The sequence below is a fragment of the Ruegeria sp. B11 genome, from assembly GCF_056539785.1.
In genome coordinates this window covers 1-224,562 of sequence record NZ_JBQFVO010000005.1, presented here as the reverse complement: position 1 = coordinate 224,562, position 224,562 = coordinate 1, and the positions used below count along the sequence as shown (strand labels likewise).

The window sequence follows — 224,562 nt, the reverse complement described above, 5'->3', positions numbered from 1 at the left end:
AGATTCAATGTATGAAGGCATCATCCTTGACCCGTGGCGCAACAGCGGGGTGCTTTATTGGGATCAGGTGCGCGAGGACACCAAATACAACTGGCGCCCCCGCCTTGAAGTGCGCGAAGAGTTAATCAGCGGTGTGAACCCCTACTGACAGGATATTGCGATGTTACGTCTGGCCTTGTTCCTGCCCCTTTTGACCCTGTTCCAATGCGACAAGGATGAGACTGTCGCCGCCTATGGCGCAGCGGATCAGACATGGGCTTTGCAAGAGATCGACGGGCAGCCTTTTGAGGCCAGCGCCCTTTTGCGATTCCCCGAAGAGGGTCGGATTGAGGGCAATGCCCCGTGCAACACCTATTCAGGTACAGTGAATGCACCCTATCCGTGGTTTGAGATCACCGATCTTGTCGCCACCCGCGCGGCTTGCGCCGGGCTTGAAGCCGAGGGGTTTTATTTCGCCGCACTGATGGCGATGACCCAGTCCGAGGTGTCCGGCGATGTGCTGATCCTGCGCAATGAGGACGGGCACGAGATGGTGTTCAAAGCCGCCGAGTAAACTGCGCCACAAATCGCGCGCGTGCGTCCGGCAAAGGCGTATGACCCAGCGACGGAGCCAGATGGTTTTCCAGAAAATACCCGGTCGTGCGCAAGGCTTCAGCAATCTCGGTATCCGGAGCCGCGCCTTCGCCGCGCAGGCAGGGGGGCAAAGGCAGCAGCTTATCGGCCCAGTCCCCTGCCCCCGCCGCACTGACCGCGCGGCCGGTTTTCGGAGAGACATAGACCAACCCCTCGGTCGCCCCTGTCACTGCGCAGGCCGAAAGATCCAAGCTAAAGCCCAGCTCTTCCAGCAGCGCCAGTTCCCAGCGCAGATAGGCCAGTGGCCAGACCTCATCCTGACCCAGCAGGTCCATCAACTGTTCTGTTTGCTGATAGATCGCCGGATGAGGCTCGCGTTCGGGCAGGCAAAAGGACAGCAGCGCCACCACCGCATTTAATCCGGCCAGCGCCAGCCGCCCTGAAAACGCCGCTGCAGCGCGCGAACGCAGGGGTTCGACCTGAAAGGTGCCAAGATGTTCTTCGAGCCGCGCGCGCCAAAGCACGTCCAGTTGCGCGCCGGGTTGCAGGATCGGGGCGATCTTGCGGCTGGTGCCACCGCGCACAATGCCGGCGTGACGACCATGGGCTTCGGTAAAGACCTCGATGATCGCCGCTGTCTCACCATGACGGCGAGAGGTCAGAAGAATGCCGTGATCACGCCAGTCCAAGTTTGGCCTCGTCAGGTCACCAGATATATACGCAGGAAATCTTATGGCCGTTGCAGGTTCAAGGTGGAAACGCGTCAGGTTGACCCTGTGGAACACCAAAAACACGTTGCGTGACATCTGTTCACGCAATAGTGTTCACTTTATGTTCTACACGGAGGAATTTAAGAAATGTCACTTAACTATGTCATGATCGGTTCAAATGATGTCGTCAAAGCGCGAAGCTTTTACGATGCGGTTGTGCCCAAAATCGGCGGCAAGGTTATTGCTGAATATATGCCCCACGCTGTTTGTTACGAGCTGCGGGGCGGTGGGTCCATGTGGGTCGCGACGCCCTTTGACAAAGAGGCCGCGACGGTTGGAAACGGCAACATGGTTGGCTTGCTCTGCGAAAGCGAAGCGGAAGTTCGCGAGGTGCATGCGGAGGCTCTTGCCAATGGCGGAACAAATGAAGGTGATCCCGGAGATCGACCTCAATATGGCCCGAACTTCTATGGCGCTTATGCGCGCGATCCTGATGGCAACAAGATGAGCTTTGTCTATTTTAGCGATGCAGGCTGATCGCGCGCCCTAGAACGTCATACCTGCGTGAATCAGAATGCCGATAACCATCAGCAGGTTCAGCACCATTGAGATACCGTTGCCCACATAGATGGGCAACTTGCCCACCACCAGCCCATAGGCGAACCACAAAAACGACAGCCCAGCATACAGAGACCAGGACAGCAGCGACTGTCCGGTCGCGTGTTCGGAGTGGGTGAAATAAAGCTTAATCAGTTGTGGAAGCGTGGCGAAGGGGCCAACGACGCCGATAAAGACCATGAACCCCTCGAACCGCTGCATCCAGTGACCGAGATTTGAGTTTTCCAGTTTCTGGGCAAGCGTTTCAGCCACTCAACCCCCTCCTGTTCCTGCGGCCCCCGGAAGATTGGGCCGTTTCATTCAGCCAGTTGCAAAGCAAAATAGTCGCTTTGCGCTGTACGTCCAAGATCATTTGGCGCGGGTTAGCCCAGACCCTCTTCACCCAGCAGGTGCCTGCCTTGGCGGTCTTCCACCTCGATTACCCAAAGGTCGGGGTCAAAACTGCGTTGGCGGGTGATGGCGGCATCTACGTCTGCCTCTTCTCCGGATGAGAGCTCCACCCATTTGCGCTCGCCGCTCATCAGATCAAAACTGCGCTGAAAGGCTGCGGCCCGCCCGTTGAGTGTGTTGAGTTTGATAAGCACCGCCCCAGCGGTGTCATCCCCATGCGCCACAACAAAAGCAGGTATTTCCTGAAACCGCAGCCGCGCCAGATAGGCATGCACCCAGAATTCAGCTGTCAGCCGGGTCATGGTTCTGACCTTTCCGTAGGGGTTGAGAATTTTCGACGAAAATTCTTGGCCCGGGTCATGCGTTGCCGTCTTTGAAATCCAGACCCATTTCCGAGTAGCGCTCGGACTCCTCCAGCCAGTTTGGCCGGACTTTCACCTGCAAGAACAGGTGAATCTTGCGGTCCAAAAACTCTTCCAGCTCGGCACGCGCCGCCTGACTGACGGCCTTTATGGTCTCACCACGTTTGCCCAGCACGATCCCTTTGTGGCCATCACGCATGACATAGATGACCTGATCGATCTTGGCCGAGCCGTCCTTGCGCTCTTCCCAGTTCTCGGTCTCGACGGTCAGCTGGTAGGGCAGTTCCTGATGCAGGCGCAGGGTCAGTTTCTCGCGCGTCATCTCAGCCGCGATCATGCGCAGAGGCAGATCCGCAATCTGGTCTTCTGGATAGAGCCACGGGCCCTCGGGCAGTTCCGAGGCCAGCCATTTGCGCAGGTCGTCGACACCGTGGCCTTTTTCGGCCGAGATCATGAAGGTCTCGGCAAAGGGATAACGCGCATTCAGGTCACTGGTCAGCGCCAGCAGCTTTTCCGAGGGCACCTTGTCGATCTTGTTGATCGCAAGTGCGATGGTGCGGCCCTGCCCGATCTCTTCGAGGCCTTCGAGGATGCGTTCGACACCTTCGGTGATACCGCGATGCGCCTCGATCATCAGCACGACCACATCCGCATCCGCAGCCCCGCCCCAAGCGGCGGCGACCATGGCGCGGTCCAAACGGCGGCGCGGTTTGAAGAGGCCCGGCGTGTCGACAAAGACCAGTTGCGCATCGCCCTCCATCGCCACGCCACGGATACGAGCACGAGTGGTTTGCACCTTATGCGTCACGATCGAGACCTTGGCCCCGACCATGCGGTTCAGAAGGGTGGATTTGCCTGCGTTGGGCTCTCCGATCAGGGCGATAAATCCGGCGCGTGTGCTCATGTGTCCTGCGATCCTGTTTGCAAGTGCGCACCCCTATAGCAGAATGCGCGGACGGGCCAGAGGGATTTGTCGCATTGCGGATATCAGTGAGCGAAGGCCAGTCTGCGGCCCATAGGGCGACGCTGCCCGGTCGGCCGGTGCCGGCATTGGCCGGGCTTGATCGCGCGATCAGGTTGTAGTGTTCAACGCCAGAACTTGGTTCGGATAGGCTTGGTCCCCGATCCGAAAATCTGTGACTCCGACCTGCCGGAACCCTTTGGCTATATAGAAGTCGATTGCGGGCGTGTTCTCGGAATTGGTTGTCAGCCAAATCGACGGGCGCCCTTTTTCATGCATGTAGTCGACCGCGACGTCCAGCAGCGCTGAGCCGATGCCTTTACCATGATGGCGGGGCTGGACGTAGAACGTCACGATTTCTAGGTCAGAAAGCCCGTCCACAGGTGCGATGCGACTTTCCGCAAGCCGAATATAGCCGTCGATCCCGTCTTCGTTTTCAGAAACCATCAAGAGATCTTGGCCGTCGTCCAATATGGCTTCGAACCGGGCGGTTGTGAATTCGGACAGTGCGAATTCGGCAAAGAAGGCGTTCACACCACGCTTTAGATAGGTTCCGATCCAGACCTCAATCGACAAGGCGGCGAGGCTGGCGGCATCGGATTTCTGGGCGGGTCTGATCTTCATGATCTGGCCGCAAAACGGATCAAGACAACTGTTCCAACAACGCCTTTGCCGCTGCCTGTTCGGCCTGTCGCTTGGAGCCTGCGGTGGCCTGAGCTTCGGTACCATTCTGCAGACGAGCGGCGATCGTGAAGATCGGAGCATGGTCAGGGCCGGTGCGTTTGACCTCGACATAGCTGGGTGGTTTCTGGCCGCGGGCCTGTGCCCATTCCTGCAGGGCGGTTTTTGCATCGCGGGCGTCGGCCTCGACCTTGTGGATGCGATCGCCCCAGAGGGCGAGGATCACGTCTCGGGCAGCCTCGAATCCTGCGTCGCGGTAGATGGCCGCGATGACCGCCTCCATCGCGTCGCCCAGCAAGGCCTGCTTGCGACGACCTCCGGACAGCATCTCGGACCGGCCCAGTTTCAGCACCGCACCCAGATCAATCTGGCGGGCCACATCGGCGCAGGCTTCCTTGCGCACCAGCGCGTTGAAACGGGGGGCCAGTTGGCCTTCGGAAGCTTTCTTGTCGGCCTCAAGCAAAGCAGTGGCCATGACGAGGCCCAGGACGCGGTCGCCCAAAAATTCAAGACGCTGATTGTCGGGGCGCGTGGCAGAAGACACCGAGCCGTGGGTCAGCGCGCGCACCAGCAGTTCAGGGTCGGAAAACTCATACCCCAAGCGCTGCTGGAACGCCTTTATCTCAGCCGATAGCTTCAATTGACCGCCTTGAAGAAGCGGTCACCGCGCCATGTCCAGAAGAACAGCATCGAGCGACCTGCGGAGGAGAACATGATCCGGTCGGCGCGACCGATCAGGTTTTCGTAAGGTACATAGCCCACGCCTCCGGCGGATTGCGGCAGACGGCTGTCGGCTGAGTTGTCGCGGTTGTCGCCCATGAAGAAATAGTGGCCCTCGGGTACGGTATAGACCCCGGTATTGTCGGAGCCCTGATTGCCGATGTTCAGCACGTCGTAGGACACGCCATTTGGCAGGGTCTCGATCAGGCGGTTCTTTTCGCAAACACCGCCGATCCCGACGGGACCGTTGGAACAGCGCGGGCGCAGGCCTTGTGGGCCCTGCGGTTCAGCAACTTCGGTGAACACACCATCGGGTTGCTGCGGCACAGGAGTGTCGTTGAGGATGATTTGGCCTCCACGAATCTGGATACGATCACCCGGCAGGCCGATCAGTCGCTTGATATAGTCGCGCCCTGTGACCGGATGGCGGAAGACGATGACATCGCCGCGCTCGGGATCGCCACCCAGCAGACGGGAGTCGTCATCACCCTGCATCCAACCGCACACATCCTCGGCATCGATATTCAGGCCGATGCTGGGGATGATCAGGCTAGGGCAGGACGCGTAGGAATAGCCATAGGCCATCTTATTGACGAAGAGGAAATCACCGATCAGCAGCGTCTGCTTCATGGAGCCTGAGGGAATCCAGAACGGCTGAAAGAAAAGCGTGCGGAAAACGCCCGCGATCAGCAGGGCGTAGACGATAGTTTTGATCGTCTCCCAGACGGCGTTTCCGGATTTGGCTTCCTCGGCCATACTGCTCTCTCCAGTCTATGCGTGGTTGGGGTGCTACATGCGGGTCAGTTGGGGGCAAGTCAAGGCTGCGCGGGCGCTTCTTGAAGCGGGCGGGCCTCGATCACCACAAAGGCCTGCGCCCAGGGATGATCATCGGTCAGGGTGACGTGGATGATCGCCTCGTGGCCTTCGGGAGTCATTTCTTTCAGACGCTCTGCGGCCCAGCCGGTGACATGCATAACGGGCTGGCCGGTGCGCAGGTTGGTCACCGCCATGTCCTTCCACGCGATCCCCATCCGCAGGCCGGTGCCTAACGCCTTCGAGCACGCCTCTTTCGCGGCCCAGCGTTTGGCGTAGGTGCCCGCAGTATCGGCGCGACGCTCAGCCTTGCGCTGTTCGGTTTCAGTGAAGACACGGTTACGGAAGCGGTCGCCGAACCGGTCGAGCGTGCCCTGAATGCGATCAATATTTGCGAGGTCGGTGCCGATGCCGAGGATCATGTCAGACCTCCAACACAACGGTCCCGAGCTTTTGCCCTGCCTCGACCATTGCGTGTGCATTTGCCGCATCCATCAGCCCTCCGCCAGGGACGACGGCGTGGGACAGTGCGCCTTGTTCCAGCCACTGGCCCAACTGCGCCTCGCCACGACGGCGGGCCGCGGCGTCGAGTTGGTAGACGATCAGCATATGCAGGCGGATGTTCTTGAACATGAAGCCATAGAAATCCAGTTCGGGCTTCATTTGCGAAGCCGAGGCATAGCTGGCGATGGTGCCACCGGGGCGGATCATAGAAAGGGAAGCGGGTTGGTTGGCTGCGAAATCAACCTCGACAATGCGGTCTATGCCTGCGCCGTTGGTCATGTCCATCGCCGCCTCGGCCACGTCTTGCGTGCGGTAGTTGATCCATTCGGACGCGCCGGAATGGGCGGCTTTTTCATCTGAACTGACCGTTGTGATAACGCGCGCACCACCCAGCGCGGCCATCTGGCAGGCGTAGCGCCCAACCGTTCCCGCACCGCCGGTCACAAGCACAGTCTGGTCAGTGATCGGTCCGTCGCAATAGAGCGCGTACCATGCAGTCAAGGCTGGGATACCAAAACACGCGCCCTCGGCGAAGCCGGTCGTATCTGGAAGGAATACGGCCTGTTCGGAGGGTAGTGCGATGTATTCGGCCCCAGTGCCAAAAGCGCGTTGCCATTGGCCGTTCCAGATCCAGACACGTTCGCCGACGCGCGCGGGATCGACCCCTTCGCCTACGGCCTCAATCACTCCGGCCCCGTCCGAGTGGGGAACAACCATCGGGTATTGCATCACAGCGCCAGGGCGCGCGCCGCCGCGCAGCTTGACGTCTGAGGGGTTGATGCCGCTGGCATGGACCCGGACAAGAACGTCGCCTGGGCCGGGGTTGGGCGTGGGCAGGTCGACCAACTCAAGGACATCCGCCGCCGCACCAAATCCGCGATAGGTGATTGCTTTCATGACAGTCCCTCGTCTCCTATTGGTCAGCTATTGGTCAGCCGCGTCGGGCGTTTCCAGATCGAACACCAAGACGCCCTCGGCCCCATCCAAGCACAGCGCGACAAGCCGTGCGCCAAGTTGCTGGTGGGTTTCGTCACTGGCATAGCGCTGTAGGTCGGCCTGAGCCGCGAAATCCAGCGTGAAGCCGTAGGGATAGCTTAGGGATTTTGCCTCAAAATCGCGGTTGGGGCCGTGGATGAAGCCACCGCAGCCAGACAAACGGTCTGCGACCGCGCCCAGCCCATCCATCACAGCTGCAAGCTCTGCGGTGTCGTGATCGGGCTTGAGTCGCAGCATCACGCAATGTCGGATCATCTTTGCACCTCAGAGGTCATGACAGGCGCACCGTGAGGATCTTGTAGCTGGCCACGCCAAAGAAACCCGCGAAGGCAAAATCAAACCAGCGGCGGGCGCGGCGATAGGCGTTGACCATGCGCGCAGACGAAAACAAGAAGGCGTAGCCGATGAAGATCAGCAGTGAACCCGCATAGAGCATGGCGAAGTAACCCAGCAGCATAGCAAGGCTGGCGTCATTTGGCGCAACGATGGCGTAGATCGAGCCCCAGCTGAGGATCGCCTTGGGGTTGGTCAGGTGGATCGCTGCACCCTTGGCAAATATCGTGCCCAATGAGCCGGTGACCGGATTGCCCAGCGCGACCTCATCCGAAGTCAGCGCGCGACGTAGCGCCTTGAGCGCCAGCCAGCCCAGATAAGCGACGCCGATATAGCGGATCACCTCGAACACCCAGACATTGGCCAGCATGATCGCCGACAGCCCCAGTGCGGCGGCGATGCCCCACGCGGCGGACCCGGCGCAGATGCCCAGCGCAAAGGCCAGACCGGCGGTGCGGCCTTCGTTCATGGCGGTTCCGGCGATGCCCATGGTGGCAGGGCCCGGAGAGCCCCCGGCCATGAGCCATGCAAACCAGATCGCCACAAAACCGGGTGTGATCATGCCCGCGCCTCGTCCATCAGGCGGCGCATTTCGTGAACCGCCGGGGTGAGGCCGCGAAAGATGGCCTCGCCGATCAGGAAGTGGCCGATATTCAGCTCTCGCACTTCAGGGAAGGCTGCCACCGGTTGTACGGTGTCGTAAGTCAGCCCGTGACCCGCATGAACTTCAAGACCCAGCGAATGGGCATAGGCGGACATCTCGCGCAGGGCTTCCAGTTCGCGCGCGGCGTCGTCCAGTTTGCCTTCGGCGTGGAAATCGCAATAGGCACCGGTGTGCAGTTCGATCACCTCGGCCCCAATGCGGTGGGCGGCGTCGATCTGGCGCTGGTCGGCGGCGATAAAGATGGACACGCGGCAGCCCACATCGCGCAAGGGCGCAATGAAATGGGCCAGCTTATTTTCCTCGCGCGCGACTTCTAACCCGCCCTCGGTTGTGCGTTCCTCGCGCTTTTCGGGAACGATGCAGACAGCGTGCGGCTTGTGGCGCAGGGCGATTTTCTGCATCTCGTCCGTTGCGGCCATCTCGAAGTTCAGCGGCACCGACAGGATCTCCATCAACCCGTCGATATCGGCGTCCGAGATGTGGCGGCGATCTTCGCGCAGATGTGCTGTGATGCCGTCGGCCCCGGCCTCTTCCGCGATCCGGGCGGCGCGTAGTGGGTCCGGATAGGCCCCGCCGCGCGCATTCCGCACGGTGGCTACGTGGTCGATATTCACGCCCAGACGCAAACGGTTGTCAGACATCTTTCGAATCCTTCATTGTCCCTGAGGTCGAGCCTAGTGGTTTTGTCGGGGGAACGTCAGCCTCTGCCTGAGCAAGGCGTTTGATTTGTTCAAACTTCGCTTTGATTCTGGCGCGGCGGCGTTGCTGATAAGTACGGATAAGCGGCAGGCTAAGATAGGCGCAGATCACTCCGGCCACGATGCCTGGAATGACGCCGCCGATCATATAAGGAAAGAACACATCGTCATAGAACCGGCTAAGCCCGTGCCAGTCCGCCTCGCGATGGGTGAACATGGCGATGCAATTGTCCTTGAGATCGCCCATCGCATCCGCAAATTTCCCCATCAACCCATCGGTATCGTCTTTGCGGAACTTGGTCCCCAGCAGGAAATGCCCGGTTTGCAGGCTGATGACCGCGATCGGCACATAGGTCAGGGGATTGCCAAAGAACGTGCCGCTGAGCGCGGCAAGAATGTTGCCGTTCAGCAGCCGCGCCAGCACGGCGGCGACCAGGAAATGCAAGCCATAGAAAGGCGTGAACGAGGCAAACACCCCTGCCCCGATGCCACGCGCGATGCGTTCCGGGCTGTCAGGCAGGCGCCGAACCCGATGTTTGACATAGTGAAAGGCACGGGTCCATCCGCCGCGCGGATAGACGAACTCTGACGCGACTTGGACAGGCGAGCGGCGATCTCGGCGCTTGAAAACCACTCGTGATCACCCCTTCTCAGCCAGCCGCGACGGCGGGTTTCGCACTTTCCCGGTACCGTTCGACCGCAGCAACGTCGCTTTCAGCCTCGAGCATCAGCATCAGCGAATGCAACTGTTCAAGGTCGCGAAGTTCGACATTGATCATCAGCCGATAAAAATCCGGTTTGCGGTCGACAAATTCGAGGTTCGAGATATTGGCCTTTTTCTCGCCGATCAATGTGCAAATACGCCCCAGCACCCCGGCATCATTGCCGATGGTCAAATCCAGCGTCGCGCCATAGACGGCGGGGTGGGTGCCCGAATGCCAGTGCAGATCAACCCAGCGCTCGGGTTCATTTTCAAACTCGGTCAGGCGATCGCAGTCGATGGCGTGCACGACAACACCCTTGCCGCGATATGTAATTCCGACGATGCGCTCGCCTGGCAGTGGCTGGCAACAGGGGGCACGATCGAATTTCTGGCCCGGTTCAAGCCCGATCACAGCACGACGGGGCGAGATCGCGTCGCCATCATCCTTGGTGAGTTCGGGATATACCGCTTCGACCACCTCATGGGCGGTCAACTCGGCACTGCCCAGACGGGCCAGCAACTCGTCCCGATCTTTTAAACGCAGGTGTTTGGCAGCGGTTTCCAGCGCCTTGTCGGTGGCTTTGCGGCCCAGGTTTTCGAACCCGGCGCGGGCCAGTTCCTTACCCAGCTTGATGAAGCGTTCCCGGTCGACCTCGCGCAACGCGCGGCGGATCGAGGTGCGGGCTTTGCCGGTGACTGCGATCTCAAGCCAAGTGACCTGCGGGCTCTGGCCATCGGCGGTGATGATGTCCACCGACTGCCCGTTCTTGAGCCGGGTCCAAAGCGGCACACGAATGCCATCAACCTTGGCCCCCACGCAGGCATGACCAATGCGGGTGTGGATTGCGTAAGCAAAATCAATCGGCGTCGCCCCACGCGGCAGTTTCACCACATCGCCCTTGGGGGTGAAGCAGAACACCTGGTCCGAATACATCTCGAGCTTCACAGCTTCGAGGAAATCCTCATGATCATCCTCGCTGTCGAATTGCTCGGTCAGGTTTGCGATCCACTTTGCCGGGTCGACCGCAAAGGGGTTTTCGGACCGCACACCGTCGCGATAGGACCAGTGCGCTGCAACGCCGGTTTCGGCCACATCGTGCATCTGGCGGGTGCGGATCTGGACCTCGACCCGTTTGCCGTCGCGCCCCGAAACTGTTGTGTGGATCGAGCGATAACCGTTCGATTTCGGTTGGCTGATATAGTCCTTGAATCGCCCTGGCACCGCGCGCCAGCGCTGGTGGATGGCACCGAGTGTGCGATAGCAGTCTTCCTCGGTCTGGGTGATGATGCGGAACCCGTAGATGTCGGACAAACGTGAGAAACCCTGATCCTTTTCCTGCATCTTGCGCCAGATCGAATAGGGTTTCTTGGCACGGCCAAAGACTTCGGCTTCAATGCCCGCCTTTTCCAATTCGTGCCGCATGTCGCCGGTGATGCGATGGATCACGTCGCCGGTTTCGCGTTGCAGAGTGATAAAGCGGCGGATGATCGACTGGCGGCCTTCGGGGTTCAGGACGCGGAAGGCAAGGTCTTCAAGTTCCTCGCGCATCCATTGCATCCCCATCCGGCCCGCAAGCGGCGCGTAAATATCCATTGTCTCACGCGCTTTTTGCACCTGCTTTTCAGGGCGCATCGCCTTGATCGTGCGCATGTTGTGCAGGCGGTCGGCGAGTTTGACCAGAATAACCCGAAGGTCCTTGGACATGGCCATGAACAGCTTGCGGAAATTCTCGGCCTGTTTGGTCTCACGGCTGGACAGCTGCAGGTTGGTCAGCTTGGTGACGCCATCGACCAACTTGGCGACCTCATCCCCGAACAGTTCGGTGACCTTGCCATAACTGGCTTTGGTGTCTTCGATCGTGTCGTGCAACAGGGCCGTTATAATGGTTGCATCATCCAGACGCTGTTCAGTCAGGATGGCGGCAACTGCAACGGGATGAGAGAAATAGGGCTCGCCGGAATGGCGGAACTGGCCTTCATGCATCTGTTGGCCAAATTCATAGGCCCTTTCGATGCGGTCGGCATTTGTCTTGGGATTGTAATTGCGGACCAGTGCAATCAGGTCTTCTTCTGAAATCATCCGGTCCGCACCTTTGTCGCTTGGGTTACCCCTGGCCCTGGGCCTCCATCAGAGCGCGCAGGAGCTTTTCTTCCGACATGTCGTCATCCGCAGGCTTGTCAGATTCCGCACCCATCAGCAGGGCCATCTGATCTTCTTCGGGCTCATCAACCTCGATCTGGGTCTGGTTGGCTTCGATCAGACGCTCGCGCAGCTCATCAGCGCTTTGGGTTTCGTCGGCGATTTCGCGTAGCGAGACGACAGGGTTCTTGTCGTTATCGCGGTCAACGGTGATCGGGCCACCAGCAGAAATCTCGCGCGCCCGGTGGGCTGCAAGCATCACCAGTTCGAACCGGTTCGGGACCTTGTCTACACAATCTTCGACCGTAACGCGGGCCATGGGGCGCTCTCCGTAAATGAATCCGTGGCAGGAAGGGGTTTATCTAAGCGCGAATCCCCGCCTTGACAAGCAAGAAATGCCGCAAATGCGAGGATCACAGAGGCTTGACCTCTGCCACCTCATCGGGCGGCAAGGCTGCAACCATCTGCGTCACTGTCCGGTCCAGAACGGGATGGCGCCAATCGGGGGCGACATCCACCATGGGAACAAGCACAAAAGCGCGGTCCTGCAAGCGCGGATGGGGCAGGATTAGGTGTTCCGGCGCAGATTTGGTCTGATCTTCGGGGGGAAGGGTCAGCCAGCGCTGGTATTCGGCGTCATCCGGCAGCACAAGTTCATCCCAAAAGACCAGATCGAGGTCCAGAGTGCGCATGCCCCAACGCTGTTCACGGGCGCGCTCAAAATCATGTTCGATGCGGTGCAGCAGGTCCAGAACACCCTGTGGCGTGAGGTCCGATTCGATCAAAACCGCTGCGTTGACATAGTCCGGCCCTGCCCCTGCCGGAAAGCATGGGGTGGCAAAAAACCGGCTTGTCTTGCGAATCACCAAGCCCGCCTCGGCCATCGCGATCAGCGACCGCTCAAGTGTCACCTTGGGCCCACAACCTCTCAGACTGAGATTTGCCCCTAGGGCAATGACCGCTTTTGACAAGGTTTTGTCCACTTCAGACCCCATATTCGGACCAGAGAATACTTGCGATAAAGCCTAAAACACCTATTTTAAGGACACCATTGCACTGACCTATTACTTTATCACTCACGGAGCTCACGGTGCGGTGGCTTATACCGGAAGGACCATTTTATGTTTTACAAGGACGAACGGCTAGCGCTGTTCATCGACGGCTCGAATCTTTATGCAGCCGCCAAAGCACTGGGGTTTGACATCGACTACAAGTTGCTGCGTCAGGAATTTATGCGCAGAGGCAAACTGCTTAGAGCTTTCTACTACACAGCGCTACTGGAAAATGACGAGTATTCCCCGATCCGGCCTCTGGTGGACTGGCTGCACTATAATGGCTTCACCATGGTCACCAAACCGGCCAAGGAATACACCGACAGCATGGGGCGTCGGAAGGTCAAGGGAAACATGGATATCGAGCTTACCGTCGATGCCATGGAACTGGCACCACGCGTTGATCATATCGTACTATTCTCGGGCGATGGGGATTTCCGCCCGCTGATCGCAAGCCTGCAACGGCAGGGCGTACGTGTTTCCGTTGTTTCGACCATCCGTAGTCAGCCGCCGATGATTTCGGACGAACTGCGCCGCCAGGCCGATAACTTCATTGAGCTGGAAGACCTGCGCGACGTGATCGGCCGCCCTCCGCGCGAGATGCCGACTGAACCCCGCAGCGTCGCAGCTGCAGGCGGGCACTGACCCCACCAAACCCCACCACTCACCAATGGGGGTTGGCAAGAATATGCGCGGCCAGGGCCAGAAGCCCTGGCCGCGCGACTTTAAAGGTATAGGTGCTGAAAACACCCTTGTGCTAACAGCGATTCATGTCAGTGAAATGACGCAGTGCTGTCTGGACCATGGCAATGAAAAGACCTAGGTGTTCGGTCCAGGAGATCGCCGAATGACAAAGCCGCCGCTGACATTATATCTGGCCGCCCCGCGCGGGTTCTGCGCCGGTGTGGACCGTGCCATCAAGATTGTGGAAATGGCCCTTCAAAAATGGGGGGCGCCTGTCTATGTGCGCCATGAGATCGTTCACAACAAATTCGTCGTCGACGGTCTGCGCGCCAAGGGTGCCGTGTTTGTCGAGGAGCTGGACGAATGCCCTGATGATCGCCCCGTGATCTTCTCGGCCCACGGTGTGCCAAAATCGGTGCCCGCCACAGCAGCCCAGCGCGAGATGATATATGTCGACGCCACCTGCCCGCTTGTATCCAAGGTGCATGTCGAAGCGCAGCGCCACGCGGATGCCGGGCTGCAGATGATCATGATTGGTCACAAGGGCCATCCCGAAACAATCGGCACCATGGGACAGCTGCCCGATGGCGAGGTACTGCTGGTTGAAACGGTAGAAGATGTGGCGCAGGTCGCTGTGCGTAACCCCGAAAAGCTGGCCTTTGTCACCCAGACAACCCTATCGGTGGATGACACCAAGGACATTATTGCCGCGCTTGAGGCCCGCTTCCCCGCCATCGTCGGGCCGCACAAGGAAGACATTTGTTATGCCACCACCAACCGGCAGGAAGCGGTGAAAGCCGTCGCTCCGAAAGCCGATGCCTTGCTGGTGGTGGGTGCGCCGAACTCATCGAATTCACGTCGTCTGGTCGAGGTCGCCTCGCGCGCCGGATGCAGTTATGCGCAGCTGGTGCAGCGCGCGACCGAGATCGACTGGCGTGCGCTGGAAGGAATTTCCAGCATTGCGGTTAGCGCCGGGGCATCCGCGCCCGAAGTGCTGGTGAACGAGGTGATCGATGCATTCCGCGACCACTACGATGTCACCGTCGAGCTGGTCGAAACCGCTGTCGAGAATGTCGAGTTCAAAGTTCCCCGCGTATTGCGGGAACCAGCATGAGCGGCATCCCCCGCGCGCCGTTATTCCTTGGTTTGGCTGGGCTGATCCCGTTTGTCTGGGGCGCGCTGACTTATCTGAACGGTGATTTGAACGATTGGGGTCGGCAGACGCTGGGGTCGCGCTTCGTGGGGCCGTATATTCAGCTATTCTATGGCTCGGTGATCCTGAGTTTCATGTCGGGCGTGCTGTGGGGCTTCGCCACCAAAACCTCAGGCAGCAAAGCTGCGGCCTGTTACACCTTGTCGGTGTTGCCTGCACTTTGGGCATTTTTCACGACCGGCGGCGGTCCGGTGAATGCGGGCACCAACCTGATGTATGGGTTTGCGGGCTTGCTTTTGCTGGACGCCATGTTCTCATATTGGCGGTTGACCCCGGTCTGGTGGATGCGGCTGCGCGTCCTGCTAACCGCTGTCGTGCTGACCTGTCTTGCTGTGGGAGTTTACCTGTGAGTGATGAACGGACCATCAAGGCCTACACGGATCGCGTTGCGGATTACCTAAGGATCCCCCTGCCCGCCGAGCAGCTAGAGGCGCGTCAGGCTTTTTTAGATGCGGTCCGCGAGGGTGGATATGTGCTGGATCTGGGCTCGGGTCCCGGATCAGACAGCGCGTTTCTGATGCGGCAAGGGCTGAAGGTACGGGCGCTGGATGCAACCCCTGCCTTTGTTGAACATGCGCGGAGCAACGGTGTTGACGCCCACCTTGGCACCTTCGATGACGTCACCGAGGTGGCAGAGTATGACGGCGTCTATGCCAGTTTCTGCCTGCTGCACGCCCCGCGCGCCGATTTCCCGCGTCATCTGAACGCGATCCACACCGCACTGAAGCCGGGCGGGCAGCTGTTTCTAGGAATGAAGCTGGGCACGGGCGAGCATCGCGATGATTTGGACCGTTACTATACCTATTATTCAGAGACCCAGATCAAGGACGCCCTGACCTCGGCAGGTTTCACCATTGATCGTACCATGCAGGGAATGGGGAAAGGTTTGGCCGGGTCTTACGACGGATTCATTCTGGTATTCGCTCATGCCTGATCTCTTTGCCTATACCGATGGTGCCTGTTCCGGAAATCCCGGCCCCGGCGGCTGGGGCGTACTGCTGCGCGCGATGGATGGCGAGACCATCCTGAAAGAACGCGAGCTGAGCGGAGGCGAAGCCGAGACAACCAACAACCGGATGGAACTGCTGGCTGCAATCAGTGCTTTGGAGACGCTGGAGCGGCCCTCGAAACTGACTATCGTCACCGACAGCGCTTATGTGAAGAACGGCGTTACGGGATGGATTTTCGGGTGGAAGCGGAACGGCTGGAAGACGTCGAACAAGAAGCCGGTCAAAAATGTCGATTTGTGGCAGCGGCTGGATGAGGCGCAAGAGCGGCATCAGGTGACCTGGGAATGGGTCAAGGGCCATGCGGGCCACCCGGAGAATGAAAAGGCCGACGAACTGGCGCGCGCCGGCATGGCCCCATTCAAACCTAAGAAGGCGCAGGCGTGAGCGGGCTTGCCCTGCTGGATTACGCCTCGGTTTTGGTCTTTGCGCTGACCGGTGCGCTGGTGGCCAGCCGAGCGCAGCTTGATCTGGTCGGGTTTGCCTTCATCGCCTGTCTGACGGCAGTGGGCGGTGGTACCGTACGCGACTTGCTGCTGGACCGACATCCGATCTTCTGGGTCGGTCAGCCCGCTTATATCCTGATCGCTTGCGGCGCTGCGGTGCTGGTATTTTTTACCGCTCATCTGGTCGAAAGCCGGTATAATTGGCTGGTCTGGTTGGACAGTTTCGCCCTGTCCATCGCGGTCGCTGCTGGCACGGGTGCAGCGTTGTCACTGGATCAATCCGGTATCATCGTAGTGCTGATGGGGGTGACCACGGGCTGTTTGGGCGGCTTGATGCGTGACGTGGTGTGCAACGAGGTGCCGCTGGTACTGAAACAGGGTGAGCTTTATGTATCCTGCGCCTTTATCGGCGCCTTGACCGCTGTGTTTGCCACCCGCCTCGGGCTGGAAGGCCTGCTGGCATTGGGCTTATGTGCATTGATTTGCTGGGCGTTGCGCGCCGGATCTCTGCTGTTCGGTTGGCAGTTGCCGGTTTACAAGGCCCGACCGCCTCGGCAATAGGGTAGAAACGGACAAGAGATCGCGATGACCTACAGACTTTCGTTTCTGGCCACGGCACTGCTGCTAACGGCATGTGCAGAGCAATACGCCCCGGTCAGCTTCACGGCAGTGGGCAATCAGATCGTCGCGTCCGGAACGATCGACCATACAACGCTCAGCGCGTTTGAAGAAGTGATGGACGAGAACCCCGAGATTAAGACGCTGGTGCTGCAAAATATCGAAGGTTCGGTCGATGATGACTCGAATGTGGTCTTCAGTCGCGTAGTGCGTGAGGAAGGGTTCGACACGGTGGTTCCGTCAAACGGGCTGGTGGCCTCGGGCGGCACCGATTTGTTTCTAGCGGGTAACCGACGCGTGCTGGAACCCGGCGCCTGCGTGGGGGTCCACAGCTGGGGCGGCGGCGGCTATGTCGCTGCGGAGCTACCCGAAGATCACCCCGAGCATGACCGGTATTTGAACTATTTCGAAGATATCGGCGTCGATCCCGACTTCTACTGGTTCACGCTGGATGCAGCATCCGAGGAAGAGATGCACTGGATGACGGCGTCCGAGGCGAACCGGTTCGACATGACTACACGGTCCGCCCCTCGCCTTGGCACTGCCGCAATCTGCGACGAACGTTAGCGACTGAGCAGCCGCGCGCCAATTTCCTTGACGAATTTCGCCGCCACCATGGCGGTCATGCCATAGGGATCGCGATGCGGGTTCAGCTCGACAATGTCCGCGCCAATCAACTGGCCCTTGAACCGGTGGATCAGGTCGATCACCTCACGCGTGCTGAGGCCACCGGGTTCGTGATGCGACACCCCGGGGGCAAAGGCGGGGTCCAGCGCGTCAAGGTCCAGTGACAGATAGACCGGGCCGTCAAAGCTGATCTCAAGATCGGGGCTCCAGTTGCGCATGTCGATCACCTCGACCCCGAACTTGTCGGCCTGTTCCTGTTGGTGCTTGTTCATGGTGCGGATCCCGACCTGCACCAGACGGTTGATCTTGCCTGTCTCCATCACGCGGGCAAACGGGCAGCCATGGCCCAGCGGGCCGATCTGCTGACTGTCATAGAGGTCGGGATGTGAGTCGATATGCAGAATATTCAGCCCCTCATACCGGTCGGCATGCGCCTTGATCAGCGGAAAGGCCACCGAGTGATCACCGCCCAATGACAGCAGCCGTGCGCCGGTTTCAATCCGGGCGGCGGCCCCTGCCTCGATCCGGTCGATGGGTTCCTGCCCCATCATCTCGAACACATCCAGATCGCCGGTGTCTTTGAAACGGTCGGCTGCGCCCAGATCAGTGCCATCCTCGGCGGTCAGGTTGGCCGCGCCGGAATGCAACGCCTCGCGGATGCGACCCGGGGCAAACGCGGGGCCTTGCAGGAATGAGGAATGCAGGTCCAACGGCACACCCATCAGCGCGACGTCTCCGGCGGTCAGATCATGCGACATGAGAGGCCTTTCAACAAAGAATTGACGGGACATTGGTCGCAGATCACGGTCGGGTCAAGCGATCAGCGGCGGATATATGTCTGCCAGATCCAGATCACCAAGAGCGCCCCCAGAACGGCGCCGATAAACCCTGAGAGCCAGCCCATCACAGTGATGAGCGTGCGCAGTACCAAACCGCCCACCAAAGCGCCGACAATGCCGATCAGCATGGTGGTTGGAATATCGGCCTCGATCCGCATTAGGCGGGTGGCGAGGAAACCTGCAGCGGCTCCGACGATGATCAGGGCGATGATCGGCATATCATTTCCTCCAATGCGTGGGCACGATGATCAGCGCACCGATCGAGGACAGCACCGCGTCCAACCCCGGCGGGCCAAAGCTGATGCCGAACATGATGCGCACGAAATAGAACAGGAAAGCACCACCCACGCAGATGATGATCGACTGCAGATAGCCGTTATGGGTAAAGCCAGTCTGTTCAGACAGATAGCCTACGATCCCGGCAATCACGACCGTGCCCATCATGATCATGATCATATACGCCTACTCCGATGACAGGCGGGTCCCGGCCGGCATGGGCCATCCCCGCAGAAAAGTTTCCCTATCCTGCGCGCCCTTGCCTGCCCGTTGCAAGCGCAGCAACTCAACTGCGCCTTCGCCACAGGCCACGCACAGGTGGTCATCCAGTACCTCGCCGGGCGTGCCCTGCCCTTCGGCCAGCCGCGAAGCCAGTAGTTTGATCCGATTACCCTCGACCTCGGTCCATGCGCCGGGGAACGGGGAGAGACCGCGGATTTTTCTATCCACTTCGGATGCGGGGGCAGACCAATCGATCCGCGCCTCGGCTTTGTCGATCTTGGCGGCGTAGGTCACGCCCTCATCGGGCTGCGGGTCAGGTGTAAGGCTGTGCAGTTTGGCCAGAGCCTCAACGATCAGAGCCGCGCCCATATCCGACAGGCGGTCATGGAGTTGCGCCGTGGTTTCCTCAATCCCGATCTCGGTGGCCTCGCGCAGCAGAACGGGGCCTGTATCCAACCCGGCCTCCATCTGCATGATACAAACACCGGTTTGCACATCGCCTGCCATGATCGCGCGGTGTATAGGCGCGGCCCCACGCCAGCGCGGCAACAGGCTGGCGTGAATGTTCAGGCAGCCATGGGTTGGCGCGTCCAGAATAGGTTGTGGCAGGATCAGGCCATAGGCGACGACCACCGCGATATCGGCGTTCAGCGCGGCAAAGCTGGCCTGTTCTTCGGGCGATTTCAGCGAGGTCGGATGGCGAACGTCTAAGCCCAGCGCCAAGGCACGCGCGTGCACCGGGGTTGGACGGTCTTTTTTACCGCGACCGGCGGGGCGTGGCGGTTGGCAATAGACGGCGGCGATTTCGTGCCCGGCACGGACCAGCGCATCCAGCACCGGCACCGAGAAATCTGGCGTTCCCATGAAGATGATACGCATCCGTCCCTCCGTAGGATGGGGTTTCACCCCATCTTCTGTGCTTTGCGCAGCAGCATGTCGCGTTTGACCTTGCTGAGCCGGTCAAAATACATCCGCCCGTTCAGGTGGTCGATCTGGTGCTGCACGCTGGTGGCCTCAATGCCGACAAAATCGCGGCGGTCGATCTGGCCCTGTTCGTTGAGAAATTTCACGGTCACTGCGCGCGGTCGCTTTACCTTGGCGGACACGCCGGGCAAGTTCGGGCTGGCCTCGTCATGTTCACGCAGCTCAACCGAGCTGTGCAGAATCTCGGGGTTGGCCAGTCGCACAGCTTTGCCTCGCTGGGTCGAGCCATCCACGACAGCCAGCCGCAGCATCACTCCGATCTGCGGCGCAGCGAGGCCAACGCCCGGCATCGCCTCCATCGTATCGATCATGTCATCCCAGACGGTGCGGATGTCGTCGGTGATCTCGGGGACGTCCTCGGCCTTGGTGCGCAGACGTTTGTCGGGCCATGGCAGGCAGGTTCGCACCGTCATGTGCGGGCCTTTTCGCGCTTGAGCTTCTGCATTTTGCGCGTGATCATCTGACGCTTGAGCGGTTTGAGATAGTCGATGAAGAGCTTACCGTTCAGATGGTCGATCTCATGCTGCACACAAGTCGCCCAGAGATCATCAAAGGTTTCCTGCTGCAGATTTCCGTCACGGTCCAGCCAGGTGACATCAACCGTCTTCGGGCGCGTGACTTCGGCATATTGCTCAGGGATCGACAGGCAGCCTTCTTCGTAAACGTTGGTCTCGTCCGAGGAGGCGATGACCTCGGGGTTGAACATCACCAGTGGGCGTGGGGCCTCACCTTCTTCTTTGACGCAGTCCACCACGATCAGCCGGTCGAGCACACCGATCTGCGGCGCAGCAAGGCCAATGCCGGGCGCGTCATACATCGTCTCCAGCATGTCATCGGCCAGTTTGCGCAGATCGTCGGTGATGTCGGCCACCGGCGCGCAGACCTTTTTCAGGCGGGGATCGGGGTGGATCAGGATATTGCGTTTCATGGGGCTGATTTAGGCCATCGCGCCCGCCTCCGCAACGGCCCCCTTGCACCTTATGGATTTGTGGTTAGCTTTCGCCTCGACAGATGGAGATGACATGACTTTCAACGACCTGATCGACCGCCGGGGCACCAACTCTTCAAAATGGGACAAGATGGAGCAGCTTTACGGTGTCGCCCCCGAGGATGGGCTGGCCATGTGGACGGCTGATTCCGACTATGCCACGGCCCCTTGTGTGATCGAGGCGGTGCGGGAAGCGGCCGATCATGGCGCGTTTGGATATTCATGGATGCACCCGGATTATCTGAATGCAATCCAGTGGTGGATGAAGACACGCCACAACTGGGAGATCGACACCGATTGGATTCTGACCTCACAAGGGTTGGGCAATGCGATTGCCCTGTGTCTGGATGTTTGGAGTGAACCGGGAGATGGCGTCGTGATCTTCACGCCCGTCTACCATGAGTTTGCCCATAAGGTGAACAAATCCGGCCGCCGCGTGGTGGAATGCCCGCTGGTGCGCGATGGCGACAGCTATGGGCTTGATCTGGACGATGCGCAGTCGCGGTTGGACGGATCAGAAAAGCTGCTGCTGTGGTGCTCGCCGCAAAACCCGTCAGGTCGGGTCTGGACGCCGGATGAACTGCGCGCTGTAGCGGCGTTTGCGGAGCGCAACGGGCTGATCCTTGTGTCGGACGAGATTCACCATGATCTGGTTTATCCGGGCAATACCTTCGTACCGATGGATACGGCCGCCCCCGACGCGCGCCCGTGGACGGTGACACTGACCGCGGCGTCGAAAACATTCAACATCGCCGGTCAGCGTACCGGCAACATGATCATTCCCGATGCCAAGCTGCGGGCCGAGATGCGGTACCGGATCACCACGCTGGACTATGACCCCAGTGCGTTGGGTGTGGCGATGATCACTGCCGCCTATTCGCCGGAAGGTGCAAAATGGGTCGATGAACAAATTGCCCACCTGGACGCGAACCGGAAGCTGTTTGATGCTGCCATCGCCGAGATACCGGGCCTGTGGTCGATGCCTCTGCAGGCGACCTATCTGGCATGGGTCGATTTTTCGGGCACGGGTATGAGCCACGATGAGTTTGTCCGCCGCCTACGCGAAGATGCGCGGATCGCGACATCCTCAGGCCCCGGTTTTGGCACCGGTGGAGAAACCTTCGAGCGCTTCAATCTGGCCACCCAACGCGAGCGGGTTGAAGAAGCCTGTGCGCGATTGAAGACAGCCTTTGGCGATTTACAATGAACCCCGTTCATAAATAATCGGAGGCACGTCATGCCCAACCACCTTTTTACGCTTCCGGACATCCCAAGCATCCCGGTGCAGGGGGAACAGGCGACCTATCCGATCGGACGGATTTTTTGCGTGGGCCGCAACTATGCCGCCCACGCTGCCGAGATGGGGCATGAGGTGGATCGTCAGGCGCCGTTTTACTTCACCAAATCCGCGCCCAACGCGGTTTTGACCGGGGCACATGTGCTGTACCCGGCAGGGACCGAGGATTATCATCATGAAATGGAACTGGCCGTTGCCATCGGCAAGCCGGTTTTTCAGGCCACGGCCGCGCAGGCCCAAGCCGCGATCTTTGGCTACGGCTGTGCCTTGGACATGACGCGCCGCGACTTGCAGATTCGTGAGCGCAACAAGCAGCGCCCCTGGGATCTGGGCAAGGATGTGGAAAACGGCGCGGTCTTCGCTCCGCTGACCCGCGCCGATGACTGGAGCCCATCTGATGACAAGCGCATCTATCTGAGCGTCAATGAGCGGGTCGTACAAGACGCCACATTGTCTGAGCTGGTCTGGAAGATCGATGAACTGATCTCCCATCTATCGGGTTTCTACCATTTGCGCCCCGGCGATCTGATCCTGACCGGCACACCCGCCGGGGTCGGGCCTGTGGTCGCCGGAGACCGAATTGAAGGCGGCATCGATGGTTTGGCTCCTGTGCACCTGACCCTGACGGCCTCCGACTAAACCGTCCGGCCTGATCCCTGCGAATCTTGAGGCCCCATTGCCGCCCGTGCGCCGGTGGCGCGTCGGTGCCAAAGATCAAACGGTGCGCGCGTCAGTCGCGGTTTTCAAGCAGTGCGATCGGCGCATCCGGGGCGCGGTAGAAATCCAGTGGAGCCTTGTCCGTCGCCACAGTGTTACGCTTGAACTCATAGCGCATTTCACCCACCGCTTCTTCGTCTGCGATGATCAGGCACTGATACATGTGATTGGCACCGTCATAGATATCGACGAGCCCACGCAGGCGCGGCGTGGTTTCGGCCTCGACGGTGAAACCATCCTTCCACAATGTCAAAATTTTGAAGCTATTGTCGCCAACCTCCACCCGTAAACGGCTGGATTTCTTGAGGGTAGCGATTCGGGCCGCATCCAATTCGGCGCGAATTTCCTTGGAAACATAGGTACTCATAATAAACTTCCCCCCTTAACACTCATTAGTCTGACGCGATTCCTGTAAAAATCCAGTGAACGGCGTCACATTAGTTTTGGCATTGCGGTTCTGGTGCCCAGACACCGCATCCCACCTGTGCGCGCATGCAGGCCTGATGCGCGCCCGGTGAAATAGGATCGGGGCGCAAGACGGCCTATCTTTGACCCAATCGCAATGCGAAAGGAATAACGATGGGCCTGCTTGTCGACGGCGAATGGCATGACACCTGGTATGACACCAAATCCACAGGCGGGGCGTTCAAACGCTCGGCCGCACAGTTTCGCAACTGGATCACCGCCGATGGCGCGCCCGGCCCCTCGGGGCGCGGCGGGTTCGAGGCGGAATCTGGGCGCTATCACCTTTATGTCTCGCACGCCTGCCCTTGGGCGCACCGCACACTGATCTTTCGTGAGTTGAAAGGGCTGAGCGACCACATCTCGGTCTCGGTCGTGCATCCGGATATGCTGGATAAAGGTTGGACCTTTGAGACCGACGACCATGGCGCGACCGGCGACAAACTGTTCGGATCAGAATTTGCCCATCAAATCTACACCCGTGCCGACCCTCACTATTCGGGCCGCGTTACGGTTCCGATCCTGTGGGACAAAGTTGAGAAAACGATCGTGTCGAACGAAAGCTCGGAAATCATCCGCATGTTCAACTCGGCTTTCAACGGGATCACCGGCAACACAGACGACTACTGGCCCGAGGCAATGCGGGACGAGATCGAAGAGGTCAACGCGCGCATCTATTCCGATGTCAATAACGGGGTCTACAAATCCGGCTTTGCCACCTCGCAAGAAGCTTATGACGCCGCGGTTGGCCCTCTGTTCGACACGCTGGACTGGCTTGAGGATCGTCTGGCCCGGAACCGCTATCTTATGGGTGACCGCGTGACCGAGGCCGACTGGCGCCTGTTCACCACATTGATCCGGTTCGACCCGGTTTATCATTTACATTTCAAGTGCAACAAGCGTCGGTTGGTGGACTACCCGAACCTCTGGGCCTTTACGCGGGAGCTATATCAATGGCCCGGCGTGGCGCAGTCTGTGAACATGGACCACATCGTGCGCCACTATCACTTCAGCCATGACAGCATCAATCCGCACCGAATTATTCCGGTGAATCCAACGTTGGACTATTCAGAACCCCATGGGCGGGATCAGCGCCCCGCCGCGTAGTGTTCGACCATGGCCGCCAGATCCTCGGGCGGGGTCGAGCTTTGGACATAGGCGCAGGCATTGGCGCTATGGGCAAAGATTGATCCGTCCGAGAAGAATGTGGTGTTGGTGACGAAGATCACTCGCGCCTCGGGCCTGCGATAGCTTGCGAAATCGGCAACCGCCAAGGCGCTGCCGGTTTCCAGAACCAGATCCAGCACGATGATATCGAATGCGGTACCATACAGTGCCAGGATCGCGGCCTCTTGCGTTTCGACCAGCGTGACTTCGGCCTCCTGCCTTTGCAGATGCCGCTGCCAGACCCGACCTAGATCGGGGTTACTCTCAACAATCAGTACTTTCATTTGCAACAACCTCGGCACGTGATATGGGTGAGTGGTGCCGACCCCTGTTGTCCGTGATCACGCGATTTCCTTAACAAAGTGTTAACAAGGCCCGCACAGCGCCGTGATCGGGCGGATTCGCTTGTAAGAACGGCAAAAATCCGCTTGAAGCATGAGAAATAGGCGATTCCGGCTGGGGCAGATGGTTGGACAGGATGACAGATTGAACCCTCGGGCTGCGCGCGATCATGGCGGAGGGCTGGATGGCGCGATGACGCGGTTTGGGGGCACGCGCGCAGACTGGATCGATCTGTCCACGGGGATCAATCCGCATGCTTATGAGGTCTCGGGCCTGCAGCCTCCGGACTGGATGGAACTGCCGGATCATGGCGCGTTCGAACGCCTCTCGGACGCGGCGCGGGTGTTTTGGAACGTGCCTGATGGGGCCGAGATTCTGCCATCGCCTGGTGCCTCTGCGGTGATTGCCCGCGTGCCCGCGCTGACCAAAGCCGGCCGCGTGCAGATCACGATGCCCACCTATAACGAACATGCCGCTGCATTCACCGCTCAGGGTTGGAAGGTGCACGAGAGCGGCCCGGCTCAGGCACGTGTCATCGTACACCCCAACAATCCCGATGGGCGCATCTGGCAGGACGCGGATGTCGACGCGTCGCTGACGGTGATCGATGAAAGCTTCTGCGACGTAACGCCCGAAGCCTCGCTGATTCATCTGGCCCAGCGGCCCGGCATCGTGGTGCTGAAGAGCTTTGGCAAATTTTGGGGGTTGGCCGGGTTGCGACTGGGTTTTGCAATCGGCCATCCCGATCTTATTGCGCGGTTGAATGACCTGACGGGACCATGGGCCGTATCCGGCCCGGCGCTGCGGATCGGCGCGCAAGCGTTGCACGATGTAAAATGGGCTGATCAAACACGCATGCGTCTGGCAAATGAAGCAACACGGTTGGATCAGCTTTTAACGTCCAAAGGTGCGCGGCTGATTGGCGGCACCAGCCTGTTCCGCCTCTACGACGTTGATGACGCGACCGACTGGCAAGACCGATTGGCGCGGGCGCATATCTGGAGCCGTATTTTCCCCTATTCCCGGACCTACCTGCGCCTTGGATTACCGCCAGCAGATGGTTGGGCCCGGTTGGAAGCAGCGCTGTGAGCACCGCGTTCCTATTGGTCTGCGCCATGTGTCTGGACGCAGCATTGGGTGAGCCGGATTGGCTGTGGTCACGTATTCGCCACCCTGCCGTACTGATGGGCAACGCGATTGGCTGGCTGGACAACCGGCTGAACCATGGGGCGTATCGCCGCCTCAAAGGGGTTGCGACGGTACTCATCCTGGTTGCGGTGGCACTCATCCTTGGCCGGTTGCTGGAGCTGCTTGGTCCGATCGTCGAGATCGTGGTCTGCGCCATCCTTCTGGCCCAGAAATCCCTGATCACCCATGTTCGCGCAGTTGGCGAAGGCCTGTTGACCTCGCTTGCCGAAGGGCGCGCGCAGGTCGCCATGATTGTCTCGCGCGATACGCGAGATATGACCGAGGCGCAGGTGGCGCGCTCGGCCATCGAAAGCGCCGCCGAAAACTTGAGCGACGGGGTGATTGCCCCAGCCTTCTGGTTTCTGGTCGCAGGTCTGCCGGGGCTTCTGGTTTACAAGGTCGTCAACACCGCCGACAGTATGATCGGTTATCGCAACGACAAATACCGCGCCTTCGGCTGGGCAGCGGCGCGGCTGGATGATGTGCTGAACCTTGTCCCGGCGCGCCTGACCTTCGTAATGATCGTCGCGCTGTCCAGCCAATGGTCGCGCTGGGGAGAGATGGTTGAGGATGCACGCCGCCATATCTCACCCAACGCAGGCTGGCCCGAGGCCGCGATGGCACGTGCGCTTGATATCGCGCTGGCCGGACCGCGCAGCTATGATGGCCAGATGCGGGATCTCGCCTGGGTGAACGGGAATGCCCGGCAAGAAATCGACGCGGCGGAGGTTTTTCGCGCATCAGACATGCTCTGGCAGGTATGGGGGCTTGCGCTTGGGCTCGTGTCGGTGTGGGTTGGGTTCAACTTCATATTCTGACGGATCAGCCTTATGCGTTTCCTTTCCGGCCTTATTGCCGCCGCCCTCTTCGCCTCGCCTGCACTCGCCCAATGCGGCGGTGGGTTCAATACCTTCGTCAAAGGGCTGAAAGCCGAAGCCATTCAGCAGGGTTACGACAAATCCACCGTCAACAGCTTTTTCAAGGGCGTGCAGCAGGACGGAGCCGTTCTGAAAGCCGACCGCGCGCAGGGCGTATTCCAGAAACCATTCATCGACTTCTCGCGGCGCCTGATTTCACAGAACCGGATCGACCGGGGCAAGGCCATGTCGGGCAAATACGACGCGGTGTTTGACCGGATTGAGCAGGAATACGGCATTTCGCGCGGTGTGCTACTGGCATTTTGGGCGTTCGAGACCGACTACGGGTCCTTTCAGGGCGATTTCAACACCCGCAACGCGCTGGTGACGCTGGCCCACGACTGCCGCCGCCCCGAGTTGTTCCGCCCGCAGATTTTCGCCGCGATCGAGCTGTACAGCCAGGGCAATTTTGACCCCGCCCGCACCACCGGAGCCTGGGCCGGTGAAATCGGCATGGTCCAGATGCTGCCCCGCGACATTCTGGAAAACGGCGTGGATGGGGACGGAGACGGCAAGATTTCGCTAAAAACATCGGCGCCGGATGCACTGATGTCCGGGGCCAAGATGCTGTCGCATCTGGGTTGGCAACCGGGTCAGCCATGGTTGCAAGAGGTCACCGTCCCCGCGCAGATGGACTGGTCTCTCTCTGGCCCCGGCAAGCCCCGCTCGGTGTCCGAATGGCAGGCGATGGGCGTGCAGGCGCGCAGTGGGTCGTTGGCAAATCTGCCTGCCTCGCTGATCCTGCCACAAGGGCATAAAGGACCCGCCTTTCTGGCTTACCCGAATTTCGATGTCTATTTCGAATGGAACCAGAGCTTCGTTTACGTCCTGACCGCCGCCTATTTCGGCACACGGTTGGAAGGCGCGCAGATTTACGATGCAGGTAATCCAGCGCCGGGGCTGACGGGCGCGCAAATGAAACAGTTGCAGAGCAAACTGCAGGCGCGCGGGCACGACGTGGGCAAGATCGACGGCATCCTTGGGGCCGGAACGCGTGCGGCTGTGCAGGCTGAACAATTGCGTCTGGGTTTGCCAGCGGATGCGTGGCCAACGACACAGCTGCTGAAGCAGCTATAAGGGTCAGCGCCTAGGCAACCTTTGCAGGTTCACGTTTCACTGACGGATCAAACGCATGGATAGATACCAGCGAGCCTTCTGTGACGATGGCGGTATTGGGCTGTATTTCAACCCAGCCGTCACTGTCTGCATCAAGCGGCTCGGAAGATATCACTATCCCGTCTTCAGAGGCCCGGTAATGCAAACTGGGTGCATAACGATCAGACGCATAGCGCGCCGCAAATACACGGCTGCCATCTGACCAGCACGCAGCGAACCGCATATAAGGCGACGATCCGCATTGTCGGGACAGCGCTTCCACCCGCCCCACGGCCCGTGCCATTGCGTCGATCGGATTTGAATCCAGACCTTCGCCATGAGCAATCAAAAAGATCGCTTCACTTTCTGTCGCACCCATTCGGTGCCCGTATAAATGTGCCGGGATCATAGCATCGAGCTGCTGCCGGATTTGGTCATGCCCTCCAGCCTGGCCATTGTGCATGAAGCTCCATTTGCCAAATCCAAATGGGTGACAGTTGTTGCGCGAGGTCGCAGTGCCTGTCGACGCTCTTACATGGGCCAAAAACAGTCGTGATCGTGTGTGATGAGCCAGTTGTTTGAGATTTGCATCGGACCACGCGGGATGAGTGTCCTTGTAGAAACAGGGCGTTTCGCGATCAGAATACCAGGCCAGTCCAAACCCATCGGCATTGATTGGTGTCTTCCCAATCAACGCGTTGCGGCTTTGAATGACAAGCGATTGCTCTTGCTCCTGAATCAATTCATCCAGATATCGCTGCTCCCCAACCCAAGCCAAAAAACGGCACATTTGGCATCCCCATCAGTTTTTCGATCCAGGGCATTCTACAACTTGATTTGACGATGATTATCCCGTTTTCTTCCGTTTTTACTCAAAGCCTCTATCAAATTTACCAATAGATCGGGAATAACAGATCAATTACTCGCTCTGACCGGATAGCGATCGCCTTTCTCGTCGATCAGGATCAACCGCTCACCACTGCGGACATATAGGTCGCATCGACTGAACCCATTGCGATACGCGATGCAAACACTGCCGTCCCCGGCGATGGAATAGGTGCCAAAGGCGGATTCTCCGCTGGCATAGGTATAGGAATAGGCCCCTCCGGCCGAGTATTTGGACTGACCGTCATCATAGAATGTCAGAGTCTGGCCCGCCAAAGCCTCAAGCTCTTGCGGAGAAAGCGGCTGGTCTCCGGGTTTAGTGGCCCATTCGGCGGCCGCAAGTGGGGTGGCGCATAGCAGAAAAAAGATCAGTGATCGGGTCATACGCTACCCTAACCCGGCAAGCCGGGAATGGGTCATAACGTTGCGGTGATCGCTCAGGCGACCATCTGCTCGGCCTTTTTCAGGTCGACCGAGACCAGCTGGCTGACGCCCTGTTCCTGCATCGTCACGCCAAACAGACGGTCCATCCGCGCCATGGTCACCGCGTGGTGGGTGATGATCAGGAAACGCGTATCGGTCTGGCGGCACATCTCGTCCAGCAAGTCGCAGAAGCGGGTGACGTTGGCATCGTCCAGCGGGGCGTCGACCTCATCCAGCACACAGATCGGGGCGGGGTTGGCAAGGAACACGCCAAAGATCAACGCCGTCGCGGTCAGGGTCTGTTCGCCGCCCGAAAGCAGGCTGAGAGTCGAGAGCTTTTTGCCCGGCGGCTGGCACATGATCTCAAGGCCCGCATCCAGCGGATCGTCGCTTTCGACCATGACCAGATTGGCCTCACCGCCACCAAACAGGTGCTTGAACAGCATGGCGAAGTTGGAATTCACCTGCTCGAACGCGGTCAGCAGGCGTTCGCGACCCTCGCGGTTGAGGCTGGCGATGCCGCTGCGCAGGGCCTTGATCGCCTCCTCCAGATCGGCCTTTTCGCCGTTCAGCGTGTCGAATTCTTCCTGAACTTCTTTGCTGTCCTCTTCAGCCCGTAGGTTCACTGCGCCCATGGCGTCGCGCTGACGCTTGTGGCGGTTCACTTCGGCTTCAAGTGCGTCGGCGGCGGGCATCTGGTCAGGGTTCACGTCCAGTTGGTTCAGCAGCTGGTTCGGCGTCAGTTGCTGATCCTCGGCAATGCGTTCTGCTGCGGCGACTACGCTTTCCTTGGCGGCGTCGCAACGCGCCTCAGCCGCCGCGCGGCTTTCGCGCGCCTCCGAGGCCAGACGTTCGGCTTCGCGCTCGGCAAGAACCACCTCGCGCTGCTGGGTCTCGGCCTCGGCCAACTTGTCGGCGGCTTCGGCGCGCCGAGCCTCAGCGGTTTCGATCAGCTCGTTCAGTTCTTCCCGTGCCTCGGCGATTTCGCTGGGGGCCGCCATCGCCTCCGTCAGTTCTTCTTCCGAGCCTTCCTTGCGTTCGGCCAGTTCCGATATCCGCTTTTCCGCCGTTTCCAGACGATGCCGCCAACCGCTGAGGTCCTTAGTCACCTCCTGCGTGCGCCGGGTGCGCGCCTCGCCCTCGCGGCGCAATTCATCATGCGTCGAGCGGTGGGTCAGCATGGTGATCCGCGCCGCCTCGACCGTCTGCTTGATGTCCTCGACCTGCGCGCGGGCGCTGTCGAGATCGCCCAGGCCAGTCAACGCGCCTTCAGCCTCACGCAGTTGTGCACGGGCGGACATGGCGTCTTCCTTATGACGGTCGACCGCGAGTGTCAGTGTTTCCAGCTTGCCCTGCGCCAGATTTCGATCCGCCTCAGCCCGGCTGAGCATCCGCGCGGTTTCCGCCATGCGCTGATCCGCGGCACGGCGGGCCTCGCGGGCGCGGCGGTCGGCTTCGGTGACGTCGGCCAGTTGCTGCGACAGCGCTTCATGCGCGGCGCGCGCGCCGTCGGCCTGCGCCTCGGTGCGTGTCAGTTCCTGTTTCAGCGCCTCAAGCTTGTTGAGCTGTTCCAAACGCAGGGCGGCAGCGCTTGGTGCATCCTCGGCCCAGGCGCGGAATCCGTCCCAGCGCCACAAATCTCCCGAGCGTGAGACCAAGCGTTGACCCGGTTTCAACGACGCCTGCAGGCGCGCGCCCTGATCCGCATCGACCAGACCGATCTGCGCAATACGGCGACTTAGGCGGTCGGGGCCGGACACATGCAACGCCAGCGGCTCGGCCCCGTCGGGCAAGGGCTGGTCGCTGTCATAGCCCGCTACCTGCACCCAACCTGAAGGTCCGTCGCCCTCGACCAACGGTGCACGCAGGTCATCCGCCAGCGCAGCCCCCAATGCCTTTTCAAAGCCCGTTGCCACCCGCAGCATGTCGAGCACTTGCCCACCCTCAGCCGTGTCGCGTTCGACCAGCTTGGCCAGCGCGGTGGTCTCGGCCCTTATCGCGCCCAGTTCACCCTCGGCCTCGGAGCGTTTGGCGCGGGCCTCGGCCTCACGCGCCTGCGTGTCGTTGCGCAGTTCGTCGGCGGCGGCCAGTGCTTCTTCCGCTGCCTCAGCAGCTTCGCGGGCTTCTTCCTCACCCTCTTGCGCGGTCTCGAACGCCTCGCTGGCACGGGAAAGGGCATTGCGCGCCTCGTCCACGGCGGCGCGGGCCTTTTCTTCCTCGCCCTCGGAACGAGCCAGTGTCTTGCGGCTGTCTTCAACCAGTCGTTGCGCCGATTGGTGGCGGGCCACCAGACGGGCCATGTCTTCGGTTTCCTGCGACAGGTGATCTTCGCGATCCTGCAACACCGACGCGGCCTCGCGCGCAACTTCAGCAGCTTCAGCGACCTTTTCGTCATAGCCATCGGCGGCTTTTGCAAGCTCGCGGGCCTCCCATTCGAGCCGTTCGATCATCTCACCCGCGTCCCGGTTCAGACCGGATTCGCGTTCGATGTCGTTGCCCAATTGCTGGATACGGTTGGTCAGAGTCTCGATCGTCTGGCGTGCGCGGGTTTCCTGATCCGACAGCTGATCGCGCTGCACCTGCTGGCGCTGCAGGACGGCTGCGGCGATGGCCTCTTCCTCACGCAGGGGCGGCAGGGTTTCCTCGATCTCAGCGCGTTTGGCGGCGGATTCACGGGCGGATGCCTCGGCGCGAGAGGCTTCGGTGATCCGGTCGCGTAGCTTTTCCTCGGCCGCCTGACGGGCCATGTCGGCCTCTTTCCAACGGCGATATAGCAGCATCCCTTCGGCCTGACGCAACAGCTCGCCGATCTCGCGATACCGCGCCGCCTGCCGGGCCTGACGGGCGAGTTGTGCCAACTGCCCGCCCAATTGTTCCAGCACGTCATCCACGCGGGTCAGGTTGGCCTCGGTGCCTTTCAGTTTCAGTTCTGCCTCGTGGCGGCGTTGATAAAGCCCGGAGATGCCGGCGGCCTCTTCCAGAATGCGACGTCGTGCGCGGGGTTTGGCGTTGATCAGTTCGGCAATGCGGTTTTGCCCCACCAGCGCAGGCGAATGCGCACCGGTCGAGGCGTCCGCGAACAGCATTTGAACGTCGCGGGCGCGCACGTCCTTGCCGTTGGTCTTGTAGGCACTGCCCACATCGCGGGTGATGCGGCGGACAATTTCCAACTGGTCGCTGTCGTTGAAGCCGGATGGCGCCAAACGTTCCGAGTTGTCCATGGTCAGGACCACCTCGGCAAAGTTGCGCGCAGGCCGAGTGGCAGCGCCCGCAAAGATCACATCTTCCATCGCGCCACCGCGCATGGATTTGGGACGGTTTTCACCCATCACCCAGCGCAACGCTTCCAGCAGATTGGACTTGCCGCAGCCGTTCGGACCAACCACTCCGGTCAGCCCGTCCGCGATGATCAGATCGGTCGGGTCCACGAAGCTTTTGAAGCCGGTCAGTTTGAGTTTGCTAAAGCGCAATGGCTGCTCTTGGTATGATTCCTATGGGTAAGAAGTCTGCGCAACGGATGGGGGAGGTGTCAACGTGATTGCGCAGGATATGGGAGATTGGACCAAGTTATCCACAACATCTTGGCAAAACTACGCGGAGTCTCGCGTATCTCAGTAAGGCGAGCATTCAAAGACCTGATATCCGTAGTCTTCGTAATATCCGTAATCAACGCATTCATAGGGACGGCGAAGGAGTGCGCCGAAAATCAGTTTTTCCCCCAGTTCCTGGTCGCAGCCCAGCACGCCCACAGTGACGGCCGCATCGCCAAGAACGTCCAGAAGCGGGCAACCCGAGACCTGTGCCATGGCCAGCGCGGCCTGGTCACGGATCGGACCCAGACGCGGCGCGTATTGCGGGTTCACGCGGACGGCCTCGGCCAGTTCATTGCGGACGCGGACGTCGAAGATACTGCCATTCACCGCGACGCGCGTTGCGGGCAAGTCGCGAAAATAGGGTGTACCACCCGAGCAGGCGGCGAGGCACAGGAAAGCGAGCACGCGGATCATGCTGCTTTATTAGCGACAATATGGTTAATGAAACCTTTCCCCGGTACAGGCGCGCAACACTTCTCCTAACCGGCGTATACCCTCGCGGATCGTGTTCTCATCCGAGTTGGAAAAACTCAGTCGAATGGTATTGGACCCGGTGTCGTCGGGATAGAAAGCCTGACCAGGGACAAAGGCCAGCTTGAACGTTTCCAGCGCCCTCGCCAGCAGGTCGGCGCCGTTCATTCCCTTGGGCAGAATGACCCAAATGAACATGCCGCCCTCGGGTCGGGTCCAGTCGACGCCATTGGGCATGTGTTCTTTGAGCGCCTCAAGCATCGCATCGCGGCGCGCGGCATAGGTCTGGCGCAGCATGGGGACATGAGTGTCAAAGCGATCCCGTGCCACCTGATACACCGCCATCTGGTTGATCGTAGAAGAATGCAGATCAGCCGCCTGTTTCAGCAGCACCAATTGCGAGATCACCGGTTTTGCTGCAACCACCCAACCCAGCCGCAACCCCGGTGAAAGAGTTTTCGAGAAGCTGCCGCAATAGATCGTCCGGCAGTTCTCGATCGATCCCTTGCGCGCCTGTTCTAACGCGAGGATCGGAGGGATCGGATCGCCGTCATAGCACAGCGCCTGATAGGCTCCGTCCTCGATCACTGCGCAATCCAATTCATCTGCCAGATCGAGCAGCGCCTCCCTGCCCCGCAGATCGACCGTCTCACCAGTCGGATTTGCAAAATCGGCGGAGAGATAAGCGAATTTGATCGGGCTATTGCCGGCGGCGGCCTGGTATTCGGCAGCCCCGCGATTGCCATTGATGCTAAGCTGGTCAAAGCGTGGCTCATAAGCGTCAAACGCATTGAGCGCGCCCAGATATGTGGGCCACCCAACCAACGCAGTATCACCCGGTGACAAGAACAACTTACCCAAGTAATCCAGCGCTTGCTGCGAGCCTGAGGTGATCAGGATGTTGTCGATTCCGCACGTAACGCCGATCCCACGCATATGGTCGGCCAGCCATTCACGCAGCGGGGCATAGCCCTCGCTGACCGAATATTGCAGCGCCTGCGCCTGTTGATCTGGGCCAAGCGCATTTTGAAACGCTTCGGCGAAAGCCTCTGCTGGAAACAAAGCGGGGTCGGGAATACCGCCTGCGAAGGAAATGATACCGGGCTCGCCCAGCAGTTTCAGCAATTCGCGGATTTCGGAAGCCTTCATCCGAGCGGTTCGGGTGGCGTAGAGCTGATCCATCGTAGGGGGCCTCCTCCGCCCTTGGGTCGCAGATTAGGCAACGCGCCTCTTATGTCAATAATTCTGACCTAATGTTTCAACCTCTGTGAGCGACTTGAACGCCCCTTACAAACGTGGTCAAGTGATTTGACCAATTCCAAGTGGTAGCCACATGCCTTTTCAAAAAGTTCAAACCGAAAAACTGTCACTGGCTGTTGTGCGCCAGATCGAACTGCTGATCCTGCGCGGCATTCTGCGCCCCGGAGAACGCCTGCCCTCAGAACGGGAGCTGGCCGAGCGGATGGGCGTGTCGCGCCCGTCGCTGCGCGAGGCAATCTCGGACCTCCAGGAGCAGGGATTGCTGACTGCCAAGGCCGGATCGGGCATCTATGTGGCCGAGGTTCTGGGCTCGGCCTTCGCGCCAGCTTTGATCCGGTTGTTCGGCAATCACGACGAGGCAGTGTTCGACTATCTCTCATTCCGGCGTGACATGGAGGGTCTAGCGGCTGAGCGTGCCGCCCGCATGGGCTCGGGCAGCGATCTGAAGGTGGTGCAGACCATACTGGACAAGATGGAAGACGCCCACGCCCGCAATGCAGCCGAAGAAGAGGCGCATCTGGACGCCCAGTTCCATATGGCGATCATCGAGGCCAGTCATAACGTGGTGATGCTGCATATGATGCGGTCGATGTTCGATCTGCTGCGGCAGGGCGTATTCTACAACCGACAGATCATGTTCCAGCAACGCACCACCCGCGACGCAATTCTGGACCAGCACCGCGCCATCAACACAGCCCTGCAGGACCGCGACCCGAGAGGGGCACGGAAGGCGGTCGAAGATCATCTGAACTTTGTCAAAAGCTGCATGGCCGATCAGCAGAAGGCCCTGCGCAATGAAGAGATCGCGCAACAGCGTTTGAAGCACGAGACTGGAGAGGTCTGATCCTTCAAACTGGGAGCCACAAAAAGAAAAAACCCGAGAGCCTGAGGCCCTCGGGTTTTTCAAATCATATGATCCAGGCGATCAGTGTAGCTTTTCACCCACATCCGCGATGGATGCATCGATCAACTTATTCGCCTGCGTTGCGGTCATCTGTTTGGCCAGCACGGCGTTGGCTGCCGAAACCGCTACGGTGATGGCCTGATCGCGAACTTCTTTAACTGCAGAAGCCTCGGCCGATGCGATCTGATCCTGCGCCGCGGCCAAACGGCGCGCGATGGATTTTTCCAGATCAACCTTGGCCTGCTCTGCCGCCAAAGCCGCATCTTCTTTGGCTGCGGCTACGATGGCGTCTGCCTGAGACTGCACTTCACGCTGCTTGCGCTCGTACGAGGCCAACAGGCTGCGTGCTTCTTCATGCAGGGCGCGGGCTTCGTCCAGCTCGGCTTGAATACCTTCGGCGCGATTGTCCAGCGCACCACCAATCATACCGGGGACCTTGAAGTAGAACAGGACCGCGATAAAGACGATGAAGCCCAGAGTGACGACAAAGTCAGTGTTGGCAAGCGAGAAGAACGGGCCGCTTGCGGCCAGCGCGGGGCTGGCGGCACCAACGGTCAGGATAAGGGCAAGAGTGTTCCGCATGTCACTTATCCTTTCGTCTGCGCATCTACTGCACTGTTGATGGCTTTGGCATCCGCCTCGCCGCCCAGTGCTGTGACCAGTTCAGCCGCCGTATCCTTGGCAACCACTTGAATGCTTTCCAGCGCACCGGCACGGATTTCGGCAATTGCCTTTTCCGATTCAGCCGCCTTTGCAGCGATTTCCGCATCCGCCTTGGCAATCGCGTCATCCAGACCAGACTGGATTTCGGCGCGGGCTTCCGCTGCGATACGCTGAGCCTCAGAACGGGCATCGGCCAGCGCTTTGTTATAGGCCTCTTCGGCCTCGACCGCTTTGGCCTTCAGATCTTCGGCCGCAGCCAGGTCATTTGTAATGGTCCCCTGGCGTTCAGCCAGGATTGCCGCGATGCGGGGCAGAGCCACGCGGGACAGGACCAGAAAGATGACGACCAGCGTGATGACCAGCCAGAAAATCTGGTTGGGGAACCAATCGAAGCAGAGCTGCGGCATCCCGACGGCGTAGCCGCTGGAATCAACGCATGTGCCTACTACTTCTTCAGCAATGGGTTCAGTCGCCATGATGTCCTCCGTCGGAACGTTGTCTTTACAACAGATGGGCCGCTATGGCTTGGGCCCATCTGCGCGTAAGGATCAGGTTCCGCAGATTATACGGCGAACATCAGCAGCAGCGAGACCAGGAATGCGAAGATGCCCAGCGCTTCTGCGAACGCGATACCGATGAACAGGGTTGCGGTCTGCGAAGCAGCCGCCGAAGGGTTGCGCAGGGCGCCTGCCAGGAAGTTGCCTGCAACGTTGCCCACCCCGATTGCGGCTGCGCCGGAACCGATTGCTGCCAGGCCTGCGCCGATGTGTGCGAGATCGCCTTCCATGAGAATTCTCCTTACGATTTGGAAGTTTCGATGTTGGGGGTTCGGACCTTAGTGCGACGGATGCAGCGCATCTTTCAGATACACACAGGTCAGAATGGTGAAGACGTAGGCCTGAATGAAGGACACGAGGACCTCAAGGCCATACATTGCGGTGATCGCCAGAACCGACACAGGCGAGATCACGGCAATCGCGGCAAAGCCTGCGAACACCTTGATAACCGCGTGGCCTGCCATGACGTTACCGGCAAGACGAATGGAGTGGCTGACCGGGCGTACGAAGTACGAGATCAGCTCGATAATCGCCAGAACAGGGCGCAGCGCCAGCGGCGCGCTGGAGACCCAGAACAAGCCCAAGAACGCAGCGCCGTTCTTGACGAAACCCAAAACGGTCACGGTCAGGAACACGGCCAGCGCCAGCGGGATGGTCACGGCGAAATGCGATGTGGTGGTGAAGGACATGGGCAACATGCCCAGGAAGTTCGCGCAGACGATGAACATGAAAAGGGTCATGACATAGGGGAAGTACTTGACGCCTTCCTTGCCGCAGATGTCTTCCAGCATCTTGTAGATGAAACCATAGGCCAGCTCGGCCACCGACTGCATCCGCGTCGGAACAATGGCGCGCTTGGACGTGCTGAGAACCAGCAGGGCAAAGATCGCGGCAATCGCCAGGAACAGCCACAGGGTCACGTTTGTGGGCGTGTACCAGGCAATCGCACCGTCGCCGAACAACGGCTTGACGATAAACTGGTCCATTGGATGGAAAGCCAGGCTGCTGCCTTTTTCTGCGGTGGTCTCGGTTGCCACGTTCAGTCCCTCTCGTCCTTCTCGGTCGCGCTTGCGGCCGCTTGTTTCTCTTGAACCTCTTTCGCGCTGCGGAGCATAACCTTCACGCCCGCGACAAGGCCCAGCAATGTGAACAGCACCAGAAAGATCGGGATCGTCCCGAGCAGGCTGTCCAGCCCGTATCCGATGCCAAATCCGATCCCCAGACCGGAAACCATTTCGATGACCATCCTCCAGGCAAGCTCGCCTCCGGATACGTCAGCATCCGCACGAGGTTTCGGCGCTTTGGCCTTTTTCGCCGCTTCGATCTTGGCCTCCAGCTGCGCCATACGCTGCTTTTGGTCATCTTCGGTCACGGGCGTTTCCCTCGCACAGTCTTGGGTAGGGTGCTAAGGGGCTGAAGGCGCAGAGTCAACGGCAATGAAGCCGCAGCATGAACGTCGCTAAGTATATGATTTTTATAATAATATTACAGACCACGCGAAACCTGCCGATGGCGTATAATTCGCTGACCGGGCGGATAAGCCTGAATCCGCATATTCAACCAAATGGTTGACCAAACTCACAGGCTATGGTTCAGCGGAACCATGTCCAACGACCTCGACACTGTCTTCGCAGCCCTCGCCGATCCCACCCGCCGTGCCATCTTAGCGATGCTGCTGGAAGATGACATGGCCGTCACCGACGTGGCCGAACCGTTCGAAATGTCGCTGGCCGCGATTTCAAAGCATCTGGTGATCCTGACCAAAGCAGGTCTGATTTCTCAGGAAAAACGCGGACGGGTGAAGTGGTGCAAACTTGAACCCGACGCGCTTCGTGCGGCCTCGGTTTGGATGCAGGGGTTCGGACAGTTCGAACCGGTCAATCTGGATGCGTTCGAGCGGTTTCTTGAAGTTGAACTGCCCCCGGATGAGGCCTAACGCACAACTAAGACCGACATGCTGGCGTGTTTGGCCAGATATCCCGCGTGGCTGGACAGGATATAGTCTGTGATCCGGGGTGCATGGGTTCCCACAACAATCAGATCGGCCCCCATTTCCTCTGCTGCGTGGGTCAGGTCCTTGTCGATCTCGACCGCGACATCAACCGAATGAATGTTGCGTGTGTCCACCTGCGCCCCGCTTTGCATCGCGATTTCATTGGCGCAGGTCAGCAATTCTTGTTTGATCGCGTCTGTTGTCAGTTGGCTATCCCCAGGCTGTGGGCCGGTGACGCTGACGATGGTCACTTTGGCGCCCTGCCATTTGGCCAAATGCGCGGCAACCTCGGTGGCTTTCTTGACCTCGGGCGGCAAGTGCAGGTCGACCGGGACCATGATGTGTTTGAACATATTGGCGTCCTCCTGATCCTGAGATATGTCGACCCGGGCAGTTCGCCAGTCTGACCCGTCGGGACGATCCAAACGGCAGGCTCAGCCCTCGCGGCTATATTCCACCCCGGTCACAACCCCCGTTGGGTCGGCACGACAGAGCCACGGAGCCTCGGCCCCTGCCACGAATACGCTGGTGACCGAGCCTGTCGGGCTGGACTGGGTAGACATCGCTTTGACACCATCAGGCCCTGTGCCGGTTTCGGCGCCCACCAGAGCTTCGCAGCTGGCTTGCAGGTCCGCCTCTGCAGCGTCTTTCGCGCCACCGGGGGCACAGGCGGACAGCGCCAGCAATGCGGGAATAAGTGACATTGTTTTCATGGCCCAGCTCCTTGGTGGTGACAGGCAGGCTGCCACATCAGGTAGATATCACAAGCTTCAATTCGAGCGCACCGGAGTGTTTGCAGGCGCGTCTTCTCCTTTCAGCAGCAACAACAGCGCAACAGCGGTGAGCCCGGCACCAACCAACACCAATGCCGTCGGCGCAGGACGTCCCAGGGCGATTTCCCACAGGATCACCCAGGTGGGCGTCAGGTAAGTGTAAGCCATGACCTTTGCCGCGGGCAAACGCAGGGCTGCAAACTGAACCAGTACAAAACTGGCGGCGGTCGCAAACAACGAGATATAAAGCAGCGTCACCCAGACAATCCCGGGAAGGTTGCCCCAATCTACTGCACGGATATCGGACCAGCCCCAGACCGTCAGGATCAAACACCCCGCAACCAACGTACCGAAGGTGAACACCACCGCAGGCTCGCCCCGGTTCAATCGCCGTATCATCGGCGTATAGACGGCGTGCGCGGCGCAACCCCAGAAATAGATGATCTCGCCGCCTCCGATCTCGAAGACCTGAAAGGCTTGCCAATCCGCTCTGAAGATCACCCACAGCGCACCGACCGCACCGACCGTCAGGGCCAGCGCCATGCGTGGGGTGGTGATCTGGCGCAGCAGCACCCACCCGGCCAGCGCCGACATGACCGGGGTCAGCGTAAAGACCGCCGCCGCGCTGACCGGGGGAGCGGTTTTCAATCCGTAGAACATCAGGACAAAGTAGGCTCCGAACAATCCGCCAAGCACCAGATAGCGCCATGGTGCCCGAGCCGCGCTGCGCGGAATGCCCGTTGTGGCAATCGCAGCGATGCCGATCACAACCGCCGCAATCGCAAAGCGCGCTGCCGTGATCGCCGACGGTGCGATCTCATTTGCCGCCATTGAGCCAAGCGAGAAACTGCCCGCCACCAAAGCCGAGAATGTTAGCATGGCCAGATGGCCGCGCGCCTGCGGTGTCACGGCAGCCAGCCCTTGGATTGATCTTTCAGGAAGGATAGGAAGGCCTGCACCTTAGTGGTCCGGTGCAGATCCACATGAGTCACCAACCACAGCTTGCCAGACCACTCGGGCAACGGTGCCATCACCTCGACCAGATCGGGATCGCGCGCGGCCTCCCAACGGGCCATAAAGCCGATGCCTGCACCGGCCAGAACAGCCTCTCGCATACAGAAATTATTGGTGCAGCGGAAAGTGATCGCCTGCTCCGGCGCGTTGGCACGCAGCCAGCGGGAAAACGGCGCGCGGCTGTTTTCATCATCATTGCCCACGAAGTAGTGATTGGCGAAATCTGCAACGTTTGCAGGTTTGCCGTGGCGCGCGAGATAGGCCTTGCTAGCGAATAGTCCGACCTCTTGTGGAATGAACGGCTGCACCACATTGTCCGGTTGATCCGGCGCGGCCCCGGCGCGGATCGCCACATGCGCCTCGCCATATTCCAACCGGAACAGGCGGTCGCCGGTCAGATAGCGCACGATCAATCCCGGGTGGGTCTGCTGGAACTCGGTCAGCGTCGGTACGATGAGCGGGGCCAGTGAGGCCAGTGAGGTGACCACGATCTCGCCCGAGACATCGTCTCCGCGCCCCTTCATGCGACCGACCAACTGGTTGAACTGATCTTCGGTTGCCTGCGCGACCCGCAACAGGTCCTCACCCGCTTCGGTTGGTGTGTACCCACGCGCGTGACGCTGGAATAGTTTGACGCCCAACCGTGCCTCGATCGCATCGATATGGCGGATCACGGTGGCGTGGTGCACACCCAGCACATCCGCCGCGCCGCTGACCGTTCCCATGCGCGCCACCTGATAGGCGGTTCTCACTTCATCCCAATTGTCCATTGCATCTGATCCAATGTGCAAATTCTAACAATGCTTGTTGATATATCCGAGTTTTGTTCATGCACGCAACAGCCATATTGGGGCAACAGAAGCTAATTCCGCAACAAAGGACGCCCCGAAATGACCAAAACCATCCTGCATATCGACGCCTCGGCCCGCCGCACTGGATCTGCCACCCGCGATCTGTCCGACCGCGTGGTTCGCCACCTGAACGCCAGCCGCATCATCCGCCGCGATCTGGCCACCCCCCTGCCCCTGCTGACCGAAGACTGGATCGGCGCCAATTTCACCCCCGCCGAACAGCGTGACGCGGTACAGAAAGACCTGCTGGCCCTGTCGGACGAATTGGTGTCCGAGTTGCAAAAGGCCGACACGATCGTCATCGGCCTGCCGATCTACAACTTCTCAGTTCCCGCCGCGTTCAAGGCCTGGATTGATCTGGTCGCCCGTGCCGGTCTGACATTCTCCTATTCCGAAGAAGGACCGAAAGGTCTGCTGGAAGGCAAACGCGCCATCCTTGCTGTTGCATCAGGCGGTACGGCGGTGGGCTCCGAGATCGACTTTGCCACCACCTATGCGCGCCATGTTCTGGGCTTCATCGGCATCCATGATGTCGAAGTCATCGCCGCAGATCGCATGGCACTGGACCCCGAAACAACCCTGTCCAATGCGCAGAAAGCTGTCACCAAACTGGCAGCCTGATTGACCTGCCCCCCTTGAACCGTCCAGTCTGCGCCGAGGCAAATCGGCAGACTGGGCATTTCACATGAAAAAGATTGGAATATTGGGCGGTGTTGGCTGGGCCTCAACTGTCGACTACTACCGGGCGATCGCTGAAGGCGCGGGTCGGTATTTTGCTGAACGCGGCCACGGATCGCCGCTGCCCATCCCACCCATGACCATCGAATCCGTCACCCAAGCCAAAACCCGCGCCTTGCGCGGCGTGGCCGGTGACGAAGACAGCTGGGCCGCTTTCGACGCGGTGTTCCGCGAAGCACTGCTGACTTTGGAACACGCAGGCTGCGATTTCGGCATCATCGCCTCCAATACGCCACACGCGCGGCTTCACGCGATCCGCGAAGGCGTCTCCATGCCTATTCTCAGCATTTTTGACGCAACCGCCGACGCGACCGCCTCGACCGGCGCCACCAATGCTTTGGTCCTTGGAACCGCAGTCACCATGCAGGCCACAAACTATGCCGACCGGCTGGCCGCCGAGGGTATCACGGCAAACACACGCCTGCCCGAGCCTGAGATCGCCGAGATGCAGGCGATGATCGACAGTGATTTCTACGGCGGCGCATCCGACACCGCACATGCGCGCCTGCTGGCCTTCTGCAACAAACACGCCACACCCGGAACCGCGATCTTGCTGGCCTGTACCGAGTTGCCTCTGGCTTTCCCCGATCATCTGGACGATCCGGTGTTCGAGGCGGACGGTCACCTGTTCGTCAACCCCTCCGCCGCCCATGTCGCTGCCGCTTTGAACGAAGCGCTTGAAGGGTGATCACGGCAGCCAGTTTATCTCGCACCCGATCTTATCAAAGAACACCATCAGTTCTTCGCGCGACAAAACGACGGTTCGGTCGTTGACCAAAGGGTGCATGTTGATGACATCGGCCTGTTGCGCGGCGGCGTCCATGAAGAACTTAACGTTGTTCTCAACGCCGTTGATCATCGCCAGCGGACTGACCGCGCCAGGGCGGATGCCGAGGTTCTGGAACAGCCGATCCGCCGAGCCGAAGGACAGGTTGCCAACCCCCAACTCCGCGCCCAGCGCCTTGAGGTCGATCTCGCGGCTCTGTTCCAGCGTCACCAGATAGTTCCGCTTTTTCTTGTCGCGCAGATACAGGTTCTTAAGCCGCAATGTGTTTTCACCCGGCACCATGAACTGGCCCTCGACCCCCATGGCATCCTCAACGGTGCGCAGCGGGATATGAGTATGCAACCGATAGGGCAGCCCCCATTCATCCAACTGCGCCAAAAGCGCATCCGAGCTGATCGGCAACGTATCCTGAAAGGCAGATGATGCGTCCATGGGAACCTCCTCGTATGGCGCGCTCATCGCCCAACCGACAGGTAAATTCAAGCCACGACAGGCGCGGCATTCGGTGCTAGCGTGCCGCCATGAAAGTCACGCGTAACACTCCGAGCCAACTGATCCTGTCCAATACGCCATGGTTCATCGGCATCACGCTGGTTTTCTTCATTCTGGCATTTGTAGGCGCGGGCGTCTTCTTGGCCAGTGAAGGTGGCGAGGGTATCTTGTTCGGCATTTTCTTCGCACTATTCGGCGGAGGCATGGGTTTTGGTGCATTTTGCGCCTTTGTCCGCCGCGTGCAGGTCATACTGGATCGCAATAAAAACAGCATCCTGATCCGCAGACAGTCAGTCTTTGGATATGATGCGGTGGAACATGAGCTCTCGCACCTCTCGCACGCGGAAACCGAAAGCACGACCTCGCGTAGCGACAATGGCACATCGACCCTCTATCGCCCTGTCCTAATACTGGATGAAGGCATGAGCGCCGGGCGGCATCCCATTGTCGAGGCTTATTCCAGCGGGCGCGGCGCGCATCGGCTGGTTGATGCGATCAATGACTGGCTTCCGGCGCGCAAGGTTGACTCTGCCAGCCAATCGGCCTAAATCGCCGCCAACATCCGGAAGCGTTTGATCTTCCGGTCCCTTGAGTCGTTCAGGGATCGCCCCCCACCAGCGAGTTTCGCCCGTGGGGGCGTTTGTGCATTTAACCGACGCGTCCTATCTAGGGCACGCCACCAGATAACCGGCTAAGGAGGCCGAAGGCATGTTTGAAAATCTATCCGAACGCCTTTCCGGCGTCTTTGACCGGCTGACCAAACAGGGTGCCCTGTCTGAAGAAGACGTGAAAACCGCCCTGCGCGAAGTCCGCGTTGCCCTGCTTGAGGCCGACGTCTCGCTGCCGGTGGCGCGCGAGTTCGTCAAGAAAGTACAGGAACAGGCGACCGGTCAAGCTGTCACCAAATCGATCACGCCCGGCCAGCAGGTCGTAAAGATCGTGCACGACGCGTTGGTTGATACACTGCGTGGCGAAGAAGACCCCGGCGCGCTGAAGATCGACAACCCGCCTGCCCCGATCCTGATGGTCGGCCTGCAGGGTTCCGGTAAGACAACCACCACCGGTAAGCTGGCGAAACGCCTGAAAGAGAAAGAGGGCAAGAAGGTCCTGATGGCCTCGCTGGACGTCTATCGCCCGGCGGCGATGGATCAGCTTGCGGTCCTGGGCACGCAGGTTGGTGTAGATACGCTGCCGATCGTTCCCGGCCAGACGCCGGTTGATATCGCCAAGCGCGCCAAGCAACAGGCAACGCTGGGCGGCTATGACGTCTACATGCTCGACACCGCGGGCCGTCTGCATATCGACGAAGTCCTGATGGACGAGGTCGAGCAGGTTCGTAACGTGGTCGACCCGCGTGAGACGCTGCTGGTGGTCGACGGCCTGACCGGTCAGGTCGCTGTTGAAGTGGCCGAAGAGTTTGATGCCAAGGTCGGCATCTCGGGCGTGGTCCTGACCCGTATGGACGGTGACGGGCGCGGCGGTGCGGCGCTGTCGATGCGCGCGGTCACCGGCAAGCCGATCCGCTTTGTTGGTCTGGGCGAGAAGATGGACGCGCTCGAAACCTTCGAGCCGGACCGGATCGCGGGGCGTATTCTAGGCATGGGCGACATCGTTGCTCTGGTCGAAAAAGCCCAGGAAACGATGGAGATGGAACAGACCGAGCGCATGATGAAGCGCATGGTCAAAGGTCAGTTCAATATGAACGACCTGAAAATGCAGCTGGAGCAGATGATCCAGATGGGCGGCATGCAGGGCATGATGGGCATGATGCCGGGCATGAACAAGATGGCCAAGCAGATGGATCAGGCCGGTCTGGACGATAAAATCCTGCGCCAGCAAATCGCGCTGATCCAGTCGATGACCAAACGCGAACGCGCCAACCCGCAACTGCTGCAAGCCAGCCGCAAGAAACGCATCGCCGCCGGTTCGGGTATGGAGGTCAGCGATCTCAACAAGCTGCTCAAGATGCACCGGCAGATGTCCGACATGATGAAAAAGATGGGCAAGATGGGCAAAGGCAAGATGCTGAAACAGGCCATGAAAGGCATGTTCGGCAAAGGTGGCCCCAGCCCCGAGGAAATGGCTGCAGGCATGGACCCCAAGGCGCTGGAACAAGCCGCCAAAGCGATGGGCGGCAAGATGCCCGGCGGTCTGCCCGGAATGGGTGGCGGCATTGGCCTGCCCCCGGGGTTGAGCGGTTTTGGAAAGAAAAAGTGACGTCAGCACGCTGCACCCAGCCCCCGTCCGGAAAGGCGGCGATGGCAGCAGCGCAGTATCGCGCGGCCCTGCCGGTTATTCAGACCCGGCGGCTGGTTCTGCGTGCGCCCACTCTGGACGACCTGCCGGTTTGGACCTCGATCTGCAAGGACAGCTTTGGCGATACCGAGCAGGACGCCTGGACTGAGTTTTCCTACTACACATCAGGCTGGCTTTTGCATGGTCACGGCTTGTTCACCGTCACGTTTAACGACGATGATCAGGTCATTGGCTTCGTCATTCTGGGCCTAGAATGGGACGATCACGAGCCCGAGCTTGGCTATATGTTCGATCGCAAGTTCCGCATGCAAGGTTACGCGACCGAAGCGTGCAGCGCTGTTCGCGATTTTGGCTTCGATCTGCTCGGGTCCGGTCAGTTCGTAAGTTACGTTTCGCAATCTAACACGCGTTCGAACGCATTGGCACAGCGTCTGGGTGCAACGCGCGACGCCGTTGCCGAAAGCGCCTTTGGCCCAACCCAGCATGTCTGGCGATACGGCGAGGTGCAGGCATGACACTTGCCATGGCCATACCAACGCTGGAAACCGAACGCCTGATCTTGCGGGCCCCTTGCGAGGCCGATTTTGAGGCTGAGGCAGAGTTTTTTGCCAGCGACGCCTCGAAATTCGTCGGCGGCCCGAAACGCCCGGATGAGACATGGCGCGCTGTTGCGATGCTGTTAGGCCACTGGGCGATGCGTGGTTATGGCTTCTGGGGTGTCGAGGAAAAAGACACCGGCACCTATGTAGGCCATGTTGGCTTGTGGAACCCTCACGGCTGGCCCGAGCCCGAAATTGGCTGGACCCTGATGAACCACGCCACCGGCAAGGGTTATGCGACCGAAGCGGCACTGGCTGCACGTGCACATGCCTATGACGTGCTGGGCTGGGAAACCGCAATCTCGCTGATCGATCCGGACAATCTGGGAAGCAAGGCTGTCGCGGAACGGCTGGGCGCGCAGTTTGAATATATGTTCGAACACCCGGCTTTCGGGGCGATGCAGGTCTGGCGTCATTCTGCGCCTGCCGATCTGGTAAATGGTGGCGTGGAGGCATACGCATGACCTCGTTCACTATACCCACCGTCGAAACCGATCGCCTGATCCTGCGCGCGCCGCATCTGGACGATCTGCCTGCGATGACCGCGTTCTACGCGACCGAGCGCAGCCATATGGTTGGTGGTCCCAAGGACGCGCTTGGAAGCTGGAGCTCTCTTTCGAACAGATTGGGTCATTGGGCGCTGCGCGGTTATGGTCTGTGGCATCTGACTGAAAAGGCCAGCGGCGCATTCGTGGGATGGGCAGGCATGATTTACGTCCCCGGCTGGGCCGAGCCCGAGCTGGGCTGGACCCTGATGGCAGAGGCCGAAGGCAAAGGTCTGGGCTTTGAGGCCGCCGCGGCTGCACGCGACTATGCAGCTCGGCATCAGGGCCTGAACGGTGTGATTTCCTACATCGCCCATGCCAATGACCGCTCGCGCGCTTTGGCCGAACGCCTCGGCGCAACGCTGGAGATTGAGAGAGCCGAGCTTTTGGGCAAGCACGCTCAGATCTGGCGTCATCCGCAGATTGATTTGACCACCGAAAGGACCGGCCAATGAACAACCCCGTGACACAGGCTGCTGCGCTGTTGAAAGACCATCGAGAAAGCATCGACCGGCTGGATGCGATCCTGGTCTATACGCTGGGCGAGCGGTTCAAGCACACGCAGGCTGTGGGCAAACTCAAGGCCGCACACGACCTTCCCCCGTCCGATCCCTCGCGCGAGGCCGCGCAGATCGCACGGTTAGAAGACCTGGCGAAAGAGGCCGATCTGGACCCCGATTTCGCCAAGGCTTTCCTGAACTTCATCATTCAGGAAGTCATCCGACACCACAAGAAACACCAGAACTAAACCGGCACCACGCTGGATACGCCATTCAAAGGAGATACCACCATGGCAATGAAAATTCGTCTCGCCCGCGGCGGCTCGAAAAAACGTCCCTTCTATCGCATTGTTGCGGCTGACAGCCGTATGCCCCGCGATGGCCGTTTCATCGAGAAACTGGGCACCTACAACCCGCTGCTGCCGAAAGACAGCGAAGAGCGCGTGAAAATGAACATGGAGCGCATCCAGTACTGGCTGGATCAGGGCGCACAGCCCACCGACCGGATCGCACGTATGCTGGAAGCTGCTGGCGCACGCGACAAGGCCGAGCGCAACAACCCCAACAAGGGTACTCCGGGCAAGAAAGCTCAGGAACGCGCGGAAGAGAAAGCTGCCAAGGCTGCTGAAGCTGCCGAAGCGGCTGCTGCACCGGCTGAAGAAGCTGCTGCAGAAGAATAAGCAGTCGGGCGCGTGCAGGATCAGGCCTTTTCCGACGATTTTCGCACGCAGTTCGATCTGTTGATGCGGCTCCGGCGTGATGTGCGCCGGTTTCGCACCGATGCAATTGACGAGGCAGTGCTTACGCGCTGCCTCGACGCGTTTCGACTGGCCCCTTCTGTTGGGCTCAGCGAACCCTGGCGCGTGATCCGCATCGAAAGTCAGGCCGCGCGCGACGCGGCGCTGAAGAATTTCCAAGCGGCCAACGAGCGGGCGCTGAGCGGGTATTCCGGCGAAAAGGCGCAGCTGTACAGCCAGTTGAAACTGTCCGGGATGAAAGAAGCTCCGGTGCAGCTGGCCGTGTTTTGCGACGATGCCACCGACAAAGGTCAAGGTCTCGGCGCAGGCACTATGCCCGAAATGCGGCGTTATTCCGTCGTCTCAGCCATCACGCTCTTCTGGCTTGCCTTGCGGGCAGAAGGCTTGGGCCTGGGCTGGGTCTCGATCCTCGACCCGGACCAGATGGTGCGCGATCTGGATGTCCCCGAGGACTGGCGGTTGATCGGATATTTCTGCTTGGGCTGGCCCGAGGCCCAATCCGATACGCCGGAACTGGAGCAGGTCGGCTGGGAATGCAGAGACACCTCTCTGCCCATCGGGGTGCGCTAGACATGTTCGGATTGTTACGTCTTCCCATCCTGCTGGCGATCGCATTTATTGTGGGCGTATTCTTCGAACGCTCGAACCAGCGCGAGGCGTGCGAGGTGATCGGACAATGGCGGGACGGGCTATGTGTGACGGATGGTCGAAATGAGTGATCTGATCTGTGTAGGCAGCATCGCGGGCTCGTATGGGGTGCGCGGCGAGGTGCGGCTGAAAAGCTTTTGCGCCATCCCCGAGGATATCGAAGGCTATTCGCCCTTGACCGACGAAGCCGGAAAGGAGCGCTATCCGGTGGTGCTGACCCGCGCGATCAAGAACGGCTTTGCCGCCCGGCTGGGTGGCATTGAGACGAAGGAAGCGGCGGATGCGCTGAATGGCCTGCGCCTTTACGCGCGGCGCGATCAATTGCCGTCGCTGCCGGATGATGAGTTTTACCACACCGACCTTATCGGGCTTGAGGTTTATGACACCGGCGGCACCCTGCTGGGTCGGGTGAAATCGGTTCAAAATCACGGCGCGGCGGATCTGTTGGAACTGCACGGTCCGGGCTTAAAGGCCACCGTGCTGCTGCCGTTTACACTCGAATCCGTTCCGACCGTTGATCTGGACAAGGGCCGCATCATCGCTGATCCGCCCGAGGGCCTGCTGTAATGCGCCGCGTGTTGCTGCATCTGGGTCTGCACAAGACCGGGACGACGGCGGCACAGTCCTTTCTGTTCGAAAACCGCTCACTGATCTGGCCGCACCATGCGTTGGTCCTGCCCTATCGGACCCGCAAAACCGGCTTGTCCGAAGCAGCCACACGCTATTCCGTCTACGGCACCCCCGGCGCGATGAGCGATTTCAAGGATCAGATGCGGCACTTTCTGAATTCGCTGGAATTCGGCCAGAAACGCGGGCTGGTTCTGAGTGAAGAAAACTTCTCGGGCCTGCGCCCCAGCCGCAATGTCGCGGTGGGCTATGAGGCCGCGCCCGAGCTTGCCTCGTGCCTTGTCGGCCTGATCCGCGACCGGTTTGCCGGGGAAGAGGTGCATATCACGATCTACTACTCCTTGCGCCAACGCGGAAGCTGGCTGCGCAGCCTGTGGGCACATGATCTTCAACGCTCGCGCCTAATTCAGGATTTTGAGGCTTTCCGCGCAAGACTTGAACCGGTGCCGTCGCCTCAGGTTGCTGCGGCGGCTGTGCGCGACCGTTTGCCCTCGGTCTCGGTCCGCACCGAATGGCTGGAAGACCTGCAGGGCCAGCGACATGGGCTTGGAAGCACTTTTGCTGAATTCCTTGACCTGCCTGCGGACAAAGCCGCCGAATTGGTAGGCCCGACCCGATCAAACCCACGCCTGCCCGAGGATGTCTTGCAGCAGATGCTGGAAATGAACCGATCCGATCTGGACGATGCTGCGCTGATCGATCAAAAGACGGCTTTGGTTCAAAGCACCCAAAATGATCTGATCGGCTCGAGATGACAGATAAACCCGGAAAGTCCCATGGCCGCAAAGCCATCCGTCCAACGTTGAAGCCGCGCGAGTTGATGACGCCGACGCCCGATCTGCACGGGGTGTGGAAGGCCAAGATTATCACGTTGTTCCCATCTGCCTTCCCCGGTGTTCTAGGCGAAAGCCTGACCGGCAAGGCCCTGCAAGAAGGGCTATGGCAGTTGGAAACTGTGGATTTGCGCCAATTCGGGATCGGCAAGCACCGCAATGTGGATGACACCCCGGCGGGCGGCGGTGCGGGCATGGTGCTGCGTGCCGATGTGCTGGGTGAGGCCATTGAGCATACGATGGCGGGCATCCGGGGCAACTGGCCGTTGATCTACCTCAGCCCGCGTGGGCGTCGGATGGATCAGAAAATGATGCAAAACCTGGCTCGCTGCGATGGCATGACCCTGTTATGTGGTCGTTTCGAAGGCGTCGATGAGCGCGTGCTGGAGCACTACGGCGTGCAAGAGATCAGCTTGGGTGATTTTGTCATGACCGGGGGTGAAATCGCCGCACAGGCCCTGATCGACGCCACCGTGCGGCTGATCCCGGGCGTTCTGGGCAACCAGGCCTCAGCCGAGGAGGAGAGCTTTTCCTCTGGCTTATTGGAGCATCCGCAATACACCCGCCCCGCCGACTGGAAAGGCCGCCCGATCCCCGAGATCCTGATGTCAGGCCACCATGGACGCATTGCGGATTGGCGTCATGAAATGTCGGAACAGATCACCCGCGAACGGCGGCCCGATCTGTGGGACGCCTATCGAAAATCAGAAGATAAGGGCTAAGACTAACGGGTTGCCTTCCACAACGCCCAGGTTTCCGGCGTGCCGTTGAAGGTGTTGATGTCCACCTTACCCTGAACCCCCGGCACCAGCCCGGTGCCGGTGTATTGCCAGAACCGCCAGACCGAGCCTGGATAAACGTTGCGCGGGTGGCCCGCGACCGAGCGCAGCCAGAACTCGGTTTTGGGAAGTCGTCCGATATCGGTGTCGCCGTAGAAATCTACCGTCGTGTAGACAATCGGGCGTCGGCCATAGTGGCGCTCGAGAATATCAAGGAACCGCTGCGCCTCGGCCCGAACGGTTCGGCCATCAGGGCGCAGGGTGCAGGTTTTGGAATGGGGCGTCCATTCCATATCCAGCACATGCGGCAGGTCGGCCCCTTTGGGCACGTTCTGGATGAACCAACGCGCCTGTTCTTGGGCCGGTCGGCAGAAATAGTAATAGTGATAGGCCCCCCACGGCACTCCGGCAGCTTGTGCGCCGCGTCGGTGCTCGTCGAACATCGGGTCGGTAAAATCTCCGCCCTCGGTGGCTTTGATGAAGGCAAAACTGACACCGTTCTTCTGCGCGGTGCGCCAATCAATCGGCCCCTGCCAACGCGAGACATCCAGCCCGTGCACGGGGTACTGGCCGGGGTGGCGACCTTCCCAAGGGTGCGGGTCAGCGTCACCAAAGGCGGGGTAGATGATCGAAGGCGGGGTCGTGTCCGCGAAGGCCTGCGGCTCAACCGCCTGAGGTTGCGGGCCGCGGCGACCACATGAGACAAGTGCAAGCGCCATAACGGCCAGCAGAAGTGCTTTGCGCATCTTATGATCCTGTATCAAATATCTGCTCTTATAATTAACCCCAGAATGCCTGATCTGGTGAACAAGGCAACGGTGGATTTGACGGGTGGCAAAAACTCACCTGTTTCACCAAGAATAAGGCTTGATCCCCGCCCACAAAGCCCGTAAAGCAGCCCAATCCGGTGTGGCGTTACGCGACTCCGGCTTTTTGGTTTGCATCCTGACGTGACGCCCGGCTTTCTTCGGCCACGGCGCGACAGGGCGGACCGGACCAAAAGGAACATTCGATCTGACCTCTGGCGGGCTGTACGCAGGACCCGGTGAAGACCAAGAGCTCTCAGGCCGTGCCCAAACTTCGTGGACCAACCGCGAGCATATAGGAGTAACTGCGATGGACCTAATCGCACAGCTTGAGGCGGAACAGATTGCCGCCCTGGGGAAAGACATCCCCGATTTCAAAGCCGGTGACACCATCCGTGTCGGCTTTAAAGTGACCGAAGGGTCGCGTACCCGTGTGCAGAACTATGAAGGCGTCTGCATCGCGCGCAAAGGTGGCAGCGGCATCGCCGGTTCGTTCACCGTTCGCAAGATTTCGTTTGGCGAAGGCGTGGAGCGTGTGTTCCCGCTGCATTCGACCAATATCGACAGCATCACCGTTGTCCGCCGTGGCCGCGTTCGTCGCGCCAAACTTTACTACCTGCGCTCGCGCCGTGGTAAATCCGCGCGTATCGCAGAAGTCACCAACTACAAGCCCAAGGCTGGCGCCGAGGCGTAAGGAGCGGAAAGATGAAAAAAGACATCCATCCCGATTATCACGTCATCAACGTCAAAATGACCGATGGCTCTGTGGTTCAGATGAAATCCACCTGGGGCAGCGAAGGCGACCAGTTGGCTCTGGAAATCGACCCTTCCGTGCACCCCGCATGGACCGGTGGTTCGTCGCGCCTGATGGACGCAGGCGGCCGCGTGTCGAAGTTCAAGAAGAAATACGAAGGTCTGGGCTTCTAATCCCGACCTGGTTGAAATGCGAAAGGCCGTCCATTTGGGCGGCCTTTTTTGTTTTGGAATTGCGCCACTGCACTTTGCGGCTGTTTCAGAAATCAAACCCGGTCTGGACCGGGGGCGTGTAAGGCTCAATCATATCTTCGCCCTCAGCTCCGCGTTTGATGGGTTTGACGGTGTGATATTCAAACCGGCCTTCGTACTGCGTGCCCAACGACTGCTGCGCCTCTTGCGCGGTCGTGACGCCTGATAGCCAGTTTTCGATCTCATCCGGGGTCAGGATCACTGGCATGCGGTTGTGAATATGCGCGATCTGCGGGCTGGGTGTCCGGGTCAGGATAGTGCAGCTATGGCTGCTGTCATCAGTCCTGTAAAACCCCGCAAAAAACATCACCGGGGCATTGCGCTGAACCGTGATGTAGACCGGGCAATCATGGCCCTGGTCCTTGGGCCACTCGTAATATCCCAGCGCCGGAATAAGACAGCGCCCCTTGTTCCAGTATTGCTGCCAGAAGCTGACATTTTCGATCTTCGAATTGATCATCGGCTTCTTGCTGCGCGGGTCCTTGATCTGCCAGCGCGCCGTCGCCAGCTCGGCCCGGTCGCCGTCCCAACGGACCATGCCAACCCGATTGGTCGGAGACACATTGTACCCACCCGAAGGCAGCTGTTCGGGCAGATCAGGCGAGACCTTGCCGTAGAGAAAATACTCGGTAATTGCCAGCATTTCCCGCTGTGTCAGGTGACCGGCTGCAAATTTTCCACACATGGCAAAAGCCTAGGCCGATTGGGTGCCGGTCACAAGTGGCCCCACCGACGATCAGTCCCTTGTCAGATCAACCGCGCTGTGCGGTGGAGGCACGGGGCCTCGCAGCATTACGGCAGCCAGGATCATCCCCAAAAGCGCAGCGATAGCGGCGACAAGCATGGCACTGTTAAATGCATCATCCTGCAGATCTCGTAAGGCGCGCGCCAACGCTTCGCCCGTGGTCGGATCAAGCGCCGCTATAAGCTGCTGCACCTGACTGGCGGTGCCATGTGTCAGTGCATGGGCCAGGTCGGCCCGTTGCTCGGACCCGGTGGGCAAGGCGTTGATCACTTCGGTCAGGCCGCGCCGGGTGGTGATCGCTTCAGCCAACCCGCCGACAACCGCACCAAGCGTGGCCCCAAAATAAAGGAACGCATTCACTACGCCCGAGCCCTGCCCCATATGTTCTTCCGGCAACAAGCGCAGCCCGAGACGCGGCAATAACGAAAAACCGATGCCAAGCCCGATCCCGATAATCACCAGCTTCCACCAAATCGCACCCATGCCTGTTGTGTTCGTCGTTGTCGTCAACAGCATGAACCCACAGGTCATGAACCCCATGCCCAGGATCACCGGCCATCGAAAACTGTAAGGTGCAAGAAAACGCGGAGCCACCACAGACACGACGAACATACTGAGGCTCAACGGCAGGATCGCCACCCCCGCCCCAACAGCGGACAGGCCAAACGCATCTGGCGATTGCACGAAGACGTTGAAATAGACGAAAAAGCTGAACAGCGCGAAGCCGGTAATGAACATCCCTGCCGCCGCCATGAAATAACGGGGGTGGCGGAAGTAGCGCAGCTCGATCAGAGGGTCCGCGCTGCGGCGCGAGGTGATGATCAGTGCAATCACCGCTACAGCCGACACGGCAAGCGGGATCAGGGTCGATCTTGTGGCCCATCCGTGGCTTTCCCCGTTGCTGAGCGCGAAGGATAGCGGGCCAAGCAGCAGGACCAATGCGACTGCACCCGCAAGATCGAACTTTGCGCCTGCAAGACGGGTGTCGGGGACGTAATGCTCTTTGCTGACCCGCAACCCGACCGCAAACGCCACGATCAGCAGCGCAAGATCGGTGGCAAATACGCCGCGCCAGCTGAGGTAATGTGCAAACGCGCCGCCAACAATCGGACCAACGCCGATTGCCAGCCCGACGATTGCGCCCCAGGCACCGGTGACGCTGGCCCGTTGTTCCTCAGGCGTGGCGGCAGTTAGCAGCGAAAGCGAGGTGCCAAACAGCGCTGCCGCCCCGGCACCTTGGGCCCCGCGGCCTGCCAGCAACATGGCTGCATCCTGCGAAAACAATACAAGGGCCGAGCCAAGACCGAACACGATCATTCCGGCAAAGAAGACGCCCATCTTGCCGGTGATATCGCCAAGTCGGCTGACGATGGTGACGAGGGTCGCGCTAACCACTGTATAGATCGCCATCACCCATTGCAGGCTGGAAGGCGACAGATCGAACTCGGCCTTCAGATTTGGCAGGATCGTCGCAACGGCGGTTGTGTTGAAGCCAACAACCATCATGCACAGCGCGGTCATCACCAGAACCAGACGTGCCCCTCCCGCGCCGGATATGTCCTCAGTGACGTCTTTTGGCATCTGCCTGTCCCCCGTTCAGGAATAGCGCGCTGGCCCTTCGGGCACCGTGTTGTGCCTATTATTAAACGGTTTTTTGCTGATAGATACTGTTTTTAGCGCGCTGCGCGCCCAGCGCCTATTAGATCCAGTAGGACAGCGCCACTGGCAGCACCAGGATCGTGGACAGAGTCGAAACCAGAATGAACCCGGCCACATCGGGTCCGTATTCCGGCACATGCTGATCGATAAACAAATAGGTCGCGACAGAGGATGGCATCAAACAGCACAGGATCACCGCGCCCCGCTCAGCCCCGGTGAAGCCGAAGCTCCAGACCAACGCGCTGGCAATCACCGCAGCCATCAGCAGGTGCAGCGCTGTCAGCAAAACGGCTCGGCCAAGGCTTTTGATCCGCAGGGTCGCCAGCGTGTGGCCCAGCGTCAGCAACATCAGCGGGATTGAAAGACCTCCCAGAATATCAAAGGATTTGGCCACCGGTTGCGGCAGGCTGGTGCCCGTCGCCATCAACACCAGCGACAGTGCGACCGCGTAAATAATCGGCGAAGTCGCCAGTTTCTTGGGCGAGAACTCTCCGGCCGGAATCCACATGCCGATCGTGAAGATACTGATCAGCACAACCACCACAAATGCCATCGTATAGGCCATTCCCGCATCGCCCAGCGCCAAAAGGGTAATGGGCAGGCCGATATTGCCGACATTGCCATGCATCAGTGGCGTCAGAAATGCCCGCACCGGCAGCCGCATCAGTTTGAGCGCGACAAGCCCCAACAGCCCAAAACCTGCAATCGCCAAAGCGGCGGCCATCATGACATCAAGAAAGGTGCCGACCGCAATCTGGGTGGTTGAAAGGTGCGAGATAATCAGCGTCGGATACCCGACCCGCGAGACGATCCCGCCAATGACCTTGTTGTCATAGGGGGCCTTGATCAAAGCCAGAGCGTAACCGATTCCAGCGCAAATCAGGACAGGCAGAACCACGTTCAAAACGTTCAGAAACAGATGATCCAATGGCTGCCCTCGATCACAAATCCATAGGATGGACAGTGAAACAGGGGTGTGTGTTTGGCAAGGATTTACCCTAACCCCCAAGTACCAAGCACTTTTCCAATTTGAGGCCTGATAATAGCGCCCAAGACGGCCCGAGGTTCTTCCCTTCTTAGCTCACACAACATATAGTGGCTGCCAACAACGTGTAGGCAAACACGGCGGGACTTGGGAATACAGGCATGGCACATATCATTGTGGTCGGGAACGAAAAGGGCGGCGCAGGCAAATCAACCGTGTCGATGCATGTGGCCACCGCATTGGCACGGCTGGGGCACAAGGTCAGCACACTCGATCTTGACCTGCGGCAGCGCAGTCTGGGCCGGTATTTCGAGAACCGCTTGAACTTCCTGAACGGCTCGGACCTGTCTCTGCCCAGCCCACGCCACCACGACCTGCCCGAGATTGACGCCAGCGCTCTGCAACCCGGTGAAAACATTTATGACCACCGCCTTTCAGCCGCCGTGGCCGAACTGGAAAGCGATAGCGATTTCATCCTGATCGACTGCCCCGGTTCGCACACTCGACTCAGCCAGGTTGCACATTCGCTGGCCGATACGCTGATTACACCGCTGAACGACAGTTTCATCGATTTTGACCTGCTGGCGCGGATCGATTCCAAAGGTGAGAGAATCCTTGGCCCCTCGGTCTATTCCGAGATGGTCTGGAACGCGCGCCAATTGCGTGCACAGGCCGGGCTGAAACCCATCGATTGGGTAGTGGTGCGCAACCGGGTCGGGACCCAGCGCATGGTCAACAAGGAAAAGATGCAACGCGCGATCGAAATGCTGTCACAGCGCATCGGCTTCCGCGTCGCCTCGGGCTTTTCCGAGCGAGTGATTTTCCGCGAGTTGTTCCCGCGCGGACTGACTTTGCTGGACCTCAAGGATATCGGGGTCAAGCAGCTCAATATCTCCAACATCGCCGCACGCCAGGAACTGCGCGACATGATGAAGGAACTGAGCTTGCCGGGTGTTGAGATCGATTTCTGAGCGACCACAGCTCGAATTACCCAACATATCCGCCCAAGACCCCGGAAAATTTAAAAGTTTCCGGATCGATTTCATTCTATGAAATCGTGCGCAGCAGCAGTCGCACGCGTTGGCACAGGTGTCGGTGATCGGTTAGCCCGCCGTTCTGTAAATCGTAAACAGCTCTTTCGGCTCTGCCACGCCCCGCAACATATAGCGACCGACCGAGATCAGATCCTGATCGCAGGGATGGGCCGCGCGGGCTACATCGTCGGAAATCAGGATGCGCTGCCCCAGTGACCGATGCATCCCCGCAATTCTGGACGTCTGGTTGACCGCCGGACCAATTACCGTGAAATCCAGCCGACTTTCGGAGCCGATGTTTCCATAGAGGATCTCACCAGAGTGCAATGCCAGCGTATAGTTCGAAACCGGTTGTCCCCGTGAACTCCGCTGAGTGTTCAATTCGGCCATACGCTCTTGCAGCATGGTCGCCGCAGCCAGCGCAGCGCGGGCATCGGCATCGATCTCGCCGACATCAAACATCGCCATGACACCGTCGCCCATGAACTTCAGGATGTTGCCTTCGCATTGATGAACAACATCGACCACCACACCCAGGTAGTCATTCAGCATATCTATGACTTCGATCCCTGGCATCTCTTCTGACAGGCTGGTGAACCCTTCCAGATCGAAGTTCCAGATCACCGCATCAATCTGCTGCAGTGACCCGCGACGGATTTCACCGGACAAGACCCGACGACCGGCATCGCGCCCCAGATAAACCCGCATCAAATCTTTCGACACCCGCGCGTTCGAGGCTGACTTCAGAGCCAGCCCCAGATGCGGTAACGCCGTATTGATTACGTCCAGATCATCGTCGCAGAATCCTTCCGGCGCATTGCTGGACCAGGACATCAAGACGCCGTCGATTGCCTCTTTCGCATCATAGGGGTTGCGTTGAGCCGGCACATCAAAGCTGATGCCAGTCGCGTAATAGTCCGTGGCTCCGTTTTCCCGCAACTCGTTTAGCAGAGGAAAGCGGCTGGGTTCGTTCTGGTCGACCAGCCGTTCACGGATAGCATCGATATCTTCGTGCAATACGGCATACAGCGGACTTTGTGTCCAAACTTCACTGGGCTCTTCGGAATACTCGAAGGTTTCCAGATTACTTCCTTTGCTGCGGTACCAGCTATAGCCCGTTCCGCCATAGACGGGATGCAAGGCCGGTTGCGCCGCATGAAAGCGCATCAAGGGCACACCAAGATCAACTAAACGGGTGCAATACCCGTCCAGAAGTTCTTGTTTGTCGGCCCCTTCCAGGCCTCGGGTCACCAACCAATCTATCAGATCATGGGATTTTGCCGTTGGGGAAACCGGCGCTGTCATGTGTCGTTCCTGTGTCCGTTATGACGTTGATCTGGGGGCAGCTGTACCGGATTACCAGTACCCTAATCCATTCCGGCCAGACGTCGCAGCATCATGCGCAGCAAAGCGGCCTCACCCGTGGTGAAACGCGATGCCAGTTTCTGATCATAATCCTGCGCGATACCGCTTAACTCGCGATAAACCTTCTGGCCAGCCGAGGTCAGCGATAGCCGCTCAACCCGCCGGTCATTTTCATCCCGCAACCTTTGCAGATATCGGCGCTGTTGCAATCGGCTGACCGCACGGCTGACCTTGGTTTTGTGGATTTTGGCACGCTCAACAATGTCGCGTGCGGTCATCTCACCATGATTGCCCAGATGAAACAGCACCCTCCATTCGGTGCGCAGCATTCCGTAGCGATCCTTGTAAACGCGCTGAAACTCAAGCGAACTTTCCTCGGCCGCCTGATTCAACAGGAACGGCAGGAAATTTCGCAAATCAAACTCATCTTTTTGGTCATTTTTAGGCTGGGTCATCCTTGTTAGTTACAAAATCAACTATTATTCGACAAGTGACAAGTTGAAGGATCACCGGAGACGAGATGAGTTTTGATATCTGGATCACCTATGTGGCGACGGTGTTGCTGCTGATGAGCACACCGGGGCCAAGCCAGTTGCTGATGCTGTCGAACTCGGCAACCAATGGGCTGCGGCGAGGTTTTTTTACCGCTGCGGGTGATTTGACGGCCAATTTCTTTCAAATGTTGGCCGCCGGTCTGGGTCTGGCTGCCCTGATCGCCACGTCCGGGACCGCCTTTACCGTGATCAAGTGGTTGGGCGTGGCCTATCTGGTCTATCTCGGCGTCAAGCAAATCGTGAAGGCACGTGTTGCCGAAACCAACGATGCGCCACGTGCCAGCCGCAAGGCGCTCTGGATGCAGGGCTTCATCACCTCTGCCGCGAATCCCAAGGCAGTGGTGTTCTTCGCCGCTCTGTTTCCGCTGTTCATCGATGGCGCGTTGCCATTCTGGCCGCAATTCGCCCTCCTCTCGGCCACATATCTGATCATAGACGGGTTGTTTCTGATGGCCTATGGCTCCACTGCCAGTTGGCTGGCCCGGCGCCTGCAGGGGCCCGCAAGGCTTTGGCTCGACCGGATCGGTGGCAGCTTCATGATATTGGCGGCAGTCCTGCTGGGCTTCAAATCCCTGCGCGCCGCCTCGTAACCGAAAGACATAAGGACGCAATATGCCTTTGAAGAAATCCTGGGTCGCATCGGCCAATTCCGCCGACCACCCCTTCCCGCTGAACAACCTGCCTTATGGCGTGTTCTCGACCGAAACCACCGAGCCCCGCTGCGGCGTTGCCATCGGCGACATGATCTTCGACGTGACTGCTGCCGAAGCTGATGGATTAATCGCGCTGTCGGATGAGCCGCTGTTCGATCTGCCCTTCTGGAATCCGCTGATGGAAGAAGGCCCTGCCGTATGGGCTGCATTGCGCGACCGCCTAACTACGCTATTGGCTGAAGATTCGGACGAACAGCACAAGATCGAAGGTCTGTTGATCCCGCAGGACGAGGCCGAGATGCACATGCCCTTTGCCGTCAGCGAGTACACCGATTTCTACGCGGGCCGCCACCATGCCCAGAACGTGGGCACCATGTTCCGCGGTCCGGAAAACGCGTTGCCGCCGAACTGGCTGCACATCCCCATCGGCTATAACGGCCGCGCGTCGTCTGTTGTCGTTTCAGGCACGGATATCCGTCGCCCCTGGGGTCAGTTGAAATCGCCCGATCAGGAGCTGCCTGCTTTCCTGCCCAGCCGCCGCTTTGACATCGAGCTTGAGATGGGCGCTATCGTCGGCACACCCTCGGATGGGCCGATCACGGTGCAGGAAGCCGATGACAACATCTTTGGCTATGTCCTGCTAAACGACTGGTCCGCGCGTGATATTCAGGCCTGGGAATACCAGCCGCTGGGGCCATTTCAGGCCAAGGCGACCGCGACCTCGATCAGCTCGTGGATCGTGACCAAAGCGGCGCTGGAACCGTTCCGCTGCGATACGCCCGATCGTGAGTTTGCCCTGCTGGACCACCTGAAGGATTGCGGCCCGATGCTCTATGACATCGATTTGGCCGTGACGATGGCGCCCGAGAATAAAGACGCCACGACCATCGCACGAACCAATTATCGCGAGATGTACTACTCGGCGGCGCAGCAGTTAGCGCATCACTCGACGTCTGGGTGTCCGATGAACACGGGCGACCTGTTGGGGTCCGGCACCATTTCGGGGCCGAACAAGCCAGAGCGCGGATCACTTCTGGAACTCAGCTGGGGCGGGAAAGAGCCACTGACGCTGGACACAGGCGAGACCCGCACCTTCATCGAGAACGGCGACACGCTGACCCTGACCGGCGCAGCCAAGGGCGACGGCTATACCATCGGGTTCGGCGATTGCACCGGCACCGTGCTGCCCGCACTCGAAAATCCATTCGCCAGAGATTGATGCAGGTCCAGTCCGCATATTCAGAGCGCGCTCTGCCAGTCCTTAACGGCCTCGATGGGATAAAGCAGCATCAGCACGTTCAGCGTCAGACCATCGCGGATCAGCGTGGTGGTCAGGATCTCGAATCCCAGCGCAATGGTGACCGTCATCCAGATCGGCAGGCGACGCGCCAACCAGAACCCCAGCATCATAGCGCCAATATCGGCGATCGAGTTGACGACACTGTCGCCGTAGTAATCCAGCGAGATCGTGACCGCGCGGTAATGTTCGATCACGGCATTGGTGTTCTCGGAAATCTCCCACGCGACTTCTATCAAGGTGGCGATGAACAACCGCCAGCCAACGGCAAGGCGGCGCGCCACCAGCCACAGAAGACCGTAAAACAGAAAGCCATGAATGATGTGGCTGGGCGTGTACCAATCGGTCAGATGCTGCGAGCTTTCGGAACTGAAGGTTTCACCATGCCACAGCTTGACAAACCCGCATTTGCAAATCGGTTCGCGGCCCATCCACAGCAGGATGATGGCGCAGGCAATGACAACACAAGCGGTTGCCCAATAAGGCAAAAATCGACGTTCAAACATATGGCGACAACATCATCAAAGCCAGTCGCTGTCCAGAAGGGAAATCACTGATATGGCCAAGGTATTTGCGTCCCAGGGGGACATGTCGGAAAAGAAAATCAGCTTCACCGAGGTGGGCGAAGGGCTGTATGCCTTCACCGCCGAAGGCGATCCGAATTCGGGCGTGATCATCGGCGATGACAGCGTGATGATTGTCGAGGCACAGGCGACCCCGCGTCTGGCCAACAAGGTGATCGAATGCGTGCGGTCGGTGACTGACAAGCCGATCACCCATGTGGCGCTGACCCATTACCACGCAGTACGCGTGCTGGGCGCGAGCGCCTTTGGTGCGCAACAGATCCTGATGTCGGATATGGCGCGCGCCATGGTGGTTGAACGCGGTCAGGAAGACTGGGACAGCGAATTCCAACGCTTCCCCCGCCTGTTCGAAGGGCATGAGAGCATTCCCGGCCTCACATGGCCCACCACCACCTTCAGCGACACTATGACGGTTTATCTGGGCAACCGCCGGATCGACCTGATGCATCTGGGCCGCGCCCATACCGCTGGCGATATCGTCATCCACGTGCCCGATCAGAACGTCATGTTCACCGGTGATATCGTCGAATACCACTCGGCCTGCTATTGCGGCGACGGGCATTTCGGCGATTGGGGCGATACGCTGGATGAGATCAAGTGGTTTGACGTGGACGCCATCGCGCCAGGGCGCGGCGACGCTCTGGTTGGTAAGGACATGGTCAATGCGGCCATCGAGAACACTCGCGATTTCGTCGAAAGCACCTATCGCCCGGCGGCCAAGGTTGCGGCGCGCGGTGGCAGCCTGAAAGAAGCCTGGGACGCCGTGCGCGCAGAATGCGACCCAAAATTCGCTGACTATGCGATCTACGAACACTGCCTGCCCTTCAATGTTGCCCGCGCCTATGACGAGGCCCGCGGCATCGACACGCCCCGTATCTGGACCGCCCAGCGCGATCTGGAGATGTGGGAGGCCCTGCAGGGCTAAGAATTCCGGGCCGGATTTGATCCAGATCGTGGCGGCCCGGATTTGATGGTGAAACTCTAACGCAAGACCTCCGGCGCAACTGTGCCGGGGAACAGATGAGGTGCGCCCGATGCGCCAGAAATGGGAGAGAGAGAGTGAACAAGATTTTTGAAGTTCCACTTTATGCCTACGAGGCCAGCCCGGATCAATCCGCGCCAGCGCCCGTGCGCCACAAGGTCATCGTTGTCGGGGCCGGTCCGGTGGGTCTGGCCGCCGCCATCGATCTGGCCCAGCAAGGGGTCGAGGTGCTGGTGCTGGACGACAACGACAAGGTCAGCTTCGGCAGCCGCGCCATTTGTTTTGCCAAGCGCCCGCTGGAAATCCTCGACCGTCTGGGCTGCGGGCAGCCGATGGTGGATAAGGGCGTTCTTTGGAACAAGGGCAAGGTGTTCTTCGACGAACGTCAGGTCTACGAGTTCGACCTGCAGCCCGACAGCGGCGATCAGCGCCCGGCCTTCATCAACCTGCAGCAATACTATTTCGAGCAGTTTCTGGTCGACCGCGTCCGCGAATTGCAAGCGCAGGGTGCACCGATCGAAATCCGCGGCCGCAACAAGGTCGAAGCCGTTGGAACCCACCCCGATCACGTCAAGCTTGAGGTCGAAACGCCTGAGGGTTCATACACCATCGAGGCGGATTGGGTCATCGCCTGCGACGGCGCGGGCTCACCCATGCGCGCAATGATGGGTAAGGATTTTGTCGGCCGCGTGTTCGAAGACAACTTCCTGATCGCTGATGTGATTATGGAGGCCGATTTCCCCTCGGAACGCTGGTTCTGGTTCGATCCGCCGTTCAACAAAGGCCAATCTGCGTTGCTGCATAAACAACCCGATGGCGTCTGGCGCATCGATCTGCAACTGGGATGGGATATCGACAAGGAACGCGAAAAGCGCCCGGAAAACGTGATCCCGCGCCTCAAGGCCATGCTGGGCGAGGAGGTAAATTTCGAGCTGGAATGGGTCAGCATCTACACCTTCCAGTGCCGCCGGATGGAGCAATTCCGCCATGGCCGCGTGATCTTTGCCGGTGACAGTGCCCATCAGGTCAGCCCGTTTGGCGCACGGGGCGCAAACTCGGGCGTGCAGGATACCGACAACCTGTGCTGGAAACTGAAACTGGTGATTGAGGGCAACGCCCCTGAATCTTTGCTGGACAGTTACGATCAGGAACGCATTCACGGCGCGGACGAGAATATCCTGAACTCAACCCGCTCGACCGATTTCATCACCCCGAAATCGCAGATGTCACGCATCCTGCGCGACGCGGTGCTGGACTTGAGCGAGCACTATGACTTCGCCCGCCCGATGGTGAATTCTGGCCGCCTGAGCGTACCTTGCGTCTATGACGGCTCGTCGTTGAATTCGGCGGATGCGTTGAACGGGCCGACGCAGACGCGTCCCGGAGCGTCCTGCCCCGATGCGCCTTTGGGTGACGGCTTTCTACTGCCTAAACTGGCTGGACAGTTCACGCTGCTGACCATCGACGCCGATGCACCAGATGAGATCGAGGTCGATGGCATCATCGTCAAACGCCTGGCACTCTCGGTCAAAGACGACCCGACCCTAACGCTGAAGCGCCGCTATTTAGGCGATGCCAGCGGAGCGGTTTATCTGATCCGTCCCGATCAGCACGTGGCCGCCCGCCGCGACACCTACGAAGAAAATGCATTCCGGCACGCGGTGCGCCGCGCCACAGGCAAGGAGTAAGCGACATGGCTGATCTGATCCTCTCATCCAATCTGACCCAGGCAGACGATTTCTATGCCGATCTGGTGGCCGCCCATGAAGGGCTTGAGAAAGCCGAAAGCGATGCGTTCAACGCGCGCCTTGTGCTGGTTCTGGCAAACCACATCGGCGACAACGCGGTGCTGAAGCAGGCGTTGGACGCCGCAGCCCTGAAACAGGAGTAAGCCCATGAAAATCGAACAGATTCACCACGTCGCCTATCGCTGCAAGGACGCGAAAGAGACCGTAGAATGGTATGGCAAGATGCTGAACATGGATTTCATTCTGGCGATTGCCGAAGACCATGTGCCTTCCACCCATGAACCTGATCCCTACATGCACCTGTTTCTGGATGCCGGAAATGGCAATGTGCTGGCGTTTTTTGAGCTGCCTACCAAGCCGGAAATGGGGCGCGATCCCAACACGCCGGTTTGGGTGCAGCACATCGCATTCAAGGTGAAGGACCGTGATGAGCTGATCGCATTCAAGGACCATCTCGAAGCCAACGGCGTCGAGGTTCTGGGTGTCACGGATCATTCGATCTTTCATTCGATCTATTTCTTCGATCCGAACGGTCACCGGGTGGAACTGGCTTGCCCCGACCCCGAGGAAGAGGCCATGCTGGCCCGGCTGGATTCGGTCAAATGGGATATGCTCGAAGAATGGTCGCGCACAAAACGAGCCCCTCAGCATGCCGACTGGCTGCATGCCAAGGAACTAAGCAAAGGCTAACCATCGTATGTCCGAAGTGGTTCTGTTTGATTACTGGCGTTCGTCCGCCAGTTACCGGGTGCGGATTGCACTGAATCTGGCTGGGATCACCTACCGCCCGGTCGTCGTGGATCTGGTGAACGGGGCGCATCGCGCCCCGGATCATTTGGACCGCAACCCGCAAGGTCTGGTCCCGGTGCTGGATATCGATGGGGTTCGGTTGACCCAATCGCTGGCGATCATCGATTATCTGGATGAGACCCGCGAACTGGGTCTGCTGCCAACCGATCCGGCCAAGCGAGCCGCGGCGCGGGCATTGGCGCACAGTATCGCGGTGGATATCCATCCGGTCTGCAATCTGTCGGTTGCCAAACATGCCACCGCGCTCAGCCAAGGTGCAGGCGACATGCCCGGCGACTGGATGCGTCACTTCATCCGGCCGGGTCTGCTCGCGTTTGAATCGCTGCTGGGCGGCTTTGATCAATCCCCGTTCTGCACCGGTGAAACGCCGGGCCTGGCCGATATCTGCCTGATCCCACAGCTTTATAATGCGCGCCGGTGGGAAGTTGATCTATCCGATATGCCACGCCTGACAGCACTCGAGGCCGTCTGCGCCGAGCATTCGGCCTTTGCCGCAGCCCATCCTGACCTGCACGCTCCGCTCTGAACCGGCGCACAGAGTCTGTGTGGCGGTGCGGGTGCACAAATCCTCGCGCCGTCCTTAGGTTTCTATGCAACGACAGATGGAGAACCCCATGCCCAAGATCACCGGCTACCACGCCCATGTCTATTTCGACGCCGACACTCAGGACACGGCACGGCAGGTCTGTGAAGAGGCCGCGCGTCTGTTTCCCGCTGTCCAGATGGGCCACATGCATGCGCGCAATGTTGGCCCGCATCCGCGATGGAGTTGCCAGCTGGGCTTTCCAGCCGAAGCCTTTGATCAGGTCTTTCCCTGGCTGATCCTGAACCGGCAAGGGCTGACCATTTTCACCCATCCAGAAACCGGCGATCACGTGGCTGATCACCGGGATCGCGCTATCTGGATGGGCGAGATGCTGCCGCTTGATTTGTCGATCTTCGATTAAGCCAATTCACGCGCCCGGTCGCGCAGGATGAACTTCTGAATCTTCCCCGTCGACGTCTTGGGCAACGCCCCAAACACAACCGTCTTGGGTGCTTTGAAATGGGCCATGTGATCCCGGCAGAAAGCGATGATCTCCGCCTCATTCGCCTCTGCCTGCGGTTTCAATTCAACAAATGCACACGGCGTTTCACCCCATTTCTCATCCGGGCGGGCCACCACCGCCGCCTCCATCACGGCCGGGTGTTTATAAAGCGTGTCTTCGACCTCAACGGATGAGATATTCTCGCCGCCCGAGATGATGATGTCCTTGGACCGATCCTTCAGCGCGATATAGCCATCCGGATGCATCACCCCCAGATCGCCCGAGGCAAACCACCCGCCTTTGAAGGCTTTGTCTGTCGCCTCAGCGTTCTTGAGATAGCCCTTCATGACAATGTTGCCCTGCATGAATATCTCACCCATGGTTTCGCCATCCGAAGGAACAGGCTCCATGGTTTCCGGGTCTGCAACCATCAAGCCAGACAATGCCACGTATTTCACACCCTGACGCACCTTGAGCGCGGCGCGGTCGTCTGCACCCTTGTCGTTCCATTCGTCCTTCCACGCGCAGACGACGGATGGACCATAAGTCTCGGTCAACCCATAAACATGGGTCACCTCGACACCCATCCCTTCCATCGCTTCGATCACCTTGGCCGGCGGTGGAGCGCCAGCGGTCATCGCCTTAATCTGCTGCGTGAAATCCTTGAGGTGATCCGGTGCATTGGCCAGCATGTTCAGCACGATCGGCGCGCCGCAGAAATGAGTTACGCCCTCTTCTCGGAAGGCGCGATAGATCGGTTCGTCCCGTACGGCGCGCAGGCAGACGGAGGTGCCCGCATTGGCCGCCATCGTCCACGGGAAACACCAGCCGTTGCAGTGGAACATCGGCAAGGTCCACAGATAGACCGAATGCTGCGGCATCCCCCATGTCAGAATGTTCGACGTTGCATTCAGCGCCGCGCCGCGGTGGTGATAGACTACACCTTTGGGGTTGCCGGTGGTGCCCGAAGTATAGTTCAGCGTGATCGCATCCCATTCATCTGCGGGCAAAGACCAGTCGAACTCTGGATCACCCTCGGCCAGCAGACCCTCATAGGTCAGATCTCCCAATCGCTCGCCACCGTCAAAACTGGCGTCTTCGATGTCGATCACCAGAATGTTGTGATCCACCTGCGCTAACGCCTGTTTCACGACGCCTGAAAACTCGGGATCGACCAGCAGAACCTTGGCTTCGGCATGGTTCAGAATGAAGGCGATGATCGGCGCATCCAACCGCGTGTTGATCGCGTTCAGCACCGCCCCTGCCATGGGCACGCCAAAATGCGCCTCATACAGCTCGGGGATATTGGCCGCGATGATCGAGACTGTATCGCCCACGCCTACGCCACGCGTAGTCAGCGCGCTGGCCAGACGTCGGCTCCGCGCATAGGTTTCTGCCCAGCTATACCGGCGCTCGCCATACACAACGGATGGGTAATCCGGATACACTGCCGCCGTCCGCTCAAGATAGCTCAGCGGAGACAACGGCGTGAAATTCGCCGGGGTTTTATCCAGATGTTGCTGGTAGATAGGTGTGGCTGTCATCCGGCGATCCTCCCAAACTCGTCAGATTGTCGTATTGAGCACAAAGTTTACGTCATAACAAACCCGTATTAATACGCGTTTGAGCTACACTGGAGATATCCTATGGGCTAATCTGGCCCTACTTCACGCGCACCATTCGCGTTGATCTGCAGTATCACGTCACTTTGCGCCCGCCGGGACCTACTGATTCCCCGCGCGCCCCACTTTTGAAAGGACATGTCATGGACGGCACGTTCAACGAAAACGATCTTTCCCGCGTCGTCGAAGCCGACCGCGCCCACCTCTGGCATCACCTGATCCAGCACAAGCCGTTTGAGACCAACGATCCCCGTATCATTGTCGAAGGCAAAGGCATGCGCGTGTGGGACCAAAAGGGCAAAGAGCACCTGGATGCCGTATCAGGCGGTGTCTGGACCGTGAACGTGGGCTATGGCCGCGAATCTATCTGTAAGGCGGTTTATGACCAGCTGATGAAGCTGTGCTACTTCGCCAACACCGCAGGCTCGATCCCCGGTTCGAATTTCGCGGAAATGCTGATCGACAAGATGCCGGGCATGAGCCGCGTGTACTACACCAACTCAGGTTCTGAGGCGAACGAGAAGGCGTTCAAGATGATCCGCCAGATCGCGCACAAGAAATATGGCGGCAAGAAAACCAAGATCCTGTATCGCGACCGCGACTATCACGGCTCCACCCTGGCGACCATGTCGGCAGGTGGTCAGGACGAGCGCACCGCACAATACGGTCCCTTTGCACCCGATTTCGTGCGCGTGCCTCACTGCATGGAGTACCGCAAGCACGAGCTGGACGGCGCACCGGAAGAGAACTTTGGCGAATGGGCTGCAGATCAGATCGAAGAGGTCATCCTGCGCGAAGGCCCCGACACCGTTGGCGCCCTGTGCCTTGAGCCCGTGACCGCAGGCGGTGGCGTCATCGAAGCGCCTGAAGGCTATTGGCCCCGCGTGCAGGAGATCTGTATGAAATACGACATCCTGCTGCACATTGACGAGGTTGTCTGCGGCGTAGGTCGGACCGGCACGTGGTTCGGCTATCAGCAGTACGGCATCAAGCCGGACTTCGTGACCATGGCCAAGGGCGTTGCCTCGGGTTATGCCGCGATCGCCTGCATGGTCACCACCGAGGAAGTCTTTGACATGTTCAAGGACGACGCGGCAGACCCGATGAACTATTTCCGTGATATCTCGACCTTTGGCGGCTGCACTGCCGGTCCGGCGGCAGCGGTTGAAAACATGCGCATCATTCAGGATGAAAACCTGCTGCAGAACTGCGTCGACATGGGTGATCGCATGATGGGCAACCTGCAGGCGCTGATGGAAAAGCACAAAGTCATCGGCGACGTGCGCGGCAAGGGTCTGTTCCTCGGCGCCGAGCTGGTAACCGATCGGACCACCAAGGATCCGATGGACGAAAAGCGCGTTCAGGCCGTTGTCGCAGATTGTATGGCGCAGGGCGTCATCATCGGTGCCACCAACCGCTCGATCCCCAGCCGCAACAACACGCTGTGCTTCTCACCGGCGCTGATCGCGACAGCGGACGACATCGATCAGATCACCGACGCCGTAGACGGCGCGCTGGGGCGTGTGTTCGGCTGATCTAGGCAACGAACTACCATTGAACCACATGAAACCCGCCAAATTTCGGCGGGTTTCTTTTCATGAGGACATCAGCCAAGCGTATGAGCTGATGCCAAAGATACTCAATTTTCATTCAAATGGCGGGAAAGAGTCCAAATTGGCCCTGAGCGCCGACGTTTTCTGCTGATGAAACGTCCCAAAATATCCATCTCAAAACTTACCTGCGTCCTATGTTTCAGGAGTTTGGGAGGGAAATCGAATGGCGACGCACGGGTATTGTCTGTGTAAAAGAACGAGCTGGGCCTACCAGGGCAGTCAAACATGGGCATGCTATTGCCACTGCGATGATTGCCGTCGGAATTGTGCCGCGCCGGTGGTTGCCTGGTTAGGCGTGCCGATAGAGAACTTTGAGTGGACCGGCGATAAACCCGGCACTTATGAAAGTTCCAAAGGCGTTTTCAGGCACTTTTGCGGGACGTGCGGATCACCTATTGGATTTGAAGCCGATCATTATCCGGGTGGTATGCACCTTTACGCAGCGTCGCTCGAAAACCCGGAAGATTTCAAACCGACTTTTCACGTCAACAAGCAAAGCAAATTGCCTTGGCTGCAAATGACTGATGATCTCGACGCGTTTGAAGGCACATTGCTACACACCCCTAACGACCCAGACGGATATCGTTAGATGAGGAAGCCACCTGGTTTTCAAGTGGCTGCTTTGCGCTGCCCTGCAGTCATTGATCATGTGTCAATGTAAACATACCCGCCACCGAACACACGCGCACGGATGACAGCGGCAGGTCGGACGCTCGGCTTCACCGTACCAGCTACCGGCCGGGGCGCGGAGAGCTCAGATTACTCACCAAAATTCGGATAGATAAACCCGTTCACCGGGTACGAACTGCCGTAACTGCCCGGCCGGCTTTCAACCCGGACAAGCGTCCAATCATTGTTTTTGGACACGTCCCTCACGCCCATCTGCAACGACACCTTATTCCGGAGCCAGTTTGCGTGGTTCACAATGACTTCCCGCTCGGTGACAATATCGGACACGACAGCCACATGTCCCAGGGGCATCCCTCTGGTGGCCCGAAACGACATCACCGCACCGACCTCCGGTTCATTACCCCGGTCAAATCCATTGCGGGCCTTGCCCCACCAATCCTTGGCATTGCCACGAATTTCGATGCCGCTGAGGTTGCGTGCGTAGGGCACGCACCACACCCTTTGTCCCAGCGCATGTTTTCTTGAGACCTCTTGCAACGCCATGGCCTGACGTTCGGGATCCAAGTCCACCTCATTCGGATTCTTAGCACAGGCCGAGATCAGACTGAAAAGTCCCAAAACAACGGCAATTCGCGCGACGCCGGGCAGGCGCGACCAGATCGTATCGGTATTGCGTGCGTTGTACTGCAAGAAGGTTCTTTGCCGGTTTGAGTGGTGAAGCAGTTTTAATAATATCTTTAGGAAAAAGAAAAGAGCCCAACTGTTCTCCGGCAGAATATTGCCAGTTCCTGCGCCGCATTCCGACCGTTGGCCGAGCGTGCGGTCACTGATGCAACAGGTTTCCTCACTGTGTCGTCCCTGGGATTCCTGGCAGGCGAAGAGACCGGCACAATGTCATCGGACACATGAACGCCAACCCGTCCTGCAGGTCGACGATCAAGCATCCGCTGGACAGTCGGGTTAGGCAGAATTACTTTGACCGCAACCCAATCCAACAGGAGGTTTGTATCGGATGTCCAAGACACTCTCGATCGCGGCAACTTCAATTCTGTTTTTGTCAACAGCAGCCTATGCACAAGACCAATGCGCTGCCGGCAAAACGCTGACAGACGGCAAATTCACCATCGCAACGGGCAACCCGGCCTACTATCCGTGGGTGATTGATGACGCGCCTGAAAGTGGCGAAGGGTTCGAGGCTGCTGTGGCTTACGCCGTCGCCGAAGAAATGGGGTTCGCGGCCGATGATGTGGTCTGGGTCCGATCCTCGTTCGATGAGGCGATCCAACCCGGCGCCAAGGAATTTGACGTCAACATGCAGCAATACTCGATCACGCCCGAACGGGATCAGGTGGTCGATTTCTCTACCCCTTACTACACCGCCCCGATGGCAGTTCTGGTCAGCCCCAATTCGACCGACACTGCCCCGACGCTTGAAGCGCTGAAAGGTTTGCAATGGGGGGCCGTTGGCTCGACCACGGCGGTGCCAAAACTGGCCAGCATCATCCAACCTGACAGTGATCCGCTGCTTTATGGTGACAATGCTGACGTTAACGCCGCCATGTCGGCCAACCAGATTGATGCGGCCCTGTTCGATCTGCCCACCGCCCTGTTCCTCAGCGCGGTGATGATCGAAGGCTCAAAGGTCATCGGTCAGTTCCCGGCGGATGAAAATGACAATCCGGATCATTTCGGCATGCTGATGGAAGAAGGCAACCCTCTGAAAGCCTGCGTGGACGAGGCGCTGGCGGCACTCGCAGCTAACGGCAAACTGGCCGAAATCGAAGCCGTATGGCTGCAGGACACCACTGGTGTCCCTCTGATCAAGTAACATGGCAGATCATAAGGCGGCGGGGATGACCCGCCGCGAACGGTACGAGGCGCACCAACGACGCAGGTCGTTGGTGATCGCCACGATAAGCACGGTCACAGTTGTGGCCGCGATTTACTTTCTGGTGCCGCTGGCTCCTGGCTGGTCGAAGGTTCAGCAGAGCTTTTTTAACGGCGAGACGCTTGTCAAAACCTTCCCGAAACTGCTTGAGGCGTTTCGGATCAACGTGATGATCTTTTTGTGGTCCGCACCGGCGATCGCCGTGCTTGGCCTGTTGATTGCCTTGGCGCGGGATGCCAAATCACCTGCCCTGTTTCCGCTGCGCATCTTTGGCGCGGCGTTCACCGACATTTTCCGCGGCGTGCCAGTGATCCTGACGGTCTATCTGATCGGCTTCGGCATTCCGGGGCTCGGCCTGCCGCGCCCGTGGAATTCGCCTTACATATGGGGCTCGCTGGCGCTGATCCTGACTTACTCGGCCTATGTGGCTGAAATCTTCCGCTCAGGCATCGACAGCGTCCACCACAGCCAGCGCGCCGCCGCATTATCGCTGGGTCTGTCGGAACGGCAGGTGATGCGCGACGTGGTGCTGCCGCAGGCGATCCGCAACGTGGTGCCCTCACAGATGAACATGCTGATTGCGCTGCAAAAGGATGTCTCGCTGCTCAGCTTTATCGGCCCGGTCGAAATCTTCCGTCAGGCCGGGGTGTTCAAATCGCTGCTGGCGAATTTCACCCCTTATGTGGGGGCTGCGATCATCTTCCTGATCGTCACCATCCCCGCCACCCGCTACGCCGATCACCTGATGGCCCGCCAAATGCGAGAGAGGCGCTGATGCCCAAACTGGAACTTCAGGGCGTGGTGAAACGCTTTGGCGACCGCACGGTCTGTGACGGGATCAACCTGACCGTGGATGAGGGCCAGATGGTCTGCCTGATCGGCGCATCCGGGTCGGGCAAATCCACCCTGCTGCGCTGCATCAACCTGCTGGAACCCATCGAAGACGGCGCAATCTTTCTGGATGGCGAGGATATCTCGATCCCTGGTCTCAACCCGCAATCGGTGCGCGCCCGGATCGGGATCGTGTTCCAAAGCTTTAACCTGTTCCCGCATATGACCGCGCTTGAGAATGTCATGCTCGCACCTCGCCGGGTGCGTGGACTGACCCGCGCCGAATTGCAGCCCGAGGTCGAGGCGCTGTTCGCCCGGTTCGGGCTGTCCGATCGGATGCATAATTACCCTGACCAATTGTCGGGCGGTCAGCAGCAGCGTGTCGCCATCGTGCGCGCCTTGGCCATGCAGCCTGAGGTCATGCTGTTTGATGAGATCACCTCGGCCCTCGATCCCCAACTTGTGGGCGAGGTGCTGGATGTTCTGCTGATGCTGAAGAAACAGGGCATGACGATGGTGATGGCCACGCATGAAATGGGCTTTGCCCGCGAGGCCGCCGACAAGATCTGTTTCCTCGACAGCGGTCGGATCATTGAAGAAGGCCCGCCCGAAGCGGTGTTCGACCACCCTTCGCACCAGACCACGCAGGCCTTTCTGGCGCGGGCGCTGAAGTAAGCGCGCGGGCTCTGAATTCCTGACGATCTGGCCCTCAAGGACTCGACTCTTTGAGGGTCAAGAACATATAAGAACAAATGTAGAACATTTGGGGGTTTTATATGTTCGGCGGGATGCAGCGCCGCATCGTTTCACTCTGGTTTCCCCGGCTGGCAAGCGACCGGGCTTTGCGTGTGCGCCCGGCGGATGGGCCGTTTGTTCTGACGCTGAAACAGAACAATGCAAACCGGGTGTATTGCCTGAATGTGCAGGCCCAGCGGCAAGGCCTGCACAGCGGCATGCCCTATTCCGATGCCCGCGCCTTTTGCCCCGATCTGCAAAGCCATCCTGCCGACCCGCAAGGAGATCAACGGTTTCTGCACGCCCTGCGCCGCTGGGCCACGCGCTATTGCCCCTGGGTCGGGCTCGAGGGTGAGGATGGGCTGGTTCTGGACATCACCGGATCGGCGCATCTTGCGGGCGGGGAAGAGATGATGCTGACCGACATGCGCAGGCGTCTGGCCCGGGCCGGGCTGGCGGTGCAGATCGGTCTGGCCCCGACACGCGGCGCGGCCTGGGCTTTGGCCCATTATGGCGAAGGGGTTGCGACCCAGGATACGCTGAAGGCCATCCGCGCCCTGCCGGTGGCAGCGCTGCGGCTGGATGAGGATACCTCGGTCGCGCTGCAACGGTTGGGCCTGCGCCGGATTGGCGAGCTGGCGCAAACCCCGCGCGCACCGCTGACACGCCGCTTTGGCCCCGAGGTGCTGATGCGGCTGGATCAGGCGCTGGGGGATCAACCCGAACAGATTACCCCGCTGGCCGACCCGCCCCATTACGGCGTGCGCATGACCCTGCCCGAGCCCATTGGGCTGTTGTCCGACATGATGGCCGGGGCGGAACGGCTGCTGGAACGGCTCTGCGACAAGCTGAAAGCGCAGGAAATGGGCGCGCGCAAGCTGTGCATCACCTTGCGCCGGGTGGATCAGGACCACCAGCAGGTCGAACTGCGGCTGGCCCGCCCTCTGCGTGATCCATATCGCATCCTGCCCCTGTTCGAGCGTGGATTGACCGAGGTGGATGCAGGCTTTGGCGTCGATCAACTGCGGCTGGAGGCTACGCTGGTGGAACCCCTGCCGGTGCGCCAGATCAGCCGCGCCGCAAGCCGGGGCAAAGATCAACTGGATGACCTGATCACCCGCATCGGCACCCGGATCGGGTTGGATCAGATCCACCGCCTGCTGCCCGCGCAAAGCCACATCCCCGAACGCAGCTTTATCATCTCGCCCGCCGCCTATTCCGACCCCGCGGGTGGGTGGGTCGCCCTGCGCCCGCGCCCCCTGCAGCTGTTTCCGCCGGAACCCATCGCCGGATCAGGCCCGCACCCGCCGCGCCGCTTTCGCTGGCGGCGCATGTCGCTGACCACAGGCCGCTCAACCGGCCCCGAACGCATCTGCCCCGAATGGTGGCTCGAGGATGAGAACTGGCGCACGGGCTTGCGCGATTACTGGCAGGTTGAAACGCGGCAGGGGCGGCGATTGTGGCTGTATTACACGCCGCAGAATCCGGGATGGTTCGTGCATGGGGAATTCGCATGAGCAAACCGAACCCGCCCAGCTCACACGCGCAGGACCCCGGCTATGCCGAGTTGTGCGTGACCACAAATTTCACCTTCCTGACCGGAGCCTCGCACCCAGAAGAGCTGGTAACCCGCGCGGCAGAGCTGGGCCTGAAAGCCATCGCGATCACCGACCGAAACTCTCTGGCTGGGGTGGTCCGGGGCTGGAACGCGTTGAAAGAGCTGCGGCGCGAGGCGGAAGGCGCGGTTCAAATCCGCTCGCAACACCGGCTCGATTCCTCATCCCGGCAAGAGGTCGGGCATGTGCACCCGATCGACAAACCGGACGTACCCGCCCTGCCCAAGCTGATCGTTGGCTGCCGTCTGGTTCTGCGCGACAGCGCGGTGCACTGGCTGGCCCTGCCCCGCGACCGCGCCGCCTATCAGCGGCTGACCCGGTTGCTGACGCTGGGCAAGCGACGGGCCGAGAAAGGCGACTGTCATCTGGATTTGAAAGACATGCTGGCGGCCTGTCAGGGGATGATCCTGATTGCGCTGCCTCAGGCAGGGTTGAAACAGGCCATCCCCGATATTCAGACCGTCCGGCGGCAATTCCCCAATGCGGTGTTTCTGGGGGCCGTGCCGCGTTATGACGGCAGTGACCGGGCCTATCTGGCGGCCTGTGCGCAGGCGGCGCTGCGGGCCTCGGCCCCCATGGTGGCGGTGGGCGATGTGCTGATGCACCGTGGCAACCGCCGCCAACTGGCCGATGTGCTGACCTGCATGCGCGAACACATCACGATTGACCAGATCGGTACCCGCGCCCTGCCCAATGCCGAGCGGCGGCTGAAAGGCTACGCGGATATGGCCCGGCTGTTTCAGGACCACCCCGGCGCGCTGCGCCGCACGCTGGAAATCGCCGACCGCTGCAGCTTTGACCTGAGCGAGCTGTCTTATGAATACCCCGACGAGATCGCCAGTACCGAGACCCCGCTGGCGCGACTGGAACGTCTGGCGCGCGAGGGGTTGAAACGGCGCTATCCGGGTGGCCCGCCCGAGCGTGCGCTGCAATTGATGCAGAAAGAGCTGGCGCTGGTCGCGGATCTTGATTTCCCGGCCTATTTCCTGACCGTGCATGACATTGTGCAATTCGCCCGCTCGCAGGGGATTCTGTGTCAGGGGCGCGGATCAGCCGCCAATTCGATCCTGTGTTATCTGCTGGGCATCACCGATGTCAGCCCCGACATGATCGCCATGGTGTTCGAGCGTTTTGTCTCGAAATACCGGGGTGAGCCGCCGGATATCGATGTGGATTTCGAACACGAGCGGCGCGAAGAGGTGATCCAATGGATTTACGAGCAATATGGCCGCCACCGCGCGGGCCTCTGTGCCACGGTCATCCATTTCCGATCCCGCGCGGCAATCCGCGAGGTGGGCAAGGTGATGGGCCTGTCTCAGGACGTGACCGCGGGCCTGTCCGGCCAGATCTGGGGGATGAGCAATGGCGGCGTTGATGCCGAGCGGCTGCAGGAACTGGGCCTCGACCTCAAAGACCGGCGCCTGATGCAGACGGTTCGCCTGATTGGCGAGATCATCGGCTTCCCGCGCCATCTGTCGCAGCATGTGGGTGGGTTCGTCATCACCAAAGGGCGGCTGGATGAGCTATGCCCGATCGAAAACGCCGCGATGGAAGACCGCACCGTGATCGAATGGGACAAGGATGACATCGACGCGCTTGGCATTCTGAAGGTGGATATATTGGGGCTAGGGATGCTCAGTTGCATCCGCAAGGCGTTTGACCTGATGCAACAGCACAACAGCGAAACCCTCAGCATCGCGACCGTCCCGCAAGAGGACGTGGCGACCTATGACATGCTGTGTGCCGCTGATGCGGTGGGCGTGTTTCAGGTCGAAAGCCGGGCACAAATGAATTTCCTGCCCCGGATGAGGCCGCGCGAATTCTACGATCTGGTGATCGAGGTTGCCATCGTCCGCCCCGGCCCTATCCAGGGCGATATGGTGCAGCCCTATATCCGGCGGCGCAACGGGCTGGAAAAGTCCGAACCCTTCGGCCCTGCCTTGGAAGAGGTGACGCGGCGCACGCTGGGCGTGCCGCTGTTTCAGGAACAGGCCCTGCAAATCGCCGTGGTTGGTGCAGGGTTTTCGGCGGAAGAGGCGGATCACCTGCGCCGCTCGCTGGCCTCATTCCGGCGCATGGGGACCATTGGCACTTATCGCGACAAGTTCATCGCAGGGATGCTGAACAATGGCTATACGCCCGAAGTCGCCGACCGCTGCTTTGGCCAGATCGAAGGCTTTGCCGATTACGGCTTTCCCGAAAGCCACGCAGCGGCTTTTGCCATGCTGGCCTATGTCTCGGCCTGGATGAAATGCCACCACCCGGCGATCTTTGCCTGCGCGCTGCTGAATTCGCAGCCCATGGGGTTTTACGCGCCTGCCCAAATCGTGCGCGACGCGCGCGAGCATGGGGTCGAGATCCGCCCAGTCTGCGTAAACGCCTCGACCTGGGACAATCTGCTGGAACGTCGTGCTGACGGGGCGCTGGCCCTGCGGCTGGGCTTTCGCCAGATCAAAGGGTTCAAGCAGGAGGACGCAGATTGGATCGTGGCTGCGCGGGGCAATGGCTATCCGGACCCCGAAACGCTGTGGCTGCGCGCAGGGCTGCGCCCGGATGTTCTGACCCGTCTGGCCGAGGCGGATGCGTTCTCCGGCATGGACCTGACCCGGCGCGACGCCCTGTGGCATGTCAAAGCCATCCGCAGCCGAACCGCCCTGCCGCTGTTCAATGACCCCATCGATGGCGAGAGCATCAACGAGCCGCAGGTCAACCTGCCGGTGATGCATCTGGGCGAGGAGGTTGTCGAAGACTACGTCTCGACCCGTCTGACCCTACGCTCGCACCCGATGGAGCTGTTGCGCCCGTCCCTGCCCGGCCTTGTGCCGCATGCCACGCTGCAGGACATCCCGCTGGGCCGCTACAGCGTCTGCGGGTTGGTGATTACGCGCCAGCGACCGGGAACTGCCTCGGGCGTGATCTTTCTGACGCTCGAGGATGAAACCGGGGTCAGCAATGTGGTTGTCTGGCCCAAGGTCTATGAACGCTTTCGCCGCATCGTGATGGGCGGGCGGTTGCTGCAGGTCCGCGGGTATCTGCAGCGCGAGGGGATCGTCGTGCATCTGATCGCGCAGGAAATCACCGATATGTCGCATAAACTGTCCGAGCTTGGGCATCCGCTGGACGAGGCCATCGGCATCACCCAACCGCAAGCGGATGACACCCCGCGCCCCCGGCAGAACGGCCCAAGCGCGCGCCATCCGCGCGAACAGGCCAAGCGGCTGTTCCCAAGCCGGGATTTTCACTAGAACCCGCGCCATCATAAGGCCAGTTTCAAAGAAACATCCGGCTAGCGTGATCCGACCGCCTCTTTCCCTTGCCCTTGCCCGCAATATGTTGCACCACACACGGGTTCAAACCCGGTGAACGGGCCAAAGGATAAGGACAAGGCACATGGCTGACGGATCGATCGACATCAACGCAAAACCCACCGAGGACATTTCGGTTCGCGAGGTGTTTGGCATTGACAGCGATATGGCAGTCAAAGGCTTTGCCGAACGCAGCGACCGCGTGCCGGTCATCGACCCGACCTACAAGTTCGACCCCGAAACCACGCTGGCGATTCTTGCGGGCTTTACCCATAACCGCAGGGTGATGATTCAGGGCTATCACGGCACCGGGAAATCGACCCATATCGAACAGGTCGCCGCCCGTCTGAACTGGCCCGCCGTGCGCGTGAACCTCGACAGCCATATCAGCCGGATCGACCTGATTGGTAAGGACGCGATCAAACTGCGCGACGGCAAACAGGTCACTGAATTCCACGAAGGCATCCTGCCCTGGGCTCTGCGCAACCCGGTTGCCATCGTGTTCGACGAATACGATGCGGGCCGCGCCGATGTGATGTTCGTGATCCAGCGCGTGCTGGAGCATGACGGCAAGCTGACCTTGCTGGACCAGAACGAAATCATCACGCCGAACCCCAACTTCCGCCTGTTTGCGACGGCCAACACCGTCGGTCTGGGCGACACCACCGGCCTCTATCACGGTACACAGCAGATCAACCAGGCGCAGATGGACCGCTGGTCGCTGGTCTCGACGCTGAACTATCTCAGCCACGATGCCGAGACGATGATCGTTCTGTCGAAAGCGCCGCATTACAACACCGCCGAGGGCCGCAAGACCGTCAGCCAGATGGTCACGGTTGCCGACCTGACCCGGACCGCCTTCATGAACGGCGATCTGTCGACTGTCATGAGCCCCCGGACCGTGATCAACTGGGCGCAAAACGCCGAGATTTTCCGCAACATCGGCTATGCTTTCCGCCTGTCCTTCCTGAACAAATGCGACGAGCTGGAACGCCAGACGGTTGCCGAGTTCTATCAGCGCTGCTTTGATGAGGAACTGCCGGAAAGCGCGGCGAGCGCGAGCTTGGGCTAAGCAATATGAATTGCGCCCTGCGGGGCGCAATGCCTCCGGCGGAGGTATTTTTGGCCAGATGAAGGGGGATCCGGTTTCGCATTGATGCGGCGGGTCACTGCAACACAAAGGGCGATTGAACATGGTGCAGAAGAACGACAATCCTGCTGATCCGTTCAAGAAGGCTCTGGCCGAGGCTACTAAAGTTATGGCCGACGACCCCGAATTGTCGGTGAGCTACACTGTTGATCCATCGGGCCTGTCGGGCGAGTCGATGCGTTTGCCGCAGGTCTCACGCCGGATGACGCGCGAAGAGGTTCTGTTGGCGCGCGGGACGGCAGACGCGTTAGCTTTACAACGCAAATATCATGATGACGCGACCCATGCGCGATATGCCCCTCCGGGTGATATGGCACGGGATCTTTATGAGGCGATGGAGACCGCCCGGTGCGAGGCGATGGGTGCGCGGGACATGCCCGGCACCGCGTCGAATATCGACGTCAAGATCGGGCATGAGGCGATCCGGCGCGGCTATGATCAGTGCAAACAGCCTGCGGATGCGCCATTGGCTGTGGCGGCGGGTTATCTGATCCGGCATCTGGCCACCGGGCGCGACATGCCGCCTGCCGCCGAGAATGTCATGAACCTGTGGCGCGGATTTATCGAGGAACAGGCCGGCGGGACGCTGGAAAACCTTGACGAAATCCTTTCGGACCAGGCCGAATTTGCCAAGTTCGCCCGACAGATGATCAAAGATCTGGGTTACGGCGATCAGCTGGGTGATGACCCGGATGAACTGGACGACGAACAGGAAGATCAGGCCGAAGAAGACGCCGAAGAGCAGCCCGATCCCGACAGCACCGGTCAGGATGATCAGGACGAACAGGACGCCGATGCAACCCCTGAACAAACTCAGGAAGAACAGCAGGACCAGTCTCAGGCCCAGGTCTCGATGGACGAGATGGCCGAGGATGAGATGGGCGATGAGGCTGAAATGCCCGAGGGCGAGGCTCCGCTGGAACCCCCTGCTCCTCCGCCCGCATCCGAGGCTGATCCGGACTACAAGGTCTACCTGAACACCCATGACGAAGAGATTGCTGCCGAGGATCTGGCGGAACCGGCTGAACTGGAGCGCCTGCGGGCGTACCTTGACCAGCAGCTTGAACCGCTGAAAGGCGCAGTGAGCCGTCTGGCCAACAAGCTGCAACGCCGCTTGCAGGCACAGCAGAACCGGTCTTGGGAGTTCGACCGCGAGGAAGGCATTCTGGATGCCGGACGTCTGGCGCGCGTCGTGGCCAACCCGACCACGCCACTAAGCTTCAAGGTCGAAAAAGATACCGAATTCCGCGATACGGTGGTGACGCTGCTTCTGGACAATTCCGGCTCGATGCGGGGCCGTCCGATCTCGATTGCCGCGATCTGTGCAGATGTCCTGGCGCGGACGCTGGAACGTTGCAACGTCAAGGTCGAGATCCTGGGCTTTACCACCCGGGCCTGGAAAGGCGGTCAGGCGCGCGAGGCGTGGCTGAACGATGGCCGCCCGCAGCAACCGGGGCGTCTGAACGATCTGCGCCACATCATCTACAAAGGCGCCGATGCCCCATGGCGTCGCGCGCGACCCAATCTGGGTCTGATGATGAAAGAGGGCCTGCTGAAGGAAAACATCGACGGTGAGGCGTTGGAATGGGCGCATCGCCGGATGCTCGCGCGGCGTGAGGCCCGCAAGATCCTGATGGTGATCTCGGATGGCGCGCCGGTCGATGATTCAACGCTCAGCGTGAACCCGGCGAACTATCTGGAAAAACACCTGCGCGACGTGATTGCGATGGTGGAAAAACGCAAGATGGTGGAATTGCTGGCCATCGGGATCGGCCATGACGTGACCCGCTATTATGATCGCGCCGTCACGATCACCGATGTCGAGCAGCTTGCGGGTGCTATGACCGAGCAGTTGGCCGCACTGTTCGACAGCGACCCGCGCGCCCGCGCGCGCGTGATGGGGATGAAGCGGGCCAGTTGACGGCCCTGCTTCGACAGTGCAGACTTAGTGCCATCCAAGCCAGTTTTTGCACCGCTGAAGGCGACTTTGCTTATGGTGGCGTAACGGATAGCGCATAAGCGCTATATCGAAGGGCAGGAACATCATTCGTTCTCCTGTTTATCTGCTTGGATAGTGTCCCAACCCTGTCCGGCCTGCTTGTAGCTGGTCCTGAGATACGCCCTAGAAACCCTTGAGATTGTTGTTGAACCTTGTCGTTCCGCGAGAAACGGAGTGTATTTGCCCCATGCGCTATGAGTTTGCAGACTGTATTCTGGATGTGGATCGACACGTCCTGACCCGCCGGGGCGAGCCCGTCGCAATCGAACCTCAGGTATTCGATCTGTTGGTCCTCTTGGCCCAGCACCCAGGTAAGCTGGTGCCCCGGGACGAGATCATCGCGCGGGTATGGAGTGGCCGCTTTGTCTCGGATTCTACCATCAGCGCACGAATTGCAGCAGCGCGTAAAGCAGTCGGCGATGATGGCAAAGCGCAGCGGATCATTCGGACAGTCGTACGGCGCGGGTTGCAAATGGCGGCGGATGTGACCTGTGACGCCGACACCGATTCAGGCGTAGAAAACCATACGCAACGGCTGCGTTACGCGCGCGGTGCGAAGGGCCGCGCTGTTCCATACACGCTTTCCGGTGATGGGTTGCCGGTGCTGCGCATCGGTTCGGTCGTGCACGATCTGGAGGCGGAATGGCGCATCCCGTCCGAGCGTACCCGGTTACAGGACATGGCAAACCGTTTCCGCCTGTTACGCTACAACAAGGACAATGACGTCAGCTCAAACATCGATCATCAGGCGGTGTATGACCGCAGAATAGAAGAAATCCTGACCGTCGTGAATGCAGCGGGGTTTGACCGCTTTTCCATTCTCGGTGAAATGGGCGGCACCTTCCCTGCCCTACACTTCGCCGCAAGATACCCCGAGCGGATTGACAAGCTGGTTATCTCCGGCGGATGGGCTGAAGGGCGAGATTACCGGGAAGACACCAAACAACCCGACTCGATCCGGTCACTGATCGCGGAAGGCTGGAACAAGCCGGGCAGCGGCTATGCTATGGGCGCTGAATTCAGCTATTTTCCCGAAGGTCCGCTGGATAGCGTTCGGCACATGGTGAATGAATTGCAGACACTTTATTCAAGCGAGGAAAGACTTCACTACCGTGACATCGCCAATAGCACCTCGGTGCTGCAACTTCTTCCGATGGTGCAATGCCCCACTCTGGTTCTGCACGGGCGGCACACAGCCGTTCACCCCCTGTCCGAGGCGCGCAAACTGGCGGCTGGAATCCCCAATGCCTCGCTTGTGATCCTTGAGACCGGCAACCAGATACCATTGCCTGGAAATGAGGCCTACAACCCGTATATCCAGGCCATTCAACGCTTTCTTGAGACAGAAGAATAGTGTGCGCCGGGGCGCTGGACATTTCCTACCGCAGGCCGCAGGTTTGCGCGCAGCAAGACCGACGAATGAGGCCGCCCATGTTCCAGAGTTTCGAAGTGACCGCACGCCCCGAGCAAGGCCCACCACGACTGGCCGCTTTGCGGGACGAGCTGGCGCGCGAAGGCCTGCAGGGCTTCCTGATCCCGCGTGCGGATGCGCATCAGGGTGAATATGTGGCCCCTCGGGATGAAAGGCTGGCCTGGCTTACCGGATTCACCGGTTCTGCGGGGTTTTGCGCGGCGCTCACGGACATTGCCGGGGTTTTCATCGACGGGCGCTATCGCACTCAGGTAAAGGCCCAGGTCGCACAGGATTACACGCCGGTCCCATGGCCAGATGTCAGCCTGAGCGCCTGGTTGAAAGAGCAATTGCCAAATGGCGGCAAAGTCGGGTTTGATCCGTGGCTCCACGCTGCAGGACAGATTTCGTCTGCACAGAAAGAGCTTGAAGGCAGCGGCGTCGAACTGGTGCGCTGTGATAACCTTGTAGACCGAATTTGGGCGGATCAACCCGACCCTCCGATGAATCCTGTCAGGGCACATCCGATTGAATTTGCAGGTGAAAGCGCCGAGAGCAAAATCAAGCGCCTCGCGAGTGACCTGCAGAGCGCAGATCGTGCGGCAGCGGTGATCACCTTGCCGGATTCGATCATGTGGTTGTTGAATATCCGCGGCGCGGACATCGCATACAACCCTGTGGCCCATGGCTTTGCCATCCTGCACGGTGATGGGCGGGTGGATCTGTTCATGGCCGCTGCCAAACTGACCGGGATCGGGGATCATCTGGGCCCGCAGGTCACCCAACACCAACCCGACGCGTTCCTGACAGCGGTTGAGGCACTTGAAGGCAAGGTACAGGTCGATCCGGGAACGGTTCCGCAGATCGTAGCGGATGCGTTGGGGGACCGTATGGTCGATGGCGGCGATCCCTGCGCCCTGCCCAAAGCCCGCAAGAACCCGGCCGAAATCGCAGGCACGGCCGAGGCACATCTGCGAGATGCCGCAGCGGTGATCGAACTGCTGTGTTGGCTGGACGCGCAGAAGCCCAGCACCCTGACCGAGACACAGGTAGTAACGCGGCTGGAAGAAAGCCGCCGCCGGGACAACGCGCTGCAGGATATCTCATTCGACACCATCGCGGGCACCGGGCCGAACGGGGCCATCATGCATTATCGCGTGACCGAGGAAACCGACAGCAGGCTGGAAAACGGTCACCTGCTGGTGCTGGACAGCGGTGGGCAATATCTGGACGGCACCACCGATATCACCCGCACAATTGCAATCGGCGATGTTGGGGATGAGGAGAAGGCCTGCTTTACACGCGTCCTCAAAGGCATGATCGCCATGTCGATGCTACGCTGGCCTGTTGGCTTGGCAGGACGCGATATCGAATGCGTAGCGCGGCTGCCGCTGTGGCTGGCCGGGCAGGATTTCAACCATGGGGTCGGTCATGGGGTCGGTACCTATCTCAGCGTGCATGAAGGCCCTCAGCGCCTGTCTCGGGTCAGCCATGTCCCGCTTGAGCCGGGTATGATCCTGTCGAACGAGCCGGGATATTACCGCGAGGGTGCTTTTGGCATCCGGCTTGAGAACCTTGTCGTAGTGGAAGAGGCCCCAAACCTGCCCAGCGGTGACGACGAACGCGCCATGCTGAACTGGCGTACGCTGACTTATGTCCCAATCGACAGGCGTTTGATTGTAGTCGAAATGCTGACACGAGAGGAACGTGCTTGGCTGAACGCCTATCACCGCGACGTGGCGGAAAAAGTCCGGCCAAGGCTGGGCGACGCCGCTCAACTGTGGTTGGATGCCGCAACCGCACCGGTCTGACACCGGATTGTTACATAGTTTGGGCAGAGGAGAAGCCCTGACACGACGAGGGAAGGAACAGGAATGACAGACACCATCACGATCCGCAAAGCACCGGGCAAATGGAGCGTCCGTTCAGGCGGCGCGATTTTGGGTGAAACCAACAACGCGCTGGAACTTCTGGAAGGCGACAAAGACCCGGTTATCTACTTCCCGCGTGCGGACATTGCGATGGCCTTTCTGGATCGGACCAACAAAGTCACCCAATGCGCAGGCAAGGGAGACGCCACGCATTTCTCGATCGTAAACAAATCCTCAGTCACCGAAAACGCCGCTTGGAGTTATGAAAACCCGATCGACGCGGTGGCCGAAATCAAGGATCACTTGGCCTTTTATCCCGCAGACTCGATCAAGGTGGAACAACTCTGATCCAAGTATCCGTGCAGGACCGGATCGATCTGCAAAACGGCGAAAATCCTCAGAACCTGCCCTGTCCACAATGTTGCGAGGTGACCATGACAAAGCGTCTATTGAATTCCGCAGGCCCGATTGCGGCCCTGACGATGGCCTTTTCAATGGCCCTGCCCGCCGCAAGCTCTGCCAACACCGGTCTGGCCAATCCCGCGGCAACATATTGCATCGCGCAAGGCGGGCTCTACGGTATACATGACGGCCCGGACGGTCAGAGCGGTATCTGCCAATTGCCCGACGGCACCCGGATCGATGCCTGGACCTATTTTCGTGAACACCATGCGGGCGCGGATGGCAGCAAGCCGGTCGGCCTTGCAAATCCCGCCGCCGTGTACTGTGGCTCAATTGGAGGCGAATATGACCTGACCACGTCTCGCTGCGCACTGAGCGACGGTACGTCCGCCGATGCATGGGAGCTGTACCGCAAGGCACATGGAAAAACGCATCAGGTGGTGAACCCAGCAGCAGCCTACTGCCTTGAGACCGGAGGCAGCTACAAGATCAAAGACACTGGTTCGGGTCAGGTGGGTATATGCACCAAGCCGGACGGCACCTCGCAGGACGCATGGGCCCTGTTCCGTGCGGAAAATCCCGAGTGATCCGATCCGGTAATCAAGCCCGACATCCACACCCAAAATGAACTTGAAGCCCCGATTGAGCCGCAGTTTACCGACGATCAGAGCGCGTGTTAGTGACCGTTTTGCGACAGCCTGATCGCGTCCATTAAGTCGCCTTGGCTAATTTTCAGGTTTTCCTGCAACGCAAGCATATTATCTGGCTGCTGATTACACTGGGGTTCGCCTTCCTCGCTTTCGATGAAGGGTTCGAGATTCACGAAGGTCTGGACAAAGCGTTTCACCGCTTTTTCGGGATTTCGCAAACAAGCCTGACCGACCAGATCGAGGACATACCTGATCCCCGGATTTGCCCTTCTGGCCGCATCCTTGGTGCACGATGCCGTTACAAATGACAACGCCTTGTTTCTGTGAGTCGATATCCCCGGGGCCAATGTTCTTGATGTAAAACGGCCCCTTCGCGCGCTTGAAGAAGTTGCAAAGTTGATGCCCAAGGTGGAGTTCCTTGCCTGTTTCGTTCAGGTTCTTCGATAGGTCAACTCGACCTCTGATCAGCCATTCGATGCAATCTCTGCACCGGCGGCCGAGAAAGCCTGCCAATAAACACACACCCGCCTCGAAACAGTAAGTCGCAACATAGGTTTCAGAACCACCCGCGCCGCGATTGCAGTAGCCCTGGACGATCTGCTGTTCTAGTGTCGCGCAGCGACCAGACATAGGACTTGGGAATGAAAATCGCCACCGCCGCCTACGACCTCGATTGGCTCGATAGTTGGGCTCAATATGAAGACAAGCTTGAGGCATGGGTTTCCGAGGCCGCAGGACAAGGTGCCGACCTTCTGGTCTTTCCCGAATACGGCGCGATGGAGTTGTCGACGCTCGACGGCCCTAAGGTGGCAGGTGATCTCGAACGCTCAATCCGGGCGGTTTCCGACCGGATGGAAGATGTACAAGTTGTGCATTCGCGCCTTGCAAAGATGTACAACACATACATTCTGGGGGCTTCCGCCCCGGTCATCGACGGACCAGGGCGCCCGGTGAACCGCGCAATGTTCTACGCTCCTGACGGTCGTCTCGATCATCAGGACAAGCAGATCATGACACGGTTTGAACGCGAGGCCTGGGACATCGCCCCGGGCGGTTCGTTGAAGCTGTTTGATACCGCATTGGGTAAAATCGGCGTTCTGATCTGCTATGACAGTGAGTTCCCTCTCTTGGGTCGGACCCTGAGAGAGGCCGACTTGATCCTCGTACCATCCTGCACCGAAGCCCTGTCCGGGTATTGGCGTGTGCGGATCGGCGCCATGTCTCGTGCCCTTGAAAATCAATGTGTTACGGTAATGTCATCGTTAGTTGGCGGCAATGAATGGTCCGAAGCAGTCGACATGAATACCGGCATGGGTGGCGTGTTTGGCCCGCCCGATATCGGGTTCCCACCGACGGGAGTGCTTGCCGAGGGCACGCTGAATACCGCCGGCTGGACCTATGCCGAGGCCGACCTGTCCACAATTGCAAACGTCCGCGCAGACGGGTGGGTGTTGAACCGCACGCACTGGACCGAGCAAGACGCTCGGGTCGATTCAGTCACAATATCACCCCTTTAGGTGACTTCGCCCTTGAAATAAGGCCGAAATAGGCTCATTTAAGCGCACGATCTGCAGATTCTGCAGGTGCAACCTAATGATGGAGACAACATGGCCAAGGAAGATACGCTCGAATTTCCCGGTGTCGTGAAGGAACTCCTGCCTAATGCGACGTTTCGGGTCGAGCTGGAAAACGGCCATGAGATCATCGCACATACGGCAGGCAAGATGCGCAAGAACCGCATCCGTGTTCTGGCCGGCGACAAAGTTCAGGTCGAAATGACCCCATATGATCTGACCAAGGGTCGGATCAACTATCGCTTCAAGTAACGCTTCGTACATGGCGTTTATCCTCGGATCGGGCAGCCCGCGGCGGCTGGACCTGCTGGCGCAGCTTGGCGTTCAGCCCGATGCGATCCGTCCGCCGGATATCGATGAAACGCCGCTGAATGGCGAACTGCCGACCCCCTATTGTAGCCGCATCACCCGGCAAAAAGTTCAGGCTGTTCAAGCTGATAGCGATGATATCACCTTATGTGCTGACACAACGGTCGCACTGGGTCGCCGCATTCTTGGCAAACCCGAAGACGCGGGACAAGCTGCTGAGTTTCTGCACGCCCTGTCCGGCCGACGCCATCGGGTGATCACTTCGGTCGCTGTGCGGCGCGGGGATAAAATCCTCCAGCGTGACGTGGTTTCTCAGGTAAAAGTGAAACGTCTGTCCGACAGCGAAATCAATGCCTATCTTGCGACGGATGACTGGCAGGGCAAGGCCGGAGCCTATGCAATACAAGGTCCTGCCGGTGCGTTCATCCCGTGGATTTCAGGCTCGTTCACCGGTATCGTCGGCCTACCCCTGTCCGAAACTGCTGCACTGCTGCAAGGCATCGGCTATCCCTTATATCGCGAGGTTTCATGAAGGGTCGTACCATCATTCTGGATCATATTCAGGGACGCGAAGCTGCAGCTCTGATGGTGGATGGTGTTCTCGACGATTTCCTGATCGCCACAGATGCCCCTGCGCCAGGTACGATCTACCGCGCCCGCGCCGATCGCCCGGTCAAAGGTCAGGGCGGCATGTTTCTCACCACACCCGACGGCCCGGCTTTTCTGAGGCAAGTCAAAGGGTTGTCGCCCGGTGCTTTGCTACTGGTGCAGGTGACTGGATATGCCGAGCCCGGCAAAGCCATACCCGTCTCGAATCGTATTTTGTTCAAAAGCCGCTTTGCGATCGTGACACCTGACGCGCCCGGCCTGAACATCTCGCGCCGAATCCGTGATGAAGATATGCGCGACCAACTTCTCGAAATCGCGCATGAGCAAATGGGAAACAGCACGCACGGCCTGATCCTGCGCTCGTGCTGTCAGGCGGCGGATGCAGATGAAATCGCTGAAGATATCTCAGCCATGCTGGTACTTGCCGAGCAGGTATTGGCTGATACGGGCAGTGAACCAGAATTGCTGAGCGAGGGCGATGGTCCGCATATCCTGGCCTGGCGTGATTGGACGGACCCGGCCGAGGTCGTGACCGCATCCGGCGGATTTGAGGACCACGGTGTCGTTGATGCGCTCGATGCAGCAAAGGGGATTTCCGAAGCGCTTCCCGGTGGAGGACACCTCTATATCCAACCGACCCGCGCGCTGGTTGCGGTGGATGTAAACACCGGCGCCGACACATCTCTCGCGGCGGGAACCAAAGCTAACTTCGCCTGCGCCAAAGCCCTGCCGCGCGCCCTGCGCGTGCGCGGGTTGGGGGGGCAGATCACTCTGGACCTTGCACCGATGCCCAAGAAAGACCGGAGGGGTTTCGAATCGGCCTTGCGGTCGGCATTCAAGTCCGATCCTGACGAGACGATTTTGGCCGGTTGGACCCCGCTTGGCCATTTCGAACTACAGCGCAAACTTGGTCGTATCCCATTGACGGAGATTCTGAAATGAGCTGCCCGATCTGCGGAGAAGATACCCAGCAGGCCTTTCGACCATTCTGCTCCAAACGCTGCGCGGATATCGATCTGGCAAAATGGCTAAACGGTTCTTATGCGGTGCCATCGCAACGTGAAGAAGACGCCGAGACGACCTCGGAACCAACCGAAAGCCCCACGTCTCGCCCGCATTGAAAAAATGTCAAAAAGCCTCTGGACACTGCCTGTGGCAAGTCATAGAAGGCCTCCACCCAATGGCAAACGCCATTCCCGTGCCCGGGTAGCTCAGGGGTAGAGCAGTGGATTGAAAATCCTCGTGTCGGTGGTTCGATTCCGCCCCCGGGCACCATAAAAATCAAAGGGTTAGACTTCATCTGGCTTGATGAATTCAAATGCACGTGTAATTCGTGTGTAATCAGGCCGAATTTTTCGGCTTCAGCCTGCGGATGTTGTCATGCTGTGTGCCGCTGACCCGCACTTCCAGCCGATCCATTGCGGCTTCGATGTGCGAGCCGCTTTGATGCGCGTAGCGTGCAACCATTGACAACGTCTTGTGACCGGAAATCCGCTGGACCGTAGGCAGGTCTACACCCGCCTGAACCAAATGCGTCACCGCCGTGTGGCGAAGGGTGTGAGGGGTGATCTGATCGCGACACCCATGTGCCCATCTTGTTTTCCGGCCCAGGCATTGAGCCGCAACGCGTCGCGCGCCGAGTGTGCACAACATCCATAGCATCTACTCTGTCCGCCTTGCTGACCACAGCGCGCCCAAATGGCGTAAGCGGCGAAGTGCTTCAAGAAGTCGTGCGTTAGAGAACTAGAATTTTTGCATTGATTGGTGCCATTGCGTTTACGCATGGAGACCTCTGAGTCAGCATTTTCGGTGCCTCGCCGCATAAAGCTCAGAATAGACGAAATCATTGGTTGGTGGGCAATGTCTGCTTATCATGCTCGGTCGAAACTCAACCGCTGTATCGTAGAACGGCTGCAAAAATAGGGCTAGGTGGTGCGAGATACTTTGGGCTAATTGCTACCGATCAAACGAAAACAGTATGTTCCAGCTAATCTGACTTACGAGCGGTCATAATGTAAGCGGTTGTTGGGAATACGGCAGTTCCATTGGATGTAGCGTATTTTCCTAGTTTCGGTTCGGCCTCAATCAACACTTCCGAAACCTTCTCCTCGCTAAGATGTATATCGAAAAGCGGTAACCATCCGCGAAGCTCAACTTCCACCATTGTTCGAGTGCTGGGAAAATTTGCACGTTCGGTTTTTGTTTCAAAATCAATATCTTCAAAGCCGGAAAGTGATAGCAGTTCAGCGACCTGATCCGGATTACCTAAACAGAACGGCAACCTGACTGCATCCCCTGCTGCAGAAGATACGTGTTCATCCAATACCGAAACGATGTCACCATACGCGGGGTTCTGATCGATGGAATGCCAGGCCGCTATGGCCAGTCTCCCACCCGGCTTGATCACCCGAAACATTTCATTGGCTGCTTTCTGGCGGTCCTGAAAGAACATGACTCCAAACTGAGAAACAACACATTCGAATGAATCATTACCAAATGGCAGTTCCTCAGCAGTACCAAAAACCCATTCGATTTTGGATTCAACTTCTCCTGCAGCAGCAATCATTCCGGGAGCTGGATCGAGACCAACCACGCGCCCTTTCTGGCCAGCACGCGCGAGTACATCTCTTGCAAGCGCGCCCGACCCGCAAGCAATGTCCAAAACATGGTCGCCGTCATTGACACCTACTCCATTTACTAGGTGCTTGGTCCAAGGGGCAAAAAGAGCTGGGACGAAAAGAGTTTCATATCCGCGGCCAGCCTCAAGTTGTTCTTGGGTTGCTTCAACCGCCATTGATTTGCCTCCATACTAGAGTTTTCCTGCCCTACCATATCACGATGTTTTTTCTGCTTTGATAAATCCCTCGGGTGGACACAAATGATGTCCGCTTCGGGCCCAAAGCGGTCACTCAGCCAAATTCATTGAACGACTGCATTGCGGACAAAGCGGCCACATGGGCCGCTCAACAATTCAAATGACATGCGCGGTCGTCTATTACAAAGTGCAGGTTGAGGAGTGCGTCATGTCCGATGTTTTCGACCGTATTGCAGACTGGTTGCAAAAGCTGGCCTTTTTCGACGGCGATGTTGGTGGCCTGGTTGAGCATCTCAGTCACAGGCTGATCGACGGCGGTGTGCCAGTCGCGCGGGTTTCGCTGGGCCGTCTCATGATGCATCCCGTCATCGGACTGGTCGATGCAACTTGGGATGCATCAACGGACCGCATAGACTGGACTGTCATGCCACGGAGTTCAGTGACCGATGACCTTTTTGACAAGGCGCCGTTCGGCGAAAACACCAAGCTGACCGCCAAAATAGCCACTAAGTTCTTTCAAAGTGATATCTGGGATCTGGCCGACGGGCTGGTCGGCGAGACGGAAATGATGCCGGTGCTGCGTGCCAATCTGACCGATCCGTCAACCCGTGACAAATATCCGATTTACCAGAAGCTGGCTGCATCGGGCATCACCGATTACCTGGTATTTTCCGTTCCGTTTGGCAAACGGAGCATTACCTTCGAAAGCGGCACTCAGTGGGTACTGGGCGCTTCGGTGTCCTTCGCGACAAAAAGGCGCTCCGGCTTTACACAGCGGGAAATCGACGGCCTCACGCGACTGTCGATACCACTGTTTGGCACCGTCCACGTCTTCACGGAGCAGTTCCTGGCGGCTGAACTGATGGAGGCCTACCTGGGCAGGATTTCAGGCCGATCCGTCTTGAACGGCCAAATTTCGCGTGGCGATGTCCGCGAGATCGATTGTGCACTTCTGTTCAGCGACATGCACGGCTCTACGGCCCTGAGCCAACGCCTGTCACCGGGTGACTACGTGGCCGCGGTCAACCGGTACTTTGACTGTGTCGCGGGTGCGGTACACGACCATGGTGGCGAGGTGCTGAAGTTCGTCGGTGATGGATTGCTCGCGATTTTCCCGTTTGATGGTCATCGGCGGCTGCCCGAGGACATGTGCGAGGCAGCCCTGTCGGCGGCACGGGAAGCGTTTCAAAGGCGCGAGGAAATTGAGCCCGAGAAACGAACGGATTTTGGAATCGGCCTGCACATGGGCGCGGCGATCTACGGCAACGTGGGAACTGAAAGCAGGCTGGACTTCACGGTGACCGGGACTTCCGTCGCAATGGTCAGCAGGTTGGAGGGGCTGACCCGGTCCGTTGATGCACCCATTCTTGCAACGAGCGAGTTTGCCGAACTTGTCACCGAAACACCCAGCACTTTGGGATCACACACCTTGCGCGGTTTCGACGATGGCGTGGAAGTCTTCTCATTCGAACCCCTGGTTTGACAGCCCACCGCTCCGGTAATTGATGCAGAGTTACCCGGCGGCCGATGTCCGCTTTGGGCTCAACGCGGCCATCTGAGCGATATTGTCAGATGACTGCTTAAGGACCGTTTGCGGTCGTCGCCTTTTGGTGAATGTAAACAAGTTGGCAACCTCCGACGAATGCTTGTGTAATTTTTGTGTAACTCGGCCCAGATTGTTCTGGGTTCGTTCGACATAGACTGGACGTGATAAGGTAGTCGCTTGGAAGAATGGTCTTAGCTCTTCAAGAATATCTGGCATTATTGGTACAGTTCGGATGCTCGGGGCCAATAATTGAAAATCCTCGTGTCGGTGGTTCGATTCCGCCCCCGGGCACCATACCAACATCCAAGATCATCCGAGTTCGCCCGAACTAACTGATATTGTTTAAAATTCGGAGACTGACTGTCCAGCGTGTTCCGCATTTGTCCAATTCAATCCGCCAGAGTTGTTGGTATTATGCGGGGTATCAACAATACATGTGATTGAAATGCCTCTGACAGATATGGCCTTAAAAAACATGAAGCCTGAAGAACGTTCCTAAAAGCGGTCAGATGCACATGGGCTCTACATACTAGTAGAACCAAACGGGTCTATGCTTTGGCAGAAGCATTATCGCTTCAACGGTAAGCAAAAAGTAATGTCATACGGACCTTATCCGTTGATATCGTTGAAGGAAGCCCGAGAGAAGCGCGACAATGATCGCAAACTTCTGTTGGAAGGTATTGACCCGATGGCCGTCAAGAAGGAACGCAAACTTGCTTCAGAGCGAGCTCAGCGTGGTCGCTTCGACATCTTGGCTGGCGAACCCTTGGAGAAAAACAAGGCTGAAGGTCGCGCAGAAGCGACAATGAAAAAGAAAGCCTGGCTGATCGAGATTGCAAACAAAGACATCGGCGACCGTTCAGTCATGGAGATTACGCCCAGCGACGTTCTTGCGGTACTGAAGAAACAGGAGCGCGCCGGAAACATTGAGACGGCCAGTCGTCTGCGAACAACAATCGGAGAGGTCTTTCGATACGCAGTTGCATGCGGTCTAACCGAAAACGACCCGACGGCGTCGTTGAAAGGTGCATTGATCCAAAAAAGAGTTCAGAACAGACCGGCAATCACAAACCGGGATAGGTTGGGTGAATTGCTCTGCGCTATCGAAGACTATTCCGGCTATCGATAAACTCTTGGTTTCACTCCAGCTTTTAACGTAGGTTGGAGCGGTAGACCATCTCAGAGACCATTTCGCCGAAGTACACCTTTGTGAAAGAAGGTGTTTTTTTCTTCAGTCACCGCATCCACAAGGAGCTTTGCCGCTATTACTTTTCTTCTTGGATCGCATTTTCTTTGCGTGCTCACTCGGCAAACGTAGAGGCGACGAGAACAAGAAGAGCGGCTGATCAACTGCATGAGTATTGGTTTCATCTGAGGTCGCAGGATATGCAAGTGCCTGGAAAGCATATGTTACGACTCGGCGCAGCCAATTCTGCCGCAACGCCGGTTGTACTGAACGAGACTTCTGCTGCCTCTGTACCGTTGTCAGAGGCAGTCGAGATATACCTTACACAGAGGGGCCAAGGACGCCCCGTAACATTTCACAAGGGTGCTGAGAGAGCGTGTGGTTATTCATAGCTTCCTAGTCTGATGCCCCTCTTCTTCATCAACACAGTGATTACATCCGCAATGGCGTTGTAAATTCGATGCCAGTTGTACGGCGCTAACCGTTACATACCCGCACCTACAGCTCGCATTGACCGAGAGCCTCGGGTGAGCGGCGATAGCAAAACAAAGGTGATCGCGCCTTCCGGCTTAGCGGGCAGATTTTTGCGGGAATCGACAATAAATGTTACGATAGCTTTGTTGGCAGGATCGCCGCTGGGTCTCTCCGGCCATCGCGCTTCGTTATTCTTTTTTTATTACAACAAGTTCTTTTTCTTTGCCGTTCGGCCGGGCGATCCGGGGCCTCTGGGCCAGCGTTTCAGAATGCTTTTGAACGGAGGCAGACATGCCCGAAACAGTATTTGAACGCGCGCCAGACGGCGCAATCATTGGACTTCAGCATCATGGCGACCCTCTTGGAGGGCGTTCTAAAGGAACCAGTGCGCTGGATGTGGCGCAGGCTTATGCCGCCGAAGTGGCGGGGCTTTACCGGATAAAGCCCGATTTTCTTGACAGGCTCGGCGAGAGTGTTTCAGGCAAGTATAATCGCGAGGAGGGCAGCAAGCTGCGGCTGGAAGAAGCCAAGGCAGTACAGTCCTTTCTGGTCTACACATTTCGTCAGACACATCACGGCATCCCGGTCTGGGAGCGCGGTCTGACACTGCGCATGGCCGGCCCAGACAATGTGGTCACCGGTTCGTCCTCAAGTGTTGCAGCCGATATCGAACTCAGCAACGCCCCTACTCCGCCTGCTGGCCGCGACAAACAAGCTGGCACGGTTCTGCGCGAAGCTGTGAAAGGGGCCAAGTTCACAAAATTTAAGGTTAATAACACCCGGGACTTTGTCTATCGCTACGACGCAGAACATCGCCTGCCACACAAAGAACCGGGCGAGATCGAAGGGGCCGAGTTAACCCCGCTGCCAGAGATTGGTCGTGTACCAAAGGGCATCAAGGACGGCGAATGGCGTTTCGTAAGCCTTGTGCATTTTGGCTGCAAAATTCCCGACTACGGAGAGCTGAACTGGCGAGCGCTGGTCGATTGGGAGACCGGCGCGGTGCTTTACATCCGGCCATTGGTGGGGTGTGTTTCGGGCTACGTCTTCACAGATGACCCGATATCACTTTCAGGAGATTCAGAGCTTGATCCGACGGCCCCGGTTGCGCTTTTGGATGCGCAACGCGAACTGGTGGCGCTGGAACGGTTGATATTACCGGGCGGTGGCGCACCGGTGGAACTAAGCGGCGAATTGGTGGCGGTACGTGATCTCGACACACCGAACATCGCCCCACCGACTGAAAACGCCGGTGCCGCATCGATCTTTGATTATCCCGCCGACAGCGACGATTTCGCGGCGGTCTGTGCGTACTACAACCATGATTTCCTGTATCGCTTCGTCCAGTCTTTGGGCTTCGATCTGCCCAGCTATTTCGACGGGGTGACCTTCCCAGTGGATGTTGATCACCGCTGGTTCAATCCCATTGCAGGACCGGTGAATGCTCAGGCGCCAGGCAATGCCATAGGCAATGGTGTACTACGCTTTCGTTATGCGCTTGCGGCAAATGGCTCCACAGTCGGCATGGCCACAGACTCGCGCGTATCGGCGCATGAATTCGGGCACGCGGTGCTATGGGATCATCTCAATTGGCCCAATTTCGGCTTTTGTCATGGCTTTGGTGACGCGCTGGCGGCAATACTCTACGATCCTCAAGGTATTGCGCCGGATCGTTTCCGTACCTTCCCCTTCAGTAACCTGATCACCCGGCGATGGGACCGGTCGGTCGCCTCGGGTTGGGGCTGGGGTGGCACGATGGACGTGGGCGGATATCGGTCGACCGAGATCAATGCCACTACTTTGGGCCGAGTCTATCGATCTCTCGGAGGTGATTCCACAGAACTCGACGACAGGCTGCATGCCAGCCGCTACACGATCTATCTGATCCTGCAGGCGGTGCCGCTTTTGGCCGGGATCGTGCCCAACACAGTCGAAGGTTTTTCCCGCGCCTTGCAGGAATCAGACGAGAACACTGCTCAATTCGACGGTGCAGCCGGAGGCTGGGCACACAAAGTGGTACGCTGGGGCTTTGAGAAACAGGCGCTCTACAACGGATCCCCGCCTGATGTTGACGTCTTCATTGATGACGGACGGCAGGGTGAATACCCTTGGCACCAACCGGGCAACAATGCTCCCGGCATCTGGAATCGGCACCGCCCTGACGGCGGCACCGACCACGAGACTCCGCGCCGCTGCGTCGAGAATTATCTGTATGTCCGGATCGGCAATCGCGGCAACTACCCAGCCCAATCAGTGACTTTGTCATTAGCCCGCGCGACCGAAGGCAAGGGCACCACATGGCCGGATGACTGGGATCCGCTGATCGTAGGCGAACCTATCGGCCAATCAGTGCATTGTGGCGACGAAGTGATCGTCGGCCCGATCCCATGGTGCCCCGAGGACCTGTGCGAGGAATACATTCTTGCCAGCGTGGATACGCCAGAAGACCGCAGTAATGTCGAGACGATCGCAGGCAGTCTGCCTGTCGATCGACTGGCGCTTGGTGACAACAACGTCGCCCTTCGCCGAATGGAGGTGAACCGCGCCGAAGATGACACCCCTTGCTGCGAGGAGGAAGAACCGAAGATGACCTATCGTTACGCTGTCAAGTTCGTCTGCGGCTGTTCCAAGGGCCGCATTTTGTCCCAGGGCCGCTATCACACGGCAATCAACATCGGAAACGGCAGCGGCGATGCTGTGCGTTTTCGTAAACGGGTGTCGTCGGCCTTGCCAAACGAAAAACCGGGTAATGTCTCGGCCAGAACGAAGAACAAACTCGGTCCCTGGGAATCGATGGAGATCGATTGCGAAGATGTGGCACGACACCTGCGGGTGGCCGAATGCTGTTTCTTGAAAGGGTTTGTCTTTATCGACAGCGAAACACCGCTGGACGTGGTCGCGGTCTACACCGCTGCCCATGGTGAAGGCGAAGTGGAAACCATCGATGTCGAACCGGTCGTGCCTCGGCTGATCAAAAAGGTACCGCCCCCGCCACCGCCACCTCCGCCGCCGCCCCCACCCGAGGACAAGCCGGACCTGATCCCGGTGCAGCCCTTCCCTCCCGGCCCGCCACCCTTCCCGGCTTGGTATTGTGAGGAGCCGCGCAAGTTGAGGATCATTGTGCGTAACATTGGTGCAGGGGCTGCCGGGCCTTCGACCACGCGGGTCGATTTCTTCCAGAGCGGCGTGGTGGTCGATCTGCCGACACCAGCACTGGGGCCAAACGGGGATGAGACCACGCTATCGCTCGAATTCCCGGACGAGGTCAAAGGTGGCGAGCAGATCCCCTTCAAGATCACCGTCAATGCCAATCCGGCCGATGGTGTGACGGAGACAGACACCACCAACAACAGCGACTCTTCCTCCTGCGGCCTGGCCAGCTAAAGCAACTGGGGGTGGCCCGGGCCATTATCGGCCCGGGCTGCGCGATCTAGAGGTGCCGGTCGCAAGGCTGCATCATGATCGTGATTGCGCTCTACATACGGGAGGACAATTTGCTTCAACGACACCAAGATGGGACCGCCCTGTCTGATCCCAAAGTCAGACCTCAAGCTGCGATTTAAGTTTACTTTTCTACCGCTTCCCAAGGGGCGACAGGGTCGCCGCAGCCTAGTAACTATCTCTTCTCCGTTGCGCATCCTTGATAAGAGCAGCAAGCCGATAGAAACCGTGGGCCATCTTGGTGTAGGGCGTTAGCAGGAAGAATGTCAGGACCGATCCAAGATGAATAGCAAGCAACGCGGGCATCAAAGCCGTTGATCCGAAAGCGTAAAGAGCAAGTCCGCTAAAACCGACGAATCCCAGCAACAGGATGAAACCGATATCGCCGCCCCATGCCGAAGCATCACCGAGATTGCGATCGGACCTTTGCTTGAGAATTGCCATGGCGCAGCAACCCACTGTCAACAACACACCGCCGGAGATTCCGAATAGTTTGGGCAAAGACCAGAACCCGTACGGCGCATGCATTCCAAAGCCATAATGCATAACCGTTGCAATCGAGGTCGACGCGAAGCAAAGCAGGAAGCCATACATGATCGCGTGGTGAATATGACGTCGCGCCTGACTGAACCGGTCTTCTTCTTCAAAATTACAGCCTTCACCATGACCTGCGGCAAGATCCTGCATTTTACCCGCTCGTTTGAAGGCGGCCAGCAGGTCCGCCATTTTGATGGGTTTTCCCCCCACCTCGACCCAATAGCGCCTTAGGCTGATGGCAATGCTAAAGAGTGGCAGCAAGAATGCCGGAGCAAAAATCGCAACCATCGCATTATGCGACAGAACGGCATAAAACCCGTCCCCTCCGCTGGAACCTATCGCGCGAACTGCCCAGAACAACAGGGCAAATCCGACCACAAGTGCCAGCGCAATCGCCCCGCCATGGGTGTGAAATCGGCGCGCCAACGGCTGCGGCCATGCGAAGCTTTCCCAGCTGTCCCTCCGTACCTCGGCCAGAGCCTTCGGCAAATTCAGGTCGAACTCGTGCGGGGCTGTGTACTGGCAGGCGTAGTAGCAGCCGCGGCAGTTGTGGCACAGGTTGGCCAGTTGCGTGATGTCCCCATCCGAGAACGCGCGTTCCGCATGAAGCGACGGAAAGACCGAGCAATAGCCCTCGCAATAGCGGCAGGCGTTGCAAATTTCAGCCTGACGGCGGGCTTCCTGTATCAATTCAATTTGCATAAGCGGCGGCCTCACGTCCTGCGATGCGTCCAAAGACGGTTCCGATGGTCATGCCGAAACCGGCTAGATAACCTTGCCCAAGGATCGAGCCCGCCATGGTTTCGCCAGCCGCCCACATGTTTTTGATTTTGCCGTCGGCGCTCGAACATTGCGCGGCATCGTCGACTTTGAGGCCCAAATAGGTGAAGGTTACGCCCGTACGCAGCGAATAACCGTAAAATGGCGGCTCGGTGATCGGACGCGCCCAGTTGGTCTTGGGCGGGTTCAAGCCAGATGTTGAAACGCCGTCCAGCTCTGTCGGATGAAAGGCGCTGGTGTCTCCGCAGGCGGCGTTGAATTCAGCGATTGTTGCGGTCAACTTTTCGGCAGGCAGGCCCATCATCCCGGCCAGTTCTTCCAACGTATCTGCCTTCAGCGGTGGAAACACCGACGGCATGAACAGATTCAACGAATTGGCGTCGATGATCACATAGCCAACTTGATCTGGTTGGGCTGCCACCAAGCGCCCCCAGATTGCATAACGCTTGGGCCAGACATCCTCGCCCTCATCGTAGAAGCGCTCGGCATCCTTGTTCACGACGATCGAAAACGGCACACAATCCAGACGGGTGACAATACCACCGTCAAATTTCGGTGCACGCCCATCGATAGCAACGGCGTGGCATTGGGTCGGGTCGCCAACACTCTCGACGCCTTGGTCCAGAAGATCAGCCAGGACCACGCCTCGGTTATAAGGAGTGCCTCGGATCAGAAAGTTTTTTGCAGGCTCACCCCATGCACGGGTCAGCCAATCCGTATCGGCCTGAAACCCGCCCGAGGCGACGATGACTGCCTTTGGCATTATCCGGTGGTTTTGACCTTCATAGGTATAGTCGACCCATTCGATCCGATCCCCGTTCAGCTCCAAATGCGTGACGGCGGCTTCATACAAAACATCGATACCCAAACCCGCCGCAGTTCGGTAATAAGCATTCACCAGAGACTTCCCGCCTCCCATAAAAAAGGCATTTGTCCGCGCCAAAGAAAGTGTTCCGGAAAGAGAGGGTTGAAACCTGACACCGTGCTCTTCCATCCATGGCAGGCATTCCTCGGAAGTGCGGATCGCGAGGCGGGCCAGATGCTCGTCAGTTTTGCCGCCGGTGACCTTCATCAAGTCCGCGAGATATTCGTCTTCGCTATACTCTTCGATCAACGGGCCCAAAGGGCCACCATGCATGCAGCGAAAATTGCGCGTATGGCGCGAGTTTCCTCCGCGATAGGGTTTTGGTGCGGTTTCCAGTATCAGAACGCGGGCACCGGCTTCGGCGGCGGTCATCGCGGCGCATAAAGCAGCGTTCCCGCCACCGATCACAGCGATATCGTAAGCTTCCATTTGGGTGGCCATATCCTGTCTACCTAGTGATTTTCGTCGGTTGTCCGATCGCGTTCCTGCAACGCCCGGATACGCATTCGTTGTGCGGCCTGAATATGCCCGCGCATTTCTGTCTCGGCCGCCGCGCCATCACGTGCCTTCAGCGCGGCCATAATACGCCGATGTTCAGCGACTGCCGCTTCGGCCCGATCTCCGTCCAACAATTGCGACGGCCCAAGGATCAGCAGCGCCTTCTGCAAGGACAACATGGATTTCGCGAGAAATCGGTTCTTGGCTGCATCCAAAAGCGTGGCGTGAAATATCCGGTTGATCCGAGCCGCGTCTGGACCTGTGCCAGCCTCTGCCAAACGATCATTCAAAACATCCAACTCGTCCAATTCGACATCCGACGCCGCACGCGCTGCTAGACGGGCCGCAGTGCCCTCGAGCACTGCGCGCATCTCATAGAGTTCCATCACCTCGGCGTAATCCAGACTGCGGACGGTCGCGCCCTGCCGCGGTACATGCGTGACCAGGCCGTCGGTCTCCAGCTGCCGGATCGCCTCGCGCACCGGTGTTCGGCTGACACCCAACCGTTCAGACAGCTCAATCTCGCGCAGGCGCTCGCCGGGCAGAAGGGTACCCTCGCGAATCTCATCCAACAGGCGTTGATACGCCGAATTGCCTTGCGGGCCAGGCTGTAAGGGGTCGTCCTGAATGGTCATCGCGTGCTCACTTGTCTTCTTGCGTCCATTTGTATACATTTGGATACATAGTGAGTCAATATTGTCGGAAGCTGCACTTTGCCCACCCAGAACAATACACCTTCTCTCCTAGCGAAGCGGGCCCTAACACTGGGCTTGGCACTTCTTGGCACAGGGCTATTCTGGGCGTTGGATCTGCCATTGCCTTTTCTGTTCGGCCCGATGAGCGCGTGTCTGATCGCGGCTCTGGCTCATGCTCCAATGGAAGGCTTTGGTCAGGTCTCGATTGCGGCGCGCACCATACTCGGCGTGGCTGTAGGGGCTTCGATTACCCCAGCCCTATTTGCAGAACTGCCGAAGATGGCAGCGTCGATTGCACTGATCCCGTTCTTTATCCTGCTGATCGCGCTGGTCGGAGTGCCATTCTTCCGCAAGGTCTGGGGCTTTGATACCACGACCGCGTTTTACGCGGCCATGCCCGGCGGATTGCAGGATATGATAATCTTCGGGGCCGAGGCTGGCGCTAACCCGCGAACGCTGTCCCTAATCCACGGAACCCGCGTTCTGATTATTGTAACGCTGGCCCCTCTGTTTCTTACGGTGTTTTACGACGCCCAACTCACCAACCCAATCGGAGAGCCCGCGCGCAACCTGCCGATACATGAATTGGCGCTGATGGTTCTTGCTGCCTTTGTCGGCTGGAAAGGCGGTGAGCGGATCGGCTTGTTCGGGGCGTCGATTCTAGGGCCAATGATCCTGACGGCTGCGTTGTCACTGGGCGACTTCATTCACACCCGACCGCCTCGCGAGGCCATCCTTGCGGCTCAGTTCTTTATCGGCTGCGGAATCGGCGTGAAATTCGTAGGTGTCACATGGGTCGAACTACGCCGTGTGGTAGCGGCGGGCATCGCCTATGTCATTGTCCTCGCCGTTCTGGCGGCCGCTTTCACTGCCGTTGTCACCACCTTGGGGCTGGGCCAACCGGTCGAGGCATTTTTGGCCTTTGCCCCCGGCGGGCAGGCAGAAATGACAGTTCTGGCCATCGTCTCAGGCGCGGATCTGGGCTTTGTGATCACACATCATCTGACAAGGATCGTGTTGGTAATCATCGGTGCGCCGATAGCGGCCAACCTTATCCTGCGCTGGTCCAAACCTCGGGGTTGATCATGTGAACCGGAGCGCCTGCAGCGTAGGCGTTCACTTGATCGAAAATGTCCGAAAATTGCAGATCGAACTCATCCTCGGTCACAAAGCCGATATGCGGCGTCGCAATCAGATTTGGATGCGAAAGCAAGGGGTCTTTCGGATCATTGAGGGGTTCGGAATCGAAGACATCGATTGCGGCCTTCCCGGGATGGCCGGCATTCAGCGCCCCAAGCAATGCCCCTTTTGCAATAAGGCCAGCACGGGATGTATTCACAAACAGTGATCCCGGCTTCATGTGCGCGAAGTCCGACGCAGTAATGATGCCGTTTGTGCCTGGCTTCAGGCGAACATGGATCGAGACAACATCGCTGTTGGCAAAGAAAGCTTCGCGGTTCGCGGCGACCTGAACACCATCTGCCTGCGCCCGAACCCGACCTTCATCTGAGGACCACCAGACTACATTCATTCCAAATGCCTCGGCGTAGCCCGCGACAGCGCGTGCGATACGGCCATAGCCGTACAGTCCCAGCTGCCGCCCTCTCAGCGTCTTGCCAACTCCGGCCTGCCACCGCCCCGCTTTGACCGAGGCCATCTGCGCCGGTAAATCGCGCATCCCAGCCATGATCAGCGCCCAAGTGAGTTCGGCTGCAGCATACGAAGGCGTTCCACCATGCATGTTTGAACACAGCAGAACACCGTTGTCCGAGCATGCCTGCACATCAACGTGCGGATACACGCTGCGCTGACTTATCAATCTCAGGTTCGGCAGCTTTTCGATCAAGTCGCGGGTTACCTTGGTGCGTTCGCGAAACAGAACCAACGCCTCGGCCTCCTGCAACCGTGCCGCCAATTCATCGGTATCCTCGACATGATCTGTCCAGATCTTCACTTCGTGGTCGGATAGCTTTCCAAAACAAGGCAAGCCCTGCAGTGTATCAAACCAATCATCCAGAATGTGAACCTTCATCGACTTTCCACACCCTGCCCGGTGTTCAGTTTTCTTGGCGTCGGCACAAAATGCAGCGTATCGAGTGCTGCAAGCGCATTGCGGACCCGCTCGCTTTGATCCAGCAAATGGTTGAACTGCTCATCGCACCCGGCGATCGGTGTCGGGTATTCCGCAATGTCCCGCCGCAGGACCGACTGCGCCAGCCTTAGTTCCTGACGCGCAATATCGAGGCATTCAGAATAATTGTTCATCGTGGCACCTTCATATTGTATACCTTAGTATACATAACGGAGATCCCAGTTTCAACTGCCACTCCACACAGATCCGGGTATGTAAACATGCCCATCTGCAAGCTTTCGCGCAGTCCGCACCAGACCAGCAGAGTTTACGTTGAAGTCCCCGTCATTCGAGAAGTCCACCAGCACATCAATCTTCCCAGAAGCGTGTTCCAGCACAACTTCAGCCGGGCTTGCCTTAGGTCGGTTCAACAACCCATCAGCGACGGTTCCGGGCGTCAAAGCACAAGACGCCATGCACTGCGCACCCGTAACGGCCATTGTCGGGTGAGTTTTCCATGGCATGAAATACCGAACTGCAAGGGTTCCGCCCTCTTCGGCTGGTGCCAACAGCCCGAATTTGGGGGTTACCGATTTCGATACATCCCCCATACCCATCAGTTCCCCGGCTTCGATCCGAACTGCCTCCATCTGGGCAAAGAACGAGCGGTTGGCGTCCAGTTCTTCTGCGCTTTCATACCCAGTTAGTCCAAAATCGGTGGCGCGGGCCATAGCCATAGGCATGGCGACATCCATACAGGTCAGTTCGACCCCTTGCACCGTATCGCGCAGATTTCCGGTGGGCAGAAATGCACCCGTTGCCGAACCCACAACTCCCATAAAACTCAGTTGTACCGGTGCAGATTGCCCGGGAACTCCGGCAATCTCGGCATCGCCCTCATAGGCCAGTTCACCACCCGGGGTCTGCACTTTGGCAACCACTCGCGCACCCGTATTAACTGCGCGTATCCGGACCACGGTCTCATCGCCTTGAGGCTGAAACAAACCCATTTCAATTGCGGCCGGAGCGACGCCGGAAAGAATGTTTCCGCAAGTTGGCTTGAAGTCGACCAGCTTTTCCTCAACCGAAACCTGCGCGAAGAAATAATCGATATCGGCCCATTCATCATCGCTGACAGATAACATGGCTACCTTGGTCGTCACAGCAGTACCGCCACCGATTCCGTCAATGTTAAACGCCTGCCCGGCCCCTAGGGCAGCGACCAGCACATCAGCCAACGTGTCCATATCCACGGGCAGGTCAGAGCGACGAAAATAGGGCCCCCGCGAAGTGCCGCCACGCATGAAAATATACGGGATTGCTGTCTGGGTCATCTCGAACCCCTCCTCTACAAACCGTCAAAAACTGTTGTGTTTTCAGCTTTGTCCGACCTGCCTGCTTCGCAGGCCGGACCTCAGTGGAGCATTCATTTCAGTGGCCATGGCAGGCTCACCATGTCTTGCAACAGTCCCGGTGGGAAATCCCGGTTCAGAGCGCCTGCCATGACGCACATGAAACCGATGCCGCAGGCTGTCAGGATCAGCGTCATCTGCCAGCTTGAACCGGCTCGAATGCGGAAGAAGGCAATCAGAAACCCGATCAGGGCTAGGATGAAACCAACAACCCACGTTGCCGCGATAAGACCTGCAAACCACGCCAACGTCGACCAAAGCCCATGCGGAGCGCTCGCATCTTCACCGGCAATTTCCTTATCGGCAAAGATTGCATCACCCTCGGGTCTCCGCATCATCTGGATCAGCAGGATCACGCAGCAGAACAAGGACACACTGCCGATCACCAACGGGATGATCTTGTCGGTCATGTTGTAGTCTGGGATCATGTTGGCGTTGATCAATGCCGCGATTAGGTAGGCCATGATCACCAGCAGGAAGATCAACGGCGCGCGCTTGCTGCCAGACTGGACTTCACCTTCGGCCATGATCATCTTAGCCTGCCGAATTCCTAAAATGACCGAAGCCACAGTGACCAAGATCAGAACAATCACGATCGGGCTGAAGACATACTCCATGCCCTCACCAAAGCTTTTGCGGAACCGGAATGAGGCAATCTGGAACGCCTGATTGGTAAACTTCTCAACCGGGTTCGACAGCACGAACCCAATAAGAAAGGCAGGGCGCGACCAATCGAACCGGCGCAGGAAGATCCCGATCAGGCCGATCACGAACAGCGCCAGAAGGTCTTCGAAGTTCTGACCGGACTGGAAGGCTGCAAAGCTGATCAGCATGAACAGGAAAGGTGCCAGATAGGTGAAGCGGATCGTTGTCAGCTTGGCGATGCCTCCGGAAGCCGCGATGCACAGGATGGTGCCCACGACGTTGGCAAGCGCCAAAAGCCAAACGATCGAATAGGTGATGTCGAGATTGTCCTTGAGCATGCTTGGACCGACCTCGATGTCACCAGATCCCAACAGAGCCACTGCACCGATGAAGATCGCCATCGAGCCCGAGCCGGGAATGCCGAACAGTAGCGTAGGCACCAGCCCGCCGCCTTCCTTGGCGTTGTTTGAGCTTTCCGGCCCGATGACGCCACGTACTTCGCCCTTGCCGAAGTTGCTTTTATCTTTGGTCGATTGAACCGAATGGCCGTAAGCGATCCAGTCGACGACCGAACCGCCTAGGCCGGGAATGACGCCAACGACCACCCCGATGATCGAGCAGCGAACAGACAGCCAGATATTCGCGGCCCAGTCTTTGACGCCGTCCAGCCAACCCGCCCCCAGCGAAGCCCCTTTGGCAATCGATCGATCCTGCCGCAGCAGCGAGACGATTTCGGGAACGGCAAAGATGCCCAATCCAACGATGACCAGCTTCAAACCATCTGTCAGATACGGAATGTCATAGGTTGCCATACGGAGCGAACCGCCAGCGTCCGCCTCACCAATTGTGCCAACCATCAACCCAAGCCCAGCAGCTGCGACGCCCTTTAAGGGGATGCGCCCAGCCAGAATGGCAACCATGGAAAGGCCGAGGATGGTGATCATCAGCATCTCTGGTAGACCAAACGCCAGAACGATGGGCCGCGCGACCAGAATGAACATTGTTAGGAAGGTTGCGCCGACCAAACCGCCAAACAGCGATGAAGCGAACGCGGCAGATAGTGCCCGCGCGGCCTCACCCTTCTTCGCCATTGGGAAGCCGTCTAGGACAGTTGCCTGAGAGGCGGAGCTGCCGGGGATCCCCATAAGAACAGAAGCAAAGGTGTCAGAGGTCGGAACAACGGCGACCATCCCGATCATCAGCGCCAAACCAAGGATTGGGTCCATCCCGAACATGAAAGGAAGCAACAAGGACAAACCGGCAATACCGCCAAGTCCCGGGAAAACACCTACGGCCAGTCCCATAACGACACCGAGAACAAGATACCCCAGTACGATAGGTTGCAGGATCAAACCCCACGCATCATTGAGCGCAGGAAGAGCGGTGGCGAAAACCTCCATAGCGGCCGCCTTTCATATACTGTCTTGTGTTTGAAAAAGCGCGCACCCGACATTGGAGTGCGCGCTGTGGTGTGTGGGCTTAGTTCAGCTCGACACCATAGGCTTCTTTGAGCCAGTTCAGAACGTAGCCTTTGGCATTGTCGTCGACGTTTGTCGCGGTTTGCAGCGCCGCCTTGGAACCGTCGCCCACAAATACCGGGTACTTACCGACGCGTTTGGACGAAATATCAGCAAAGTCGCCGCGCTCGGTCACAGCCTGAAACGCTGCGGTGTAGGCGTCGACCACTTCCTGTGGTGTATCACCAGGCAGAAAAGCCAACTTCTGAACCGGGAAACCTGCGACAAAGAACGCTTTCCAAGCGTCCCACGCCTCGCCACTGGTTTCACAACCATCCGTTGCCTCGCAAACCTCTTTGAAGGTTGGAATATCAGGGAAGGTCGGGTCGCGGACGATGTTTCCATCGGCATCCAGCGCCCCCCAGGTCATCATCGGCACAGCCTGACCGGCCTCAACCAGCGGGGCGGATCCACCCAAATAGCCGGATGAGGTCTGATAGTCGATGTTAGCTTCGCCACGTTCGAACATCAGACGACCATCGCCACGGCCTTTGATGCCAAAGACTGGCTCAACGTTCATACCCAGCATTTGCCATGCCAACAGCGGCACGAGATCCAGACGCGTTGCGCCCTGCGAGCCGTAGATGAAGTTCGTGTCTTTCAACGCATTTGCGGAGCCATCAAACTTGGCACCATCTTCTGCGTTCAGATAGGCGACACCACCCGTCCCGGACGCCATAACCGGGATCCAGTCGTTGTATTCATAACGCACGCGCGGATCGCTCAGCAGATAAGGGAATTGAGTTGAACCGGAAGTGCCGAACAACAAGGTTCCATCATCGTGGCTTTGTTCCTGGAACCAGTTTGCGCCTTTGGTCGAACCAGCACCCGGCATGAATTTCACGACCACGGTCGGTTGACCCGGAAGAGCTTCGGACAGAAGCGGCGCAAAGAAGTTGGCCCATTTCGCCGAACCACCCGTTTCCGAGAACGGGATGACCCATTCGATGGTCTTGCCCGAGAAATCAACCTCGGCAGCGGCAGGTGCAGCGATACCGGCGGCGGCGATCAGCCCCACGACGGCGCGACGGGTGAAGTTGGAAATGGTCATTGGTTCCTCCCTGTTGACCAGACAATCACGTCATCGCCCCCGGCGCTACCGTGATCGCAAATAGAACTGTGGGGTTGATTCCCCCTCCCATCTGGCAATCATGGAGCGCCAACCTTGCGCGAAACTTGCAGGAGACCCAATGCGGATCGTCATAGTCGAGGACAATGAGCCACTCGCCAATGCCATTGCTTATCGCCTTCGTGACCGAGGTCATGCGGCAGATATACTGACTGACGGAGATGCGGCTGACCTGTACCTTCAACAAGAAGGCGCGGATTTGATCGTTCTGGATATCAACCTACCCGGCCGGTCAGGGTTGGACATCCTGAGGTCGCTTCGCGAACGTGGTGACAGTGCGCCCGTGATCCTGCTAACAGCGCGCACCGAAACAAGCGACCGGGTGACCGGTTTGGATATGGGCGCAGATGACTATCTGGTAAAACCCTTCGAAATGGACGAGTTAGAAGCACGCGTCCGAGCACTTTCTCGGCGCAAAGAACTTGACTACGGAGCGCGGGAGAGCATCGGTAGCCTCGAATTCGACCGCGCATCGCGTCAGGTTAGTGTTCAGGGCCAAGTCATGGATATACCACGGCGGGAAATAGCGGTGCTTGAATGCCTGTTGGAGCGTCGGGGCAGAATTGTTCCTAAAAGCCAACTCACAGATTATGTCTATGGCGTTGGGGCCGATGTCGATGACTCAGCTGTTGAACCTCATGTTTCGCGGTTACGAAAACGCCTTCAGAATCTCGGCATTAAGATCAAGACAGCGCGCGGTCTGGGGTACCTTCTTGAGGTGCAGAAGTGATCAGGCACGGCTCCCTCAGGCTACGACTCTTCATTCTTATCCTGACACCCTTGGTATTGCTTGCGATCCTTCTTGGGCTTTGGCGCTTTATGATTGCCCAGGAAACGGCTCAGGAGCTGTTTGACGACAGCCTGCTATCTGCCGGTCTTGCAATTTCACGAGATGTTGCGATTTCAGGAGGTGACGCACTTTCGCCCACCACGCGCAGCTTGATCCGCGACGCGTCGGGCGGAGAGATCTTTTATCATGTTACGGGCCCGGGTGGCATCTACGTGACTGGCTATGCATACCCTCCGGCACCCGCGAACCCGTTTGCACAAGAGGCGAACAGGCCGCAGTTTTTCGAAGCACTCTATCGCGACGAGCCGGTGCGAGTTCTTAAGCTGACAGAACGTGTGACCATAGAAAATCTCATAGGAGATGCGACGGTCACAGTTTGGCAACGTATGGCGGATCGCAACGCGTTTGCAAATGAGCTGTCAATCCGCGCAGGAATTCTCATGGGAATCCTACTTGCCACTCTGGCATTTGTGGTATGGTTCGGAGTTGCTCGCGGGCTGCGGCCCCTCCTGGATTTACAGGACGCAATCGACCTGCGCTCACCAGATGACCTGAGTGAGATCAAACGCCCGGTACCGGTCGAGGTTCAAGGTGTCGTCAAAACCTTGAATCGACTCTTTGGACAGGTGGAAAAAAGTATCAATGCCCATCAGGTGTTCATATCCGAAGCGGCACATCAGCTACGTAACCCTGCGGCCGCCGTTCAGTCGATGGCCGAAGCGCTTCGAGATGCGAAAACCGATGAAGACCGCGATAAACGCATCATCGAGCTTGTCGCAGCGGCAAAGAACTCAGCAACAGTCGCTGAACAACTGCTATCACTTGAACGGCTCAGGCAACCGACGCACCAAGATCAAATGGTTGAAATTGATTTCCGCTCGGTTGTCGAAGAAGCCTGCGCAGAAATGGGAGTTCACATTCTTGCAAAAGGCATCGAGTTTGATGTCACGATGCCCGAGACGGCGGTCATAGTATCAGGTGATCAGGTGTTTCTAACTGAAGCTCTAAAGAACCTGTTAGACAATGCTGTTAAGCACGGTGGCGCTAAACTGAGCCGCATTTCAGTCGTCCTGCGTTCTGACGGCGGAAACGTTAGGCTTACTGTCGCTGATGACGGCGCTGGCCTTTCGCCCGACCAAAGCGAAACTGCATTTAGTCGGTTCTCCCAGTTGGAATATTCCGAAGGCAGTGGCCTGGGTTTGTCAATCGTCTCTGCGGTGGCGCAGCGCCACGACGGATCAGTCTTAATCAACCAAGTCGAAAGAGGAGCGAGCGTTACGCTTGAGCTTCCGATAATCCTTTGAATTGTTTCGTTTTTGACAAGTCCGACACCTATAAGGGTTGAATTGCTCCTCGACTAAATCCGGCGCTCGAGAGATTGAAACAGAGTCCCCGCAGGTCAAATAACTGTCGAAAATGATCAAACTAGCGGCCGATTAAGCATATCCCCGAATCTCACTTGAAATAGGTTTAAGTTTAACGGGAGAGGGCAGCATGACCGATTCAGAAACAATTTCCTTGGGCTATCACGTCGATCCATCACGCTCTAGCTCGTTACAGGCTGCGGCATACACACAGGACAAGTGGTTTGACGCAGACCTTCGCTCCATCCTCTCCAAAACTTGGCAATGGGTGTGTCATGTCGAGAAAACACGAGAGCCGGGGTCCTTTGTAACAGTGGATGTTGCCGGTCAACCTATTGCGGTTGTGCGCGACAAAGAGGGTAAGCTTCGCGCCTTTTACAACGTATGCAAACACCGTGCCCATGAACTGCTATCAGGCGAAGGCAATACCACACGGATTATGTGCCCCTATCATGCCTGGGTCTATAAGCTTGACGGGCAATTGGCGCGTGCGCCACATACTGAAAACCTCGAAGACTTCAACAAGGATGAGATTTGCCTCGACGAAGTGCAGGTCGAAGAGTTTTGCGGCTTTGTTTTTGTCAATTTGGATCCGACGGCTGCCTCTTTGTCAGAGCAATCCGGAAACCTGGAAACCGAGGTGCGCCATTGGGCACCGGATGTGGATCAACTCACTTTTGGCCACCGTCTGACCTACGACATCAAGTCGAATTGGAAGAACGTCGTGGACAATTTCCTTGAGTGCTATCATTGCCCTACGGCCCATAAGGATTTTTGTGACCTCGTGGATATGGATACCTACAAGGTTACAACCTACGGCATTTACTCCAGCCATATGGCTGACGCAGGCAACAGTCCAAATACCGCCTATGACGTTTCGAACGCCACGGTGAAAACTCACGCGGTTTGGTGGCTCTATCCAACCACTTGCCTAATGCGATATCCCGGACGGTCCAGCATGATCGTGTTGAACATCATCCCTGTTGGGCCAGATCGGACGCTTGAGACCTATGACTTCTTCCTTGAGACGCCGGAACCTGACGCGATGGAGCTGGATGCAATTCGCTATCTGGACGAGGTACTTCAGGTCGAAGATATCAGCCTCGTCGAAAGTGTGCAGCGCGGGATGAATACACCTGCGTTCACCCAAGGTCGGATCGTCAATGACCCGGACGGGTCCGGCAAGTCCGAGCACGCCGTTCATCACTTCCATGGCTTAGTCTTGGACGCTTACGCAAAAGGTGCCACGTGACGCGGCCAAACATCCTTTTGGTCATGGCGGACCAATTGGCTCCGCATTTCACAGGGGCGTACGGGCATAAGGTCGCCAAGACGCCACATCTTGACGCGTTGGCCGCGCGCGGCATGCGCTTTGATGCAGCTTACTGCAATTCCCCTCTTTGTGCGCCTTCACGGTTTTCCTTTATGTCGGGTCAGCACATCAGTCGCATCGCAGCTTACGACAATGCATCCGAGTTCAAGGCTTCGGTGCCGACATTTGCGCATTATCTGAAATCGCTGGGCTATCGTACTTGTTTGGCAGGCAAGATGCATTTTGTCGGACCGGATCAGATGCATGGGTTTGAGGATCGTGTGACAACCGACATCTATCCTACTGATTTTGCGTGGACCCCGGATTGGGAGGCCCAGGACGAGCGGATCGACAAGTGGTATCACAACATGCAAACGGTGAAGGAAAGCGGCGTTGCCCACGCTACCTTCCAGATCGACTATGACGACGAAGTTGGCTTTGCCGCCAATCGCTGGCTCTTCGATGTTGCCCGAGACAAAGCACGTGGGAACGATGCGCCCTTTGCGATGGTGGTGAGCTTCATTCACCCGCATGATCCTTACGTTGCGCGGCCCGAATGGTGGAACCTGTATACGGATGATGAAATTGACTTGCCCGCGTTTGTGCCCGCGTTGGAGGATCAAGACCCCTTTTCACGACGTTTATTGGATGGGATCGAAGCGTCTTATGTGCCACTGACCGAGGAAGAAATCCTGCGCGCGCGCCATGCCTACCTGGCAAACGTCAGTTACTTCGACAGCAAAATCGGAGAGCTGGTTCAAACACTCGAAGAAACGGGCGAGTTGGACAGCACCATTGTGATTGTCACAGCCGACCATGGCGACATGCTGGGTGAACGTGGGCTGTGGTACAAAATGAACTTCTTCGAACACTCCGCACGCGTTCCACTGGTCATGGCCGGGCCAGGCATCTCAGTTGGGGCCGCTCAAAATGCAGTGTCACTGATCGATCTTTTGCCGACATTTATCGACATCGGCGGCGGTGATGAGACGATGATCGGAGAGCCGATCGACGGTCGTAGCCTTATGCCTTTGGCTCGGGGTGAAGAAGATTCAGTTGATGAGGCGATCGGAGAATATTGTGCCGAGATGACGGGCTATCCTGTGATCATGATCCGGCGCGGGCCCTTAAAATATATTCATTGTGATAGCGACCCACCGCAGCTCTATGACCTGGGTGCTGACCCGATGGAAACGAAGAATTTAGCTTCGGACCCAAGCTACTCCGACGCGAAAACTCGTTTTGCAGCCGAAGTCGCCGAACGGTGGGACGGCAGTGCTTTGCGAAAGAAGATAATCGCCACGCAAAAATCGCGCCGTGCATTACATGCCGCGATGAAGGCCGGTGCCAGCGAGCCTTGGGACTACAACCCGCCGTCCGATGCAAGTCAGCAGTATGTACGCAACAATATGGATTGGACAGTGGCTGCACGCCGCTACCGCTATCCGCCATTGAAGGATTGAAACCAATGATGCTGAACGGAAAAGTTGCTCTCGTGACTGGTGCCCGCGGTGGGATCGGGCGCGCGATTGTCGCTCGGTTTCTAAGAGAAGGCGCAACGGTATTTGCCGCTGACCTCACACCGGAAGGGTCGTTAGATCAACACGACGACGACGGCAGTCATTTTGTTAAGCTGGATGTGACTCAAGAAGCAGACTCGGTTGCGGCGATGGATCATGTGCGCGCCGCACACGGAAAGTTGGACATCCTAGTGAACGCGGCGGGGATCGAGATCGAAAAAACGGTTGAAGAGACCACGTTGGAGGAATGGAATCAAAGCTTTGCGGTTAATTCCACGGGCACGTTCCTGACCTCGAAATACGCCATCCCATTGCTGCGCGAAGCGGCGAAGACAGGGAATAGCGCAAGCCTTATCAATTTTGGCTCCTACGACGGGTTCATCGCAGACCCTGGGCTTGCGGCCTATTGCGCGACCAAGGGTGCAGTTCACGCTTTGACCCGCGCAATGGCTTGCGATCATGGCCCAGAAGGTATCCGGGTGAATGCCATCTGCCCTGGCTATATCGACACTCCAATGCTGCAGAGCTTCTTCAACGGCGATGGATCCGGCGGAGGAGGTGGCAACATTGAAACGCTGCAAAAGGCCGTGCGCGATGTTCATCCGATGCGGACCTACGGGACGCCCGAGGATATTGCAAATCTGGTCAACTGGCTTGCCTCGGACGAGGCGCGCTATGCCTCTGGCCAGTTGTGGGTTCTGGACGGGGGGCTGTCTGCACAAGTGCAGCAGATGAAGCTCTGATGCCCAAGCCAGTCATTATCACTTGCGCGCCGACCGGAGGCATCCATACGCCGTCAATGTCACCGCATCTGCCGATTACACCGGCCGAGATTGCGACGGCCAGTATTGAGGCGGCCCAGGCAGGGGCATCAATCATTCACCTGCACGCACGGCACCCGGAGACAGGAAAACCCGATCCCCGACCTGAGCTGTTCAAGCAGTTTCTACCCGTAATCAAGCAGTCCACCGATGTTGTGATGAATGTCTCGACCGGCGGCGGCTTGGGGATGTCGATGGATGAGCGGCTGCTGGCGGCGACATCTACCAGCCCAGAGATGGCATCGCTCAACATGGGATCCATGAACTTTGGTATCTTTCCGATGCTGCAGAAATACACCGAGTTTCAGCACGACTGGGAACGGCCATTTTTGGAGATGACGGAAGACTTTATCTTTCCCAACACTTTCAAAACAATTCGTTACGCCATCGAAAAACTTGGTGGAGATCACGGCACCAAGTTCGAGTTCGAATGCTATGATCTTGGACATCTCTACAACGTCAAATGGTTCGTGGATCAGGGCCTGATCAAACCGCCATTTTTCATTCAGATGGTATTTGGCATCTTGGGTGGCGTTGGCGCAGATGCCGACCATCTGACCCACATGCACAACACAGCCGATAAGCTGTTCGGAGCAGAGAATTACGAATGGTCGGTCCTTGCCGCTGGTCGTCACCAAATGCCATTTGCGACCCAAAGCGCCATGCGGGGCGGTAACCTGCGTGTCGGTCTCGAAGACAGCCTGTTCATCGGCAAGGGTGAGTTGGCAAAATCTAACGCGGAACAGGTCACGCGCATCCGATCAATCGTTGAAAACCTTGGCCTTACGGTCGCGACGCCAGCAGAAGCGCGCATGCGGCTCGCACTAAAAGGCGGCGATCAGGTTGGCTTCTGAGGAGACGCATATGCAGACGAACATGTTGATTAACGGCGAAATGGTTGAAGGCACCGGCGACGCCTTGAACATCCTGAACCCTGCAACAGGAGAGGTTATTGGTACCGCAAAAGAAGCCAGCGATGCACAGATCGAGGCGGCGGTGCGCGGCTCAGCAGAGGCATTTGAGACCTTTTCGGTTACGACCCCTGCAGAACGCGCTACAATCTTGCGTCAGATAGCTGATGTTATCGAGGCGAACAGCCATGAGTTGGCAGAACTTGAGAGCCTAGATGTGGGAAAACCCTGGCCATCGGCTCATGATGATGAAATGCCGCTGACGATTGATGTCTTTCGCTTTTTCGCCGGGGCTGCGCGCACCATGATGGGGTCTGCCTCTGGAGAGTATGTCGCGGGTCATACGTCGATGATCCGGCGCGACCCCATTGGCCCTGTCGCCGCCATCGCCCCTTGGAACTACCCGCTGATGATGGCGTCCTGGAAGATTGCTGCACCAATTGCGGCAGGATGTTCGGTGGTGTTGAAACCGTCCGAGATCACGCCGCTATCTACTCTGCGACTTGCAGAACTGTTACAAGATGTTCTGCCAAAAGGCGTGCTTAACGTGATCCATGGTCGCGGGCCCGGCGTGGGGAATGCCCTGATGAACAGCCCACAGATGGAAGGGATCAGTGTTACGGGTTCTCCGGCGACAGGCATGGCTGCAATGCGGGCTGCTTCCCAGAAAATTAAACACGTTCATCTGGAATTGGGCGGCAAGGCGCCAGTCATTGTCTTTGATGATGCTGATCTCGATGCTGTGGCCGAGACGATCCGATATGGCAGCTACTTCAATGCCGGTCAGGACTGCGCACAGCCTTGCCGCGTGATGGTTGCAGACAGAGTTTACGACAAACTTGTGGCCGCGATTGCCGATCAGGTTGGCCAGATCCAGATCGGTGCACCGAAAGCTCAAGGAACGGAAATGGGCCCGCTTGTCTCTGCGACACAGCGGGATCGTGTAGCGGGTTTTGTGGATCGCGCGCGCAGCAGCTCTGAAATCGTTTCCGGTGGGGTGTCTGGCGAAGAAGACGGCTTTTTCTACCAGCCGACAGTCATCGCCAATGTCGACAACACAGCAGAGATCGCCTGCAATGAGGTTTTTGGACCCGTTGTAACTGTCTCTCGGTTTTCTGAGGCAGAAGATGCGTTGAAGACCGCCAACAACGGACCTTACGGGTTGGCCTCATCGGTTTGGACACGAGATGTTGGGAGAGCAATGCAAATGACGTCCAAGTTGCGCTATGGATTCACCTGGGTAAACACGCATGGGGTTGCGACCCCCGAGATGCCATGGGCCGCGATGAAGGGCTCAGGCACGGGCAGCGATATGTCGGTCTATGCGCTGGATGCTTACACCGCAGTCCGTCACGTTATGGTGGCACACTGATGCGGTTAGCTGGGAAACGCGCCTTTGTTACCGGCGGCAAACAGGGCATTGGTCGCGGCATCGTTGAGGCCTTCGCAGCCGAAGGTGCGGCTGTCGCCACCTGCGGGCGCGGCCCTAAGCCAGATGATCTACCGGATCACGTAGCATGGTATACGCTGGATGTATCCAATCCCGAAGCGGTTGCACGTACTGCCCGAACAATCGGCCTGGTAGATATCCTGGTAAACAACGCCGGCGTTCAGGTCGAAAAAACAGTGACCGAAAGCTCAGACGCGGATTGGGATTTGGTGATGGGAGTAAACGCACGAGGCGTTTTTAACTGTTGCCGCGCCTTTGTTCCGAAAATGTCTCAGGGTGGTTCGATCATCAACATTGGTTCGATCTCGGGCAATGCCGCTGACCCGTCGATGGCGCTCTACAATGCTTCAAAAGCGTTTGTGCATGGGCTTACACGCTCTGTCGCGGTAGACCATGGACCTGCGGTGCGCTGCAATGCAATCTGCCCGGGATGGATTGAGACGGGCATGCTGGACGCAGCATTCGAACTCGCCCATGACCCGGAAAAGGCTAGATCAGACGCGCTGGCACGCCATGCGGTCAAACGCTTTGGTAAGCCCGCAGACATTGCTGCGATGGCTGTTTGGCTAGCTTCTGACGAGTCGTCTTTTGCGACTGGCCAACTGTTCACTGTGGACGGTGGTATGACTGCGGCATCCCCCCTGAATCCGGGACTGTTCTGATGTCGGAAATCGAAAGAACCGCCATTCTCGGAGCCGGTGTCATCGGGGCAAGCTGGGCAGCGCTGTTCCTCGCGTCGGGTCGCAGTGTGACTGTATTTGATCCCGATCCGAACGCTGAGGCATCCGTCCGTAAATACATTGAAAAGGCGTGGCCTGCGTTGGAAGAATTGGGCCAAGTTGGCCACGCCACCCGAGATGCGATCACCTTTGCACCGACCGCAGCTGAGGCCGTGCGAAACGCGCAGTTCATTCAGGAGAATGTGCCCGAGCGGTTGCCGATCAAACATTCCACCTATGCGGAAGTTGAGCCAGAGTTGGGTGCTGATGCAATAGTTTCAAGCTCAACATCCGGCTTAACACTCGAGGCTCTCCAACAGGGATGGCGCGATCCGAGTAAGCTCATCTTAGGTCATCCGTTCAACCCGCCACATCTCATTCCGCTGGTCGAGTTGACGGCGAACGACGCAACCGGTTCAGATGTTCTAAACCGAACAGAGACGTTCTACGAAGATCTGGGTAAAGTCACGATCCGGATCAAGAAGGGCATGCCAGGACACGTCGCAAACCGCTTACAAGCTGCAGTATGGCGCGAGGCCGTCCATATGGCGATTGAAGGCGTTGCGAGCGTCGAAGACATCGACAAAGCGATGTGGGCCGGCCCGGGATTGCGGTGGGCCGCGATGGGTCCGACGACGCTTTTCCACCTGGGTGCAGGCGACGGCGGTCTGCGGGCCTTCTGTGACCATTTCAAGGATACATTCAATGGCTGGTGGGACGACCTGGGCAACCCTCGTCTTGATGAGGATGTCATCAATAAACTGGTCGATGGCATTAACGATCAAACTCAAGGGCAAAGCACCGAAGAGTTATCAGCGCAACGCGACAAGATGCTTACGGCGATGCAAAAAGCTACCCAACACCTTCGGACTTAATATCAGGCTTGAACATTGGCCACGCGCGGAACTCGAATGGAGTACGGCCTTCAATACGGTCTGCAGTTGGTGTGAGGCCAAAACGGCTTCGATATGCCCGGCTGAAATGAACTTGCCCGTTAAATCCTGATGCTTCTGCAATCTCGCTGAATTTCAGCTCTGTTTGGGTTACTAGTCCACGCGCGCGATCAAGGCGTATGTCACGGTAGTACTCGATCGGCGACTTCTGGACATATTGCCGAAACAATCTGCTAAGTTGTCGTTGCGAAATCTTCAACCTCGCTGATATTTCAGGGATCGACAAAGTGGCTTCCAAATGTGCCTCCATCAAGTCGATCGCGTCCCTTACCACCCCAGAGGTGACATACCCCAGTGGCTCCACGTCTTTGGGGTTCTGTGATTGGCCCTCACCGCGTACATTGTGATGAATAAGATATCGCGCAGATGCATTGGCGATACTCTCACCATCGACAGAGTGCACAAACCGCAAACCCAGATCAGTCGCTGCGGAACCCCCGCAACAAGTGAACATCTTTCCATCCATAACAATCATGTTCTCTGACACTGTGGTATCATGGGCCATTTCAGCAAAGGCATCGATGTGCTCATAGTGAACCGTCGCTGTCTTGCCGTTAAGCAGTCCAGCAGCCGCAAGAACAATCGCACCAGTATCCAAGCCGCCAACGATTGCTCCGCACGCCTCCCACTTCTGAAGGGCCACCTTAAACTGAGATGTTCCGTGACGTTCAGGTGACCAACTTGTACTCACCAGAACCAGCCAGGGCTTGCGCCCCGTCACGGCCGCCAATGGGGCAGTGTCAACGACTAGGCCGCTGCTAGACTCAACTGGTCCACCGAGGTCCGAGACATAGGTCCAAGAAAATCGAGCCGAACCTGTCAGGTAATTGGCTATTCTGAAAGGATCCACGAAAGACGTAGTCGCCGAAACATTGAAATGCGGACTCACCAGGACAACGATATCTAGCTTGCGATCAATTGGATGGATCATGGCCGATTCTGTAAAATGGAGTCCAAAATTGTCAATTGTGTTTCGCAGGAGTGCAAAAGTTACCAATTCACGGGCTCAGTGTCGTGATGCACACCATGACGGAATGCCTCAAATACATTGATGACGTGAAAGCGTTTGTTTGCACGCAACCCGCGTCCATCAATGTCATGTCAAAGGTATCGATGGACGCGATGGGGCTGGCTGCGTTTCATAACGTTCTGGGCGAAGAGATTGAAAAGATTAAAGGCTTGCCCTTGGACAAAATGACCCCTCATCTTCACGCCAAAAACGTTACCATGCCGACATACACTGTGCAGAACAAGGATGATGTCTGGACGATCCCCGAAGACGTTCAGACCACTTTTGACCTGAATCCGGGTGAAGAAAAGAAACTGCACTGGATCGAGGACGGCGATACGCGGCGCTTCATCGGCTACAACTTCTTCGGGGAACATCCCGAAACGATGATTGAGTTCTTCGACAAGCACATGGGATGACGGTAAAATTCCCGAGTGCACGATCAATTGATACGCGCTCCATCAATCGAAATGGCGGAGGTCACGGAATGACCTCCGCCTAATCTGTTTATCTGCCAAAGAATTCAGCAACAGCGTCCGTCGACGCCTTCACAGCATCTGGCTTGTAGTAGAAGTCCACGTGGCTGAATTCATCGAAAGCCAACTCCTCATGTTCATTCGTCAACTTCGCGACAAATTGGGTGGAGCACGGCGCTGTAAAGGCCGTGCTGCTGTAGATGGTTAGGGACGGCTGCACGATCTTATCGGCATAAGCCTCTCCAATGGAAATCAGAGACTGCATGCCCTGATCGCCGATATGCATGTTGGTATAGGTCGGAACCGCAACCGGGCCTTTGACTCCATCGCGTCCGTAGTAGTCATAGGATTCTCCGGCCATCGGGTTGACACCCGATCCAACAAATTCTTCTCGGGTTTGCTCATCATTTAGCCCAAATGGTTCGACATAATCCGGCTCGCCGGTTTCATACATCTTCTGCATCGAGGCGTTCGAGGCCGCGATTTGCTGATTGACCATATCGCGGTCGGTCCATTGAAAACCATCAGCCGCCATCATGCCCGACACCATGGCGATCTTCTTGATGCGATGATCGGTCACGGCGGCGGATGCGATGATCGAGCCGCCTTGGCAAACACCCAGACCGTAAATCTCGTCAACGAACGGCAGAGTGCCGAGGTAAGACACGGCGTCCCAGGTGTTTTCGATCAGCCGGAACATGTAGCGGGATTGCTTGTACTCTCCGGGCAGCGCAGGGGACGAGCCCATGCCGAGGTAATCGAAACCGAGGTAGATGAAACCCCGCGCGGCCATTTCCGGCCCGTAAGTAGCCGGGATCTGATCTTTGACCTGAGGGAACGGGCTGGCCCCCACGATGGCCTTGTAGGTCTTGGTCTCATCAAAGCCCTCGGGCAGGTAGAGATCGCCCGCCAAATCCACGCCAAAGGATTTGAAGGTGACTTCGTTTTTGCCCGCTGTGAGATTTTGAGTTGTCATGGTCTTGGTCCTTTCGGGATCAGGCAGCATTGCGCCTTGCTAAAGTAAATCGTTGTGTTTACTTATGGTGATGGGCAGTGTTTTGTAAACATGTCTTTTTACTTTTTGAGGCTGAAATCTTGAAGCGCACTGAAAAAAAACGAAAAGATATCATCGACGCAGCCATCGATGAATTCAAAGAACAGGGGTTTCTGGGGGCCAAGACCACCTCCATTGCCAAAAAAGCGAACGTATCGAGTCGCACGCTCTACAATCACTTCGAGAGCAAGGAGGCCCTTTTCGAGGCGATCTCACAGATCATGCTGGAGCAGAACCGGAGCATGGAGCCAGTGCCCTATGATCCGGATCGAGACTTCGTTGAGCAACTGAAGAACGCCTTGTGGCGCTACATTGGGGTGATCACCGATGAGACCGCCATCGGATTGAACCGGATGGTCATCTCAGAATTGATCCGTGACCTTGAACGTTCCCGGCAATTCTTCACTGAAACAGCAACACATGATTACCCAATAACGAGGCTGATCAGCGAAGCCATGGATGCAGGCGTGATCCGAAAGGCTGATCCGGTTCTTGCGACCAACCAGCTTCTGGCGCTTGTAAAAAACTTCTTCTTCTGGCCAGAGTTCTTCCTTGGCGAGAACCCGACGCCCAAAGATGTATTGGACGATTGCGTCGCGATGTTTCTGGCACACTACAAAGCAGACGTTTGATCGGTCATCACCGAAACAGATCTTGGATGGCGGGTTCTTGCACCCACCGTGTGAATGACGGCATAGTAATGAACCGAGTAGCTCGCTGGTCATAATGTTTGATGCGAGATCTGGTTGTACCTCAGGTAAAGAGCAAGGCATCTGAAAAGCACCCCCAGTTTGAACGCTTAGCGTTTAGTTTCAAAAGGGTTACACTCCCTTTTTGCGATGCGTGTCGCGCCAAGATCATCGTCCTAAGGCCTACCGGAACTTTCAACTGCGACAAATGCGAGACCCTTTAGGATCAAACACTTGATCGATGAACATTTGACTGGATTTCGATCAAACGACTGATAACTTGCCTCGCAGCGGTTTTTGGTTGCAACAGCGTTGCACAGAAAATCTATTGGAGCGCGCTATTGGTAATTCCGTTTCATGTCCGGGAAATGCTTCAACGCATAAAAGCACGATTTGATGCTGACCAGATACCTCAGCAGATGGCGCCAAGCGATGCAGAGTTTTCAACCTTACGCCCATCTCGCAAGCCGACCAAGGAGATGGTCGCACGATTCTGGGAGAAGTTGAAACCAACGGCCAGCGACAAGGATCAGGCACAAATTGCAGATTCGGCGGCTATCGAAAATGCCGAAACCTATGGCGCCAATATCGAGAATTTCATCGGGACGGTTAAGCTTCCAGTCGGGGTTATTGGCCCCTTACGCCTGAACGGAATGAACGCCAACGGCGACTTTCATGTCCCCCTCGCAACAACCGAGGCAGCGCTGGTCGCATCTTATGCCCGGGGCGCCTACGCCGCCACTCGGTCGGGCGGTATCAGTACCGCTGTTTTATACGAAGGCGTGCTGCGGACCCCGGCCTTTGTGTTCGATAGCCTGCTAAGAGCGGGGCAATTTGTGGATTGGGTGGTGACCAATGTTGACATGCTCAAATCTGCGGCCGAAGCGACGACCCGTCATGGCAAGCTTGTATCGCTGGAGCCATTCATTGACACCAACGTCGTTTTCCTGATTTGCCGCTATACCACTGGTGATGCTGCAGGTCAGAACATGGTGACAATCGCCACCGACGCCCTTTGCCACGCAATCGCGGATAGCTGTCCTGTTGCGATTGAGAACTGGTATGTCGAAGGTAATTTCTCGGGCGACAAAAAGGCCTCGGCGCTGGGGTTGGTGACGGGGCGCGGGCGGAAAGTCAGCGCCTCGGTTACGCTTCCGGCTGAGATTGTCGAAAAGACACTGGGAACGACGGTCGAGGCGATGCTGGACTATGGCCGTGTCGCCAATCTGGGCGCACATTTGTCTGGCCAGTTTGGCGCACAGGCGCATTATGCCAACGGGCTGGCTGCGTTCTATATCGCAACCGGACAGGACGCGGCCTGCGTTGCCGAAAGTGCAATGGGCGTCACGCGTATGGAACCTAGGGGCGGCGATCTATTCTGCTCGGTTACGCTTCCGAATATCCTTGTCGGCTCGGTTGGCGGCGGAACCGGTTTGCCAAGCCAGGCAGCAGCACTGAACATACTCGGTCTACGGGGCAGCGGGTGTGGCACGGCTTTGGCCGAAGTTGCTGCGGCCACGTGCTTATGCGGCGAAATCTCCATTGTCGCCGCGATTGCTGCCGGTCATTTCACCCGCGCCCATGAAAGTCTGGCCCGCCACAGATGAGCTTTCAGAACCGATTTTGGATTTACCAATCCGAGCGCTTTCCGCTTAAGAAAACCGTCCCCCTGTTGCTGGTGTTTTCCTCGGCCAGCATTTGTGTGTCTGCCCGTCTGGCAGACCGCCCCTTGCCCGAGTGGCCTGCCTTTGCCGCCGGTTTTGTGCTGGCCATGGCGCTGTTCTTCCAGATGCGGGTCTGTGACGAGTTCAAGGACGCCGAGGATGACCGACGTTACCGACCCAACAGGCCAATCCCACGCGGATTGGTCTCACCAGGCGAAGTTTTGAGCTTGGGCTTATTGACCATTCCAATTGCACTTGCGGCTGCCTGGTTCTGGCACCCGTCGGTTTTGTGGCTGTTGGGCGCGGTTTGGATCTGGCTCGCTGCGATGACAATTGAATTCGGTGTCCCGGCCTGGCTGAAGGCCCGGCCGGTTCTGTACCTGCTCAGCCATATGGCAATCATGCCCTTGATCGATCTATTGCTGACTGGCCTCGAATGGCTGCCGGCAGGCGGCGCGGCACCATCAATATGGCTGTTCCTGGCGTTGTCCTTTGTGAATGGCTGCGTCCTTGAGATCGGGCGGAAATTGTGGGCGCCCGAAAACGAGATCGAAGGGGTCGACACCTATTCCTCCCTATGGGGTCCGCGTACGGCGGGACGTATCTGGATCGGCTGCGTTCTGTTATCCTACGCGCTTCTCGCCGGCACAGGAAGCGCCACCGGGGTTGGCTGGCCAAGCGCCCTGATCGGCACACTGGCGCTGGTTCCCTGCGGGGTTGCTGTATTCCACTACAGTCAGACACCCACTGAGAAAGCACAAAACAGGATGGACGCTGTTTCCGGTCTGTGGGTATTTTTCAGCTATGCCACGGCTGGTTTCCTACCCTACCTGATCGGAGCCGTAGCATGACTTTCATCGTCGACCAAATGGATGCCAACGACATCTCTGTGGTTGGAGGCAAAGCGGCAGCCCTGTCGCATCTGTCACAGCACGGGTTTTCCCCGCCCGCATTCTTTGTCATCACAAATGACGCGTTTCGTATGGGGCAATCGGGCCTGATCGCGCAAAAAGGCCTGCGACCGGCGGTGTCCACCGCGCTTGAAACACTCGGGTCCGGGCCTTACGCGGTACGCAGTTCTGGCCAGTCCGAAGATGGCGTGGACCACAGCCATGCAGGACAGTTCGCAACGGTCCTGAATGTTCCCGGCAAGAGTGTGATCGCGGCGGCCAAGCAGGTTTGGCAATCCGGTTTCTCATCAACGATCGAAACCTACCGCGCGGTCAAATCCGGTGGCGAGGCCGAGGCCCCCGCAATCATCGTGCAACGCATGATCGATGCCAAAGCGGCCGGGGTAGCCTTTTCCGCCGATCCGGTCAGTGGCCGGCGCGATGTGGTCGTGATCTCAGCGATTGACGGGCTTGCAGAGCAGCTTGTGTCGGGGAAAGCGGACGGAGAAGACTGGGTCATCGATGCAGATGGCGTACCGGAAAGCGCTCCTGACGCCCCTGCACATTTGACCGTCACGGAGGCGCGATCCATCGCGGCCCTCGCCCGAAAGGCCGAGGCGTTATTCGGTTCTCCTCAGGACATCGAATGGGCCATTGATGCGCAAGGGCTGCATATTCTGCAGGCCCGCCCGATCACCACGGCCCTGCGCCCTGCCCCGCTCGAAGATCAGACGCTTACCATTTTCGACAATTCCAATATCGTCGAAAGCTATCCGGGCATCGTCAGCCCGCTGACTTATTCCTTTGCCCTGCACGTGTATTCTCAGGTATATCGCGCTTTCGTTAGGCTGCTGGGCGTGTCCCGGCACACGGTCGCGCTGAACCCCACTGTGTTTGACAATTTACTGGGGCGGGTGGACGGGCGCGCCTATTACAATCTGATCAACTGGTATCGCGCGCTGGCACTGTTGCCCGGGTTTTCACTGAACCGCAACTATATGGAAACGATGATGGGCGTTTCTGAACCGATGCCGCGTGAGGTCACGGATGCTCTTGCCCCACCCCCCACCACCGGCTGGCACAAGATCGTGGAGTACGCGAAACTGGCCAAGGTTGCGGGCGGCCTGATCTGGCAGGCCATCCGCCTACCGCAGACCCGGCGTGATTTTTACCGCAGGCTGAACGACATATTACAGACGGGGCTGAACGTGGATGCCTCTAACGCGACCCAACTGGCTGTGGAATACCGGCGCATTGAAAGCACTCTGCTGGATCGGTGGGATGCCCCGCTGATCAACGATTTCCTGTGCATGATTGCCTTTGGCGGCTCGCGCAACCTGCTGCAAAAGTGGCTGGGCGAGGCCGGGTTGACCCTGCACAACGACCTCATGATCGGGCAAGGTGATATCGTTTCGGCGGAACCCGCGCAACGCATCGCCCGGATGGGAGAGTTGGTTCGGCAGGCAGGGCTTGCCGCTCCTTTGAAGGCCAATGCAAATCTGTCGGTTTTGTCAGGACACCGACAAATCGAAGCCGAGGTTGATGCGTATCTTGAGAAGTTCGGCGACCGGTGTACGGAAGAGCTCAAGCTAGAAAGCGTTCCGTTACGCGATGACCCGACCAGTCTGTTGCTGGCCATTGCAGCCAGCGCTGAACGTCCACCTTCCGGGCGTCAGGACGGCGATGAACCGGACTGGAAGGCTCTGTTTCCGTCAAACCCACTCAAACGGTACTTCGCCAAATGGATTTTGGGCTGGACCAAGGCGCGGGTGCGCGACCGAGAAAACCTGCGCTTTGAACGCACGCGCATATTTGGTTATGCGCGGCGCGTGTTTCTGGGCATCGGCCGCGAATTCGCTGCGCGTGACCTGCTTTCATCGCCAAAGGATGTATTCTTCCTGACAACACATGAAGTTCTCGGAGCAGTCGAAGGTTATAGCCTGACATCTGATCTGAAAGGCATCGTTGCGCGGCGCAAACTGGAAGACGAAGCCTCGTCCCGACGCCCCGACCCGCCGGAACGCATCGAAATCCGTGGCCCCGCCATCGCGCCGGTCTGGTCCGAGAGCGTAGACGCCGAGGTGGACCCTGCACGGATGAAGCAGGGCACGGGCTGTTCCGCAGGTCAGATCAAGGCGCGCGCGCGCGTGATCCGCGACCCGCGCACCGAGGCCTTGAACCCCGGAGATATACTTGTGGCGCGCCACACCGATCCGGGCTGGATCGCCGTATTCTCGAACGCATCCGCCATCGTCGTCGAACGGGGATCTCTGTTGTCACATTCTGCGATTGTCGCACGCGAACTGGGTATCCCCTGCGTGGTTGGCCTGAAAGGCGCCACAAACTGGATCGAAGATGGCGAGATGATCCGGGTCGACGGGGCAAGCGGTGCGGTGGAACGCTGCGATGGGTAGCAGTGAGATTGAGAAAAAGGCGGATTTCGACCATATCCGCTATGCCCAACTGTGGGAAGACGCGGATGTTCTCACCTCCGCCCTGGGCGATTGTGCGGGCAAGACATTGGTCTCCATCTGCTCTGCCGGGGATAATGCGCTGGCAATGCTGACACTCGATCCCGCGCGCGTTGTAGTTCTGGATCTTTCACCGGCCCAGATCGCCTGCCTTAAGCTCAGGATCGCGGCCTATAAGGTGCTGACCCATCCCGAATTCATTGAACTCACCGGCTCGCGGCGAAGTACCCGACGGGGCGCATTGCTGAACCAGGTTTTGGAAGCCACAGATGCCGAAACGCGCGCGTTCTGGCGGACTCTGATCACGGAAGTCGAAAAACACGGCATCGGTGGCGTCGGCAAGTTCGAGCGTTATTTTCGCATCTTTCGAACTTGGCTACTGCCTCTTGTGCATTCACGCCGAACGATTGACGCAGTGTTTGTACCCCGCTCGCCCGCAGAGCGACAGTCGTTCTTCGACACACGGTTCAACACGGTGCGATGGCGTCTTTTGCTGAACATCTTCTTCTCTCGCCTCGTCATGGGTCGCATGGGCCGGGACAGTGCGTTTTTCGATCATGTCGAGGGTAGCCCGGCCCAACATGTCGCCCGCCGCATCCGTCATGCGGGGGTCACCACCGATCCCTCGCAAAATCCCTATCTGCACTGGATTCTCAAAGGCGATCATGGCGACGCGCTGCCAATGGCGTGGCGTCCCGAGCATTATGAGACAATCCGATCCCGGTTGGATCGTCTCGACATCCGCCTTGGATCGCTTGAGGCTTTTGTGTCGACCGACGAAAAAGCCAGAGGATTCAACCTGTCCGACATCTTCGAGTACATGTCGCCCGAGACCTTCCATCAGGTTTACGGGTCGATCCTGACCGCTGCAGAGCCAAATGCCCGACTAGTCTATTGGAACATGATGGCACCCCGGAGGGTTCCGCCGGAATTCAGAAACAAGGTTGAAACCCTGACCGACATCGAAACACAGCAGAAGGCCCGCGACATGGCATTCTTCTATTCGGATTTCGTCGTCGAAGAGTTTCAACCGTGACTGTTATTGGGCAGATTCTGCTGGCGGCGGGGTCGGTGCTGGCTCTGGTCGGCGTAATGATGGTCATACGCCATCTGGCCAATACAGCGGGCCTGAAACCCGAAGTGCAGCGCAAGCTTATGCATGTCAGCACCGGCCTATTTGCGTTGCTGCTGCCCTGGTTGTTTCCCGATCGCTGGCCGGTTTACATGCTGATTGCGGCCACAATCCTGGTGATGCTGGTGCTGCGCCTGCCTCGTTTTTCGTCGGGTCTGGGTGCAACTTTGCATGGTGTGGATCGTACGTCCTACGGCGACTTTCTGCTCGCCCTGTCAGTTGGGCTATGCTTTCTGCTAGCCGGGGAAAACACGCTGTTCTACATCCTGCCAATCGCCGTTCTAACACTGGCGGATGCAGCCGCTGCGCTTGCCGGGACCACGTATGGAACCAAACGCTACGTGGTAGAAGATGGCGACAAGAGCTTAGAAGGGTCCGTGGTGTTTTTTGTCGTAACGCTATTGGTTGCGATCATCTGCTTCTTGTTCTTATCGAAACTCCCGCCATCTAACATCATGATGTTGTGCCTTATGGTTGCGGCTTTTGGCACATTGGTCGAGGCACAAAGCTGGCGTGGGTTTGACAACCTTTTCCTGCCGCTTGGCTTGTTGATTTTCCTAAACGGCCACTATTTCAGCTCTTTGGCAGAGCTCGCCCTGTTGGCCGCCATGTTCTTTGCCGCCCTTGCCAGTTTTGGCGTGGTGGGAACCAAACTGGGCCTGACCAAACATGCGACCCGTGTGTATGTTGTCGCGGTTTTTTTGCTACTGGCCGCCGCAAAGCTGCAGAACACAGTACTGCCGATCATGGTTCTTGCCGCACATGGCTGGGCGCGTACTGCGTCGCCTTGTGACAGTAGGTACCCCGATCTGGATATCATAGCCGCCTTGGGGCTTTTGGGGTTCGGTTGGCTTGCGGCTGGAAATGCAACGGGATGGGATGCAGTTTCCTTTTTTGGGCTCAGTGCGATGGGGTTAGCTATGGGGCTCACTGCTGTGGCGCTGCGTCCCATTCCTGTTGTTATACCACTTGCTGCGGCTGTCCTTTATTTCATTCGGACTTGGGCTGTTTCCCAGAATTCTGAACAGTCGAACTGGGTCGAACCGCTGACGGTACTGGCCCTGTTCTCATTAGCTTGTTCAGCCGCAGCGCCGTTGCTCCGACCACATTGGTTCGAAAAAGATAGGGTGCTCAGGCTGACGCTATTGGCCCTCGCGCCGCCGTTGCTTTATTACGTTTGGATCGTTGCTGGATCGCTAAGTGCTGGGTTCTTTGCCGGAGTTTTTTCATGACCAAAGAGAACATCAGAACGGCGGATGCAAAGCTGACCGTTTATCTGAACGGTCCGAACTGGGAAGGCGCGCGCGCCGCGACCTTCGGCGATTTTTCCTGCAAAACGTCCGAAGCCGGTGCCGAAATCCTGCGCAAAGGGATCGAGAGGGTGCAAGACGCAGGCCTGGATCGCATCATCGGGCCGATGTCAGGCGATACCTGGCACAGTTACCGGTTCGTCTCGGATAGCGACGGGTCCGCTCCGTTCCTGATGGAGCCTACCAACAAACTTCATGAGCCGGGGGTTTTCCAGTCGGCAGGATTTACAGAGATCAGCCGGTATTTTTCGGCCCGGGTGCCGTTGCGGACCGCCGCTGGATCAGCACCGCCAGAAACCGATGGTTTTGTCGTGGAAGAATGGGATGGAACAGACCCCGAGGCCCTGTTTCGTCAGGTCTTTAAACTTTCAATCCGTGCGTTCTCAAACAACGCGTTCTACAAGCCGATTGCCGAGGCAGATTTTCTGGCCATGTATATGCCAGTTGTGCCGATGATGAAGCCCGACCTGATCCTTTTTGCGCGCCGCCATGACGGGACATTGGCCGGGTTTCTGTTTGGCATTCCCAATTATGCCGAAGGCCCCAATCCGGCATCCGCAATCCTCAAGACCTATGCAAGTCTCGAACCGGGCGCCGGACGGCATCTGGCTCACCGGTTTCACAAGGCGGCGTTCAGGATGGGGTACGAAACCGCCATTCATGCGCTGATCCATGATGACAATACCTCCGCCGACCGCAGCGCAGCGGAAGGCGCGACAATATTCCGGCGCTATACCTTGCTTGGACGGAAGCTGAATGGCTGACCTGCTGTCCCAATTCGCCGCGGCGGTTAAACGGGTTCCTGACCGGACAGCCATAGTGGACGGCAAGGGCCGCGAGATCACCTTTCAAACCCTGCGCACGCGCGTTCAGCACTTGGCAGGTCGGTGGCAGGACAAGGGTATCCAGTCAGGTGATCGCGTGTTGTTGGCCATGCCTGTCAACGCGGACCTATATGCGAGTCTGGCTGCGCTTTGGACTCTTGGCGCAACCGTTGTCTTACCAGAGCCAGCCTTGGGGCTGGCCGGTCTGCGCCACGCCGCCCGAACAACGAAGCCAAAAGCGTTCTGTGCAGCGGGTGCGTATTCTTTGCTGAAATTTCTGGTTCCGGATCTCTGGGCCCTGCCCCTGCTGACGCCTGGTAAAAGCCGCAGCAACCCGGTGGCGCAAAAGGTACAACCGGACGATATCGCCCTTATTTCCTTTACTTCTGGTACTAATGGCCAGCCCAAGGCCATTCCGCGCTCGCATGCGTTTCTGATGGCGCAGCACGATGCCATCGCACCCCTCCTCGACAGCCGCAAGGCCGAGCGCGATCTGGTGGCCTTTCCGGTGTTCACCCTGATCAATCTGGCGGCCGGGCGCACAAGTGTTTTACCGAACTGGAGGTTTAGCAAGCTGGACCGATTGTCGTCCGTGCAGTTGGAAAGTTGGCTTCAAACGCAACAGATCACCCGGGCCCTCATCCCACCATCGCTATGTGAAAAACTGATTCAATCCGACGATACCGGTCCGTTGCACACGGTGTTCACCGGCGGCGGTCCGGTGTTTCCGAATCTTGTCGAGGCGTTGAGAACCCGGCACAGTCTGTCGGTTGTGTGCGTCTATGGGTCGACCGAGGCTGAACCGATTGCCCATCTCGACGCCGCGGATATCACTGTGAAGGATCACCACGACATGGCTGTTGGAAGGGGTCTTCTTGTGGGATACCCAGTGCCCGAAATCACGCTCCGCATCCGCGACAATGAAATTCAGGTCGCCGGCGCACATGTGAATGACGGGTATTTGGACCCGACCCACTCGAAGAACAATAAAATCGAAGAAGGTGGTGTCATATGGCACCGGACCGGTGACGCTGGCGCGCTGGATGATGACGGGCGTTTATGGTTATGGGGGCGCGTCGAGTCCGAAATTGAAGTCTTTTCAGGTACGCTCTTCCCCTTTGCTATCGAAGTCGCGGCACAGCGATGGCCAGGTGTAGATCGATGCGCGCTCGTCAATACCAAAGCAGGCCCCACACTTTGCGTCCAAGGTTCCGCGGATCACATCGACGATTGGAGTGAATCTGCGCTTGGTTTTGGCGTTCCAAATGTGATTTCGATTAAGAACATCCCTATGGACAAGCGTCATGCCTCCAAAGTCGATCGTACGAAACTTACACGCATAATAGAAACCTGACGCAATATGGCTCGTAGGCCACTGAGCCTGCACGCCACTACCCAAATTGCGATACAAATTGGGGGAAAGGCCAAGCATAACCTCAGTACGATATGAAGTCCTTCACTTGATCAAAACAATTCTCCGCTCAAGGCAGGGGTCAGCGAACGACGGTATCTCAAAAGGAAAAACTGTTAGTACTTAACATGTTCGTAGGGTCAAACTATGTCCCGAACTAAATCTGGATTTCATCCTTCACTTCCGAAAGCAATTTCAAGTATCAGCACTAGACTGTTACAGCCTGCAGCAACTCACCGCGTGTCACGTCTTCCCTGGTGCCGTTGCTTATGACTTCTCCTCGTCGCAACGCGATAAATCTGTCGGCAAGTTCATAGGCAAAGTCAAAGTATTGCTCCACCAGAATGATTGCCATTCCGCTCGTGGTTCTGAGGTGTCGGATGACTTCGCCTATCTGTTGGATGATGTTGGGCTGAATACCTTCGGTCGGCTCGTCCAACAGAAGCAGGCCTGGTCGTGTTATCAATGCCCGTGCAATCGCCAGCTGTTGCTGCTGACCGCCAGAAAGGTCACCTCCGCGACGGTTTTGCATCTGTTTGAGGACCGGGAACATATCAAATATATCACCTGGAATGAAATGTTCGCTGGCAGGCAGACAGGCATACCCCGTTTCAAGATTTTCGCGAACTGTGAGCAAAGGAAATATCTCACGACCTTGTGGGACATAGGCCACACCTTTCCACGCCATTTGATGAGCAGGCAGGACGCCCAGAATTTCCCCGTCCAGTTCCAGACTGCCGCCCGATCGCGGATGCGTACCTGATATTGCTTTCATAAGGCTGGTTTTCCCGACACCATTGGTCCCCATGACGCAAGTCACTTCACCTTGTCTGGCTTCCATGGAAATCCCGTTGAGGATTTGCGAATGCCCATAATGCAAAGTCAGTTCTGTTAGCTTCAGCATTGTTTAGCGCCCTAGATATACGTCGATGACGTCCTGGTTAGATGTCACGTGATCAAGACTGCCTTCAGCCAAGGCGGACCCTTCGTGTAGAACCGTGACTTTGCAATTCAGGCGTCGTACAAATTCCATATCGTGTTCCACCACGACAACGGCACGGGTTCTGGCGGCTTGTACTAGCAAGTCGGTGGTGTGTTCGCGCTCCTGCGGTGTCATGCCAGCGGCAGGCTCGTCCACCAGCAAAAGTCGTGGCTCCTGAGCCAGCAGCATGCCAATTTCCAGCCACTGCTTTTGACCGTGGCTCAGTTCACCAGCTTTGCGGCTTAAACTCTGATTCAGACCGATTTCGACAGCCAGATCTTCAACTTTTTGCAAATCGTCAGTGGAGGTTCGATAGAAAAGCACGTGAAGCCAGCCACGTTTGTTCTGAAGCGCCATCAACAGGTTTTCCTGCACGGTCTGGTCTTCGAAAACCGTGGGTTTCTGAAACTTCCTTCCGATCCCAGCCTGCGCGATCTTTGCCTCGGACAGCCCCAACAAAGATACCGATTTCTCCCCCCAGATGACACGTCCTTCATCGGGCCGGGTTTTACCTGTAATGATGTCCATGAACGTGGTCTTGCCTGCCCCGTTTGGGCCGATCACGGCGCGAAGCTCGGCCTCGCCGATCTGAAACGACAAGTTGTTGATAGCACGGAAACCATCGAAAGTGACCGAAACGCCGCTAACCTCAAGCAAAGTGCTCATTCGATGGCCTCCTTCTCGCGCAGAGCGCCGTCATCCGGTCCCAGATTTGCCCCATGCCTGTCCGGGTGGCGGCTGTCGGTCCACAAGTCGAACAATCCTCCGATACCCTGCGGGGCGAACAGCGTAACCAACACAAAAGTTATGCCCAATAGCACCTGCCACCAGTCGACCCATTTGATCGTGTAAAATCCAAGCGGAATATCCGGGGCCTGTCCGCCCGTGAACCACGTGCTCAGAAGACTGACAAAAGCTGCACCAATTACCGCGCCATACAATCGGCCTCGTCCACCGATGGCGACCCAGACGGCCAAATAGATCGAGGCGATAGGGGCCATTTCCTCGGGATTGATGATGCCTGCTTGCGGGTAATAAAGCGCGCCGGCAATGGCTGCGATACAAGCAGTCAGGGTGAAGACGGCCAGCTTGAATACCTCGACTGAATAGCCAAGGAAGCGCACCCGTGCCTCGTTATCGCGAATGCCGCGGATGACCGAGCCGAACTTGCCTGACACGATCCAGGCTGCCAGCATATAGCCCAGACCCAAGGCCAGCGCCGAGGCCCAGAGGAACCAGATCGACACCACGTCCTGCGAGGCGGTGACACCTGGCAGGTTCTGCAGGCCGGACAAGCCGTTGTTCCCACGCAACCCGCTGTCGTTCTGAAACAGATACAGGGCCAGTGCCAACGTCATCGCCTGTGTCAGGATCGATAGGTATACACCGGTGACACGGCTCCGGAAAGCCAACCATCCGAAGACCAGCGCCAACAGACCCGGGACCAGCACAACCAGGATCAGTTGCAGGGTCAGGCTGTGGGAGAACGCCCAGATCAACGGAAACTCCGACGATCCGACAACGCCAAAGACTTGTGTTCCAATCGCGTCCACCACTTCGGACGACGTCGGTGGAATTTCGGCCTGTGCCAGCGAGTCGACCACGATCAGGCGGGTGCGTTCGTACATCAGCCACATGCCGATCATGTAGCCCCCCAGCCCGAAGAAGGCGAAGTGACCCAGTGACAGGATGCCGGTGAAGCCCCAGACCAGATCCATCGCCACTGCGATCAGGCAAAGGCACAGGGTTTTGCCCAGCGTTTTGACGAAACTGGTCGAGATTACACCGATCCCGAATCCCTCGGACAGGATGGTTACGCTCAGGGTGAACAGGGACAGGATGGCAAGAAAGACCAGCACGGATGGGTTCTTGGCGATAAAGCTGCGTTCCATGGCTCAATCCCCCGCCGCGCGACCCTTGAGGGCGATAATGCCCCGCGGCCGAAACTGGATGAAAATGATGATGAAGATGATCATGTAGGTTTGGGCCGCGAGGGTGTTCGACGGGTTCATCCACTCGATCCCCTTCTGCAGGAAGCCGATCATGCCCGCACCTGCAAGCGCGCCCCAGATGTTACCAACACCACCCACAACCACTGTCATGAAACTTTGCACGATATAGTCGCTGCCCAGATCGGACGTGACCTTGGCGAATAGGCCAATCGCGACCCCGGCGATGCCGGCAATGCCGGAGCCAAGCCCAAAGGTCAGCATATTCACTCGCCCGGGATTAATCCCCATTGACGCCGCCATGCGCGAGTTCTGCGTTACTGCACGCATCTCAAGCCCTAGCCTCGTCCGCTTGATGATGTAGAGGAAAAGTCCCAGAAAAATAAGCGCCAGAACGAAGATCGCAATGCGGATGTAGCTGATTGAAACCACGTCATTCAGCATCCACGAACCATCCAACCAACCTGGAGCAGTCAGCGGGCGCGCCTGCGTGCCAAAGATATTCTTGGCCAGTTGCTGTAGGGCAATTGAGATGCCGAAAGTCGCCAGCAACGTCTCCAACGGGCGAGCGTAAAGCCAGCGGATCACCAACCGCTCCATAGCGACGCCCATCGCGAAGGTGACGGCAAAAGCCATTGGAATAGCAACCATGATCGAAAGCGTATGATCAGGGATAATCTGCTGCACCACGTAGCCAGTATAGGCACCCATCATGATGAACTCGCCATGGGCCATGTTGATCACGCCCATCACGCCGAAGGTGATGGCCAGACCGATGGCGGCGAGGAAATAGATCGACGCCAGTGAGATCGCGTCCAGCGTCAGGTCGAGTGTTTGGTTCAGGCCGACCTTCAGTTCGATCTGTTGCAGGGCTTTCTCTGCTGCTTCAGTGACCTCGGCAGATGGCTCACTGTAGGTTTCGAAGAATACATGCGTGTTAACTGCAGCGTTGACATCCGCCTTCGTGACCAAGGCTGGCACAGTCCCCGCCTCTGCCAGAGAGGTATACGCACGCGCGCGCATTGCATCTGAATTCAGCTGTGCGACGGGAGTACCACCTACACGACCACCTTCTATATTGGCCGCCAGTGCCGATCTGATATCTTCCGCCGAAACACGCGGTGCGGCCAGGTTTCCTGCAACGAGCAAGTCATATGCTTCATCAGACGTTAAGGCGTCTGACCCCGCTTCAAGAATAACGGCGACGTTCAGGTCCTGGGGCAATTCGGTAGCGGCTTGGCGGGCAGTGACGACCAACGGGTTCAGAGCCGCACGAACGTCTACGCCCAGATCGCCGGACATTTCTTCGATTGCGGCCACGCGGGCTGCGGCATCTTCGTCAAAACCGATCGTCAGCAACCGTTCCAGCCGCTGCTTTTGCGCCTTCAATTCTGCTTCGGGTTCATCCCCTATCGAAGCGCGAAGTGGCTCCAAGAGTGCACTTTCGGGATCACGTTGGATGGATTGCAATGCGGCCAGACGTTTTGCGCGATCCGGATCGGTCAGTTGGAACCGGACCAGAGCGGTCCCGATCATCGCGCGGATACCGCTGTTGGGCTTCAGCTGCCTAAGCTCGGATTTCTCAAATGTACCGACGACTTCTCCGGTATCGAAGTCGGTCAATTCATACGACCGCCCCTCTCCTTTCTGGCCAGCGAAGAACAGACCGTCCGACTTGCGCATCCACATGTTCTTGGCTGCCCATGTCTCAAGCATCACTTGCGCTTGGGGCAAGCCGCTTGACGCAATCGCATCAATCGCCGGTTTGATCGTCTTGCGCGAGCTTTTGGCGATGATCTCCTGATGCTCTTGCAGGATCGGTTGTAGACCGACCTCTTGAGCGTTGGCAGTCAGGCAGGCGCACAGGATTGCGAGGCCCGCAAGGAAAAGTCGTACCATGTGGTGAAACCCGAATGTCTTTTGTGGCAAGGCGGGCAAACAAACCCGCCTTGCGTGGTCTGTTAGTAGTTCGACAGGGTCTGAACGCAGGTCTTGGTCTCGGTGTTGTACATACCGCAACCCAGCTCTTTCCAATCCGAGACGAGCACAGCCGACTCCGGCAGGAAGTCGGTCCAGGCGTCACCCGGCACGACATCAGTCTCACTGATGATATCGAACTGGCCGTCTTCCTGAATCTCACCGATCAGAACCGGTTTCGCGAGGTGATGGTTCGGCAGCATCACAGCGGTGCCTCCGGTCAGGTTCGGGAATTCCTGCCCATACATCGCGGCGCGCACGGCATCGACCTCGGTCGAACCGGCCTCGGTCGCGGCGTTTACCCACATGTTGAAGCCGATGTAATGCGCCTCCATCGGGTCATTGGTCACACGTTCATCACCCATGGTGGCTTTCCAGGTGTCCACAAATTCCGCGTTGGCCTCAGTATCCGCCGACTGGAAGTAGTTCCAAGCGGCGAGGTGACCGACGAGGTTGGTGGTGTCCAAACCGGACAGTTCTTCCTCACCGACCGAGAAGGCCACGACCGGAATGTCATCTGCCGAAACACCAGCCGCTGCCAATTCCTTGTAAAAACCAATATTGGCGTCACCATTGATGGTCGAGATCACACCGACTTTTTTACCATCCGCGCCCAGCGCGACCACGTCCGCCACGATCTTGGACCAGTCGGAATGGCCGAAAGGCGTGTAATTGACGAAGATATCTGCTTCCGCGATACCTTTTTGCTTCAAATAGCTTTCCAAGATATTGTTGGTGGTCCTGGGGTAGACATAGTCTGTGCCGAGCAGAGCGAATTTCTCGACCCCCAGTTCCTCCAGGAAATAGTCCGTGGCGGGGATGGCCTGTTGGTTCGGAGCGGCACCGGTATAAAAGACGTTTTTAGAGCTTTCTTCGCCCTCATACTGGACCGGATAGAACAGAAGACCGTTTAGTTCCTCGATCACTGGCAGAACCGACTTGCGGCTCACCGAAGTCCAATTGCCAAAGATTACATCCACCTCATGGACGGTTAGCAGCTCACGCGCTTTTTCGGCAAACAGAGGCCAGTCAGAGGCCGGGTCGACCACGACAGCTTCAAGCTGTTTACCCAACAGACCGCCCTTGGCGTTTTGTTGGTCAATCAGCATCAGCATGGTGTCTTTCAACGTCGTTTCCGAGATCGCCATCGTACCGGAAAGCGAATGCAGCACTCCAACCTTGATCGTGTCTTCGGTCGACAAGGCGGCGGTGGCCATGACAGCAAATACTGCCGATCCGGCGAGTGTGGATTTGAGCGATTTCATGTGATCCTCCTGGCGGGGCCGGGAGAGAGGGCTTGCACAAAGGCACACTCTTCTTCTACCTGATCCCCGCAACTGTTGTTGCGTTCCGTGTGGCGGTTGTGTTCGAGGTCCAATTCGCGCAGCCGTCACACACCCCCGGGTCATCTCCGCGGTGGCACCCATACGGTTTCTGCATCGCAGCAAGCTTGGCAACTTACCTTTAACCCAATTCGAAAAATCGGCGCGATGCGCCTATTTTTTCATCCAAGACCGAGGTCGCTGTCTAAAATTTAGCCGCGCGATGTCGAATTAAGCAGATTTCGACTCTGTAGATTAGTGTTCCGCCCCTTCAACAGAGAAACAAGTGGCACCAATCAAAGTTCCAAAGGTGCCCTATTACCCACGTTGCAGCCATATTGCCTATGCACAGTGCTATTCCACCGCGCGCTGCAGGCGCCGTCAGTTTGAGTACCAAGCAATTGGGTGACAGAACGGTGCTGAACAAGTTTCGCCAGTCCGGGTCTTATAAATGTCTGTTCCCCAGAACCAACACACCTGATCTTGACGCGGTTCTTCTTAACACGGCAGGCGGCGTAACCGGAGGCGACTCATTTCGACTTTCCGGTAAGGCAGCAAAAGGAACGGCGCTGACTTTGACAACACAAGCGTGCGAGCGCGCCTACAAGGCCAAGCCGCAAGAATGTGGCCAGATTACCAATCATCTGACTGTTGAGACTGAAGCCCGGCTGAACTGGTTGCCGCAAGAGACTATTCTGTTCAATGGCAGCGCTCTGGAGCGACGCCTGAAAATCGAGATGGCGCCAGATGCCGAGATGCTGATGGTAGAGCCGCTGGTCTTCGGCCGTATTGCGATGGGCGAGACGCTGACCGATATCCGTCTAAACGATCGGATCGAGATACGGTACCAAGGAAAAAAGGTGTTCCTTGACGCGATCCAGTACTCGGGTGATTGGCACAAACATCTGTCCAAACCGCATATTGCAAACGGCGCGGGTGCGATGGCGTTGATCGTCTTTGTATCGGAGTCAGCCGAAGGTCATCTGAATGCCATTCGTCAGATGCTGCCCGACACAGCAGGTGCGACTATGATCCGCAATAACCTGTTGGTTGCTCGTGTTCTTGCCGAAAACAGCTTTGCCCTCCGTCGCACATTGATGCCGATCTTGCGTCGGTTGAACAAAGACACGCTGCCTCGATGCTGGATGCTTTGACATGAACCTGACCCCTCGCGAAAAAGACAAACTGTTAGTCGCCATGGCCGCCGAAGTCGCCCGCAAACGCCTGGACCGCGGCGTCAAACTGAACCACCCCGAGGCGATCGCCCTGATCACCGATGCCGTGGTCGAAGGTGCACGCGATGGGCGTTCAGTTGCTGACATGATGCAAGCCGGGGCCGAGGTGATCACTCGAGAGCAATGCATGGAAGGTGTGCCCGAAATGATCCACGAAGTTCAGGTCGAAGCCACCTTTCCAGATGGCACCAAGCTGGTGACCGTCCACAACCCCATTCGCTGAAAAAGGAAACCAATATGACACGCATGCTTTTCCCCGCCCTGATCTTCGCTGGCCCGGCAGCCGCCCATAACGGAACGCATATCCACGCGCACGGCACCGATTATGCGGCGATGGGCGTTGGACTGGCGGTTGTTGCGCTGGCTGCTGTCGCGCTGATCACAAAGCTGAACAAATGATCCCCGGGGAGCTGTTCCCGGCTGATGGTGAAATTACCCTGAACCCCGACACTGATGCGATCACTTTGATGGTCGCCAATACCGGCGACCGCCCGGTTCAGATCGGCTCACACTACCATTTCGCCGAAACCAACCCGGCGCTCGACTTTGACCGAACTGCCGCGCGTGGCCTGCGCCTGGACATTGCGCCAGGCACCGCTGTGCGGTTCGAACCGGGGCAGGCCCGCGAAGTTTCGCTGATCCCGATCAGTGGTGCGCGCAGGGTCTACGGCTTCAATCAAAAGGTCATGGGGGCACTCTGATGCCAGCAAAGATCAAGCGCTCAGACTACGCCGCGATGTTCGGCCCGACCGCAGGGGACAAGCTGCGGTTGGCCGACACCGATCTTGTGATCGAGGTCGAACATGATCTGACCAGCTATGGCGAAGAGGTCAAGTTTGGTGGCGGAAAGGTAATCCGCGACGGGATGGGGCAATCTCAGACCACGCGCGCCGAAGGCGCTGTGGATACGGTCATCACTAATGCTCTGATCGTTGATCACTCGGGCATCTACAAGGCCGACGTTGGCCTGAAAGACGGGCGGATCGCCAAGATCGGCAAGGCGGGAAACCCCGATACACAACCCGGTGTCGACATCATCATAGGACCCGGAACCGAGGCCATTGCTGGCGAGGGTCGTATCCTGACGGCAGGTGGGTTCGACAGTCATATCCACTTCATCTGCCCGCAACAGATCGAAGACGCGCTGCATTCCGGCCTGACAACCATGCTGGGCGGGGGCACAGGTCCTGCGCATGGGACATTGGCCACCACTTGCACCCCCGGTCCATGGCATATCGGGCGGATGTTGCAGGCGGCGGATGCTTTCTCGATGAATCTAGCCTTTGCGGGTAAGGGCAACGCTTCGCTGCCTGCCGCGCTCGAAGAACAGGTCAAAGCCGGAGCCTGTGCCCTGAAACTGCACGAGGACTGGGGAACCACCCCGGCCGCCATTGATTGCTGCCTGTCGGTGGCCGACGCGATGGACGTGCAGGTGATGATTCACACCGACACGCTCAATGAATCAGGCTTTGTCGAAAACACCGTGGCGGCCATGAAGGGTCGCACTATCCACGCCTTCCACACCGAAGGCGCAGGCGGAGGCCATGCCCCGGATATCATCAAGATCTGCGGCGAGAACCACGTTCTGCCGTCCTCGACCAATCCCACGCGGCCCTTCACCGTGAACACGGTTGAGGAACATTTGGATATGCTGATGGTCTGTCACCACCTCGACAAATCCATCCCCGAGGACGTGGCCTTTGCCGAAAGCCGCATCCGGCGTGAGACAATCGCAGCCGAGGATATACTGCACGACATGGGCGCCTTCAGCATCATCGCTTCTGACAGTCAGGCCATGGGGCGCGTAGGCGAAGTTCTGATCCGCACCTGGCAAACCGCTGACAAAATGAAAAAACAGCGCGGACGTCTACCCGAAGAAACCGGTGAGAACGACAACTTTCGCGTCCGCCGCTATATTGCCAAATACACGATCAACCCTGCTATTGCCCATGGGCTCAGCTACGAGATCGGGAGCATCGAGGAAGGCAAACGCGCCGACCTCGTCCTTTGGAACCCGGCCTTTTTCGGGGTGAAGCCCGAGATGGTTCTGCTGGGCGGCACCATAGCCTGCGCGCAAATGGGCGATCCCAACGCGTCGATCCCTACACCGCAGCCGGTTTATAGTCGGCCGATGTTTGGCGCTTACGGACGGTCAGTGGAAAACTCGGCGATCACATTTGTCTCGCAGGCGGCCCATGCGGATGGGATCGGTGATACACTGGGATTGGCAAAGCAAACCGTCGCCGTCCAAAACACGCGAGAAATTGGCAAGCAGGACCTTCTGTTGAACAACGCGACACCGCATGTCGAGGTCGACCCGGAAACCTACGAGGTGCGTGCGGATGGCGAATTGCTGACTTGCCAACCCGCCGAAACGCTGCCGATGGCGCAACGATATTTTTTATTCTGATCAAAAAATGTGCTGCGTTGCGGCGGGTGCAAGGCAGCAATGACCAAATACGCACTTCTAAGTGAGGCCAATATGACAGATATAAAAACCCATGGGAGGACCAACGTTTACGAGGGTCCAAATGGCACACTCAGCAACACATACAAACACGCGCTTTTCGCTGGCCGGTTTAATCGTATCCATCGGGTCGTCAATTTACTCGGCCCTGATCAGCGTAGCCGAAGCTCAATCTCGCGTCCGGCAAGTCGAATTCCTGCAATCGCTCAGCGACGAAGAGCTGAAAAACCGCGGTCTGACGCGCGAACGGATCGTGCACCGAGTGTTCTCGGACTCAATCTGGCTCTGACTATTCCCGCTGCAGAGGAGGTGATGGTATGACCGCCCTGCTCTGCACTGCGCGCCAGTATTCGGATCACACGCATGGCGATCCGGCAGACTGTCTCTCGTTGACCTACGACGACCGTTTTTTGCGGCGTAAGGTTCTTACCTGCGAAAGCGGTGAACAGATTCTCATCGATCTCGCGCAAACGACCTCACTGAACCACGGTGGCGCGTTGGTTTTGGACGACGGTCGCGAAGTGGAAATACAGGCGGCACCGGAAGTGTTGCTGGAGGTAACAGCCCCGGACCTGACACGTATCGCCTGGCATATCGGCAATCGGCACACGCCTTGTCAGATAGAAAAGACCCGCCTGTTGATCCAGGTCGATCACGTCATCCGTGATATGCTTCTTAAAATCGGAGCAAAAGTGCGAGAGGTGAATGAACCATTCACCCCAGAAGGCGGGGCCTATGGCCACGGCAGGACCCATGGCCACACTCACTGACGCCGACATCCTGACGCTGACACAATGGTTGTCCCCTGCCTATCCTGTAGGGGGGTTTGCCTACTCTCACGGGCTTGAAGCTGCGATTGACGGGGGAACTGTCGCGAATTCTCGGGATACTGAAGCCTGGATTTCAGATGTGCTGGAACATGGCTCTGGGTGGAATGATGCTGTGTTCGTTGTGGCGGCCTTCAACGCGCATGACAAAGAAGAACTGATCAACGTCGATATCGCGGCGCGCGCCTTTTGTGCGACATCCGAAAGGCTCATGGAAACCGAGTTGCTGGGACAGGCCTTCGGAAACGTCACTAAAGGTGTCTGGGAATTGGACCTTGGGCAATTCACCTACCCCGTCTCGATTGGACGGGCTGCAAGACTTCAAAACCTTCCCTTGCAGCTGACGACCAAGATGTTTCTGCAAGCATTCGCAAGCAACCTTGTCGCCTGTGCGACGCGTCTTGTACCACTGGGACAGACCGATGCGCAGCGGTTGATCCGCCAGCTGACACAGTTGTGTGCCCAGATTGCTGAAAGGGCAAAAAAGGCGAGCCTGGATGAGTTAAGCTCTACCGCGTTCTTGGGGGACATTGCGGCCATGAAGCACGAAACACAATATTCGAGGATTTTCCGCACATGACCAGTATGAACGGCCCGCTTCGCGTAGGTATTGGAGGCCCAGTAGGAGCCGGAAAAACCACTTTGACCGCCGCCTTGTCTGAAGCGCTGCGCGATGTCTGTTCGGTGGGAGTTATTACTAACGACATATATACGCAGGAAGATGCCGAAGCGCTGATGCGCATGCAGGTCCTGCCGCGGGACAGGATCATCGGCGTCGAAACTGGCGGTTGCCCGCATACAGCAATTCGCGAAGACGCCTCGATCAATTTGGCCGCCGTCGCCGAGATGCAGACACGTCATCCGGATCTCGATATTGTTTTGATTGAAAGCGGAGGCGACAATCTATCAGCCACATTCAGCCCGGAACTGGCGGATCTGACCATCTACGTGATCGATGTCGCTGCAGGCGAAGAAATACCCAGGAAAGGCGGGCCGGCGATTACGAAATCAGACATCCTCGTAATCAACAAGACCGACCTTGCACCGCATGTTGGCGCTTCGCTGCAAGTTATGGAACGTGATGCGAAAATGATGCGTAAAGGAAGGCCCTTCTTGTTTTCGTCACTTCGTCACAGAAGCGGGGTCGACGCAATTGTGGATCTGCTTGTGAAAGGCGGAGGTTTAAGAGTTTCGGAAGCGAATTAATCCCCGAGACGAAGAGGCTAAGATAGCTCGCCAATTAGCCCATTCCCAAGCCCTTAACACCAGTGCTTTATTAAGAATCCTTGGAGAGCGTGACCAAAAACGCAACTAAGTCTGCAATCTCCTGCTCAGACAAATTCAATTCCGAAAGAATGGCTTCACCATCGGCGTGCAGCCTTTCAGTATCAATTTTGCTGTAATGCCGTATCACAGATTTCAGATCACCTAAGCTGCCGTCATGCATGTAAGGAGCGGTTTCAACCACTCCCCGCAGGCTGGGCGTCCGAAAGGTCCCAAAATCAGAATGGCTCCTGCGTACATTTCGCACGGCCCAGGCACCTTTCTTTTCCGGATCGTCGTTCCAGTCGCTGTCCAGTGTGTAGGGGCTTGAGAGTAAAATGTTCAATCCTCCGAACCGACCTTGGTCAACCTCGGTTTCATTCAGAAAATATGGCACACCTGCGTCATGGAACTCGTTGTTGGAAAACCTCGGACCGTTGTGGCAAAATACGCATTTTCCGCGCCCTAAAAAGAGCTGAAGACCTCGCTGAGCTGCTTCGGGGTATTCCTTAGCCGCTGCAACATCTCGGCGCTCCAAAGCATCGCGAAAATCGTCAAATATCGTCCGGTCGGTGGCTAAGCTCTCCAAGTAAGCAGAAAGAGCTTTTGCAGTATTTACCAGAAAAAGTTCAGGGCTTTGATCCTGGAGGTGACCAAATATGGCTTCAAAATCATCAATGTAGGTACTTTCAGAGATAGCTATCTTTAGGCTTTCGGCACTATGCGCCATCTCTTGTTCTTCGATGATCGGATGCAGGCTGGCTGCCCAAAGATTATCGCTTTTGCCGCCCCAACCATACCAGCGCAGCCCGGCAAGGTTTCGCAGTGATGGTGTGTTTCGATTTAACAAATCACGACCGAGTGCCCGCGCCTCCGGCGTCGTAAATGCCTGATCAGGATCATGACAACTTGCACAGGAAAAGGCACCATCGACTGATAACACCGGATCGTTGAATAAAGCCTGTCCGAGCTTGATTGCCGTGGCGTCTTTGGAAAACCTATTGCTTGGATCCGACTGGAAGGATGGTGGCCACGGCCCAAAGGACAACGTCTGTTCAATTTCGTCTTCGGTCAACAAGACATCTGCACGTACTGCCCCGGTCAGAAAAATTAGCGCAGCTGTCATCCACAGCTTCATTTCAGCGCAATTTCTGACGTGTAGAAAACCGATTGGCCACTGACGTCGACATCGATTTGCAGCTCCCACAAACCCGGCATGTGAAACAACATATCATCAATTCTGAACACTCCGCCGTCCAATGCGGTAACCTTGGGAGTATAGTTCATACCATGTTGATGAGCGGGCATGATTGCATCCACACGCATTTGGCCCACAGCAGTTTCACTACAAACTGAAACCAACACCGAAAACGGTTGGGCCAACGGAATTTCGTCGACCGTCAGATAAACCTTGGGTGCGTTTTGAACTTCCGAACTCATGCGTTGCCCCGTCGCTTCACAAGCAACCGCCGCGCTGGACCATATAAAAAACCAAACAGTGCAGTGGGTCATTCTGATGCCAGCAAACGTTCTGCGTTAGCATATGCAATGTTGTCTGCGATCTGGTCCGGCAGCAAATCCAACCATTCACGCGAAAAATCGGCATGAGGGCCTACGTAGTACCAACGTTCAGGTGCGAACGTATCCGTACCGACCATGAACCTATCGGGATGGGCTTGGAACGCAGCCCTCCAATCCGGGTCGACACGGCCTCGCGAAACCATGTCCGAACGAAATGCCAGATCGGCCCATAGCCCGGGATAGATGTCTAGCGCATCGACCACACTGGCTGGATCGTCAAACCCAGAATGGGCCCACAATACCCGAGCTTCCGGCCATGTTTCGAAGATCAAATCAACGGCCTCGCGATCACCATGGTGGTGCAGGATTAGGTTCCGCTCTTTCGCCAGTGCAATCATGCGTTGGATGACCGGCGTTTTGATGTCATCTCCGTAAGCGTGAAACTCGCCGATGGCCTCGTAGTTGTTTTTTGCCAGGTTTGTTTCCAGATACTCGATTACAGTTTCATCGTGCATCCAGGTGTTGATCTCACCGCGACGACGATAAGGGCGAAGCGCCGGAACAACGATGTCCGGTGCCACGGCCAACAATAGCTGAGTGCCATTGTCATCCGAGCTGGAAATCAGCGCTTTACGCACGCCTGCATCTCGAAGGATTTCGGCCACCTGTTCAGGTGGAACCAGTTTGACGGCATCGTGGCTGTAGTGAATATGTGCGTCAAAGATCGGTCGCTGTTCTGCGACGGCGGTACTGCAAAATAACGCTGCACTTAAAATGGAGATATGTTTCAGCACCTCAAGCCTCCTCAATATCATTCAGACCCTGGCAAGCGTCACGTCGAAATTCACGTGCAAGAAAGGTTCGGCGATCTTACCAGAAAGCTCCATGCCATCGGGAAATTCTGATGCAGGTCGTTCAACATATGTCATTACCAGATCGTCCCGAACGCCAAAGACAGTATCCTGATCTAAATAGGGATCATTGTCCGGAAAAATCTCCGTCACGAGTGAGCGATACCCGGGGGCTTTGACGATAAAGTGCAAGTGCGAGGGCCTCCATGGATGGCGACCACAAGAGCGCAGAATATCACCGACTGGCCCGTCAGACGGCACGGTGTATTCAACTGGTTTAACTGTGGTGAACGCATATCTGCCATCATCGCCAACTGACATCAGCCCGTGGAAAGAATAGGTGTCCTGTTCTTCATCCTGACTGGCGTAGAGGCCGTTGGGTGCCGTTTGCCAGATATCCAGTTCTGCCCCGGCAATAGGGTTACCTTCGGTATCGCGGATCACGCCCTCTGCAAGTAGAACCGGCCCGCCGTAGTGACGCTTCATATCGCCACCGATTGGCAGCGGGGGGGCGCCCGAGACGTGAAATGGACCTAAAACGGACGAACTGGTCGCATCGGCACTGGAATGCAGCATATCAACCAATGACGACAGGCCCAACACGTCCGAGGCTAGCACGAATTCATGCCTATCCTCTGTTTCCACCGCAGCGCAGCCTTCCAGAAACGCAATCCCGGCCCGCCATTCGTCATGCGTCAGGTTGGTTTCCCGCGCAAAGTCGTGGAGGTGTTTGACCAGGGAGCCCATGATTTCACGCATCCGTGGATCAGTATCTTTGGACAGGTACCCCATGAAGACGTCGGTGATATTGTCTTTGGTGACAGAGCGCATCTTGTCCTCCTTAAATCAGGGCAAGGCTGAGGATCGGGAACTCGATCAGAATGAACAGAACGATCAGCATCACGAACGCAAAGGGAAGTGCGCCCATGAACACGTCCTTAAGTGATATGCGGTCATCGTTAATCGTGGATTTGATAACGAAGCAGGATATACCCAAAGGTGGTGTCAAGAGACCAATTTCAGCCCCGACCACGGTGATAATGCCAAACCATATCAGCGACATATCAAGCGCTTCGGCCATGGGCAGGAACAGCGGTACCACAATCAGAATGATCGACGCGGTGTCGAGCAATGTTCCCAGAAACAGCATCAACAGAACATAGAGCAGCATGATCGACCAGAAAGATGCGGAATTCCCCGCAAGCAGATCCTGTAGTTGATTGGGCAGCCCGGCCAGCCCCAGCATGCGGCTGTAGATTGAAGCGGCCGTGATCAGGAACAGGATCGCGGCTGTGATGTGACCGGTTTCCAGCAACGCGTCCCAGAATGCGCGTGGTGACATCGACTTACGGGCAACCGCGATGATTAGCGCAACGAGAGCTCCGGCGGCCCCTGCTTCTACGGCAGTCAACCAACCTGTGTAGATACCACCAAGGACGATGGTAATGATGAACAGTGTCGGCAGGGTTTTGGAGGCTATCTCGCGCCCTGACATCCACTCGGTGTCTTCGACAACGCGGCCACCGACGAATGCTGGGGTGAAACGACCCATAACCCAAATCGCGCCTACATAAGCGATCGCCAGCATGATCCCCGGAATAACCCCCGCAAGGAACATGTCCCCTACAGATTGCTCGGCGACAAAGGAATAGATGATCAGCATCGCCGAGGGCGGGATGATCATCCCCAAAACCGAAGACCCGGCGACCACGCCAACAGCAAACCGTGGGTTATAAGCCTGCGCCATCATCTGCGGGACCGAGACCTTGGTGAACACGGATGCGGAGGCTATTGACGACCCAGTCACTGCGGCAAAGACGGCGTTGGCTCCAACGGTTGCCATACCGATACCGCCTTTGACCTTGCGAAATCGCATGGTCATGACTTCGTAGATGTCCCTGCCCAACCCGGCTTTTGAGACAATGAGCCCCATGAAAGTAAACAATGGGATGGTTGCAAAGCTGTATTCCATCGCGCTGTCGCCGACCGCCACTTTCAGCAGGTTGAGCGCAAGCGTGAAATTGTCCCGCATCAGCCAGATCGACACGAACGAGACCACGCCCAATGCGATGGGAATGTAAACGCCTGCGTAAATCAGAAAGACGATGGCTATGACCGAGATCAGGCCAATCTCAATCGGCGTCATTCTGCGGCCTCGTCATGTTCAGGTGCACGAATTAGATGCGGGCGGTCCTGCGCCGTGACAACCTTGAGAAGGAAGATCACGCAGGCAAGCGCAGTACCGCACGCGATGACCAGTTTGACCGGCCACCATGGCAGAGTGAAAAGACCCGGAACTCCGAAGTAGTCCTGTGTCTCCCACATATGCAGGAACTCGGGAAAGGTTACATAAGCAATCAGACCCATGAAGATTGCGGAGATGGCATTGATAATGCGCCTCAGGTTGGCCGTTAGCCCAGGACGGCGGTGGTGTAGCAGGTTCAGAAACCCGTCCGAGCGCGTCAGCCGATCCACTCTGACTACGTCGGCCAGCTGCAAAAAAACGATCATCACGACCGAAAATTGCACCATTTCATAGGTGCCACGCAGAGGTGCCGAAAACAGACCGCGCGCAATGACGTCGACATTCAGAATGACCACCAACGCAAGGACGACAAGCGTACCCAATGCGTTGGCGGCGATAGCAAGCGAATTGGCGACCCGCGACAAGCCAGCAACTGCGGTCTTCAGCATGAAAGGCCCCTTTCGTGGATCGCCAGACTGTTACTCGGCTGTCCAGTCACGCACTCCGGTAAAACCGGCGTCCTGCAGCTTGCCGAGATAAGCGGCCAGTATCGCGTCGCCTTGTTCACCGTTCTCATTCAGTGTGGCTGCCCATTCCTGTGCTACATTTGGCATTGCGTTGGCCCAGGCCGCTCGGTCTTCGTCCGAAACTTCGACAATCGTCCCGCCGGCTTCGGTGTATGCGTCCCTTGAGGCCGCAGCCCGGTCCATAGCGATGCCAGCCACATGATCACGGTAGTCAATTGCGACGGCCTGCAGAACGCCTTTGACTTCATCCGGCAACTTTGCCCAATAGTCAGAATTCACCGTGATCGTCTTGGAGTTCACGGCACCCAAGTCAGCTTTGAGCATGTAAGGAGCTACTTCGGCGATCTTGAAGGTCTTGGCTGCTTCAGGCCACAGCATCGCACAATCAACAAGGCCGGTTTGCAGCATATTGTAGAAATCGGTCAGGCCACCACGAACCCCCGCGGCATCTTTGATACCTTCGAGATATCGGAGGTTCAGTCCCGCCCCTGCCACTTTTCGGCCTTCCAGATCAGAAACAGCCGAGACCGGCTCTGTACAAAAAACCTGATAAGTATCGAGCACTACACCGGTCGCCAGATAGACTTGGTTCTGCGCAGCGAACTCATTTTGCATCGCTGGGTATTCGCGCGCGATCTCATCCACGGCTTTGGCTACCGCGCGAGAGTCCGATGACACGAAGGGGGTCGACCCCGATATCCCCTGACTGGGCAACTTGGACGAATGGAAGATAGTTGTGACAATGCCGATGTCGCCAAGGCCAAGCTGGATCCCTTCCAGCACGCCCTTCGGCTTTACGATCGAACCGCCATAGTTCTCTTGCCAGTTCATCTTGTAGTTGCCGGAGTCGGCCAGCCGCTTGTCCACTTCTGGAATGAAGAAGTTGGTGAATTCTTTCACCCACAAGGCCCGATCGGGATAGCCATCAATCACGACGGCGGAAATGGTCTCTTCTGCTGCAAGAGGCAACGTCATGGTGCCTGCCAGAGCAAATCCCATTAGGCTGCGTTTAGTCCAGTTTTTCATTTCTCTCCTCCCAGAAAGTCGGGTCCTGTCGATTTTTATTGGTTGGTTTTGACCCAGTTGACGGTCAGGTCCGTGCCTGCCGCTTGAAACAGTTTTGCGATGGCGCAATACTTGGCTGTCTCCTCGCCCACGCGTGTCAGATCCTCCTGACTGGCGGGCGTATCGCACTTCACAGTGAGTTCGATTTCGGGAAACGGAACATCGATCTCCTCTTCCATCAGGACACCGCGCCGATCCAGCCTGCATTTCGCGTCGATTGTCACAGTGCCGAGGTCAACTCCCAACCGATGTGCGTTCTTGTGCCCGATGACATTCGTACAGGCGATCAGGGCCGCCATTGCGGTTTCGGTCGGAGACGGGCCAAGATTTGTTCCGCCTCGTTCCACGGGCTCGTCGATAATCACGTCCAGATCGCGAATTGGTATCTCAGTCCGCGCGTGTGTCGGGCATTGAGCTGTCGTACGGTAGGTTACGACAGGTTTCACTTTCATCGCCACAGGATCACCTCCTCATGCATAAGAGCAAACCTTTTCGAATGAGAAGCGAGGCAGCTTGTGAAACAATCCTGTTTCGTCTGCGTAGCCCAGATTGCAAAGAAAGTTCGACTTGAGCGTCGTACCCGCGAAGAATTCCTCGTCGACGATCTTGTTTGAAAAGCCAGACATGGCGCCGACGTCCAACCCAACCGCACGCGCGGCGATCATGAAGTAAGCGCCCTGAAGCGTTCCATTGCGAAACGCTGTATCGGCTACATATTCGGGATTATTTTCGAAAAGTGACCGTCGATCTTCGTGCGGGAAAAGAAAAGGTAATTCCTTCCAGAAGTCCATGTCATAAGCAATGATCGCAGTGACCGGCGCATCCATCATCTTTGGCACGTTCTTCGGCTTTAACGACTTAGCTAGGCGCTCTTTTCCTTCCGCACTTTTAACGAAAACGAAGCGGGCGGGCAGCGTGTTCATGCTGGTCGCGCCGTTGATCGTGATTTCATAGATCTCTTCAAGCAATTCGTTAGAAACAGCCTTGTCGGTCCAGGCGTAATGAGATCTGGATTCGCGGAGGATCAGAGCAATTGCGTCGTCTGAAAGACGTGGAATGCGCTCGCGCAGATCGCGATGATCTTGCTGCGCCTTAGCGCGAAGTGCCTCCAGCTCTGCCCCGGTTGGTGCGCTCATGCTGCGGCCACCTTAGTCTCGGCGTCCTTTTCGTCGATGACGGGGCTGGCGCATATGCCGATGCCCTCAATCTCGACCTCGACGGTTTCACCCGGCTTCAACCAACGTGGATTGGGCTTTTTGGCGTGACCAACACCCGGCGGCGTACCCAACGCAATCAGATCACCGGGTTCGAGAGTGGTATATTCCGAGATCGTGGCGATGACCTGAGGGACCCCCCAGATCATGTTGGCGGTGTTCGAGCTTTGCAGGATTTCGTCCCCCACTCGGCTTTCGATTTTCAGGCCGGATGCTCCCTCCGGCAAGTCTTCCGGCGTTACAGTGAAAGGGCCGATCGCGCCTGTGTCATCGAAGTTTTTGCCGGGCGTCCATTGAACGGTTTTACGCTGATAATCCCGCAGCGACCCGTCGTTAAACACGGTGTAGCCGAAGACATAATCCAATGCGTCCTCTTCCGAGATATGACGGCCGCGTTTTCCAACGATCAGCATAAGCTCGGCTTCGTAGTCGAGTTTCTCGGAACAGGTAGGCCGCACCATAGGTTGCCCTGCCGCCATGATCGAATTCTTCCCACGCATAAACAGCGTCGGATACTCCGGGATATCATACCCGCCTTCCTTGATGTGGTCCGTGTAGTTCAACCCCATGCAAATGATCGTTCCGGGAGCGGCAACGGGCAATGCCGGAGTGATGGAAGACACGGGCACACTGTCTGCCGCGTCAATTTTGGGGGCAAGTGAGTCGGCCAGTTCAGGCTTGGCTATCAAACCCATCAAATCCGAACCGACGACAGGGTTCAAAGCCGTTAGATTCACTGCGTTTTCACCGTTTACAGCAAAAACCGCTGTGCCATCCAAAGTCTCTCCCACCAGGTATTTCATTTTCACCATCCATGTCAGTTCACTTGATTTTTGCCGACTATTTTGCAATATGTCAAATAATATCGATATTTTTGGAGAACGCAAATGGTTGCCTGGGCGAACTACAAATCAGAAGCAAAAAGCCGTGGTGCACTTGCTTTGGAACTCTACGTAGTACTCAGCACGCCTGCCAAAAAACCCGAAGATGTAAAGGCGTCGCTACCTGACCACCTGGCCTATCAGACACAGCTTGAACGCGCGGGACAGCTGGCTTTTGCAGGGCCAATGTCGGATGAGACTGGTGAGCACATGCAAGGAATGGGCCTGATTATCTATCGTGCTGACAGTCTTGAGGCTGCCCGAAAACTGGCCGAGGACGATCCGATGCACCAAAGCGGTGCGCGCGAATTTGAACTTCGGCGCTGGATGATCAACGAAGGCTCGCTGAGCCTTTCAGTTGGCCTATCGACTGGAACGAGTGCCCTCAGTTAAGAGCAATCAAAAGTTTTGCCGCGAACAAAGGAACGGTCGGATATGGACGCCATGCTTGATACTGAGGGCAAAGAGACATCAGCCACGCATGGCGCGTATCGAAGGCTGCGCGACATGATCTTGACCGGAGAATTACCTCCGGGACAAAAACTCAAGATCGAGCAGCTTCGGGGGCTTTTGGACACCGGCGCTAGTCCGGTTCGCGAAGCGCTTAGCCTTTTGACATCGGACATGTTGGTCGAGCGGATTGATCAGCGCGGATTTCGCGCAGCACCAGTCAGCAAATGTAATTTCGAAGAAATACTTCTGTTGCGCTGCAACCTTGAGGAAACCGCGTTGCGCGCCTCTATCACCAACGCGGATGAGGCCTGGGAAGATCGGCTTGTTTTGCGTCACCATCATATGAAAAAGGCCGGCCAGAACGGCGCGCGTGACTTTGAAGACGCTCACAAGGCGTTTCATATGGCCTTGTTGGACAATTCGAATCTGCCGTTGCTTATGCGGTATTGCTCGCAGCTTTACGACCTGAACATTCGCTATCGCTATCTGGCGGCTGGCGGTTCGAGCTACAAGAAGCGGGACATTGCCGCTGAGCACCAGCAAATCTTGGACGCCGCACTGAACCACGACGCGGACAGCGCAACTCGGCACCTGGTTGATCACTATCGTCGAACAGGCGAATACCTGAGTAGTCAGATGGAGCCCTGAAATGCAGCGGGATTGGTTTCTAGGTGACCTATTAAACCAACTGCTAGACCGTCCTGACAAAACGTGAGCCAAGGATGATAAACGATCCATTGCCTAGTTATTTGAGCGCTTCTGTCCGCAGACCGTGAAGTATCGGGTTTCACGATGGTGTCTACGATTCTTGATCGCTTCCAAACTCTGGATGATGCGGAGAAACTAAACTTATTTGCCTGTTTGAAGAGCTATCTAGAGCTAGACGCCGATCAGCTTTTCCAAACGGCGCGCCGCTACGACACTGATCGAAGTGTGAGTCTTTATAAAGGCTTAGTGAAGTTTCAGGGCCAAGGCGGCAAGAGTTGTTGCGACGGTTGAACCAGCCGTCTGGTGCGACGCAGGAACTTGTGGCCATGCGCGTCGACATGCTGCGCTTTCTCCAATCCAACCCGGAACTCAAGCGAACAGATATTTATTTCGTCCATTTGTTTTGCAGCCGATTCAATTTAGGCTTCTTTGTCCTAAGGTAAATCAGCCGGGATAGCCCCGCCCGTTTTCTTGACAAGATCGTCGCCTATGAGGCGATGCACGAGATCAACGATCTGGACGATTTGGGGCGAATGCGCTATCCGCCAGATTGTCGTTATTTTGCGGCCTTTCATCCTGCGTTCCCAGAGGCGCAACTGATATTCGTTGAGGTCGCTCTTACTGCTGTTATCCCAGATACGATTGACACGCTTCTATCAACGCTGCTGCGACACTAACCACGGCCAAGAAAGGCAGCAAAGTAATGTTAGCCGGTTTACCGTTCTGTTTTTACTGCTTGTTGCCGCTTTCAATTACGCCCTTGCGACCGGATTTTGTTTTTCTGCTAATAGCTGCCCCGGTTAGGTTCCCGGGCCGTAGCTTCCGTCTTCGCGGTGCACTTCACGCCCGCTGAGCGGTGGAGTGAAGACACAGACAAGCCTCAGGTCGGCCTTTGTGGCTTGCACCACATGCCTGTCATGTTGATCCAACGCGTAAAGGGTGAATGGCACAAGGGCATGCCAGGTTTCATCGTCGGCTGCTCTGATCCTGCCCTTACCCTCGATACAATAGCACGCCTCCAGATGATGGGTGTATTCAAGCTCCAACTCTGCACCCCGGTTGATGAGTGTGTCAGTGAGCGTGAACTCCATACCATCTGAGGCCAGAAGCAGCCGTCTGCTGTTCCAGCCCGGGCCAAAGACGTCCCGCTCTGTTCCAAGAATATCTTTGAGTGCTCTGACAATCATTTCACTGTTCTCTATCGGACCGCGCGGTTCATGCCTCCGTCAGACAGTATGCTCTGGCCGTTGATATAGCGAGCTCCTTCGCTGGCGAGAAACACGCAAGCTTGTCCAATTTCTTCGAACGTTGCGGGCCGCTGAGCGGGGATTTCCCGGCGAGCCTGTTCGGACAGGTTCACGTTCTCGCAGAACCCCGGCAGCAGGTTGTTCATGCGAATATTGTGCCGTGCATATCGGTCCCCGTAAAGCTTTGAGAAACTATGCAATGCTCCACGCAGCATGCTCATGGGATAGGGCGCACGTGGCTCGATTGTGTTCATGGATGAGATATTAACGAATGCACCACCGCCTTGTTCGATCAGAATGGGCGTGACGATACGGGCGATCTTGACGACATTTAGCACATACATGTCCAGACTTTCGTGCCATAACTCGTCGCTGAGTTCCAAAAGCGGTCCGTCAAAGTCAGGATCGAAGCCAACGGTTTTGATGGCCTCAGGCACGGATCCGCCATGCCCCATGTTACTGACAATGGCATCAATCCGGCCGTACTCGCGCATAGTGTCGTCAACCAACGCCTGCAGATCATCCGCATCAAGAACCGAGCCTCGACGGCCAATGCCGCCAAGCTCTTCCGCCAACGCTAACGAACGATTGGACGGGGACATTAAAGAGAGTTTGTAGCCGGCTTTAGCCATTTCAACGGCGCACCCTCGGCCGATGCCTTGCCCCGTACCTGTCATGAGCGCAACTTTGAAAGCTGACATGTGACCTTCGTCCAAATAAACCCGTGAGATTTCTTAGAGTCGCCCCGTTATAACTCTTTGTAACCAATAAATCCTATCGATTTTATTTGATAAGCCTGTTAGTTTTTCTCACATGTCGAAAAGCCTTAGACATCTTCGCGCCCTTCAGGCCTTTGACGAGACCGCGACACATTCCAGCCTGACCAAGGCAGCGGGCGTGTTGAACGTAACGCATGGGGCGATCAGCCGGCAGATCAAATTGCTGGAGCAGCATCTTGGCGTAACGCTCTTCCACCGCCACCCCAATGGCGTAAATCTTACAGACGCCGGGGAACGCCTGCATCAATCAACGCGTGGAGCGTTTTCTGCGTTGCAGATGGGCGTGATAGAGGTGAGACGCCTTCATCAACGCCAGTCGATCACAGTGTCTTTGTCGACGTCCCTGGCCCTGAAGTGGCTTGTGCCATTGCTGAGTTTGTTTCAGCAAGAGCACCCGGAAATTGCGCTATTGCTGGATACAAATGATACCTTTGCAGATTTCGACAGGTCCGATGTCGACGTTGCGTTAAGGTTTGGAGAACCCGGTTGGGATGGGCTTTATCATGAGCAAATCAGACAAGAGGAATTGATCGTCGTCGCTGCACCAACGCTCGTCGAAAAATCACAGCTTCCGATGCGCGCCGAGGATGTGGCAAACTTACCATTGTTGCATGACAACTTCAACGCAGGTTGGGACAGTTGGATCATACAAGTTGGGCTGGACGCGGATCACATTAAGGCGCGGAACATCAATTTTGTGGACAGCGCCGTCCTTCTAGAAGCGGCGATCGACGGCCAAGGCGTCGCCTTGGCGAGACACCTCTTGGCGGAGAGAGACCTTAAGCTTGGCCGGCTAATTCGCTTGGACGAAAGCCGCGTTCCATTGAACCGGGGCCTCTACTTAGTTTGTCGCCCAGGAGATCAAGATCGGGTCACAGTAAGAGCCTTCAAGAATTGGCTGATGTCTATTTAGAGCTTGGGCTATTTTGATGGCAGCAAAAACGGCCCCTGGTTCGTGTGTCACACATACCCATTTTGCAACTCATCTAATGTGCCCAACAGATTTGTAGTCGATGTACCGTCCAATAAACCGCAAACATCTCTGAACGGATGTATTGCGAAGCGATCTCTAGTTGAATGATCAGCTCGCTTACGGACCAAACGAAACACTACTTCAATAGCCAGATAGCAGTAATTGATCCTTCACGCGAAGAATGTCAGTTTCTACCCCCCACACCTTTGACTGCCGCAATCCAACCGAATGGCGGCAAAGAGAGATGCAAGTAAGTGAACGATAACATCTATCAATTCAGAATGTCGGCGATTGCCCCTATCAGGTTCAGCACTTCATGTGTTTCACGGTTTACTTCGTAAACATAATCTCCGGCACGCACGTAATATCCGTTGCGCCGTAGTCCCCAACGGCTGGGATCATCAATGCGGACATACCCATCATAGATGTAATCGCCACGTCGATATTTCTTTGCCTGTCCGGGCGGTACGCACGGGATTGCCTTTTTTGCCAAGCCCGGCGGACAATGTCCGGATTTGGATTTCACATGGATCGGCGAGGTGGCGCCGGTTCCGCTAACGTGCCCCGTGCTAAGGCTCCACAAGCTGACACTGGCGTTCGCAAATGACGCGCCTTGCACGGTAAGTGCCACCGCTAGAATCCCAACAATCTTTTTCATTCCCAGCGCCTTTTTCAGCTTCTTAGCCTAGATATGATCTTGAATGGGCCTTAGCGAGTTCATAAGCGAAGAGTCGCTTTCCGATGCAGCAGTTTGTTCACGAGCTGAAATCATCGGCTGCGATTGTCATCGCAAATTCAACTAAAGCATCAAAACGGGATGTTCTTCCTCCATCTGGTCGCCCGCCTATTCGTTTGTCTTTATTTCGCGAACAACATTAACTGAACGTGAACAATGTATTCTCAGAGTGTTCAAACAGTCTCAGGCATAGTGACGGTGTTGGATCAATAGGGACGTTGTTCCGTTTGATCGCTGACAAGGGGAAACGCATGATCAAGTCTGCCTTTGTGACTGAAGAGTCCAGCACAACAGCTGTGATGCAAACCTCCGGCAAAATCGCCGGAGAACGTTTGTCAACCACCACCAAATCGAGCAGTGGTCGCTTCCCTCCTATCGAAAATGCATTAACACAGATCGTCAAAAACAAGCGGCTTTCCGAGGCACATAACAACGTCTGAAGGCAGTTCAGCAGACCCCCAAACAATTCCCGGTATTCGTCCTAGATATTGGAATTGAAAACTAAATCCCGCTCCAGTTATGGGGCGGGATTTCTTTCTTATGCCTTTGGGAAAAAGGGCGTAGCCCTTGATTTGCAAAAGTATCCGGCCAGCCGCTACCCATCCTGTGAAGCCTTTGGCTGACCCGGGCTTTAGTACTTCCGTGAGTGGTCAGTACTGAGGGTTGATTGACGCAGAGAGCCGTTGTCTTTCGTTACAGACCCAACAGCGCCTTTACCTCATGTTCAACGGCGTCGGTCACGGGCTTGTTTGCGGCGGCTTCTAGGGCTTCCCGTTCGGTCAATTCCTGTTCCTCGACCTGGTCAGCCAGTTCTTGCACCTGTTCAGCCGCTTCTTCGTATTCGACGGCAGCCTGACGTTCATCGTTCAGGTCCTGCGCTGCTTCGATCGAAGAGTCCAAATCAGCGCGGGCTTCATCCAATTGCTCCTCAATCTCTGGGTCTGTTCCCCCTGCGTCTTCCAGAGCTTGTTCGAGATCCTCGACGCGTTCCTGGTTTTCCTGGACTTCACTCAACGCGGCTTCCAGGTCTTCTTCAATCTCAGGAACAGTCCGCTCCGGCGGCTCCAAGCCAGCGAGCTCTTCCAATTGTTCCTCAAGCTCTTCGCGCAAGGGTTCTCCGGCCAACACGGTATCTCGATAATTGGCAATTCGGCCTACGCGGGAATTGGGTGCTGCATTTTCTAATGCAGTTGCGCTGGCGTTGGCGGCATTGAGCGCCCCTAACTCAGACGGGTGGGCACCAAGAAGTGCCGCCATCTTGTTCCCCTTTTCCCTGACCGCTGGGCGAATGGACTCTTCGACAATTACTGTTTTCGAAGGCTTCTTGTACGTCCTGGGCTTTTGTTTGCTACCGCTGGTGGTCGAGCGTTTTCCAGATGTGGCAACCGTTCTCGACTTGCCTTTGCCGCTAAAGATATCCTTCAAGGAAAAACGACCGCCCTTGCCCAAAGCAGAGCGCGAAGATTTTGTCTTGGATTTCCCGGTGTTTCGGCCACCAAGACTTTTGTCGGCACCTTTCTTTCCGCCTTTGTTACCGGCGAAACTGTGGTCACCACGATCTCCGCTGGCGGAGTTCCCTTTGCCATCGCTATTGCCTTTTCCGCCGCCGTTGCCTCTACCGTTTCCTTTATCGCCGCCTTTGCCGTTGCCTCCACCGTTACCCTTTCCACCGCTATTGCCTTTGCCCTCCTTTGCAAATGCAATATCCGGCACCGCAACGGTAGCTACGATGGCTGTAGATCCCAACAACGCGATTGCCAGGGTCGATGCTTTTAGCAGTCTCAAACTGGTGATTTTCATATCGACCTCCTCGGTTGAAATCAGCGGGTATCAGTTTTCTGAAACAACTCGCTATGTTCAATAGTCTCGATTCACGCACGAATCCCCAATGCTTCTTGCCATTTAACTTGAGGGTGCTTGAACGCAGGGCTAACTGCTTGTTCATCATCGGTTCATGTCGAAAGACGTAGTCTCTAGCCGCGAAATACGAGGACTTTCATGCGCGCGAAGGTGATCTTGGTGGTAGCAAGCCTGATTGTTGCTTTGCCTGTTGGGGAAGCGGCTGCCCAGACACGCGAGCTCAAGCAAGGTGAACTGCGCAAAGCGACCCTGACCGGGGACACCATTCGTTTGAAACGGGTTATCAAAGGTGTCGAAAAAGCCTATGGCGGCACCCCTGTCGATGCGCGCGCGTTTCAGGCTGATCAAATTTACTATCGTATTCTAGTCAAAAAGCCCGATGGAAAAATTGTCAGTGTCATTGTGGATGCACAGACCGGTACAGTCGTTTCCAATCGATCCAGTGTTGGGCGTCAAATATCGAAAGCAGCCCGTTCGAACCCCGCCAACGCCAACAACAGCCGCGACACCAACAGCAATCGTGGAGCTTCTGCGAGCCGTGGAAACAACGGCAAAAGCGGTGGCAATAGCAATGCTGGTGGAAACGGCGGCGGCAATGGCAACGGCGGTGGCAATGGCAACGGCGGCGGCAATGGCAACGGCGGCGGCAATGGAGGTGGAAATGGTGGTGGAAACGGAGGAGGTAATAGCGGTGGTAACGGCAGCGGCAATGGTGGCGGAAACAGCGGTGGAAACGGCGACGGCAACTCTGGCGGGAACGGCAAGGGCAACGGTAAAAAATAGGGCTTAAACCAAAGCAGTTGTGACTGTAGTTTTTGAATATGAGAGTACTTCTGGCCGAAGATGAACCGCAGCTATGCGAGCAGATTAAGAAACTTCTTAGCGCAGAAGGCCGCGTGGTAGATGTGGCCAAGAATGGTACTGACGCCCTGCACCTAGGTGCGACCGAACCTTACGACATGATCATCCTCGACATCGGGTTGCCGGAACGCGACGGTATTTCTGTCCTGCGCGAATGGCGCAGCGCGGGCGTCAAGACACCCGTGTTGATCCTCACCGCCCGCGATGGGTGGAGCGAGCGGGTGGATGGTCTTGATGCAGGTGCTGATGACTATATGACCAAGCCATTTCACATGCCCGAGCTGGCCGCTCGTGTACGGGCCATCCTGCGCCGACAAAGCGGTCAGTTAAACCCGGTTATCGAAATGGGGGACGTTATGCTCGATACGCGAAACGGTCGCGTCAGCGTGGGCGGCATTCCTGTTGATCTGACGGCGCAAGAGATCGCAGTTCTGACATACCTTGCCCACAACATCGGACGCATGGTGTCACGTACCGAGTTGTCAGAGCATATCTATGAATATGACGGTGACAGGGATTCGAACACCATTGCCGTCTTCATAACCCGGCTGCGAAAGAAACTGGGCTCTGACCTTATTACAACGGTCAGAGGACGCGGCTATATGATCGATACGGCCTGATGTTATCGCTGCGCCAACGCGCTTTGCTTGGCGGCCTTGCGACAGGCGCGCTTTCTGTCGGCGTCGGAACGTTGATTGTGTTTTCGTACATCAACACACGTGTTCTGGAACAATTCGACCAGACGCTACGTGACCGGCACACCCAACTCGTTGTCGGTTTGAGCGCAACGACGCATAACCCTGAGGCACTGCGCGAACTGATATTCGATCCAGCCTATGGAACGCCGTATTCAGGCAGATACTGGCAGGTTACCGATGGAAACGGGGCTACATTCACATCAGCCTCGCTCTTTGACGAGACAATTTCCGAACCTGTACGTGTGAGCGAAGAGGCAATCGTTTGGAACACCACAGGTCCGGACAGCGAAGCCGTTCGTAGCGCATATCAGAGAATCACATTCGAAGACGGAACCGAGTGGGGCGTAACGGTCGCCGAAAGCAAGCGAGAGCTGATAAGCGAACGCAGAGCAGCGCAAAACAACTTGCTACCGGTTTTTGGATTGGTTGGTTTGATTGGAGTTGCCGGTTCGTTGTTGTTGATGTCAGCAATTATCGGCCCCCTCAGGAAGTTGCGTGCAGATGTGGCGCATCGCTGGGACAAGGGAGATGACTTGATTCCGGAAGATTACCCAGAAGAGGTTTCGCCGCTTGTTGAGGACCTAAATAAATTGTTGCACAGGAATCGTGAAATTGTGTCTGGTTCTCGACGACAAGCTGCGGATCTGGCACATGCGCTCAAAACACCGACGACAATTCTCAGAAATGAACTGGCGACTTTGTCGGACGCGGGTGCAGATATCGAACCTGCAGATGACGCGTTAAATCGAATTGATGCTCAGCTAAAGCGCTCACTTGCGCGTTTGCGTGCGTCGAACACCGCAGAACTTACGCATTCACGAACTGACCTTACCAATTCCGTCAACAGGTTATCCAGACTGTTTTCGGTCATGGCGGAACGCGAAGGAAAATCTCTGACGACAGATTGCGAGGATGGGATTCAGGTTCGAATGGATACTCAGGACATCGAAGAGGTGATTGGAAACCTCCTCGACAACGCGCTCAAGTGGTGTCGGACAACAATTCACATCGCGGCAAAGCGTGTAGACGGCGGCATTGAGATTTGCATTGAGGATGACGGACAAGGAATTCCGGAGGATGCACTTGACGGAGTAGTTCGATCCGGAGGTCGGTTGGATACCTCTGTCAGCGGCACAGGATTGGGTTTGGCAATCTGTGTTGATCTGATGAACGCTTATGGTGGCAAACTGAAACTGGAGAAATCAGCGGACCTTGGCGGCTTGGCCTGCCGAGTACTTATATCAAGCTAAAGGTGGCCGCATCTGATTAGAAATAGTCGTTGATCGCAAGCAATCAAAAGACGACATTCGCCCGCAAAGTATCGATCGCTCAAGATCCAATCCATTGTCAGCTTTGAATTATCTCTGCACCTCTGCTGGTAGCGGGGCTATGGTAGTCCCAACGTCGCTATTGCACGAATTGCGGTTGTGGCTGCACGGCATCAAAATTGCCTAGTTTCGCAAGCGCTGAACGATTTGACCACATCGAAGGGAAGCGCGAATGTCTCTAGGGATGTTAAGTGAAGCGATCTTTGGTTGAGTACCCGATATGCTGTCACATACCCTCGACAATGGCGGTTTGGGTCTCGGCATGTTCCTTAACGACGTACCCCAGAAATTTAGGCTGGTTTGGACCCTACTAGTTACTATTTAGCTCGCCCAGCCGCTCCTGTTTTGGGCCAGCGGGATTTGGACGAGCCAAACGCCTCTGGCCGTAAGGGACAAGGCTCTGCCTTCCCCTCGGGCACCCCTATTGGACAATACTGTGTCCTCGGCGGTGCCTGCGGGCCGCACTTCCCCTGTCGAATAGCATAGCCTCACCCTCTCCCGCGTTCGCCACGTGGCAGATCAGCGGGAACAGGCAGCTTCGCTGTCTGATCTGCAAATCAGACTTGATCCTCCAAAAGGAAAGCCAGATCACACGTAACTCTCTGCTGGAGTATTAACATGGGGAACTTGGGTCAGTTTAAAACGCGAAAGTCAATATCAGTTAATGTCCAACATCTGGGGTGCCTTCCGATATCGAACGCTCACTTCGTTTCTGGTCCAACTGAGACGGTAGGGTCAGGTTGGTGCGACGTTCAACAGGAATTTGGGGCGACACATAGTTTTTGCCATTCGGCGACACGCAAACCATTGAATTTGAGGCATTCGATCTTTTTTGGGCGCACTGGTTTTGCCTTTTGCAACTCAAAGGTTTTCCATTACATCAGAGCAGCCCGATATTCCGGTCCGCACGGTCCTCAGGTAGTTCGCCAACCATATCAAGACCGAACAAACCGATTTAATTCGGTTCGGGTACTCGATGTCAATCGCTGGGACGTTTCCAATACGCTGAACCTGAAGAACACTCGATCAATCGAGGCCCGACGACCAGCGGGCCAGAGAAGGTGCTGTCAAAGCCATTATCAGGATAAAGTCGTACAACGTCAGATCCGACTCAGCTCGTTTCAGCAGTTCGTCCTTCTTCTTGAGCCAATTATGGTCCACTAATTGATCCACACCACCGCGCCGAATTACCCGATTACATCAAAGCGGGACATCCCTCGCCCTGTCAGCACCTTAAATTAACGCTGTTTCGAGACAATTTCGCCCGGCCTCGATCGTTTGACTACCTTCTATGGCCCCATGTTTCATAAGTACCAAGTTAGCTTCGCTCACTTATTATGTGTCACCACGCAACTTCGAATTGAATTGAGACAGTCAACCCAGTTGAGTTATTTGTGGTCGATAAGAGCGATGAATGATGATATGCGATAGCTTTCAACAGCGCCAATCCCAAACCATTCCCAACACTGTTCCGTTCACTTTCTAGTTTATCGAATGGAATAAAAAGCTTACCCAGTGTGTTTTCGGGAACGCCAGGACCATCGCCAACAACCGAGAGCGTAATGGTGCTTTCTTCTTGCTCAACAATCAGGACAGTTTTGGACTGTTCTGGACAATGACCGTTTGAGTTCTGCAAAAGGTTTGTGCAGAGCTGTTTCAGCATCCCTTCATTGCCTTCGGTTAACCGAAAATACACTCGCCTTGCTCGTCGATCACCTGTTTCGCCTTGGTGATGCTAAAGCTCTCGGCCTGATCCCGGCTTTCGAAGACATCCGCCCGGATCAGCGCATTGGTCTTACGATCTCCGTTGATGATTTTTTCGATACGGGCCGACAGGCGATACTTTCCGCCCTCGGCAATCAAAACGGGGAAAATGTCGAACCCATTGTACGAGACCGGTTGCAGCTCCGACTTTTCACCGCCACCAAAGAGTTTTGAGAAGATTGACATTATGCGGTTCCTTTCTACTTAGGAAATTTGACCCCTATGAATTTCGACTACATCCCAGAAAGCCCAGCATTAGTGTTCAATAGAAACTGGCGGAAAATCGGGCTGCTTGCCGCCCCAATCCCGCGGGCGTTTTCTCCGACAGCCGCAGCTTCTACAACCGGAGGAATCAAACCGCGTTTATCTTGGTTGACTAGGTAACGACGAACCCGTGAGACCAACTCCTCCCGTATTTCAGATGGGAATGCGCCGTCGATAAAAATTGCCTCAAAGTCGATGACTGCGCAAATAGACAGCGCAGCTTTGGCCAGTTCCTGCGCGGTGGTACCGATCCATGGTTCGACATAGCGAGAAATGCTGCTCCAGTCCTGCGGCTTTTTCCACAAAATTCCCGGATCAACACCCGCTTCTATCAACCTGTCCTCGAGCAGGAACAGCGATGCAGTGTCAATCAGTTGCTGGCTTTCACCCAAAGGACCCGTCGTTCGCATGGCACCCAAGGCACCGGCATTGCCTTGGTTGCCCTCAAATACGGTGCCATTCAATGCAACGCCTCCGCCAATCATTGAGCCTATGAAGAAATAAAAATAGTCTCGATACTCAGCCCCGCGGCCATAGAGGTGCTCCGCGTGACACGCGGCAGTAGCATCATTGACCACAAAGACCGGCAGTTCGCTGAACTTGGCCACCTCGGAAAAGAAGTTCACGTTTCTCCAGGACCTGAATTTCTGAGCCGCAAGCCCAGAAAGGTCGTGCCACTTCCACAGCTCGAACGGTGTTCCGATTCCAATCCCGCATACACGGTCCCGAAGTTTCTGGGGTTCATTGGCCAGAAGCTCTTCCAATCCTACCTCCAGAAACCCGAACACTGCTTCGGGTAGCGGGTAGTCATAAGTCGTCGAGAGCTGTTGGCGTGGCTTACCGGTGAAGTCGATCAAAAGAAGATCTGCGCTGCGGCGACCGATCTTCATTCCCACCGACAGAATGCCTTCGGGATTGAGCTCCATGGGGATCGAAGGTTTCCCAACTTTGCCCTTCAACGGCGTCCCACGTTTGAGAATCTCGTCCTTTTCGAGCTTACGCAGAATGATCGACACGGTCTGGGGTGACAGGCCCGTCAGCCGCGCGACGTCCGCCCCGGCAGCAGGTCCATGCCGTTGTAAAACCGTCAGAATGAGGCGTTCGTTATGATCACGAACACCGCTTTGGCTTACCCCGCCGGTTAGTATTTTCAACGCCTCTCTTTCCATAACCTTAAACATAAACACCTTGTTTTCTTATGAAAAGATACGTGGGCAAATTAATAAATAAACTTTATTTATTTATTGACACAGAGGCTAGAATCACGGTTTCTTGAACGGGACCTTCATTGGAGGATGGAGGCCCGCCTTGTCGCTATTCCGCGCGGGGCCACAACAATTTTCTGGGAGGACAACATGAGAAATCTACTCAAGCTCGCCGCATCCGCGACTGCGCTGACTTTGGCCGCTGCATCCGCGCAAGCGGCTGGTGAAACCGTCTGCCTGATTACCAAGACCGACACCAACCCCTTTTTCGTTAAGATGAAGGAAGGCGCAACCGCCAAGGCAGAAGAGCTGGGCATGACGCTCAAGGCGTTTGCCGGCAAGGTCGATGGCGACCATGAAACTCAGGTTCAGGCTATCGAGACATGTATTCTCGATGGCGCAAAAGGCATTCTGCTGACGGCATCCGACACCAGCTCGATCGTTCCTGCGGTTAAACAGGCGCGAGATGCAGGCGTTCTGGTCATTGCGCTGGATACGCCGCTGAGCCCGATTGACTCGGCGGATGCGACATTCGCGACGGACAACTACAAGGCCGGCCTTCTGATCGGTCAATGGGCCAAGGCCAAAATGGGCGACGCCGCAGCCGATGCCAAGATCGCGACGCTGGATCTGAACGTCAGTCAGCCGACAGTAGACGTTCTGCGCAATCAGGGTTTCCTCGACGGGTTCGGCGTGGACCTGGCGGACCCGAATGTCATCGGTGACGAAACCGATGCGCGTCTGGTTGGCAGTGACGTGACCGACGGCAATGAAGAAGGCGGGCGCCGCGCGATGGAAAACCTTCTGGCCAAGGATTCATCCATCAACGTTGTTCACACGATCAACGAACCGGCTGCTGCGGGCGCATATGAGGCGCTGAAATCCATCGGGCGTGAAAACGACGTACTGATCGTTTCGGTTGACGGGGGGTGCCCCGGCGTCCAAAACGTCGAAGCCGGTGTGATCGGGGCGACAAGCCAACAGTACCCGCTGTTGATGGCGTCGCTTGGCGTTGAGGCCGTGAAAAAATGGGCCGAAGAGGGCGTGAAGCCGGAAAACACACCCGGCAAAGACTTCTATGACACGGGCGTGGCGCTCATCACCGACCAGCCGGTTGATGGGGTCGAGTCGTTGTCTGTCGCAGAAGGCTTGGATCTCTGCTGGGGCTAAAGGCAGCCCTACAAGGTGAGGCGCGCCGCAGCGCCTCATCAATCCTTTCACCAGCAAACCTAAACTTCCTGTAAACTGATTTCGTGGACGCGATGCCAGCCACGAAAAGGGGGAGAGATGTCTGAAGCAAACCAAAACGCCCAGGAATTCGAAACCGCCGCCAACGCGTCAGAAACCGTAGCGGAATTTGAAGATCACCGTCGTGGTGTTCTGCGGAAGTTGCAGCATCTTCTCCATGTCAACCCTTCCTTTGTGCCGTTGATCGTTCTGGTCGGCGCCATCGTAATTTTCGGTCTGCTGCTGGGGTCCAAGTTCTTCTCCCCCTTTGCGATGACGCTGATCTTGCAGCAAGTTCAGATCGTGGGCATCGTGGCCGCAGCGCAAAGCCTTGTCATTCTGACCGCCGGCATCGACTTGAGCGTCGGTGCGATCATGGTGTTTTCATCCGTCATCATGGGTCAGTTCACCTTCCGCTACGGTATCCCCGTGCCCATTGCTGTGATGTGCGGGCTGGCAATGGGAACGCTGATCGGGGCTCTTAATGGCTGGCTGGTCAGTCGCGTAAAGCTGCCGCCATTTATTGTCACGCTTGGCATGTGGCAGATCGTTCTGGCGACAAACTTCCTGTATTCCGCAAACGAAACAATTCGCAGTCAGGATATCGAGGCCAACGCCCCGTTCCTGCAATTTTTTGGCACCAAATTCAGCATCGGTGGCGCGACCTTCACGGTTGGCGTGATATTCATGCTCGTTCTGATTTTCGTTCTGGCTTACGCGCTCAAACACACGGCCTGGGGCCGGCATGTCTATGCAGTGGGGGATGACCCTGAGGCGGCTGAACTATCCGGTGTGAACGTGCACAGAACGCTGATGTCCGTTTATATGTTATCCGGTTTGATCTGTGCCTTTGCGGGCTGGGCTTTGATCGGACGCATCGGGTCGGTTTCACCTACATCCGGTCAATTGGCCAATATCGAAAGCATCACCGCGGTTGTGATCGGGGGCATCTCTTTGTTCGGCGGGCGGGGATCCATCCTGGGATCGCTGTTTGGCGCGCTGATTGTTGGCGTGTTCACTTTGGGGCTTAGGCTTCTGGGCGCAGACGCACAATGGACCTTCTTACTTATCGGACTTCTCATTATCGCTGCGGTTGCCGTCGACCAGTGGATTAGAAAGGTATCGGGCTAATGTCAGACTCAACTCCAGTCGTCCAAGGCCGCGGGATCGTAAAGCGTTATGGCCACGTTACCGCCATCGACCATTCCGACTTTGAACTGCGCCAGGGGGAAATCCTGGCAGTGATCGGAGATAATGGCGCGGGCAAATCATCCATCGTGAAGGCGATCTGCGGCGCCACAATCCCGGATGAAGGCGAGATTCTGATCGAGGGCAAAAAGGTTAACTTCAGCTCTCCGATCGATGCGCGGAATATGGGGATCGAGATTGTCTATCAGCAGCTCGCCATGTCTCCTGCCCTTTCGATTGCGGACAACATGTTCATGGGGCGCGAAATCCGCAAGCAGGGGTTCATGGGCAAATACATGCGTAAGCTTGACCGTCCAGCGATGGAGAAGTTTGCCCGAGAAAAACTGACCGAGCTTGGGCTGATGACTGTACAGTCGATCAATCAGGCGGTTGAGACTCTCTCTGGTGGCCAACGCCAAGGTGTTGCCGTTGCTCGTGCCGCTGCCTTTGCAACCAAGTTTATCATCATGGATGAACCGACCGCTGCTTTGGGGGTTAAGGAAAGCCGCAAGGTGCTTGAGCTGATCCAGGACGTGCGGGCGCGTGGCATTCCGATCATCCTGATCAGCCACAACATGCCTCATGTTTTTGAGGTTGCCGACCGCATTCATGTGCATCGGTTGGGCAAAAGGCTCTGCACAATTGATCCCAAGGATTACACGATGTCCGATGCAGTCGCCTTCATGACCGGTGCCAAGGAACCCCCAAAAGAGGACGCAGCGTGATCGAGCAGGACGTAAAGCGCGTTTGCGACCTGATCTCCTCCCGGCGGCAAGTTGGAGTCCGGACGATTATCGCAATCGCCGGCCCCCCTGCATCCGGAAAGTCGACCTTAGCGGAAGGCGTTGTGCAATCGCTGAACACACAACAGAGCTCGGCGGTTCCGTCAGCCACACTTGTACCAATGGATGGTTACCATTTGGACAACTGCGTGCTGGAAACGCGTGGATTGCTGGCGAGAAAAGGCGCGCCAGAGACTTTCGACGGGGTCGGGTTTTGCGCTGCAATCAGAGAGCTTCAAGTTACGCGCCACGAGTGCTTTCATCCCAAATTCGATCGCACAATGGACCTAGCTATTGCCAACGCCATTGCGGTTCACCCGGCAACTCCGGTCGTCGTCGTTGAGGGTAACTATCTTCTGATGGACAGCGACCCATGGAGAAACCTGACGGATGTTTATGCCGCGACGGTTTTTATCAGCCCAACTTTGGAAGAGCTTGAAAACAGGCTGCAAAACCGCTGGATCAGCCATGGCTTTGACCCGGTCACGGCATTGAAACGCGCAAAAGCGAACGATCTGCCAAATGCAGAACTCGTCATCAGCACTAGTCGAAATGCCGACCTAAGATTAAACCAGAACTACACCGAATTCGGGACGCGCCACGCGTTCTGAATTTACGCCCTGGACCCCGCCATCCGTCGATGCAGCGCCTCTAAGCGAATTCACGTGCAACCAATATTAGCTCACACACGATGAGGAAAACCATGAAATTTTTCGTGGATACTGCAGAAGTAAGCAACATCAAAGATCTGTTAGACTTGGGGCTGATTGACGGCGTCACCACCTGCTGTTGGAAAGCAGGCCGGAGCGCACGGTCGTAATCCCGGCGCATGATAAAACGAATTGATACCTACGCCTGGGCTTTGATTCGGGGTTTTGAATTCGTCATTGTGGATGACGGCAGTACAGATGGAACAATTGCCGATGCGATGGTATTTGCACTTGACCACCCAATGCCTTAATCACCAGGTCTGTTGTGGCCACCAAGCAGACCTTCGTTTCGAGTGCGGCACCTATCATCACCAATGGCAGCAACGCGCGGTTCGGAACCTGCTGCACGAGCAATACTGTTGGTGCTGGCGAGGGCCCGCTCAGAGCTCAGATAAACGATTGGGATGCCCGCGGAGCGCAACTGGTTAGAGCCTAACGTAAGCTGCTAGTCGCCAAATTTCTTCGCGACAGGGGTGCCCATCGAAAGCTTCGCAAAGGGTTTTGCGAACCATTTCTTGAGCAACCTCCAATTCGAAGCTGAGAAACTATGCTTCTTGCATCCGTACCATCCTGTTAATTGACCTCCCAATTGTGTTGGGGAGATTTCTAAAATTTATTCTAAATGAAAATGATAGAAAGTAGCGGTAGCGTTATTCTCGCTTTGTTTCTTACCCACTTGAAGCAAACAGCCATGGATCTCCCGATCCTTAAGCGTGGTACAGAAGCGGATGTTGGGGTGGCGTCGGTTTGCCTCGCCCGCATCCGCGTTCGCCACGTGGTAGATCAGCAGGATCAGGCGCCCTCGGCGACTGAACTGCAAATTAGCCCAGATTTTCCCATAAGGAACTCAGGATCGATGAAATCGGGCGAGGTGATGGATGATGGAAGTGAGGCGAAAATGGCAAGTTTATGTCGCTGGTGGCAGAGCTATGTGCCGCTCACGCTTAACTAAGCTATTGATTTTGCTTTAGCTGCCATTTCAATAGTGCACACGTTTTTCCATTTGCGTCTCAAAGTCCTTCCATCATGTCGGCTGAACTCTAAGAGAGTTTCCATTCAACTAAAGTGTGGAATACATCGAGAGAAAACCCAAAGCAAAGATCGCATCCTGAAAGCGATGTCATTCTTTTTGAACTTTATTTGTGTTCTTTTGTCGACTGCCTTCGCCACTACTGCAGTTGTAAAATATCCGGAACGCAGAGTTTTCTTTTTGCCGGCATTTTGTCCGCACCATCCGATCGTTTCAGTCGCTTGGGACCGTCTTTTACCTTGATCTTCGGCTTCGCTAGTGGGCCTTTCAAGGTCACGGGCCAAGGGCTCTTCGACAGAGGTTCGCCAATCTTGCGGGGCTGCAGGTTTAAGTCCAAAACCTTGCCCGCTACATTAACACCGCCAAAGACGACGACTTGGACATGATCTGTCTCCAATGTGGTTTGTTTCGTCGAAATACTTCCATTGGAAATACTAATCGGTGCACGCAAACATATGATCGGAGCAACCTTTTGTTTCTCTTTGGTAAACACCCAAGGTAGTATCCCTAGCCCTGCCAGATCCAAAAGCTGGGTCTCGATCGAGCCGTCACGCATTGAGACCGTGGCATCGCCGTTCATGCTGTTGGCAAAATGCTTAGGTGAATCGGTTCCGCCGGTCACCGAAAAATCTGCATAGATGGTACCGCTTGCGCCCTTTTTGAAGTTCAGGTTGTGAAGAATTTCATCCAGCTGCCAGCCGCCTGCTGTGCCGGTCAGCGTGAGCAGATGCGCGTCGTTCGATAGATCCATTTGTCCGCTGACATCGAAATGAGCACCTCCGTATTCAAAATTCAAAGGTCCGGCCTTGAGTTCATTTTCGTTGAGCGTCAGTTCACTCTGCAAACTGCTGATGCCTTTGGCACCCTCTATGTGCCGAAGGTCAACGTCGACATCCATATCCATACCGGACAAGAGAATTGAACGCCCAATAGGTTTAAGTGTTACGTCTCTTAGAGGACTAGTGTCGCCGGATTCCTCAATGACGTCTTCCTCGTCGGGCTCTGGACCGCCTATTTTCCTCAATTGTGCAGCGGCCTGAACGATGGTTCGGATCTGATCTATCTTTATCAAGTCACTCTCTATGGAACCCTGCAGTACAGGATCACTCGTTGCATCATCAAGATCGGCCACAATTTGCAGGACAGAGTCGGCAACCTTGACTTTGGCATTCGCATCCCAATCGGTTCCTTCGCTGGCAAGGCCAATTTCAAAGATAGCCTGTCCAGTTTCCACCCGTTCAAGCGATAGGGCTTCTAACAGGTCCGCTCCGGAGGGGACTTCTACTTGAATCGCCAAATCCAGGTTCTCGAATTTGAGCACATTTTTGACAGAGCCATGCACCTCAAGGTTCCAAAGTTCCGTTTCGCTTGTCTGGCCATCCAAATTTGTCAGCGAAAGCTGATTGATGTCGCCGTTCAAATGAAAGTTACCAGAAAATCGACCAAGTTGATCATCCGGTCCCAGAAGCTCTGATGAGATCAAGCTGCTTGCGGGTATATCCATTAACCCGTCGGCCAATATGCCTTGTAATTGCAACGCGTCTTCGACCGAACCGTTCAAAATGATAAATGGATCAGCAGGGTTCCCAATTCTCAAATTGATGTTTCCAACACTCAAGGCGCCTTCGGGTGTTCTGGAAAGCTCGGAAAACTTAATCGGGGGCGGCCCTTCACCAGAGGTATCCAATGTGAACCCGTTGGTTTCAATGACCATTTGCCGCTGCGGGACCTGCCCGGGTACGCTATCGATAACCATGTCAACTGCTATTAGTTTTAGATCATACCGCGACGCGGCTGGGGCGGGTTCAGCATCTTCAGGGTACAACCGAATGCGGGTTGTCAGGGATACGTCTTCTGGGTTTCCCAACTCTCCGATTTGTCCCGTCAGCGAAAGGCTTTGCCCACCATCCAATTCAGTCAATACAGCCAGGTCATCAATCCGGGCTACGCCGTCGACTGATTTGAATGTTGCACCAATGCTTCCTGAACCCTCCAGAACGCGATTGAGTTTCAGGATATCAAGAAGCTGACCAAGTTCGGCAACCTCTATGGTCGTATTCACTTGTAGCCCGTTCTCTTCAGGGACTTCTTCGGCGGCAATCGCAATCTGTTCGAAGTTCACAGCGACCTGAAACGGGTCGTCCGCGGGAATGCTCGCGTTCAGATCAAACTTCTCTCCATTTAGTGAACCAGCCCCAACCGCGGTCGCAACGTCGGTTTCCGTATCACGCTTTAAAAACAGCTCAGGAAGCTGCAGATCCAGCACAAGCCCGTTTAGATCGTTCTGGTAAAGAACGGCAACATCGGTCAGGTCAATTTTTTGGTCCGTTAGAATTCCAGCCACAGACAGGATTGCAGGTTTGGCCGGATCCCCGGCTTTAGCGCCCGTTTGGGAAGCGGACTGCCAGTTTCCGACACCGTCTTTGTCCGTGATCAAGTTGAGGTGAACACCCGAGATAGAAAGCTCACTCAGCGACAATTTGCTGTTCCAAAGGTCGCGGGCAGAAATATTGAACTCAAGTTTGTCGATTGCCGCCAGATTCGCTTTGGTCTTGATCGCGCCGGGTAGTACCAATCCCGCTGCGGATACCTGCAGTTGCCGACCAAGGCCTAGACGCACTTCATCTTCTATTAACACGTCCTGATCAAGTTTCTTCGATATCAGGTTTTCAACAAAAGTGGTTCTGACAGAAGAAAACAACGCAGAGGACAGGAAAAGCCATGCCACAACAACCGCGACGAACGCGACAGCGCAACAAACCATTACACCTTTTGTGATGAACCGCACGCTTTTCTCCTAAGGTTCTGATTCCTTTCTTGGGCAGACTAGACCATTAAAGCATCATGTTAATGGAATATGTGGCTTCTTATTTTGCTGAACCCTAAATGACCTTGACCATTTAGCCGACTTCTCTTGCGGAATTGGTCGGGCGGCCAAGAAACGGTTAAAGGACTAAATTTAGGATGTGCTGCTGATCCAGTTTCAAAATAGCTGGCTTGAAACGCGTTTAACGTTTCATAAACGAGCACATTGCATTAGCTTTGACGACTGCGCCTGGACGCCCCAATTAAACTAGACGCGGTTAAAATGCTTCAATTTCCCACATCCATCTAATTACTGTTATATGTGAATTCTTCAAACGACGGGGACACAATGAATTCGCTAACTAGAATAACACGTGGGATAGGCGTCGCTTTCAAGGACGGTAGAGTGAAAGGCCTTCTTGCCTTCACAGTCGGAATGATTTTATGGGCCTCGGTCTTCTACCACTTTGTCGAAGGTTGGAGTTGGCTAGACTCGATCTACTTTTCCGTAGTGACAATTTCGACCGTAGGGTTCGGTGACTTCTCACCTGAAACTGCGGCGGGGAAAATCTTCACAATGGTGTATATCATTGTAGGCTTGGGTGTTTTCGTGACTGCGGCGACCACAGTGGCAGATACAATCTTGTCCCAAGACGACGAAAAAACGGACAAATAGATTATCCCAAATTAAGGCAATTTGAGTTCATGCGCAGGTATCAGTGCGACCGCGCATCTGAAGCCGTGCCTCGGATTCACTCGTACCTTCAAACTGATAGATGATCGCCGAAAACTCAAAAAATATACATATTACGTTTTTTGAGTGTATTGTTTGGAAAACAGATAGTGGAGGGATGGAATGGAAAAGACCCAGGACGCGAAGATTGTCGACCTCGCGATACGATTGCTCTTTCTCGGATTATTCCTCTACAGCGCCCTGGTCATGGTGGCTCCGCTTGCAAGTGTGGTTATCTGGGCAACGATACTCTGCGTCGCGCTCTACCCGGCATTTGATTGGCTGCAATCCAAGCTGGGAGGACGTAAGAAGCTTGCCACAACAATTATCGTTGTGTTGGGCCTTGTTCTGACCCTGGGGCCAGTCGCAACTGCGGTGTCTGGTGCTGCAGAACTAGGGTCTGAATTCGCGGAACAAGCAGACAAGGGTGAATTGAAAATCCCCCCTGCGCCCGAGGGCCTCAAGGAATTGCCGTTGGTTGGAAATAAAATCTCCGATGTCTGGGGAATGTTTGAGCGCAATCTTGACGGCGCGCTTGCAAAATACGGCGCGCAAATCCTTGAGATCACCAAATCGCTCTTCGGAAAGGTGTTGGGCATTGGTATCGGGCTTCTTGGCTTAGCTCTGTCCGTATTGATTATGGGGGCATTGTTCAGCCCGGGGCCAAATTTGGTCCAGGGTCTTCAGCGCTTTGCCAACCGTGTCTTTGCACCACGCGGCGGTGAATTCGTGACACTGGCAGGCGCAACGATCCGGAACGTTACAAAAGGCGTGATTGGCGTAGCAGCCATTCAGGCTGTTTTCGTTTGGATACTGCTGGCTTTGTTTGGGATTTCTTCGGCCGCCACACTGGCATTTGTCTGCCTCATACTCTCAATTATCCAAATCGGGCCCGGATTGGTTCTTATACCGGTAATTATCTACGCATGGAGCTCCATGTCTGGCGGAACTGCTTTGATCTTCACCATATTGGCCGTTCCCGTCATGATAATGGACAGTTTCCTAAGACCCGTGTTCATCTCAAAAGGCCTTGAGACTCCGATGCTGGTCATCCTCATCGGTGTTCTCGGAGGTATGATGGCGTATGGTTTGATCGGCGTTTTTATGGGGCCGGTACTCTTTGCTGTCTTCTATGAGCTGTTCAAGGTTTGGATTGATACCTCACCTGAAGCCGAGGGCACTGTTGAAGGTGCGGCGAAATGAGAAAGACAATATGGACAACCCTCGCTGTCATTCTGTTTTTTCTTGTTTGGTACTTGGTCGCTGATCGAAAAACGCCATTTACCGGGAACGCCAGAGTAAAAGCTGTGGCCACCCAAATCGTGCCTCAGGTGACCGGAACGGTAACGGAAGTTTTGGTAGAAAACGGCCAAGTCGTTTCGGCAGGTGATGTTCTGGTTCGAATAGATTCCAGACCCTACGAAATCGAGCGTTCAAAGGCGGAGGCTGATCTTGAAGCGGCGACCCAAGAGGTGGGTGCGTCTTCGGCAGAGGTAAGTGCGGCACAAGCCAAACTCGCAAGGGCGCAGAGCGATCTGGATACGATGCGCATTCAGACGGAACGTGTATTTGCGCTCGAAAAGAAAGGGTTGATTGCCGTCTCAAAGGCCGATGATGCACGAGGACAACTGGCAGAATCTGAGGCAAACTTTGAGAACGCAAAAGCTGATTTGGAAAAAGCGAAGCAAAGGCTTGGTGACGATGGGATTGAAAACCCGAAAATCCAGCGCGCATTGGCGGCCTTGGCGGATGCGGAACTGAACCTTGAATGGACCGAACTGCGTGCTCCGGCGACAGGTGTCATTTCTAATCTGCTGATTGCCCCCGGAACGTATGCGCGATCCGGTCAGGATCTTTTGACGTTTCTGGATGCAACCGACGTCTGGATCGAGGCGTATTTTACCGAGAACAATCTGGGAAGAGCTTCAATAGGGTCTCCGGTTGATGTGGTGTTGGATATGCATCCAGGTAAGATTGTTCCGGGCGTCATTGAGAGCTTTAGTGCTGCTGTTTCTTTGAGTGGCGGTGATGAGCCGGGGCAATTGGCGAGCCCGCCAAGCACCAAGGGATTTTTGCGGGAGCCTGAAAGGTTTCCGGTCAGGATTGTTTTACCCGGCTATGAAGCTGGAAGTGCCGAAGACGATCTTCGCTTTCAACTGAACGGGCAGGCCGATGTGATCATGTATCTAAGCGACAACTCGTTGCTGAACCTCGTAGGCCGTGCCTACATCCGCGTGGTTTCAATCTTCTCCTATGCGTACTGAGGATCAAAGCTCTGTCACCCGGCTTGCGCTGGGTGTTACCGGTGTCTTTGCATTGGGCCTATTTCTTGGGTGGCCCCTTGCCGTTGTTGGGGCGGTGTTCACTGCCCTTTTCCTTCAAGCACCTGCGGCACTACCTTTGGCAGCATTTGGTAAGCTGTTTGTCTTCTCGATTGGATTGATGTTCATTTCGTTCCTTTTGTCGTCAATCTTCTCACCTTATCCACTTGTGTTTCTCATTCTGGTGGCCATTGGAATAATCCTGTCTTTCATTTGGTCAGTTTCCGGTGCCGGAGTATTGCCGGGTGTCATTGCTCTCATGGGGGCGTTGATGATTCCGAATTTAGCTCTGCAATCACAGGATCTGGCTTTGGTGCTTGTGTACTGGATACCGTTAAACCTGCTATTCGCAGGCTTCGTATCGACGCTGATGTTCGTGTTGATACCCGCTGCACCTCAAACGGCACCTCAAAAGAAAGCGGCAACATCGCCGGACTTCGACTCACATCGCCGAATAGTCAGGATGTCTCTGGTCACAGTGCCCTTTGCTATGGCGTTCTTTATTTCCGGCGCTTCTGCTTTGTTGGTTCTGTTTTTTGTCGCCCTGCTGAGCCAGCAACTTGCGGCAATGCCTGCTGCAGGCAAAGCAGTTGCAAAAGCAATGCTGACGGCAAATCTACTTGGGGCGGCAGTCTCCATCATATGCTATGAAATAAACGTAATAGCTCCGGTTATTCTAACCCCCATTCTGCTGTGTTTTTTCTTTTGCCTAACACTCGGAGCACTAGGAAAGTCAAAAGTCCCGCTCGCCGCCGCCGCCGGTTCCGCTATTACAACAGCTCTGATTGTATATGGCGGTTCGGTTGCGCCGTTTTCGGACGAAGCTGACGTCAAGAGCATCACTCGCGTATTGCAAGTCGCCAGCGCCGCTTTCTTTGTAATTATCGCATATGTCGTGGTGGATGAATTCTGGCCAGAAAAAGAGCGCCAGGCGAGTCAATGAAGTTAGTTGCGATAAAGCTTGGCGCTGAAACCAGCAGAGTTCCCAGTTTGACCGATTTTTGCAACCACCGCATTAATTGCAGCCCCGTATACGGTCCGATCTCCAGCTTTGACTGCCCAGCTTCTTCTGCCTCGTATCAAGCCGGTCTTTACAGCCTGTTCCCATAACTGCAGAGCGTCATCTTCCGATCTAATTCCGGTCCTAATGCGTTTACAACGGCAATCCCAATAGATGAAGTTGACTTGGATGCCAGATGACGGAAGTGGGGCGAAAATGGCAAGGTTCTATCGCTGGTGGCAGAACTATGTGTCGCCTTACAACACGCGTCGGGTGACACATAGTTTCAACATTGAACGACGGCTTAGCCTTTGACTTTGAGTCATTCAGTTTTTCAAAACGCACAGGTTTTGCCATTTGCGACTCATAGGTTTCCCTCCCATCTATCGCTCCCGCCGCTACAGTCCTATTCTGGCTGAAAGTAAATTAGTCTTGAAACAATCGGCTGGCTGCGCGGCATGCAAAGCAATCAATTTATGTAAGACCGAGAAAACATGGCGCTTGAAGAACCTTTCACAGACCTGAAAATAAGAACTCAGCGGACCGGCTTTTATAAAGGGTATTGCCTGCCGATTGCGCTGGTAAGCAAACTCTCGGTTTCTCTACTCGTTCTCTGGGCGCTGGTTTGGCCACTATCAGCCAACGATACTCTGCGATCTTGGAAGTCAGGAATGCTGTCCGAGTTCAATACATTCTACAACCTTTCCGTTGGATTATTTGTACTCTTCCTTTTCCTTATCGCGCTCATTCCTTCAACCGGCCGAATGAGGCTGGGTTTAGAAGATGAGAAACCGGAATTTTCTAACTTCTCTTGGTTTTCGATGATGTTTGGGGCGGGTCTGGGCGTGGGCCTAATGGTCTATGCAACCGCTGAACCACTTGGCCTTTGGGAAACCAATCCACTGACTATATCCGGGGAAGTCACGCCCAAAAGCGAAGACGCGATTGAAGGAGCCTACCGCTATACTTTTTTGCACACCGGATTTCACGCCTGGGCAATATACGTCGTCACCGGCCTTAGCCTTGCCTACTACGCATTTACCAGAGGCATGCCGCTGACAATCCGCACCGCACTGACCCCGTTGCTTGGAGAATATTCAAACGGTGTTGCAGGCCATGTGATCGATATACTCGGAGTCGTTGCGACAATACTCGGCGTAGCGGTAACGATCGGTTATGGCGTTTCTCAATTGGTGGATGGTGCGTTTCTAATTACCGGAGCGAATTGGCTTGTGGAGAAAGAAGTAACCAATATGATCCCGTCAACCGCCGGCCTAATAACGGCGTTGATCGTTGTTATGATTATGTCGACACTCTCTGCCGTCTCTGGCGTCGGGCGTGGTGTCAAATACTTGTCAAATATTAATCTTCTCTTTTCACTGGTATTGCTGGTGGTATTCATTGTTTATGGCTCATTCGCGTTTGCGGCGACGACCTATGCTACAGCGCTGGTTGACTATATCAAAAATTTTGTCCCTCTGAGCTTCCAAGCTTTTCGACCGATTTCCGAAGTCGAGTTTGCCTCAGTATTGCCTGCAGAAGCGGCACCCTTTGTCGGCGAACTCTTTGCGGGTGCAACTGATCCATGGGGAACAAAAGCAACCTTTCTTGAGGGTTTGCGCAACGAAACAGCCGGTCTTTCTGATGCAACCAAGACTGCAGTTTATAACGCGGGTACAAGCGGAAGGTTGTTTGGATGGCAGGCCGGATGGACTACATTTTATTGGGCATGGTGGATCGCGTTTTCGCCCTTTGTCGGACTTTTCTTAGCGCGTATCTCAAGAGGGCGAACCGTACGCGAGTTCATACTTGGCGCGGTCATTGCCCCGTCCCTCGTATGTTTTGCATGGATGGCCATTCTGGGCGGCGCGGCCATCGATTTGGAACTGAATGGAGATGCCAATGGATCAATCATTGCGGCATCAACGACGGCAACACTATTCGTCACCTTGGGGGAAATGATATCGGGTGACCTGCTCGCGGTAGTGAGTGTCATGTGTGTTCTGTTAACCATGACCTTCCTTGTCACATCCGCCGACTCTGGCATCCTTGTGATGAACACGATCATGTCCGGCGGGTCCGAAGACACCGGCATGCTTCATCGTATCCTCTGGGGCGTTCTTCTAACCCTTGTAATTGGAACTCTGCTGGTCGCGGGCGGCGGTGGATTAGAGGCATTGACCAATTCGATGATCATCGGGGCACTGCCGTTCAGTGCTGTTTTACTGCTCATGTGCGTCTCTTTGGCCAAAGCAATGATCAACGACTTGCGTCGATTTCACCATGAGACACAGACGGATTCGTGATTGACCGAGGTTAGTTCCTAGTCACTTAAGTCACCTGCACCCGCGGATCGACTAGCGCTAAAGTGTTTTGGAAATATCGACTGCAGCACAAACAGGCAGATCTTCAAGGCCTCCGAGGGTTTGAAGATATCCGAGTGCAAATGGTAGTCGGTCCAAAGCCCTTCCAACAAAGCAACCAACGCGTCTGTTGCAAGTTTGACGTCTATGTCCTCGTACTCGCCTTCGTCCTTTATTTGTTCCAACAGCTCCAGGATCACCGCGCGGAAACCTTTGTCTCGCGAGTCGATGAAAGGAAAAACGTTTGGGTTTGAGAGCGCTTCAGCCCGAAAGGAAAACCAGATCGAAACGTCCCGCGCATTAAGGACTAAGGGGTCGAAATCTGCCTTAATGATAGAGATTAGCTTGTCTGCCGGGTCTAACTCTGGATTTATTGCAATGGCCTTCCACTGCCCCGCGTAGCGGACTGACAGTTCCTCAGCCACCGCAAGCAGCAGCTTTTCCTTGGAGCCAAAGTGTAGGTTTATCATCCCTTGCGACAATCCCGACAACTCTTGGATTCTTGCCGCGGTTGTGCCGCGAATTCCGTATTTATAGATGGCGTCTGCAGCCGATTGGATCAACTGACTTCGGTTCTGCAACCTGCTGAGTTCCCGTGCGTTTGCTGGAGTATCGGGCTCGAGAGTAATTTTACTTGTCCTTTTCTGGGGTGCGCTTTCTTGATCTTTTCGCATTTAACAGAGCGGAAGTTCAAGGATTGACATTGAATGAATGCTCGTTCATTTTGTGATATTTATTACATCACGGTGGCCTATGACCCTATCGAACTCCGACTTTCAATCCATACGCAATTGGGACAACGAGAACTTTCTGCACCCGTGGGAGGGCATGGCACATCTGGGCCAAAACGAACGGACCTTTGCCGAAAGCGGTCTTGGCGTTCACGTCGTGACAGAGGACGGAAAGCGCCTGATAGACGGCCCTGCTGGTATGTGGTGCATTCAATTGGGCTATGGAAACACCGAGATTGCCGACGCGATGGCGCAGCAGGCTAAAGAGATGGCGTATTTTTCGCCGTTCAATAATGCCAACTCGGCTCCGGCCCGGTTGGCACATGAAATTGCCCAGAGAACCCCGGGTGACCTGAACCACGTGTTCTTTACAACAGGAGGTTCAACGGCCGTGGATAGCGCTCTGCGGTTTGTGCAATTTCGCAATAACCTGCTGGGAAAACCTGAAAAGAAAATCGTGATATCGCGGCAGAAAGCTTATCACGGATCGACGTATCTGGCGGCCTCGGTGTCCGGAAAAGAGCGTGACAAAGGTTGGCTGGACCAGGCAAGTCAGCTGACGCGCTTCCTGCCGAATGTTAATCCGTATACTCGTCGCTCCGATCAGACGGTTGACGACTTTCTGGACGAAAAAATAGCGGATCTGGAAAACATGATCTTACAGACCGGCGCAGACAAGGTCGCTGCTTTCATCGCTGAACCGATCTTGTGCTCTGGTGGCGTCATTGTGCCTCCACAAGGATATCATCAGCGCTGTTTGGAAATCTGCCAGAAATACGATGTCCTGTATATTTCAGACGAGGTCGTGACCGGATTTGGGAGGCTTGGACACTGGTTTGCTTCTGAAGACGTCTTTGGAATTCAACCCGACATCATCACTTGCGCCAAAGGCATGACGTCCGGGTACGTACCTATGGGGGCGTGCATCATCTCTGATCGGCTGATTGCAGATGTGAGCGGAGATCACGGGCGGAACGCTACTTTTTCAAACGGCTTCACCTATTCGGGCCATCCAGTGAGCGCGGCAGCGGGATTGAAAACTATTGAAATCATGGAGCGCGACCGCATTCTGGAACATGTCCGCGCAATCACTCCGCTTTTTGAAGAGCGCCTACAGGCTCTGGCCGACTTGCCACTGGTCGGCGATGCCCGCGGTATGGGGCTGGTTGGATGCGTTGAATGCGTTGCGGACGCCGAAGCTAACAATTTATTGGATCTAGATAAGTCGGTTGGCGCTATGATTGATCACCATTGCCAGGAAAACGGGCTGATCCTGCGGCCCATCATCAACATGTGTGTGTTCTCCCCTCCGCTGATCATCACGGAGGGCGAGTTGAACGAGATGTTTGACATCCTTGAAAAAGGAATCCGGCTGGCAACCGACGACCTGACGCGCCAAGGCGTATTCAGAACATAGGAGCAACCGCGAAGCCTGCCCTACCTGCAGCAGCGCTTACCCAGCGCGCATTGCATCACGGGGCAATTTGATCGGGAACTTGGACCGAACCTCTTCGTCCGCCTTGCTACCAAAGTAATTCGGGTAGTGATTGGACAGAATGTCATCCACTAGGGATCGGCTACGCTCGAACATGTCCTGACGACCCGCTTTCTCCCAAGTATCAGTCAGCTCGCGGTCCATCAGTGTCGGGTAGACATACTCGGTTTCCATGTACTGCAATGTCTGAGTATTACCGAGGAAATGTCCGGGATCGATCGCGCATTCATGGATGACGTCGACTGAAAGCGTTTCATCACTCACCTCAATCCCGCGAAGCGTCCGTGAGATCATGCCCGCAGCTTCGTTGTCGATGACCATCGACTCAAAGCTACAGCCCATCAGGCTGCCGAGCATTCCGCCAAACTCGCAGAGCCGGTTGGCACCGGCATGAGCCGCCAAAGCGAATGTCAGAGCTTTTTCTAGACCATATTGCGCATCGGGGATTTTGGAATCCGTCATACCACATCCGACGCTGGTCGGCAGGTTGTAGAAATTGCCCATTTGGATAGCTGCCGCGGATATCAACGCCTGCTCACCACTGCCGCCTGTAAACGATCCAGTGCGCAGATCGGTAATAAACGGCCAAGCTGCAAAGACAACAGGGGTGCCCGGGTTAATCAGGTTGGCAATGGCGACGCAAGATAGAGTCTCGGCGACGGCTTGCGCCAAAGTCCCGGCCAGAGGCGCAGGCGACGTCGCCCCAGCTTGCGGTGGAACAGCCAAATCGCAGACAAGCCCCATCTTCGCTGTATCAATCAGGATCTCCAAATTTTCCCGCCCGAACCGGAGCGGGGACACTATGGGACAACCGCCAAAAATGACCGAGGGTTTCTCGAAGAATTTGCCCTCCCCGCCTGATGCCAGATCGAACAGATGAATCGCGTCCTGAATGTCCTCTCGAGTACGGAACGTCAGGCAAGATGGTTTTTCGCTACCCGCCAGAATGGCGTAGAGCATGCTCATGTCATGCTCGTAGTCCTGCGGCACATCCGTTGCCAGAACCGTATCACCGGTCATGTGGATGTTGTCGAGCCGGTCAACCAATCGGGTAAAGTCGTAAATGTCCTTGAGTGTTGATGGCCGGAAACTGCGAGTCTCCGCGTCGAAAGTTGTCACAGCAGTACCGGAGTTTGCGTAATACACCTTGTCCTTGGTGCAGTGCATGTCGTCCTTGCCGGCTCGCGAGCCGCGTGCGTGGACATAGAACTCGCTGGCAGCCTTCGCCAAAAGGTCTTCCATCAACGCGCGAGGGAAGCACAGCCTACCATGCTCGTTCACCGTCGCCCCTTTGGGCAGCACGAGATCAAGAACTTCCTGCGTTGGATCACCGACACCCGTGCGCTCCAGAATGCCAAGAGCGGCTTCATGAATGCGCGACATGTCAGCGTCTGAAAGGGGCTTGTACCGCCCACCCGAAATGCCCGGCCAGATTGCTTGCGAGGCGACGTTGCTGGTTCGCACAGCTGCACGTGCTTCACGCCCACCCCCGCGCCGTCTTGATCTGCGCTTCGTCAACTCTGTCATAGTATTTCTCCGAATTCTGAGCGTGTCAGATCATGCTGAAGTAATTGCGATAAAACCCGGGGATGCTCCACTCCATCTCGGACAGCGGCCCTGGGACGAAATGGTGCGAGTTCACGCCTTCCTGATTGTGTCGTATGATCCGCTCGTCATCGAGCGACGTGACATGCCAAAGCCACGTCAGAGTATCCTTGTCATAGTCATGACCCTCTTCAGCGCCTCCGCGTACGTACCAAACGATCTGAATATCCGTTTCCTGCAGCGCGCGAGGGACGAAGCGATACCCGACCATGTGATCTGCATAGACGAGGAAGTAGTTCAGTGTGCCGATCCCCAGATCAGTTGCTCCGCCATCGTGGGATTTCAGTTCGCCCAAAGGCGGCGCCAGAGGCGCTCCATCCTTGCTGCCGGTCACATAGCCGGGGAACAAAGGGTAGCGCCGCCAATAAACATCTGCGCCCGGCGCGTCCGCATTTTCTCCTGTCAGATCAAGTTCCTCGGTGGGCACTCCGGCTTCTTTCATCCGTTCATTCAATGCCCCGCTAAACTCCAGAACCTGGGCTGGATCTTTCAGGGAATGGCTACGCGAATAGTCCTGATGGGACGGCGCGCAGTGATAGCACTCCAAGTAGTTCTCAAGGGCCAGTTTCCAGTTCGCCGGAACCGGGTATGATGCCTCGTGCGCTACTTTCAGGTTTTCAAAATCGAACGGCTTTGAAAGCGGGGCCAGCCTTTCCAGGGCAGCATCCAGCGGCGGAGCATCTTCTGCCGCGCAGACAAAGATCAGACCCTGAAAAATCTTCACCTGAACAGGGAACAACCCGTACTGGCTAGGGTCAAAGTCCTGTCCCATCGATCGGCCGTTTCGTAGCTTGCCGTTCAGGTCAAAAGTCCATGCATGATAAGGGCATATGAAGTTGCGCACCTTGCCTTGCTGTTCAATGCAAACCCGCGATCCTCGGTGGCGACATACGTTCAAATGCGCTCGCACCTCGCCCTCACGATCCCGAACGACAATGATGGACTCGGGCCCATAGTCGAACAGGAAATAGTCGCCCGGTTCAACGACCTGACTAACGTGGCCGACCCAGATCCAGTTACGGTTCCAGAACGCGTCGATATCGTTCTCGTATACTGCTTGAGACGTATAGAAGTGTCGAGGCAAGGCGAACCCCTCCCGTTGCGCGTCCATCAAGTCGCGCATTACTTGCAAGTCATCTTTTGGCATTGCGCACCTCATGCAGATTCAAGGGAAACGATTTCCCGGCGGAAGAATTCACGGTCGATGTCGTCCGCGTTACGTTCGAAATTTCGAGCAGCCATGTGACCCGAGTATACAGCGTCCGCGATCAAGCCCGGGTTCGCGGCATCTCCGATTAATTCCAACGTACGCAGCGGACTTTCATTCAACCCGCAAAGCTTGTCGTAAAGGGCGGTTTCTCGCATTCGTTGCGTCACCAGAACGACGGAGCCGCATTCAATGAAATTCTCTCGCCCCGTGTAGACGCACTGCAATGTCGCCTGACCTGGCGCGACATCGACCAAAGTCTGGGACAGATTTAGGTGAACGCCTTTTTCCAACAGACTGCGTTGCACTTTAGTCTGCTCCAACGTCAATTCGGTAAACGGCGAAACTATTGAGGCCGGCGTCACAAAGAAAACCTCTCGCCCAGCCTGAGCCAAATGATCCGCCAAGACTCCACCGAGATAGGCTTGATCATCATCGTAGACCACAATCGGGCCGTCCTGCGGCATGACCCCGGCCATAACGTCATCCGGAGTGAGAACTTGAGAACCTGAATCGATTGACACACCGTGGAATGCAGATTTTCCGCGCCCGTCTCGTCGCCATTTTGCGCCCGTTGCAACAAAGACGTTCGTAATACCCAGTTCGACGACCTCACTGGCTGACAGTCGGCTGTCGGTGAACAGATGAACGTTCCCGCGTTGTTGCAGGTCGTAAATTCTGTGATCTGTCACGCGCTTCCAGGCGGATAGCCCGATCAGGCTAGCTTCCTGCAACACGCGGCCGCCAAGCTCTTGCTTTGCTTCCGCCAGAGTTACCTCGTAGCCCCGACGCGCCAATTGCATGGCGCATTCAAGCCCGGCTGGTCCACTGCCGACAACGAGCGCAGCTTCCTCTTCTACCCGACGCTCAATGATCTCAGGATGCCATTTCCTCCGCCACTCTTCGCCCATAGTCGGGTTTTGTGTGCAGCGTATGGGGACGCCGAGAGAATCGGATGAAACACAGATGTTACAACCAATGCATTCTCGGATTTCTTCGATGCGACCTTCCTTGATCTTGTTGGGCAGAAACGGATCAGCGATGGATGGTCGCGCCGCGCCGATAAAATCAAGGATACCCTTCCTGACCAGTGACGCCATCAAGTCCGGAGACGTTAGACGCCCGACGCCGACAACAGGCTTTGAGGTCACTTGTTTCACAAATTCGATATATGAGGTTTGAAAGCCGTCGCGGGGCTCGAACCGGGTCGTCGCAGAATCGTTGCTCCAATCCGCCACGTTAACATCCCAAAGGTCTGGAAGCTCGGCCAGAAATTCGACTACAGCACGGCCTTCTTCCTGCGCTTGCATGCCGTCTGACCCAAGCATTTCATCAACCGCAAACCGCAAGGCAATGGCGCAATTGTCTCCAACCTCCTCCTTGGTTTCTTCCAGAAGCTCGTAGGTCAGTCGCACCCGGTTCTCCAACGAACCTCCATATTCATCCGTCCGATCATTGAACTGTGGCAGCAGAAAATGATGAGGCAATGTCATGTGATGCCCGGCATAGACATACACAATGTCGAACCCGGCTTCGCGCGAGCGACGAGCCGCAGCGCGATGCCACTTGCGGAACTCACGAATATCCGACTTGTCCATGGCTCTGGCCTGTTTCGGGTATGGGGTCTGCAGGACAAGTTCTGATGGGGCCAGCAAGGGCGCACGGGTCAGGTGGTTTTGGGCATGGTGACCGTTATGCGCCAATTGGATTGCCGCAAGCGAGCCCTTCTCATGAATTGAGTCGGTTATCAGACGCAGTGCTGGAATATCCTGATCGTCCCAAATTCGGTTTTCAGAATAAGGAGACAAATCCGAAGTCGGATGAATCTCGGCCTCCTGAGTGGATACAACCGCCCAACCGCCCTCGGCTTTCATCGCCCGCATGGCAGCTTCGGCCTGAGGTCGCAAATGACCCAAACCATTGCAGTGGGGCACTTGGTAGAACCGGTTACGAGCCGTTACTGGCCCGATCTGAACCGGTTCGAAGAGAACAGAATATCGGTCAGCGCCTGACATTACCGCGCTTCCTCCAAGAAAATCGGAATTAGTTTCGTGGGAATGGAAGGTTTCCTACGTCCCCACCATTCCCGGCTGTGTTGTAAGAGTGCCTTTAGAAGCCAGCTTTGATGCGCTCGAATTCCTTCAACATCTTGGCCTCCAACTCGGGGTTAACAGCGTCAAAGAAAAGGCTGCCTTCAAAGAAGCTGTCCACATCCGAGAACCCGTAGGTTTCGATCAGTTCCGGGTCAGCTTGGGCAAACGCGTCCTCGTTGGCGTGTGCGTATCCCCAGCTTTCGATGATGTATTTACCGCTTGCGGCAGAGCTGAGCGCGTTCAGCATGTCATAGACTTGCTCATCCGACTGTTTTGCAGATTTCAGATGCACATAACCGCAGACCCAAGTTGCGATACCTTTGTCCACATCACGCATCATGACCGCTGGCGTTTCGTTCCAGATCAGGTTCAGTTCCGATTGGTTCCATCCCCAACCCAGCGTGACCTCACCGCTGGCAATTGCCTGATCCAGTTGGCCGGCGTCAGACCAATAAAAGCGTACGTTCGGATGAATCGCGCGCAGGTAGTCCGCCGCTTTTTGGAATTCCTCGTCACTCATATCAGTATAGCTGGAGGCGCCAGTTGCCAATGCCGCCATTGCAAAGGCACTGGAAGCGGCGTCCGGAATGGCGACTTTGCCCTGATATGCAGGATCGGCAAGCAATTGCAGCGAAACATCATCTGCCGAAATCATATCGGTGCGATAGATAAGACCAGTATTGCCCCATTCGAACGGAACCATGTAGGTCTGCCCATCGATGGTGATGCCATCGACCTCTTTGATCTTGGGCATCAGCTTGTCCCAGTTCTCCAGCTTGCTGGTGTCAATCGGCTTGATCATGTCTGCCGCTACCCACTTTCTCAGGGCATCCGTGCAGGGATGGGCCAAATCGGCTTCAAACCCGGACTGAAGCTTAGTGAACGCTTCTTCCACGCTGCCAAAATAGGTGTAGCTAGGCGCGCCGCCGTACTTTTCGACGTAGTCGCCATAGAAACCCTGATCCTCATATCCGGACCAGTCAAAAACGGTCAGATCAGCGGCGTTCGCCAGAGCGTGGCTGGCGGCAAAGGTGGTAACCATTGCCGCCGTAAGTGATGTTGTTTTACTCATTTGTCTCCTCCCAAAGATTCACGTTTACCCAAGTCGATCACCGAGGCGCTTTGAACCCCAAGCCAGACGGTATCGCCCCGGCTGTGATCGACTGTGTGAAAGTAGTTCGGTACGGCGACCGCAACGCTGTCCTTCAGACCATCGACGCGCACATAGTAGTGGACGCTCTCACCATAGAAGGCGACGTCCGATACCTCGCCTTGAACAAGAGCATCGTACCCATCCGGTTTTTCCGCGCTGATTTCCAATTGCTCAGGCCGAACGCCGACAAGAAGTTCTTTGTCATGCACCTGAACATTTGGGTTCACTCCGATCGTCATCTCCCCAAAGCCCTGAACGTTGACTTTCAGCGCTTCAGGGTTCTCTGCCGTTACCTCGGCATCGAGAAAGTTCATTCCGCCGATGAAAGAGGCCACTTCCCGGTTACAAGGTTGTGAATACAGAACCTCAGGCTTATCCACTTGCTTGAGCTGTCCAGCGAACATGACGCCGATCCGATCGGACATGGTCATCGCCTCGTATTGATCATGCGTGACCATCACGAAGGTAATTCCAAGCTTCTGCTGCAGACGGCGCATTTCCAACTGCATCGCTTCGCGCAGATTTTTGTCCAGCGCTGATAAAGGCTCATCCAGCAGCAACACCTTCGGTCGCATGACAAGCGCACGAGCGAGCGCCACACGTTGCCGCTGACCACCGGATAACTCATTGGCCTTGCGGTCCTGCAATCCGCCAAGCTCAACCATCTCAAGCGCCTCGGCCACGCGTTCTTTGATTTCCTTCCGCGAGAGCTTTGTCTTGCGTAATCCAAACCCAACATTGTCGCCGACATTCAGGTGCGGAAAGATCGCGTAGCTTTGGAACACCATATTGGTGGGGCGCTTGTTGGCAGGCACCTCTCCCATCGTTCGACCATCGATTCGGATCTCGCCTTCTTCGTGATCTTGAAAACCTGCAATAATGCGCAACGCTGTTGTCTTACCGCAGCCCGAAGGCCCAAGCAGCGAAAAGAACTCACCCTCTTTCAAGGTCAGGTTCAGATCGGACACAGCCACAAAGGAACCAAAGCGTTTTTCGACGCCCTGAATTTCGATGATGTTCTGTTCGCTCATCTTACTCTTTTCCTTTGGCTTCAATCAGAGGATTGGATGGAACGGCGGCGGAAGTATTCGGCAATCAACAGCAGCAGGACTGAAGACAGTAAAAGCAGCGACCCCAGCGCCAACGTGTTGGGCAATTTTGCCGGAAAGCGGATCTGGCTCCAGATATAGACAGGCAATGTCGGGCTGTTCCCGGATAGGAAAAAGGCCAGGACAAATTCATCAAACGACACGGTGAACGTCACCAGCAGGCTGGCGATGATGCCGGGCGCGACGATTGGCAAGGTAACACGCCGAAACGTACCCACGACGCTTTCACCAAGGTCGAACGCGGCCTCCTCCAAAGACTGGTCGAAATCGTCAAATGCAGATTTCATAATCGACACGGAGAAGGGCAGTGCCACGAACACATGCCCAAGGATCACCGTTGTCAGCGATGGCTTCAAACCGATACTGATGAACAGAACCAGCATCGAGCTGGCGACAATGATACCGGGCACGACCAGCGGGAGCATGACCAGACCTTCGGAGAACTCCCGTCCTTTGAAACGGTACCGGACATAGGCGCGCGCGGCGAACAGGCCCAGAGACGTCGCCATCAAGGCAGTCACACTGCCGACGATCAGCGAATTGACCATCGCCTGCAGCAACGTGTCTTGCTGACCCAACTGCGCGTACCACTTCAACGTGAACCCCTTTAGCGGGAAAGCCACGATGGTTCCGTCATTAAATGAAAACAGCGGCAAGAGCAGAACTGGCAGGTACAGAAACACCAGATAGGCGATCGCATAAACAAGCAACCATGGGATACGAATAGCCTTGGTCATCTGATCCTCCGCCCCAGTGCGGTGACGACCACCACAAACAGGATTGCGACGCAACCGACCGAAAGCATGGCAAGCAGGGACAGGGTTGCACCCAATGGCCAATTATTGGCCGCGCCAAACTGAACCTGGATCAAATTGGCCACCATTTTTCCCTGCGAACCGCCGACCAGGGCTGGCGTGACATAGTCGCCAACCGTGGGGATGAATATGATCAAGCAAGCGGCGATGATCCCTGGCACCGTCAGGGGCAAAGTTACGCGCACAAACCGTTCCAACTTGCTGCACCCTAAATCGGTTGCGGCCTCCAAGAGGCTGCGGTCGATCTTTTGCAGCGACACATAAATCGGCAGGATCGCAAACGGCGCCCAGGCATGTGCAAGTGTAAGGACAACGGCGAATTCATTGTAGAGCAGGAATGTAAGCGGCTCCTCTATCAGCCCCAGCGAAATCAATGCTGAGTTCATCACCCCATTGAAGCCAAGGATCAATTTCCAACTGAACACCCGCAGCAGGTAGCTGCTCCAAAACGGGATGGTAATCAGCAATAGCCAGAGGGTTTTTTTCTGCGTCCGAAATGCGATGAAGTAGGCAATCGGATAGGCCAGACCGACCGTTGCCAATGTCACTGCCCCCGCAATCGCGACCGACCGGACCATCAGATGTCGAACCAGCGGGTCGGTAAACGCCTCTTGGTAATTCGCCCAGGTCAGTGTGCGGTCAATCTCGACATAGGTCTGGGTCCAAAAGCTGTAGGCGACAAGAATACAAAGCGGAACAGCCACGAGCAGGCCGACATAGAGCGTCGCAGGCGCGCTCAGTGCCAGGCCCTTGCCCGTTTCACCTCGTAGTACTCCGGCCATGCTTCCCTGCTGAGCTTCGTTTTCGGTGGCACGACAATGTCGATCACAAAATGGACAATCGTCCATTTAAATCTGGAATTTTTGGACTAGTTGTGTCAACTGATAATTTCGCAACCGGGGATGGCCAATTTCACACTGGCCGCTAGAAAGCACCGCAAGAGACTGAAAACAAACAGAGCCGCCTGATCCAATGACTCGAAGACGACAAGAAATACGCGAGCGGAATCGCCTTTCTCTGATCGAGGCAGTACTCGACTCGGTCGCAGAAAAAGGGATTTCCGAGACCTCGGTCAGCGAAATCATTCAACGCGCCGAGCTGTCCCGCGGAATGATTCACCTTCATTTTGGCGGCAAGGACAATTTGGTTGACGAAGCCGCCCGCTACTCATCCGAACAATACTACAATGGAATTTATGACTTGTTGGAAACGACCGGGCAAACCGGACAGGAACATATTGAGATGATTGTTCGGGGCGACTTGAGTGAAACCATTCTCAATAAGAAAAACGTTTCCATTTGGTACGCGTTTCGAGGCGAGGCCCGAAACAGAGCAGCAATCGCAGCGTTTTCAGATACCCGCGATGCTAAGCTTCGTAATCTGGTTTTCAACGCTTTCGCTCGAATTGCGAAAGAAGCTGGAACCGAACACCCTAATCAAGTTGCTAGGGATGCTACGCACGGCACACTCGCAATGCTGGAAGGCATGTGGACAGATTACCTACTCCACCCGGATTCATTCGATCGCGACGAAGCAATGAGAATTGTTTTTCGATTTCTGCACGCAATGTTCCCGAAACACTTTGACCTACAAGGGGCCCTTTTGTTTGAGTAAAACTTGCGACAAGCTTTCTTTCTGGCCACTTTAGAAGTGGATAGTATCAGTCTTTCAACCAGCGAGATGGAAACATGGAAGTGGCACATAATGTTCATTCGAACAGGCTGCAACATTCAGCAAAAAAGCCGCGTACGATCTTCCGGCCATGGCCTTGACGTTGACCTAACTGCCATCACCAACAGCGGTCTCAGGAACACGGTCGTCTCGAACCAACTAACGTGGCGGTTAGCCAAATTGAGTTTCTGAGAAGGTTCATGGCACAAAACGACGAAATTCTTGCTGCGTCTGAAGAAATTTGTTCGGCGCTAAATAGCGTGTTCAACAAGAATCCGAGACCAATGAGCAGCGTATGGTTACTTAGCCATGGCGTTACAGCGATGCGCCCCAATGGTGGGAGCGAAGTGGGCTTGGATGCTATTTGGATTGCATAGAAGAATGCCGCAGAATTTTTTGAATGTGGGATGGTTGAAATGAAGGAACGCATCATCTTCACATTTGGTGACTTTGTTTACGAAGTTGGGTTAGAAAAAGGGACTTTCCTCCCTTGAAGCAAACGGGTCGAAGTCGCACACAGAGCCACAAACGTATTTCGCCGTATTGGGGGCAGTTGGACGATTGCCCATCACCACACAAACAAATCAGATGGCGCCATCAAAGTTTTTGAGAGCTTGTAAACTTGACTCTAATAGACTTTCGGTGATTGGAAGAGCCAAGACAACTCACCGTCTTTTGTCAAATGACTGGTCAGGTTGTCCGACCAAACAGTTCAGCACCCATGGATAGCTTGTAGTGACATAGTAACCATACTCACCATCCACAGTCATGCCATTGCACTCATCCAGATCGCCAGCCCCGGTGAACTCGTAGTCGTCGATGTATGTCCCGTCCGGAGTGCCACCCGGCCCTTTAGGCGGAGCAGGTCTCGGCGTGGTTTTAAGTTCATAGCCAGAGATCGCCGGTCTAATTTTGCCATCGCTGTCTTTGAATATCGTCCCGTAGATCGGAAAGCCGTCAGCTGCGAAGCCAATAACTGGTGACGGCTTATCAAGGTCGTGATCCAAAAACAGAGCATTTGGATTGGAATGGTAATGATACCTTCCGTCGGGCTGGGCGTGGGCATTGTGAAGATCCACACCAAAATACTGATCGTAGGACGGGGGATCGAGCAGCCAAGGATCCGTGTCTCGACACCCCGCCAAAACGTTGCCATTCTTGTCTGCTCGCGGCCCGCTTGGGCGATAACACCCGGCCGAGAGCAAATCGACCGGCACGCCATTCAACAAAATGGCATCATAACTCCGTTGCGACAGTGCAGTTTGTTTGGGGGCTTTTTCTGGATTTCTGGGAACCAGAAAAGTGCCTGACAATTCCTTTACATCGTTGGCGAAGTTGGCTGTAGGCCCGTTGAAATCATGGTTAGGAATGCCATTGGTCTTAAGAGTACACTGCTGACTATCTGCCGAGATTTCGAGTTCGGAGTTAAAATGTTGCTGGCGGGTGACGTCTTCCACTGAAGCGGAATACACGCCAGCATAGTCCGCGCAATCTGCTGATCGGTTACTGAGCAAGAGATTGGTAATGTCCCGAGCTGCGTTTTGCGCATGAGCCTGAACCGCCGTAAATCCTGTCAGAAGCGCACTGAATGTCAGAACTTTCAATCGCATGGCTCAAACTCCTTGGGCTTTCGTAAACTCCAAAAAAATGTTGGTCGAAGAAAGTAGTCATTGGTCATCCTACCTTCAGAAAGCGACGCGGTCTCCGCCTTTCAAGTCCAGAATTTCCCTTGCTTCATCAGGGGTCGCGACCTGACTGCCCAGATCTTCTACAATACGTCGGATTTTAACGACTTGCTGAGCGTTGCATTCGGCCAGTTTTCCACGAGAGATAAATAGGCTGTCTTCAAGACCGACCCGAAGGTTACCACCCATCTGGCTTGCCGTCGTGGCAAGGGACATCTGTGCTCCACCTGCTCCCAAGACCGACCACCGATAGTCGTCACCGAACAGCCGGTCAGCAGTACGTTTCATGAAGATCAGATTGTCGACTTCGGGTCCAATGCCGCCGAGGATGCCAAAGATGAACTGAATGAAAATTGGTGCCTTGAACAACCCGATATCCATGCAGAATTTCAGGTTGTACAAGTGCCCGACATCATAGCATTCGTGTTCGAACTTGATGTCATGAGGCGCAAGCGTTTCCGCCGCCTCGCGAATGTCCCGGAAGGTATTGCGAAAGATGTTCTGATCGGAATTCGCGACATAGTCCTTCTCCCAATCAAACTTCCAATCGTCATCACCGTATCGGTTGGCCAAAGGGTGAAACGAGAAGTTCATCGAACCCATATTCATCGAGCACATCTCGGGGCTGAAAGTCTTGGCCGGGTTGATCCGGTCTTGAATGGATAATGTCAGCGATCCACCGGTCGATAGGTTCACAACCGCGTCGGAGGCCTGTTTTATGCGCGGCAGGAATGGCGCAAAGTCATTAGGTTCAACCGATGGCGACCCGTCCTCAGGGTTTCGGGCATGCAGGTGTAGGATCGACGCACCGGCCACGGCGGCTTCGATCGCCTGCCTCGCGATGTCATCATAAGTGTATGGCAGCGCCTCTGACATGGTGGGCGTGTGGATTGCTCCTGTTACAGCGCATGTGATGATCGTTTTTTTCTGACGAGCCATGGGTTCAGTTTTCCTTGGATTGCCCGATGCGCTTTACGCGATAGCCCAGCGGGAAAAGTTGCAGATCATAGCGGCTACGGATCGCGCCCCAGATGCCTTTTGGTGCCTTGAGCATGACGACAATTGCGACCACGCCGAGAACGATCAGGTAAGTTGTTCCTAGGTCGGCCAGCGTTTCGCGCAGCGCAAAGAAGACGAGTGTGCCGATGATCGGTCCTTCGATGGTACCGATGCCGCCGATCACTACGATGAAGATGACGAAGGCAGTCCAATCATTGACGCTGAACGCCGCATCCGGCGATATGCGCAGCTTTTGCAAGAAGATCAGCGCGCCGATCATCGCCGTGAATGCCGACGTGACGACGTACACTATGAACTTCGTTCGCCAGATATCGATGCCAAGGCTACCGGCGGCCAGTTCGTTGTCCCGAATTGCCGTCAACGCCAAACCTTGGCGCGAACGCAGGAAGAGATACACGGCGGTTACAACCAGCACGGCGGCCCCGAGTGCCAGCCAATAGCTCAGCGCCTCACGCATCGCGCGCCCGGACGCCAGTGATTTCACGATGGCAACGGGCAGCGAAGATCCTGACCCTCCACCAAGCGCTGAGATTTGCGCGAAGCTCAGCCGGAAGACTTCAGCGATGACCCAGGTGCCTATTGCAAAATATGCCCCCCGAAGCCTGAAGATCAGGACGGCGACCGGGATCGAGATCAACGCTCCCAGGACCCCTGCGGCTGCGATAGCAACCAATGGATGCAAACCGCCCAGCATCGTCAGTGCAAACAGCATATAGCCACCGAAGCCGACATAGGCCTGCTGACCGACCGACACGAGACCAGCGTAACCCGCCATGAGGTTCCAAAGGGTGGCGAGGGATAGGTAGAGGAAAAGTTCACCCATCAGGCGCATGTCCGCGCGACCTGCCCACCAAGGGGCTGCAATTAAAACAAGCAAGCTGATTGCGGCCAGGATCGCAGCAACGCGGGCTGGTTTCGAAGAACGGGAAACCGAATATTCTTGGAAGTTCATCCGGAAACCCTCGGGAACAGGCCGTTTGGGCGCACGGCGAGAATGACAAGAAAGGCGATATGGCCGGCTAGCAATTGCAAACCCGGATCGATCTTGGCTCCAATAGTTTGCGCGACACCAAGTATGACGCCACCAATGAGCGTGCCCCAGAGGTTGCCGAGCCCACCGATGATGACCGCTTCAAAACCAAAGATCAGGCGACCGCCACCAATGGACGGATCAAAGCTGGTCCGAATGCCAAGCAGGATCCCGGCAATTGCGGTCACGCCCAGCGCCAGCGCCATGGCCAGTCCAAAGATATGCCGACGATTGAGGCCCATAAGCTGTGCGATATCTTGATTGTCGGACACGGCCCGAAACGCGCGACCAAGCGCGGTGTGATAAAAGGTCCATTGCAGCCCCCAGATCACAGCGATGGCGATCCCGAAGGTCAGGAGCGGAAGAAGCCCAAGCGTCAACCCTCCAACAGCGACGCTTGCTGTTTCCAAAGTGCCAGCATTCAATGTTTGAGGGTCGGCAGTGTAGACCTCAAGCAACGCGTTCTGGATAATTACACTCAGCCCGAAGGTCACAAGCAGCGGTGGAAGAATATCGTCGCCCAGGGTTTGGTTCAGTAGGCCGCGTTGAAGGGCATACCCAATCAGCGCCATAGCGGGTACGACGATCACCAGGGCGGACATCGGAAGCATCCCCGTCGCGGTCGTCACGGTCAGCCCCAAATACGCGGCCAGCACAATCAAGTCGCCATGAGCGATATTGACGAGCCGCATGACGCCAAAGATCAACGACAGACCTGCGGCAAACAGCGCGTATAGCCCACCCAGCAAAGTTCCCTGCACGATAGCGTTCAGCCATTCCATATTATTCGATCCCGAAATACGCGCGCGAAATGTCTTCGCGCGAAACGGTGTTAGACGCGCTTTCCAGCGAAACGCGCCCCTCCTGCAGGCAATAGACCCGGCTCGAGACCGACAGTGCCTTGGTTATGTCCTGTTCGACGATGATCGCGCTCATGCCCTCACCGATGATGCCGGGCAAAGCCTCGTAGATGTCTTTGATAATGATCGGTGCCAATCCAAGGCTGATTTCGTCAAACAGGATTAGATCTGGATTGGCCATCAATGCGCGCCCGATGGCGACCATCTGCTGTTGACCGCCTGAAAGCGATGTTGATGCCTGATCTTTGCGCTCTTCGAGGATCGGGAACAGATCATAGACAGCTTTCAGATCCCAAGGGCCTGAGCGACCAACTTGGGCTCCGATCATCAGGTTTTCTTTGACTGACAAAGATGGGAATAACTGGCGACCTTCTGGAACCATGGCAAGGCCAAGTTCTGCAACCTCGTCTGCGCGAAGCCGGCTGATATCCTGACCTTGATAGTGAATCTGATCCACTCCGTTCGTCAGCAACCCGGTGATTGACCGCATCAGGGTCGTCTTGCCTGCGCCGTTTGCACCAATGATTGCCAGAACTTCTCCCTCGCCGACGTCCAGTTCGACATCATAAAGCGCTTGGAAATCGCCGTAATAGGAGTTCAAACCGCGTGTCTGAAGAATTGAGTCAGGCATCGGCTTCGATCCCCAGATAGATTTCTTTGACTTCCGCGCTTTCCATGATTGCCTGCGGCTCGCCCTCGGCGATCTTCTTTCCGAAATCGATGACGATCAGGCGGTCAACGACGGCCAGCAGGGCGTGCACAACATGTTCGATCCAGATAATTGTGACACCGGACGCGTGAATATCCTTGATGGTCTGAACCAGAGACTTACACTCAGCTTCGGTCAAGCCACCTGCAATCTCATCCAACAGCAGCAGTTTGGGTTTGGCGCAAAGCGCGCGTATCAGTTCCAGGCGTTTGCGTTCCAACAAAGTCAGGCTGCCCGCTAGAACGTTTGCCTTGGGCAGCAGCTCCGTTTGGTCCAGAACCTCCAGACAAAAGCGCTCAGCCTGATGCCCATGCAAGCCAGCTGATTGCGTGGCGGCGATCATAGCGTTTTCGAAAACAGTCATGCCCGAAAACGGCTGCGGAACCTGAAAAGAACGCGCGATGCCTGCATGGCTCCGCTTTGCGGCGCTCCATTTAGTGACGTTCTGCCCATTGAATTCTATCACCCCGGAATTCGATTTGAGCGTCCCGGTGATCAGATTGAACATCGAGGTTTTGCCGGCACCGTTGGGACCTATGACCCCGAGTGCTTCGCCTTGCTGGATCTCATAGCTCATAGCATCGGCAACAGTGACCGCGCCAAATGCCTTGCTCAGGTCTTGGAGTCTCAAGATTGTCGTCATGCTTCTCTCGGATAGAGGGTTCGGCGCCAAGATCGGCGCCGAACGTCTAGTCAGCCCAGCAGCTTCATATCTGCCGTGACCGGAACTTCGGGCGCGGTGCTGTTTGCTACGATTTGCAGCTCATAGGCGTCTCCGGACTTCTGCCACTGGCCACCGACCAACGGAGTTTTGGTGACGTTGTTCATCGGCCCATCACCCCAGTTCACCGGCCCCACAATTGTGTTCAGGTTGGTGGATGTGATTGCCGAAATGATCGAAGACGGGTCTTCCAGATCATCCGCTCTTTTGATGACATCCGCGACGACCTCGAACAAAGCGTGTTTAAAGCCAAGCGGCTGAGTCCATGGACGGCCCGACTCTGCCGTGTAACCCTCAGCCAGGTCTTTCGAGGTAATACCGGTCAGAGAAGACGAGAACGGATGATGTGGAGACCACCAGACCTCGGTCGACAACCCGTCCCCGCGGTCACCGAGCGATTCAATAACGGATGGGAACAGCAGTGCTTTGCCAATGGTCACGACCTTCGGGTTAAAGCCTTGCTGGGCGGCCTGGCTCCAGAACGTTGCGAAATCGGGGGGGATCATGTTGCCAGTGACGATTTCGCAGCCAGCAGCCTTGAACGCTGCGATCTGGTTTGAGAAGTCGTCGGACAGAGGCTGATAGCGACCGGGATCGGTCAGCGTATATCCAGCGGCGGCCAGCGGTTTTGGCAGTCCCAGTTCGGCGTCGCCCCAAGCATTGCCGTCGGCATCGTTGGGGAAAAGACCACCCACTGTCTTGGTCACGCCAGTTTTGTCCCACATATCAAGGAACGCTGCGATCACGTCCTCTAGGCCCCAGAAGAAGTGATAGGTCGTTTCAAACCCCTCACCCGGAACACCATTGCGACCAAAGAAGTAAGGCTGCCACGGACAGTCGGTCGTGATGCAGGGAACCTCATTAATCTCTGCCTGATCGGCGACCGGGTTTACCGTATCCGGGGTAGAAGCGGCGACAATGATATCGACCTCATCACCCAGGATCAGATCTGCGGCAACCTCGGCTGCGCGGTTCGGGTTGGACTGGCTGTCTTTTGAGATGATCTCGACATTCCAAGTCTTGCCGTTGTTCTCCATCCCGGTTGAGAACACTTGTTGGATGGCCTGAAGCACGTATTCATCAGCCTCGGCAAAACCAGCCAGCGGTCCGGTGCGCGGGCTGACATTGCCGACACGCAAGGTCGGGTTCGCAGCATAAGCACGCGTCGCCCTCAGGATTGCCGGTGCCGCAATTGCTGCCGTTGCCCCGGCGATGAAACTACGCCTGGTGGCCGTTTTGAATGTCCTTGTCATTGCGTCCTCCCTTCACCGGCCTGCCGCCAGTGTTTGATTGATCTTACAAAGTCTTTTCGAGATTTTTCAGATGTTTCGCGACACGTTGGCGAACCTGATCTGCCTCGCCCTCGGCCCATGTCCTGAACCCTTCGCCGGATTTCATGCCCAGCTTGCCCGCTTCGACAAGCGACTTAAGATAGGATGAAGGGCCCCTTTGTGCTTCAAGATCGTGCAGCACGTTTTCGTGGATATCGAGCGTCAGGTCAGTGCCGACCAGATCCGCGTTCTCCAGCGGACCAAGAACAGCAAGCCTGCGCCCGAAGCTGGACTTGATCACGGTATCGACGGCTTCGGCGTCACAAATACCGTTTTCCACCAGACTGACCGCTTCGCGCCACAACGCATGTTGAAGGCGATTGCCGATAAAGCCGGGCACATCTTTTTCGACCATAACCGGCGTTTTCCCGGCATCTTTCAGCAGATCGAACATTGTCTGTGCGATCTCAGGGTCTGTCCACTGGGTCTTGATGACCTCGACCAAAGGGATCATGTGCGGCGGGTTCCACCAATGGGTTCCCAATGCCCGTTTTTTCAGCCGCAAACCGGACATAATCTGGGTGATTGGCATGACCGAGGTATTCGACGCGAGTATGCAAGTTTCTGGTGCATGCGCCTCGATCTCTGCAAAGATCGCTTGCTTGAGCCTTAGCTTTTCGGGTGCGGCTTCGAACACAGCATCAGCGTTTCGCACAGTACCTTCCGTCGTCGCAAAAATCTCAATCATCTTGAGGGTTTTCGTGATTGTAACCTCATCATCCCCCATTGCGGCCATACTGGCGCGAATGCGGTTGGGCACGGTGACGCGCGCTTCTTCCACGGGATCGGTAATGGCGACATATTGGCCCGCCTTCGCCAAGGTAAGGGCAATGCCGTGACCCATCAGGCCAGCACCAATCACTGCCATTTGCTGTTTCTTACGCACCATCCCTTAGCCCGCCGTATATCCGCCATCGGCATGCAGGATATGCCCGGTGTAAAAATCAGATGCGCGCGACGCGAGAAACAGGAGCGGACCCGCAAGATCTTCTGGCTCACCCAGCCGCCCCTTAGGAACACGGGTCAGGAAACCATCGCGCACTGCCTTCGCTTCGTCGGTGTCTTCAAACATCCAAGCCGTCAAAGGCGAACGGAACACTGTCGGTGCGATCGCGTTGACGGTGATCCCTGTCGGACCCAGCTCACATCCCAAGGCTTTGGTTATCCCGTTCACGGCGGCCTTTGACGCGCAATACGCCGTGTATCCGGCAGGGTGCCCAAGGATGCTGCGCGCGGAACTGACGAATATGATCTTGCCATATTCGCTTTGCTTCATGTGCGCTGCCGCTGCGCGCGCCAACAGCCAGCTTTGGTTCACGTTGGCGTCCATCACTGCACCAAAGGTTTCCGGCGCCATGTCGTTGATCAGAGCAACTTTGTTCATACCGGACGCGACAACGAGAATGTCGAGCTTGCCAAAGGTGTTGACGGCCTCATCAACCAATGCGTCACACGATGCTTCATCGGTCGGTCGGGTATTGATGGTCACTACCGTTGCACCAAGTGCCTCGCACTCTTTGGCAATGTCATTGAGCGCTTCTTGGTTTCCCGCCGCCAGAACAAGGTTGCAACCAGCCCCGGCCAAGACGCGTGCCGCAACCATTCCAAATGCGCCCGAAGCTCCGGTGATCAGTGCGACGTTATCTTTTACGTCAAACATCTTGAGTGGATCAGACATTCTTTTCGTCCTTAGTTTTCTGGCGGATACGGAATGATAACCAGCATTTTGCAGGTCTGGTTCGCGCGATTTTCAATTTCGCGCGCTTCGCCCGGTGCGATCGTGCAGCTGTCCATGGGTCTAAGGGTGGTTTCTGTGCCGTCAACGATGACGGTCATTTCGCCCTCCAGAACGACGTAGACTTTCTCGAACGGAGTGGAATCCGGCCCGGCACCACCGCCCGGCAGGAACTGGCTGAAGCCAATCCACTGATTTGTCGGCCCGCCTTCCTCAAACCCTTGTAAGCGCAACCCATGACATCCAAAATGGTTCGGTGCTTCGTAGGGCTGGGCGTCTATAAACCGCTTCAGATGCATGTCCATCTCCGCTCAGGTTTAATGGCGGCCGCCGGTGAACCGGCGACCGGTCCGTGAGTGTTCAGAAATCTTCACCAGCCTCGATGCGGTAGGATTGGTTCTTGTCGATCATCGCAACCAGTCGGATGATGCAGCCGTCGCCACGGTCCCAATTCCACGGAAAGAACGCGAAGGTACACCGCTTGCCGGTCACCGCATCCAGATCCCCACCAACATTTTCGATGCCGAGAATGCCTTTGGAAAACAGCATATTGTGAACCGGTTCCCACTCAGGGAAATCAACCTCCCATGGCGTGCCGCCTGACCACTCAAGATACTCTTTTTCGAGGTGTGGCATGATCGGACCGTTTCGCTGCGGACCGATGGCAGTTGCCAGCGGGTGATCGTTCGCTTGGGTATCGTGGCCAACGACTTTCACACCTTTCTCGATCATCCACTCGGCAGCAGAAGGAACGAGACCCGGGCAATAAGCAAAATAGTCACCGTCTTCGTACTGCTTATGCCAACCGGTGTTTATGATCAGAACGTCGCCCTTACGGATTGAGTGCCCGCAAGCCTTCTCCAGATCATCTCCCGTGATTTGCTCCCACTTCTTCTTGGGAACCGAGACTACCAATCCCGAACCGAAGAAATGCGGCAGCGGCACCTCGTCGATGAACGGCGTTCCCTGAACAACATGGGCCGGTGCATCAATATGAGTGGTAACGTGCATCGTCGTCGTAATCGTCTGAGACAACACGCCTGACTTGGCCATGTAGTGCTTTCGGTCGATCTGGACGTCCTTGAAATACGGCCAGTTGGGGCACTGAAACCCGTATCTGTGGCTCAGGTTATAAAACTCAAGCCCCATGTCGTTGTCGGTGTTTGCCTGAAACTCAATGCCACGGATTTCGACCATTGGGCACATCTCCTTTGTTCGCCGACAACGCGGCGGTGTTCGCTTTTCAATTGTCTGGGTGGCCTCCCCACCTGTCCCGTATGATGATGCATACGCACCGCATTATGGTCAACCAAAAAACTCACTATACGGTTGACTTGCACCGCATTGTGATACAACACTAAAAAATCGCTAGGTATCCAAAACTACGATACCAAGACAGGATGAGGTAGGTTAAATGTCTGAAAAAGCGGATAAAGGTGGCATTCAGGTTATTTCCAGAGCGGCCTCGATTTTGCGTGTTCTGAAAGAAAACCAATCCGGAATGAGCTTGGGGAAAATCGCCGAGCGTGTTGACCTGCCCCGCTCTACGGTACAGAGAATCACAAGCGCTCTTGCCGAAGAAAACCTTGTCATAGCGGAGGCTAATGGGGGTGGTTTGAGGCTCGGTCCCGAACTAAGCGCTCTCGCGGGCGCGGCGCAGTACAGCATCGTCGAACACTGCCGTCTGCTTTTGACGGAACTGACCCAAAAGACCGGGGAAACCACAGACCTAGCCGTCATGCGCGGTATCGGCATGGTTTTCTTAGATCAGGTCCCAGGCGTCTATCGATTGACGACCGTTTCGCAAGTAGGCGAGGTTTTTCCGCTGACCACCACTGCAAATGGGAAAGCTTGTCTCGCTCAACTCGATGAAGGAGATGCGACAGAGCTTATTCAGAACGAATGGGAACGGAACGGTATCCAAAGGAATTTGGATGAGTTCCTTTCCGAACTAAATACAGTCCGCGAACAGGGCCTTGCCTATGATTTGGACGAACATTCTGCTGGTGTATCGGCTATCGGGTTTTCTTTTGTCGACTGGGTGGGAGACCTGCACGCGATCTCAATTCCAGTACCAACGACGCGATTTGCACGGCAAAGAGCAACCATCGAACAAGCGCTAATTGAGACGTCCACAAACATTCAACAAACTTTCCAGTGAGCAAAATAAGCTGATTTGGGACAGGTTGAAGTCGATGAACTACCTTTTCTAACAGTCCGCACTTCTGTCGGGGAAAGTCCAAACATTCCGCCTACCGGATGGCTGTTAGTTCAACATGGCCGCCAAGATTGATATCCGCCTCGAATTGCGATTTTCACAACCATTGGGTGTTTGCTGGCGTCATACCCAACCACGATCGTCATTGAAGCGGTTTTATGAGAAACGATCTTTGGTTGGGTTATGGCCGTTATGTGGAACAAGTGCGAAAGGCTGCCTCGGCGGACAAAACCGACATTTGCTTTATCTGGCTGAATGACGCCTTAAATCCCCGCCGCGGACATTCAAATTTCGGTAGATTGTGCGAATATGAATGCTCCGTCCGCTTCGACGGTTTAAACGTTAGCCGCGCACACCATTAGCGTCGCGCTTGCCGCGTTGATGGCCAGCGCAGTGTTATACAGCGTGGCCGGTCGTAGCAGCGACTTCTCATCCACATCATGAGGCAGTGCAGAAAGCGGGTCGATGAAAAAGAGCAGCGCATCAAGGCGCCTTAAGCGATCATCGCACCGATTTGCGCGTCACCTCCGAGAAGACCATTTTTCAAACAGGTGATCTATGACCCGACTTCGGTAGCGATACGCCTCCCGGTCGTGCCGATGCCGGACAATTCCATTACGGCCACCTTAGGTTTTCGTATGCGTCTCAGGGGCATTCTAGCAGACCTAGAAAACTCTTGGATCGGCCCTAAGCAGTCATCTGAAAACAGTCTTCGATGCTGCGCAGCGGCGCGCCAAAGAAGACATTCGCGGTCAACGCGAAATTCGAACACCGGGGAGGTCTTGAGCGTAGAGCGACGCCATCCTCGGACTGAACCGCCAGAACCGTCAACCAAGCTTAACCAGATAGGTGGTGTCGAGCGAAGGGATCCCGCGTGTTCTTTAAAAGCCAACCTAAGCACACCGCTGTAATACTCGAGAACCGCGATTCTATCCCAGTAGTTCTTGCAGGGAATTCTTCGTTTTGTCGTGACTCAATTTCGAATGCTCGGCGATTAAATCAGCCAACTCTGGCCGGCATGAACCGCAGTTCGTTCCCGCACTAAGGGCGTCTCCGATATCGTCGACATTGATCAAACGCTTGTCGTGAATGGCGCGGATAAGGGTTTTTAGCCCGACTTCGAAACACGAACAGACGATTGGGCCGCAGTCCTCAGAATCAACAGATGAATGGCCAGACAGAATCTGCTGAGGCGTTACCTCAGGCAAAGTTGCCAAATAGTCTCGCATCAGGGTGATAGGTCGGCGCGAGACGAAGAGCACTGCCAGAATGCGCTGACCGTCTGACAGCGCAATTCTATAAGAGCCGCGTTTGGGATCTTCTACTGAAGTAGCCGTTGCATCCGGTAAACTAAACCAAACGCGAGCGGTCTTTTCCCAGTCTTCAATAATCTGGTTCCCTGCCAACTCCATCCTGTAGCCGTTGGTTGTTCTGGCTGTCGCCGAATACTCTGCTTCAGGGAACGCTGCATCGGCTGAAACGGCGAAACCGTACCATGCTGCTCTCATACGTCGAACAGATACCGCTGTTGATTTGCTTTCCGGCTGACCAGAAATCGGGTCAGTTACACTGGGAATTATCTCGTTTACACGGGCCGACGGTGCCGTTTCTCCGGTCCAATGAATGGGCGCAAACACATTGCCACGCGCAATAGATTCCGTAATGCGAAGCCGAAATATGCCGCTGCCGACTGAACTACTAACTTCGACCAAATCGACAGGACCAAGCCCCATTTGATCAACGTCCTTTGGGTTCATTTCCAAATAGGGCTCGGCAAGGTGGGCCGATAAGCGAGGCGATAATCCGGATCGGGTCATGGTGTGCCACTGATCCCGATTTCTCCCTGTGTTCAACATGAAAGGGTAGGGTTTTGATGGCTCTGCCTTGGGCGTTCGATGGGTGACCGGCACAAACCGCGCCTTGCCATCAGGATGAAAAAACTGCCCGTCCCCGAAGAAACGACCGTCAGTTTTCCGCGATGCCGTGGGCCATCGTGTCGGGCACATCGCATCATAATCTTCGTCGTTGATGTCCGAAAAGCCAGCAATCTCAAAGTCTTTGCCAAATGAGACGGCAAGCGAGGACATGTTCGCATATTCCCTAAAAATCTGCGCTGCAGACTCATAGCTGAAGGCCTCGGCCCAACCCATGCGGCGGCCAACCTCTGCCAAGATATCCCAATCCGCACGTGCCTGTCCCGGAGGGGTCAGAACGGCGCGTTGCCTGCTGATCATGCGGTCGGAATTGGTTACTGTGCCGCTTTTTTCGCCCCATCCTGCTGCTGGAAGCAATACGTCTGCGAGACGCGCGGTGTCTGTTTGGGCAGTCAGGTCGCTTACGACGGTGAATGGGCAGTTTTTGATCGCCGCATTGACTCGATCGGCGTCCGGCATCGTGGCCGCTGGATTGGTGTGGATGATCCAAAGTGCTTTGATCTGTCCATCTTTAACGGCGCGAAACATGTCGACAGCTTTGAGCCCCTGCTTTTCTGGCAGGATGGGCGCTTTCCAAAAGTCCCGGACGGCTGCTCTGTGGGCCTCGTTTTCGATATCTAGGTGACACGCAAGCATGTTGGCCAGACCGCCGACCTCTCTACCACCCATGGCGTTTGGTTGACCGGTAACCGAGAACGGGCCCATCCCTGCGCGTCCGATGCGTCCCGTAGCCAGATGGCAGTTCAGGATCGCGTTGACTTTGTCTGTTCCGCTGGAGGATTGGTTTACGCCTTGACTGAAAATCGTAACAACCCGCTCGGTTCCAATCCACAGATCGCAAAACGCTTCGATTTCACCTGGGGTAAGTCCGGTCTCATCCGGATCATCAAGCTGTGCGAGTTCGAGGGCTTCAGTGTACCCTACGCTGCGATCCAGAAAATCCGGTGCCACATGCCCCGATTGGTGAATTCTGCTCAGCAAGCGGTTGAACAATGCCACGTCACTGCCGGGTTGCAACGCCAGATGGAGATCGGCCTGATCGCAGCTTGCAGTTCGACGTGGATCGACAACCACAATCTTCGTACCGCGCGCCTGACGCGCAGCTATGACGCGTTGATAGAGAACGGGATGGCACCATGCGAGGTTTGAGCCAACCAAGACAACCAAATCAGCCTCATCCAGATCCTCATAAGTCCCGGGCACGGTATCTGTGCCAAAGGCGCGTTTGTGTCCGGCCACAGTTGACGCCATACACAGTCGAGAATTGGTGTCGATGTTGGCCGACCCCATAAAACCCTTCATCAGCTTGTTGGCGACGTAATAATCCTCTGTCAGCAACTGCCCCGAGACGTAAAATGCCATGCTGTCCGGTCCATGGTTCTTGATTGCGGCAGAAAACCGATCTGCGACCAGTTGCAGCGCGTTGTCCCAGTTTGTGTCTCGGCCGAAGGCGCGAGGAGCCAGCAACCGATGTTCCAGCCCAACTGTTTCGCCCAAAGCCAATCCTTTCGAGCACAAACGCCCAAAATTCGCTGGATGATCCGGATCGCCGCGAACGGTCAAGCCTCCGGCCCCATCGGGCCGCAAAAGCACACCGCAGCCGACCCCGCAATAGGCGCAAGTCGAGCGAACTTCAGGCAGACCACTTCCGTCCATCAGGCGGCGCTCCGCCGGGTAACTGCGCTGTCGTCTAACAGGATACGGTCGTCTTCAATGCGCACGGGATAGATGGTGATGCGGCCATCATCCGCGCCTTGCGCTTCGCCCGTATTCAGGTCAAATACCCAATTGTGCAAAGGACAGGTCACCGACTGCCCGTGCACGATACCCTCAGACAAAGGACCGCCCTTGTGCGGACAGCTGTTAGTCGCAGCATAGACCTCCACCTCGGCAGTACGGAAGACAGCGATGCAGCCGATATGCGTCTTGACCAGACGCGCCCCACGCAAGGGAACCTCGTCGATATGTCCGATGTCGATCCAGCTCATTCTGCGGCCTCCAGTGTGAAATCTGCAATTGGCGCGTAGGTTTGCGCTTTTTCTTTGACGTGTTCGGCCCACGGGTCTTTGCGGTAGATGTTTTGCGACAGTTCGAACCGCGCGACGAGGGCCGCGCGATTTTCATGGTCGTCCACGACCTGCACCTTGACCCAGTCCATGCCCACCTTACCCAGCCATTTATATAAACGGTCCAGATACTTGCCGCCTTCGCGATAGGCTTGCGTGACGGCCATCACGATCTCGATCGCTTCTTCTTCGGTGGGAATCTGACAGAGTAGCTCGGTCTCTTTGACATCCATCCCTGCGGCCCCGCCGATGCTGATCTGATAGCCAGATTCGACGCAGACCACGCCGATGTCCTTGCAGGTCGCCTCGGCACAGTTTCGAGGGCAGCCAGATACGGCCAGCTTCAGCTTGTGCGGCGTCCACGACCCCCACAGGATTCTTTCAAGCTTTATGCCAAGCCCGGTGCTGTCCTGAGTACCAAACCGGCAATGATCGGTGCCGACGCAGGTTTTGACCGTGCGCAGGCCTTTGGAATAGGCGTGGCCAGAGACCAGCCCGGCTTTGTTCAGGTCTGACCACATGGCGGGCAGATCTTCGCCTTTGACGCCCAGCAGATCGATCCGCTGACCGCCTGTGACCTTGACGGTGGGAACATCGTATTTATCCGCCGCATCTGCAATGGCGCGCAGTTCGTCGGGCGTGGTGATCCCGCCCCACATACGCGGTACAACGCTGAACGTGCCATCCTTCTGGATGTTGGCGTGTTTGCGTTCATTGACGAAACGGCTTTGTGGGTCGTCTTGGTATTCCAACGGCCAGTCGGCCAGCAGGTAGTAGTTGATCGCGGGCCTACAGACATGGCAGCCATTGGGCGTCGTCCAACCCAGTTCCTGCCAAACGGCAGCCTGACTTTTTAACTCCTGCCCTTTGATCAGGCGTCGCACATCCTCATGAGTCAGGTCGGTGCATCCGCAGACCGGCTGCGCGGCAGGCATCTGGAACGCGTCGCCCAGAGTGACCTGCAACAATTGCTCAACCAATCCTGTGCAAGTTCCGCAGGATGCGCTAGCCTTTGTGGTCGTGCGCACCGCGCCCAGATCACCCGCCCCCGCATTGATCGCCTCGACGATGTCACCTTTGCATACGCCGTTGCAGCCGCAAATCTCCGCCTCATGCGGCAATGCTGCAACGGCTGAGAGAGGGTCCGCAGTGTCGCCCCCCTGATATGCGGGTCCAAAGATCAGCGTCTCGCGCATTTCTTCTACGCTGGCGCCGTCTTTGATGAGGCCAAAGAACCAGCTGCCATCAGTGGTGTCACCATACATGACCGCGCCGACCAGCCGATCCTCTTCAATCACAAGCCGTTTGTAGACCCCGCGCGAGGGGTCGCGGAACACGATATCCTCGCGCCCCGGCCCATCCGCAAAATCCCCCGCACTGAACAGATCGCAGCCGGTGACCTTCAACTTGGTCGATAGGGTTTTCTGAGCAAACGCAGCCTCTTCACCCAACAAAGCCTGCGCAGCCACTTTCGCCTGATCGTAAAGCGGCGCGACAAGACCGAAGACCGCCCCGTCATGTTCGACGCATTCACCTACCGCAAAGACATCCGAATCCGAAGTCAGCATCTGGTCATCCACATGGATACCGCGCCCGGTGGCCAGCCCAGCCTCTTGCGCCAGAGCTGTGTTGGGGCGGATACCCACGGCCATGACAAGCAGATCACAGGGCAATTCGGTCCCGTCGTCCAGAAGCAGCGCGCGGACCTTTCCGTCCTGTCCGAGGATTTCTTTAGAGTTCGCCTGCAGGCAAATCCTGATGCCTTTGTCTTCCAGCGATTTCTTCAGCAGGTAGCCTGCGGCCTCGTCCAGCTGTCGCTCCATCAGGTGACCCATGATATGCACCACCGTCACGTCAACGCCATGGGCAGCCATACCCGCGGCGGCCTCGAGCCCCAGCAAGCCGCCGCCAATCACGACCACCTTGTTGTCAGGGCCCATGCCCATCATCTGCATGGTGTCTTCCAGATCGCGGTAGGCAATCACGCCCTCCAGATCATGCCCTGGCAGAGGGATCATGAACGGGTTAGATCCGGTCGCAATCACCAGCTTGTCATAGGGAACGTGGCCGTTCTGACCTTCGACCACCTTCATCTCGCGGTCGATCTTCGCGACCTTTTCACCAAAGCGGCAGGCAATGCCCCGCGCGGCATACCACGCGTCGTCATGGGTGACGATCTCGTCATAGGTTTTCTCGCCCGACAGCACTGGGCTGAGCATGATGCGGTTGTAGTTCCCGCGCGGCTCGGCATTGAACAGGGTGATTTCGAACGTATCCGGCGCGGCTTCGGTCAGGTGTTCCAACACCCGGCCTGAGGCCATACCCGCGCCTATGACAACAAGTCTTTGCTTCATGATTTCACTCCGCTGCAATCGCCTTGGGGGCGGGTGTTTTTGGCTTGGCGCCATGTTCATATTCTTCGAGGAAATCGAGGACTTCCTGCCGGTAAGCATAGTAATCCGGGTGCTCCAGCAGCGCTTTGCGCGTGCGCGGACGCGGCAGCTCAACCTTGGTGATCTTGCCGATCGTTGCCTGCGGACCGTTGGTCATCATCACCACGCGATCGGCCAGTAAGATCGCCTCATCCACGTCGTGGGTAACGCAGATCGCAGTGACCTTGGTGCGGGACCAGACCTCCATCAGGACTTCCTGTAATTCCCATCGGGTCAGGCTGTCGAGCATCCCAAAGGGCTCGTCCAGCAACAGCAGCTTGGGGGACAGGGCAAAGGCGCGGGCGATACCGACGCGTTGCTTCATGCCGTTCGACAAGTCGGAGGCGGATTTGTCCATCGCGTCAGCCAAACCGACGCGTTCCAGATAGTATTCAACAACATCTTGCCGCTCGGCAATGCTGGCCTTTGGATAGACCTTGTCCACCCCAATCGCGACGTTCTCCTTGGCGGTTAACCATGGGAACAGGTTGGGGGATTGGAACACCACCGCGCGTTCGGGATCGGCCCCTTCGACGTGACGGCCATCCAGCTTGATCGCACCCTTCGAGATGTCGTTCAGCCCCGCCGCCATGGTCAAAACCGTGGACTTGCCACAACCCGAATGGCCGATCAGCGAGATGAACTCGCCCTTGTCGATCTTCAGTTCGAAATCCTCGACCACGGTCAGAGGGCCTTTGGGCGTCGGATACACCTTGTGAAGCTGCGAGAAGTCGAGGAAGCGGTTCTCGATCAGCCCCTTTTGCGCCTCGGCCACCGCCGTTGGAACACCGTGGATTGGGGTGACATCCGGGAGGATACGCGAGCCTTCGACCTTGGCCTCGATCCCCACATCCATCAGGTATTTGGTGACGTCCGCGCGCAGGCGTTTGAAAGTCTCGTCATTGTTCATGGCTCCACGGTCCCGAGGGCGCAGGATTGAGACAGGGAATTCCTGCCCCAGCGTGCCATCCGGGTTCAGGGCAATGATACGGTCGGCCAGAATGATCGCCTCATCAACGTCATTGGTGATGAGGACACAAGTTTTCTTGTCAGCTTCCCAAATATGTTCGATCTCATCGGCCAGATTGGCGCGGGTCAGCGCGTCGAGCGCCGACAGAGGCTCATCCAGCAACAAAACTTCGGGGTTCATCGACAACGCACGCGCCACATTGACCCGCTGGCGCATCCCACCCGACAGCTCTGCCGGGCGGCGGGTCGCGGCGTGACTGAGGCCGACCATCTTGACGTAATGCGCGACTTTTTCGGCCTTCTCGGTCTTGCTGAGACCCGGAAATACCGTATCCACCGCCAACCCCACATTGCCACTGACCGTCAGCCAGGGCATCAGCGAGTAGTTCTGGAAGATCACGCCACGCTCAGGGCCCGGCCCTTTGATCGGAGTGCCTTTGAAGGTGACCTCTCCGCCGGTTGGGGTGTCCAGCCCGGCCATTAGATTGATAAGGGTGGTTTTGCCGGTGCCGGAAAAACCGAGGATCACCAGAAACTCACCCTCTTGCACGTTCAGATCGATGCCTTTCAACACATCCGTGCGCGCGGTGCCTTCACCGAAGGATTTCGAGGCGTTCTTGAAACTTAGGATGCTCATCGCGCTCACCGGTTGTTTGTGAAGGTAAACAGGGATTGCAGCGCGTACATCACCCGGTCCAGCAGGAAGCCGATGATACCGATGGTGAAGACCGCAACCATGATCTTGGCGAGCGAACTGGAGGAACCGTTCTGGAACTCATCCCAGACAAATTTGCCCAGACCGGGGTTCTGCGCTAGCATTTCCGCCGCAATCAGAACCATCCAGCCGACGCCCAGTGACAGGCGCAGGCCGGTGAAGATCAGAGGCAGGGCAGAGGGCAGCACCAGCTTGGTGATCTTGGTATAGGTGTTCATTTTCAGGACTTTGGAGACATTCACCAGGTCCTTATCGATGGAGGCTACACCCAAAGATGTATTGATCAATGTGGGCCATAGCGAACACAGGGTCACGGTAATGGCCGAGATCAGGAAGGATTTCGCGAACCAGCCGTCATTGGTGACGTAAACGGCCGAGACGATCATCGTGACGATCGGCAACCAGGCCAGAGGCGAGACCGGTTTGAAGATCTGGATTAGCGGGTTTAGGGCTGCATTTGCAGTCGGAGACAGGCCGGCCGCGATACCAAGTGGGACCGCGATGACGGTGGCGATCAGAAACCCAAAAAACACTGTTTTGATCGAAGTCCAGATTTGCTGGTAATAGGTCGGAGCACCCGTGAAGGCGACCTCTTTCACTTTCTCCGGCTGGCCAGCGTCAATGAATTTCTGATTGCGCTTCTCGACCATGGCCTCGAACTTCGCGCGTTTGGCCGCTTTGGCCTTGGCATCCTGGTTCAGGCTGACCATCTCTTCCCAAACCTGCGCCGGCCCCGGAACCGCGCCGAGAGAGGTCTGCACCTTGGGGGCCAGCGTTCCCCACAGCAACAAGAAGGAGCAGATCGACAACAGAGGCACGATCAGCAACCGCCATATCTCGGTCATCTGAGCGCGGGGATTGTCCCCGGCGGCGGCTTTCAGGACCGGGGTCGCCCAGCTGAGACCCAGAACCTGGAACCATTTGTCGGCTGCATTGATGCGGGTGAAAAGGCGGGCGCGACGTTCCTCTCGGGCAGCGTCTGCGTTGAATTCGGGATCGACCGTTGTCATCTGATGTGTCCTTGCGATGGCGGGGCACTTTGGGGGCTGCGCCCGGCGCGGGCCGGGCGCAGGATTAGGGGAATTAGCCTTGCACGTCCGAGCCGATGATCTTCTGCTCGCCCTTCAGGCCTATGGACAGGCTTTCGAGATAGGCGTTGGGTGTGCGTCCGTCGTAAGCGATGCCGTCAATGATATCCTCGGCCGGGGTCGGCGCTTTGTAACCATCGCTGTCCCAGGGGAAGTCGGCTTCATTCGCCAGACCTTCGTCGACCAGCAAGCGGGCGGCTTCCAAATAGATCTCGGGTTTGTAGACGGACTTGGCGACCTCGTCATACCAGCTGTCGGGCTTGGACTCGGCAATCTGCCCCCAGCGGCGCATCTGCGTCAGGTACCAAACGGCGTCCGAGTAGAACGGATAGGTCGCGTTGTAGCGGAAAAACACGTTGAAATCGGGGACTTCACGCTTGTCGCCCTTCTCATACTCAAACGTGCCGGTCATCGAGTTGGCGATAACCTCATAATCCGCGCCCACATATTCAGCCCGGCTCAGAATCTCGACGGCTTCAGGGCGGTTGGCATTTTCGTTCTCGTCCAGCCACATCGCCGCGCGTATCAGGGCCTTGGTCACTGCCAGAGTGGTGTTGGGGTACTGTTCTGCGAACTCGGCATTGAGACCAAAGACCTTTTCGGGGTTGTTCTTCCACAGCTCGTAGTCGGTAATAACCGGTACGCCGATACCCTTGAACACAGCCTGCTGATTCCACGGCTCGCCCACGCAATAGCCATAGATCGTGCCGGCCTCCAACGTGGCAGGCATCTGCGGTGGAGGGGTCACCGACAGGAACACATCCGCACCAATCTGACCGGTCACGTTTTCAGGGCTGTAGTAACCCGGATGCAGACCACCGGCGGCCAGCCAATAGCGCAGCTCGTAGTTATGGGTCGAAACCGGGAAGACCATGCCCATGTTAAATGGCTTGCCTTCTGATTTGTACTTCTCGACGACCGGGGCCAGAGCCTCGGCGCTGATCGGATGCTGGGGACGGCCGTCGTCCATCAACGGGATGTTCGGCTTCATCTCTTCCCAAATCTCGTTGGAGACAGTGATGCCGTTGCCGTTCAGGTCCATTGAGAATGGCGTGATGATATGGGCTTCGGTCCCATAACCGATGGTTGCGGCCAATGGTTGTCCAGCCAGCATATGTGCGCCGTCAAGCTGTCCGTCAATCACGCCATCCAACAGCACCTTCCAGTTTGCTTGTGCTTCCAGCGTCACGAACAGGCCTTCGTCCAGAAAGTACCCATTCTCATAGGCGACAGCCAGCGGCGCCATGTCGGTCAGTTTGATAAAGCCAAAGGTCAGCTCGTCTTTTTCCAGTTCCAATTCGGCCAGTGCTGGAGACACAAGCGCCGTCGTCGCGGCGAGGCCTAAAAGAAGCTTTTTCATCTCGATCCCTTTCGGTTCAGCCCAACCCCATGGGCAAACAAAAAAAGCCGCCGACACAGTCCGCCGGGAGGAGGTGGCGGATGGTCGAGCGGCTTTGCTCTTCTAAGGTGCCCTGGATTGTGGGCGAATTCCGTCGGTGGGCGTCGTTGCCTTCCGATGTCCCGATTAAGTCAGACGCGCAGTGCGACGTCATCATTTTTTGACATCTTCACTTCGAGAATTCTGCAGCGCAGCAAAAAGAGATGCTGCGCTGCAAAAAAATTGTGCAATCTTACCCTGCGGGCTCGAAAATGCGCCGGTCGAAGAAGACGTTCCGAGACAGAATCAAGCTGCCATTGGCTGAGGCAACTGCCGTCGACTCAGACAAAGCTCCTTCAAGTTTCTCGGATGCGCCGGGTGTTTCCACACCAAGCCCTTGCAACTCCCGACGATAGAGATCACTTCGAAAGACCTTGGCTGCTTGTCGTTCCGCTGTACCGACGTCCAGCCCGTTTCTTAGCGCCAATTGATGCGCGACCCATTTTGCCTGACTACGCCACGGGAAGGTGGCAGCACCGTCAAAAAACTCGACAAACCCTTCCACACTGCGTTGCTCGCCGCGTGCAGATATGGCGAACTCACCCATTAACGCTCGGTCGATCAGCTCGGGTGAGACATTGAGGTAGGTTTTGCGTGACAGCATCTCGGACGCGGTTGTTCGGCTGTCCGTGTTTGACAGCCAGCGTCCCGCACGCCATACGGTCCGCATGAGACTTCCCAGCAAATGCGGTTCCGTCTCGGCCCAGTCGTTTCTGACTGCCAACACCTTTTCAGGAGCACAAGTCCAGATCGCCTTTCCGGGCAACAGCAGTGCGCCAACACTGTCGTCCACTGCGAAGGAGCCCCAAGGCTCGCCCACGCAAAAGGCATCGATCTCGCCTCCCGCAAGCGCCTGCGCCATGAGTGGCGGCGGGACGGTGCGGATTTCGACCTGTTTTGAGGCCAGTTTGGTTCCCGCAATCCAATAGCGCAGTAGCTCGACATGCATTGAAAATGGGAAAGGCACGCCAAACACCAAGACTTCATCGGCAGCTTTTGCCAGTGCAGCCCCAGCCGCAGCGGCATCGGTGAAATCAAAACCATAGCCCTGGTCGATCAGTCGCTCGGCCAATTGCGTTCCAACACCTATAACATTGCCGTTCAAAGACAGGACAGATACCGCGGATAGCGGTGTCGCGATTCCACCAAGACCCAAAGCCATCGCAACGGGGACAGGCGATAGTAGATGCGCCGCGTCCACATGCCCAAAGGCCAGCATATCGCGCAAAGAGGACCATGATGGCGCCGGACGCAGGTCCAGCGAGATGCCTTCAGCATGGTCGAACCCCATTTCGCGCGCAACGATCAACGGGGCCGCGTCGACAAGCGGCATATACGCGACGGGCAGTGTTACGGTTCTCATGACAACAACCCCGAAGCAGTGACCAAGGCTTCTGCCACCTCGGCGACACGGCGGTTTTGGTTCATCGCGGTATTTCGGAGTAGCGCATAGGCTTCGTCTTCCGAAATGCCCTTAGCTTTCATCAGCAAACCTTTTGCGCGGTCGATCACTTTACGCTCTTCAAGCGCACGGCGGGTTTCTGCAAGTTCAGTCCGCATCTGGCGCAACACCTGAAACCGAGCGATGGCGGTATCGATGACAGGTTTAATTCGCTCAGCTTGCAATCCATCGACAACATAGGCCGACACACCGGCCTCAACAGCAGCTTTTGCCAATCCGCCTGCGGCGCCTGAGACGAACATAGCCACGGGTCGTTCCAATGGGCCCGAAGCAACGGTAAGTTCTTCCAACATATCTCGAGAGGGGTTGTCGATATCGATCAGGACAATGTCTGGGCTTTGCATTGCAATTTTACGTGCTAACCCAGAGACGTTGCCGATTACAGAAACGTCTACGTCTCCGGCCTCTTTAAGAGCATCTACAATCGCAATGGCTCGTTCTTGGTTCTGCTCGACTACAACGACAGTTAGATGTTGGTTCATAGGGTCACAAGTGAGGCCAAGGCGCATTGGTAGCAATTCCAGCGCCATTTAATGCTTCATCAGGCTGCCGTTCGCCCAATTTTTCAGCTTGATTTCACACTTAGCGGAATAGCTGCACAGTTTTTCTACATGCCATCAAAGAAATCCGTGATAGCACATCGCATCATTTTTTGGTTTTTCAGTTGCGCTACCAGTTTGCTTGAGGCACCAGATTCCACTTCCATTTGCAGATCAAAACCGAAGGTCCGCTTTGACAACTAATACAATGTGTTCCCGCGCCTGCAGCAAATGACTGCTTTCCGCCGATTCTTTAGAAAAGCAACGTGTTCTGGAGCAGAAGTAACGGCACAGCCAACTCAGCCGCACTTGTTTTTGGGGCTAGTAGGATTTGGACAAGCCAAACGCCTCTGGCGATCAGGGGTAAGACGCTGCCTTCCCCCTCGGGCAACCCTATTAGACAAATCCGTGTCTTCGGCTGCGCTTGCGGGCCGCACCACTATTGTCGAATAACATTGCGTCGCCCCCAAGCGCGTTCGCCACGTGGCAGAGCAGCAGGAACAGGCGCCTCCGGCGTCTGATCTGCAAATCAGCCCTGGTTTTCTCGAAAGGAAGTCAGGATCAACTAAATCGGTCCGGGTTCTGGATGAAGGAAGGGACGCGAAAACGGCAAGGCTCTGTCGCTGCTGGCAGAACTATGTGTCGCCTTACAACAAGGAAATGTGGAACTTCACTGATCGTGGACTCAATCGACAACCAAAACCTCAACAAAGCGGTCGATTACGTCATTCAATTCTGACCCAAACGTCAAGCATTTCTGACCCAATACGAGTAACCGCCATTCAACGACGCTGCTGTTAGTGTCTCAAAAGAGTACAGTTTACCGTCCATCTTTCCGAATAGAATAACCGCTACTCCCGCTTTGAGGTTCCCGAAACCCAGAACTCGTTTCGCCTAGACCTGACCCGCTCGGACATAAAATCGACGAAGAGCCGGACACGCGTGGTGTTTCTAAGATCACGATGCAGCAATAGCCAAATGTTTCGGTACGGTATCGGCTTTTGGAAGGGCGCACGGATCAGATCGGGATGGCGGTCGCCAAGATTGCACGCAAGATAGGCCATGCCAAGACCGGACGCCGCCAATGTGATCAAAGGCACAAGTTCTGAAACACGATGCTTGAGCCGGGCTTTCGGATGGTAACTGTCTTTGATCCATTTGGCCGTAATGGCCTCTTCTGGCTCATGCCAACCGATGAAATGCAACCCCTCGCCGCCATTGTCGCAGATCCGTTTGGCGTAGTCTCGCGTGCAATAGGCTGCTTGAGACATCTGGACCAACTTTCGCCCGACCACATCGTCCGTCCCCACAAGAGGTTTTTGCATTGAATGAACCCCAAGACGGCTTCATCGAGTCGCGCGACGGACATTCAACCTTGATTGAACACTAGTGCCTTGACGTTTGAACGTTCGCAGCAAGAATCCAGTCTTTCTTGCCATCTATCGGACAACCTTTCGGCAGGATCCAACGTCCCGTGTCACGCGACGTGATTAGAAGGACCTTAAGGCGGTCCCCGAACAATTGCAGAGGCAACGCTGCATTTATTTAGTACGCTGAACCACTATTCTTTTCGCCTAGCTGGCCAGATTAAAGCGGTGATGTGATTTATCCTTTTCGATTATGACAGGAAGAAACAAAAAAGCGTCAGGCTCTTGCGACTCAGAACTCACTAGTTTCTGACGCGCCACCTCATACACAAATCCGATAAATGCCTTTGAACCCGACCGGGGTAGTCAGATACAATTGCATCCACGCGCAGGTCGATCATCCTGTCTATTTCTTCGTGCTCATTGACCGTCCAAACGGCAACACATAGGCCCAGTTCTTTTGCGCGCGCCACATTTTCTTCCGTTACATCCGTGTAGTATGGGCACCAAAGCGAACCGCCAGCTTGCTTGACCAAATTTGGAATTTCATCACGACGACCACGAAAGTCAGGGCAAACCGCTTTCGAGGAATCCTCACCAACATCCGCCGCGTTTTCCGGAAGCTGCGTCAGGTAGGAAGACGGCATGTCAGGAGCCTGCCGCTGACACTCCTCCAACAGGTTCCAATCAAAACTGTGGAGCACCGCGCGCGAAGACAATCCTTTGTCACGTACTTCTTGAAGAACCCGCCCGACAAATTTCTTCCTATAAAGCGCATCGTGAGCCAAATCCGGATCCGACTTCAGTTCGAGCATCAAATAGGCGTCGCCGTATTTTGGATCATCAACCAAATCCAGCAAATCCTGCAACTTTGGAACACGGATGCCATCCAGTTGAGCCTGGTCCGGAAACCGTTGGCCATAAGCCGAATGACCATCCAACCGCCCGATGTCAAATTGCTGGATTTGCTCGAACGTCAATGACGAGACCTTCGGCTCTTCTCCGGTCAGAAACAGGCCATTTGCGTCACGAAAGCTAGGAGCGTGTAGCCGATGGTTGTGGGTTATGATCGGTACGTCATCGGCCGTCAGGACAACATCAAACTCAAGCAGCGGGACGCCGATAGAGAGCGAAAAGTCAAAGCCAATCATACTGTTTTCGGGCAGCACACCCCGCGCACCTCGATGCCCCACAACCCGGATCAGGTTTTTGCCACCACGAAAGGCTTCAACCTGTGGAAAGACCATCAGCCTTCCAACCTCTTGCCGGATGAATGGTCAAACAGATGCATGTGCTCTGAGGCAACTGAGAACCGCATGCTCGGATGCCGGCCTTCGATTGGGTGGACACCCGGAAGGCTTATCGTGATCGCGTCGCCTCCATCCGTGAGCTGGCCATGCAACAAGGTGTTTGCGCCTAGCGGTTCCGCCATCTGAATAGCGGCTTCCAACGGACCATTGTTGTCCAGAAACAGATGCTCTGGTCGGATTCCAAGCTTTAGTGGGGTTTCAGGCCCCGTGGATGGGCCAATCTCTAAGCCCCCTATCTTAACCGTTCCGTTTTCACGCTGAGCATCAAAGATATTCATTGCAGGGCTACCAATAAATTGAGCCGCGAAAAGGGTTCCTGGTGTTTCATATACCTCCAATGGCGTCCCAATCTGCTCAGCGATGCCTCCGTTCATCACGATCATCCTGTCTGCCATCGTCATCGCTTCGACCTGATCGTGAGTCACGTAAAGCGATGTAATTCCAAGCTTTTCCTGAAGCTCGCGGATTTCTAAACGCATCTGAACACGCAGCTTGGCATCAAGATTTGAGAGTGGTTCATCAAACAGGAAAACCGCTGGCTCGCGAACAATTGCCCGCCCCATTGCCACCCTTTGGCGTTGACCGCCTGAAAGCTGCCGGGGTTTGCGGTCCAACAAAGCTTCCAGCTGCAACAGTTTGGCGGCCTCGGTCACCTTCTGGTCAATCTGGTTCTTTGGAAGCCCCGCGATTTTCAGCCCATACCCCATGTTCTGGCGCACCGACATATGTGGGTAGAGCGCATAATTCTGGAACACCATCGCGATATCGCGATCCATAGGCTCTTTGTCGTTGGCTCGTTCTTCTCCAATCCGGATTTCACCGGACGTTACGGTTTCAAGGCCCGCAACCATTCGCAAAAGCGTGGATTTTCCGCAGCCCGAAGGGCCAACAATCACGATGAATTCACCGTCCGCAATATCTATGTCGATGCCATGGATAACGTCCGTCGGGCCAAAGCTCTTTTTGACATTCTCTAAGTTTACTGTTGCCATTTTTTATTTCTCGCTATCGACAAGGCCGCGGACAAAGAGCTTTTGCATAGACACCACCACGATGACCGGCGGGATCATTGCCAAAATCGAAGTGGCCATGATGACCGGCCATTCCGCCACGTCGTCGCCGGATGGGAACATCTGTTTGATACCCATCACGATGGTGTTCATTTCAGGATCGGTAGTGATGAGCAGCGGCCAGAGATATTGATTCCACCCGTAGATAAAAAGGATCACGAACAGCGCCGCGATATTCGTTCGGCTCATGGGGACCACGATATCAATGAAGAACCGCATCGGGCGGGCACCATCGACGCGTGCAGCTTCGGCCAGTTCATCCGGGATCGTCAGAAAGAACTGCCGGAACAGGAACGTTGCCGTGGCCGAGGCGATTAAGGGGAAGATCAGCCCATAGTAGCTGTTGAGCATGCCGAACCCGGCGACGACTTCGAACGTCGGCACAATACGAACCTCGACCGGAAGCATCAGCGTTAGGAAGATCAGCCAAAAGAACGTCGTTCGCCCGGGAAAACGGAAATAGACGATCGCAAAAGCTGACAGCAGCGAAATTATGATCTTGCCCACTGCGATTCCGATGGCCATCACGAGACTGTTGAACAACATTGTGGCGACCGGGACGTTCACGCCGGAAAACAGCGCGGCCTTATAGTTTTCCCAGAATTGATCGCCGGGAAGAATGGGCATGGGCGGCGACACGATTTCCGGCTGGGTCACAGTCGATGCCACGAACGCCAGCCAGATTGGGAAAAAGATGATTAAGACGCCAAGGATCATCATGGCATGGGTCAACCAGATCCCCATGCCACGTTTTTCGACCATTCCGTGTTGTTGGGCTGCCATCAGTAGTGCACCCTTTTTTCCACGTATTTGAATTGGATGACGGTCAGCAGACCAACGACAATAAGCAGGATGACGGACTGAGCGGAGGACGAACCGAGATCTTGTCCAACGAACCCATCCGAGAAGACTTTGTAAACTAGAATGGTCGTCGCCTGCTGTGGGCCACCGCCAGTGATCGTGTGGATGACGCCAAAGGTCTCAAAGAATGCGTAGACAACATTCACCACCAACAGGAAGAACGCGGTTGGTGACAAAAGCGGCAGCACGATTGTGAAGAACCGGCGCCAGAAGCGCGCGCCGTCAATTGCCGCAGCCTCGATCACCGATCTTGGGACCGACTGCAGCGCTGCGAAGAAGAACAAGAAGTTATAGCTGATACGCCCCCAGGCTGAGGCTACAACCACCAGGCCCATGGCCTCGGTGCCGTTCAGAACGTGGTTCCAGTCATAACCAAGCTGGCCGAGGTACCACGACGCGACACCAACACGCGTGTTGAACATGAACAGCCACAGCACGCCTGCAACAGCGGGGGCAACGGCGTAGGGCCAGATCAGCAGCGTCCGGTAAACACCCGATCCTTTGATCAGGCGGTCTGCTATGACGGCCAGAAACAACGCCGGGATCATTGAACACAGTGTCACGAGCGTTGAAAACACCGCCGTCGTCACAAAAGAAGCACGGTAGAATTTATCGCTCAGCAGGAATTCAAAGTTGCCGAACCCCACGAATTGGGACGACAGCCCAAAGGGATCAGGTATGAACAAAGACTGCCAAACCGCCTGCCCGGCCGGATAGAAAAAGAAAACGGCGGAGATAATGACCTGAGGGGCGATCAGAGCCAATGGCAGAAGCCAGCCGCGAAAGGTGACGCGTTTTTCCATCCCGATAAACCACCGAATAAAGAAGATGCGGGCCCGAAACAGGCCCGCATCGAATTAGGACTTATTGATTGGCAGACTCGAACCGGCGCAGTAGGGCATCGCCGCGTTCTTTCGCACTGTCCATTGCTTCCTGAGCGGTCTTTTCACCGGACCAGACAGCCTCGAGCTCTTCGTCGATGATGCCGCGGATCTGGTCAAACGACCCCAGACGCAGACCCTTCGAATTCGCAGTCGGCTCTTTGGCGGTCATCTGTATGACAGCAATGTCAGTACCTGGGTTTTCTTCATAGAAACCAGCATTTCGGGTCGCGACGCCAGCTTCGGCGGTGATTGGAAGATACCCTGTGTTCTGATGCCAGTTCGCCTGAACGTCCGAAGATGACAGGAAGCTCAGGAATTCACCGACACCTTTGTATTCTTCAGGATCGTGACCCTCCATCACCCAAAGCGAAGCGCCACCAATAATGGTGTTTTGCGGCTCGCTCACGACCGCCTCCCAATAGGGCAATGGGCGCACGTCGAATTCGAACTCAGCCTCAGAGCTAATGCCGGCATAACCTGCCGAACTTTCGGTGAATAGTGCGCATTCACCTGCCCGGAAGTTCGCGCCACCTTCGTTTCTGCGGCCGGTATAGATGAATTTACCATCTTTGGCCCAGTCACCCATCGCGGTCAGGTGTGCCACCTGCGTCGGTCCGTTCAACATCAGCTCGGTATCAAGACCGGCAAATCCATTGTCCTTCGATGCGAATGGGACGTCGTGATAGGCCGAAAGGTTCTCAAGGTGGATCCAGCTTTGCCAAGCAGTGACCAGCGGACAGTCTTCACCCCCAGCCTTAAGCTGGTCAAGAACGTCACCAACCTTTTCCCAGGTCGACAAATCCGTGTCAGGGTCAACACCCGCCGCTTCCATAGCATCGCGATTGACCCAGAGAACGGGTGTGGACGAGTTGAAGGGCAGCGACAGCATGTCCCCGTCAGTGGTCGTATAGTAGCCTTTGACGGCACCAATGTAGGCATCAGGATCGAATGATGCACCGCTTTCAGCCATCACTTCATACACTGGTTTGATAGCCCCTTCGGCCGACATCATCGTTGCCGTGCCTACTTCGAAAACCATCAGGATATGTGGTTGTTCACCTGCTCGGAAAGCAGCAATACCCGCATTCAAGGTTTCCGAATAGTTGCCTTTATGGCTTTCTACTACAGTGAACTCATCTTGGCTGGCATTGAACTCTTCAACCTGAGCCTTCACAAGATCGCCTAGTCGACCGGTGAAGGCATGCCAGAACTGAATTTCGGTTTGCGCCATAGCCGCCAACGGCGACAGAGCAGTTGTTAAGGCGAGAGCGCCTAGAAAATTCTTTTTCATGATTCCTCCCATGCATCAGGGGTTGATGCTTCGTTGAATACCGACCGCAACGCGTAATCAGCACACATGACGATTTCACGACGTTAACGTTACAATTTTATAATTCAAGCATTTAATTTTTGAGAAAAACATAACATTACATTATAAACCAACCAGGGAAACAACGAACCAGGTTCAAAATATGAGTCAGACTTTGCGGATCCGGCAATTGGAAGCGCTCATGGCCGTTTCCATCAATGGGTCGGTCACTGCTGCAGCTACGGATCTTGGGATAAGTCAGCCTGCAGTCAGCAGACTGCTTTCTGATCTGGAAAAATCACTTGGCTTTCAGCTTTTTGATCGTCGCGAAGGTCGCTTGGTGCCCTCGCAGGAGATACGATATCTGCAACCCAGCGTAGAGCGCGTTCTGGAATTGATGAAGCAAATCTCGGATGTCAGTCAGGACATAACGCAACGCAAAGCGGGACACATCCGCATCGCATGTTTGCCTGGGTTCGCCACCAGTCATCTTCCCAACGTCATCGCCAAGTTTCTAGAAGATCGGCCAGGTGTAACAATGACGATCGAGCCAGACAGACCGGAACGCATTCTCGAGTGGATGATCGGTGAGCAATATGATTTCGGAATCACAGATAGTTTTAACGGGCATCCGGCCGTCGAAAGCAGAGACATCGATGTCCGTACAGTTTGCGTGTTTCCTACCGGACATGAATTGGAAGAACTCTCCGAGGTGTCACCTACGGATATTGCGAATGCCAGGATTATTCACACAAGGCGCGACAGCGACTTTTTTGGAAAACTCTCAAAAGCGTTTCAAAATGCCAACGTCAAACTGAATTCCCACATCGAAGTCAGACAGTTCACGGCGGCTTGTGAGTTGGCTGTGAAGGGTGTTGGGATTTCCGTGGTCAGCGAGTTGGACGCCGTCCAGTATTTAGACGACGGATTGAGCTACCGACCCTTCAAACCGCTCTTGTCACATACGCTTTCCCTTGTTCGCCCGGTTTTGAAACAACCGTCACTGGTGACGCTTGAGTTCATCGAGCAGTTCCGAGAGAGCCTAGCCCCGTTCAAGGTAGATAAACACCATCACTGATTGTAGGGCTGCAAACGCTAATGTTCGGTGACAACAAGCCGTACACTTTCTTTCTTCATAGCCAGAAACCCTCTCTTATCAAATCGACCTAAACTGTCCCATGGGCGCTGACGTCAGACATTCCAAAACTTGCGTTGAAACACACAGCCGAGCAAAATGTCTAATTGGCTGGCGAAGCCTAGAATTGAGGTGAAGTAGTTAGCGCGTTTCGCGTTACTAACAAAGGTTCACTTTGCAATATCCATTCTGAAAGTGTCAGCCCGTTGCTCTCTTCATCTGTGACCGATGGCGGCCCGAAGCGGAACTTCGACTCTGAGCTTTGCAAAATCTAACAAGCGGACGGCAGCTTCCATTAGTGTGAATGGCTTGAAGGTATCGAGCGCTTCGCCACGGCGACAATTTAATAAAAAAATGACTATGAGAAACAAGGTGGCTGAAACTGCTCTCTGACAGGAAACAGGTGTCCCCGCACACTTTCGCACAATTCGAGCTTAGCCCAAGGTGTTGCCGGTGATGAAGGTGTACGAGCTTTCTACCAGATCGATGACGACATCCAACTCTTCTGGTGTGGTCGGTGTATATATCAAGACAAAGCCGCTCCACCCAGGACGTTGCTTGGCCCAAGGGTGAGCTACGGCCCAGCCAGCCTCAATTGCCCGCCGCGCCATTGCCGGATGCAGCGAAGCGTGCAAGCTGCCATCAGGATGCATATGCGCAAATTCAAACCCACCGACGATAGAGCTCGGTTGAGACAAAAACATGTCGGGATCAAGCTGAAAACCAATTGCGCCAGGTAGTGATATGCGTGTGGGGCCAAGTGTAACCCCTGGGAATTGAGCAACTCGCTCCAGCAATAGCTGGGCCAATTCGGCATCAATTTTGACACCAATCTGAGTATGCGGTATGCCGCTTGTCGTTTCAGGACGGTGCGAGGTGCGCTCCGGCAAGGAGCGCTCTTGCGCGGACGCCATCGAGCACATCAATGCCACTACCGTGATAGCAACCGCCAATGTTCTCAGGTGCACATTCATTTTGTTGTCAGCCCGTCAAAAGTAAAGATTGAGTGCTCAGCGCGGTTTCGGTGCCCCTGCACGCATCATTCAGCTTTTAACGCCTCGATATTGATCAAGAGATCTATTTCGTCGCTCACGGCTGGTGCAAAGGCCCCAAGTCCGAATTCAGACCGCACGATAGTCGCCGTTGCTGCCAGCCCCAAGGTCGGTCTGCCCTCCTTTTCGCCAAAAGGGTATGGCGCTGACTTGTTAAGCGTTGTTTCCATAACAACAGGTTTGGTGATGCCATTCATGGTCAGGTCGCCAGAAATATTCGCGGAATTGTCCCCGGTGACTTCGATGCTGGTTGAGGCGAATGTGACCACGTCACCGTCAGTCGCGCCAAAAAAATCATCGGACATGAAGTGTTGCAAACGGGCATCCCAGCCCGTGATCATAGATTTTACAGGCATAGACACTGTGACAGATGATGCAGACGGATCATCTTCGTTGAACTTTATCTCACCGCTAAAACCTGAGAACATTCCAAATGTTTCTGAGAACCCGATGTGGTCGTAGCTGAACAATACCTGGCTGTGTCCAGGATCCAGCTCGTAGGTGCCACTCTCGGACAAAGCGGTTGTCGCGCCCATCGATAAGAGTACCGCCAGCGGGGTTGCTGCCACTTTGAACATTGATACGCTCCCATTTTGACAAGACGTGTTTGTGGAATTGAGTTTTGCGATTTAGGTATTGGCTGACCATACTTTTAGGGCAAAATGTTCTACAGCGCAACAAAATGTTCTATAGGAGGGGCGATTGAAAGAAGATCCCAGGCTGATCGCCACACGACAGGCCGCACTTGATGCGGCGCAAAGGATACTGATGGATGAGGGCGTGCTGCACGTAACTCATGGCGCGGTTTCAAAGGCAACGGGCATTTCGCGCAGCACACTTTACAGGCACTGGCCAGATGCGCGCGGTCTGCGTGATGCAGCATTCAGGCGCATCGCAACACCGCCTAACATACCACCCAAAACAGATGGCCCGCTGCGATCTGACCTGCGCTGGTTACTCGGAGTACTGATGGGAGCCTTGAACGACACACCATGGGGCCAAATTGCGCCTCAAGTTGTCGCTGCTGCGTCCACCGATGCAGAAGCGCGCTTGGTGATCACTGAATTCATGAAAGACAGGTTTGCAAGTGTTGAAGCCGTGCTTTCAGCCGCAATAGATCGGGGTGAGATCGCCGCCGACGTTCCGGTTGACCAATTCATAGAACTGGCAGTCGCTGCACCTTATTTCCGCAAGCTCATTCGTCACGAGGCGCTGAACGAAGAATGGTTGGACAAACATGTCGATCTGCTTTGCAGTATCGCGAAAACCAATTCAGGACAGTGACCATCGCCTGACTTTGCAATCACAGCGACCTTCAACTGGCGCGAGATTTCGACAAAACAGCAAGTTATGATCAATAGCCTGTCCAGCCGGTTCCTCATAACTGCGGCTCCAAAAGGTCTCGGCAAACGTTCGCTATGATCGTTCGTTGAGGTTTGCAAAGTCTGCTTTCTGCGCATTTCTGTATTTCGGCCATCCTCAGTTTTTTGGCAAGTACCGATCCAAAAGAGCGTCGACCAACCCTTCCTGAAGTCGGTAACCAGTTGCTTCGTCTACACGCAGAATGTCTTCAAG

237 protein-coding genes, 1 tRNA gene and 2 pseudogenes (1 of these 240 only partly in view) are annotated in these 224,562 nt (G+C 56.4%); 121 read left to right on the top strand and 119 right to left on the bottom strand.

Annotation, left to right across the window (positions count from 1 at the left end; translation table 11 throughout):
- Positions 1-148: the 3' portion of a hypothetical protein gene (locus ACR0I1_RS17170; protein ID WP_170565043.1), read on the top strand. 395 nt of this gene lie to the left of the window's left edge; the window shows 148 of its 543 coding nt (coding positions 396-543); the start codon falls outside the window, past its left edge; the stop codon is at positions 146-148.
- 12 nt (positions 149-160) lie between these two features.
- Positions 161-553 (top strand): META domain-containing protein, encoded by a 393-nt coding sequence (locus tag ACR0I1_RS17165; RefSeq protein ID WP_170392604.1) that lies wholly within the window; start codon positions 161-163, stop codon positions 551-553.
- On the opposite strand, the gene recO is transcribed toward ACR0I1_RS17165, so the two are convergent.
- Complete coding sequence (gene recO / locus ACR0I1_RS17160; protein ID WP_480707392.1) at positions 537-1,262, bottom strand: DNA repair protein RecO; 726 nt, start codon at positions 1,260-1,262, stop codon at positions 537-539. The two genes, ACR0I1_RS17165 and recO, sit on opposite strands and share 17 nt — an antisense overlap.
- Before the next feature lie 168 nt (positions 1,263-1,430).
- Here recO and ACR0I1_RS17155 point away from each other — a divergent pair, with 168 nt between their 5' ends.
- Positions 1,431-1,820 carry a VOC family protein gene (locus ACR0I1_RS17155; protein ID WP_170402289.1) on the top strand — a complete coding sequence of 130 codons (390 nt, stop codon included), beginning with the start codon at positions 1,431-1,433 and terminating at the stop codon, positions 1,818-1,820.
- A 9-nt stretch (positions 1,821-1,829) separates the two neighbouring features.
- On the opposite strand, the gene ACR0I1_RS17150 is transcribed toward ACR0I1_RS17155, so the two are convergent.
- From ACR0I1_RS17150 to folK, 15 genes are all read right to left on the bottom strand, one after another.
- Entirely contained in the window at positions 1,830-2,153 is a 324-nt protein-coding gene (locus ACR0I1_RS17150) for a SemiSWEET transporter (RefSeq protein WP_170392607.1), read from the bottom strand.
- 110 nt (positions 2,154-2,263) lie between these two features.
- Positions 2,264-2,593, bottom strand: a complete 330-nt coding sequence (locus ACR0I1_RS17145; protein WP_480707391.1) for a DUF1491 family protein — start codon at positions 2,591-2,593, stop codon at positions 2,264-2,266.
- Between the two features lie 55 nt (positions 2,594-2,648).
- A complete protein-coding gene (gene era, locus ACR0I1_RS17140) occupies positions 2,649-3,557 on the bottom strand; it encodes a GTPase Era (protein ID WP_170392609.1) in 909 nt (302 codons plus the stop codon).
- 168 nt (positions 3,558-3,725) lie between these two features.
- Entirely contained in the window at positions 3,726-4,238 is a 513-nt protein-coding gene (locus ACR0I1_RS17135; protein ID WP_480707390.1) for an N-acetyltransferase family protein, read from the bottom strand.
- A gap of 19 nt (positions 4,239-4,257) precedes the next feature.
- Positions 4,258-4,935, bottom strand: coding sequence for a ribonuclease III (rnc, locus tag ACR0I1_RS17130; protein ID WP_170392611.1), 678 nt, complete (start codon positions 4,933-4,935; stop codon positions 4,258-4,260).
- Positions 4,932-5,771 carry a signal peptidase I gene (gene lepB, locus ACR0I1_RS17125; RefSeq protein WP_480707389.1) on the bottom strand — a complete coding sequence of 280 codons (840 nt, stop codon included), beginning with the start codon at positions 5,769-5,771 and terminating at the stop codon, positions 4,932-4,934. Before lepB ends, rnc begins: the two co-directional genes overlap by 4 nt.
- 59 nt (positions 5,772-5,830) lie before the next feature.
- The gene (gene acpS / locus ACR0I1_RS17120) at positions 5,831-6,250 is read right to left on the bottom strand and encodes a holo-ACP synthase (RefSeq protein ID WP_170392613.1); all 420 of its coding nucleotides are present in this window, start codon (positions 6,248-6,250) and stop codon (positions 5,831-5,833) included.
- A gap of 1 nt (position 6,251) precedes the next feature.
- Positions 6,252-7,229 (bottom strand): NADPH:quinone reductase, encoded by a 978-nt coding sequence (locus ACR0I1_RS17115; RefSeq protein ID WP_170402304.1) that lies wholly within the window; start codon positions 7,227-7,229, stop codon positions 6,252-6,254.
- Between the two features lie 27 nt (positions 7,230-7,256).
- Positions 7,257-7,583 carry a Dabb family protein gene (locus ACR0I1_RS17110; RefSeq protein WP_480707388.1) on the bottom strand — a complete coding sequence of 109 codons (327 nt, stop codon included), beginning with the start codon at positions 7,581-7,583 and terminating at the stop codon, positions 7,257-7,259.
- 16 nt (positions 7,584-7,599) lie between these two features.
- Positions 7,600-8,223 (bottom strand): LysE family translocator, encoded by a 624-nt coding sequence (locus ACR0I1_RS17105; RefSeq protein ID WP_170425202.1) that lies wholly within the window; start codon positions 8,221-8,223, stop codon positions 7,600-7,602.
- On the bottom strand, positions 8,220-8,966 hold the full coding sequence (locus tag ACR0I1_RS17100; protein ID WP_170392617.1) for a pyridoxine 5'-phosphate synthase: 747 nt from the start codon (positions 8,964-8,966) through the stop codon (positions 8,220-8,222). Before ACR0I1_RS17100 ends, ACR0I1_RS17105 begins: the two co-directional genes overlap by 4 nt.
- A complete protein-coding gene (locus tag ACR0I1_RS17095) occupies positions 8,959-9,657 on the bottom strand; it encodes a DUF2062 domain-containing protein (RefSeq protein ID WP_170392618.1) in 699 nt (232 codons plus the stop codon). Before ACR0I1_RS17095 ends, ACR0I1_RS17100 begins: the two co-directional genes overlap by 8 nt.
- 16 nt (positions 9,658-9,673) lie before the next feature.
- A complete protein-coding gene (locus tag ACR0I1_RS17090; protein WP_170392619.1) occupies positions 9,674-11,806 on the bottom strand; it encodes a RelA/SpoT family protein in 2,133 nt (710 codons plus the stop codon).
- A 25-nt stretch (positions 11,807-11,831) separates the two neighbouring features.
- Positions 11,832-12,185, bottom strand: a complete 354-nt coding sequence (gene rpoZ, locus ACR0I1_RS17085; protein WP_010437681.1) for a DNA-directed RNA polymerase subunit omega — start codon at positions 12,183-12,185, stop codon at positions 11,832-11,834.
- A gap of 94 nt (positions 12,186-12,279) precedes the next feature.
- Positions 12,280-12,861 carry a 2-amino-4-hydroxy-6-hydroxymethyldihydropteridine diphosphokinase gene (gene folK / locus ACR0I1_RS17080; protein WP_480616393.1) on the bottom strand — a complete coding sequence of 194 codons (582 nt, stop codon included), beginning with the start codon at positions 12,859-12,861 and terminating at the stop codon, positions 12,280-12,282.
- Positions 12,862-12,987: 126 nt separating this feature from the next.
- On the opposite strand from folK, the gene ACR0I1_RS17075 reads away from it, so the two are divergent.
- The 7 genes from ACR0I1_RS17075 (at position 12,988) to ACR0I1_RS17045 (ending at position 17,453) form a co-directional block, all read left to right on the top strand.
- Positions 12,988-13,563, top strand: coding sequence for a LabA-like NYN domain-containing protein (locus tag ACR0I1_RS17075; RefSeq protein WP_039541714.1), 576 nt, complete (start codon positions 12,988-12,990; stop codon positions 13,561-13,563).
- A gap of 202 nt (positions 13,564-13,765) precedes the next feature.
- Positions 13,766-14,716 (top strand): 4-hydroxy-3-methylbut-2-enyl diphosphate reductase, encoded by a 951-nt coding sequence (gene ispH / locus ACR0I1_RS17070; RefSeq protein WP_170392621.1) that lies wholly within the window; start codon positions 13,766-13,768, stop codon positions 14,714-14,716.
- Positions 14,713-15,165 (top strand): DUF3429 domain-containing protein, encoded by a 453-nt coding sequence (locus ACR0I1_RS17065; RefSeq protein ID WP_170392622.1) that lies wholly within the window; start codon positions 14,713-14,715, stop codon positions 15,163-15,165. Before ispH ends, ACR0I1_RS17065 begins: the two co-directional genes overlap by 4 nt.
- Positions 15,162-15,749 (top strand): class I SAM-dependent methyltransferase, encoded by a 588-nt coding sequence (locus ACR0I1_RS17060; RefSeq protein ID WP_480707387.1) that lies wholly within the window; start codon positions 15,162-15,164, stop codon positions 15,747-15,749. The genes ACR0I1_RS17065 and ACR0I1_RS17060 overlap by 4 nt, the downstream gene beginning before the upstream one ends.
- Complete coding sequence (rnhA, locus tag ACR0I1_RS17055; RefSeq protein WP_170733738.1) at positions 15,742-16,209, top strand: ribonuclease HI; 468 nt, start codon at positions 15,742-15,744, stop codon at positions 16,207-16,209. The genes ACR0I1_RS17060 and rnhA overlap by 8 nt, the downstream gene beginning before the upstream one ends.
- Complete coding sequence (locus ACR0I1_RS17050; RefSeq protein ID WP_170392625.1) at positions 16,206-16,829, top strand: trimeric intracellular cation channel family protein; 624 nt, start codon at positions 16,206-16,208, stop codon at positions 16,827-16,829. The genes rnhA and ACR0I1_RS17050 overlap by 4 nt, the downstream gene beginning before the upstream one ends.
- Before the next feature lie 24 nt (positions 16,830-16,853).
- Positions 16,854-17,453 (top strand): COG3904 family protein, encoded by a 600-nt coding sequence (locus tag ACR0I1_RS17045; RefSeq protein ID WP_170392626.1) that lies wholly within the window; start codon positions 16,854-16,856, stop codon positions 17,451-17,453.
- Here ACR0I1_RS17045 and speB read toward each other — a convergent pair.
- The 6 genes from speB to def (ACR0I1_RS17015) all read right to left on the bottom strand — a co-directional run bounded on the left by speB (position 17,450) and on the right by def (ACR0I1_RS17015) (position 20,762).
- Positions 17,450-18,271 (bottom strand): agmatinase, encoded by an 822-nt coding sequence (gene speB, locus ACR0I1_RS17040; protein WP_170392627.1) that lies wholly within the window; start codon positions 18,269-18,271, stop codon positions 17,450-17,452. The two genes, ACR0I1_RS17045 and speB, sit on opposite strands and share 4 nt — an antisense overlap.
- A 62-nt stretch (positions 18,272-18,333) precedes the next feature.
- Complete coding sequence (locus ACR0I1_RS17035; RefSeq protein ID WP_170392628.1) at positions 18,334-18,570, bottom strand: GlsB/YeaQ/YmgE family stress response membrane protein; 237 nt, start codon at positions 18,568-18,570, stop codon at positions 18,334-18,336.
- 1 nt (position 18,571) lies between these two features.
- Positions 18,572-18,808 (bottom strand): hypothetical protein, encoded by a 237-nt coding sequence (locus ACR0I1_RS17030; protein ID WP_170392629.1) that lies wholly within the window; start codon positions 18,806-18,808, stop codon positions 18,572-18,574.
- Positions 18,809-18,814: 6 nt separating this feature from the next.
- Positions 18,815-19,729 carry a methionyl-tRNA formyltransferase gene (fmt, locus tag ACR0I1_RS17025; RefSeq protein WP_480707386.1) on the bottom strand — a complete coding sequence of 305 codons (915 nt, stop codon included), beginning with the start codon at positions 19,727-19,729 and terminating at the stop codon, positions 18,815-18,817.
- 23 nt (positions 19,730-19,752) lie between these two features.
- Positions 19,753-20,247 (bottom strand): peptide deformylase, encoded by a 495-nt coding sequence (def, locus tag ACR0I1_RS17020; RefSeq protein WP_170425183.1) that lies wholly within the window; start codon positions 20,245-20,247, stop codon positions 19,753-19,755.
- Positions 20,244-20,762 (bottom strand): peptide deformylase, encoded by a 519-nt coding sequence (gene def / locus ACR0I1_RS17015; RefSeq protein ID WP_170392632.1) that lies wholly within the window; start codon positions 20,760-20,762, stop codon positions 20,244-20,246. Before def (ACR0I1_RS17015) ends, def (ACR0I1_RS17020) begins: the two co-directional genes overlap by 4 nt.
- 94 nt (positions 20,763-20,856) lie before the next feature.
- Here def (ACR0I1_RS17015) and ACR0I1_RS17010 point away from each other — a divergent pair, with 94 nt between their 5' ends.
- Together ACR0I1_RS17010 and ACR0I1_RS17005 are read left to right on the top strand one after the other, a co-directional pair.
- On the top strand, positions 20,857-22,029 hold the full coding sequence (locus ACR0I1_RS17010; RefSeq protein ID WP_480707385.1) for a MalY/PatB family protein: 1,173 nt from the start codon (positions 20,857-20,859) through the stop codon (positions 22,027-22,029).
- A gap of 30 nt (positions 22,030-22,059) precedes the next feature.
- The gene (locus ACR0I1_RS17005; protein ID WP_480707384.1) at positions 22,060-22,758 is read left to right on the top strand and encodes a fumarylacetoacetate hydrolase family protein; all 699 of its coding nucleotides are present in this window, start codon (positions 22,060-22,062) and stop codon (positions 22,756-22,758) included.
- Positions 22,759-22,849: 91 nt separating this feature from the next.
- Here ACR0I1_RS17005 and ACR0I1_RS17000 read toward each other — a convergent pair whose 3' ends face one another.
- The gene (locus ACR0I1_RS17000) at positions 22,850-23,203 is read right to left on the bottom strand and encodes a hypothetical protein (protein ID WP_170392635.1); all 354 of its coding nucleotides are present in this window, start codon (positions 23,201-23,203) and stop codon (positions 22,850-22,852) included.
- Between the two features lie 212 nt (positions 23,204-23,415).
- Between ACR0I1_RS17000 and ACR0I1_RS16995 the strand changes: the two genes are divergently transcribed.
- A complete protein-coding gene (locus ACR0I1_RS16995) occupies positions 23,416-24,405 on the top strand; it encodes a glutathione S-transferase family protein (protein ID WP_480707383.1) in 990 nt (329 codons plus the stop codon).
- Here ACR0I1_RS16995 and ACR0I1_RS16990 read toward each other — a convergent pair.
- The gene (locus ACR0I1_RS16990; RefSeq protein ID WP_008756687.1) at positions 24,387-24,749 is read right to left on the bottom strand and encodes a response regulator transcription factor; all 363 of its coding nucleotides are present in this window, start codon (positions 24,747-24,749) and stop codon (positions 24,387-24,389) included. The genes ACR0I1_RS16995 and ACR0I1_RS16990 overlap by 19 nt on opposite strands.
- A gap of 181 nt (positions 24,750-24,930) precedes the next feature.
- Here ACR0I1_RS16990 and cobD point away from each other — a divergent pair, with 181 nt between their 5' ends.
- Genes cobD through ACR0I1_RS16975 form a run of 3 tightly spaced genes read left to right on the top strand, consistent with a single transcriptional unit; the run spans position 24,931 to position 27,989 of the window.
- Positions 24,931-25,896: a threonine-phosphate decarboxylase CobD gene (gene cobD / locus ACR0I1_RS16985; RefSeq protein WP_170565086.1), complete on the top strand. Its 966-nt coding sequence runs from the start codon at positions 24,931-24,933 to the stop codon at positions 25,894-25,896.
- On the top strand, positions 25,893-26,813 hold the full coding sequence (gene cbiB / locus ACR0I1_RS16980; protein ID WP_170565089.1) for an adenosylcobinamide-phosphate synthase CbiB: 921 nt from the start codon (positions 25,893-25,895) through the stop codon (positions 26,811-26,813). The genes cobD and cbiB overlap by 4 nt, the downstream gene beginning before the upstream one ends.
- A 12-nt stretch (positions 26,814-26,825) precedes the next feature.
- A complete protein-coding gene (locus ACR0I1_RS16975; protein WP_480707382.1) occupies positions 26,826-27,989 on the top strand; it encodes a lytic murein transglycosylase in 1,164 nt (387 codons plus the stop codon).
- Between the two features lie 10 nt (positions 27,990-27,999).
- Here ACR0I1_RS16975 and ACR0I1_RS16970 read toward each other — a convergent pair whose 3' ends face one another.
- The 5 genes from ACR0I1_RS16970 to ACR0I1_RS16950 all read right to left on the bottom strand — a co-directional run bounded on the left by ACR0I1_RS16970 (position 28,000) and on the right by ACR0I1_RS16950 (position 34,561).
- Positions 28,000-28,797, bottom strand: coding sequence for a class II glutamine amidotransferase (locus ACR0I1_RS16970; protein ID WP_170425170.1), 798 nt, complete (start codon positions 28,795-28,797; stop codon positions 28,000-28,002).
- Positions 28,798-28,922: 125 nt separating this feature from the next.
- Positions 28,923-29,276, bottom strand: coding sequence for a hypothetical protein (locus tag ACR0I1_RS16965; RefSeq protein ID WP_170625094.1), 354 nt, complete (start codon positions 29,274-29,276; stop codon positions 28,923-28,925).
- Between the two features lie 53 nt (positions 29,277-29,329).
- Positions 29,330-32,785: a chromosome segregation SMC family protein gene (locus tag ACR0I1_RS16960; protein ID WP_480707381.1), complete on the bottom strand. Its 3,456-nt coding sequence runs from the start codon at positions 32,783-32,785 to the stop codon at positions 29,330-29,332.
- Positions 32,786-32,926: 141 nt separating this feature from the next.
- Positions 32,927-33,322 carry a hypothetical protein gene (locus tag ACR0I1_RS16955; RefSeq protein ID WP_480707380.1) on the bottom strand — a complete coding sequence of 132 codons (396 nt, stop codon included), beginning with the start codon at positions 33,320-33,322 and terminating at the stop codon, positions 32,927-32,929.
- Positions 33,323-33,346: 24 nt separating this feature from the next.
- Positions 33,347-34,561 carry an aminotransferase-like domain-containing protein gene (locus ACR0I1_RS16950; RefSeq protein WP_480707379.1) on the bottom strand — a complete coding sequence of 405 codons (1,215 nt, stop codon included), beginning with the start codon at positions 34,559-34,561 and terminating at the stop codon, positions 33,347-33,349.
- Between the two features lie 151 nt (positions 34,562-34,712).
- On the opposite strand from ACR0I1_RS16950, the gene ACR0I1_RS16945 reads away from it, so the two are divergent.
- The gene (locus ACR0I1_RS16945) at positions 34,713-35,483 is read left to right on the top strand and encodes an FCD domain-containing protein (protein WP_170733729.1); all 771 of its coding nucleotides are present in this window, start codon (positions 34,713-34,715) and stop codon (positions 35,481-35,483) included.
- Between the two features lie 81 nt (positions 35,484-35,564).
- On the opposite strand, the gene ACR0I1_RS16940 is transcribed toward ACR0I1_RS16945, so the two are convergent.
- From ACR0I1_RS16940 to ACR0I1_RS16920, 5 genes are all read right to left on the bottom strand, one after another.
- Positions 35,565-36,125, bottom strand: a complete 561-nt coding sequence (locus ACR0I1_RS16940) for a F0F1 ATP synthase subunit B (protein WP_170609767.1) — start codon at positions 36,123-36,125, stop codon at positions 35,565-35,567.
- Positions 36,126-36,130: 5 nt separating this feature from the next.
- The gene (locus ACR0I1_RS16935; protein WP_170392646.1) at positions 36,131-36,682 is read right to left on the bottom strand and encodes a F0F1 ATP synthase subunit B'; all 552 of its coding nucleotides are present in this window, start codon (positions 36,680-36,682) and stop codon (positions 36,131-36,133) included.
- An 86-nt stretch (positions 36,683-36,768) separates the two neighbouring features.
- Positions 36,769-36,993 carry a F0F1 ATP synthase subunit C gene (locus tag ACR0I1_RS16930; RefSeq protein WP_005981269.1) on the bottom strand — a complete coding sequence of 75 codons (225 nt, stop codon included), beginning with the start codon at positions 36,991-36,993 and terminating at the stop codon, positions 36,769-36,771.
- Positions 36,994-37,041: 48 nt separating this feature from the next.
- The gene (locus ACR0I1_RS16925; RefSeq protein WP_170392647.1) at positions 37,042-37,800 is read right to left on the bottom strand and encodes a F0F1 ATP synthase subunit A; all 759 of its coding nucleotides are present in this window, start codon (positions 37,798-37,800) and stop codon (positions 37,042-37,044) included.
- A 2-nt stretch (positions 37,801-37,802) separates the two neighbouring features.
- Positions 37,803-38,135 carry an AtpZ/AtpI family protein gene (locus tag ACR0I1_RS16920; RefSeq protein ID WP_170392648.1) on the bottom strand — a complete coding sequence of 111 codons (333 nt, stop codon included), beginning with the start codon at positions 38,133-38,135 and terminating at the stop codon, positions 37,803-37,805.
- A 231-nt stretch (positions 38,136-38,366) separates the two neighbouring features.
- On the opposite strand from ACR0I1_RS16920, the gene ACR0I1_RS16915 reads away from it, so the two are divergent.
- Positions 38,367-38,699: an ArsR/SmtB family transcription factor gene (locus tag ACR0I1_RS16915; RefSeq protein ID WP_170392649.1), complete on the top strand. Its 333-nt coding sequence runs from the start codon at positions 38,367-38,369 to the stop codon at positions 38,697-38,699.
- On the opposite strand, the gene ACR0I1_RS16910 is transcribed toward ACR0I1_RS16915, so the two are convergent.
- The 4 genes from ACR0I1_RS16910 to ACR0I1_RS16895 all read right to left on the bottom strand — a co-directional run bounded on the left by ACR0I1_RS16910 (position 38,696) and on the right by ACR0I1_RS16895 (position 41,313).
- Entirely contained in the window at positions 38,696-39,109 is a 414-nt protein-coding gene (locus ACR0I1_RS16910) for a universal stress protein (RefSeq protein ID WP_170565112.1), read from the bottom strand. The two genes, ACR0I1_RS16915 and ACR0I1_RS16910, sit on opposite strands and share 4 nt — an antisense overlap.
- Positions 39,110-39,190: 81 nt before the next feature.
- Complete coding sequence (locus ACR0I1_RS16905; protein WP_170425150.1) at positions 39,191-39,469, bottom strand: hypothetical protein; 279 nt, start codon at positions 39,467-39,469, stop codon at positions 39,191-39,193.
- 57 nt (positions 39,470-39,526) lie between these two features.
- Positions 39,527-40,438, bottom strand: a complete 912-nt coding sequence (locus ACR0I1_RS16900) for a DMT family transporter (RefSeq protein ID WP_480707378.1) — start codon at positions 40,436-40,438, stop codon at positions 39,527-39,529.
- Positions 40,435-41,313 carry a LysR family transcriptional regulator gene (locus tag ACR0I1_RS16895; protein WP_170609772.1) on the bottom strand — a complete coding sequence of 293 codons (879 nt, stop codon included), beginning with the start codon at positions 41,311-41,313 and terminating at the stop codon, positions 40,435-40,437. The genes ACR0I1_RS16900 and ACR0I1_RS16895 overlap by 4 nt, the downstream gene beginning before the upstream one ends.
- A 120-nt stretch (positions 41,314-41,433) precedes the next feature.
- Here ACR0I1_RS16895 and ACR0I1_RS16890 point away from each other — a divergent pair, with 120 nt between their 5' ends.
- Both ACR0I1_RS16890 and ACR0I1_RS16885 read left to right on the top strand, forming a co-directional pair.
- On the top strand, positions 41,434-42,015 hold the full coding sequence (locus ACR0I1_RS16890) for an NAD(P)H-dependent oxidoreductase (RefSeq protein ID WP_170648517.1): 582 nt from the start codon (positions 41,434-41,436) through the stop codon (positions 42,013-42,015).
- Between the two features lie 64 nt (positions 42,016-42,079).
- Positions 42,080-42,820, top strand: coding sequence for an aspartate/glutamate racemase family protein (locus ACR0I1_RS16885; RefSeq protein ID WP_480616295.1), 741 nt, complete (start codon positions 42,080-42,082; stop codon positions 42,818-42,820).
- On the opposite strand, the gene ACR0I1_RS16880 is transcribed toward ACR0I1_RS16885, so the two are convergent.
- On the bottom strand, positions 42,821-43,351 hold the full coding sequence (locus tag ACR0I1_RS16880) for a prolyl-tRNA synthetase associated domain-containing protein (protein WP_480707377.1): 531 nt from the start codon (positions 43,349-43,351) through the stop codon (positions 42,821-42,823).
- An 89-nt stretch (positions 43,352-43,440) separates the two neighbouring features.
- On the opposite strand from ACR0I1_RS16880, the gene ACR0I1_RS16875 reads away from it, so the two are divergent.
- The 12 genes from ACR0I1_RS16875 to trmD all read left to right on the top strand — a co-directional run bounded on the left by ACR0I1_RS16875 (position 43,441) and on the right by trmD (position 50,899).
- Complete coding sequence (locus ACR0I1_RS16875; RefSeq protein WP_170802233.1) at positions 43,441-43,959, top strand: hypothetical protein; 519 nt, start codon at positions 43,441-43,443, stop codon at positions 43,957-43,959.
- Between the two features lie 160 nt (positions 43,960-44,119).
- Positions 44,120-45,628: a signal recognition particle protein gene (ffh, locus tag ACR0I1_RS16870; protein ID WP_480707376.1), complete on the top strand. Its 1,509-nt coding sequence runs from the start codon at positions 44,120-44,122 to the stop codon at positions 45,626-45,628.
- Between the two features lie 41 nt (positions 45,629-45,669).
- Positions 45,670-46,182, top strand: a complete 513-nt coding sequence (locus ACR0I1_RS16865) for a GNAT family N-acetyltransferase (RefSeq protein ID WP_480707375.1) — start codon at positions 45,670-45,672, stop codon at positions 46,180-46,182.
- Positions 46,179-46,730 (top strand): GNAT family N-acetyltransferase, encoded by a 552-nt coding sequence (locus ACR0I1_RS16860; RefSeq protein ID WP_480707374.1) that lies wholly within the window; start codon positions 46,179-46,181, stop codon positions 46,728-46,730. Before ACR0I1_RS16865 ends, ACR0I1_RS16860 begins: the two co-directional genes overlap by 4 nt.
- Positions 46,727-47,266, top strand: a complete 540-nt coding sequence (locus ACR0I1_RS16855) for a GNAT family N-acetyltransferase (RefSeq protein WP_170513361.1) — start codon at positions 46,727-46,729, stop codon at positions 47,264-47,266. The genes ACR0I1_RS16860 and ACR0I1_RS16855 overlap by 4 nt, the downstream gene beginning before the upstream one ends.
- Positions 47,263-47,559 carry a chorismate mutase gene (locus ACR0I1_RS16850; protein WP_170392662.1) on the top strand — a complete coding sequence of 99 codons (297 nt, stop codon included), beginning with the start codon at positions 47,263-47,265 and terminating at the stop codon, positions 47,557-47,559. Before ACR0I1_RS16855 ends, ACR0I1_RS16850 begins: the two co-directional genes overlap by 4 nt.
- Positions 47,560-47,601: 42 nt before the next feature.
- Positions 47,602-47,991, top strand: coding sequence for a 30S ribosomal protein S16 (gene rpsP / locus ACR0I1_RS16845; RefSeq protein WP_010437590.1), 390 nt, complete (start codon positions 47,602-47,604; stop codon positions 47,989-47,991).
- 12 nt (positions 47,992-48,003) lie between these two features.
- Complete coding sequence (bluB, locus tag ACR0I1_RS16840) at positions 48,004-48,639, top strand: 5,6-dimethylbenzimidazole synthase (RefSeq protein WP_480707373.1); 636 nt, start codon at positions 48,004-48,006, stop codon at positions 48,637-48,639.
- Between the two features lie 2 nt (positions 48,640-48,641).
- Entirely contained in the window at positions 48,642-48,788 is a 147-nt protein-coding gene (locus ACR0I1_RS16835; protein ID WP_170392664.1) for a hypothetical protein, read from the top strand.
- Entirely contained in the window at positions 48,781-49,284 is a 504-nt protein-coding gene (rimM, locus tag ACR0I1_RS16830) for a ribosome maturation factor RimM (protein WP_480707372.1), read from the top strand. The genes ACR0I1_RS16835 and rimM overlap by 8 nt, the downstream gene beginning before the upstream one ends.
- On the top strand, positions 49,284-50,099 hold the full coding sequence (locus ACR0I1_RS16825) for a hypothetical protein (RefSeq protein ID WP_480707371.1): 816 nt from the start codon (positions 49,284-49,286) through the stop codon (positions 50,097-50,099). The genes rimM and ACR0I1_RS16825 overlap by 1 nt, the downstream gene beginning before the upstream one ends.
- Entirely contained in the window at positions 50,096-50,899 is an 804-nt protein-coding gene (gene trmD, locus ACR0I1_RS16820; RefSeq protein WP_170392667.1) for a tRNA (guanosine(37)-N1)-methyltransferase TrmD, read from the top strand. The genes ACR0I1_RS16825 and trmD overlap by 4 nt, the downstream gene beginning before the upstream one ends.
- 2 nt (positions 50,900-50,901) lie before the next feature.
- On the opposite strand, the gene ACR0I1_RS16815 is transcribed toward trmD, so the two are convergent.
- Positions 50,902-51,702: a glycoside hydrolase family 25 protein gene (locus ACR0I1_RS16815; RefSeq protein WP_170402409.1), complete on the bottom strand. Its 801-nt coding sequence runs from the start codon at positions 51,700-51,702 to the stop codon at positions 50,902-50,904.
- Between the two features lie 370 nt (positions 51,703-52,072).
- On the opposite strand from ACR0I1_RS16815, the gene rplS reads away from it, so the two are divergent.
- Both rplS and rpmE read left to right on the top strand, forming a co-directional pair.
- On the top strand, positions 52,073-52,456 hold the full coding sequence (gene rplS, locus ACR0I1_RS16810) for a 50S ribosomal protein L19 (RefSeq protein ID WP_170328369.1): 384 nt from the start codon (positions 52,073-52,075) through the stop codon (positions 52,454-52,456).
- Positions 52,457-52,467: 11 nt separating this feature from the next.
- Positions 52,468-52,689 (top strand): 50S ribosomal protein L31, encoded by a 222-nt coding sequence (rpmE, locus tag ACR0I1_RS16805; RefSeq protein ID WP_170392669.1) that lies wholly within the window; start codon positions 52,468-52,470, stop codon positions 52,687-52,689.
- An 85-nt stretch (positions 52,690-52,774) separates the two neighbouring features.
- On the opposite strand, the gene ACR0I1_RS16800 is transcribed toward rpmE, so the two are convergent.
- From ACR0I1_RS16800 to ACR0I1_RS16790, 3 genes are all read right to left on the bottom strand, one after another.
- A complete protein-coding gene (locus tag ACR0I1_RS16800) occupies positions 52,775-53,452 on the bottom strand; it encodes an SOS response-associated peptidase (protein WP_170513355.1) in 678 nt (225 codons plus the stop codon).
- A gap of 51 nt (positions 53,453-53,503) precedes the next feature.
- Positions 53,504-55,093, bottom strand: a complete 1,590-nt coding sequence (locus tag ACR0I1_RS16795; protein ID WP_170392671.1) for an MFS transporter — start codon at positions 55,091-55,093, stop codon at positions 53,504-53,506.
- 118 nt (positions 55,094-55,211) lie between these two features.
- Positions 55,212-56,099 carry an AEC family transporter gene (locus ACR0I1_RS16790; protein ID WP_170425102.1) on the bottom strand — a complete coding sequence of 296 codons (888 nt, stop codon included), beginning with the start codon at positions 56,097-56,099 and terminating at the stop codon, positions 55,212-55,214.
- 218 nt (positions 56,100-56,317) lie between these two features.
- Here ACR0I1_RS16790 and ACR0I1_RS16785 point away from each other — a divergent pair, with 218 nt between their 5' ends.
- Complete coding sequence (locus tag ACR0I1_RS16785; protein ID WP_170402416.1) at positions 56,318-57,127, top strand: division plane positioning ATPase MipZ; 810 nt, start codon at positions 56,318-56,320, stop codon at positions 57,125-57,127.
- A gap of 132 nt (positions 57,128-57,259) precedes the next feature.
- Here the strand turns inward: ACR0I1_RS16785 and ACR0I1_RS16780 are convergent, their stop codons facing one another.
- A complete protein-coding gene (locus ACR0I1_RS16780; protein WP_170648533.1) occupies positions 57,260-58,495 on the bottom strand; it encodes an adenylate/guanylate cyclase domain-containing protein in 1,236 nt (411 codons plus the stop codon).
- 62 nt (positions 58,496-58,557) lie between these two features.
- Positions 58,558-59,010, bottom strand: coding sequence for a MarR family winged helix-turn-helix transcriptional regulator (locus ACR0I1_RS16775; RefSeq protein ID WP_170392676.1), 453 nt, complete (start codon positions 59,008-59,010; stop codon positions 58,558-58,560).
- A 65-nt stretch (positions 59,011-59,075) separates the two neighbouring features.
- Here ACR0I1_RS16775 and ACR0I1_RS16770 point away from each other — a divergent pair, with 65 nt between their 5' ends.
- Positions 59,076-59,699 carry a LysE family translocator gene (locus ACR0I1_RS16770; protein WP_480707370.1) on the top strand — a complete coding sequence of 208 codons (624 nt, stop codon included), beginning with the start codon at positions 59,076-59,078 and terminating at the stop codon, positions 59,697-59,699.
- Between the two features lie 22 nt (positions 59,700-59,721).
- Complete coding sequence (gene fahA / locus ACR0I1_RS16765; RefSeq protein WP_480707369.1) at positions 59,722-60,981, top strand: fumarylacetoacetase; 1,260 nt, start codon at positions 59,722-59,724, stop codon at positions 60,979-60,981.
- A 20-nt stretch (positions 60,982-61,001) separates the two neighbouring features.
- Here the strand turns inward: fahA and ACR0I1_RS16760 are convergent, their stop codons facing one another.
- Positions 61,002-61,565, bottom strand: coding sequence for a DUF2585 domain-containing protein (locus tag ACR0I1_RS16760; protein WP_480567474.1), 564 nt, complete (start codon positions 61,563-61,565; stop codon positions 61,002-61,004).
- 52 nt (positions 61,566-61,617) lie between these two features.
- Here ACR0I1_RS16760 and ACR0I1_RS16755 point away from each other — a divergent pair, with 52 nt between their 5' ends.
- The 6 genes from ACR0I1_RS16755 (at position 61,618) to ACR0I1_RS16730 (ending at position 66,130) form a co-directional block, all read left to right on the top strand.
- Entirely contained in the window at positions 61,618-62,568 is a 951-nt protein-coding gene (locus tag ACR0I1_RS16755; protein ID WP_480707368.1) for an MBL fold metallo-hydrolase, read from the top strand.
- Between the two features lie 134 nt (positions 62,569-62,702).
- Positions 62,703-64,313: an FAD-dependent oxidoreductase gene (locus ACR0I1_RS16750; RefSeq protein WP_170392681.1), complete on the top strand. Its 1,611-nt coding sequence runs from the start codon at positions 62,703-62,705 to the stop codon at positions 64,311-64,313.
- 5 nt (positions 64,314-64,318) lie between these two features.
- Positions 64,319-64,516: a DUF2783 domain-containing protein gene (locus tag ACR0I1_RS16745; protein ID WP_170392682.1), complete on the top strand. Its 198-nt coding sequence runs from the start codon at positions 64,319-64,321 to the stop codon at positions 64,514-64,516.
- Positions 64,517-64,520: 4 nt separating this feature from the next.
- Positions 64,521-65,063: a VOC family protein gene (locus tag ACR0I1_RS16740; protein WP_480562532.1), complete on the top strand. Its 543-nt coding sequence runs from the start codon at positions 64,521-64,523 to the stop codon at positions 65,061-65,063.
- Between the two features lie 7 nt (positions 65,064-65,070).
- On the top strand, positions 65,071-65,709 hold the full coding sequence (maiA, locus tag ACR0I1_RS16735; protein WP_480707367.1) for a maleylacetoacetate isomerase: 639 nt from the start codon (positions 65,071-65,073) through the stop codon (positions 65,707-65,709).
- Between the two features lie 88 nt (positions 65,710-65,797).
- The gene (locus ACR0I1_RS16730) at positions 65,798-66,130 is read left to right on the top strand and encodes a DOPA 4,5-dioxygenase family protein (RefSeq protein ID WP_170802222.1); all 333 of its coding nucleotides are present in this window, start codon (positions 65,798-65,800) and stop codon (positions 66,128-66,130) included.
- On the opposite strand, the gene ACR0I1_RS16725 is transcribed toward ACR0I1_RS16730, so the two are convergent.
- Positions 66,127-67,755 carry an acyl-CoA synthetase gene (locus ACR0I1_RS16725; RefSeq protein ID WP_480707366.1) on the bottom strand — a complete coding sequence of 543 codons (1,629 nt, stop codon included), beginning with the start codon at positions 67,753-67,755 and terminating at the stop codon, positions 66,127-66,129. The genes ACR0I1_RS16730 and ACR0I1_RS16725 overlap by 4 nt on opposite strands.
- A 221-nt stretch (positions 67,756-67,976) precedes the next feature.
- On the opposite strand from ACR0I1_RS16725, the gene ACR0I1_RS16720 reads away from it, so the two are divergent.
- Positions 67,977-69,368, top strand: a complete 1,392-nt coding sequence (locus tag ACR0I1_RS16720; protein WP_480707365.1) for an aminotransferase family protein — start codon at positions 67,977-67,979, stop codon at positions 69,366-69,368.
- Positions 69,369-69,609: 241 nt separating this feature from the next.
- Entirely contained in the window at positions 69,610-70,035 is a 426-nt protein-coding gene (locus ACR0I1_RS16715; RefSeq protein ID WP_223116959.1) for a GFA family protein, read from the top strand.
- A 170-nt stretch (positions 70,036-70,205) separates the two neighbouring features.
- Here ACR0I1_RS16715 and ACR0I1_RS16710 read toward each other — a convergent pair whose 3' ends face one another.
- Positions 70,206-70,766, bottom strand: coding sequence for a CHAP domain-containing protein (locus ACR0I1_RS16710; protein ID WP_170392689.1), 561 nt, complete (start codon positions 70,764-70,766; stop codon positions 70,206-70,208).
- A 322-nt stretch (positions 70,767-71,088) separates the two neighbouring features.
- Here ACR0I1_RS16710 and ACR0I1_RS16705 point away from each other — a divergent pair, with 322 nt between their 5' ends.
- The 11 genes from ACR0I1_RS16705 (at position 71,089) to ACR0I1_RS16655 (ending at position 85,871) form a co-directional block, all read left to right on the top strand.
- Positions 71,089-71,904 carry an ABC transporter substrate-binding protein gene (locus tag ACR0I1_RS16705; RefSeq protein ID WP_480707364.1) on the top strand — a complete coding sequence of 272 codons (816 nt, stop codon included), beginning with the start codon at positions 71,089-71,091 and terminating at the stop codon, positions 71,902-71,904.
- A gap of 1 nt (position 71,905) precedes the next feature.
- Positions 71,906-72,739 carry an amino acid ABC transporter permease gene (locus tag ACR0I1_RS16700; RefSeq protein WP_010437538.1) on the top strand — a complete coding sequence of 278 codons (834 nt, stop codon included), beginning with the start codon at positions 71,906-71,908 and terminating at the stop codon, positions 72,737-72,739.
- Entirely contained in the window at positions 72,739-73,470 is a 732-nt protein-coding gene (locus ACR0I1_RS16695) for an amino acid ABC transporter ATP-binding protein (RefSeq protein ID WP_480707363.1), read from the top strand. The genes ACR0I1_RS16700 and ACR0I1_RS16695 overlap by 1 nt, the downstream gene beginning before the upstream one ends.
- 101 nt (positions 73,471-73,571) lie before the next feature.
- Positions 73,572-75,047 carry a Y-family DNA polymerase gene (locus ACR0I1_RS16690; protein WP_480707362.1) on the top strand — a complete coding sequence of 492 codons (1,476 nt, stop codon included), beginning with the start codon at positions 73,572-73,574 and terminating at the stop codon, positions 75,045-75,047.
- Complete coding sequence (locus tag ACR0I1_RS16685; RefSeq protein ID WP_480707361.1) at positions 75,044-78,391, top strand: error-prone DNA polymerase; 3,348 nt, start codon at positions 75,044-75,046, stop codon at positions 78,389-78,391. Before ACR0I1_RS16690 ends, ACR0I1_RS16685 begins: the two co-directional genes overlap by 4 nt.
- Before the next feature lie 145 nt (positions 78,392-78,536).
- Positions 78,537-79,523, top strand: coding sequence for a cobaltochelatase subunit CobS (gene cobS, locus ACR0I1_RS16680; protein ID WP_010437533.1), 987 nt, complete (start codon positions 78,537-78,539; stop codon positions 79,521-79,523).
- A 121-nt stretch (positions 79,524-79,644) separates the two neighbouring features.
- The gene (cobT, locus tag ACR0I1_RS16675; RefSeq protein ID WP_170392695.1) at positions 79,645-81,522 is read left to right on the top strand and encodes a cobaltochelatase subunit CobT; all 1,878 of its coding nucleotides are present in this window, start codon (positions 79,645-79,647) and stop codon (positions 81,520-81,522) included.
- 265 nt (positions 81,523-81,787) lie between these two features.
- Positions 81,788-82,954 (top strand): alpha/beta hydrolase, encoded by a 1,167-nt coding sequence (locus ACR0I1_RS16670; RefSeq protein WP_480707360.1) that lies wholly within the window; start codon positions 81,788-81,790, stop codon positions 82,952-82,954.
- Between the two features lie 77 nt (positions 82,955-83,031).
- Positions 83,032-84,822, top strand: a complete 1,791-nt coding sequence (locus ACR0I1_RS16665; RefSeq protein WP_480707359.1) for an aminopeptidase P family protein — start codon at positions 83,032-83,034, stop codon at positions 84,820-84,822.
- Positions 84,823-84,885: 63 nt separating this feature from the next.
- Positions 84,886-85,230 carry a DUF427 domain-containing protein gene (locus tag ACR0I1_RS16660; RefSeq protein WP_170392698.1) on the top strand — a complete coding sequence of 115 codons (345 nt, stop codon included), beginning with the start codon at positions 84,886-84,888 and terminating at the stop codon, positions 85,228-85,230.
- An 86-nt stretch (positions 85,231-85,316) separates the two neighbouring features.
- Positions 85,317-85,871, top strand: a complete 555-nt coding sequence (locus ACR0I1_RS16655) for a DUF333 domain-containing protein (RefSeq protein WP_170609811.1) — start codon at positions 85,317-85,319, stop codon at positions 85,869-85,871.
- A gap of 89 nt (positions 85,872-85,960) precedes the next feature.
- On the opposite strand, the gene ACR0I1_RS16650 is transcribed toward ACR0I1_RS16655, so the two are convergent.
- Positions 85,961-86,341, bottom strand: coding sequence for a hypothetical protein (locus ACR0I1_RS16650; protein ID WP_480707358.1), 381 nt, complete (start codon positions 86,339-86,341; stop codon positions 85,961-85,963).
- 234 nt (positions 86,342-86,575) lie between these two features.
- On the opposite strand from ACR0I1_RS16650, the gene ACR0I1_RS16645 reads away from it, so the two are divergent.
- The 6 genes from ACR0I1_RS16645 to ACR0I1_RS16620 all read left to right on the top strand — a co-directional run bounded on the left by ACR0I1_RS16645 (position 86,576) and on the right by ACR0I1_RS16620 (position 89,701).
- Positions 86,576-87,451, top strand: coding sequence for a carbon-nitrogen hydrolase family protein (locus tag ACR0I1_RS16645; RefSeq protein ID WP_480707357.1), 876 nt, complete (start codon positions 86,576-86,578; stop codon positions 87,449-87,451).
- A 90-nt stretch (positions 87,452-87,541) separates the two neighbouring features.
- Positions 87,542-87,760, top strand: a complete 219-nt coding sequence (gene infA, locus ACR0I1_RS16640; protein WP_005978431.1) for a translation initiation factor IF-1 — start codon at positions 87,542-87,544, stop codon at positions 87,758-87,760.
- Positions 87,761-87,770: 10 nt separating this feature from the next.
- Positions 87,771-88,349: a Maf family protein gene (locus tag ACR0I1_RS16635; RefSeq protein ID WP_480616262.1), complete on the top strand. Its 579-nt coding sequence runs from the start codon at positions 87,771-87,773 to the stop codon at positions 88,347-88,349.
- Complete coding sequence (locus ACR0I1_RS16630) at positions 88,346-89,368, top strand: ribonuclease E/G (protein ID WP_480707356.1); 1,023 nt, start codon at positions 88,346-88,348, stop codon at positions 89,366-89,368. The genes ACR0I1_RS16635 and ACR0I1_RS16630 overlap by 4 nt, the downstream gene beginning before the upstream one ends.
- Positions 89,365-89,547, top strand: coding sequence for a DNA gyrase inhibitor YacG (locus ACR0I1_RS16625; RefSeq protein WP_170513305.1), 183 nt, complete (start codon positions 89,365-89,367; stop codon positions 89,545-89,547). Before ACR0I1_RS16630 ends, ACR0I1_RS16625 begins: the two co-directional genes overlap by 4 nt.
- 79 nt (positions 89,548-89,626) lie before the next feature.
- Positions 89,627-89,701: transfer RNA gene (locus tag ACR0I1_RS16620), tRNA-Phe, on the top strand.
- A 66-nt stretch (positions 89,702-89,767) separates the two neighbouring features.
- Here ACR0I1_RS16620 and ACR0I1_RS16615 read toward each other — a convergent pair.
- Both ACR0I1_RS16615 and ACR0I1_RS16610 read right to left on the bottom strand, forming a co-directional pair.
- On the bottom strand, positions 89,768-90,079 hold the full coding sequence (locus ACR0I1_RS16615) for a tyrosine-type recombinase/integrase (RefSeq protein ID WP_480707399.1): 312 nt from the start codon (positions 90,077-90,079) through the stop codon (positions 89,768-89,770).
- A 334-nt stretch (positions 90,080-90,413) separates the two neighbouring features.
- A complete protein-coding gene (locus tag ACR0I1_RS16610; protein WP_480707355.1) occupies positions 90,414-91,220 on the bottom strand; it encodes a class I SAM-dependent methyltransferase in 807 nt (268 codons plus the stop codon).
- Positions 91,221-91,449: 229 nt separating this feature from the next.
- Here ACR0I1_RS16610 and ACR0I1_RS16605 point away from each other — a divergent pair, with 229 nt between their 5' ends.
- From ACR0I1_RS16605 to ACR0I1_RS16590, 4 genes and pseudogenes are all read left to right on the top strand, one after another.
- The gene (locus tag ACR0I1_RS16605) at positions 91,450-92,724 is read left to right on the top strand and encodes an adenylate/guanylate cyclase domain-containing protein (RefSeq protein ID WP_480707354.1); all 1,275 of its coding nucleotides are present in this window, start codon (positions 91,450-91,452) and stop codon (positions 92,722-92,724) included.
- Between the two features lie 577 nt (positions 92,725-93,301).
- Positions 93,302-93,481: pseudogene (locus ACR0I1_RS16600) on the top strand (Arm DNA-binding domain-containing protein); the annotation flags it as partial.
- Complete coding sequence (locus ACR0I1_RS16595; RefSeq protein WP_480707398.1) at positions 93,476-93,916, top strand: tyrosine-type recombinase/integrase; 441 nt, start codon at positions 93,476-93,478, stop codon at positions 93,914-93,916. The pseudogene ACR0I1_RS16600 and the gene ACR0I1_RS16595, both read left to right, overlap by 6 nt.
- 822 nt (positions 93,917-94,738) lie before the next feature.
- A complete protein-coding gene (locus ACR0I1_RS16590) occupies positions 94,739-97,831 on the top strand; it encodes a hypothetical protein (RefSeq protein WP_480707353.1) in 3,093 nt (1,030 codons plus the stop codon).
- A gap of 225 nt (positions 97,832-98,056) precedes the next feature.
- Here the strand turns inward: ACR0I1_RS16590 and tcuB are convergent, their stop codons facing one another.
- Genes tcuB through ACR0I1_RS16575 form a run of 3 tightly spaced genes read right to left on the bottom strand, consistent with a single transcriptional unit; the run spans position 98,057 to position 101,203 of the window.
- Positions 98,057-99,127, bottom strand: a complete 1,071-nt coding sequence (gene tcuB, locus ACR0I1_RS16585; protein WP_480707352.1) for a tricarballylate utilization 4Fe-4S protein TcuB — start codon at positions 99,125-99,127, stop codon at positions 98,057-98,059.
- Complete coding sequence (gene tcuA, locus ACR0I1_RS16580; RefSeq protein WP_480707351.1) at positions 99,117-100,511, bottom strand: FAD-dependent tricarballylate dehydrogenase TcuA; 1,395 nt, start codon at positions 100,509-100,511, stop codon at positions 99,117-99,119. The genes tcuB and tcuA overlap by 11 nt, the downstream gene beginning before the upstream one ends.
- A gap of 11 nt (positions 100,512-100,522) precedes the next feature.
- Complete coding sequence (locus ACR0I1_RS16575; RefSeq protein WP_170392730.1) at positions 100,523-101,203, bottom strand: GntR family transcriptional regulator; 681 nt, start codon at positions 101,201-101,203, stop codon at positions 100,523-100,525.
- Between the two features lie 78 nt (positions 101,204-101,281).
- On the opposite strand from ACR0I1_RS16575, the gene ACR0I1_RS16570 reads away from it, so the two are divergent.
- Positions 101,282-102,346: an AbrB family transcriptional regulator gene (locus ACR0I1_RS16570; RefSeq protein ID WP_480707350.1), complete on the top strand. Its 1,065-nt coding sequence runs from the start codon at positions 101,282-101,284 to the stop codon at positions 102,344-102,346.
- On the opposite strand, the gene ACR0I1_RS16565 is transcribed toward ACR0I1_RS16570, so the two are convergent.
- The 5 genes from ACR0I1_RS16565 to ACR0I1_RS16545 all read right to left on the bottom strand — a co-directional run bounded on the left by ACR0I1_RS16565 (position 102,315) and on the right by ACR0I1_RS16545 (position 107,959).
- Positions 102,315-103,295, bottom strand: coding sequence for a D-2-hydroxyacid dehydrogenase family protein (locus tag ACR0I1_RS16565; protein ID WP_170392732.1), 981 nt, complete (start codon positions 103,293-103,295; stop codon positions 102,315-102,317). The two genes, ACR0I1_RS16570 and ACR0I1_RS16565, sit on opposite strands and share 32 nt — an antisense overlap.
- Positions 103,292-103,528 (bottom strand): hypothetical protein, encoded by a 237-nt coding sequence (locus ACR0I1_RS16560; protein WP_170391780.1) that lies wholly within the window; start codon positions 103,526-103,528, stop codon positions 103,292-103,294. The genes ACR0I1_RS16565 and ACR0I1_RS16560 overlap by 4 nt, the downstream gene beginning before the upstream one ends.
- Before the next feature lie 51 nt (positions 103,529-103,579).
- Positions 103,580-104,668, bottom strand: coding sequence for a 4-oxalomesaconate tautomerase (locus tag ACR0I1_RS16555; RefSeq protein WP_170565300.1), 1,089 nt, complete (start codon positions 104,666-104,668; stop codon positions 103,580-103,582).
- A gap of 92 nt (positions 104,669-104,760) precedes the next feature.
- Entirely contained in the window at positions 104,761-106,791 is a 2,031-nt protein-coding gene (locus tag ACR0I1_RS16550) for a tripartite tricarboxylate transporter permease (RefSeq protein ID WP_170565303.1), read from the bottom strand.
- Positions 106,792-106,870: 79 nt separating this feature from the next.
- Positions 106,871-107,959, bottom strand: a complete 1,089-nt coding sequence (locus ACR0I1_RS16545; protein ID WP_170402506.1) for a type 2 periplasmic-binding domain-containing protein — start codon at positions 107,957-107,959, stop codon at positions 106,871-106,873.
- A 139-nt stretch (positions 107,960-108,098) separates the two neighbouring features.
- Here ACR0I1_RS16545 and ACR0I1_RS16540 point away from each other — a divergent pair, with 139 nt between their 5' ends.
- From ACR0I1_RS16540 to ACR0I1_RS16500, 9 genes are all read left to right on the top strand, one after another.
- A complete protein-coding gene (locus ACR0I1_RS16540) occupies positions 108,099-108,767 on the top strand; it encodes a response regulator transcription factor (protein WP_480567518.1) in 669 nt (222 codons plus the stop codon).
- Positions 108,764-110,131, top strand: a complete 1,368-nt coding sequence (locus tag ACR0I1_RS16535) for a sensor histidine kinase (protein ID WP_480707349.1) — start codon at positions 108,764-108,766, stop codon at positions 110,129-110,131. Before ACR0I1_RS16540 ends, ACR0I1_RS16535 begins: the two co-directional genes overlap by 4 nt.
- 190 nt (positions 110,132-110,321) lie before the next feature.
- On the top strand, positions 110,322-111,443 hold the full coding sequence (locus tag ACR0I1_RS16530; protein ID WP_170636277.1) for a ring-hydroxylating oxygenase subunit alpha: 1,122 nt from the start codon (positions 110,322-110,324) through the stop codon (positions 111,441-111,443).
- Positions 111,440-112,966 carry a choline-sulfatase gene (gene betC / locus ACR0I1_RS16525; RefSeq protein ID WP_480707348.1) on the top strand — a complete coding sequence of 509 codons (1,527 nt, stop codon included), beginning with the start codon at positions 111,440-111,442 and terminating at the stop codon, positions 112,964-112,966. The genes ACR0I1_RS16530 and betC overlap by 4 nt, the downstream gene beginning before the upstream one ends.
- 8 nt (positions 112,967-112,974) lie before the next feature.
- Positions 112,975-113,766, top strand: coding sequence for an SDR family NAD(P)-dependent oxidoreductase (locus tag ACR0I1_RS16520; RefSeq protein WP_480707347.1), 792 nt, complete (start codon positions 112,975-112,977; stop codon positions 113,764-113,766).
- Positions 113,766-114,698, top strand: coding sequence for a 3,5-dioxohexanoate:acetyl-CoA acetone transferase (gene kce, locus ACR0I1_RS16515; RefSeq protein ID WP_170395496.1), 933 nt, complete (start codon positions 113,766-113,768; stop codon positions 114,696-114,698). The genes ACR0I1_RS16520 and kce (ACR0I1_RS16515) overlap by 1 nt, the downstream gene beginning before the upstream one ends.
- A gap of 10 nt (positions 114,699-114,708) precedes the next feature.
- A complete protein-coding gene (locus ACR0I1_RS16510) occupies positions 114,709-116,127 on the top strand; it encodes an aminobutyraldehyde dehydrogenase (protein ID WP_480707346.1) in 1,419 nt (472 codons plus the stop codon).
- The gene (locus tag ACR0I1_RS16505; RefSeq protein ID WP_480707345.1) at positions 116,127-116,867 is read left to right on the top strand and encodes an SDR family NAD(P)-dependent oxidoreductase; all 741 of its coding nucleotides are present in this window, start codon (positions 116,127-116,129) and stop codon (positions 116,865-116,867) included. The genes ACR0I1_RS16510 and ACR0I1_RS16505 overlap by 1 nt, the downstream gene beginning before the upstream one ends.
- The gene (locus ACR0I1_RS16500; RefSeq protein WP_480615304.1) at positions 116,867-117,799 is read left to right on the top strand and encodes a 3-hydroxyacyl-CoA dehydrogenase NAD-binding domain-containing protein; all 933 of its coding nucleotides are present in this window, start codon (positions 116,867-116,869) and stop codon (positions 117,797-117,799) included. The genes ACR0I1_RS16505 and ACR0I1_RS16500 overlap by 1 nt, the downstream gene beginning before the upstream one ends.
- Here the strand turns inward: ACR0I1_RS16500 and ACR0I1_RS16495 are convergent.
- The gene (locus ACR0I1_RS16495) at positions 117,777-118,808 is read right to left on the bottom strand and encodes a GlxA family transcriptional regulator (protein ID WP_480707344.1); all 1,032 of its coding nucleotides are present in this window, start codon (positions 118,806-118,808) and stop codon (positions 117,777-117,779) included. The two genes, ACR0I1_RS16500 and ACR0I1_RS16495, sit on opposite strands and share 23 nt — an antisense overlap.
- A 50-nt stretch (positions 118,809-118,858) precedes the next feature.
- Between ACR0I1_RS16495 and ACR0I1_RS16490 the strand changes: the two genes are divergently transcribed.
- Positions 118,859-119,305: an alpha/beta hydrolase gene (locus ACR0I1_RS16490; protein WP_480707343.1), complete on the top strand. Its 447-nt coding sequence runs from the start codon at positions 118,859-118,861 to the stop codon at positions 119,303-119,305.
- A gap of 88 nt (positions 119,306-119,393) precedes the next feature.
- Here the strand turns inward: ACR0I1_RS16490 and ACR0I1_RS16485 are convergent, their stop codons facing one another.
- On the bottom strand, positions 119,394-120,338 hold the full coding sequence (locus tag ACR0I1_RS16485; RefSeq protein WP_480707342.1) for an alpha/beta hydrolase: 945 nt from the start codon (positions 120,336-120,338) through the stop codon (positions 119,394-119,396).
- Positions 120,339-120,457: 119 nt separating this feature from the next.
- Here ACR0I1_RS16485 and ACR0I1_RS16480 point away from each other — a divergent pair, with 119 nt between their 5' ends.
- From ACR0I1_RS16480 to ACR0I1_RS16445, 8 genes are all read left to right on the top strand, one after another.
- Positions 120,458-121,048 (top strand): TetR/AcrR family transcriptional regulator, encoded by a 591-nt coding sequence (locus ACR0I1_RS16480; protein ID WP_480707341.1) that lies wholly within the window; start codon positions 120,458-120,460, stop codon positions 121,046-121,048.
- 476 nt (positions 121,049-121,524) lie between these two features.
- Positions 121,525-122,712, top strand: a complete 1,188-nt coding sequence (locus ACR0I1_RS16475; protein ID WP_480707340.1) for a hydroxymethylglutaryl-CoA reductase — start codon at positions 121,525-121,527, stop codon at positions 122,710-122,712.
- Entirely contained in the window at positions 122,709-123,620 is a 912-nt protein-coding gene (locus ACR0I1_RS16470; RefSeq protein ID WP_480707338.1) for a UbiA family prenyltransferase, read from the top strand. Before ACR0I1_RS16475 ends, ACR0I1_RS16470 begins: the two co-directional genes overlap by 4 nt.
- Positions 123,617-126,073 (top strand): PEP/pyruvate-binding domain-containing protein, encoded by a 2,457-nt coding sequence (locus ACR0I1_RS16465; RefSeq protein WP_480707336.1) that lies wholly within the window; start codon positions 123,617-123,619, stop codon positions 126,071-126,073. The genes ACR0I1_RS16470 and ACR0I1_RS16465 overlap by 4 nt, the downstream gene beginning before the upstream one ends.
- Complete coding sequence (locus tag ACR0I1_RS16460) at positions 126,066-127,166, top strand: DUF3419 family protein (protein WP_170802190.1); 1,101 nt, start codon at positions 126,066-126,068, stop codon at positions 127,164-127,166. Before ACR0I1_RS16465 ends, ACR0I1_RS16460 begins: the two co-directional genes overlap by 8 nt.
- Positions 127,163-128,494 carry a hypothetical protein gene (locus ACR0I1_RS16455; protein ID WP_480707334.1) on the top strand — a complete coding sequence of 444 codons (1,332 nt, stop codon included), beginning with the start codon at positions 127,163-127,165 and terminating at the stop codon, positions 128,492-128,494. Before ACR0I1_RS16460 ends, ACR0I1_RS16455 begins: the two co-directional genes overlap by 4 nt.
- Entirely contained in the window at positions 128,491-129,336 is an 846-nt protein-coding gene (locus ACR0I1_RS16450) for a hypothetical protein (protein WP_480707332.1), read from the top strand. The genes ACR0I1_RS16455 and ACR0I1_RS16450 overlap by 4 nt, the downstream gene beginning before the upstream one ends.
- A complete protein-coding gene (locus ACR0I1_RS16445; RefSeq protein ID WP_480707330.1) occupies positions 129,329-130,750 on the top strand; it encodes an AMP-binding protein in 1,422 nt (473 codons plus the stop codon). The genes ACR0I1_RS16450 and ACR0I1_RS16445 overlap by 8 nt, the downstream gene beginning before the upstream one ends.
- 265 nt (positions 130,751-131,015) lie before the next feature.
- On the opposite strand, the gene urtE is transcribed toward ACR0I1_RS16445, so the two are convergent.
- From urtE to urtA, 5 genes are all read right to left on the bottom strand, one after another.
- Positions 131,016-131,711 carry an urea ABC transporter ATP-binding subunit UrtE gene (urtE, locus tag ACR0I1_RS16440; protein ID WP_480707328.1) on the bottom strand — a complete coding sequence of 232 codons (696 nt, stop codon included), beginning with the start codon at positions 131,709-131,711 and terminating at the stop codon, positions 131,016-131,018.
- 3 nt (positions 131,712-131,714) lie between these two features.
- Positions 131,715-132,455, bottom strand: a complete 741-nt coding sequence (urtD, locus tag ACR0I1_RS16435) for an urea ABC transporter ATP-binding protein UrtD (protein ID WP_170424910.1) — start codon at positions 132,453-132,455, stop codon at positions 131,715-131,717.
- A complete protein-coding gene (gene urtC / locus ACR0I1_RS16430; protein ID WP_170424908.1) occupies positions 132,452-133,681 on the bottom strand; it encodes an urea ABC transporter permease subunit UrtC in 1,230 nt (409 codons plus the stop codon). The genes urtD and urtC overlap by 4 nt, the downstream gene beginning before the upstream one ends.
- Before the next feature lie 3 nt (positions 133,682-133,684).
- Positions 133,685-135,637 (bottom strand): urea ABC transporter permease subunit UrtB, encoded by a 1,953-nt coding sequence (urtB, locus tag ACR0I1_RS16425; protein ID WP_480707326.1) that lies wholly within the window; start codon positions 135,635-135,637, stop codon positions 133,685-133,687.
- 62 nt (positions 135,638-135,699) lie between these two features.
- Complete coding sequence (gene urtA / locus ACR0I1_RS16420) at positions 135,700-136,980, bottom strand: urea ABC transporter substrate-binding protein (protein WP_170392782.1); 1,281 nt, start codon at positions 136,978-136,980, stop codon at positions 135,700-135,702.
- A 443-nt stretch (positions 136,981-137,423) separates the two neighbouring features.
- Here urtA and ACR0I1_RS16415 point away from each other — a divergent pair, with 443 nt between their 5' ends.
- From ACR0I1_RS16415 to ureG, 9 genes are all read left to right on the top strand, one after another.
- Positions 137,424-138,191, top strand: coding sequence for an urease accessory protein UreD (locus ACR0I1_RS16415; RefSeq protein ID WP_480707324.1), 768 nt, complete (start codon positions 137,424-137,426; stop codon positions 138,189-138,191).
- Position 138,192: 1 nt separating this feature from the next.
- Complete coding sequence (locus tag ACR0I1_RS16410) at positions 138,193-138,495, top strand: urease subunit gamma (protein WP_170392784.1); 303 nt, start codon at positions 138,193-138,195, stop codon at positions 138,493-138,495.
- A gap of 14 nt (positions 138,496-138,509) precedes the next feature.
- Positions 138,510-138,671 (top strand): peptidase M23, encoded by a 162-nt coding sequence (locus ACR0I1_RS16405; RefSeq protein WP_170392785.1) that lies wholly within the window; start codon positions 138,510-138,512, stop codon positions 138,669-138,671.
- Positions 138,668-138,973 carry an urease subunit beta gene (locus ACR0I1_RS16400; RefSeq protein WP_170392786.1) on the top strand — a complete coding sequence of 102 codons (306 nt, stop codon included), beginning with the start codon at positions 138,668-138,670 and terminating at the stop codon, positions 138,971-138,973. Before ACR0I1_RS16405 ends, ACR0I1_RS16400 begins: the two co-directional genes overlap by 4 nt.
- Entirely contained in the window at positions 138,973-140,682 is a 1,710-nt protein-coding gene (ureC, locus tag ACR0I1_RS16395; RefSeq protein ID WP_480707322.1) for an urease subunit alpha, read from the top strand. The genes ACR0I1_RS16400 and ureC overlap by 1 nt, the downstream gene beginning before the upstream one ends.
- Positions 140,683-140,803: 121 nt before the next feature.
- Entirely contained in the window at positions 140,804-141,028 is a 225-nt protein-coding gene (locus ACR0I1_RS16390; protein ID WP_170392788.1) for a DUF1127 domain-containing protein, read from the top strand.
- A gap of 28 nt (positions 141,029-141,056) precedes the next feature.
- Positions 141,057-141,509: an urease accessory protein UreE gene (gene ureE, locus ACR0I1_RS16385; protein ID WP_170565436.1), complete on the top strand. Its 453-nt coding sequence runs from the start codon at positions 141,057-141,059 to the stop codon at positions 141,507-141,509.
- Complete coding sequence (locus tag ACR0I1_RS16380; protein WP_480707320.1) at positions 141,493-142,146, top strand: urease accessory protein UreF; 654 nt, start codon at positions 141,493-141,495, stop codon at positions 142,144-142,146. Before ureE ends, ACR0I1_RS16380 begins: the two co-directional genes overlap by 17 nt.
- Positions 142,143-142,772, top strand: coding sequence for an urease accessory protein UreG (ureG, locus tag ACR0I1_RS16375; protein WP_170636300.1), 630 nt, complete (start codon positions 142,143-142,145; stop codon positions 142,770-142,772). The genes ACR0I1_RS16380 and ureG overlap by 4 nt, the downstream gene beginning before the upstream one ends.
- Positions 142,773-142,842: 70 nt before the next feature.
- Here ureG and ACR0I1_RS16370 read toward each other — a convergent pair whose 3' ends face one another.
- The 10 genes from ACR0I1_RS16370 to ACR0I1_RS16325 form a co-directional block, all read right to left on the bottom strand.
- Positions 142,843-143,967 carry a cytochrome-c peroxidase gene (locus ACR0I1_RS16370; RefSeq protein ID WP_480707318.1) on the bottom strand — a complete coding sequence of 375 codons (1,125 nt, stop codon included), beginning with the start codon at positions 143,965-143,967 and terminating at the stop codon, positions 142,843-142,845.
- Positions 143,964-144,269, bottom strand: coding sequence for a hypothetical protein (locus ACR0I1_RS16365; RefSeq protein ID WP_480707316.1), 306 nt, complete (start codon positions 144,267-144,269; stop codon positions 143,964-143,966). The genes ACR0I1_RS16370 and ACR0I1_RS16365 overlap by 4 nt, the downstream gene beginning before the upstream one ends.
- 68 nt (positions 144,270-144,337) lie before the next feature.
- Positions 144,338-145,144, bottom strand: coding sequence for an amidohydrolase family protein (locus ACR0I1_RS16360; RefSeq protein WP_170513215.1), 807 nt, complete (start codon positions 145,142-145,144; stop codon positions 144,338-144,340).
- Positions 145,145-145,165: 21 nt separating this feature from the next.
- Positions 145,166-146,032 carry a dioxygenase family protein gene (locus ACR0I1_RS16355; RefSeq protein WP_480600828.1) on the bottom strand — a complete coding sequence of 289 codons (867 nt, stop codon included), beginning with the start codon at positions 146,030-146,032 and terminating at the stop codon, positions 145,166-145,168.
- Positions 146,033-146,042: 10 nt separating this feature from the next.
- Positions 146,043-147,347, bottom strand: coding sequence for a TRAP transporter large permease (locus ACR0I1_RS16350; protein ID WP_170565456.1), 1,305 nt, complete (start codon positions 147,345-147,347; stop codon positions 146,043-146,045).
- Complete coding sequence (locus tag ACR0I1_RS16345; RefSeq protein WP_170392797.1) at positions 147,344-147,895, bottom strand: TRAP transporter small permease subunit; 552 nt, start codon at positions 147,893-147,895, stop codon at positions 147,344-147,346. The genes ACR0I1_RS16350 and ACR0I1_RS16345 overlap by 4 nt, the downstream gene beginning before the upstream one ends.
- Before the next feature lie 30 nt (positions 147,896-147,925).
- Entirely contained in the window at positions 147,926-148,999 is a 1,074-nt protein-coding gene (locus tag ACR0I1_RS16340) for a C4-dicarboxylate TRAP transporter substrate-binding protein (protein WP_480707314.1), read from the bottom strand.
- Positions 149,000-149,034: 35 nt separating this feature from the next.
- Positions 149,035-149,490 carry an OsmC family protein gene (locus ACR0I1_RS16335; RefSeq protein ID WP_170513201.1) on the bottom strand — a complete coding sequence of 152 codons (456 nt, stop codon included), beginning with the start codon at positions 149,488-149,490 and terminating at the stop codon, positions 149,035-149,037.
- 18 nt (positions 149,491-149,508) lie between these two features.
- Positions 149,509-150,174 (bottom strand): malonic semialdehyde reductase, encoded by a 666-nt coding sequence (locus ACR0I1_RS16330; protein ID WP_170392800.1) that lies wholly within the window; start codon positions 150,172-150,174, stop codon positions 149,509-149,511.
- Positions 150,171-151,055: a fumarylacetoacetate hydrolase family protein gene (locus tag ACR0I1_RS16325; RefSeq protein WP_170392801.1), complete on the bottom strand. Its 885-nt coding sequence runs from the start codon at positions 151,053-151,055 to the stop codon at positions 150,171-150,173. Before ACR0I1_RS16325 ends, ACR0I1_RS16330 begins: the two co-directional genes overlap by 4 nt.
- Before the next feature lie 84 nt (positions 151,056-151,139).
- On the opposite strand from ACR0I1_RS16325, the gene ACR0I1_RS16320 reads away from it, so the two are divergent.
- From ACR0I1_RS16320 to ACR0I1_RS16305, 4 genes are all read left to right on the top strand, one after another.
- On the top strand, positions 151,140-151,526 hold the full coding sequence (locus ACR0I1_RS16320) for a YciI family protein (RefSeq protein WP_170392802.1): 387 nt from the start codon (positions 151,140-151,142) through the stop codon (positions 151,524-151,526).
- Between the two features lie 42 nt (positions 151,527-151,568).
- Positions 151,569-152,234 carry a GntR family transcriptional regulator gene (locus tag ACR0I1_RS16315; protein ID WP_480707312.1) on the top strand — a complete coding sequence of 222 codons (666 nt, stop codon included), beginning with the start codon at positions 151,569-151,571 and terminating at the stop codon, positions 152,232-152,234.
- 335 nt (positions 152,235-152,569) lie between these two features.
- Positions 152,570-152,737 (top strand): malonyl-CoA decarboxylase N-terminal domain-containing protein, encoded by a 168-nt coding sequence (locus ACR0I1_RS16310; protein WP_480707310.1) that lies wholly within the window; start codon positions 152,570-152,572, stop codon positions 152,735-152,737.
- Positions 152,738-152,791: 54 nt separating this feature from the next.
- Positions 152,792-152,971, top strand: a complete 180-nt coding sequence (locus tag ACR0I1_RS16305; RefSeq protein WP_480707308.1) for a malonyl-CoA decarboxylase domain-containing protein — start codon at positions 152,792-152,794, stop codon at positions 152,969-152,971.
- A gap of 123 nt (positions 152,972-153,094) precedes the next feature.
- On the opposite strand, the gene ACR0I1_RS16300 is transcribed toward ACR0I1_RS16305, so the two are convergent.
- A complete protein-coding gene (locus ACR0I1_RS16300) occupies positions 153,095-153,481 on the bottom strand; it encodes an ectoine synthase (protein ID WP_480707306.1) in 387 nt (128 codons plus the stop codon).
- Positions 153,482-153,492: 11 nt separating this feature from the next.
- Positions 153,493-154,218: an SDR family oxidoreductase gene (locus ACR0I1_RS16295; protein ID WP_480707397.1), complete on the bottom strand. Its 726-nt coding sequence runs from the start codon at positions 154,216-154,218 to the stop codon at positions 153,493-153,495.
- 136 nt (positions 154,219-154,354) lie between these two features.
- On the opposite strand from ACR0I1_RS16295, the gene ACR0I1_RS16290 reads away from it, so the two are divergent.
- Positions 154,355-155,233: a LysR substrate-binding domain-containing protein gene (locus tag ACR0I1_RS16290; protein WP_480707304.1), complete on the top strand. Its 879-nt coding sequence runs from the start codon at positions 154,355-154,357 to the stop codon at positions 155,231-155,233.
- Positions 155,234-155,564: 331 nt separating this feature from the next.
- Here ACR0I1_RS16290 and ACR0I1_RS16285 read toward each other — a convergent pair whose 3' ends face one another.
- On the bottom strand, positions 155,565-155,951 hold the full coding sequence (locus ACR0I1_RS16285; protein ID WP_255612012.1) for an excinuclease ABC subunit A: 387 nt from the start codon (positions 155,949-155,951) through the stop codon (positions 155,565-155,567).
- 329 nt (positions 155,952-156,280) lie between these two features.
- On the opposite strand from ACR0I1_RS16285, the gene ACR0I1_RS16280 reads away from it, so the two are divergent.
- Positions 156,281-156,469: a hypothetical protein gene (locus ACR0I1_RS16280; protein WP_170395992.1), complete on the top strand. Its 189-nt coding sequence runs from the start codon at positions 156,281-156,283 to the stop codon at positions 156,467-156,469.
- A 253-nt stretch (positions 156,470-156,722) separates the two neighbouring features.
- Here the strand turns inward: ACR0I1_RS16280 and ACR0I1_RS16275 are convergent, their stop codons facing one another.
- Positions 156,723-157,286, bottom strand: coding sequence for a hypothetical protein (locus ACR0I1_RS16275; RefSeq protein WP_223117591.1), 564 nt, complete (start codon positions 157,284-157,286; stop codon positions 156,723-156,725).
- A gap of 31 nt (positions 157,287-157,317) precedes the next feature.
- Here ACR0I1_RS16275 and ACR0I1_RS16270 point away from each other — a divergent pair, with 31 nt between their 5' ends.
- The 4 genes from ACR0I1_RS16270 (at position 157,318) to ACR0I1_RS16255 (ending at position 160,698) form a co-directional block, all read left to right on the top strand.
- Positions 157,318-157,893 (top strand): hypothetical protein, encoded by a 576-nt coding sequence (locus ACR0I1_RS16270; protein WP_480707302.1) that lies wholly within the window; start codon positions 157,318-157,320, stop codon positions 157,891-157,893.
- 134 nt (positions 157,894-158,027) lie between these two features.
- Positions 158,028-158,672 (top strand): PepSY domain-containing protein, encoded by a 645-nt coding sequence (locus tag ACR0I1_RS16265; RefSeq protein ID WP_480707300.1) that lies wholly within the window; start codon positions 158,028-158,030, stop codon positions 158,670-158,672.
- 38 nt (positions 158,673-158,710) lie between these two features.
- The gene (locus ACR0I1_RS16260; RefSeq protein WP_170395997.1) at positions 158,711-159,370 is read left to right on the top strand and encodes a response regulator transcription factor; all 660 of its coding nucleotides are present in this window, start codon (positions 158,711-158,713) and stop codon (positions 159,368-159,370) included.
- Complete coding sequence (locus ACR0I1_RS16255) at positions 159,370-160,698, top strand: sensor histidine kinase (RefSeq protein ID WP_480707298.1); 1,329 nt, start codon at positions 159,370-159,372, stop codon at positions 160,696-160,698. The genes ACR0I1_RS16260 and ACR0I1_RS16255 overlap by 1 nt, the downstream gene beginning before the upstream one ends.
- Positions 160,699-162,118: 1,420 nt before the next feature.
- Here the strand turns inward: ACR0I1_RS16255 and ACR0I1_RS16250 are convergent.
- From ACR0I1_RS16250 to ACR0I1_RS16240, 3 genes are read right to left on the bottom strand one after another with little or no spacing between them, the layout of a single operon-like run.
- Entirely contained in the window at positions 162,119-162,439 is a 321-nt protein-coding gene (locus ACR0I1_RS16250) for an ATP-binding protein (RefSeq protein ID WP_170636310.1), read from the bottom strand.
- Between the two features lie 17 nt (positions 162,440-162,456).
- Positions 162,457-162,726, bottom strand: a complete 270-nt coding sequence (locus ACR0I1_RS16245; RefSeq protein ID WP_170636311.1) for an HlyU family transcriptional regulator — start codon at positions 162,724-162,726, stop codon at positions 162,457-162,459.
- A gap of 47 nt (positions 162,727-162,773) precedes the next feature.
- A complete protein-coding gene (locus ACR0I1_RS16240; RefSeq protein WP_170402926.1) occupies positions 162,774-163,973 on the bottom strand; it encodes an ROK family transcriptional regulator in 1,200 nt (399 codons plus the stop codon).
- A 186-nt stretch (positions 163,974-164,159) separates the two neighbouring features.
- Here ACR0I1_RS16240 and ACR0I1_RS16235 point away from each other — a divergent pair, with 186 nt between their 5' ends.
- The 5 genes from ACR0I1_RS16235 (at position 164,160) to ACR0I1_RS16215 (ending at position 168,868) form a co-directional block, all read left to right on the top strand.
- Positions 164,160-165,179: a sugar ABC transporter substrate-binding protein gene (locus tag ACR0I1_RS16235; RefSeq protein ID WP_170392952.1), complete on the top strand. Its 1,020-nt coding sequence runs from the start codon at positions 164,160-164,162 to the stop codon at positions 165,177-165,179.
- Between the two features lie 117 nt (positions 165,180-165,296).
- On the top strand, positions 165,297-166,367 hold the full coding sequence (locus ACR0I1_RS16230; protein ID WP_480707296.1) for an ABC transporter permease: 1,071 nt from the start codon (positions 165,297-165,299) through the stop codon (positions 166,365-166,367).
- Positions 166,367-167,149 (top strand): ATP-binding cassette domain-containing protein, encoded by a 783-nt coding sequence (locus ACR0I1_RS16225; protein ID WP_170392954.1) that lies wholly within the window; start codon positions 166,367-166,369, stop codon positions 167,147-167,149. Before ACR0I1_RS16230 ends, ACR0I1_RS16225 begins: the two co-directional genes overlap by 1 nt.
- A gap of 179 nt (positions 167,150-167,328) precedes the next feature.
- Positions 167,329-167,817 (top strand): nucleoside/nucleotide kinase family protein, encoded by a 489-nt coding sequence (locus ACR0I1_RS16220; protein ID WP_480707294.1) that lies wholly within the window; start codon positions 167,329-167,331, stop codon positions 167,815-167,817.
- 721 nt (positions 167,818-168,538) lie between these two features.
- Complete coding sequence (locus tag ACR0I1_RS16215) at positions 168,539-168,868, top strand: hypothetical protein (RefSeq protein WP_480707292.1); 330 nt, start codon at positions 168,539-168,541, stop codon at positions 168,866-168,868.
- Positions 168,869-169,085: 217 nt separating this feature from the next.
- On the opposite strand, the gene ACR0I1_RS16210 is transcribed toward ACR0I1_RS16215, so the two are convergent.
- Complete coding sequence (locus tag ACR0I1_RS16210; RefSeq protein WP_480707291.1) at positions 169,086-171,734, bottom strand: AsmA family protein; 2,649 nt, start codon at positions 171,732-171,734, stop codon at positions 169,086-169,088.
- A gap of 423 nt (positions 171,735-172,157) precedes the next feature.
- Between ACR0I1_RS16210 and ACR0I1_RS16205 the strand changes: the two genes are divergently transcribed.
- From ACR0I1_RS16205 to ACR0I1_RS16185, 5 genes are all read left to right on the top strand, one after another.
- Entirely contained in the window at positions 172,158-172,427 is a 270-nt protein-coding gene (locus tag ACR0I1_RS16205; protein WP_480439390.1) for a potassium channel family protein, read from the top strand.
- 180 nt (positions 172,428-172,607) lie between these two features.
- Positions 172,608-173,687, top strand: coding sequence for an AI-2E family transporter (locus ACR0I1_RS16200; protein ID WP_480707289.1), 1,080 nt, complete (start codon positions 172,608-172,610; stop codon positions 173,685-173,687).
- 104 nt (positions 173,688-173,791) lie between these two features.
- On the top strand, positions 173,792-174,748 hold the full coding sequence (locus tag ACR0I1_RS16195) for an HlyD family secretion protein (RefSeq protein ID WP_170392807.1): 957 nt from the start codon (positions 173,792-173,794) through the stop codon (positions 174,746-174,748).
- On the top strand, positions 174,738-175,748 hold the full coding sequence (locus tag ACR0I1_RS16190) for a DUF2955 domain-containing protein (RefSeq protein WP_480707287.1): 1,011 nt from the start codon (positions 174,738-174,740) through the stop codon (positions 175,746-175,748). Before ACR0I1_RS16195 ends, ACR0I1_RS16190 begins: the two co-directional genes overlap by 11 nt.
- 551 nt (positions 175,749-176,299) lie before the next feature.
- Positions 176,300-178,111 (top strand): BCCT family transporter, encoded by a 1,812-nt coding sequence (locus ACR0I1_RS16185; RefSeq protein ID WP_480707285.1) that lies wholly within the window; start codon positions 176,300-176,302, stop codon positions 178,109-178,111.
- Positions 178,112-178,128: 17 nt separating this feature from the next.
- On the opposite strand, the gene ACR0I1_RS16180 is transcribed toward ACR0I1_RS16185, so the two are convergent.
- Entirely contained in the window at positions 178,129-178,842 is a 714-nt protein-coding gene (locus ACR0I1_RS16180; protein WP_480707283.1) for a TetR/AcrR family transcriptional regulator, read from the bottom strand.
- Between the two features lie 79 nt (positions 178,843-178,921).
- Between ACR0I1_RS16180 and ACR0I1_RS16175 the strand changes: the two genes are divergently transcribed.
- Entirely contained in the window at positions 178,922-180,316 is a 1,395-nt protein-coding gene (locus tag ACR0I1_RS16175; RefSeq protein ID WP_480707281.1) for an aminotransferase, read from the top strand.
- Between the two features lie 36 nt (positions 180,317-180,352).
- Here the strand turns inward: ACR0I1_RS16175 and ACR0I1_RS16170 are convergent, their stop codons facing one another.
- The 7 genes from ACR0I1_RS16170 to ACR0I1_RS16140 all read right to left on the bottom strand — a co-directional run bounded on the left by ACR0I1_RS16170 (position 180,353) and on the right by ACR0I1_RS16140 (position 189,158).
- Positions 180,353-181,921, bottom strand: coding sequence for a trimethylamine methyltransferase family protein (locus tag ACR0I1_RS16170; protein WP_480707280.1), 1,569 nt, complete (start codon positions 181,919-181,921; stop codon positions 180,353-180,355).
- A 25-nt stretch (positions 181,922-181,946) separates the two neighbouring features.
- Positions 181,947-183,146, bottom strand: a complete 1,200-nt coding sequence (locus ACR0I1_RS16165; RefSeq protein ID WP_480707278.1) for an aromatic ring-hydroxylating oxygenase subunit alpha — start codon at positions 183,144-183,146, stop codon at positions 181,947-181,949.
- Between the two features lie 8 nt (positions 183,147-183,154).
- A complete protein-coding gene (locus tag ACR0I1_RS16160) occupies positions 183,155-185,221 on the bottom strand; it encodes an oxidoreductase (protein WP_480707276.1) in 2,067 nt (688 codons plus the stop codon).
- Positions 185,222-185,315: 94 nt separating this feature from the next.
- Positions 185,316-186,371 (bottom strand): extracellular solute-binding protein, encoded by a 1,056-nt coding sequence (locus ACR0I1_RS16155; protein WP_480707274.1) that lies wholly within the window; start codon positions 186,369-186,371, stop codon positions 185,316-185,318.
- Positions 186,368-187,483, bottom strand: coding sequence for an ABC transporter ATP-binding protein (locus ACR0I1_RS16150; protein ID WP_480707272.1), 1,116 nt, complete (start codon positions 187,481-187,483; stop codon positions 186,368-186,370). The genes ACR0I1_RS16155 and ACR0I1_RS16150 overlap by 4 nt, the downstream gene beginning before the upstream one ends.
- A 20-nt stretch (positions 187,484-187,503) precedes the next feature.
- The gene (locus tag ACR0I1_RS16145) at positions 187,504-188,298 is read right to left on the bottom strand and encodes an ABC transporter permease (protein ID WP_170402644.1); all 795 of its coding nucleotides are present in this window, start codon (positions 188,296-188,298) and stop codon (positions 187,504-187,506) included.
- Positions 188,295-189,158 carry an ABC transporter permease gene (locus tag ACR0I1_RS16140; protein WP_170424729.1) on the bottom strand — a complete coding sequence of 288 codons (864 nt, stop codon included), beginning with the start codon at positions 189,156-189,158 and terminating at the stop codon, positions 188,295-188,297. The genes ACR0I1_RS16145 and ACR0I1_RS16140 overlap by 4 nt, the downstream gene beginning before the upstream one ends.
- A 190-nt stretch (positions 189,159-189,348) precedes the next feature.
- Between ACR0I1_RS16140 and ACR0I1_RS16135 the strand changes: the two genes are divergently transcribed.
- From ACR0I1_RS16135 to ACR0I1_RS16125, 3 genes and pseudogenes are all read left to right on the top strand, one after another.
- Positions 189,349-189,990, top strand: coding sequence for a TetR family transcriptional regulator C-terminal domain-containing protein (locus tag ACR0I1_RS16135; protein WP_170424725.1), 642 nt, complete (start codon positions 189,349-189,351; stop codon positions 189,988-189,990).
- 257 nt (positions 189,991-190,247) lie between these two features.
- The gene (locus tag ACR0I1_RS16130; RefSeq protein ID WP_170513124.1) at positions 190,248-190,424 is read left to right on the top strand and encodes a hypothetical protein; all 177 of its coding nucleotides are present in this window, start codon (positions 190,248-190,250) and stop codon (positions 190,422-190,424) included.
- A gap of 138 nt (positions 190,425-190,562) precedes the next feature.
- Positions 190,563-190,667 (top strand): annotated as a pseudogene (locus ACR0I1_RS16125) (nuclear transport factor 2 family protein); the annotation flags it as partial.
- 45 nt (positions 190,668-190,712) lie between these two features.
- On the opposite strand, the gene ACR0I1_RS16120 reads toward ACR0I1_RS16125, so the two are convergent.
- From ACR0I1_RS16120 to ACR0I1_RS16070, 11 genes are all read right to left on the bottom strand, one after another.
- Positions 190,713-191,657, bottom strand: coding sequence for a YHYH protein (locus tag ACR0I1_RS16120; RefSeq protein WP_480707270.1), 945 nt, complete (start codon positions 191,655-191,657; stop codon positions 190,713-190,715).
- A gap of 75 nt (positions 191,658-191,732) precedes the next feature.
- Positions 191,733-192,671, bottom strand: a complete 939-nt coding sequence (gene kce, locus ACR0I1_RS16115) for a 3,5-dioxohexanoate:acetyl-CoA acetone transferase (protein WP_480707268.1) — start codon at positions 192,669-192,671, stop codon at positions 191,733-191,735.
- A gap of 4 nt (positions 192,672-192,675) precedes the next feature.
- Entirely contained in the window at positions 192,676-193,704 is a 1,029-nt protein-coding gene (locus ACR0I1_RS16110; protein ID WP_480707266.1) for a branched-chain amino acid ABC transporter permease, read from the bottom strand.
- Positions 193,701-194,564, bottom strand: a complete 864-nt coding sequence (locus tag ACR0I1_RS16105; protein ID WP_480707264.1) for a branched-chain amino acid ABC transporter permease — start codon at positions 194,562-194,564, stop codon at positions 193,701-193,703. The genes ACR0I1_RS16110 and ACR0I1_RS16105 overlap by 4 nt, the downstream gene beginning before the upstream one ends.
- A gap of 1 nt (position 194,565) precedes the next feature.
- Positions 194,566-195,273 carry an ABC transporter ATP-binding protein gene (locus tag ACR0I1_RS16100; RefSeq protein WP_480707263.1) on the bottom strand — a complete coding sequence of 236 codons (708 nt, stop codon included), beginning with the start codon at positions 195,271-195,273 and terminating at the stop codon, positions 194,566-194,568.
- Positions 195,266-195,994, bottom strand: coding sequence for an ABC transporter ATP-binding protein (locus ACR0I1_RS16095; protein ID WP_480707261.1), 729 nt, complete (start codon positions 195,992-195,994; stop codon positions 195,266-195,268). Before ACR0I1_RS16095 ends, ACR0I1_RS16100 begins: the two co-directional genes overlap by 8 nt.
- A 50-nt stretch (positions 195,995-196,044) precedes the next feature.
- Positions 196,045-197,325: an ABC transporter substrate-binding protein gene (locus tag ACR0I1_RS16090; protein WP_170609926.1), complete on the bottom strand. Its 1,281-nt coding sequence runs from the start codon at positions 197,323-197,325 to the stop codon at positions 196,045-196,047.
- A gap of 43 nt (positions 197,326-197,368) precedes the next feature.
- Complete coding sequence (locus ACR0I1_RS16085) at positions 197,369-198,271, bottom strand: 3-hydroxyacyl-CoA dehydrogenase family protein (RefSeq protein ID WP_480707259.1); 903 nt, start codon at positions 198,269-198,271, stop codon at positions 197,369-197,371.
- Between the two features lie 24 nt (positions 198,272-198,295).
- A complete protein-coding gene (locus ACR0I1_RS16080) occupies positions 198,296-199,081 on the bottom strand; it encodes an SDR family NAD(P)-dependent oxidoreductase (protein WP_480707258.1) in 786 nt (261 codons plus the stop codon).
- Positions 199,082-199,092: 11 nt separating this feature from the next.
- On the bottom strand, positions 199,093-199,437 hold the full coding sequence (locus ACR0I1_RS16075) for a cupin domain-containing protein (RefSeq protein ID WP_480707256.1): 345 nt from the start codon (positions 199,435-199,437) through the stop codon (positions 199,093-199,095).
- Between the two features lie 61 nt (positions 199,438-199,498).
- Positions 199,499-200,335, bottom strand: a complete 837-nt coding sequence (locus tag ACR0I1_RS16070; protein WP_480707254.1) for a cyclase family protein — start codon at positions 200,333-200,335, stop codon at positions 199,499-199,501.
- A 217-nt stretch (positions 200,336-200,552) separates the two neighbouring features.
- Here ACR0I1_RS16070 and ACR0I1_RS16065 point away from each other — a divergent pair, with 217 nt between their 5' ends.
- Positions 200,553-201,299, top strand: coding sequence for an IclR family transcriptional regulator (locus tag ACR0I1_RS16065; RefSeq protein WP_480707252.1), 747 nt, complete (start codon positions 200,553-200,555; stop codon positions 201,297-201,299).
- 986 nt (positions 201,300-202,285) lie between these two features.
- Here ACR0I1_RS16065 and ACR0I1_RS16060 read toward each other — a convergent pair.
- The 14 genes from ACR0I1_RS16060 to ugpB all read right to left on the bottom strand — a co-directional run bounded on the left by ACR0I1_RS16060 (position 202,286) and on the right by ugpB (position 220,782).
- The gene (locus ACR0I1_RS16060) at positions 202,286-204,946 is read right to left on the bottom strand and encodes a molybdopterin-dependent oxidoreductase (protein ID WP_480707251.1); all 2,661 of its coding nucleotides are present in this window, start codon (positions 204,944-204,946) and stop codon (positions 202,286-202,288) included.
- Positions 204,946-205,278 (bottom strand): nitrite reductase small subunit NirD, encoded by a 333-nt coding sequence (gene nirD, locus ACR0I1_RS16055; protein WP_170392822.1) that lies wholly within the window; start codon positions 205,276-205,278, stop codon positions 204,946-204,948. The genes ACR0I1_RS16060 and nirD overlap by 1 nt, the downstream gene beginning before the upstream one ends.
- The gene (gene nirB, locus ACR0I1_RS16050; protein WP_480707249.1) at positions 205,275-207,710 is read right to left on the bottom strand and encodes a nitrite reductase large subunit NirB; all 2,436 of its coding nucleotides are present in this window, start codon (positions 207,708-207,710) and stop codon (positions 205,275-205,277) included. The genes nirD and nirB overlap by 4 nt, the downstream gene beginning before the upstream one ends.
- A gap of 4 nt (positions 207,711-207,714) precedes the next feature.
- The gene (locus tag ACR0I1_RS16045; protein ID WP_480707247.1) at positions 207,715-209,394 is read right to left on the bottom strand and encodes an ABC transporter ATP-binding protein; all 1,680 of its coding nucleotides are present in this window, start codon (positions 209,392-209,394) and stop codon (positions 207,715-207,717) included.
- 5 nt (positions 209,395-209,399) lie between these two features.
- Positions 209,400-210,482, bottom strand: a complete 1,083-nt coding sequence (locus ACR0I1_RS16040) for an ABC transporter permease (RefSeq protein ID WP_480707245.1) — start codon at positions 210,480-210,482, stop codon at positions 209,400-209,402.
- 73 nt (positions 210,483-210,555) lie between these two features.
- Positions 210,556-211,920 (bottom strand): CmpA/NrtA family ABC transporter substrate-binding protein, encoded by a 1,365-nt coding sequence (locus ACR0I1_RS16035; RefSeq protein WP_170663071.1) that lies wholly within the window; start codon positions 211,918-211,920, stop codon positions 210,556-210,558.
- A 271-nt stretch (positions 211,921-212,191) separates the two neighbouring features.
- A complete protein-coding gene (locus tag ACR0I1_RS16030) occupies positions 212,192-213,361 on the bottom strand; it encodes an ABC transporter substrate-binding protein (protein ID WP_170407176.1) in 1,170 nt (389 codons plus the stop codon).
- The gene (locus tag ACR0I1_RS16025) at positions 213,358-213,942 is read right to left on the bottom strand and encodes an ANTAR domain-containing response regulator (protein ID WP_480707243.1); all 585 of its coding nucleotides are present in this window, start codon (positions 213,940-213,942) and stop codon (positions 213,358-213,360) included. The genes ACR0I1_RS16030 and ACR0I1_RS16025 overlap by 4 nt, the downstream gene beginning before the upstream one ends.
- Positions 213,943-214,850: 908 nt before the next feature.
- On the bottom strand, positions 214,851-215,324 hold the full coding sequence (locus ACR0I1_RS16020) for a LysR substrate-binding domain-containing protein (protein WP_480707242.1): 474 nt from the start codon (positions 215,322-215,324) through the stop codon (positions 214,851-214,853).
- A gap of 344 nt (positions 215,325-215,668) precedes the next feature.
- Complete coding sequence (locus ACR0I1_RS16015; protein WP_480707240.1) at positions 215,669-216,613, bottom strand: glycerophosphodiester phosphodiesterase family protein; 945 nt, start codon at positions 216,611-216,613, stop codon at positions 215,669-215,671.
- The gene (gene ugpC / locus ACR0I1_RS16010) at positions 216,613-217,668 is read right to left on the bottom strand and encodes a sn-glycerol-3-phosphate ABC transporter ATP-binding protein UgpC (protein ID WP_480707238.1); all 1,056 of its coding nucleotides are present in this window, start codon (positions 217,666-217,668) and stop codon (positions 216,613-216,615) included. The genes ACR0I1_RS16015 and ugpC overlap by 1 nt, the downstream gene beginning before the upstream one ends.
- Before the next feature lie 3 nt (positions 217,669-217,671).
- Positions 217,672-218,508 carry a sn-glycerol-3-phosphate ABC transporter permease UgpE gene (gene ugpE / locus ACR0I1_RS16005; RefSeq protein WP_170392936.1) on the bottom strand — a complete coding sequence of 279 codons (837 nt, stop codon included), beginning with the start codon at positions 218,506-218,508 and terminating at the stop codon, positions 217,672-217,674.
- A 20-nt stretch (positions 218,509-218,528) separates the two neighbouring features.
- The gene (gene ugpA, locus ACR0I1_RS16000; RefSeq protein ID WP_480707236.1) at positions 218,529-219,410 is read right to left on the bottom strand and encodes a sn-glycerol-3-phosphate ABC transporter permease UgpA; all 882 of its coding nucleotides are present in this window, start codon (positions 219,408-219,410) and stop codon (positions 218,529-218,531) included.
- 61 nt (positions 219,411-219,471) lie between these two features.
- Complete coding sequence (gene ugpB / locus ACR0I1_RS15995) at positions 219,472-220,782, bottom strand: sn-glycerol-3-phosphate ABC transporter substrate-binding protein UgpB (RefSeq protein ID WP_480707234.1); 1,311 nt, start codon at positions 220,780-220,782, stop codon at positions 219,472-219,474.
- Between the two features lie 181 nt (positions 220,783-220,963).
- Here ugpB and ACR0I1_RS15990 point away from each other — a divergent pair, with 181 nt between their 5' ends.
- On the top strand, positions 220,964-221,878 hold the full coding sequence (locus ACR0I1_RS15990; protein WP_170733646.1) for a LysR substrate-binding domain-containing protein: 915 nt from the start codon (positions 220,964-220,966) through the stop codon (positions 221,876-221,878).
- A 491-nt stretch (positions 221,879-222,369) separates the two neighbouring features.
- Here the strand turns inward: ACR0I1_RS15990 and ACR0I1_RS15985 are convergent, their stop codons facing one another.
- Together ACR0I1_RS15985 and ACR0I1_RS15980 are read right to left on the bottom strand one after the other, a co-directional pair.
- On the bottom strand, positions 222,370-222,909 hold the full coding sequence (locus ACR0I1_RS15985) for a luciferase domain-containing protein (protein WP_480707232.1): 540 nt from the start codon (positions 222,907-222,909) through the stop codon (positions 222,370-222,372).
- A 65-nt stretch (positions 222,910-222,974) separates the two neighbouring features.
- The gene (locus ACR0I1_RS15980; protein WP_480707230.1) at positions 222,975-223,565 is read right to left on the bottom strand and encodes a YceI family protein; all 591 of its coding nucleotides are present in this window, start codon (positions 223,563-223,565) and stop codon (positions 222,975-222,977) included.
- A gap of 124 nt (positions 223,566-223,689) precedes the next feature.
- On the opposite strand from ACR0I1_RS15980, the gene ACR0I1_RS15975 reads away from it, so the two are divergent.
- Positions 223,690-224,271 (top strand): TetR/AcrR family transcriptional regulator, encoded by a 582-nt coding sequence (locus ACR0I1_RS15975; RefSeq protein ID WP_170408611.1) that lies wholly within the window; start codon positions 223,690-223,692, stop codon positions 224,269-224,271.
- Positions 224,272-224,562 lie beyond the last annotated feature (291 nt).

Bases quoted from the DNA above. Each gene is read 5' to 3' on its own strand.
- def (WP_170392632.1), bottom strand. From the start codon at position 20,762: ATGAAACGCAATATCCTGATCCACCCCGATCCCCGCCTGAAAAAGGTC.
- ACR0I1_RS16265 (WP_480707300.1), top strand. From the start codon at position 158,028: ATGCGCGCGAAGGTGATCTTGGTGGTAGCAAGCCTGATTGTTGCTTTG.
- ACR0I1_RS16705 (WP_480707364.1), top strand. From the start codon at position 71,089: ATGTCCAAGACACTCTCGATCGCGGCAACTTCAATTCTGTTTTTGTCA.
- ACR0I1_RS16660 (WP_170392698.1), top strand. From the start codon at position 84,886: ATGACAGACACCATCACGATCCGCAAAGCACCGGGCAAATGGAGCGTC.
- kce (WP_170395496.1), top strand. From the start codon at position 113,766: ATGCCCAAGCCAGTCATTATCACTTGCGCGCCGACCGGAGGCATCCAT.
- kce (WP_480707268.1), bottom strand. From the start codon at position 192,671: ATGGCTCGTCAGAAAAAAACGATCATCACATGCGCTGTAACAGGAGCA.
- ACR0I1_RS16025 (WP_480707243.1), bottom strand. From the start codon at position 213,942: ATGAACCAACATCTAACTGTCGTTGTAGTCGAGCAGAACCAAGAACGA.
- ugpA (WP_480707236.1), bottom strand. From the start codon at position 219,410: ATGGAAAAACGCGTCACCTTTCGCGGCTGGCTTCTGCCATTGGCTCTG.
- ACR0I1_RS16180 (WP_480707283.1), bottom strand. From the start codon at position 178,842: ATGCGAAAAGATCAAGAAAGCGCACCCCAGAAAAGGACAAGTAAAATT.
- ACR0I1_RS16295 (WP_480707397.1), bottom strand. From the start codon at position 154,218: ATGACAGGTACGGGGCAAGGCATCGGCCGAGGGTGCGCCGTTGAAATG.
- ACR0I1_RS16060 (WP_480707251.1), bottom strand. From the start codon at position 204,946: ATGGACGGAAGTGGTCTGCCTGAAGTTCGCTCGACTTGCGCCTATTGC.
- ACR0I1_RS16270 (WP_480707302.1), top strand. From the start codon at position 157,318: ATGGACTCTTCGACAATTACTGTTTTCGAAGGCTTCTTGTACGTCCTG.
- ACR0I1_RS16170 (WP_480707280.1), bottom strand. From the start codon at position 181,921: ATGACAGAGTTGACGAAGCGCAGATCAAGACGGCGCGGGGGTGGGCGT.
- ACR0I1_RS16230 (WP_480707296.1), top strand. From the start codon at position 165,297: ATGTCTGAAGCAAACCAAAACGCCCAGGAATTCGAAACCGCCGCCAAC.
- ACR0I1_RS16865 (WP_480707375.1), top strand. From the start codon at position 45,670: ATGGCAGCAGCGCAGTATCGCGCGGCCCTGCCGGTTATTCAGACCCGG.
- ACR0I1_RS16335 (WP_170513201.1), bottom strand. From the start codon at position 149,490: ATGAAAGTGAAACCTGTCGTAACCTACCGTACGACAGCTCAATGCCCG.
- ACR0I1_RS16995 (WP_480707383.1), top strand. From the start codon at position 23,416: ATGGGCCTGCTTGTCGACGGCGAATGGCATGACACCTGGTATGACACC.
- ACR0I1_RS16305 (WP_480707308.1), top strand. From the start codon at position 152,792: ATGCACGAGATCAACGATCTGGACGATTTGGGGCGAATGCGCTATCCG.
- ACR0I1_RS16910 (WP_170565112.1), bottom strand. From the start codon at position 39,109: ATGTTCAAACACATCATGGTCCCGGTCGACCTGCACTTGCCGCCCGAG.
- trmD (WP_170392667.1), top strand. From the start codon at position 50,096: ATGACAGATAAACCCGGAAAGTCCCATGGCCGCAAAGCCATCCGTCCA.
- ACR0I1_RS16045 (WP_480707247.1), bottom strand. From the start codon at position 209,394: ATGAGCATCCTAAGTTTCAAGAACGCCTCGAAATCCTTCGGTGAAGGC.
- ACR0I1_RS16785 (WP_170402416.1), top strand. From the start codon at position 56,318: ATGGCACATATCATTGTGGTCGGGAACGAAAAGGGCGGCGCAGGCAAA.
- ACR0I1_RS16285 (WP_255612012.1), bottom strand. From the start codon at position 155,951: ATGAAAAAGATTGTTGGGATTCTAGCGGTGGCACTTACCGTGCAAGGC.
- rnhA (WP_170733738.1), top strand. From the start codon at position 15,742: ATGCCTGATCTCTTTGCCTATACCGATGGTGCCTGTTCCGGAAATCCC.
- ACR0I1_RS16035 (WP_170663071.1), bottom strand. From the start codon at position 211,920: ATGAAAAAGCTTCTTTTAGGCCTCGCCGCGACGACGGCGCTTGTGTCT.
- urtD (WP_170424910.1), bottom strand. From the start codon at position 132,455: ATGAGCACTTTGCTTGAGGTTAGCGGCGTTTCGGTCACTTTCGATGGT.
- ACR0I1_RS17145 (WP_480707391.1), bottom strand. From the start codon at position 2,593: ATGACCCGGCTGACAGCTGAATTCTGGGTGCATGCCTATCTGGCGCGG.
- ACR0I1_RS16275 (WP_223117591.1), bottom strand. From the start codon at position 157,286: ATGGCGGCACTTCTTGGTGCCCACCCGTCTGAGTTAGGGGCGCTCAAT.
- urtA (WP_170392782.1), bottom strand. From the start codon at position 136,980: ATGAAATCGCTCAAATCCACACTCGCCGGATCGGCAGTATTTGCTGTC.
- ACR0I1_RS16755 (WP_480707368.1), top strand. From the start codon at position 61,618: ATGGCCAAGGTATTTGCGTCCCAGGGGGACATGTCGGAAAAGAAAATC.
- ACR0I1_RS16250 (WP_170636310.1), bottom strand. From the start codon at position 162,439: ATGCTGAAACAGCTCTGCACAAACCTTTTGCAGAACTCAAACGGTCAT.
- ACR0I1_RS16725 (WP_480707366.1), bottom strand. From the start codon at position 67,755: ATGACAGCCACACCTATCTACCAGCAACATCTGGATAAAACCCCGGCG.
- ACR0I1_RS16365 (WP_480707316.1), bottom strand. From the start codon at position 144,269: ATGAGTTCGGAAGTTCAAAACGCACCCAAGGTTTATCTGACGGTCGAC.
- ACR0I1_RS16740 (WP_480562532.1), top strand. From the start codon at position 64,521: ATGAAAATCGAACAGATTCACCACGTCGCCTATCGCTGCAAGGACGCG.
- ACR0I1_RS16550 (WP_170565303.1), bottom strand. From the start codon at position 106,791: ATGGAGGTTTTCGCCACCGCTCTTCCTGCGCTCAATGATGCGTGGGGT.
- ACR0I1_RS16770 (WP_480707370.1), top strand. From the start codon at position 59,076: ATGAGTTTTGATATCTGGATCACCTATGTGGCGACGGTGTTGCTGCTG.
- ACR0I1_RS17135 (WP_480707390.1), bottom strand. From the start codon at position 4,238: ATGAAGATCAGACCCGCCCAGAAATCCGATGCCGCCAGCCTCGCCGCC.
- ACR0I1_RS16100 (WP_480707263.1), bottom strand. From the start codon at position 195,273: ATGCCTGACTCAATTCTTCAGACACGCGGTTTGAACTCCTATTACGGC.
- ACR0I1_RS16930 (WP_005981269.1), bottom strand. From the start codon at position 36,993: ATGGAAGGCGATCTCGCACACATCGGCGCAGGCCTGGCAGCAATCGGT.
- ACR0I1_RS15990 (WP_170733646.1), top strand. From the start codon at position 220,964: ATGAGTCAGACTTTGCGGATCCGGCAATTGGAAGCGCTCATGGCCGTT.
- ACR0I1_RS16145 (WP_170402644.1), bottom strand. From the start codon at position 188,298: ATGACCAAGGCTATTCGTATCCCATGGTTGCTTGTTTATGCGATCGCC.
- ACR0I1_RS16505 (WP_480707345.1), top strand. From the start codon at position 116,127: ATGCGGTTAGCTGGGAAACGCGCCTTTGTTACCGGCGGCAAACAGGGC.
- ACR0I1_RS16685 (WP_480707361.1), top strand. From the start codon at position 75,044: ATGAGCAAACCGAACCCGCCCAGCTCACACGCGCAGGACCCCGGCTAT.
- speB (WP_170392627.1), bottom strand. From the start codon at position 18,271: ATGTCGCATGATCTGACCGCCGGAGACGTCGCGCTGATGGGTGTGCCG.
- ACR0I1_RS16955 (WP_480707380.1), bottom strand. From the start codon at position 33,322: ATGATCCGCGTGCTCGCTTTCCTGTGCCTCGCCGCCTGCTCGGGTGGT.
- ugpC (WP_480707238.1), bottom strand. From the start codon at position 217,668: ATGGCAACAGTAAACTTAGAGAATGTCAAAAAGAGCTTTGGCCCGACG.
- ACR0I1_RS16465 (WP_480707336.1), top strand. From the start codon at position 123,617: ATGACTTTCATCGTCGACCAAATGGATGCCAACGACATCTCTGTGGTT.
- ACR0I1_RS17105 (WP_170425202.1), bottom strand. From the start codon at position 8,223: ATGATCACACCCGGTTTTGTGGCGATCTGGTTTGCATGGCTCATGGCC.
- ACR0I1_RS16540 (WP_480567518.1), top strand. From the start codon at position 108,099: ATGCGGATCGTCATAGTCGAGGACAATGAGCCACTCGCCAATGCCATT.
- ACR0I1_RS16745 (WP_170392682.1), top strand. From the start codon at position 64,319: ATGGCTGATCTGATCCTCTCATCCAATCTGACCCAGGCAGACGATTTC.
- ACR0I1_RS16780 (WP_170648533.1), bottom strand. From the start codon at position 58,495: ATGACAGCGCCGGTTTCCCCAACGGCAAAATCCCATGATCTGATAGAT.
- ACR0I1_RS16340 (WP_480707314.1), bottom strand. From the start codon at position 148,999: ATGAAAAACTGGACTAAACGCAGCCTAATGGGATTTGCTCTGGCAGGC.
- ACR0I1_RS16850 (WP_170392662.1), top strand. From the start codon at position 47,263: ATGAACAACCCCGTGACACAGGCTGCTGCGCTGTTGAAAGACCATCGA.
- ACR0I1_RS16690 (WP_480707362.1), top strand. From the start codon at position 73,572: ATGTTCGGCGGGATGCAGCGCCGCATCGTTTCACTCTGGTTTCCCCGG.
- ACR0I1_RS16915 (WP_170392649.1), top strand. From the start codon at position 38,367: ATGTCCAACGACCTCGACACTGTCTTCGCAGCCCTCGCCGATCCCACC.
- ACR0I1_RS16670 (WP_480707360.1), top strand. From the start codon at position 81,788: ATGCGCTATGAGTTTGCAGACTGTATTCTGGATGTGGATCGACACGTC.
- ispH (WP_170392621.1), top strand. From the start codon at position 13,766: ATGACAAAGCCGCCGCTGACATTATATCTGGCCGCCCCGCGCGGGTTC.
- ACR0I1_RS16095 (WP_480707261.1), bottom strand. From the start codon at position 195,994: ATGACGACAATCTTGAGACTCCAAGACCTGAGCAAGGCATTTGGCGCG.
- ACR0I1_RS16160 (WP_480707276.1), bottom strand. From the start codon at position 185,221: ATGTCAGGCGCTGACCGATATTCTGTTCTCTTCGAACCGGTTCAGATC.
- ACR0I1_RS16075 (WP_480707256.1), bottom strand. From the start codon at position 199,437: ATGCATCTGAAGCGGTTTATAGACGCCCAGCCCTACGAAGCACCGAAC.
- ACR0I1_RS16155 (WP_480707274.1), bottom strand. From the start codon at position 186,371: ATGAGTAAAACAACATCACTTACGGCGGCAATGGTTACCACCTTTGCC.
- ureC (WP_480707322.1), top strand. From the start codon at position 138,973: ATGCCAGCAAAGATCAAGCGCTCAGACTACGCCGCGATGTTCGGCCCG.
- ACR0I1_RS16090 (WP_170609926.1), bottom strand. From the start codon at position 197,325: ATGACAAGGACATTCAAAACGGCCACCAGGCGTAGTTTCATCGCCGGG.
- ACR0I1_RS16140 (WP_170424729.1), bottom strand. From the start codon at position 189,158: ATGGCCGGAGTACTACGAGGTGAAACGGGCAAGGGCCTGGCACTGAGC.
- ACR0I1_RS16565 (WP_170392732.1), bottom strand. From the start codon at position 103,295: ATGAAGGTTCACATTCTGGATGATTGGTTTGATACACTGCAGGGCTTG.
- era (WP_170392609.1), bottom strand. From the start codon at position 3,557: ATGAGCACACGCGCCGGATTTATCGCCCTGATCGGAGAGCCCAACGCA.
- ACR0I1_RS17035 (WP_170392628.1), bottom strand. From the start codon at position 18,570: ATGCCGATCATCGCCCTGATCATCGTCGGAGCCGCTGCAGGTTTCCTC.
- ACR0I1_RS15985 (WP_480707232.1), bottom strand. From the start codon at position 222,909: ATGAATGTGCACCTGAGAACATTGGCGGTTGCTATCACGGTAGTGGCA.
- ACR0I1_RS16070 (WP_480707254.1), bottom strand. From the start codon at position 200,335: ATGGTCGAAATCCGTGGCATTGAGTTTCAGGCAAACACCGACAACGAC.
- ACR0I1_RS16240 (WP_170402926.1), bottom strand. From the start codon at position 163,973: ATGGAAAGAGAGGCGTTGAAAATACTAACCGGCGGGGTAAGCCAAAGC.
- ACR0I1_RS16645 (WP_480707357.1), top strand. From the start codon at position 86,576: ATGAAAATCGCCACCGCCGCCTACGACCTCGATTGGCTCGATAGTTGG.
- ACR0I1_RS17155 (WP_170402289.1), top strand. From the start codon at position 1,431: ATGTCACTTAACTATGTCATGATCGGTTCAAATGATGTCGTCAAAGCG.
- ACR0I1_RS16405 (WP_170392785.1), top strand. From the start codon at position 138,510: ATGACACGCATGCTTTTCCCCGCCCTGATCTTCGCTGGCCCGGCAGCC.
- ACR0I1_RS16260 (WP_170395997.1), top strand. From the start codon at position 158,711: ATGAGAGTACTTCTGGCCGAAGATGAACCGCAGCTATGCGAGCAGATT.
- ACR0I1_RS16215 (WP_480707292.1), top strand. From the start codon at position 168,539: ATGAAAATGATAGAAAGTAGCGGTAGCGTTATTCTCGCTTTGTTTCTT.
- ACR0I1_RS16315 (WP_480707312.1), top strand. From the start codon at position 151,569: ATGGACGCCATGCTTGATACTGAGGGCAAAGAGACATCAGCCACGCAT.
- ACR0I1_RS16040 (WP_480707245.1), bottom strand. From the start codon at position 210,482: ATGACAACGGTCGATCCCGAATTCAACGCAGACGCTGCCCGAGAGGAA.
- ACR0I1_RS16185 (WP_480707285.1), top strand. From the start codon at position 176,300: ATGGCGCTTGAAGAACCTTTCACAGACCTGAAAATAAGAACTCAGCGG.
- ACR0I1_RS16410 (WP_170392784.1), top strand. From the start codon at position 138,193: ATGAACCTGACCCCTCGCGAAAAAGACAAACTGTTAGTCGCCATGGCC.
- cobT (WP_170392695.1), top strand. From the start codon at position 79,645: ATGGTGCAGAAGAACGACAATCCTGCTGATCCGTTCAAGAAGGCTCTG.
- ACR0I1_RS17090 (WP_170392619.1), bottom strand. From the start codon at position 11,806: ATGATTTCAGAAGAAGACCTGATTGCACTGGTCCGCAATTACAATCCC.
- cobD (WP_170565086.1), top strand. From the start codon at position 24,931: ATGGTTGGACAGGATGACAGATTGAACCCTCGGGCTGCGCGCGATCAT.
- ACR0I1_RS16545 (WP_170402506.1), bottom strand. From the start codon at position 107,959: ATGACCATTTCCAACTTCACCCGTCGCGCCGTCGTGGGGCTGATCGCC.
- ACR0I1_RS16595 (WP_480707398.1), top strand. From the start codon at position 93,476: ATGGCCGTCAAGAAGGAACGCAAACTTGCTTCAGAGCGAGCTCAGCGT.
- cobS (WP_010437533.1), top strand. From the start codon at position 78,537: ATGGCTGACGGATCGATCGACATCAACGCAAAACCCACCGAGGACATT.
- ACR0I1_RS16625 (WP_170513305.1), top strand. From the start codon at position 89,365: ATGAGCTGCCCGATCTGCGGAGAAGATACCCAGCAGGCCTTTCGACCA.
- ACR0I1_RS16860 (WP_480707374.1), top strand. From the start codon at position 46,179: ATGACACTTGCCATGGCCATACCAACGCTGGAAACCGAACGCCTGATC.
- ACR0I1_RS16720 (WP_480707365.1), top strand. From the start codon at position 67,977: ATGGACGGCACGTTCAACGAAAACGATCTTTCCCGCGTCGTCGAAGCC.
- ACR0I1_RS16615 (WP_480707399.1), bottom strand. From the start codon at position 90,079: ATGTTGTGCACACTCGGCGCGCGACGCGTTGCGGCTCAATGCCTGGGC.
- ACR0I1_RS16950 (WP_480707379.1), bottom strand. From the start codon at position 34,561: ATGGATCAGCTCTACGCCACCCGAACCGCTCGGATGAAGGCTTCCGAA.
- ffh (WP_480707376.1), top strand. From the start codon at position 44,120: ATGTTTGAAAATCTATCCGAACGCCTTTCCGGCGTCTTTGACCGGCTG.
- ACR0I1_RS16965 (WP_170625094.1), bottom strand. From the start codon at position 29,276: ATGACCCGATCACTGATCTTTTTTCTGCTATGCGCCACCCCACTTGCG.
- ACR0I1_RS16605 (WP_480707354.1), top strand. From the start codon at position 91,450: ATGTCCGATGTTTTCGACCGTATTGCAGACTGGTTGCAAAAGCTGGCC.
- ACR0I1_RS17100 (WP_170392617.1), bottom strand. From the start codon at position 8,966: ATGTCTGACAACCGTTTGCGTCTGGGCGTGAATATCGACCACGTAGCC.
- ACR0I1_RS16975 (WP_480707382.1), top strand. From the start codon at position 26,826: ATGCGTTTCCTTTCCGGCCTTATTGCCGCCGCCCTCTTCGCCTCGCCT.
- def (WP_170425183.1), bottom strand. From the start codon at position 20,247: ATGACGGTGCGAACCTGCCTGCCATGGCCCGACAAACGTCTGCGCACC.
- ACR0I1_RS16825 (WP_480707371.1), top strand. From the start codon at position 49,284: ATGCGCCGCGTGTTGCTGCATCTGGGTCTGCACAAGACCGGGACGACG.
- rpoZ (WP_010437681.1), bottom strand. From the start codon at position 12,185: ATGGCCCGCGTTACGGTCGAAGATTGTGTAGACAAGGTCCCGAACCGG.
- ACR0I1_RS16355 (WP_480600828.1), bottom strand. From the start codon at position 146,032: ATGCGCTCTGTCACCAAAGACAATATCACCGACGTCTTCATGGGGTAC.
- ACR0I1_RS16575 (WP_170392730.1), bottom strand. From the start codon at position 101,203: ATGACCATTCAGGACGACCCCTTACAGCCTGGCCCGCAAGGCAATTCG.
- ACR0I1_RS16190 (WP_480707287.1), top strand. From the start codon at position 174,738: ATGCGTACTGAGGATCAAAGCTCTGTCACCCGGCTTGCGCTGGGTGTT.
- ACR0I1_RS16555 (WP_170565300.1), bottom strand. From the start codon at position 104,668: ATGACCCAGACAGCAATCCCGTATATTTTCATGCGTGGCGGCACTTCG.
- ACR0I1_RS16485 (WP_480707342.1), bottom strand. From the start codon at position 120,338: ATGACAACTCAAAATCTCACAGCGGGCAAAAACGAAGTCACCTTCAAA.
- ACR0I1_RS16470 (WP_480707338.1), top strand. From the start codon at position 122,709: ATGAGCTTTCAGAACCGATTTTGGATTTACCAATCCGAGCGCTTTCCG.
- ACR0I1_RS16495 (WP_480707344.1), bottom strand. From the start codon at position 118,808: ATGATCCATCCAATTGATCGCAAGCTAGATATCGTTGTCCTGGTGAGT.
- ACR0I1_RS17065 (WP_170392622.1), top strand. From the start codon at position 14,713: ATGAGCGGCATCCCCCGCGCGCCGTTATTCCTTGGTTTGGCTGGGCTG.
- ACR0I1_RS17010 (WP_480707385.1), top strand. From the start codon at position 20,857: ATGACTTTCAACGACCTGATCGACCGCCGGGGCACCAACTCTTCAAAA.
- ACR0I1_RS16560 (WP_170391780.1), bottom strand. From the start codon at position 103,528: ATGAACAATTATTCTGAATGCCTCGATATTGCGCGTCAGGAACTAAGG.
- ACR0I1_RS17165 (WP_170392604.1), top strand. From the start codon at position 161: ATGTTACGTCTGGCCTTGTTCCTGCCCCTTTTGACCCTGTTCCAATGC.
- ACR0I1_RS15980 (WP_480707230.1), bottom strand. From the start codon at position 223,565: ATGTTCAAAGTGGCAGCAACCCCGCTGGCGGTACTCTTATCGATGGGC.
- ACR0I1_RS16085 (WP_480707259.1), bottom strand. From the start codon at position 198,271: ATGGCAGTGATTGGTGCTGGCCTGATGGGTCACGGCATTGCCCTTACC.
- ACR0I1_RS16530 (WP_170636277.1), top strand. From the start codon at position 110,322: ATGACCGATTCAGAAACAATTTCCTTGGGCTATCACGTCGATCCATCA.
- ACR0I1_RS16380 (WP_480707320.1), top strand. From the start codon at position 141,493: ATGGCCACACTCACTGACGCCGACATCCTGACGCTGACACAATGGTTG.
- ACR0I1_RS16885 (WP_480616295.1), top strand. From the start codon at position 42,080: ATGAAAAAGATTGGAATATTGGGCGGTGTTGGCTGGGCCTCAACTGTC.
- ACR0I1_RS16835 (WP_170392664.1), top strand. From the start codon at position 48,642: ATGTTCGGATTGTTACGTCTTCCCATCCTGCTGGCGATCGCATTTATT.
- ACR0I1_RS16990 (WP_008756687.1), bottom strand. From the start codon at position 24,749: ATGAAAGTACTGATTGTTGAGAGTAACCCCGATCTAGGTCGGGTCTGG.
- urtE (WP_480707328.1), bottom strand. From the start codon at position 131,711: ATGCTGAAGCTAACAGAACTGACTTTGCATTATGGGCATTCGCAAATC.
- ACR0I1_RS16730 (WP_170802222.1), top strand. From the start codon at position 65,798: ATGCCCAAGATCACCGGCTACCACGCCCATGTCTATTTCGACGCCGAC.
- ACR0I1_RS16280 (WP_170395992.1), top strand. From the start codon at position 156,281: ATGATCAAGTCTGCCTTTGTGACTGAAGAGTCCAGCACAACAGCTGTG.
- ACR0I1_RS16450 (WP_480707332.1), top strand. From the start codon at position 128,491: ATGACCAAAGAGAACATCAGAACGGCGGATGCAAAGCTGACCGTTTAT.
- ACR0I1_RS17075 (WP_039541714.1), top strand. From the start codon at position 12,988: ATGTTTTACAAGGACGAACGGCTAGCGCTGTTCATCGACGGCTCGAAT.
- ACR0I1_RS16795 (WP_170392671.1), bottom strand. From the start codon at position 55,093: ATGCCAAAAGACGTCACTGAGGACATATCCGGCGCGGGAGGGGCACGT.
- ACR0I1_RS16630 (WP_480707356.1), top strand. From the start codon at position 88,346: ATGAAGGGTCGTACCATCATTCTGGATCATATTCAGGGACGCGAAGCT.
- ACR0I1_RS16175 (WP_480707281.1), top strand. From the start codon at position 178,922: ATGACCCTATCGAACTCCGACTTTCAATCCATACGCAATTGGGACAAC.
- ACR0I1_RS16165 (WP_480707278.1), bottom strand. From the start codon at position 183,146: ATGCCAAAAGATGACTTGCAAGTAATGCGCGACTTGATGGACGCGCAA.
- lepB (WP_480707389.1), bottom strand. From the start codon at position 5,771: ATGGCCGAGGAAGCCAAATCCGGAAACGCCGTCTGGGAGACGATCAAA.
- ACR0I1_RS16235 (WP_170392952.1), top strand. From the start codon at position 164,160: ATGAGAAATCTACTCAAGCTCGCCGCATCCGCGACTGCGCTGACTTTG.
- fmt (WP_480707386.1), bottom strand. From the start codon at position 19,729: ATGCGTATCATCTTCATGGGAACGCCAGATTTCTCGGTGCCGGTGCTG.
- ACR0I1_RS16225 (WP_170392954.1), top strand. From the start codon at position 166,367: ATGTCAGACTCAACTCCAGTCGTCCAAGGCCGCGGGATCGTAAAGCGT.
- ACR0I1_RS16350 (WP_170565456.1), bottom strand. From the start codon at position 147,347: ATGACGCCGATTGAGATTGGCCTGATCTCGGTCATAGCCATCGTCTTT.
- tcuA (WP_480707351.1), bottom strand. From the start codon at position 100,511: ATGGCCACCCAAATGGAAGCTTACGATATCGCTGTGATCGGTGGCGGG.
- ureG (WP_170636300.1), top strand. From the start codon at position 142,143: ATGACCAGTATGAACGGCCCGCTTCGCGTAGGTATTGGAGGCCCAGTA.
- ACR0I1_RS16400 (WP_170392786.1), top strand. From the start codon at position 138,668: ATGATCCCCGGGGAGCTGTTCCCGGCTGATGGTGAAATTACCCTGAAC.
- ACR0I1_RS16890 (WP_170648517.1), top strand. From the start codon at position 41,434: ATGACCAAAACCATCCTGCATATCGACGCCTCGGCCCGCCGCACTGGA.
- ACR0I1_RS16300 (WP_480707306.1), bottom strand. From the start codon at position 153,481: ATGATTGTCAGAGCACTCAAAGATATTCTTGGAACAGAGCGGGACGTC.
- ACR0I1_RS16330 (WP_170392800.1), bottom strand. From the start codon at position 150,174: ATGAGCGCACCAACCGGGGCAGAGCTGGAGGCACTTCGCGCTAAGGCG.
- ACR0I1_RS16935 (WP_170392646.1), bottom strand. From the start codon at position 36,682: ATGGCGACTGAACCCATTGCTGAAGAAGTAGTAGGCACATGCGTTGAT.
- ACR0I1_RS16855 (WP_170513361.1), top strand. From the start codon at position 46,727: ATGACCTCGTTCACTATACCCACCGTCGAAACCGATCGCCTGATCCTG.
- ACR0I1_RS16325 (WP_170392801.1), bottom strand. From the start codon at position 151,055: ATGAAATACCTGGTGGGAGAGACTTTGGATGGCACAGCGGTTTTTGCT.
- ACR0I1_RS16370 (WP_480707318.1), bottom strand. From the start codon at position 143,967: ATGAAGCTGTGGATGACAGCTGCGCTAATTTTTCTGACCGGGGCAGTA.
- tcuB (WP_480707352.1), bottom strand. From the start codon at position 99,127: ATGCAAATTGAATTGATACAGGAAGCCCGCCGTCAGGCTGAAATTTGC.
- ACR0I1_RS16775 (WP_170392676.1), bottom strand. From the start codon at position 59,010: ATGACCCAGCCTAAAAATGACCAAAAAGATGAGTTTGATTTGCGAAAT.
- ACR0I1_RS16715 (WP_223116959.1), top strand. From the start codon at position 69,610: ATGGCGACGCACGGGTATTGTCTGTGTAAAAGAACGAGCTGGGCCTAC.
- ACR0I1_RS16135 (WP_170424725.1), top strand. From the start codon at position 189,349: ATGACTCGAAGACGACAAGAAATACGCGAGCGGAATCGCCTTTCTCTG.
- ACR0I1_RS16245 (WP_170636311.1), bottom strand. From the start codon at position 162,726: ATGTCAATCTTCTCAAAACTCTTTGGTGGCGGTGAAAAGTCGGAGCTG.
- ACR0I1_RS16655 (WP_170609811.1), top strand. From the start codon at position 85,317: ATGACAAAGCGTCTATTGAATTCCGCAGGCCCGATTGCGGCCCTGACG.
- ACR0I1_RS16500 (WP_480615304.1), top strand. From the start codon at position 116,867: ATGTCGGAAATCGAAAGAACCGCCATTCTCGGAGCCGGTGTCATCGGG.
- ACR0I1_RS16875 (WP_170802233.1), top strand. From the start codon at position 43,441: ATGAAAGTCACGCGTAACACTCCGAGCCAACTGATCCTGTCCAATACG.
- urtC (WP_170424908.1), bottom strand. From the start codon at position 133,681: ATGGAACGCAGCTTTATCGCCAAGAACCCATCCGTGCTGGTCTTTCTT.
- ACR0I1_RS16200 (WP_480707289.1), top strand. From the start codon at position 172,608: ATGGAAAAGACCCAGGACGCGAAGATTGTCGACCTCGCGATACGATTG.
- ACR0I1_RS17000 (WP_170392635.1), bottom strand. From the start codon at position 23,203: ATGAGTACCTATGTTTCCAAGGAAATTCGCGCCGAATTGGATGCGGCC.
- ACR0I1_RS16520 (WP_480707347.1), top strand. From the start codon at position 112,975: ATGCTGAACGGAAAAGTTGCTCTCGTGACTGGTGCCCGCGGTGGGATC.
- ACR0I1_RS16065 (WP_480707252.1), top strand. From the start codon at position 200,553: ATGTCTGAAAAAGCGGATAAAGGTGGCATTCAGGTTATTTCCAGAGCG.
- ACR0I1_RS16970 (WP_170425170.1), bottom strand. From the start codon at position 28,797: ATGTGCCGTTTTTTGGCTTGGGTTGGGGAGCAGCGATATCTGGATGAA.
- ACR0I1_RS16610 (WP_480707355.1), bottom strand. From the start codon at position 91,220: ATGGCGGTTGAAGCAACCCAAGAACAACTTGAGGCTGGCCGCGGATAT.
- ACR0I1_RS16665 (WP_480707359.1), top strand. From the start codon at position 83,032: ATGTTCCAGAGTTTCGAAGTGACCGCACGCCCCGAGCAAGGCCCACCA.
- ACR0I1_RS16030 (WP_170407176.1), bottom strand. From the start codon at position 213,361: ATGAGAACCGTAACACTGCCCGTCGCGTATATGCCGCTTGTCGACGCG.
- ACR0I1_RS16015 (WP_480707240.1), bottom strand. From the start codon at position 216,613: ATGGTCTTTCCACAGGTTGAAGCCTTTCGTGGTGGCAAAAACCTGATC.
- ACR0I1_RS16800 (WP_170513355.1), bottom strand. From the start codon at position 53,452: ATGTGTGGAAAATTTGCAGCCGGTCACCTGACACAGCGGGAAATGCTG.
- ACR0I1_RS16255 (WP_480707298.1), top strand. From the start codon at position 159,370: ATGTTATCGCTGCGCCAACGCGCTTTGCTTGGCGGCCTTGCGACAGGC.
- nirD (WP_170392822.1), bottom strand. From the start codon at position 205,278: ATGAGCTGGATCGACATCGGACATATCGACGAGGTTCCCTTGCGTGGG.
- ACR0I1_RS16760 (WP_480567474.1), bottom strand. From the start codon at position 61,565: ATGTTTGAACGTCGATTTTTGCCTTATTGGGCAACCGCTTGTGTTGTC.
- rplS (WP_170328369.1), top strand. From the start codon at position 52,073: ATGGACCTAATCGCACAGCTTGAGGCGGAACAGATTGCCGCCCTGGGG.
- ACR0I1_RS17005 (WP_480707384.1), top strand. From the start codon at position 22,060: ATGCCCAACCACCTTTTTACGCTTCCGGACATCCCAAGCATCCCGGTG.
- ureE (WP_170565436.1), top strand. From the start codon at position 141,057: ATGACCGCCCTGCTCTGCACTGCGCGCCAGTATTCGGATCACACGCAT.
- ACR0I1_RS16460 (WP_170802190.1), top strand. From the start codon at position 126,066: ATGGGTAGCAGTGAGATTGAGAAAAAGGCGGATTTCGACCATATCCGC.
- ACR0I1_RS16510 (WP_480707346.1), top strand. From the start codon at position 114,709: ATGCAGACGAACATGTTGATTAACGGCGAAATGGTTGAAGGCACCGGC.
- rpsP (WP_010437590.1), top strand. From the start codon at position 47,602: ATGGCAATGAAAATTCGTCTCGCCCGCGGCGGCTCGAAAAAACGTCCC.
- rpmE (WP_170392669.1), top strand. From the start codon at position 52,468: ATGAAAAAAGACATCCATCCCGATTATCACGTCATCAACGTCAAAATG.
- rimM (WP_480707372.1), top strand. From the start codon at position 48,781: ATGAGTGATCTGATCTGTGTAGGCAGCATCGCGGGCTCGTATGGGGTG.
- ACR0I1_RS16880 (WP_480707377.1), bottom strand. From the start codon at position 43,351: ATGGACGCATCATCTGCCTTTCAGGATACGTTGCCGATCAGCTCGGAT.
- ugpB (WP_480707234.1), bottom strand. From the start codon at position 220,782: ATGAAAAAGAATTTTCTAGGCGCTCTCGCCTTAACAACTGCTCTGTCG.
- ACR0I1_RS16940 (WP_170609767.1), bottom strand. From the start codon at position 36,125: ATGCGGAACACTCTTGCCCTTATCCTGACCGTTGGTGCCGCCAGCCCC.
- ACR0I1_RS16695 (WP_480707363.1), top strand. From the start codon at position 72,739: ATGCCCAAACTGGAACTTCAGGGCGTGGTGAAACGCTTTGGCGACCGC.
- fahA (WP_480707369.1), top strand. From the start codon at position 59,722: ATGCCTTTGAAGAAATCCTGGGTCGCATCGGCCAATTCCGCCGACCAC.
- ACR0I1_RS16390 (WP_170392788.1), top strand. From the start codon at position 140,804: ATGGCACACTCAGCAACACATACAAACACGCGCTTTTCGCTGGCCGGT.
- maiA (WP_480707367.1), top strand. From the start codon at position 65,071: ATGTCCGAAGTGGTTCTGTTTGATTACTGGCGTTCGTCCGCCAGTTAC.
- ACR0I1_RS16150 (WP_480707272.1), bottom strand. From the start codon at position 187,483: ATGAGCGAACAGAACATCATCGAAATTCAGGGCGTCGAAAAACGCTTT.
- ACR0I1_RS16320 (WP_170392802.1), top strand. From the start codon at position 151,140: ATGGTTGCCTGGGCGAACTACAAATCAGAAGCAAAAAGCCGTGGTGCA.
- ACR0I1_RS16020 (WP_480707242.1), bottom strand. From the start codon at position 215,324: ATGCAAAAACCTCTTGTGGGGACGGACGATGTGGTCGGGCGAAAGTTG.
- ACR0I1_RS16110 (WP_480707266.1), bottom strand. From the start codon at position 193,704: ATGAACTTCCAAGAATATTCGGTTTCCCGTTCTTCGAAACCAGCCCGC.
- ACR0I1_RS16590 (WP_480707353.1), top strand. From the start codon at position 94,739: ATGCCCGAAACAGTATTTGAACGCGCGCCAGACGGCGCAATCATTGGA.
- ACR0I1_RS16220 (WP_480707294.1), top strand. From the start codon at position 167,329: ATGGATGGTTACCATTTGGACAACTGCGTGCTGGAAACGCGTGGATTG.
- infA (WP_005978431.1), top strand. From the start codon at position 87,542: ATGGCCAAGGAAGATACGCTCGAATTTCCCGGTGTCGTGAAGGAACTC.
- ACR0I1_RS16905 (WP_170425150.1), bottom strand. From the start codon at position 39,469: ATGAAAACAATGTCACTTATTCCCGCATTGCTGGCGCTGTCCGCCTGT.
- ACR0I1_RS16080 (WP_480707258.1), bottom strand. From the start codon at position 199,081: ATGTCTGATCCACTCAAGATGTTTGACGTAAAAGATAACGTCGCACTG.
- ACR0I1_RS16475 (WP_480707340.1), top strand. From the start codon at position 121,525: ATGGCGCCAAGCGATGCAGAGTTTTCAACCTTACGCCCATCTCGCAAG.
- ACR0I1_RS17045 (WP_170392626.1), top strand. From the start codon at position 16,854: ATGACCTACAGACTTTCGTTTCTGGCCACGGCACTGCTGCTAACGGCA.
- urtB (WP_480707326.1), bottom strand. From the start codon at position 135,637: ATGGTACGACTTTTCCTTGCGGGCCTCGCAATCCTGTGCGCCTGCCTG.
- ACR0I1_RS17115 (WP_170402304.1), bottom strand. From the start codon at position 7,229: ATGAAAGCAATCACCTATCGCGGATTTGGTGCGGCGGCGGATGTCCTT.
- ugpE (WP_170392936.1), bottom strand. From the start codon at position 218,508: ATGGTCGAAAAACGTGGCATGGGGATCTGGTTGACCCATGCCATGATG.
- ACR0I1_RS16130 (WP_170513124.1), top strand. From the start codon at position 190,248: ATGGCACAAAACGACGAAATTCTTGCTGCGTCTGAAGAAATTTGTTCG.
- ACR0I1_RS16815 (WP_170402409.1), bottom strand. From the start codon at position 51,702: ATGCGCAAAGCACTTCTGCTGGCCGTTATGGCGCTTGCACTTGTCTCA.
- ACR0I1_RS16290 (WP_480707304.1), top strand. From the start codon at position 154,355: ATGTCGAAAAGCCTTAGACATCTTCGCGCCCTTCAGGCCTTTGACGAG.
- ACR0I1_RS16120 (WP_480707270.1), bottom strand. From the start codon at position 191,657: ATGCGATTGAAAGTTCTGACATTCAGTGCGCTTCTGACAGGATTTACG.
- ACR0I1_RS16445 (WP_480707330.1), top strand. From the start codon at position 129,329: ATGGCTGACCTGCTGTCCCAATTCGCCGCGGCGGTTAAACGGGTTCCT.
- ACR0I1_RS16635 (WP_480616262.1), top strand. From the start codon at position 87,771: ATGGCGTTTATCCTCGGATCGGGCAGCCCGCGGCGGCTGGACCTGCTG.
- ACR0I1_RS16105 (WP_480707264.1), bottom strand. From the start codon at position 194,564: ATGGAATGGCTGAACGCTATCGTGCAGGGAACTTTGCTGGGTGGGCTA.
- ACR0I1_RS16345 (WP_170392797.1), bottom strand. From the start codon at position 147,895: ATGCTGAAGACCGCAGTTGCTGGCTTGTCGCGGGTCGCCAATTCGCTT.
- ACR0I1_RS16700 (WP_010437538.1), top strand. From the start codon at position 71,906: ATGGCAGATCATAAGGCGGCGGGGATGACCCGCCGCGAACGGTACGAG.
- acpS (WP_170392613.1), bottom strand. From the start codon at position 6,250: ATGATCCTCGGCATCGGCACCGACCTCGCAAATATTGATCGCATTCAG.
- ACR0I1_RS17110 (WP_480707388.1), bottom strand. From the start codon at position 7,583: ATGATCCGACATTGCGTGATGCTGCGACTCAAGCCCGATCACGACACC.
- folK (WP_480616393.1), bottom strand. From the start codon at position 12,861: ATGGGGTCTGAAGTGGACAAAACCTTGTCAAAAGCGGTCATTGCCCTA.
- ACR0I1_RS17030 (WP_170392629.1), bottom strand. From the start codon at position 18,808: ATGATCATGATCATGATGGGCACGGTCGTGATTGCCGGGATCGTAGGC.
- nirB (WP_480707249.1), bottom strand. From the start codon at position 207,710: ATGAAGCAAAGACTTGTTGTCATAGGCGCGGGTATGGCCTCAGGCCGG.
- ACR0I1_RS16895 (WP_170609772.1), bottom strand. From the start codon at position 41,313: ATGGACAATTGGGATGAAGTGAGAACCGCCTATCAGGTGGCGCGCATG.
- ACR0I1_RS16945 (WP_170733729.1), top strand. From the start codon at position 34,713: ATGCCTTTTCAAAAAGTTCAAACCGAAAAACTGTCACTGGCTGTTGTG.